Raw genomic sequence first — 230686 nt, forward strand, 5'->3', positions numbered from 1 at the left:
CATTCCTGCTGATGATGCTGTGCTTGTCTCGGGTAAGACGGGCGAGGGTATCCACGATTTACTTGAGTCTATTGTCTATTTGGTGAAGCCCCCTACAGGAGATGAAACTGCGGCTTTACGGGCACTTGTTTTGGATTCCTACTTTGATGCGTATCGTGGTGTCGTTGCAACAGTCCGTGTCTTTGATGGCTCTATATCTGCTGGTGACAAACTGTGCATGATGGCTTCTAATACACCATTTTTGGTGGAAGAAGTGGGATGTAAGCGTCCGCTCGAGACTCCCTTAAAGTCACTGGATGTAGGTGAAGTAGGCTATGTGGTGACTGGTCTTAAGGACCCTGCTTTGGTAAAAGCGGGCGATACCCTTACTGGCCAAAACCGTCCGTGTGCCCAGCCTTTACCAGGTTATCGTGAAGTTAAGCCGATGGTCTTTACCGGGCTTTTCCCGATTGACAATAAAGACTACGAGAATCTTCGTGATGCCCTCACCAAGTTGCGTGTTAATGATCCAAGTTTGGTATGGGAACCCGAAACTTCGGTTGCTTTAGGCTTTGGTTTTCGCGTGGGTTTCTTGGGTTTGTTGCATATGGAGGTTGTTAAGGAACGCTTGGAGCGTGAATTTGATCTTGACCTTATTGCCACAAGCCCCAGCGTTAACTATCACGTTTATCTGACTTCAGGTGAGATGATTGAGCTCACAAGTCCCCAAGATATGCCTGAGCCTACACGTATTGAGCGTATTGAGGAGCCTTATCTTAAGGCCGAGGTCATCGTGCCACCTGAGTTTGTTGGCGCGGTTATGGATTTGACTGTTGAACACCGTGGCACCTTCGTCAACATGGTTTATCTCTCAGATAAGTCAGTTGAGATGCACTGGGAGATGCCACTTGCAGAGCTTATTCTTGACTACTTTGATCAGCTTAAGAGCCGTACCAAGGGCTATGCCAGTCTTGACTATGACTTCTATGAATACCGCGAGAGTCCTCTCGTTAAACTCGATATTTTGCTCTCGGGTGATGAGGTGGACGCATTGTCATTTATTGTGCACAAGGACAAGGCATATACGCTCGCGCGTGGTCTTTGCGACAAGCTCCGCGAGCTTATTCCTCGTCAGCAATTTGAAGTACCTATTCAGGGTGCTATTGGCAACAAGATCATTAGTCGTAGCACGGTGCGTGCGCTTCGCAAAGATGTCCTTGCTAAATGCTATGGCGGTGATATCAGCCGTAAGCGTAAGTTGCTAGAAAAGCAGAAAGAGGGCAAGAAGCGCATGAAAACCCTCGGTTCGGTTGAAGTGCCTCAGGAAGCCTTTTTGGCTGTGTTGCGCGTGGGCGACGATCAGTAGGACTTCTTTAAAATATTGCAGCAAAACAAGCCTGGTGTTTAACGCCAGGCTTTTGCTATGAACATAAAAAATCGGTAGCAAGACACGAGTGCTTCATTGTCTGTATACCAATCTGCATGCTTGCGTGCACGAGCAAAGAGTTTGTCAAGAGATGTATGTGCATATGTACGTCGCCGCTCATCTCGAACAAGCTCTTTGGAACACCAGAGTGCGGCAAGTAACTCTAGAGTGCGCGGATTGGAAGTCCAGCGTTCAATTTCCTGCTCACTTGTAATGCGTGCACTTTTTAGTGCCTGTGTGAGTAATAGGGGAGTTTCATAGGGAGTATAACCAGATGCTATGCCATTGAGAATGCAGGAACCATGTGCACAGGCATTGCGCAAATCTTTGGTATCTTTAAGCAGATAGCGCAGCTGTATTAGTTCTTCACTATGCCATCTACGCGCACAGAAACCCCAGAGGTCAAGAAAGTCTCCAAAATCAAATACTTCGGCTATAACCCAGAGCGGCATGTCTCCTACATATTTATCAATGAGAAGCCCTGAATAGATGTCATTATCCCCGCGGCGACTTTCCAGCTCTGCCATAAGCCGTTCCTGCTTACCGGCGGATAGACTGCTGATATAAGCCTCAACAATTTCGTAGGGATCTTCGTGTTTTTTGTTTGCAAGATAGAGTAGCTGTAATTTGGCAGAGTGCTCTACATCTAGGGCTAGTGGCAAGAAGCTCAAGCGAAGTTGGTGGTCAATCTCAGTCAAATCCATGAGTTCGGCAAAGTCGAGTCCTATATAACTACTTGAACCATCGGCATGACGGAGCTTGGGAAACAGCGATTTATAGGATGCAGTACGCATAAAGCCGCCTGTATCACGTAGGTAGCGAGCGGCAGTATTTTGATCAACACGCTCAAAACTAATACCACGGGATGCAAGGTAAGAGATCTGGTCTTTTGGGTTAAGCGTGGGACCAGGTTTGCCATGCCAGCGTGTCGTATGTTTTGCCATATTTATCTTCCGTTTCTAACCTAGTCGAAGCGAAGTAGGCTTCCTGCCATGTGCTCAAAACGGTAGACACCCTCAAAGCCTAATGTGCGTAGTAAATCATAGGCTTGACGTAGGTAACTGCCGAGGTGAGCAGGCTGGTGAGAATCACTTCCCACCGTGATAATGTGTCCGCCTAAATCGCGATACAGTGACAAAATTTCTTTGCAAGGTTGCCAATCAGACAGTCCGTAACGTACCGATGAGGTATTAAGTTCGATGCCCTTACCATCACTAATTGCTTGCTCAAGAATTGCGGCAACTACCTCGCGGTAAGCAGTAAAAGGGCGCCTATCAGCGGGGTTGTCACGTTTAATAGCATCCAGATGCGCCAGTACGTTATAGCCCTTGAAAGTTTGCTGGCAGTCTAAGATTTCTTCATAATAAGCCTGCGTGATAGCTTCGGGTGCTTTGCCTTTTTGGTAGTCGTTTGACCAGAACTCAAGATCCTCAATCTGATGGCAAGAAAGCAAAACAAAATCAAGTTCATCTTTGCGTGCATCTACCAAATGCTGATTGGAATCAATGGTGTGTCGTTGTACTCCCAATTCCAGTCCGCAGCGTACGCTTAATTTACCGCCCCACCAATCATGTTGAGCTGTACCCCAACGTTCACGAGCTGCAGCAATAGCAGGAAAGTAGTGCTGATAGTCAACATTGGTGACATTGCGAGCAGATTTATAAGCTTCTCCTGGCTTGGCGTAACTCTTATCAAAGAGTGTGCCAGCAGCATCAAGAGGACTGAGATCGTATTTAATGCCGTAATCTACATGGTCAGTAAAACAAATTTCGTCAAGACCAAGACGACAGGCATCCCTACATACTTCTTCAATAGGGTAGTTAGAATCATCTGAAAAAATACTATGCACGTGGTAATCCGCATACATATAATGCCTCTTTCTAGAGTGCGTGTCTGTCCGTATGAGGACACTATTGCTATTCTAATTGAGTTACAGCAAAGGGAGGAAATGTGCAGCAGACAGCACAAGAGGTACTTGAACAGTATGCACTCGCCGCGGGTTTAATGACCACTTGGGAAGACGTACCTCAGCTTAAAAGCCTGACCGAGCGCTTGCAGTCCAGACCATATTTGATGGCTCCCATGGCTGGTGTGAGTGATGTTGCGTGGCGCATTATGGCGCGTGCGGGTGGGGCAGCTTTAGCATATAGCGAGATGGTGTCAGTTGCAGGTATTCACTTTGGTGGTGATAAAACCTGGGAGTTGGCGTTGCCGCATGAGTTCGAACCAGAACTTGCGGTTCAACTTTTTGGGGCTCAAGTCGAACAGTTTCGTGAGGCGAGCGAGCAGGTAGTAAAGCGTGTAGGCAAAAAACTCGTGCTTATTGATATTAATATGGCCTGTCCTGTGCCTAAAGTGACTCGCAAGGGCGAAGGTTCTGCTTTGATGCTTGATTCTGGTCTTGCGGCAGAAATTGTAGTTGCATGCCGTGAAGGTGTTGCAGCAGGGGCGGCCCATTTGGGCATAGAGCCTGTGCCAGTAACCTGCAAAATTCGGCGCGGCTACAAGATGGATAACGAGCTTGCACCAAACTTTGCTCAAAAAATGCAAGAGGCAGGCGTCTCAGCAATTGCGGTGCATGGACGCTTTGCCAATCAGTTTTATCGTGGTGAGGCTGATTGGTCGACAATTTCGCGCGTGGTGGATGCAGTGGATATCCCCGTTATTGCTTCAGGTGATATCAAAGATGCTGAGTCTGCACAATCAGCACGAGAGCAGACTGGTGCCACAGCCGTGATGGTGGCTCGTGGTACTTATGGCAATCCTTGGATTTTTAAAGACGCACAGCTGTTGCAGATGGGAAAGATTCCTCCTCAGCATGATCTTCATCAACGACTTGCAGCTTTTCGTTGTCATGTTGCTTTGCTTGAAGCTACGGGGGCGCATATTGCTCGGGCACGTAGTATCGCAGGCTGGTACTTTAGGGGGATTCCTGATGCTGCAGAATGGCGCAACCAGGCTATGCACTGCTTGGATGCCCAGTCCTTTATTGCCATGGCAGACAAAATTGAAGAGACACTCTCATGAGCTGGGATAAGCGTTTACACGAAGACGGTTTTGAGGCTATTTACCTGCATATACCCTTCTGTATAAAGAAATGTGCCTATTGTGATTTTTATTCACTTGCAACGCCGCACCACGCAGCTGTGATGCAGGACTACCTTGATGCTTTAATTGCAGACCTACACCGCGCGGCAACGGCTGGCTTGCTTGAGCATAGTCGGTGGGCCTATATAGGTGGCGGTACACCTTCGATGTTAGGTGATGGTTTAGTGCAGCTGGTATCTGAACTTCGCCAAAGCTGTCCTGAGCTATGTGAACTCAGTAGCGAGGCAAACCCTGAGTCACTCTCGGCGGGACTTGTGTCAAAACTCAAGGAAGCAGGTCTTACTCGTCTTTCGGTGGGTGTACAGTCGTGCAATGACAAAGAGCTTAAAGCCTTGGGGCGCGTACATGATGCAGCCTGTGCAGAGCTGTGGGTAAAAGAGGCGGTTGCGGCAGGTCTTGATGTCTCGTGCGATTTGATGTGCGCAATACCCTTGCAGACTGCTCAAAGTTGGAAAGATAGTCTCGACAAGCTTATTTCTTGGGGACCGACCCACATCAGTGTATATCCACTCCAAATTGAAGAGGGAACTGAGCTTGCCTACAGATTAGGCGACGAGAATCCAGCTTGGAACGATTCTGATGTCCAAGCAGAACGTATGAGCTATGCAGCTGATAAGTTGAGTTCAGTGGGTTTTGAGCGTTATGAGGTGGCAAGTTTTGCCAAAAATCATAAGTTTTGTCAGCACAACCTCAGCTATTGGCAAGGACGTAGTTATTTGGGTTTGGGGAAAAGTGCTGCAGGTATGATGACGGCCGAATTGTACGGGTGCATGCGGGTACAAGGCTATGCTCTACCTAAACTTGAGGATTCTTTTAAGCGCATCCGTACAAAGCGGACAGGTGATAAGCTTGAACTCGAATTTTTGACAGAGCGTCAAGCTTGTGCAGAAGACTTAATGCTGAGCGCCCGCTTGGTTGAGGGGATTTCAGCCGATCAGCTTGACTATGCTCAGTCGATTTTGGGAAAAGCAAGACTTGAGAGACAGATAGAGCAACTCATCAAACGGGGGCTTTTGCAGTCAAAAGGACAATGCGTGGTGCCTACCCAGCAAGGTTGGCTCTTAGGTAATGAATTGTTTGAGATGCTTTGGTCGCTTGCGCCTGAGTTTGAGACCAAAACTTTGGAGGTTACATTATGAGTGAAGCAATGCCGCCAGTTCCCACTGGCTTTGTCCCCATAACTGATAGTGACACGAGTACATCCTTACAACAAACTTCCCAATCAACAGCCTCTCAGCCGCAGGAAAAGATTATTCATGGGGGCTTTCGTTGGTTGCTGATGATTGCTCTTGTCTGTCTTGGTGGCTATCTAGGGATTCAAATCCTAGCAACTGTTATTTTTATGTTGACGGCATTTATTGCACAGTTAAACCTGCCTCAAAATACGCTGATTGAGTATTCACTTTTGCTCGCGCAGCTAACAACAGTGGTCATCGGTCTTCCCCTCTACCGTTATTTGCGTCTTATTAACTCGCGTCGTCCAATTGTGTTTAAAGATAAAAAGACTTGGCTGGATAGCGTGCTTGCTCGTAAAGATTGGCAGGGGAGTGTCAGCAAAAAAATCATTGATGTGATTTCTATCATCGTTATCGGCATAGCATTGCAGCTTGTTATTTCTGCTGCCCTTACCCTGATTGAGCCTTTTATCCCAAAGCTGATGGGTGAATACAGTGAACTTATGGAGCAGGTATTTGATACCAACTGGACATCAATTATTGCTCTGGTGGTAATGGCACCCATTAGTGAAGAGATTTTCTTTCGTGGTGTTGCCCTTGAGTATGCTCGTCGTTCTAGTACCAAACTCTGGTTTGTTGTTGTGGCGCAAGCTTTAGCCTTTGGTATTGCTCATGGCAATCTTGTGCAAGGGACCTATGCTTTTGTAGTAGGTGCGGTGCTTGGTCTTATCTGTCTGAGAGTTGGAGGACTTCCCACCTCAATAATCGGACACTTTGCAGTAAATGCTTCTTCGTTTTTTGTAGGCTATTTCCTTAATCCCGCTATGCGTCTTGGCGAAAAATATCTAGGCGGCGGTGATATTGGCCTTATGTTGATTCTGCTTGTATTTGCGGCTGTAGGTATTGTGTCTTATCGCGTTCTTGTAAAGAGGTCAGCTCAAGATCAACAGACCCCTCTAAAACTTGATATTTGAGGTGGGAAAGTCATGGTAGAACCTATAGAGCATGGCGAGCTTGGGTATGCGTGCGTATACTAAGGGTCTCTGTGTATGTGCTTTGGGCACATACTGCAAACTTTCGGAGGGGTAGCTATGGCTGAGAATCTGCAAAAAAATGATGTGACGTCGGAAGATCCCGTTGAGCTCTTTGGTCTACGTATTGCACACGTGGGTATTAATGCCGCCGACGATGCAGAGGCAGAAGAAATTGCCAGCCAGTTTGATGCTCTGATGGGGCTGCCCCGTAATGTTTTGGCTCCTGTGTCAGTATTTGCAGGCACATTGATTGAGATTATGAAGGGCGTAGGGCGTGGTGAACGCGGCCATATTGGTTTTCATGTTGATGATATTCCCGCTGCTGAACGTTGGTTTGCTCAGCGAGGTTTTGAAATTAACGAGTCAAGCCGTGCGCTAAATCCCGATGGCAGCACTCATCTGGTGTATTTCAAGCAAGAAATTGCTGGTTTTGCAATCCACCTCACTGATGACGAGTAAGACAGCAGCCGTATTTTGGCGGCTCAAGACAGGACGAGTACTACTTTGATAGCTCTTGCAGATAAAATTTCAAAATCTTTTGGTGGGCGTGTGCTCTATTCGGGAGCAACGTTGCAGCTTAATGCTGGCGAGCGGTGGGCCTTGGTAGGCCCTAACGGTGCCGGTAAGACTACCTTGCTCAAGATTGTTATGGGTCAAGAAGTACCTGATGAGGGTACGGTAAGTTTTGCTCGCGATGTACGCGTTGGTTATCTTGAACAGGAAACCAAGCTTGATGGTGGTAAAAGTGCATTGCGTGAAGTTACTGACTCTGCAGAAGAGATTCGTGCTCTCGAGCGTCAAAATAAGGAGTTAGAAAAACAGATTTCGCTTTGTGGTGCTGGCCCCGAGTTGGATGTTTTGCTTGAGCGCTATGCAGCAAGTCAGGATCGTTTTGAGCGTCTAGGTGGCTATGAATTGGAGAGCCGTGCCCGTGCAATTTTGGGTGGACTAGGTTTTCCCGTGGAAGATTTTGATAAGCCTGCAGATGAGTTTTCGGGTGGTTGGCAGATGCGCATTGCATTATCCAAGCTACTGTTGCGCCATCCCGATTTGCTTTTGCTTGACGAGCCAACCAATCATTTAGATCTTGAGAGCGTTCAGTGGCTAGAACAATTTATTGCAGGCTATGATGGCGCGGTGCTTTTAGTGTCCCATGATCGTAGTTTTATGGATGCCTGTGTATCCCATGTTGCATCCCTTGAAAACCGCCACCTTTATACCTATACAGGTAACTATTCTGGTTACCTGCACCAGCGTGAGGATAATTTGTTGCAATTGCGTGCCAAGCGTGCGGCGCAGGAGCGCGATATTGCTCACATGCAGGTGTTCATTGATAAATTTCGTTACAAACCTACCAAGGCAAAGCAGGTTCAAGAACGTATTCGCCGTGTTGAGCAGATTCGGTCTGAGCTGGTTGTGTTGCCCGAGCAGGCTCATAAGGTGCACTTCCGTTTTCCTGAGCCACCGCGTACGGGTGACCTAGTTGTCAAACTCACAGATATTGCAAAATCTTTTGGGGCTCACCATGTGTATGGTGATGTCAATTTGAGTCTCTATCGTGGAGATCACGTTGCACTCGTTGGTCCTAATGGTGCTGGTAAATCCACGCTTATGAAGCTTATTTTGGGGCTTGAAGCGCCAAGCGCTGGTAGCATTGAGTTAGGACAAAATGTTAGTACTGCTTACTACGCTCAGCATCAGCTAGAAAGCCTGAACGAGAGTAATACGGTACTTGCAGAGATGGACACCGTGGCTCCTGGTTGGACAAGTTCTGAAGAGCGTAAGTTGCTTGGTGCCTTTCTCTTTCATGGTGATGATGTTGACAAGCATGTATCAGTGCTTTCTGGTGGTGAGAAGGCACGCCTTGCTTTGGCAAAAATGCTCGTGGCTCCCGATCCTCTGCTGTGCTTGGATGAGCCAACTAATCATTTGGATATTGATTCGGTTGATGTGCTTGAAAGTGCACTTGTATCCTTTGCAGGTACCATCGTACTTATTAGCCATGATGAGCATTTAGTGCGAGCGGTAGCAAACAAAGTCATTGATGTGCGTGACCACAAGGTTACACTCTACGATGGTGACTACGAATACTTTGAGTTTAAGCGCGCTGAGCTGGCTGCTCGCGCTGCTAACCAATCGGCTGCAACAGTTGTTCAGACAAAGGTAGAAACCAAGGCTGCAGCTGAAGTACCACAAATACCTGGCCGCAACGTCAAGACGCGCGAGCAGCGTCGTGCTGAAGCAGAGGCACGTCAGGCTACAAGCAAAGCACTTCGTTCCACAAAAAAACGTCTCGCAGAAGTTGAGGCAGCGCTTAAGCCTGCACAATCCCGCTATGAACAACTGATGAAACTTATGGCAAGTGAAGAGCTCTATGCAGATGCCACCAAGTTTGATCAGGCTATGAAGGAATACGAGGCACTCTCAAAGAAGATCCCCCTGTTGGAAGAAGAGTGGCTTGAGCTTTCCACCGAAATAGAGGAGGCGTCTATATGAGTACGGCGTACGCCCAGTTTACAAAGATCATAGTCATTGTTATTTCCGTGGCGATAGTAATGATTTCTGCCACTTTGCATGAGATTTCCCATGGCTATGCTGCTTATAAACTAGGTGATCCTACGGCGAAATTGCAGGGACGTCTCACACTTAACCCGCTTGCTCATATCGATCCTATTGGCTCATTTGCTTTGCCGCTTGTCTTGGCACTTGCACACGGCCCCATTTTTGCATTTGCAAAGCCTGTACCTTATAACCCGCGCTTTCTAAAAAATCCTCAGAGAGACGAGCTGTTAGTCGCTCTTGCAGGACCTATGTGTAATCTAATTCTTGCGCTTATCGGTGCCGGTTTGTGTCATTTAATTTTTCCTCATGTGATTTGGGCTGATTATCTAACGAGTCAAGGCTGGAGCTATTGGGTAGTTACTGTTTTATTGAATTTTTGCTACATCAATTTGGTGCTTTGCTTTTTTAATTTGATTCCCTTGCCCCCACTGGATGGTTCAAAGATTGTGTCACCTTTCCTTAAGGGTGAAGCTCGACTGTGGTACTACAAAATCGAGCGCTACTCTATGCCTGTATTGCTTGTCCTGCTTTTTTTGCTGCCAAGCTGGCTTAATATTGATCCCATATCTTCTTATCTCAATTTGACTGCAGCACGTTTATTTGACTTTTTGTTGATGGGTCTGTGATGTCATACCGGATTCGTACCCAAGCATATTCAGGACCCTTTGATCTGCTACTGCAACTAGTAAGTAGACAAAAGCTTGATGTCGGCGCTATCTCGGTAGCTGAGGTTGCCGATCAATATCTGGCAGAAGTCGAGTCAATGGGCTCGATGGATTTGGATGTCGCTAGCGATTTTGTGTTGGTGGCTGCCACCTTACTTGATCTTAAAGCGGCCGCTCTCATTCCTGAGGACTTTGGAAAAAAACGTGCTACGTCAAGCGAAGATGATGACGATGATGAATTTTCAGGTCTTACACCCGAGGCTGCTCGCGAAGTTTTGATTGCTCGCCTGATTGCATACAAACAGTTTCGTAATGCCGCTGCCGCTCTTGTTTCTCGTCAAGAGACTGAGGCATTGATGGAGCCACGTACAGCAGGTCCCGATCCTGATTTTCTTGGTTTGATGCCTGATTATCTTGAAGGCATTACACTTAGGTCACTTGCAGTTATCTGCGCGGATCTCGATAGTCGTCGCGAAGCAGTTCTTTTGGAAGCAGAACATGTGGCTCCCAAGCGCCTACCCTTGGCTTTGACTGTGGCTGCAGTAGATTGTATGGTACGCACACGCACACAGGTGCGTTTTTCTGAGTTGATTGAGGGTAAGCGTACGCCCGAGTCTGTTGTTGCGGCTTTTCTTGCCATGCTGGAGCTGGCTGGTCGTGGTGCTGTGACGCTCAGCCAGAATGAGCCTTTTGGTGATATTGAGGTAAATCATGTTGAGGGAGCTCCTGCTTTTGATGCAAATGCAGACCTTTCGAGCGTGGGTGAGGAGTAGGGATGTCTGATTTTGAACGTTTGAGCAATCAGTCGCTCAAAGGTGCTCTCGAAGCACTGCTCTTAGTGTCTTCTGAGGCAGTTTCTGCTCTTGACCTTGCCAAAGCTGCCGGCTCAACACCGGGAGAGACTTCTGCCACTCTCGCTGAACTTGCGGCTGAGTATGCCGATACCAATCGTGGCATCCAGCTCCGTGAAGTTGCTGGTGGTTGGCGCTTTTTTACCCATCCCTCCTATCATGATCAAGTTGAGGCCTATGTGCTTTCGTGGGACAAATCTCGTCTGTCCCAGGCTGCTCTTGAGGCCTTAGCAGTCATTGCTTATCACCAGCCGGTAACTCGTGAGGGGGTGCGCGCGGTGCGCGGTGTCAACTCCGATGGTGTTATTGCTTCTTTGGTAGAGAAGGGCTTGGTGCGTGAGGTGGGGCGCGACCGTGTTCGCGGTCAGGCGATTTTGTATGGTACTACCCGCGCTTTTCTTGAGCGTTTTGGCTTGAAATCGTTGCGCGATTTGCCTCCTCTGGAGGATTTTGCTCCTGATGAGGAGTCACGCCAGTTTATTCGCGAGCGTCTTTCGGGTGCAAGCCTCGGATCTACTCTTGATGAAACTACAGAAGAGCTTGAAGCTGAACGTGATTTACTTGATACCAACTACGATGTAGATGATTTGTCTGATGAAGAAGTTTCTTTTGCTCAAGTGGAGCCAAAAGTTGCAGTTGAAAGCGATAGCGCAGATGAATGAGACTTCACATCAGACAGATGAGCGTATGGTTCCTTTACGGCTGCAGCGTTTCTTAGCACGAGCAGGTGTTGCGAGCCGTCGTAAATCCGAGGATTTGATGACAGCTGGTCGCGTACGCGTTAACGGTGTTGTGGTAAAGGAGTTGGGTAGCAAGGTAGATCCACTCGTAGATGAGGTTACGGTTGATAATAAAAGGGTTCATTTTGCAGATGGTCCCGTGTATTTGATGCTCTACAAACCTCAAGGCTATGTCACTACGATGAACGATCCTCAAGGTCGTCGCTGTGTTGCTTCTTTGGTGCCAACCAAGCTTTATCCAGGCCTTTTTCCTGTGGGGAGATTGGATACTGATACTACAGGATTGCTCTTTTTTACCACCAGTGGTGATATGGGACAGGCTTTACTCCATCCTTCAAAGCATGTGGATAAACACTATATTGCCCTTGTCAAAGGTGTGCCATCGCAGGCTGAGCTTAAACGCTTGCGCACGGGCGTGCCACTTGACGATAGGATTTCTGCTCCAGCAGAGGTAGAATTACTTCCTGCTGATACTTCTGAGGCACAAGCAGTGATTCCGCAGGGTTTACCGAGAGGCACTTCTCTTGTTGGACTCACGATTCATGAAGGCAAAAAGCATCAGGTTAAGCGTATGCTGTCCTTTATTGGACATGAGGTTCTAGCTTTGCACCGTGATAGTTTTGGACCTTTGCACTTGGTGGATATCAAACCGGGACAGTGGCGTTTGCTTACGCAACAAGAGCAGTACGCTATTGAGCAGGCAGCGGGTTTATGAGGGGTGCCATGCAGAATGGGATTAATATTTCTGCTAGCGTCAATCTTCTAGCGCGCAGCATGAGAGGAAAAGCATGAGAGTTGCCATTGATGGTCCGGCAGGCTCGGGCAAGTCAACCGTCGCACGAGCAGTTGCTGAGCGCTGTGGCCTTACGTATTTGGACACAGGGGCGATGTATCGCGCGGTTACTTGGAAATGTCTTATTAACGGCGTGCCTGTAGATGATGCTAAACGTGTTGCTCACCTTGCTCAGACTATCTCAATTGAATTTGGTCTTGATGGTAGGGGACAGACCGTTTATGTTGATGGCGCTGATGTAACTGCTGCTATCCGTACTCCTGGTGTCGATCGCAATGTCTCTGCAGTTTCTGCAATTCCTGCGGTTCGCGAAGCGATGGTTGGCCGTCAGCGTGAATTAGGTGCGACAGGTGATGTGGTAGCTGAAGGTCGCGATATTGGTACGGTTGTTTTTCCAGATGCAGAGGTCAAAGTATTTTTGACTGCTGATGCTGCTGCTCGTGCCCATCGTCGTACCGTGCAGCGTGAGGGTCTCGATGCTGCCGTAGATGCTGACGCAGCTACCAATGCAGAAGAAGAAAAACAGGTGCTGGATGATATTTTGCGTCGAGATCAACTGGACTCCACACGTAAAGTAGCACCGCTTCGTCCAGCTGAGGGAGCTTGCCACATCGATTCATCAACTCTTACGGTAGAAGAAGTCGTGGCACGTGTGGTTGCGCTGATTGATGATGTGCGGACAACACAGTCTGATATAAAGGACGAATCTGTCCCTTTTGTTGAAGGCGGTGAGCAAAAAACCGCTGAAGTCACGTCTCAATCTATAAAGTCCGTTGCTCACAAATCGTCAATTGTTCATGAAAAAGCAGAGCCTTTGCGCGCTTTTGCAGGTAATAGTTTTGATGATTACCGAGATCATGCTATGTGCGAATATCCGCGACCTGCAAAGCTCCTCATTGGTTTTGTCGTGGGTGTTGTGGGCTTTGTGACCAAGCTGTTGTGGCCTTGGACATTTGAGGATGGCGAAAAGCTTTGGGCCAACCATAAGGGTCGTGTTATCATTATGAATCACGTCTCAATGTTGGAGCCAGTTGCAGCCTATGTCACTTTGTATGTGCACGGTATTCGATGCCGTTTTATCTACAAAAGTGAGTTTGATAAAAATAAATTAATGAGCTGGTTGCTTTCAAGAGCGGGTGGTATTCCCGTAGAGCGAGGTACAGCAGATCTTAAGGCAGTGCGCCGAGCTGAGCGTGCACTCAAGCGCGGTGAATGTGTTGTGGTTTATCCTGAGGGCACACGCATTCGCAGTGACGAGGAACCCATTGAGATCCATGGTGGCTTTGCATTGATGGCACAGTTGGGTAAGGCAGATGTGCAGCCCACAGCCGTAGTTGGGGCGCGCCAAATTACTCCTCAAGGCACTCATTTCAAACGTCTCTTTTGGCGCGTTTTCTTCAAAGTAGGTGATCCTATTTCTTTTGCAGATATTCCTGCTAAAGGTCGTAAGGCAAAGGCACGTGAGATGGAGCGCATTGCTATGGAGCAGGTCTATGCACTACGAGATGAGTTGCGAGCCAAGCACCCAGGCAAAGAATAGAGAGTAAGACCTCTGCAGTCTTGTGGCCAGCCTGAAAGGAGCTCTATAGATGCCAGAAATTCGTATCGCTCGTGAGGCAGGCGCTTGCTATGGTGTGGGCCGTGCACTCGATATGGTACGCAGGGCAGCACAAGCAGCTCCTGGTCATGTGCGTACGCTAGGCCCCCTTATTCACAATCCAACGGTTGTAGCTGATTTGGAAGCTTCTGGTGTTGAAGTGGTTGAGCAGCCTCACGAAGCTGCTGGCAATACTTTGGTACTACGTACGCATGGTGTGACGCCAGAGGTTGAATCTGCTGCTCGGAAGGCCTGCTCAGAGGTTATTGATGCCACTTGTCCTTTTGTAAAACGGGCACACAATGCAGCTGAGCTTCTTAGCCGCGAAGGCTATCAGCTTATCGTTGTGGGTGAGGTGGGACATCCCGAAGTGGAAGGCACGGTAGGGCATGCTCCTGAAGCTTTGATTGTGGGAGATGCTTCAGAACTCAAAGATGTAAAAATTTCCCGTCGTGTGGGTATGGTGGTACAGACCACAATGACGCGAGATCGCGTACAGGGGATTATGGATGCGCTGCTTCCTTTAACCGATGAATTGCGCGTAGTGAATACCATTTGTGAGGCTACCTCATCGCGTCAACGTGCAGCAGCTGAACTGGCGACTGAGGCAAATGTAATGATTGTTATCGGTGGACGTAATTCCGCCAATACTACTCACTTGGCTGAAATTTGTGCTGAGCACTGCAAAAAGACGCACCATATAGAGGGACCTAGCGAGCTCGAGGCTGATTGGTTTGTTGGTGCAGAACTGGTGGGTATTACAGCAGGCGCTTCAACGCCGACCGATCAGATTGATGCGGTACGGAATCGTATTGCCAAGCTCTGTACGGCAGCTCAATAATAAAAATTGATATATCTACGCTCTAAATGATTGATAGCGTTTTCTAAAGGATATACAGCGCTTGTAGCACTAGAGCCTGGGTTGCTGGGGTAGACTCTTAGAGTAAGTACTTACCAGCAAGGAGAGTTATGTCCAAGTCAATTGTTGCTGTTGTTGGTCGTCCCAACGTTGGCAAATCTACTCTTGTAAATCGTCTCGCCCAATCTCGCGATGCCATTGTTCATGAGTCTCGTGGTGTTACCCGCGATCGCAGTTATCATGACTGTGATTGGAATGGGCGCGAGTTTACCCTCATAGACACAGGTGGTATCGAGTCAATTAAGTCTACTGATACGTTTGCTCCGCGCATTCGCGAACAGGCACTACTTGCCTGTGATGAGGCACAGGTCATTGTCATGGTTGTTGACGGTAGTGTTGGCGTGACCGATGAGGATGAAGAAGTAGCCCGCGTCGTGCGCCGTGCAAAAAAACCAACTTTGTTAGTTGTTAACAAGCAGGACAATCCACAGGATGAGGTTGCTGCTTGGCAATATTATTCACTTGGCGTGGGCGAGCCTCGTCCCATCTCTGCAGGTCATGGTTATGGGACAGGCGATTTGCTTGATGAAATTGTCAATCTTTTGCCTGAGGAAAGCGACGAAGAAGAAGTCGATGATGAAGTTTTATCCATCGCTATTATTGGTCGTCCCAATGTTGGCAAATCCAGTCTTGCTAATAGGCTTTCCAATAAGAGTCGCTCCATCGTTTCTGACATTGCGGGTACCACTCGTGATGCGATTGACACCATGATTGAGTGGCAAGGTCGTCCTATTCGCCTTGTTGATACTGCAGGTATGCGCAAAAAGAGTCAGGTACATGAGGATATTGAGTACTACAGCTTGGTGCGTGGTCTTGCGGCGATTGACCGCGCTGACGTGTGCTTGCTTGTGGTTGACTCCAGCGTAGGTGTAACCGAGCAAGATCAAAAGCTTGCTTCTGCTGCTATTGACCGAGGCTGTGCACTGGTTGTTGTTCTTAATAAATGGGATCTTGTCGATACTGATGTAATGCGCGATTCATTGGTGGCGGGTCTTGAACGTCGTCTTGTTTTTGCGCCTTGGGCACCCTCTATCAATGTGTCGGCTTTGACAGGTCGTTCTTGCGACAAGATTTTATCCCTTGCCATCAAGGCCGCCGAAGCGCGTGCACAGCAGCTTAAGACCTCCGAAATCAACAGAGTGCTTGAGTCTATCCGTGCTACAGGTCATACCGTGACCGACCGTGGTCGCCGTCTCAAAATTAACTATGCTACGCAGACGGGAAGTAAGCCACCTGTACTATCGTTCTTCTGTAATGCACCTGATTTGGTAGACGACAACTTTGAGCATTTCCTTGAGAATCGTATTCGCGAGGCATTCAATCTAGAGGGAACTCCTATTAGATTGAAATTCCGCAGGAAGGATGCATAGGCATGACGCCTCTCATAACTGCTTTGCTGGCGGGAATGATCCTGTGTTATTTGGTCTGTGGTATCCCCTTTGGATTGGTGATTGCCAAGATGCACGGCATTGATGTGCGCAGCGTTGGTTCACACAACATTGGTGCTACCAATGTCGGGCGTTCGGTAGGTGCAAAGGCAGCGGTTGCAACGCTGATTGCAGATGCTGCAAAAGCTTTGCTTTGCATGGTCTTGGCACGACAGTTGGTTGCAAGCATTGCTTTTGGTGGAGACTACGCCATGACTAATCCTCAAACTTCATTTGGTTGGGTGTCGAGTCTTTTTTATCTTGCCTGTATCTGCGGTCATGTCTTTAGCCCCTATCTCCACTTTCATGGTGGAAAGGGGATTTCCGCGGGTCTTGGTGCCTCCATTGGTCTTTGGGCTCCTTTGCCCTTAGGTCTTTTATTAGTTTTTATTTGTGTGGTTATACCCACGCGTTTTGTATCTGCTGGTTCGGTTGCAGCGGCGGCTTCCATACCGTTTTGGGCACTATTTTTTGGTTTTCCATCTTCGACTCTTTATGGGTTGGTTGCTGCTGCCTGTATTGTTATTTGGGCACATCGTGGCAATATTGCCAAACTCGCCAAAGGTGAAGAAAAGAAGTTTTCTTTCCATCACGAAGAGGAGGACAAGTAATGAGCAAGGTATCAGTCATTGGTACTGGCTCTTGGGGTACCGCTGCGGTGGGTTTGCTTGCTGTAAATGCAGATGAGGTAGTACTGCTAGCTCGTAGTACTGAGGTTGCGGAGGCTATTAATACCAACCATCGTAACCCTCGGCATCTTAGTGACTACACCCTGCCTGCAAATGTATGTGCGACGGTAGATTGCCAAAGCATTGCTGATGCGGATGCTGTAGTTATTGCTGTTCCTTCTTCTTTTTTAAGAGACACTACAAAGCAGATAGCAGCCTATATTGCAGAAGATATGCCTGTATGTGTGCTTACCAAAGGTATTGAGCATGGTAGCTGCATGCTTATGGCCGATGTTGTTGAAGAAGAGCTGGGTGGTAAGGTACGAATTGCAGCATTGTCTGGTCCCAATCATGCTGAGGAAATCTGTCGAGGCAAGGTATCCGCAGCCGTAGTTGCCTCCGAAGATCCCCAGATTAGCGCCTTATTTCAAAAACTCTTTATGAGTCCCAGCTTTCGTGCATACGCCAGTACAGATATCAAGGGCGTCGAGCTGTGTGCTGCAATCAAAAATGTTATAGCCATTGCCTGTGGTGTAGCTGTTGGTCTGGGTGCAGGAGACAACACTCTTGCGGTACTTATGACCCGTGGCCTTGCTGAAATTGGACGTATTAGCGTTGCTGCAGGTGGTGATCCGTTGACCTGTATGGGTCTTGCGGGTATGGGCGACCTCATTGCTACCTGCACCTCTCCACATTCACGTAACCGCAGTTTTGGTGAGGCTTTTGTAGCAGGGGAGAGTCTAAGCGACTACGAGAGCCGTACGCATATGGTGGTAGAGGGAGCGCGTGCTGCGCAGTCCACCCTTGAGCTTGCACGCCAGCTCAAAGTTGAGTGTCCTATCACCGAAAGTGTTCATGCCATTTTGTATGAACATGCAGATATTTCTTCTGCAATAGATAGTCTTTTGGGTCGACCGCCTCGAGAAGAGTTTTATGGCATTGATTAGATAGGTAAGTTACTAGATGAGGAGAGCTGCACTCATGGCACATGAGGTTCGAATTGCCCCATCCCTTCTTTCAGCTGACTTTATGAAGTTGGGTGAGGATATCGAAGCTATTTCCACAGCCGATTACATTCATTTTGATGTGATGGACGGACATTTTGTCCCCAACCTAAGCTTTGGTCTACCAATTCTCAAGCAGGTAAAAAAGACAAGTAAGCTTCCCGTCGATGTGCATCTTATGGTAAGCAATCCTGATGAAGTGGTTATTCACTACCTTGAAGCAGGCGCTGATATTGTAAGTTTCCACTGGGAATCTCAAATTCATGCGCATCGCTTAGTAAGACAGATTCAAGACGCAGGTGCAAAAGCAGGCGTTGCTCTCAATCCTGGTACTCCCGTGAGCTGTCTCGAGAGTATTATTGACTATGTTGATTTGGTACTCATCATGTCAGTAAATCCAGGTTTTGGTGGCCAGAGTTTTATTGAAGGTAGCTATCGCAAATTACGTGAGCTGAATCAGCTTTGCTGCGCGCACAAGGTTAATCCTCTTATTGAGGTCGATGGTGGTGTTGGTGTAAGCAATGCTGAAGCGATAGTATCTGCTGGTGCCAATTTACTTGTTGCAGGTTCTGCGGTATTTGGTGCAGTCAATCGTGCACAGGCTATTGCTGATATTCGCGCTGCGGGTCAACGTGGACAACTGAAAAGGGCATAGTATGTCTTCTAGACCTTATGTGTATTTGGATTACGCTGCTTCAGCTCCTATGAGCAAAGCTGCCATAGAGGCTGAAGCTGCCTACGAAGCATCAGAAATTGCAGGTGCTAATCCTAATTCCTTGCATACGCTTGGTAGGAAAGCTGCTCGTGCTCTTGATGGTGCTCGTAGTGATATTGCCCGTTGCTTGGGAGGGCATTTTCGTCCATCAGATGTAATTTTTACCTCTGGTGGCACAGAATCAAATAATCTTGCTCTGTATGGTATGGCGGAAGGTGCTCGAGGTCGTAATCGTCAACGTAATGTCATTGTTATTTCTGAGTTTGAACATGACTCAGAGATTGATGTTATTCCTGCGCTCCATGATCGTGGTTTTGAGGTCAAACTGGTGCGCCCTAATCGTGATGGTGTGGTTACGGCTGAGGCTGTAGCAAAGCACTGCGATGAGCATACTGCTCTCGTATCGGTTATGGCAGCAAACAACGAGGTGGGTACTGTGCAGCCTTTGGCAGAAATTGCAAAAGCTGCTCATAAAGTTGGTGCGTTGATGCATTGTGATGCCGTGCAGGCGTTTGGCCGTATACCGTTAGCGTTGGATGATGTTGATGCGGTAAGTATTGCTGCGCACAAAATTGGCGGTCCTGTGGGTATCGGTGCCCTTGTTATTCGCAGTCGCACGCCTTTTCGTGCACAAACTTTTGGGGGAGGACAAGAGCAAGGCAAGCGTCCAGGTACTCAGCCAGTGCGTGCAGCTCTTGCCTTTGCGGCAGCTGCCTGTGATTGTATTGATCATATGGCGGAGCGTCGTGCGCTTGTTTCTGCGCGAGCACAGCGCCTCTACGAGCGTATTTGCGCTCCAGGTACACATCATATTCGTCCTACTACTTCTGCGGTGATGGACGAGCATCGCCTACCTGGTTTGGTATCTGTGCTTGTTGAAGGTGTTGATTCTGAAACCCTTGTTTTAAGCCTTGATCAATTGGGTTTTGAGGTTTCTGCGGGATCTGCTTGCTCTTCGGGTTCGCTTGATGCGAGTCACGTGTTACTCTCCATGGGCATTCCGAGAGACCTTGCGTTGGGTGCACTGCGTATTTCTTTTGATGAGCGTGTTTCCGACGATGAATTGTATGATTTTGCTGCTGCACTCGTTAGTGTTGTTGGTCGCTATCACAAGAGCAAATAGCACATGCCAACTTTGAGAGATTGAGGATTCATATGGCCGAACCAGAGGCACTGCTTCGCCTACAAGATATAGATATCAAATTGATGAGGATCCACGCTCAGCTTGATGCCATGCCTCAGCAGCAAAAGCTTGCAACCATTGCTCGTGCGCAGCGTCAATTGGCGCGTCAAACAACCATTATTGTGGGTCAACTTAAAGATGCCCAGATGGAGCTTGAAGACAATGAATCTCAACATGCACTTGTGTTGAATAAGATTGCCAAAGTAAAGTCGGAGGCTCAGGAGCGTGAGGCGGGATTTCGTCAAACACGCGATTTAGAGGCTCACCTATCTGCTTTGGCCAAGCAACAAGAAAAGATTGAGCATGCTTATATGGAAAAGGCTGCCGCCTTGGAACGTCTTCAAAAAGCTGAGTCAAATGCTCGTGCTATGGCAGAACGTCTTGTTGCTGAAAAGACTGTTCAGCAGAATTCTTTTGAAAAGGACAGTGCTGATTTAAGAGCAGAAGAGCGCTTGCTCAAGAATGAGCGTGCGCAAGTGATAGCGGAGATTTCTGCAGAGGTGATGGAGCGTTACGAGCAAGCTTGCAGGCGCTTTGGCGGTCTTGCGGTGGAAAGCTTGCATGGCAATGTACCGTCTGTCTGCCGCGTCAAACTACAACCTGCAGATTTTGGTGACCTTAGACGCGGCCCCGAGATTGGTACGTGCCCATATTGCCATCGCATCCTTATTACCAAAGGAGCCTTGGCATGAGTGAGTCCTCAGAACGAGATTTCCAGCTGTCCCATAAGGCCTATCCTGATAAGGAGGAGGGTCCTGCTCCAAAAATTCTTTTGGGTGTAAGCGGAGGAGTTGCGGCATATAAAGCCTGCGAGTTGCTCAGACTCTTCCAAAAGCAGGGTTGTGAAGTGCGAGTGTGTGCAACTCCCGAAGCAGAGCAGTTTGTGGGAGCAGCAACCTTTAAGGCTTTAACGCAGCATGAGGTACTCGTTAAGCTTTTTGAAGGGCCAGACCCTATTCCTCATATCACGCTTGCTGAGTGGGCGGATGCGGCTGTTGTGGTGCCTGCAACAGCAAATAGTATGGCAAAGCTTGCTTGTGGCATTGCCGATGATGCACTTTCAACTACTTTGCTTGCTTTGCCACGAAATACACCTTTGTTGCTTGCTCCTGCGATGAATGTGCATATGTGGCAGGCGGCGGCTACTCAGGATAATCTTGAGACACTTGAGCGTAGGGGAGTGCATGTTATATCTCCTGTGCACGGACGTCTTGCGTGTGGTGATGTGGGTGCTGGTAAGCTTGCTGATATTAATGAAATTTTTGCTTCTGTAATGGATGCTCTAGATGCGCGTACTGCGCTGCGTAGTTTTGATACAGACCCTGACCGTACCATGTTTTTGTCTTTTGGTCAGGTTGCTTGTGGCAAACAAGATGCAGAAGTTGCAGCAGTCACGCAGAAGAAGCTTGCGGGCAAGCGTATTCTTGTCACGGCAGGTCCTACGCACGAAGCTATCGATCCTGTTCGCTATATTGCCAACGCTTCTTCGGGAAAGATGGGTTTTGCCATTGCGGAAGCATGCAAATCCTTTGGTGCTGAGGTGACGCTTGTAGCAGGCCCCACTAGTCTTGCAACGCCTGAGGGTATCAACCGTATTGATGTGGTCTCTGCTTCTGAAATGTATCATGCCACGATGAAGGCTTTTGAGAGTTGTGATGTTGCAATTTGTGCCGCTGCAGTTGCTGACTATAAGCCTGCGGACCCCGCCGATCATAAGCTCAAAAAAGGCCGTGAGAATCTCGATACTATCAAGTTAGTACGTACGCGAGATATTCTTGCAAGTCTTTCGGTAAATAAAGCTGAGCGTTTGGTTATTGGCTTTGCTGCAGAAACCAACGATTTGCTCAAAAATGCACAGGAGAAGCTCGCCAAGAAGGGCTGTGACCTCATTGTTGCAAATGATGTTTCGCGGCAGGATTCTGCTTTTGGTGGGGATACCAATAGAGTGAGCTTTGTTGCAGCAGATGCAGTTGAGCAGCTTCCAACGCTGAGCAAACACCAGGTAGCAATAGCTCTTGCTGAGCGTATTGCAGGCATGTTGGCGTCAAAAACTACTGCTGAAACGGCTGGTGAAAAATCGAATTCTGATTCAAAGAATGATCTAGATGCAACAGTGGTGAGACCGAGGTTATATAAGTAATGGGCATTTTGGTTGGACTCGAGCATGTCGCACATGAGTGGCCTGGTAAGCAGGTTTTACATGATGCCACAATAGGTATTAACGAAGGCGAACGTATTGGTATTGTTGGTCGCAATGGTGATGGTAAATCCACGCTACTACAGCTCATTGGGCATCAGATCGAGCCGGATGCGGGAAGCATTACTTGGCGTAATAACATCTCTGTTGGTATGTTGACGCAGTCAGATAGGCTTGACGATGGCGATACGGTTATTCATGCGGTGATGGGGGATATTCCCGAATATGAGTGGGCATCAGATCCCAAAATCCGTTCTATTTGTGATGAGCTGTTAGTTGACGTGGACTGGCAAAGTCAGGTAGGTACGCTTTCAGGTGGTCAGCGTCGTCGTGTAGACCTGGCACGCGTGTTGTCTCGTGATTGGGATGTCCTATTGATGGATGAGCCAACTAACCACTTAGACATGCATGCAATTCGGTGGCTTGCAGGTCATTTGGCGCGTCGCTGGCCTGCAGGTACTGGTGCGCTGCTTGTGGTGACACATGATCGTTGGTTTCTCGATGAGGTCTGTGAACATATGTGGGAAGTTCACGATGGCATCATTGATCCTTTTGAGGGTGGATACTCTGCTTATATTCAGCAGCGAGTTGAGCGCCAAAGACAAGCGGCAGCATCTGAGGAACGCAGACAAAATGTTTTGCGTAAAGAACTCAATTGGTTGGCTCATGGTGCCAAAGCTCGCAGTTCAAAGCCAAAGTTTCGTATTGAGGCTGCACGTGCTTTGCTCGCACAAGATCCTCCTGTGCGCGATAGCATTGAGTTGCGTCGTCTTGCGGTAGGGCGTTTGGGTAAGCAGGTCTTTGAACTCAAAAATATTAGTGTGCGCTTTGAACATCAGACGATACTTGAGGATCTCAATTGGATTGTAGGCCCAGGTGATCGTATAGGTATTCTTGGTGAAAATGGTGTGGGCAAATCAACTTTGCTGCGCTTGATGTGTGGCAAGCTTCGCCCCACAACAGGCTTCCTCAAGATTGGCAAAACAGTTCAGCTGGCAGTTATGTCACAGCAACTTGAAGGGTTATCTGCACACGATAACGAGCGGGTAGAGGATTTGTTGAGCTCGTTTAAGCAGATTTACTATATTGGCGGAAAGCCCCAAAGTCCACAACAAATGGCAGAACAATTAGGCTTTACTCGTGCTGATTGGCCAACATTTATTAAAGATTTGTCTGGTGGTCAGCGTCGCCGTCTTGCAATTTTGGCAGTTCTTCTTCAGGAACCTAATGTTTTGATACTTGACGAGCCAGGCAATGATCTTGATACCGATATGCTTGCAGTTATTGAGAATTTGCTTGATGATTGGCCAGGGACTTTACTGCTTGTGACTCACGACCGCTTTTTGATGGAGCGTGTAACGGACGATCAGTACGCAATTATTGATGGACATCTCAGGCATTGTCCAGGCGGGGTTGATGAATATTTACAGCTCTTGGATGAGAGTAAAGCTGCTGCAGCAAGTGGCGTTTCTTTGCAGAGTAGCGTTGCGTCTGACGCTTCCACGCAGGTCTCTTCTGGATTGAGTAATCAAGAGCGGCGTGCTGCAAAAAAGCGCTTTGATGCTGTTGAGCGTCGTCTTAAAAAATTACGCGAAGAGACAGGTGAGTTACAAGATGCACTTGCGGCGCATGATCCTACGGATTATCAAGGCTTGCTAGAGATTCAAGAACATTTGAATATAAACAAGCAAGAAATTACTGAGCTTGAAGACGTGTGGCTTGAGCTGGCAGATAAGCTGGAATTGGCATGAGCGAAAATAAGAAGAGCAGCCCGTCTTTGCGTGTTGCAACCATTGCCGACGCTCAAGAACTGCTTGCGATATATGACCCTTACGTGCAAAAAACAGCTATTACGTTTGAGTGGGAAACGCCCTCTCTTATAGAGTTTAAGCAGCGTATCAAGCAGACCTTACAGCGCTATCCCTATCTTGTAGCTGAGTGTGATGGCAGTATCCTCGGATATGCTTATACAAATCCTGTTGGAAGTCGTGCAGCTTTTGCTTGGTGCGCAGAAACTTCGGTGTATCTGCGAGAAGATGTGCGTGGTAGGGGTATTGGCCATCTACTGTATGCAGCACTTGAGTGTCTTTCTGCTGCGCAGGGACTTACGCGTCTTTATGCACGTGTTGCTTGCACTGAGCAGGTAGATTCGTATGTCACAGACGACAGTTTGCTCTTTCACCATAAAATGGGCTATGAGCAGGTGGGACTTATGAAGGCATGTGGCTATAAATTTGGCTGCTGGTATGATTTGGCTATTCTTGAGAAACGTCTTTCCAATCCAAAATTTGCTCAAGAATTTATCCCTTTTCCTCAGCTGTCAGCGGAAACTCTTAACTCTTGTGGTGTTTATCAAAGTTCATGTGAATAGTTGTGATATTCCTACTTGCATTATTTCTCATAGGGTGTTAAATTACTTACTCGCGCGTCGGTAAGACGAGCAAACGGGTGGTGGCGCAGTTTGGTAGCGCACTTGACTGGGGGTCAAGGGGTCGCTGGTTCGAATCCAGTCCACCCGACCACGTAACCGCAGGTCAGAGGCTTAAGCCTCTGACCTTTTTCTTTAGGTGTCCTATTTTGTGTCCTATTTGTGTCCTGTAAAACGTGCAACTGGCTTCTTCTGAAGTCCCGAAATGTCCTATTTTGCAATAGGCGGAAACTCCTCGGCGAACGGTTGCGATACGCGTCTTCGTTCAGTATCGCCACATCAGGAATGCGTCAGTTCGCGCACCTCCATGGGGCTCCCAAGCCGGGCGGCGCGCATGAGGTCAGACCGCCGTTCGACCTCTCGCCTTCGCATAGTGGCTCTCCTGTCGACAAGTGCCCGGGACTCTGCACGCAGCATACGAACCATCGGCCTGCCTTGTATATCCTCGGCTTGGGCGCTTGTGAAGGAACCGTGGCGTCCTAGGGGAATTCCCGGCCATCGCGGACGATGCGGACAGCGGGGACAGGCCGGCAGACGCGGCCAGAGGCACCGACACCAGCGGATAGCATGCGAATCGTCAGGTAACCCAAGGGCGTCACGCTCCATCCGGGGATGGGAGGTGACACCAGATGAGGGAAGGCGACACGCATGCAGGAAGAGCAGACACCAGACCTCTCCCGGATGAACCGGCCGCTCAGCACGCAGGAGGTCTCGCGGTACCTCGGGCTCTGCGAGCGCCAGGTCCTGCGCATGGTCCATAACGGACAGATCCCAGCAAAGAAGTTCGGCCACAACTGGTACTACTCGCCAAGGAAGATCGCCCAGCTGGTCGGGATGCTGGACCAATGACGCCGCCCATGGGAGTGGCGTCATGCGTTTTCCGTGAAGGCCGCCGTTGCAGAAGCTTGCAGAAGGCTGTCCCGTGGCCTGCCGACGGGGGATGCTCCATCCCGCCGTATCCTCGCTGCCGAGGGGCAAGGGGGTCCAGATGAGTCGTCGGGAAATCGGAAGCAGCTTGGACATGATATCGGCGGACGAGGCCGCGAGGATCCTCAGGGTCTCCCCGAGGACGGTCAGGCGGCTCTGCATGGACCGGAAGATCCCCGCCGTCAAGGTGGGCAGCCAGTGGCGCATCGACAGGACGGAGCTCATGAGGACGCTCGCCAGGGACAGCAGGATGTCCTGCTGGCTCGGAATGGATGGCAATTAGGCTCGGATCCCGTCTGCGGTCGGTCTCGCGCGGCGTCTCGAATGGAGCTGATCAGAGATGAGACAGACCACAAACGCAGAGAGAATCAACGGCAGCCGCAGCACCATCCTCATCAAGGAGTACTACTCCGTCGAGGAGGTCTCCCGCCTCCTGCACATCAGCGAGAGGACGGTGAGGGAGCTCGCGCACCGCGAGGAGGACCCGCTCCCGTTCCGGCTCCTCTTCGGGCAGCAGAGGAACTCCTTCATACACCGCGAGGACCTCATGGACTGGCTCGAGTCTAACTCGCAGCTCGTCCGGGATGCCGCAAAGAAGCAGATGGGCAAGGCGTGATGCAAAGGCACTCGGCCGGCGAGTTCGCCACGGTGTACCGCTTCATGACAGAGGGGCTGGGGCTCCGGGGATCCGACCTCCTCGTCTACGCGAGGATCTTCAGCTTCTGCCAGGAGGAGAGCGGCACCTACTTCGAGTCGGCCGATAGCTGCGCCGCGTTCCTGAACATGTCGGAGAGGCAGGTAAGAAGGTCCCTCGGGAACCTCGTCTCGAGGGACCTCATAGCAGAGGCCGCCGACGCCGAGAGGTGCCCGAGGGGCAGGGCCTTCGTCCTCCGCAGGGAGGCCGTCAGCGCGGCGATAACGCGCGTGGAGGGCGGCGAGACCACGGACAAATTGTCCGCGGGCAAGGCGGGAAGCGGACATATTGTCCGCGGCTCCGGACATCCTGGCCACGGGCGCGGACAGATTGTCCGCCCCTATATAGATAGAAGAGAAGAGTAGAGCGAATCTCATACGAGAGACCGGAGAGGAGACGGGCGTCGTGGACTCGGTTGGCAGGATCGGCGCGGACGCGGAATGCGACGGGCGGGAGCCATGTCGCCAGGCGCTCGTAACGCCCGAGGAGGCGCTCGCGCGGGGGCTGGTCCGCGAGGTCCCGCCTCCCGCGAGGTGCGCGCACTGCGGGAGGCCGCTCAGGCCGCTCGGAGTCCCCGTCTTCGGGAGCGTCGCCTGGGTGTCGCACGAGCCATGCGAATGCGACGGGGCCGAGCGCGAGAGGAAGGAGGAGGAGAGGAGGGCCCTGGACGAGATGGCTGCGGAGAGGGAGCGCAGGCTCGAGAGGTCGGGGATCCCGCTCAGGTTCCGAAAGGCGACCCCAACAGAGGCCCGGTGCGCCGCCTATGCGGACGCCCTTCCCGGGTCGGGGCCCAACGGGCTCTTCATCCACGGCCCGGTCGGCACGGGGAAGACCCACAACGCCGCGGCGGTCGCCATAGCGGCCTCGGACCGGGGGCTGAGGACCGTCTTCACCTCGGCAATCACCATATTCTCGAGCATCAGGGAGACCTTCGACGGGGGAGGCTCGAGCAAGAGGGCCCTCGAGAGGTACTCGTCGTGCGAGATGCTAGTCCTGGACGACCTGGGCAAGGAGTCCAGCTCGAGGTGGTCCCTCATGACGCTGTTCACCATCGTCAACGCCAGGTACGAGGGCATGAGGCCGACGGTCGTCACGTCGCAGTACACGCTGTCGCAGCTGAGATCGAGGCTCGCGTCGACCGGCGAGGCGGAGACGGCCGCCGCCATAGCCTCGCGAATCGCCGCGACGTGCGCCGACGTGGAGCTCACGGGACCCGACCTGAGGAGGGGCGCCTGGGGGCAGCGGGACGCGCGACCCGCACGGGGCACTGACCCCGGCGGGGGGCGATCGAGGCTTGATGGCTTCAGGTAGCGGCGGGCCCGCAGCGCCCTTCGCCCCGGTCCGCCAAGCACGACTGCCTGGGAGCCAGTCGTGCGCCTGACGGCGGCGAACCCCGCCATTGCAAAAATGGCCCGATGGCTCGTCCCCACGGGCGGGAGGTCCCGTCGGGCCAGACGATTCATGTCACAGTTCTTGAACGATGGGGCATTTCGCCCAGCCGCCCAACCACGGGGTGACGTAACCCCGCTGACCGGCAAGGGCGCGGGCATAACGCCCGTCCGTCATGACGCTAGGCCTACTCCCCGCTGCTCGGAATAAGGCACGATTGCCGCTAAGAGATGCGCTTCGCGCCGAAGCTCCAGAGCAGATCGTGGTACCTCGTCGCGCACTCCTCGTCCGAGACGCCAGGGTCGTCGGGGGCGAGCCCGGCATCGATGCCGTCAATCATCTCGCACCAGGTGCGCACCCTGCCGTCATCGCACAGGAACTCGCTGCTCGGCGTCACGGTCCTGAAGTCCTCGAGCTCTTCCGCCGCGATGCGGGAATCGGTGTCGAGATTCGGCATGCCTTGGCCTCCTCCTCAGCCTGAATGGAAGCTTCCCGTCGGTCCGACCGAGGTCGAGACCAACCACGCACAACATTCTACCTCGCTTCCATCAGCGCCTCTTCAGGGCATCCGCAAAGTGGAGACCTCTCTAGGATAGCGTCAAATGCGCAACGGCAAAGGTCCGCCCATCGTTCTATTGGGGCGTGCACGACGTCAGGCGCCACGGGGCAGCACGTCGGCAAAGCGCCTCAGCCCCGACATAGACGCCAGGACGCTGGCCCGGGTCATTCGCGGCGGGAGGGTCCACGGCGGCGTGCGGCTGCTCGACGGATAGAATGGACGATGGCGGCAATTGCATCGCACAGGAGCTGGCAGACAGGCTTGGAGTCAAGGTGTCTGCACCGAACGACACGCTATACGTCAACCCGGACAGTCGCTCTACATAAGCAGACGCGGGAACGGCAACATGGTGGAGTTCACGCCGAGGAAGGAGAGGCGATGATATACGCGAACTCAAGCGACTACGGAAACGGCACCGCCCCGCGGCTCGGCGTGCCAAGGCGTGACAAGGACGCCCTGCTGCGAGCAATGACAAGCGAGGAGCCAATCGCCATTGCCGCTGGGTACCTAGTCGACTACTCGACGGGCAAGCCAACTGGCATTGTCGACGCTATGTACGAGAAGAACGGCGCTAGCTGGTCCGAGGAGGAGGCCTGGAACCTCGAGCACAACGACATGGAGATCTCTGACGAGTTCGCAGACGCACTCCTCGGCAGGGGAAAAACGATAGGCGTCAAGGACCATCTGCCACGGCTGGAACGGGGCCGCCCTTCGGGGCGGCCCCGTTCGGTAGGACGACGGACGTTTTCGCCCCGTCGTTCAACTTCGCCTTGCCAGTGCGCTGGAACTTGGCGGGCGGCACGTCGCGTTGCCCCTCGCGGGCTCCCAGGGCCTTCGGGCTCACGGAAGCCACGCCGGCCGACCGCTCATCACGCGAGCGGATGGCTCACAAGATGCGGGCTATGGAGCGGGAGTCGCTCATGCGTCTACCTGCCTCTTGAAATTCTGTCGAGGAACTCGACGACGAACGGGTCGTTGATGTCGAGGTCTTTGAAGCCAAAGTCGTCGCCATACCTCTTCTCCATTTCCTCGCTCAGTTCCTCTTCGCTCATCGCTCTGGGGTCTCGCTCTCCTGACATGCTTCCGCTACGCATTCTCGACGGCCTCCTTCACCAGGTCCGTGAGCTTCCTGTCGTCTATCCACATTATCCACAGCCGGCCGCTTCCGCCAGTGCGCTTTCTGAGCCTCCCGCCGATCTCTCTGAAGCTCCCGGTGTGGGTCCTCGCAGAGCTGGGCGACGTGGCCCTGAGCCCATCTAATGCACGTGGTCCCTCAAGCCAGCCCAAGGTCCCGCTAGGCTCGGCCACCACGGACAACTCGGCCCACGGGGACAGCCCTCTCGCATTGAATCGTAGGCGGCGGGCCGAAACCGGCACCCAGCACACGACGAGAGAGACAGGCCGCGCAAGCCGGCCCGTCCACGAGCCGCCCGCCATGGAGGGGACATGGCAGACGACTTCGGCGACGACGCCGGCCAGCAGATATTCGACTGGGCGCTGCGACTCGGCCTGGAGGGGTACCGCCGCGGCGGAGGCCCCGCGGGGCAGCGCGCCGTCGAGGAGGCGATAGGGCGCCTCGAGGCCGCGCTGGAGAGCGCCAGGGACGCCGTCGGCGCTTCCCCGGGTTCCCCGGCCGAGGCGCGACAGGAGGTCCGGACAGACGCGAGGTTCGCCCGCCTCGACATGTCGGAGTTCGCCGAGCTCGAGGACGGGCAGAGGGTAATCTCCGCGGTGGACGCGAAGCTCACGGCAAATGACATATGGCACGGGATGACGGAGGACGGCGGCACGCCCTGGCTCGTCTTCAAGACGGCCGACGCGCCGGCGGTCGCGTCGACCTTCGACCAGCTCGTATCGGACACGAGGGAGGCCGCGAGCAGGGCCGCGGAGCGGATCCGCCAGGAGCAGGAGCGGGAAGGCGGGTCCCGCGGCGCCGACCGCGACCGGGAGCCCCTCAAGGAGAGGGCGGAGCGTGCGAGGAGGGCCTCCGAGGCCCAGTCGCATGACACGGAACGCGACCGTGCGCCGGAGCAGGACCGCGTGGAGACGAGGTCGAAGTGAGGGCGCGAGGAACGGGCGCCGCAACCGCGGCCGGGCTCTCCGCCGCCGCGTTCGCAATCGGCGACATTGCCGCCGCGGCACTACCAGCCGGCGCGCCCGCCGACCCGGAATCCACGGTTCGCGGGGTCCTTTCAGGGATCATCGCGGGGACCGCCTCGCCGAGCGCGGAGCCGCTCCCGCTCGCCGTCGGGCTAGCCTGCGCCGCGGGGGTCTGGCTCGCCTGGGCGAGGAGGCTCTCTCTCGTCGGGGAGCACAGGAGCGGCGAGGAGCACGGCAGCGCTAGGTGGGCGAGCCCGAGGGAGGCCAGGGCGTTCGCCGACCGTGGGGACCCAAGGAACAACATCATCCTCACGCAGCACGTTTCCCTCGCCATGTCCAGGGCCGACCACGACCCCAGGCTCGAGCGCAACAGGAATGTCCTCGTGATCGGAGGGTCCGGCTCCGGCAAGACCCGCTCCTACGTGATCCCCAACGTCCTACAGATGAACGCGAGCCTCCTGGTGACCGACCCCAAGGGCACGCTCGAGGCCGAGCTGGGGCCGGCCCTGCGCTCCGCCGGCTACGAGGTCGCCAGGATCGACACCGTGGACTTCGGCCGCTCGGCGCGCTACAACCCGCTCGCCTACGTACGCACGCAGCAGGACGTGCTCGAGGTCGTCGACTGCATCATCGCCAACACCACGAGGGAGGGCTCCTCCTCGGCGGACCCGTTCTGGGAGAACGCAGAGAGGCTCCTCTACAGCGCGCTCGTGGCATACCTCGTCTGGCACTGCCTGGAGGCCGACAGGAACCTCCCGGGCCTCATGACGCTCCTCTCGCTGGCGTCGGCGAGCGAGGGGGACGAGGGCTACAGGAGCCCGCTCGACGTGCTCTTCGACGAGCTCGAGACGGGAAAGAGGTGCGTCGTCGGCGATTTCCCCCGCGACGGGAGCGCGCGCTCCTTCTCGGGCGGGAGCCGAGTTACGTGGGTCAGGGTCGCAGAGCCGCTCGCGCCGGAGGAGGACTTCGCGCTCGGCCGCTACCGCGCCTTCAGGGTCGCCGCAGGCAGGACCCTCAAGTCGATAATCATCAGCTGCAACGCGAGGCTCGCCCCGCTCGGCGGCGAGGAGATCCGGCGCGTCCTCTCGGGCGACGACCTCGGGATCGACCTCATGGGCGAGCCGGGCCGCAGGGTCGCGGTCTTCGCCACCACGTCGGACACGAACGGGACCTTCTCGTTCCTCCTGGCGCTCCTCGTCTGGCAGGCGACGAACCTGCTCTGCGAGCGAGCCCTGAGGGTGCACGGCGGGTCGCTACCGACCCCCGTGCACCTCGTCCTAGACGAGTTCGCGAACATCGGGAGGCTACCGGACTTCGAGCGCACCATCGCCGTCGTCCGCTCGAGGAACATCGGGGTCTCGGTCATCCTCCAGTCGCTCTCGCAGCTCAAGGCCCGATACGGGGAGTCGGCGCAGACGATCGTGGACTGCTGCGACACGACGCTCTTCCTGGGCGGCAACTCCAACGAGACGAACAGGGGAATCTCGGAGAAGGTCGGCAAGCAGACCGTCTCGGTCATCGGCGCCAGCGAGAGCAGGGGGGCGTCCAGCAGCTCCACCCAGAGCAGGCAGGCCACGGAGCGCGACCTGATACAGCCCTCGGAGCTCGCGAGGCTCGACCGGAGAAAGGCGGTCGTCCTCATCGCCGGCGCGAACCCGGTCCTGGACAGGAAGTACGACCCGAGGAGGCACCCGGCATGGCGCGGGGAGGTGGTCGCGATGAAATGAACGGCCGGCCCGGCGAGAGGGCGGCGGCGCCGGGCCGAGACCACGCCGCCACCATGGGTCCCTACGCTTCGGAGGACAAGTTGCTCAACCAAATCATCAAGCTCGTGTCGGGCTGCGTCTCGTTCCTCGGCGGGTTCCTCGTCGTTTGGGGCGCCGTGAGCCTGGGCCTCGCGATACGCGAACAGCAGGGCGGCGCGCAGATCGCGAGCGCCATATCGACCATCGCGGGCGGGGCGATCATCATCGCCGCCTCGGTCTACTTTGGGATGCTAGACACGTCCTGGCTCCCGGCCTAGGGGGCGGCGATGGCGTCGCTCTCTGTCGCGGTCCACAAGGACATAGGCGAGTACCAGGAGAAGGTCGTGGGCAAGCTCAGCCTGAGGACGCTGCTCTGCGTCACGGGCGGGCTCGCTACGTCGGTGGCGACGGCGTCCGCGCTCTACGCGGCTCTTGGCGTGGAGCCCGCCGACGCGAGCCTGCCGGTGATGTGCGCGTCCCTCCCATTCTGGCTGCTGGGCTTCTGGCGGCCGCACGGGATGAGGGCTGAGAAGTTCGCCCCCATGCTCTGGGAGCACGCGACCTGGGACGGGGTGCTCGCGTACGGGACGTCGTGCATGCTCGCAGCACCGCCGGAGCGGATTGCCCAGCGGACGACCAGGAGGCACAGGAGGAACGCGAGGAGGAAGGGGGCGGAGCTCCGTGAGCCGAGCAGGGAAGCAGAGGGATAGCGCGCGCGGCGCGGGACCCTGGGAGAGGCTCTCGCTGATGATATCGGGCGGGGGCTCCGCCGAGCGCGACCTCAGGGAGCACGACCGCGAGGCGAGCGAGAGGGCGGCCGCCCGAAGGAGGTCGCTGCGCGCGGCGCGCGACGTATACAACGCGGTCGGCTTCGACTCGCTGTGGGCCGACGGCATCTGCGAGGTCGACCCGGGGATCTTCTCGCAGACCCTCGAGTTCTCCGACATCAGCTACCAGAGCGCCCGCAGGGAGGCGAAGGAGTCCGTCTTCTCGGCCTGGTGCCAGCTCTTCGACTCCATCGGCGAGGACGTCGCGCTCCAGCTCTCGGTCGTGAACACGCCCATCCCCGCCGAGGAGATCGGGCACCGCTCCTTCTTCGCGGAGAGGGGGAGGACCGCCGCGCTCGCCGAGGAGTACAACCGAATCCTCAACGACAAGATGCGCGAGGGCGTCTCGAACCTCGTTCGCTCGCGATACATCACCTTCTCCGTCGGGGCGAGGGACGCGGAGTCCGCCGTGCCCAGGCTCGCGCGCGTGCGCGGGGACGTGACCCAGTCCCTCCAGAGGATACGATGCGACGCCACTCCGCTCGACGGCCCGGCGCGCCTGCGCGCCATCGCGGAGCTGCTGCGCCCCGGCAACCCTCCCGCCGCCGGGTGGGAGGCGCTCGGGGCCACCTCCGGGCTGCGCGCGAAGGACCTCGCTTGCCCCAACTGCATCGAGGCGAAGCCCGAGGGGTCCGCGTCGTGCCTCAGGATTGACGGGACGTGGTGCCAGACGCTCGCCTTCCGCTCGTTCGGCTCGGAGCTCTCGGACCGGTGCGTGGCCGAGATCGTTGACCTTCCCGTACCGCTTGCGGTGAGCCTGCATGTGAGGGGCATGGACAAGTCGCGCGCGATCGCCTTCGTGAAGAAGCGGCTCGCGTGGATGGACAAGGAGATTATCGACGAGCAGATGACCGCCGTGAAGCGCGGCTACGACTTCGACATCCTCCCCTCCGAGCTCAAGTACTCGAAGGCGGAGGCCGAGGACCTCCTCGACCACCTGCAGAACAAGAACCAGAGGCTCTTCCGCTACACGGGGCTCGTGTACACCTACGCGGACACCCGCGACGCGCTGCGCAACCAGGTCGAGCAGATCATGCGCACGGCGCGGTCGAACTCGATCGACGTGGGGACCCTCGACTACCGGCAGAGGGAGGGCCTCAACTCGGTGCTCCCCCTCGGGGCCAACCGCGTGGATGTAGGCAGGATGATGACCACCGCGGAGGTGGCGATTCAGATGCCCTTCGCGACGCAGGAGCTCAACCAGGAGGGCGGCGGCTACTACGGCCAGAACAAGGAGAGCTCGAACCTGGTGATCTGCAACAGGCGCAGCCTTGCGAGCCCCATGGGGTTTGTCGCCGGCAAGCCTGGCAGCGGAAAGTCCTTCTCCACCAAGCGCGAGATCCTCAACACCATCCTCGCGTACCCCGACGACCAGGTGATCATCTTCGACCCCGCGGGGGAGTACTCCGCGGTGACGGAGCCGTGCGGCGGGACCACGATCAGGCTCGGTCCGGACTCCGACTCGCACCTCAACCCCTTCGACCTCACCGACGTGGCGGACCTCAGCCCCAGCGCCCAGCGGGCGTTCAAGATCGACGCCTTCCTCGCGCTCTCCGCGGCGACAATGTCCGAGGGGAGCCAGGGGCTCCCCGAGGCGGACAAGTCCATCATCGCCCGCTGCGTCGAGGCGTGCTACGAGAGCCGCTCCGGGGATGGCGGCACCCCCACGCTCGGCGACCTCTACGAGGAGCTGCTCGCGCAGGAGGAGCGCGAGGCGCGCGACATCGCGCTGCGCTACGAGCGCTACGCCGTGGGCGCGCAGTCCTTCTTCAACCACGAGTCGGACGTTGACCTCTCGAACCGGATCGTCGACGTAGACCTCAGGGACCTCACCTCGAACCTCCGGACCTTCGGGATGCTCACGGCGCTCGAGTCCGTGCGCAACCGCATGTACTCGAACTACGAGCGGGGAGTCACCACGTGGCTCTACATAGACGAGGTCCAGTCCCTCTTCGAGCACCCGGCGATCGTCTCGTACTTCTCGCGCTTCTGGGCGGAGGGGCGAAAGTTCGGCCTCGTGGCCACCGGCATAACGCAGAACTCGGTCTACATGCTGGAGCACGAGGAGGCCAGGAACATGGTGCTCAACTCGGACTTCATCCTCCTCCACAAGCAGTCGCCCGTGGACCGAAGGGCCTGGGTCGACCTCCTGGGCCTCTCCGAGCAGGAGTCGCGCTACATAGACGAGTCGATCAAGCCGGGCGAGGGGCTCCTCGTCGCCGGCGGCGCGCGCGTTCCCATCAAGGACGACTTCCCCAGGGGTGCGCTCTACAACCTCTTCAACACGAAGCCGAGCGAGCAGGCGCCGAGGCGGCGCCGCAGGAAGGCGACGGCGCGGAGGGGGGAGAGGTGAGCGCCCGGGAGGCCGGTGCGGCAAGCTCCGCAGCGCACGAGGCCCCGGACGCGTCCGCCGTCGCATTCGAGGGGCGCACGGACGCCGTGAGCGCGGGAATCGCGCACGACGAGGCGGACACGGCCCTGTCGGAGCTCAGGGGTCGCCGCGCGGCGGCGATGGGGCGCGCGGCCAGGGCGCGCAGGGCGACCGCAACGGCATCGCGCGACGCGTTCGGGGAGTCCGACGAGGAGCTCGGGACGGACGCGCTTTACCGCCCCGCTGGCGCGGCGACCCGCGCGACATCAAGGCGCCTGCGGCGCGCACGGGGAGGCGACGGCTCGCCGGGGACCGGCGGCGGAGGCCACGCGGGGCCCCGCCCCGCACCGGCGCAGGGAGTGTCGCCCGCACCGGAAGGCGTTCCGCCGGTGGCGACCCGCGAGGAGGCGGCGATTGCGGCGACGCGAGCGACCGGAACCCCCGGGGGCGCGCGGCCGCCCAGGTCAGCCGCCCCGGTGCGAGAGGCGCCCCGCCGACACGGCGCGCGGTCCAGGCTCGCAGCGCTCGACGGCAGGGAGGGCGCCGGACCCAGCAGGGCGCGCCCGCGCAGGACCGGGCCCCCTCGGAGGGGCTGGAGGCGCGAGGCGGCGCCGCCTCGCGCCTCCAGCCCCTCCGAGGAAATGCCGGGAACGACAAGGGCCGCGGAGACGGCGAGAGCCGCCGACAAGGCGGCGTACCCGGCGGGCGCGCCAGCGACGGTCCCGATAGCCGGCATCCTCGCCGGAGCCGTCGTCGCGGTGCTCGCCGCGGCGATGATCTCGCAGGCGGTCGGCTCGCTCTTCGGGTTCTGGGACAACGAGGCCTCGAGGCGCGCGTCGGTGGAGGGGCTCCCTCCCTACGTCACCTACTCGATGGTCCTGGCGGCCCTCGAGTGCCAGGACAAGTACGGTCACCCGGCGGGCTGCACGCTCGCCCAGGTCATCGTCGAGTCGGGCGTAGGAGACCACCTCTCTGGCCTCGCCACGAGGGACAACAACCTCTTCGGCATCAAGTGGGCACCGAGCTTCGCCTCCTGCCCCGAGGTCGCGGGAAAGGAGTCCTGGCAGACGCGGGAGGAGTACGGGGGCGCCTCGGTCACCGTCGTTGACGCATTCACGAGATTCAGGTCCTACGAGGACTGCATACGCTTCCGCTCGCGCGTCCTGCTGCAGGCGGGAAGGTACTCGGGAAACGAGAAGATCCGCAGGGCCATCGAGGGCAGGGACTCGGACCTCATGGCCGAGGGCCTCAAGGACGCGGGCTACGCCACGTCGTCCTCTTACGTCGACTCGCTCAAGGCCGCGATGGACGCCTACGGCCTCAGGCGCTTCGACTCGATGAGCGCGGACGACCTCAGGCGGGCCGGGCCCGCTGGCGCCGCATCGGGCAAGGGGGCGACCATCGTCGCCGCGGCCCAGACCCAGCTCGGCACGCCCTACGTCTGGGGAGGGTCCACGCCCAACAAGGCGCTCGACTGCTCCGGGCTCACGCAGTGGTGCTACGCGCAGGCGGGAATCCGGATACCGCACCAGAGCGACGCGCAGCTGAGGGCGGGGACGATGGTGCCGCTCTCCCAGGCGGAGCCGGGCGACATCCTCTGGAGGCCCGGCCACGTCGCCATCTACATCGGCGGCGACTCCTACATACACGCGCCGCAGCCAGGGGACCACGTCCGCGTGGGTACCGGGATAAGCCGGTTCACGTGCGCGGTCAGAATCCAGTAGGGAGGAAGGGACATGGAGAAGAGGCGAAGGGCCGTCGCCGCGCTCGCCGCCGGGGCGGTCGCCATCGCGCTGGGGGCGGGCGCGGCGCGCTGCGCTGCGTCACGAGTCGACAGGGCGGATCCAACGGACAATGGCTCGGAGACCGCCGCCTGGGTCGACGCCGCGGACGGACAGGGCTCCGACTCTGGCGCAAGCGCGGAGGAGGCGCGGCAGTCGTGCGCGGAGGAGCTCGAGTCGCGGGAGTGGATGGGCGCCGAGGACGCGTCGCTCAGGATGACGGCGTCCGGGGGCAGGCTCGTCGAGACCGACGGCACCGACACGCGCACGTCGTCCTACGAGGTCACCTCCGACGGCGACGGGGAGTGCGGCCTCAGGGTGACACGCGCCGACGGGACCGTTGTCCAGGCCACCGTGACCATCAGGGGCAGGGGCGACGGCGCGAGGCTCAGGTGCGAGCAGCTCCAGACCTCGTTCGACTGGATTCCCGCCCCGCCTGGCGGCGAGGTCAGGGTCACGGGCGTGGACGAGGAGTACCTCGCGCTCGTCGGCGGGAGCGAGGACGCGCTCGACCTCGCCGTGTCCCTCTGGGTGTCCGAGCACGTCCCCGGGGCCACGGAGGCCGCGTTCGACGGCGAGGTGTACATCGACACGAAGGCTGACAGCGTGACGGCGACCTTCACCTGCGACGACCCGGGGAGGTCGATCGTCTCGGTCACGTGGGCCGACGGCGCCTTCTCGGTGACGGGATAGCCGTGGGACGCCACGTGCCGAGCCGAGCGTGCCGCCTGGCCCTGGCGGCCGCGCTCGCCATCGGCATCGCCCTCCTCGTCCCGCGCCCCGCCTGGGCTTCCATCGGGGACGACATCAACTCCTGGATGTGCGGGGTCCTTCGCGATACCTGCAACTGGATCTTCGACGCCCAGGCCAGGGTGCTGGCATCCATAGGGGTCGACGGGGTCCTTTCGAAGCCCTTCGACAGGATGCTGGGCACGGCGGGCGAGGTGACCCTCTTCGACATCGCCCGCGGGGTGTGGAGGACGGCGATCCTGCCCATAGGCTGCGGGGTCCTCAGCATGGTCTTCACGGTCCAGCTGATACACCTCTCCCAGCGCATGGACGGGAACGCCTCGATGCCGGCGGTGCGGGAGGTCGTGTTCCTCCTGGTCTTCTTCGCCGTGTGCCTTTTCCTCGTGCAGAACTCCTTCGAGCTCATGCGCGCGGTCTACGAGGTGGCGCGGCTCGCGATCACGAGGACGACCGCGGCGTTCGGGTCCGGCGGCGCGATGGACCTCGCAAAGGTCTCGATCGTCACCACCGAGGACAGCGTCCCCGCCCTCGTGGCGATGATCGTCGTCGCGCTCGTGAGCTGGGTCATGGTCATCGCCGCCTACGTGGTTGCGCTCGTGGTCTCGTGGGCCCGCGCCATACAGCTCTACCTCATGGCGACGCTGAGCCCGATCCCGCTGTCGCTGCTGGGGCTCGAGGACACGCGCCAGGTCGGCGTCGCGTACCTCAGGAGCTTCGCCTCCGTGTGCCTCGCGGGGCTCATCATCACCGTCACCCTCATCGCCTTTCCGGTCGTGCTGGGAGGGCTCAACGCGGCGAGCGCCGGGGCCGGGGCAGCCGTGGACAGCGTTGTCGGGGGGCTCAGCTACGCGCTCCAGTACCTCGCGATGTGCGTGCTGCTGATCCTCTCGCTCACGAAGAGCGGCTCCTGGGCCAGGGACGTCCTGGGTGGGTAGCCGAGAGGCGCCAAGGGGCCGGGACCGTCCCGGCCAAGCGAAGAGAAGGAGGAAGGAAATGAAAGGTCCGGAAGGCAAGCGAAGGGAGCGGGTCTGGCTCTCGTTCCACGAGAGGTACGTGCGTCGGACGGAGTACGCCGACCGCGAGACGGGTGAGGAGAGGGTCCTCTTCACCGTGACCCTTCCCAGGGGGACCGAGGTCGACGGCGTCGACCTCGGCGGGTGGCAGTTCCACCCGAGGTACGTGGAGCCGAACCACTCCAGGTACCACGACGAGCACTGGAGGGAGGTCCCGCTCCTCGCCGACAGGCCGGTGAGGCTCAGCCGGGACGTACTCGACGCGGACGGCAAACCACTGCCGGACGGGGAGGGGCGCAACCAGAAGGAGTGCGCGGAGGTGGACCCGGCGAGGCTCGGAGAGGCGCTCGTCGAGTCGAGGCGCAGGTGGTACGAGCAGAACCGCCGCGGGCGCGCAGAGGAGCGGGCCGACGGTGCCGGGGGACTCACCGCCCGGGCGCAGGAGGCGCGGGCCGCCTCCGAGGCGATCGCCACGCCATGCGACTCCACACCAAGGAGAAGATAGGGGAAGAGATGAGGATCGCTAAGGAAAGGGCCCACTCGGCCCGGCGCGCCCTGCGGGCGTGGAGACGTGACGGCGGAGCCAAGCGCATGAAGGCTGCCCTCCTCTCGGTGGCGCTCGTCCTGAGCCAGCTGCTCGGGGCGCTCGCGCCGACCGTCGCGCTCGCGGAGGAATCGAGCTTATGGTTCGACAACCCGAACGGCACGAGGTACATAAGCGACGTCGTCGGCGTCACGCGAGAGCAGGTGGTGGGCGAACTCGAGTCGCACCAGGGCGACTCGTTCTACCTCGGCACGCCCTACCTCGGGCTCGGGGACACCGGCGACATGCCTAGACCGAACGGTGACCACGGCTCGTACCGAGCGGGGATGCAGTGCACGGGATTCGTCTGCTACGTGATGGCCGCAGCCGGCGGGAACCCCTACTCGGCGCTATCCACGAACGGCGCCAACTGGTGGAACACCAACGTGTGGGAGAGGATATGCAAGGCGCAGGACGTCGTGTCCTACCGCTTCGACACCAAGGAAGAGCTGCTCGCCTCGGGACTCGCACAACGGGGAGACATCATCGTCGCGACCCCCGACTCGTCCGTGCCCGTGAGCGGGACCGACCGATACGGCAACACTTGGGACGGCCATGCGGGCTTCTTCTGGGGCTCCAGCCCCTCCGAGGACCTCATGTGGCACTCCGTGCACTCGAGCAACGGGTTCGGCACAATCGAGAGCGGCAACCAGACCTCCGCGATCCAGGGAAAGGTCTGGCCGTCGCACTACATCCTCATCCCGCTCGGACAGTCGAGGGGAAGGGTGACCGTCACGAAGGCGTCATCCGACACCGCGGTCACGGACGGCAACACACTCTACTCCGTCGGGGGAGCCGTATACGGCCTCTTCTCTGACGAGGGCTGCACAAAGGACACGGGGGTGCGCCTGACCACCAGGGAGGACGGTACGAGCGAGGCCGTCGAGGTCTCGCCCGGGACCTACTGGGCGCGCGAGCTCTCGGCGCCAAGGGGCTATACCCTCTCGAACGCGACGACGAGGGTGGAAGTGCCCGCAGGCGGCGAGGCCGACGCGAGCGCGTCGGACGTCCCGCAGACGAACCCACTCGGCCTCGTGCTCGCTAAGGCCGACGCAGAGACGGGCGAGGCGTCCCCGCTCGGCGCGGCCAGCCTCGCAGGCGCGGAGTTCGAGGTCCGCTACTACGCAGGCCAGTACGACGAGGGGAGCCTCCCCGCGAAGGCCACCCGCACCTGGACCGTCTCCACGGGAGAGGACGGCACCGCGGACCTCTCGTCCGCCACGGGCGACGACCTCTACCGCGACGCGGCAGGCAACGCCGTCGTCCCGCTGGGCACCGTGGCCATAAGGGAGACCAGGGCGCCGGAGGGATACGTGGCTTCGGACAAGACCTTCGTCACGCGCGTGACCACCGAGGGGACCGCCGAGCACGTCTCGACCTACGCCGCGCCCACGGTCGCCGAGCAGGTCCGCCGCGGCGACCTCGAGCTCGTGAAGGCGGAGTCCGGAAGCATGCGGCGCCTCGCGGGCGTGCCCTTCCGGATCACCTCCGCCACCACGGGCGAGTCCCACGTCATCGTGACGGACGAGAACGGCCAGGCGAGCACCGCCTCGTCATGGGCCTCCCACGCCACGCGCACGAACGCTAACGATACGGCCGGCGAGGGCTCCTGGGACGCCGCCGCGGGAGTCTGGTTCAGCGGGACGACCGGCAAGGCGACGGCGCCGGACGACTCCAAGGGCGCCCTGCCCTACGACACGTATGCGGTCGAGGAGCTCCGCTGCGCGGCCAACGAGGGCCTGAGGCTCGTCAGCATGACTGTAACGGTCTCGCGCGACGCGAGGACCGTCGAGCTCGGCACCGTGGACGACGACCAGGGCCCGCGCATCGCCACGACCCTCACCGGCAAGGGAGGGGAGCACTTGGCCGAGGCCGCCGGGAGCGTCACGCTCACGGACGAGGTGGAGTACGAGAACCTCGAGCCCGGGAAGGAGTACGAGCTCACGGGAACCCTCATGGACCGCGAGACCGGCAAGGCCGTGACCGGCGAGGATGGCAAGGCCGTCACCGCCACGGCGAAGCTCACCCCCAAGCTCTCCACGGGCAAGGCCAAGGTCTCCTTCGAGTTCGACGCGACCGGGCTCGCCGGCCACTCCGTCGTGGCGTTCGAGGAGCTCAGCCAGGGCGGGAAGACGGTGGCCACGCATGCCGACATCGACGACGAGGGGCAGACGGTCCTGTTCCCGAAGATCGGCACCACCGCGACGGACGCGGAGGACGGCTCCCACGACGCGGCGGCCGACGACGTGACCATCACGGACACCGTCGAGTACCAGAACCTCGTGCTCGGGAAGGAGTACGAGCTCACCGGCACCCTCATGGACCGCGAGACCGGCGAGGCTGTCACGGACGCGAAGGGCGAGAAGGTCACCGCGACAACGAGGCTCACGCCCGAGGAGGCGAGCGGAACGGCGATCGTCACGTTCAGGTTCGACGGCTCCGACCTCGCGGGACGCACGGTCGTCGCCTTCGAGGAGCTCTCGCGCGAAGGCCACGTGTACGCCACGCACTCCGACCTCTCCGACGAGGGCCAGAGCGTCGCGTTCCCCCAGGTGAGGACGACGGCGAGCGATGCCGCTGACGGCGACAAGGTCATCGACGCGGCGCCCGGCCAGCGCGTGGCCGACACCGTCTCCTACTCCAACGTCACCCCCGGGACCGAGTATAGGGTCAGGGGACACCTGCTAGACGCCGAGACGAGCGAGGAGCTCGCCACGGCGGAGACGACCGTCACTCCCGAGTCCTCCGAGGGCACCGTCGAGGTCGCCTTCGACGTGGACGGCACCGGACTCGAGGGGAGGAAGCTCGTCTGCACGGAGGAGCTCTCCCGCGCGGACAAGGTCGTCGCCACCCACGCCGACCTAAAGGACGAGGAACAGACCGTGAGCCTGCCCGGCATCCACACCACGGCGACCGACGCGGCGGACGGCGACCACGAGGCCACGGCCGCGAACAAGGTCACCATCACGGACAGGGTCGAGTGGTCCGGGCTCGTCAAGGGCCGCGAGTACACGGTCACGGGCACGCTCATGGACAAGTCCACGGGCGAGGGGGTCAAGGGAAGCGACGGCAGCCCCGTCACCGCCAGCGCCACCTTCACCGCGGACGCCGAGTCCGGCAGCACCGACGTCACGTTCGAGTTCGACGGCAGCGCGCTCGCAGGGCACGACGTGGTCGCCTTCGAGACCATCGCCCACGACGGGAGGACTGTGGCCACCCACGCCGACCTCGAGGACCGGGGACAGACGGTGAGCATCACCGAGGCCCCGCCCGAGGCCCCCAAGGGGAGAAGGCCACCAAGGGCGGCAGCCAGCTGCCCAAGACCGGCGACGCCGGGATCCCGGTCGCCCCCATCGCGGGTCTCTGCGCCGCGGCAGGCCTCTCGCTCGCAGCCGCACGCGCGCTCAGGCGCCGCGGAAAGCGCGGCGTGCCCGACGTCCGCATCGAGCGCGGACCCGAGGGCGGCACCGGCCCGCTGGGAGGGGGCGGAACCGATGATTAGCCACCTCGGCGCCATCGCCCTCTGCCTCCTCGGCGCGCTCTCCGGCGCCACGGCAGTCGCGGCAATCGCGCTCTGCAGGGCGGCCGGGACCGCAGACGATCGCGAGGAGTAGCGGCAAAGATAGCGGGGCGGCCCGGACGGGTCGCCCCATCTTCTACAGGGAGGAAGGCATGCGCGCTGAGAAGGGCAGGGACACGCTCGCCGAGGGGCGGGCGAGGCTCGTGGAGTCGCTCGCGAGCGCCATGGAGGAGGACGGGCTCTCGTGGTACGCGGGGTGGGAGAGGTGCTGGTCGGCGAGGAACGCCGCGACCGGCGCCCGGTACAGGGGCGTCAACAGGCTCTCCCTCGCGGCCGCGTCCGCACGATGCGGATTCGAGGACCCCAGGTGGGTCACGTACAACCAGGCGCGGGACGCCGGCTGGCACGTGCGACGCGGCGAGAGGGCGCAGGCCACGGTGGAGTTCTGGAGCTGGTACGTGCCGATCATGCGCGCGGGAAGGCAGTCGGTCGTCACGGTACAGAGGGCGCGGGAGCTCATCGCCGCGGGGAGGATCTCGGAGGACGACGTCTGCGGGGACAGGTTCCTGAGGGGGAGGGGCGCCTGGGTCTTCAACGCGAGCCAGGTGGAGGGCGTCCCGCCCGTCATGGAGCCTCGCGCGGCGGATCCGGGGACGGAACCCTGGAGGGTGGCAGACGACCTCATCGCGTCGTCGAGGTGCCCCGTGCGGGAGACGAGGAGCGACGACGCCTTCTACGCCCCGGCCGAGGACGCGATCACCATGCCGCTCCGCGGCCAGTTCGAGTCCGCCGAGGGCTTCTGCAGGACGCTGATGCACGAGATGTGTCACTCGACCGCGAGCGAGCTCGGCAGGCCGCTTCCGAGCGACCACGAGTCCTATGCGTTCGAGGAGCTGGTCGCGGAGCTCGGGAGCGCCTTCTCCGCTGCGGACGCGGGGCTCGACATGTCCGCGGTCGCGAGGGGAGGGTCGGTGCAGACCTGGACCCAGAACCACGCGGCGTACCTCAGGTCTTGGCTGGACGAGATCGGGGACGACCCATCCGCCCTCGCGAGGGCCGCCTCGGAGGCGTCGCGCGCGTCCGACCTCGTCATCGGCAGGTACGACGAGGCGCGGGCGGAGCGGGCACGCTCGCGCTCGAGGGACGAGAGGCCGCTCGCCGAGAGGGCGGGAAGCGCGAGGGAGGCTGCCGCGCGGCTCGCGACCGTCGACATGGCGCCGGAGGACATGAGGGCGAAGTAGGGGAAGCCGCAGACATACGTGACGCCGCGAGCCCCTCTGGGGCCCTCTGGGAAGCGCCCCTGACCAATCCGGCCACGATGGGGTTGGGGCTTTGGCGAACGCGCCCTCAGAACACGGCGCGAAACGCCAGCCTCAGCGCCCAGAGGAGTACGCGCAGGAGCCCCCTCAGGACGGCGAGCGTGATCCTGCCTACGGTCGAGAGGGACCGCCTCATGACGCACCTCCGAATGCCGGGTCCGACGTTGCCGTGAGGGTAGCACGCACGCGCGACATGAATTCGAGGCTCTCGGTCGGGACGCCGGCCCAGGCGCAGACCCTGCCGGCCGCATCGCGCGGGTCGTCGCCCGCCACCTCGGGGATGGAGAGGCCAGTGCGGTACGCCCAGGCGGCAAGGGCCGGCAGGTCGGTCGGCCCGTCGTCAAGCGAGGCGCGGACGTCCTCGAGCCGCGAGACGTCCACGAGGCCGTCGCCCACCCTCAGCCACCTCGTGGCGCCGTCGACGTCCACCCTGGACGCCGCCGCCAGCTCCCCTGCCGTCGCGAGCTGCGCCCTCCAGCCGCGGCGCCTCCTGAGCACCTTGCCCTCGGCCACGCCCTGCGAGTCGTAGTAGTCGAGCTCGATCCACATTCCGTCGTCCCCAAGGCTGAGGACGAGGTCCGAGAGGACGCTCCTCCCCGGGAACGGGTCGGGGCACGTGAGCCGGTCGGAGTCGAACTCCTCGACCCGCCCGTCGGCGAACGACACCGTGACCCTCATCTCCCCCTCCCCTCCGTCCGGCTGCCGTCTCCGCGGTCTGGCTGCCGCCTGCCGATGGGCTCGTCGTCGCGCCTCGCGTCGCGGCTGGTGACGCCTCGCGCGTCGTCCCGCCGCGCGTGACCGCCGCGCGCCGCGGCCTCCCGCCGCTCCGGCAGCATGCCGTGCCTCCTTGCCAGCGCAATCGCCGCGTCGATGCGCTCCCTCTCGCCGGGGTCTCCGCATCGCCCGGCCGCGACCGCGAGCTCCTCGACGGAGCGTGCGCGCGTCTCCTCGATCACGGCGACGGCGGAGGAGAGCCCCCTGAGCTCGGAGAAGTCCCTGAGCTCGATCGCGCGGCGCGCGGCCTCCTCGACGCCCATGACGGAGCCGTCCGGCAGCAGCGCCTCCCCGCGTCGGGCGGCGAGCCTCGTGAGCACGTCCTCTCGCCGGTAGTCGGTGCCGAGCCTCGTGCCGCTCACCCTCCTGGCGGGCTGGTCCGCGAGGCAGAAGGTCCAGTCCCTCCCGTCGCCATGGACGCTCGTCTCCACGCCCAGGCGCGAGAGCCTGCCGAGCAGCTCCCCCTCGGTCCTCGAGGAGGCGACGGCGACGTCCACCCTCGACCTGATGTCGGTGACCCAGGAGTACGCGCCCCTGGACGAGAGCTCCGCCTCCGCGCGCCCGACGTGGACCCGCTGATAGTTCTCCCTCGAGCCTTGCTTGCGCGTGTCTGGGTGCCGCGCGTCGATCCTGCCGTCGAAGTGCGAGAGCCCCATGTCCCGCGCGATCGCCTGTAGCCGCCCGTTAAGGAGACCGGGGTCGGGGTCGCGGAGCCTGTTCCCCGTGGCGAGGTTCGTGTTGTTCACGATCACGTGAGCGTGGGGGACGTGGCCCTCGTTGTCGTCGTGGTAGACGATGGACACCTGGAAGTCCGGGAAGCTCTCCTCGGCCCAGCGCACGGCGAGCCCCCTCAGGTCCGCGAGCGAGACCCCGTCGCGCGGGTCGGGGGAGAGCACGTAGTGCTTGTAGGTCCTGGCGGGCCTCCCGCGGTACGGGGCGTCGTTGCCGTTGGCGCGCCTCGTCTCGTCCATGGCCGCGTCCCAGTCGAAGTGAGCCTCTTCGAGTCCCGCCTGGCGCGGGGACTCGTCCATCCGCGAGAAGTGCAGGAGGTCCCTGGCGAGCGCCCTCCCGTCCCGCTCGAGGTATCTCCTCGCGGCGGCGAGCCCCGTGTGCCCAGATATGGCCTTGATCGCCGGCACGCCGGTCAGCTCCAGAGGAAGACGGCCGGCCTGTCGGAGAGCCTCGCCACGTCCTCGCGGAGGCACCCGAGCGAGTCCGCCACGTAGGTCATCTCGGCGTCCACGACTCTGAGGACCTCGAGCGCGTCCTCGGCCGTCACCTCGCCCGGCGACTCGCGGGCGGCCTTCGCTATGGTGTTGAGCGCGGCCACGGACTGGTTGTAGAGCGTGCCTATGGAGCGCAGGTTGCGCACGATGCCGTGGGAGGTCTCGTAGTCGAAGGCGACGGTGCCCGCCCCCATGCGCGTCCCGCCGCCCGCGAGGCAGTGTATCAGGAGCCTCACGACCTGGCTCCTGGAGCAGCCCATCTCGGCGGAGGCCTGGTCCAGGGCCTCGAGCTCGCCGTCGGAGATTCGGACGTTAAGGCGCCTCGGCATGGCGTCACGGCTCAAGTCGGTCACCCCCAGGGGCGCGGGGCATCCCCCGCAGAGAGAAGGGACGTTCGGACGGTGCGGCCACGGAGGCATCTCCCGGGGCACAGACGAAAGTCTGAGCCATCGGGACGGATCCCGCGGCCACCCTGTCCGCTCCGTCCGTCTCGTCCATCCTGGCCACCATGGGTGTACAGGATGGGCTACTTGCTAGCCTATAGTCGAGGTGTCCGTCTGCCTAACCTATGTCAGCAGTAAATAGCGTATTCACGCTCTCGCGCCGTCACTAGATCGAAGAATTGCCTCACGCTCCAGAGCCATCCCTGTTGTTCGTCGGTATACGTGTGGTGGAGTGGCACCGGAACGACGAGCTGGAGGTTCTTTGCCCTCATATCGTCTGTCTGCCGCGTACTGATGGCTCCCTCCAAGGTGACGAGGTGTTTGCGCTCCACCCGCTTCCCCTCGGAGAGAACCTGACGCCAACGATCCTTACAAGTGGTCTTAGCACCAAGAAGCGTAAGACCCGAAGCTGGGAACCTCTCGTCGTGGTAGAGCTCCTCGGAGGGGAACAGGAAGTCCGGGGTCTCATGATTCTCGGTCGTAGCTTGTGCCGTATATCTGATATTGCGCGCCGTCAGAAGAGCCTCGACCGAGTGCTCCAAGGACTTTCCGGCGCGAGACTTCCTCCTCTGGAAAAGGCTCATCGAGTACGACAGAATCCCGTCGACGTCAATTGGGTTGACGAACTTCGGGAATACCTCTTCGGCCTCGTGACGCTCGTATACTCTGAACAGCATCTCCTCGCGCTGGTACGCCATGTAGATTATTTCATCTGGGTCGTCATGTATGTAGTCCACGTCCCCCAGCGTCGAGCGGCAGTATGCTGAGAACTCTTCCGTCGAGGGGAGTCCGCTCGGGAAACGCCTCATTTTTTACGTTCTCGAGCAAAAAAGCCTTTGGCCTCTTTGCATCGATGATGCGCGCCACCTCGAAGAACAGTGTTCCCTGCGTCTTATCTTGGAACCCCGTGGGGCGGCCCATCGAGTTTTTCTTGGAGACGCCTGCTATGCTGAACGGCTGGCAGGGAAAGCCGGCCAAAAGGATGTCGTGGTCGGGGATGTCCTCCGACGGGACCTGCGTGATGTCCCCGACGATTTTGAAGTCGTCCTGGAAGTTCGCCTCGTATGTCTTGTTTGAGAACTTGTTCCACTCGGAGACGAAGACCGTCTTTGGGTCCTCGTCAGCAAAGGCCTGCTCGAAGCCCATGCGTATGCCGCCAATACCTGCGAACAGGTCGATAAACCGAACCATTGTCACTCCCAATCTTTCAGAGTGAAAATTATACAGTGCAGGGGCGACAAGAACCACTAGGGCTTCCTGAACCAGAGGACCTCTAGACGACCTCTGCATGGCCGTCTCGCTCCGCGTCAAGCTCATGCTTGCTGGAACCAATACTTCTGAACTGTTTGAGTGCCCGGCTCGGTAATCCTCCCTACGCTTCCATGAGTGGAAACTTGACCATTAAACTTTCCCGGGAATATCAGTCAATGCCGCCATCTCAATGGTAAGGATTACAGGTATTGGCGACTGCCTTTCGACAACGATTTCAACGATGTCCCCAAGTTCATGCTCTTCCCAAGCTCCCTTCATGATTGGAACTATTGCGTCATTGTCCCTCCCCGCCGTCGCCAGGTGTTCCTGACGGCGGGGAGGGCGGCCGCGGGAGGGCTTGGCTGCGGCCGTGGCGGCTGGAAGGGGCGACCGCCCGGGTTTCTCCGAGCGGTCGCCTTCCTGCCGTGAGCGGTGTCTGTGTTATGACGTCCCAGGTCACTCCCTGCTCTCCGCCCACTGCCAGGCGCCTATGAGGTGGCGGAGCTTCGCCTGGCGCTCTCCCGTCACGACGATGGAGACCACGTCGTGGCGTATCGCGTCCACGTCGCCGTGGTCCGCGAGGTAGAGCAGGCACGCGCGCCTCATCGTCGCGAACTCTGCCGCGCCGACGTTGAGCTCGGGCATCCTGGCCGAGCCCTCCTCGTACGCGGAGATGACGGCCACGAGCACCGTCTCGTCTCCGTCCGTGGCCACTATCGACGCGTCCTCGCAGTCGCAGGACCAGCCGTCTGCCGCGCGGACCCCGTAGCCCCTGTGGGCGAGGTAGTCCCTCGCGATGCCCTCGCACGTGGCGGCGAGTCCCTCCTCGGCCATGGTCGCGGTACCCTCTGTCTTCTCGGTCATGGTGACCTCCCTGGGACGTGGGAAGGCCCTTTGCCCTCCCTCGCCCAAAGAGCGGCAAGGCCCGCGTGGCGGGGCGCAGCGCCGGTCCGTCGCGCGGGCCATCAGGGAGCGGGAAGAGGTGCTTGCTCCCTGTGCCAGCGTCTTGGGCGAGGGAGGGCGTGGAGGTGTCGGCGCAGGAGCACAGTGTGCTCCTGCGCCGGCCGGGCGCTTTCGACGGGCGCGAGGATAGGGGATGAAGCGGCTATCCCCGTCTGTGTTTCGTCAAGAGAATTTGAGCAAAAAGAGCATCGGAAATTGAGCAGCCCGAGCATCGGAGGCGCGCACGCTTTTTGAGCGGCTAGCTCTCCTGCATGAGGGCATGGCGGACGCGGTAGGACTCGCCGCGGAACTGGACGAGCCTCCCGTGGTGGACGATGCGGTCGATCACGGCGGCGGCCATCTGGTCGTCCCCGAACAACGACCCCCACCTGCCGGACTCCAGGTTCGTGGTGATTACCACCGACTGCCTCTCGTATGCGTCGGCGAAGACCTGGAAGAGCAGCCTCGCCCCGTCCGCGTCGAGCGGGAGAAACCCGAGCTCGTCTATGACGAGCAGGCGAGCCTTGCCGATGAGCGCGGCCTCCCGGTCGAGCCTCCCGTCGTCGCGGGCGCGCCTCAGGCGCATCACGATCGAGGCCGCCGTGAAGAAGCGCGCCTCGAGCCTCCTCTCGCACGCCAGCGCGCAGAGGGCCGACGCCATGTGCGTCTTGCCGGTGCCGAAGTCACCCACGGGCACGAGGTCCTACCTGCGCTCGACGAAGTCGGGCGCGAGCGGCAACTCGCGCCCCATGTCCTCCGGCCACGACACGGCCGACCAGTCGTAGCCGTCGAAGGTCTTGGGCGCCGGCAGCGCGCAGCGCCTGAGCAGCGTCGCGCGCTTCGAGGCCTCGCGGCCGGGCCTCTCCGCCTCGAGGTAGCCCGCTAGGCACTCCACCTGCTTCGGGGTGCCGAGCCTCGACCACTCCTCCAGGCCGGGCGGTGGCGAGCGAGCGCGACCGCCCGGCCTCCACGACCCTGCGGGCCAGCTCCCCGCTGGCGGCCATCGGTGACCGCCCCCCTCAGGAACCCGTCGTAGACCGACAGGTCGGCGCCACCGGCCTCGCCGCCGCCTCCCGCGATGCGCCTCGCCAGCACGTCGACCGTGGCGTCGTCGGGGACGCGGCGCCCTCGACGACCCCGAGCGCCGCCTCGCAGGCCGCCTCGAAGCCCGAGGACTCGCTCGCCCGGCCGATCGACCTGAGCGTGCGCCTCCTGCCGGCGGAGTCCATCCGACCGACCCCCTCGACGAGCCCCGGCGGCATGTCGCGCCCGATCGTCGACTCCCCGAAGGTCCTGGGCCTGGCGATGACGGCGGGCACGAGCGAGAGGGGGTTCCGGACCGCGGGGCCCTCCCCGAAGGCCCTGGGGAGGACGGCGACCCGTCGGCCTCGACGTAGCCGCGCTTGTCGGCGCGGGCGGTGACCCACCTCACCGCGTCGAACTCCGCGCCGGGAAGGGCGCGCATGGCGGCGAGGTCCTCCCGGTAGGCCTCCCCGTGCGGCCTGCCGTCACGGCAGCGCGCCGCCGCGTTGACCCTCGCGCATCCCTCGGCGAGGAACGCGTTGAGCTCGGGGAGCGTGCCGAACGCCGGCACGGGGACGAGGAGGTTGCGCCGTAGGAACCCCACGGCGTTCTCGACGGAGCCCCTCTCGTTTCCCGAATAGGGGCTGCAGTACCGGCTCTCGAAGCGGTAATGGGCTCTGAACTGCGAGAACAGCCTCGATTCCGTGACCTCGCCGAGCACCATTCCGCCCGCCTCGGTGGCGTTGTCGAGCACCATCGCCGCCGGGGCGCGGCCCCAGCGGCGGAAGATCCCGGGCAGCCCGGCGCACAGGCACTCCGACCTCTGCGACATGAGGGCGACGCATTGCCGGTCGTTCGAGTGCGGGAGCGTCGCGACCAGCAGCATGGGGCCGAGGGTCCTCCCGCCGATCGCGGCGCGGAAGTTCCCGAAATCGACCTGGCAGGTGCCGGGCGCCCACCCGGGCTCGAGGTACCCCTCTCCACCCGCCGCCCGGGCGAGTCTGAGGTCGCGGACGAACCGCTGCACGGTGGTGTACGAGCCTGCGTAGCCGCGCTCGGCGACGAGCCTGTCGTAGATCCGCCTGGCGGTGTGGCGCTGCTTCCTCGGGGCCCCGAGGTCGGCCTCGAGAACGCCCATGACCCATTCCTCGTTGCCCTCGAGCGCGGGCCTGCCCCTCCTCCGGGGCATCGGCGCGGCGGGCGACATGTCCTCCATGTCGGCGTACTTCGCCACGGTGTTCCGGCTCACGTGGAGCACTCGGGCGGCCTCGGACCTCGAGCGCCCGGCGGCATCCATCGACCGTATATCATTCACTGTGTCCAGGGGCACGGTCATCTCCTCCATCCTTCCCGGGCGGGCTCGCCAAAGTAACCGCCCGGGGAAACCATACGGCGAGGGCCGCGCCCCCGGTCCCCGGGGCGTGGCCCTCCTGCTTAAACTGCTCAATTTCTCGTGTTCAAGGTGCTCATTTCCCAGTGGTTACTCGGACCACTTCTTAGTGAACATCAACACCGGCGAGCATGCGCCCGGCGAGAGAAGGGCGACGCAGCCCAGGGCGTTCGGCGCGTCCGAGAGGGCCGCTGCCGCCAGGGCCCCGGCATCTCGGGCATCGTCCGCCCAGGAGGTCGCCGGCCTGGTAGGATGCACGGTATCCGCGCCCTGCAAGTGGGAGCGCGAGCCGCTCAGGGAGGAGCCCCCGATGCCCGAAGACCGCCCCAGCAAGCCCGCGCGGACGCGGGAAGGCCGCCCGCGGCCCAGGCGGACATCGCCGCTCTCGAGGCCGAGCTCGAGGAGCTCGGGCCCGGGCGCGGCATCACGGAGGGTGCCCTCGGGGTCCTGGGAAAAGGGACGGGCGCCGGCCCGGCAAACGAGCCCGCGAACGGGGAGAAGACCCTGCCGTTCGGTGCCCCGCGTCCCAAATGGAGGCCGTGCGGGCTTCTCTCGGCGCTCGGGATGGCCCTGTCAAGCTACCAGTACCAGCAGGGAGCGCTCCGCGCCCCCGACAGGGACGAGGAGGCCCGCAGGAGGATCTCGGAGGTCTTCGACGCCAACGGCGGCGCCTACGGAAGGCGCCGCACCCGCGACGAGCCCGAGGCGGGGGGCGAGACCATCGGGGAGCGCGGGATCGCCCGCATCATGGCCGGGGAGGGGCTCGAGGCCCGGGGCGGGACGAAGCCGAAGCGGCGCCACGGCTCCTACGCGGGCGAGGTCACGGAGCATCCGGGCAACGAGGTCAGGCAGGGCTTCCCAACTTCCCGTGGCCCGCGGACGTGACACAGTTCTCGGTCCCCGCCGGCAAGAGGGCCCGCCCCGTCGTCCACAGCGACTGCGGATGCCACTACCGGTGGCCCGGGTGGATATCGATCTGCAGGGAGGCGGGAATCATCCGCCCGGTATCGAGGAGGGGCAGCTCTCCCGACGACTCCCGCATGGAGGGCTTCTTCGGCACCATGAAGAACGAGATGCTCTACGGGAGGGACTGGGAGGGTGTCAGCCTAGAGGAGCTCAGGAAAAGGATCGATGACCGCATGGAGTGGCATAACACAAAGAGGATCAGGCGCTCGCTGGGCTCGATGAGCCCCTTGGCATACAGGCAAAGCCTAGCCCTTGCAGCCTAGCGAGAACGGTACAGAAAAGCGGTACCTCGCGCATGCCTGACAAGGAGAACCCGCTCAGGGAGGTGAACCGTCTGTGCTTCCTGCTGGAGACCTTCCTCAACTCGCACTCCGGATTCGACAGGGACGACCTCCCAGGCTGGCTCGAGCTGTTCCACGTCATGATGAATGGCTCCGAAGACAAGATGGGGAAGGCCGTCAGGGTGCTGGACCGCGCAATGCGCGTCCCGAAGACGCTGTCAGACAGGGAGTTCTACGGCATAAAGCCCAGCTCGAAGGACTAGCGGTTCAGACGCATCTGCACATTGTGCAAAGGATGATTTCTTCATTAAAATCAAGTAAAATTAAAGAACTAGACGTGTAAAATTAAAGAAACATATGCTAGTTTGCTAATAAGGTGCCGTTTGAATAGAAAACAACTTCTTAGAGAACGAGGGCCTAAGATGTATATCAATTCAGCATCTCTGGACATTACCTATCGGTGCAATCTTCATTGTCGTCATTGCTATAATTTCAGCGGAGTCTGCCCGTTTCCTGAAATGGACGATAGCCAGCTTCATCATGTCGCCCTTGAGCTTAGCTCTCATGACTTTTCCTCAATATGTCTCTGCGGGGGAGAGCCGCTTTGTCGTAAAGACGCCCTTCTTATGGTGGCTCGTACCATTAAGGAGAGCAATCCATCTACAGCACTGTCCATGGTCAGCAATGGCCTTCTTTGGAATGAGGACATCGCAAGAGAGATTTATGATTCTGGTGTGCGCACCGTCCAATTCAGTCTCGATGGGTTTACGGAAGAGTCATATGATTTCGTACGCCAATCTGGCGGCCAACTGAAGAAGGTCTTCCGCACCATTGAGATTTCTCTGCAGCAGGGTTTTGATGTCATGGTATCAACATTGCCCCACCGCAAGAGCCTTAGAGAGTTCCCTGCGATTATCCAGTATTGTGAAAAAGTCGGAGTCTCTGAAATACGCGTCCAACCGCTCATGCCATTGGGTAGGGGCGAAGAGAATTATAAGGATTTATGCCTCACTGAAGAAGAATATGAAGAGTTAAGTGAGATGCTCGACATGTATAAGAATACCTCAAAAATACGTGTGACTTGGGGAGATCCCATAGACCACTTCTTTATGTATCAGGAAGAGGGAAGAATTCCGCAAGTCGCCGTTAATGCCTATGGTGAGATATTGGTATCACCTTACCTTCCGATTTCCATTTGGGATCTCAAAAGTCGAGCCCTTAACGAATATCTTGACTTGAGAATAGATGAGTGTGCGCTCAGGCATCCGATAGTTAGGAAATGTCTTGAGGATATCATGGAGGTTAAAGATCTTACATCCCGCAGGTCTGGGCTCCCGGAACTATTCCTCGAACAAAATCTCAACATTCAAGATGAGCTTCTGTCGGAGACTGCGAGGAAAGCATGAAGTACTTTATCAAACGTTATACCGAAGACTCGACACGGGTGCTCATGAAAGATGTGGCAGAAATCAATGAGCATATTAATCGATACGATTATATTGACACTCTCGGCTTCGTTAAAGAGGGGCAGATAAGTTCGCGATTCATCCGGCAATCTCTTTTTGAGGCACAGTTTACTGCATACGGCTTTATCGATCCTGAAAATGATTCAATTCAGGGCTTAATAGTTACGTTATCTTCATCGGTTTCAGCTATATCGTCAGCAGGTCTTGCATTTCTCATCAAGCAGAAAGAATCGTGCAACTCAGATATCTTTCATTTGGATGATGAAAATAAAATCGATATTTTGGCAATCTGCGATGAGGCTAAAGCTGAAGAATATGGCAGGTTCGGTTTCGTCAATGAAATGTCCATAAGTACTTCGTCAGGAAAGCCCATCTGTTACGAAAGGCTCATATCCATACGATATCCGTTCTCGACTCTTAAGGAAATTGCACCTTGTCTTGAAAATGCAGTGCGGATACGGAAGGCGCAGGAAGGATACATTTTATCATCAGGAGATTTGTATGTAACACTGAATGATGATTCTAGGGCTATTGTCGAACTTATGGATGGAAAAAAGACTCTAGAAGATGTAGCCATAGAAATCATGGCTGATAAAGGTCTAGATAAGGAGAGCTTATTCCGTGTTGAGGCAAGGGTATTCGACACGGTCGCGCTTCTTTGGAGTTATGGGATTTTTCTGGATGGCTCAATAAATCAGCGTATGTCTAGCGCTCTCTATCGTGAGGCGCAACTTGTATATGAACCATCATTTATGCAACACACAAAGCTCGAAACGAGATATATTACCCCAGTCCTTCATAAAACCGGTATCTCCAACGTTGATGATTTGTTAATGATTCTCGGCAATCAAGGATTATGTATATCGCTTTTAAATAATGACGGAAGTACGAAAAGCCAAGTCGTATTCCTGCGTACAACTGAAATACGCTCACTGTTTTTCTACGGCTGCTTTGGAGCATTTCCTAGCCATGAAGAATGGGTGCACATTTTAGCTTACCTAGAGACTCACAGGATCAATATGTTTCCTATTGCTGTTAAGAGATGCAATCGAAGGACAATCCGACTCTATCTTTACAGTGTTGCAGGCGATAGTTCTTGGCAACAGCTCGGTCTACAGACCGGATTTGTCGGCAACATCGAGAATGAAATGAATGGATTAGGGCTGTACATCAGAAATATCATGTTGCCTGCATAGCTTGTTTGTTGGCCGTTGATAGCCGAAGCCGGAGTTTTGCTCAACCGCTATCTCATAGTCGAAAGGAGAACGAGTCATGTCTGAATTCAATCCTTCTGTGGGACCGATAAAGACGAACGGGAAGAGTGGTTCGATGCAGTCTCCGCAGTCTGTTGTGGCGATAGCGGCAGCTGCTGTTTGGGCTGCTGTCGGATATGACATTGTCGCCGGTCTCAATTATGCAGTCGGCGCGAATGTCGCGCTTTGGGTAAATGCGGTCAATTGGGTAAACGCAAAAACATATTAAGTATTATGTGATTTGTTGAGCTTATTGTAGACGATTCGGTTCAGCTATCAGCGGCTTCTAAAACTAATTCAGTGCGGAGATGCATCATGACAACTGGCACATTCATATCGCTTGTCCTCGGGTTGGCAATCTCGCTGCTCATAGGCCTTATGGGCGTGTATATGCTGGTAACCGGCAAAACGAACCTGCTCCATGATTACCATAGGGCGACTACAGATCCGAACGATTTGCCGAGATTGGCGCGATACAGCGGCTGCGGAATGACGATACTTGGAACTGGTATCGCCTTAGTCACAGCGTATACAGCGACGGCTTCAGGAGCTTCTCTCCCTGTTTGGACGGGAAGCCTCATCACATTGGTGCTCGGCGTAGCGCTCTGTATCGCAGGGATGGTGGTGACGTTCGTATCGATTCATCACTTTAATGGGTCGCTCTTCTCATAAAGCATAGGGAATCTTCTGGATTGAAAGCTGATAGCACTTAGTTGCATTGAAGGTGGGAGTCGCTCAAACTTGCCCTTATATGCTTTTTTGAGGATTGGCTGCATTCATTTTTAATTCCTGAAAAAGGAAGGTTCAGTCATAATTCCTGTTTATAGATAACCTCAGAGGTCATGAGAATTTCCTGCCGGCATCAATGATCTTAAGGAAGAAATATTCATCATCCGGATAGCTGTATCCTTTGTGTCTCAGTGTTTTGATCATCTTGTTGGTTCCTTCAACTTTGCCGGATGAGATATGAACTCGTGCATGAGAGATAATTCCTTTCATGTGGTTCTTAAGCAGCTTGGCAAACCATATGAAATGCTTGTTCTCTGTTGCTTTGCAGGTGCGCATGATCCGGTTAATGTGAATCTTCATGCCTCTTTCGGTATTTGCTTTGCAAGCTTTATTAAGATATTCTTCTACCAGATTCATGGTGAAGAACAGCTTGTTTTCATCCGACAGCTTCTTGTATTCTTCTTCAATTCTTGTTTCCTGCTTCACCTCCGGCTTTTTGAACAGATGGCTACCTTTGGCAATGATTTTGCCAGCTTTGGCAGCTTTCTCTTTCTGATTCCTGGTCTCAGTATTTGTCATCAGGACATATTTGGAGCCATTGAGAGCTTTGGCAGCTTCTGTATTGCCTTCTTCTATCAGGCGTTTTTTTGTTCCTCTTTACGGACTTTTGATACCACCTTGTCATTGAAGTTTTTGATCAGATGGAAATGTTCATAGACAATGTCCAGCCATTCACAGCGTTCCTTGAAAGCTTCTTCAAAGCCACCGTTCATATCACAGGCTACGGCCTTGACATTTTCATCCAGTCGATGCCGATCCAGTCAATAAAGTCATATACAGCCTGTTTCTTCTTGCCATAGGCAAGGTAGAGCACATCTCCGCTCTTCATGTTCATGATCAACGTAGCGTATTTTTGGCCTTTATGAAGAAGGAATTCATCATTGCCAAGATACTCCGAGTATTCTGTAGGCTCCTTCAGTTCCTTACCTTTACCGTTAACGGTATACAGTTCCTGAAGATGCTTCTTATCGATCTCCTTGACGGTATTCTTGCTTGAACCGTTAATGATGGATATTCCCTTCATTGTCAGTCCAAAGCGAAGCAGATCGCATGTATAGTTCTCAAGAGCAGCTCTAATCAGATGTCCCTGAGCCTTGAAATCTAGTGGTTCTGTATAGGTGCTGAGCGGACAGTTCTTATTCTGGCAGAGTGCTCTTTGCTTGGATACAACGATGTGAGTATAGATACCTCCCATAGCAATGTGTTTCAAGTTAACCTCGACTGTGCCGTTGTACACCATTTCCTGGCCACAGAAGCTGCACTAGACCGGCTGTCTGTTCAGACGATTCAGCTTTCCCTTAAAGAAGTATTCAGTGACTTTGCGCTTGGCAGGTCTAGATGATGTGCTCACAGAGATCTCTTTAACGGCCATCTCAGGCATACCAACCTGGGTGAAGGAGGGCAGACCTGATGAGAATGCTAAAATGCCACTCTGGATCTATATATCAGATGTTTAATCAAACAGATCATAGATATCAGCACGAAGATCTTCTGATCTTGTATCAAGCAATTCTCCCTGAATAAGCGGCCATGTGTTAGCATTCATATGAATCTCCTATTTTGTATGTTTGGTCACACACAATTATACGAGATCCATTTTTTATATTCGTACTATATCTCCGTCCCACATGGCGTCATATCAACAGGTTTTGGGATTGAGCCAAAAGGAAAGAAGCTCCCGTGTTCAAAAGCGTATTGAAGAGGATGTTCGGCTGTAAGGGATCGGTCTTGCTGACAGCGGTCTCCATAGCCAGCTTTCTGATGAGTTCAGCTTTCCCTTTCCTCAACGGACGATTCGTGGATTTTTTGGTTTATGACACGAGCATGAATGCAGTGATAAGCTTCTCCTTCGTCCTGGCGTGTATTGGTTTGCTGAGCGTAATCTTCTCCTACATCGCAGGAATAGTCTCTGTTAAAGTATCGAGCGAAACGTCTTTCTCTATACTCGCGGGGATTATAGGTAGATTTCAGCACGCCGATTTAAAGCATGTTGAGGAAATGGAAAACGGTTATACCTCTCAGCGGATCACAACTGACGCAAATGCCGTTACCTCCTTTGTTATATCAAACTATCTGTCCGTAATCTTGAATGCACTTCTCGTCATCTTTGTCTTGGTTATGTTTGCATTCATTGACTTCATGCTCTTCCTGCTTTCTTTAGGTTTGATTGCGGCATACGTATTTTTGTTCGTAAAGATTAAAGATCCTCTTTATGCGGCATCATTCAAAAAGAAAGAGGCTGATAGCGTCTTCTTTAACATAATCAATTCCCAAGTGAGCCAAGTTTTCGATATACAGCTTGCGGCAGACTTCGAGGGGTATCAGAGAGAACTCCATCGCGCTTTCGAGCAGTATTTGCCGGTGGTCGTAGCCCAAGGACGCATCTCCTATCTCTTCTCCTCGATTGACGGAATGGTATCGACCTTGTTTCAGGTGATAGTGCTCCTATTTGCTGGGATACGCATCATTCGGGGTGAGATGACCATAGGTGAGCTGACTATGGCGATCACATATTTCACAATGGTCATGCAGAGCGCGAAATACTATATAGGCTTCTTTAGTCAATATCAGGATGCGAAGGCCTCCTTCAGCCGTATCGGCTCTATAGAGTCAATCCATGAACTCTATGACGGGTCGATGAGGATAGATCACATCGGACAGATAGAAGTTAACGATCTCACCTATTCGATACGGCAGAGCGGTAGGAAGAGAGTGCTTTTTGATGGCCTATGTACCGTTTTCAACCGTGGAGAATCAATAGCTGTCATGGGTCCTAATGGTTCAGGGAAAAGTACGCTTCTCAAGCTTTTGACGGGACTTTACGACTCTAATGACTCTGTGCTATATGATGGGCATCCCCTTCGAGACCTTTCTATCGAGAGCGTGAGAAGACTGTGTTTCTCAGCCGTTCCGCAAAGCCTCAACGCAAATGACATGACCGTGAGAGAGTATATTGCCTTCAGAACGCGAGTCGATGTTAAGTCGGTGCACTTGCTCTTGAGGGAAAGCAATCATAAGGTTCCCGAAATGGTTGCCAAGGTTCAAAACTTGCTTGATAAGAAGTGTGAGCAATTATCTGAAGGGGAATTGAAATCGCTCGTTTTATGGTTGGCTTTGAGAAAACCTGCTGATGTGCTCATTCTTGATGAGCCCTGCGCAGGCTTGGATGACAAAGCAAAAGGAGAGCTTATGAGTTATATCAGCCGGAACCCTTCACACCAGATGATTATCGTCATGACCCATGACAGAAAGCTGGCATCCGTGACTGATGAGATAGTGCATTTATAACCTTATTCTATCGCTTGCTGAGGCGAAGGGCCAGACAGTGGAATGCCCAGTATGTCACAGGATGTGCGGCACCTACGACATGCGAGAGGACCTTGTGTCATCTCGACATCTGGCAATACGAGACCATCGTGCACTGCGCGCTGCCCAGGGCCGACTGCCCCAAAGACGGCGTGCATGCCGCAAGGATGCCCTGGGAGGTGCGGCCGAACTCGCACTTCACCGCCCTCTTCGAGGCGCAAGTGATAAATGATGGCGCTCTCAGGAATGAGTGTGACGACGATAGCGCATCTGATGCACGAGACCGACACACGCATATGTAGGTTGCTGGGCAAGGCCGTCGACGAGGCGAGGGATGCCGCCGGCTACTCGGATGTCGTGCGCGTAGGGATAGACGACACCGCAAGAAGGCGCAACCAGAGCTACATCAGCATCATGGCCAACTTCGACCATCAGCGCGCCGTGTCCGTCACGCAGGGCAGGGACAAGGGCGCCGTGGGCAGGCTCTGAGACGAGCTTAAGGAGCACGCAGGGGACCGCACGAAGGTCTTAGAAGTCACGCGCGATATGGCCGAGGCATACTCGCTGTGGGCCGCCGCCAAGATGCCCCAGGCCGCACAGAGCGTGGACAGGTTCCATGTGGCGCAGCTCCTGATGAGGGCGACAGACCCTTGAGCCCTGTCAATATAATGGACAGAGGAATCTCAGATTTTTTATGCGGTCTGCATCGCCTCCGGATCGTATGCAAGGTCCCTCTCGAAGCGCTCAAAGAACTCCTGCATCACCTCTGCGGGCACGCGATCTCCTATGGACTTATGCGGGCGGAAGCGGTTTTAGTACGACTCGATTAAACTCGTGTGCCTTGTGCTTGGTCGTGGATACATCGAAGAGGCGCTCAAGGTAGTACCACTCGTTCTTGAGCGTGGCGAAAAGCGATTTGGCGACTGTATTGTCGTGGTAGCTTCCGGTTCTCCCCACGGAGAGCCTCACGTCGTGCTCGGCTGAGCAGGCGGTCAGCTCTGAGCTCGTGTACTGGCTGTCTGCGCTGCTTAGAATATGGCCCCTCCGGCCACGTATCCGCGCGAATATGCCATCTTCAGGGCAAAGACGACAAGCCCTGCCCTCATGTTGTCCTGTATGCTTCAGCCCACCACCATGTGTGTGCACAGATCGTGTGCGACGGCGATATATATAAAGCCTGCCGTGGTCTTGAGATAGGTTATATCGCCCATAAGCTTGGCTGTCGGCACAAGACACGAAAAGTCGCACCGGGTGAGGGCGCTGCGCTCGGGGGCGTGCAGATCGGGCAGCGTCGTCCTCTTGGAGGCATTGGATTAGATGTCGCAGATGTCCAAGCTCAGCCATGCACCTGCGCACGCGGTAGCGGGTCGTGCCTGTAAATTTTACGTACTGCGGGTCACCTGTGAGCTTGGATCAGACCTAGCAAAAGCTAAAGCGCCTGTCGCTTTCCTCCCATATCGCGCAGATGGCTTCCTTGAGGGGACCCCACGGGTCCTCACCGCCTCCGGCCTTGAGCCATCTGTAGAAGCCGGATCTGCTCACCTCAGTACGCGTGCCATCATCGAGACGCTGTAGGTTGCCCTCTTCTCCAGCATGAGCTAAAATCTGTCCTTCGTCGGAGGCTTCCGGCGAAGAAGGCTACCACTTTTTTAGGAACTTATTCTCGCTTTCGAGCTCGTGTATGTGCCTGTTCACTGCATCGAGCTGCTTGTGCTCGTCGGTTCTTGCCTGGGTCACCCTTCCGGTCTTGTTGTGCTTGATAATCCAGTCGTTTAAGGTCTTGTCGTTGGCCTCAAGCTTCGCGGCGCATCCCCTGATGCTCTTCTTCGGGTCGGCCTTACGCGCCTTCCTGTAGTAGTCGACAGCCTCGAGGCAATACTCCTGCAGTGTAGTGACTGGGTGTTTCCGGCTTCGTGCGGGACTTTGCCTTCTCTATCTCGCTTGCGCTCACCGACATCTCATCTATCCAATCTGCTGACTGTGCTGGGTGGGTATCTGGACAGAGCATATCTGTTGCCAGTCCCTGAATCCCACTGTCCACCAAGAGATTACAGCTCATGCGCCTCCCGCATGAGCAGCGCCGTCGCGAGCCTGAGCGCAGACTCCGGGCTCGGGAAAACACCGACCGCCCACGAGCGGCGCTTGATCTCGCGGTTGAGGAGCTCGAGGTAGTTCAGCGTGCGGGTGCAGCGGCGCATGTCGCCGGCGGGCAGTGCCATCACGGTCACATCGTGTCGTCGAAGCCCTCGAGCAGCTGCTCGATTGCCCTCGGGGCCCTCTCGCGATAGTCGGTGGCAATCTCGTCGCGCCTGCGCTTGGCCGACGCCCTGTCAGGGCAGTTGAACATCTCAGCGAGCTTACTGCGCAGCCCGGCCCTGAGCCCCTTCGGGGCGGCCTCGGCCACGTTGTGCAAGAAGTGTGCCTGGCAGCGCTGCCAGGCGGCCCGGGCAGCGCCGAGTGGACGGCCGCCACCAGCCCCTCGCAGGCGTCGGAAGTGGCCACTGCTTACTTTCAATAAGAAGTGACCAGAAGGGATGTGTTTGATAGCCTCGGTGTTGCGGGTTGGGACTGCGGTGGTGATCCTGGACCAAGAAAAGGCTGCACGGAGGACCGCATGTACAGCGCAGAGCAGCGCAAGCTGGCAATCGAGACCTGCATCAAGTTCTATCTGAGCGCGGCGAACACCGTTGCCGAGCCCGGCTGTCCGACGAGGCGTTCGCTCGGGGCCTGGTGCAAGGACTATCTGGAGCATGGGGAGGCCAGGCCCAGAAGCGGCAGCGGGAGCCTAGGTTCGCCCTGCAGATGGGGCAGGCTGCCGTGGACTGCTGCCTCGCGCACGGAAAGAGCCTTGCCAGGACCATGCACAGGTTGGGCTATCCCGCCAGCAGGGAGTACCTCTGCGATCGGACCGGCGGGCCCGTCCCCGGGCAGAGGAGATGCAGGGGCCCGAACCCGAAGCGGGACCCTGTTCCCATCGAGAAGAAGGTGCAGGTCATCGCCGAGCTGGAGGCGAGGACGGGGCCTGCCGCGCAGATCGCCGAGAAGCACGGCGTGTCGAGGACGGCGCCCTACGCCTGGCGAAGGGAGATAATGGGCGATAATGGCGGGGAACCCGAAACGAAGGGAGAGCCCGCGAGCAAGGAATATGACGACCTGCCAGACGACATCGAGGTCCTGCAGGACATACTGCGCGAGGCGAAGATACAGCTCAGGCGGGTGCAGCTCGAGCTGGACGTGCGCCAGGCGACCCTCGAGACAGCAAAGAAAGACCAGGGCACCGACCCAGAGCTGCTGACGAACGAGGAGAAGGCGGCGATGGTGGAGGCGCTGAGGGCTGAATACAGGCTCTGCGAGATCCTGCCCGTGGTGGGCATGGCCAAGAGCAGCTACGAGTACGCCAGGAACGCCCAGGTCGAAGGCGAGAACGAAGAGCACGCCGCAGCCAGGAAGGCCTTGGTCAAGGCGTTCGAGGCCAGCGGCGGCACATACGGCTACAGGCGCGTGTACGCCCAGGTCAACGCCGATGCGGGGGACGGCGCGGCGATCGGCGAGTGGACGGTTCGCGACATCATGAGGGACGAGGGCCTGGTCGCCTGCGCCGCCAGGAAGAAGCGCTGCTGCAGCTCGTACGAGGGCGAGATTTCCGAGGCGCCCGAGAACCTGCTGCGCGACGAGCGGGGCAGGCACCACTTCCATGCTGGCGAGCCCAACGAGCTGTGGATCACCGACGTGACCGAGCTCCGCATCCCCGCCGGCAAGGCGTGCCTCTCGCCCATCGCGGACTGCTCCGGCGGCATGCCGCTGAGCTGGCCGATCTCCACGTCGCCCGACGCCGAGATGGCGAACTCGTCCCTGATCGGCGCGTGCGGGTGGCTTAGCGAAGGGGACCATCCCAAGATCCGCCCGGACCGCGGCTGCCATTGCCGCTGTCCGGGATGGATAAGGATATGCGATGAGAACGGCCTGGCCAGATCGATGCCGGGGAAGGGATGCAGCCCCGACAACGCGAGGCGCGAGGGCTTCTTCGGAAGATTGGAGATAGAGTTCTTCTGCGGCTGCGGCTGGGCCGGGGCTGCAATCGGGGAGTTCATGGGCATGCTCGATGCCTGCCTCAGATGGTACAGGGATGTCAGGATAAAGGGCGGCCTGGATTGCAGGAGCCCCATGCAGTACCGCAGGGACTTGGGCCTGGCAGCGTAGGATGGTCTTGGTCCAAGATTCTCACCGCAGTCCCAACCCGCAACTCCGAGGCTATCAAACGCAGACGTGGGAGGGCGTGGAGGTGTCGGCGCAGAAACACACTGTGCTTCTGCGCCGACAGGGCGCTTTCGACGTGGGCGAGGATAGGGGATGGAGCAGCTATCCCCGTCGCAGCGGATGTCGGAAGGGCGCCATCGCCCAAGGTCACGCCGCTCCCGCGGGAGCGGCGTGACCGGCGGGCAAGACAGCCTTTCGAAGAAAAGCGGCGAGCAGGGCTTACCGCGCAAGATCGTCGTCCACCGCATGGGCATGCGACACGGTCGCCTCGGCGAGCTCCCATACCAAACGCCCCAGGAGGCACATCGCGGCGTACGCAGCGTCCCTCGGCGCGGAGGAGAGGTCGACGTGCTCCAGTATCGCCCAGATGCCCCTCTTCGCGAATGAGACCTCTCCGAGGCCCGCGTTGCCGCAGGCGTCGTGGGCCCACCTTATGGCATTTCCCCCGGTCCTCGCGTCCGCTTGATGCGGCAGCCATGCTACGACGGACAGGAGCGATTGGTGGAAATGCGTCGCGGGGATTCTCCGGGCAAATGACGGGAATGCGGCGCCGGTACCGGCGCCCCGTGAATCGTGACGTCCGGCGTCCGGGCGCCTTGCGTCGGACCCGCCTTGGATGGCGGTCGAATCGGTCACCTGGCAGGAGTGTCGCACGCATGCCCCGAAGCCGGCACGCTACGATCCCGGAAGGCGTCGGCCGCGCCGGATACGAAAGGCAAAAATTAGGCGGAGGCGCTCTCGCGTCCCCGCCACATAAAACCCTCTAGGGTTTTGCGATCTGTATTCACTATACCCATTCAGAACCAGCGGTCAACCAGCTCGGCGAGGAATTCCATGGACGCCTCCGCAGAGGCGTCGGGGCGTGTGACGGAGAGCACGGCCCTCACGTCGTCTGCCAGGGGACGGAGACGCGCCGAGGCCTCGTCGGCGAGCGCGGTCCCCCCGGCCATGCGCCTGTGGAGGAGCAGGAGTGTCGCCATCTGCTGGAGTCGCGGGTTTCTCATGCGCGAGGAGCGCGACCGCTTCGAAAACCCCGCCTCGCGGAGAGCGATCGTGAGCTCGCTTGGCGCCGGCCTCGCAACGTGGCCGTTGGTTCCGAGCCCGTTGATGATGGCGGCCGAGTGGGCGCAGGCGTTGCGGACGTCCCTGGCCTTCTTGAGCATGTAGTGCTCGTCGAGCATCGCCGCGTCGCCCCAGCGGTTCGCGCAGAAGCGGTAGACGTCCGCGACGGTGCCGAAAGAGGAGAGCTCGAGCAGCACCCATATCGGCATCTCCCCGGAGTAGTGCCTCTGGAGGTCGCCTGAGTACTCGTCGCGCCGAAGCCTCGAAAGTTCCGCCGCCCTCCGGGAGCGCTCGGAGGGGGAGAGCGCCGCCATGTAGTCGCGCACGATGGAGTGGCCATCTTCGGAAGGCCGCCTCGCCACCTCGTCGAGCACCCGCGCCTTCGCGAGGTGCTCCGCGTCGAGCGCGAGCGGCAGGAGCGCCGCCCTGAGATCCCGGTCGAGCCGCTCGAGGTCGACCAGGTCGCAGAAGTCGAGGTTCGCGTACTCGCCGTCGTGCGCCCCTCCGACGCGCCTGGGGAAGAGCGTCCTGTACGCGTACGTGGCGAAGAGGTAGGACTCCCGCGAGAGGTAGCGCATGGCGTCAGCCTCGCCCATGCGCTCGAACGCGACCCCCTTGCCCCTGAGGAAGGCTATCTGCCCCTCGGGCTCGAGCTTCGGCTTCCCGCCCTTGTTCTTTTGCTCCATTCCAAAACCCGCCCATCTGGTCGTCCTGCGGCTGGTGATGTCGTATTCTACGGCCTACGAGAGCCCCGCGGACATGATTCTGCCCATGAGGTCCATGCTCACCTTCTTGCTGTCGGCGAGCGCGTCCGCGTAGACGTTGAGGGTCATCGCGGCGTTGGAGTGGCCGAGGATGGCGCTCACGGTCTTCACGTCCACGCCGGAGCTGATCGCCATCGTCGCGAAGGTGTGCCTGAGGTCGTGGAACCGCGGCGGCTCCCCCTGGGAGCCCACGAGCCTCGCCACCCTCACGAACGCCCTCCACTCCTGCCCGAGCGCCATCGGGCTCTTCCAGGCGCCGGTGACGGCGTTCCCCACGACGAAGAGTCCCTCGTCCCAGTCGAGGCCCATGGACTCGCGCTCGCCGTGCGTCGCGCGTGTCCTCGCCTCCAGCACGCGGGCAAGCTCGTCGCCGTAGGGGATGGTCCTGGCCGAGCTCCTCGTCTTCGGGGTGGAGAGCGCGAACGTGCCGTTCGCCCTCGTGAGGGCGTGCGAGACGCGGATCTTGCGGGACACGCGGTCGACGTCCTGCCACCTGAGGGCGCATATCTCCCCCTGCCTCATCCCCGTCATGAGCGCGAGGAGCACTGCGGTCGAGAACGGGTCGGCGACGCTTCCCAGCATCTGGTTGAGCTGACGGACGCTTGCGGCGTCGAGGGAGTTTATCGGCTTCGTGGGCCTCTTGGGCGCGTCGACGAGGTCGAAGGGGTTGGAGGGTATGTCGCCCAGCTTGCGCGCCCTGATGAAGGCGGTCTTGAGGAGCACGTGGGTGTGCGAGACCGTGTTCCCGCCGTAGCCGTCCTGCACCATGTCGCGCTCGAACTCCTGGATCTGCCGCGCGGTGACCTGCCCCACGGGGGTCTTGCCGAGCTCGGTGCCCAGGAGGTGCCTCGCGTACCAGCGGTAGCCGTCGGCCGTGGAGGCGAGGATGTTGCCGGTGGACTCCTTCAGGTCTATGTAGTCGAGGACGTAGCGGTAGACGGGCGTCTCGCAGGAGACGGTGCCGGAGAGCTCCTCGTCCTTCCGTACCTCCTCGTCGCGCCACTCCCGCAGGAGCTGCTCGGCGACGCCCCTGCCGCGGTTGTCCCTCCTCACCTTCCCGTTCCTGCCGACCTTGTCCTCGTAGCACGGCACCTGGGTGGAGCGGGTCATTTTGTGCTGCCTGCCATCGTCGTCCTGCCAGCTGATCGCGAGGCGCCACTTCCCGAGCCTCTGGTTCTTGTACACGTAGCCTCTGCTGAGCTTCCTCGCCATCGTTCCTCCCAAATATTGGAACCATCCGCCCGCGGGGGAGGGGCCCTCGCAGGACACAAAGGACACACATAGGACACCGTGTCCTATTTGTGTCCTGCGGACGACTTTACATGTTGGGGGCTGTGGTCGCCTCATGTTCGCCAAGGTCGGCAAATACCCAGTTAAACAGCACAATTCGTGGAAGTGATGTCCTTTGTTGTCTATTGACATTCATCAAGGATTGCGCCCTGGGGGTCAAGGGGTCGCTGGTTCGAATCCAGTCCACCCGACCACGAAAGCGCAGGTGGGAAGGGGTAAAACCCGACCCACCTTTTTCATTTGGTGCCAAAGCAACCCATCCCACTACATAAGCCGCTTTTCAACATGCAGGCGCCATTCCTCTTTATGCAGAATCAGGATAGATGGTTCAAGTTTCGAGTTTTGTAAAAATCTGACCAGCGCATTTGTAAGCGGCCAGTTCGAAGCTTGAACCATTTGTATATTTGGCAGGGCAAGAAGGTTCAAGAAGCGGCGCACTCGTGCAAGCTGAGGCTGCGGAAATAACATGTGATACGTGAGCAAAACTTGCCAAATTAGACAAAATAAAACACCATGTAGCTTTAGGTTTATGATTACTTTTGGCGCAAGGTATATTTTCCTTATGAGAGAGGCATAGCGTTGGATTTCAAAGAACTGGCAAAGCAGTTCATGGGTTTTGCAGCAGTCGGTGTCGTAGCATTTGTCATTGACTACGCATTGTTGATGCTGCTCAGCCAAATGCTTCTATGGGATCCCGTTATTGCAGCTTTTGTGTCCTATATAGTTTCTACCATCTTCAACTACCTAGCTTCAATGCGCTTTGTCTTTGAGCATCGTGATGATATTTCTCGCAAAAAGGAATTTACACTTTTTGTGGTGTTCTCACTCATTGGCCTTATGCTAAATGAGATTATTATTGCGATTGGTACCTTCTGGCTTGGCGTTGGTCCGGGGGCGGTTACCTTCAGCAAGCTTTTGGCTACCGTTATTGTGTCTATCTGGAACTTCATCAGCCGTCATCACTGGTTGGATGCGAGCAATCGCTCATAGCAAGAGGGGAGCGCTTATGACGCCCGAATGCAAGCGTGTCAAAATCATGTGCCTTGTCAGTTTATTTCTTGGCATCGCTGAGCTTGTTGGCTCTTGGTTAATTCCTGCGCCCTTCGGTGCTTCTATTACCATAGTCTTTGTGCCTATGGCAGTAGGACTCCTTTCGCTGATTATGGGAGTTCATGGAGCACGCGCTGCTAATGTTCCACAAAAAGCAGCTGGTCTGCGTGTATTTGCGCTGATTATTTTGCTTTTGACCTGTGGCGCGTTTGGCCTGGCAGTTTATATGGGACATGGTCTATCCTTGGCGGCATACGTGATTGTTCCTGCAGCTGTGGTAGATTTGCTCATCTTGGTTTTTTCTTTCCAGACCAAACGTGCCCTTGATCGCGCTTAGTATTTTTACGATTTCGTGTGCTCAGCTTTTTTGTAGCGCCTAAGGGCTACATCTGATATAGTGTCTTGCGCACGGGCGACTAGCTCAGGGGTAGAGCGCATCCTTCACACGGATGAGGCCGCTGGTTCGAAACCAGCGTCGCCCACCACAAATGTTCGGGCCAGGGACTTTTGCCCCTGGCCTTTTTGCTACGGGAGATGGTCCATGTCTTCAATGAATGAAAAGGACTATTACGCGATTCTTGGTGTGGCAAAAGAGGCTACAGGAGATGAGATTCGCAAGGCTTTCCAACAGAAGGCCCGCAAGCTTCATCCCGACGTCAACAAGGAGCCCGACGCTGAGGCACGCTTCAAGGAGGTCTCAGAGGCTTATGCGGTTCTCTCTGATGACAATAAGCGCCGCCGTTATGATGCAATGAGGTCTGGTTCTCCCTTTGCGGGAGCGAGCTCTGGCGCCCCAGCTGGATCTTATTCCGACTCCTATGGTGACCCCTTTAGTTGGGGATTTCCCTTTAGTGGTTTTGATGGCGCTTTCCGCAGACAGACCAGTACTGCCCAGCGTTCGCGTTCATACAATCCCAAAGCTGGCGCCGACATCATCTTCCAAATTGATATCGATGAAAAACAAGCTGCGCAAGGTGTGCGTCGTGGCATTACCTACCAGCGCTATTCGACCTGTAATGCCTGCCATGGTTCGGGTTCCGTGCATACTGAGCATCCTGAAACCTGTCCGACCTGCAATGGTAGTGGGCGCATATCACTCAACCTAAGTGACTTTATTGGTTTTGGTATGATGGAGATGGTCTGTCCCGAGTGTCAAGGTACTGGTCAGGTTGTAGCAGATCCTTGCTCTGCTTGTGGTGGAGCAGGACGCGTGTTGACTGCAAGTGAAGTTGTGGTTGATATTCCTACAGGTAGCCATGATGGCGATACTGTACGGGTGCCTGGTAAGGGCAATGCAGGTACCAATGGCGAAGCAGCGGGTGATTTTGTTTGTCGTGTAGGAGTGCCCGCCGAGCAACTTGATGGTCGTGCAACCATGGGCTTTAGGAGTCTTGGGCTTTTCATTCCTTTCTTATTGCTCTATGCGCTTTCCAATCAGCAAACCCTACTCATTGGGCTTGTTATTGCACTTGGTCTGTTCCTCTTTGTGGTGATATCAAGTGGTGGATTCAAACATGGAAAGTATTGGTGGCGCAATGCGTGGCGCACACTTGTGCAAGGCGCTTCATCTGTGCTGCCTATCGTGTTTTTCTTCCTAATCATACGAATTTTTACGACATCTGTTTTGGCCTGCTCGACACTAGGACGTTTTTAAAAATTGAATCTTTTGTATCAGCACAGCCATTTTGGGGCATAAGTTGTGCGAGTAAACGTTTTTGTTGGGGGATAGTACTGTGGTACAGAAGGATTATTACGAGTTGCTCGAAGTTGAGCGAGATGCTGATGCAAAGACAATTAAGAGAGCCTTTTTAAAAAAAGCACGTGCTCTGCACCCTGATGTCAACAAAGAGCTAGACGCTGAGGAGCGCTTTAAGGAAGTCAACGAGGCCTATGCGGTACTTTCTGATGAGCGCAAGCGCGCAAACTACGACCGCTATGGAACTGCAGATGGCCCCAGTGGTTTCGGCTCTGATTATGTTGATATGTCCGATATCTTTGGCGGCGGCTTTGGCATCAACGATATCTTTGATTCATTCTTTGGCGGGGGTGCTTCTGGAGCAGGTCGTCCCACTCGTACACGTGGCCGTGACATGGGTATTACGCTACGTATTAGTCTTGCTGAGGCAGCTGCTGGCTGTACAAAAACTATTTCGTACGAGCGTCTTGCGCCTTGTGATGATTGCAATGGTAGTGGCGTTGCGGAAGGCGGACATGAGGCTACCTGTGAGCGTTGTCATGGTACCGGGCGTGTAGTAGAGGTGCAACGCACTATTTTTGGTCAGATGCAGACCCAGGCCACCTGTCCTGATTGTCAGGGCTCAGGCAAGGTTGTTGATCACCCCTGCGAAACCTGTGGCGGCCAAGGTCGCACACCTTCTCGTGAGACGGTGGATATCGATATTCCTGCTGGGGTGTACTCAGGTCAGACCCTTAAAGTTGAGGCCAAGGGTGAGGCTGGCGTTCGGGGTGATAAGTCGGGCGATCTTGTAGTTGCTATCGAGGTTTTAGAAGACGAGCACTTTGAACGCCAAGGCGATGATTTGTACTGTGAGTTGCAGATTGATGCGCTTGAGGCAATAGTTGGCTGTTCGCGCGATATCGATGGCATACTTGAGGGCGAGACCGTACACATTACCGTACCTGCTGCCTGTCAGTTTGGTCAGCAAATTCGTGTAAAACGTCAGGGCATGCCTCGCCGTGTTGGTAAATCTCGTGGTGACCTCATTGCTGTTGTGCGTGTTGTTGTGCCCGATAATCTCAACCATCAGCAAAAAAATGCCATACGCGATTTGATTAAGCAGCGCGAGACAAAGTCATCCTCTCGCATGAAGACAAAAAAGTAAGCGAATAGTTCTATGACTGCACCTAAAGTTGCCTTTCACAATTTGGGCTGTCGACTAAATAGGTTGGAGCTTGATCTTATTGCCGATGAGCTAGAAGATGCGGGTTGCGTGATTGTGCCTGAGGATGAAGCAGATGCAATTGTGGTCAACACCTGTGCCGTTACTAACGAAGCAGAGGCAAAATGTCGTAAAGTGGTTCGACGTTTGAGCGGGCTTGAATCTCATCCTCTTGTCTTTGCGACTGGTTGTGATGCAAGTTTGTTTGGTGATGAGCTACAAGCACTCAGTTCCTCTGTGCGTGTGGTGACCGAAAAATCTATAGTTGCTGCGGAGCTTTTAGCCGAGCTAGATAGTGACAATGATTTTAATTCTCATATAACTCATCACCCTGCGAGCGTAACTCCTACGGGTCGTACTCGTCCAGGTATCAAAATCCAGGATGGCTGCGATAACCGTTGCACCTACTGCATCATTTGGAAAGCGCGCGGTAAAGCACACTCTTTGGCTCCTGAACAAGTACTAGATTCTATCTGTAAAGCTGTGTCAGGAGGTGCAGCTGAAGTTGTGCTTTCTGGTGTAAATCTTGGCAGTTATCGTATGCCTAACTCTCAAAATGCCAGCGATTTGCCTGCTTTACTGCAACGCATTTTGCAAGAAACCAAGGTAGAACGCATCCGCTTATCTTCGATAGAACCCCCTGATGTCACAGAGGAACTTGTCGATGTGATGGCGAAATCTAATGGTCGCATTGCGCCTTTCTTGCACATATGTCTTCAAGCTGGCTCTGATAGGACTTTACGACGCATGGTGCGTGTGTATGATACGCAGTTGTATCGCAAGGTAGTGCAGTGTGCTCGTGCTGCTATGCCAGAGCTTGCGCTGGGTTGCGATCTTATTGTGGGCTTTCCTGGCGAGACTGATGAGGACTTTGAGGCGAGTCTGGCATTTTGCGAAGAAATGCAGTTTGCAAAAATGCATGTTTTTCGTTATTCCAAACGTCCAGGTACCCCTGCGGCAACGATGCCCAATCAAGTGCCTGCACAGCTTATGTCAGAGCGTGCTCGCAGGATGCGCAAACTTGCTCATAGAATGCGTCGCCAGCAAGCAGAGCTTTGTCTTGGTCGCGAGGAGCTTGTGGTGGTGCAGTCGGAGGGGCGAGGTACATCTGGTGGTCTTTTTGATGTGCTCATAGATCCTTGTGTTTCTGTAGGCTCTCTGGTGCGCGTGGTGCCTCATAGTATCTGCGAAGATCTTAGCTTGGATGCACGGACGATTTAACAACTTGCTGATATGCAAATGTGCTAGGCGTGGTACATTCAATTCCATAAAACAACTTGTCTTTGGATTTTAATTGAATTCAGAGGCAGTTATGAGGCAGTTATAGCTATACCAAGGAGGGTTCTTGCAGCCAACACGAGCGCGTTTGACCATACCTGATTCAATAGAACCGCTAAGCCTAACAGGTCCTGCAGACAGTTTGTTGCGTCGCGTTGATGCAGCCTTTGATGCGATGGTTACGGTTCGCGGAGATCAGATTGCCATCACAGGTCCAGCTGAGGTTGTAGGGCAGGTGACCTCTGTCTTTTATCGCATGATTTCTCGTGCCGAAGATGGAGATCCTCTTGACGAGCAAGATGTCGATCTCATTATTGAGCAGGTTCTGCATGGCGCACCTGAGATGCAGTCTTTATCGGGCGACATACTGCTTACGCATCGCGGTCGTACTGTGCGACCCAAGACCGAAGGTCAACGTCAGTATGTTGATGCTATACGTACACATCGCATCACCTTTGGTCTTGGTCCGGCGGGTACGGGCAAGACCTATCTGGCGATGGCAATGGCAGTAGCTGCGCTCAAGCGCCATGAGGTGGCACGTATTGTGCTCGCTCGTCCTGTAGTTGAGGCAGGGGAGTCCCTTGGATATCTACCAGGTACTTTGCAGGAAAAACTCGATCCCTATGTACGTCCTCTCTATGATGCACTTTTTGATATGACTGACGCCGAGTGTGCAACCACAATGATTGAGCAGGGTACCATTGAAATTTCGCCTTTAGCCTTTATGCGCGGCCGTACCTTTAATGATTCTTTCGTCATTCTCGATGAGGCGCAGAATACCACGCCCGAACAGATGAAGATGTTTTTAACTCGTTTGGGTGTCTCTTCGACGTTTGTCATCACAGGCGATGCCAGTCAACGTGATCTGCTGGGCGAAAGTGGTATTCATTCAGCCCGCGAAGTGCTCAAATCTGTCAATGAGGTTGCCTTTGTGGATCTTGATCGAGATGATATCGTTCGTCATTCTCTCGTAGCAAAAATTGTTGAAGCATATGCTACGGCTGAGTAAAACGGTCGTAATCGATAGGAGATGAGATGGCCCACGAATATGACATTAGTTGCGATGATGGTGTTGAACTTCTTGTGAATGAGCAAGAAATAGAAGACATCTTTGATCGTGTTCTTAAGGAAGAGGGGATTACACATCCCTGTATGGTCTCTATCTCTTTTGTAAGTAATGAGCGCATCCAAAAGCTCAACGCTGATTGGCGTGGCCAGGATAAACCCACAGATGTTATCTCTCTTGAATGTGAACGTCCTGATGAGCCCGGTTTAGGTGAGGGTGTGCCCTGTGAGCTGGGCGATATCGTAATTGCTTCTGAGTATGTTGTGCAACAAGCCGCAGGTTTTGGTACAACAGCTGCAGACGAGTGCCGTATGTTGCTGATACATGGTCTTCTTCATCTGCTGGGCTATGACCATCTTGAGGATGCTGAAGCAGAGGAAATGGAAGCTCGCGAGGATGAGCTTTTGCAGCTTATCCATACCGATGGTGATCTGGCTCGTGTTAATTTCACTCGTCATAAGGATGATTAACGATGATCCCTGGAGAGACCCCACGGCACCCTGGCTTTATTGAGAGTTTTGCTTACGCCCTCAAGGGTGTAAAAACCGCTGTCATTCAAGAGCGCAATATTAAAGTAATGTTGGTGGGTGGCACAATTACCATCATTGCTGGTCTTTTGGTGCATCTTGATGCAATAAGCTGGGCTATCGTTTTGCTTTGTTGTGGTGCAGTATTGGCAAGTGAATTATTTAATACTGCTATTGAGACTATCGTGGATTTAGTATCTCCTGAATTTAATGAGATGGCGGGTCGTGCAAAAGATATTGCAGCAGCTGCTGAACTTTTACTTTGCACAGCTGTTGCCATCGTCGGATTAATCATTTTTATTCGTGCACTTTTGAGCTAGGAGGTGGTCTTGTGAGCGAGACTAATACTGAGTTTCATAGTGGTTTTTTGACCTTGGTTGGGCGTCCTAATGCTGGCAAGTCAACTCTGCTTAACGCCGCTGTAGGTCATAAGCTTGCAATTACCAGCAATGTTGCCCAGACAACGCGCCGTCAGATGCGCGCAGTGGTAAATACCGATAATTCACAGCTTATCATTGTGGATACGCCGGGCTTGCACAAACCCAAAGATGCACTCGGTAAGGAACTCAATCGCGCAACTTTAAGTGCGCTTGAAGATGTGGATGTTATAGCCTTACTTATTGATGCCACCCAAGAAGTGGGGCGTGGTGATGAGTGGGTTGCGAGTCATGTGCGCATGGCCAATGCTCCACACAAGATTCTCTTGATTACCAAAGCAGATTTAGTAGACCAACAGACTGCAGATGCACAAGCCCAAGCCGCAGCTCAGCTTGCTGATTTTGATGATGTGCTGGTGGTTTCAGCAAAGCACGGTTTTAACGTTAAGGGTTTTATTGATCTTGCATCTTCTTATCTGCCTGAGGGCCCACGTTGGTTTCCCGAGGGTATGGACTGCGACCTTGAGGATGAGGAGCTGGTAGCGGAGTTTGTGCGTGAAAAAGCTTTTCGGAATTTGCGCCAGGAGATTCCACATTCGCTTGCTGTGAGCTGTGAGGATATTGAGTGGGCCAAAGATGGACATGGCTCTATGGTTGCCACAATCTTAGTTGAGCGCGATGGACAAAAAGGCATCGTTATTGGCAAAAGTGGCTCTATGATCAAAAAAATTGGTACAGAGGCTCGCCGTGATCTTGAGAGACTTTTTGGTGTGCCTATTTATCTCGATTTGTCTGTTCGTGTACAGCCTGCATGGCGGCGTGACCGTAATGAAATTTCTCGACTTGGTCTGGTAGTTGATGAGTAGTTATGGCAGGTAGACGTACAAAACGTACTCGAGCCTTGGTACTAGACACCACCAAGCTAGGGGAGCAGGATCTCATTCTTACCCTACTTGGAGAAACTGGCGTGCAGTTGCGTGCAGTAGCAAAGGGAGCACGCAAGCCAGGAGGACGTCTAGCTGCACGTTCTGAATTATTTTGTGAGTCTGATTTTTTGATTGCAGGAGGACGTAATCTGGGCATTGTGTCTGAAGCAACCACTGTTGATGCGCATGCGGGTCTACGTGGTGATTTAGCTCGAGTGAGCGCTGCTTCTGCAGTAAGTGAGCTGAGCTTGCGCAACTGCTATGAAGATGCACCTGATCCTTATTTATATCCCATATGTTCGCGCGCATTGCGGGCCTGTGAAGAGGCAAAAGATAGAGCACATTTGTTATTGGTGGTTGCAGCTTTTAGCATTAAGTTACTCTCACACTGCGGTTGGCGTCCCGAGCTTGATAGTTGTGTGGCCTGCGGAGACCCTGCAGTGAGCCGATTTTCTGCTGCGGCGGGTGGAATGCTGTGTTCTAGCTGCGCGCAAAGTATTGCGGGCGCAGAAGAGCTCAGCAAGGAAGAAATTTCATGGCTGCGCTCTCTTATCAGCTTGACTTTTGATCAATTGTTAATGGCATCCATGACCGATGCTTTGGCATTGCGTCTTGCCCTGCTTGCATATAGGTGGGCAAGTTCTCAGCTTGAATGCCGCTTGCGAGCAGGAGAGTTTTTTCTAGGTCTATAGACCATTCATGGAAAAGCTGAGGGTACGATAATAAAATCCTATCTTAAACTGCGCTAAATAAATTTAGTGCTATTCTTAGTCGGTCCGTACCTCTAACTTAGAAGCTTGTCTTTCCCGGACGACTATCTCAGTTTGGGGCGAATTTTTTAGAAGAAGGGAACGTAGTATGGCTACAAGCAAGGAGCGCAAAGCTGAGATTATTGCTCAGTATGGCAAGGACGAGAAGGACTCTGGTTCTGCTGAGGTTCAGGTTGCTCTGCTTACTGAGCGTATTAAGAGCCTGACCGAGCACATGAAGTCTCACAAGAAGGACTATCACACTCGTCGTGGCCTTTTGATGCTCGTTGGTAAGCGTCGTCGTCTACTGAGCTATATCAAGGCTGGTGATATTGAGAAGTATCGTGAGCTCATTAAGAGCCTTGGTATCCGCGACAACATTCAGTAGCTCATAGTTCGGCAATCGGGAGAGCGCCTGCGGGCGCTCTTCTGCTGTTATGAAGGGTCGCAATGTGCGGTCCTGTAGGTTGCGAGAAAAGGTTTCGCCCTACAAAGCGGCCCGTCTACAAGGGGTAGGCGGAGACAAGGGAAAAGAATGACAAAGGTTACACACGAGTTTGACCTCTACGGCAAGCACTATAGTCTCGAGACGGGCGAGCTCGCCAAGCAGGCAACAGGGCAGTGCCTCGTGCGCTGCGGAAACTCCATCGTTAACGTTACGGTGGTCGTTTCGAAGGAGCGTAAGGACTACGACTTCTTCCCTCTGACTGTTGATTTTATTGAAAAGATGTATGCAGTAGGTCGTATTCCTGGTGGCTACCTCAAGCGTGAGGCTCGTCCTAGTGAGAAAGCTACCCTGACTGCACGTATGATTGACCGCCCTTTGCGTCCGTCTTTCCCTGATGGTTTCCGCAATGAGGTTCAGGTTGTTGCAATGCCTTTGGTGGCGGATCAAATCCATAGCGTTGATACCATCTCTATTATGGGCGCTAGCGCTGCCTTGACTGTAGGTGGCGTGCCTTTTGAAGGTCCTCTGGCGGGCGTTCGTATTGGTCGCGATCGCGATACGGGTGAGTTTATCGTCAACCCAACATTTGAGGAGCAAGACAACTCTGACCTCGATCTTGAACTTGCGGGTTCTGCTACCTATATCTCTATGTTGGAGGCTGGTGCCGACGAGATTTCTGAGGAGGACATGCTTGCTGCAATGACCTTTGGTCAGCAGGCTATTGCTGCCTTCTGTGAAGAGCAGAGCAAGTTCTTTGCTAAATGTGTTGAGGTTAATGGTGATTTCTCTGTTCGTGAGTATGTGCTTGATGAGCCTATTCCTGAGGTTCAAGAGCGCATCGGCGCGCATATGGACGAAATGAAGATCGCCATTAAGAGTTCAGATAAGGAAATTCGCGAGACTCAGGTCAATGAGCTCAAGGAGCAAATCAGGGAAGAGTTTAGTCCTGAGGAGCAAAGCGAGTGGAGTCGAGCCATCACCAGTGAGCTCAAGCAGCTCGAAAAACATGCCATGCGTCAGATGGTTGTTGAGACTGGTGAGCGTGTTGATGGTCGTGTTTGCGACGAGGTTCGTCCTCTCTTTGTAAAAGGCAACTATCTGCCTTTGGTTCATGGCTCAGGTCTTTTCCAGCGTGGTCAGACCCAGGTGCTTTCTATCTGCACCTTAGGCATGCTCAATGAGTGGCAACGCCTTGACACTATTGATCCCATTGATGGCAAGCGCTATATGCACCACTACAACTTCCCACCCTTCTGCACGGGTGAGACTGGTCGTATGGGTTCGCCCAAACGTCGTGAGATTGGTCACGGTGCTCTGGCGGAGCGTGCTTTGCGTCCCGTTATTCCTTCTGAGGATGACTTCCCTTATGCTATCCGTGTGGTTTCTGAGGTTATGGAGTCCAATGGCTCTTCTTCCATGGCTTCTACCTGTGGCTCCACTTTGGCTTTGATGGATGCTGGCGTACCTATCAAGCGTCCCGTTTCTGGTGTTGCAATGGGACTTATTCAAGAAGAGGGCAAGACCGTTGTCCTGACTGACATCCAAGGCGTTGAAGACTTCCTAGGTGATATGGACTTTAAGGTCTGCGGTACCACCAAGGGCATCACTGCTATGCAGATGGACAACAAGGCAACCGGCCTCACTCCTGAGATTTTCCGTCAGGCCTTTAAGCAGTCTCATGAGGGGCGTATGCATATTCTTGATGCTATGCTCGACGCTGTTCCCGCTGTTCGTGAGGAAACCAAAGAGTCTGCGCCCAAGATTATTAGCATGCAGATTCCTACCGACAAGATTCGTGATGTCATAGGTTCTGGCGGCAAGGTCATCCGCGGTATTCAAGAAGATACGGGCGCTACCATTGACATCCAAGAGGATGGTTCCATCTTTATCGCAGGCACTTCAGGTGCTGGTGAAGAAGCTGCCGAGCGTATCAAGGCTATTGTCAAAGTGCCTGAAGTGGGCGAGGAGTACAACGGTCGCGTCGTGGGCATTCAGCCTTTTGGTGCTTTTGTTGAATTGCTTCCTGGTAAAGATGGTCTGCTTCATGTCTCCCGTGTTGCCAAAGGTCATGTTGACAAGGTTGAGGACGTTTTGGCTGTGGGTGACGAGGTCAAGGTTATGGTTCTTGACGTGGATGAAAAGGGTAAGATTTCTCTTGATCGTCTTGATAAGCCCGAAGCTCCTGCCAACTCTACTCACAAGAACAACAATGAAGCTGGACATGAGCGTCGTCTTGGCGGTAACCGTGAGCGTCGCGGTCGTAGCGCCAATATGAATTCTCATAGGCGTCCTGGCAATAATGGCGGAGACCAGTCGGGTGAAACTCGCAAGCCTCGCCGTCACCACGAGAGCTAACCATTTGTTTTAGTAGTATTCAGTGCCCAGTTCCTATAATGGAGCTGGGCTTTTAGTATGGAAATTGATTTTTTGCTTTCTATATCACATGAGATTTGAGGCTACAGGACTGCATTTTGCGGTAAGTTTAAAATGTATTGTTGTAATTCTTCTAGCAGAATCACTACATATTATTCTCCTTGATAGGGGAGGCTTGAAGGATGTATCCTATATGTAAAGTTACTCTTTAGGGTCTTTAACTTATGTAAAAACTGAAAGGATAATACATGGGCTTATTTGATTCTCTAAAAGATACATTGGCTGGAGCATCATCGGAAGAAAGTAATGCTAATAAGCAAAAAATGCGTTCGATATTTAATTCGTTAGTGCCAGATGGAGATGCTTATAAACTCGTTTATATGTATGGCTTATCTACTACAAATGCCGTTGTTGTCAGAATTAACACCTATGCCAATTATATTGTTGGCTACAAGGATGATGGCTCAATGGTTGTCATTGCGGTAGACGATGAATTAGAAGAGTATGATGAGTCGGTTTTCTTACAACCGAGTGATATTATCTCCATTAAAAGAAAGATTACCAATGGTCAATATGTATGGAAGAGCGATAAATTTAAAGGTGGCTCTGCCATGATGTCTATTACTGATCGCCCATTACCTGGTGGTCAACTCATGATCAAGGTTTTTCAAAAAGAAGAAGCGGCTGATTTTATTGCGATGGCACAAAGGGTTTATAACGTCAAGCTGTAAAAATATAGATGGTTCAAGCTTCGAACCATCTGTTGCGGAAAACGAACCATTTAGAAAAAAGCTAGGAAAAAGCGCCCCGCCGAGGATGCGGGGCGCCCGTGCTTTTATTTGCCCATCGGAATCGTATAGCTTTCAAGCAATTGACGCGGAAGGCGACATTTGTCAGATACCTTTCTGCCCGGGTCTCTTAAGGATCCCGCGATCTGGGCTAGTGACAAAATTGCCAGCTAACAAGCTTCTACGCCAGACGAGATGAGAAGCACTACCTCGGTCATCTGCCCAACTAGAAACTTCTGGAGGATAAGAACCAACTCTTCCAATGCTGGCTTCTCTGCTAAAGAGTAACTACTCTCAAACTGTACGCTGTCCAGCGCGTACTAAAAGGCGGAGGTTACATCGGAGGAGTGATTCTGGGAAACGAGGTGGGAAGCTGCCATCTCATCCTGCTCAGAAGCCCCTTCCATTGCTCTGTACATCGGAACCACCTCCGTTCTAAATAACACTCTCGACTACTTTGTTACTTCTTTCATACCCAAAAAAGACCCATAAAACTACGACTTTTGTGTAGTCTCGGCGAGTGGTTGGTATGAGAGTGCAAGCGGCGCAAGCACTAAAGTCTTGCTAGCCTTACAATGACTAACAAACAAGAAGGTTTAGCTGCTCAAGCAGCTGCATATATTTTTATTGGGTACATGTGAAAGGAATACGAACACATATGGCTAAAAAACAAACTCCCTTGAGGATTATTCCTTTGGGAGGCTTGGACGGTATTGGCAAGAACATGACTGCCTTTGAGTATGGCGATGACATGATTTTGCTCGATGCCGGTTTGATGTTTCCCGAAGATAATCAACCTGGAATTGATTTGATTTTGCCAGACTATAGCTATGTACTCGAAAACGAGTACAAGCTTCGCGGCATACTCATTACCCATGGTCACGAGGATCATACTGGTGCTTTGCCATACCTTTTGGCAGATCTCAACCACAAAGTGCCTATTTATTCCAGCAAGATGACCTTGGGCATCGTTGAAGGTAAGCTTTCTGAGCATAAAATTAATTCTCCTCGTTTTCGTGAGGTTCAAAACGGTACCCATATCAACCTAGGCAACTTTTCTATTGATTTTTTCTCGGTAACACACTCTATTCCAGGTGCGCTTGGTGTATATGTTCGTACGCCAGCAGGCTCGGTATTGCATACCTGTGACTTCAAACTTGATCAGACACCCATTGATGGCGTGAGAACCAATTTCCAAGCAATCTCTCGCTTTGCCACTATGGGCATCGATTTGTTGTTATCAGACTCTACCAATGCCAATCAACCAGGCTTTACACCAAGTGAAGCAACAGTTGGTCCAACCCTGCGCCATATCATTAAGAATGCTCCTGGCAGGGTATTTGTAGCTAGCTTCTCCAGTCACATCCATCGAATCCAGCAGGTTTGCGATGCTGCCACCGCTGTTGGTCGCAAAGTTGTGGTGACAGGTCGCTCCATGGTGACCAATACCAAGGTTGCCCGAGAACTTGGCTATTTACATGTGGACGAAAAGAATCTCATTGATGCTTTTGAAATTGGAGAGATTCCTGACGATAAAGTTGTTGTGATGTGCACGGGTAGTCAGGGTGAGCCTATGAGTGCCCTTGGTCGTATGGCAACAGGTGATCATAAGTCACTACAAATTACGGCGAATGATACCGTGATTATTTCTGCCACTCCTGTTCCTGGTAATGAGAAAAGCGTACAAGGCATTATCAATGCCCTTACCAAAATTGGTTGCACCATCTACGACAAGACTAACGCAACGGTACATGTCTCGGGTCATGCACGCCAAGAAGAACTCAAGCTTATGCTTGCGCTTTGCAAGCCACGCTACTTTGCTCCTGTCCATGGTGAAGCAGTACATCTTGCAGCGCATGCAAAACTTGCGATGGCAATGGGTATGCCTAAAGATCATATCTTTATTGCTAATAATGGCGATGCACTTGAAGTTGTTGATGGCAAGGTACGTTGGGGTCAAGGCGTCGAGTCTGGCTTGATTTATGTTGATGGTCTGAGCATTTCAAATGCTGATCCTATTGTCTTCCGCGACAGGCAAAAGCTCGGCGAGGACGGTATCATTACTGTTGTTGTGACTGTAGGGAAGAGGAGTCACAAGGCAAACGATATTGAGTTCTCTGCTCGTGGCGTTGCATATGCGGCAGACGAGGCCCTCATGAGCGACGCCACAGCCAACGTCCGTCAGACGGTTGAGCGCCAGGCGCAATCCAAAGGTGCAAGTGTTGACCAGATTCGCCGTACAGTTCGTGGTAGTCTTTCTAACTTCATTTGGTCGCGTACCCATACGAGGCCTATGGTGATTCCGGTGGTAATGGAGGTCTAATGCCCTCAAGACGCAGATCAAACGCAGCAGAGTTGCGGGGCAGACAGGGACGTCAACGACAGGGTGCAAGGCGTGCGGCAAAGCAGGTCCCTGCGCCCCGTAGCGCTGAGGCAAACGACATTATTGGGGTACTGCTGATTGCACTTGCGGCAGCTATGGCTGTGGCTTTGCTGATGACAACACCTGCTCCGGTAACCCAAAAGGTGGGTGAGTTCCTCAGTTTGCTCTTTGGTAAGGGAGCGCTTTTGTGCCCCCTCAGTATTGCCTTGTTTGCTCTAACATTTTTTGCTGATGGAGAAGGACCTCTCTCGGGCCATGTCGCTCTAGGCCTTTCGTTGATGCTGCTAGCGATTTTGAGTCTCATGTCACTTAGCTTTCCTGGAGGCGAAGCAAATCCTGAGCTTGTCTTGTCAAAAGAAGTTTTGCTTAACCGGGGTGGCTATGTGGGAGGTGCAATTGCTTGGGGATTGCTGAAGAGTGTGGGCTTTGGCGTAGGCGTGGTATTGCTAAGTGGCATTATTGTTGTTGGCCTTGTAGTCTGTGGCTTTTCTATCTCAGGCGCTATTGCGCATGTCAAAGCAAAAGCTTCGGATGCTGGTAGTAGTTTGCAAGAGGCTCGTGAGCGTCATTTTGAAGAGCTTAGGCAGCGCAAAGCAGAACGTGCACAAATGCGTATTGAACGTCGAAATATGCGTGCTGCCGCCTCTCCTGTAATCGAGCAAGATTGGGCCAGTCAAGATGAGTGGACAGATGCCCCCGAGCCCGATCCTACAGTTCCCGCAACAAGTTTTATCGGCGCGCGCAAAACTACTGTTTTGCGTCGTAATAAAAAACCTGTTGCAAATCCCGAACCAGCAAATTTTGCTGAGAATACTGCAGCAGAGGCGACAGAACAAACTCAACTCACTCGTCGTTTGACGCATTCTAAAAAGTCTGATCCCAAGTCCAAAAAGAGCAAGACACCTTCTATTCCTGAATTTTTACGCGAACAGTTTGTCGAGCAGGACGAACTGCCCTTCGATGAAGACAAATCTGCTGCAACTACGGGGGTAATTCAGGCTCCCAAAACTCAGCGCAGGCAGTCCAAAGCGTCTGCAACTTCTGCGGGAAACGTGCGCACTCAGGCAAAGTCTATTCATGAACGTCCCGGGGATTCCACTCAGGAGTTTACACTTCCACCCTTTGAGATGCTCTCATCTAATCCTCATAGCGCCCAGAGTGCATCAACCGATGCTGAGTTAACCTCAACTATGCGTAGACTTCAGTCGACTTTGTCCGAATTTGGTCTTAGCAGCAAGGTTGTTGACTATGTTTCTGGTCCTCTTGTTACCACATTCCAAGTGGAGATGGGGGAGGGTGAGCGAGTAAATAAGATTGTTAACCTTGAGGACGATATTGCACTCACCTTAGCGGCCGAGTCTGTACGTATTTTTGCGCCCATTCCTGGCACCTCACGTGTTGGTATTGAAATTCCCAACAAGAAACGTGAGAGTGTCTGCATCGGTGATGTGTTGCCTTATGCCAAGGGTGGTCCGTTGGAGTTTGCGGTTGGTCGTGATGCGGGCGGAAAAGCAGTTATTGCAGACTTGGCCAAGATGCCACACTTACTGGTAGCAGGTTCTACTGGTTCGGGTAAATCCGTAATGATTAACAGTCTTATTATGTCTATCTTGATGCGTGATACACCCAAGCAGGTTCGTCTTATTTTGGTCGACCCTAAGCGTGTTGAGTTCTCAGGTTATAACGGTCTTCCACATCTTTATGTGCCTGTGGTGACCGAGCCGCGCCAAGCTGCGAGCGCACTTCAATGGGCGGTATCCGAGATGGAGCGCAGGCTCAAGGTATTTGAACGCGCAGGTGCTCGTAATATCACTATTTATAATGAGATGTGTACCACAGGCAAGCTCTCCGAGATGGATAATCCCCCTGAGCCCATGCCCTTTATGGTTATCATTATTGATGAGCTTTCCGACCTCATGATGGTAGCTGGTAAGGATGTCGAAGCCTCTATTGTTCGTATTGCTCAACTTGCTCGTGCGGCGGGCATTCACCTTGTGCTTGCGACCCAACGTCCTTCAGCTGATGTTGTTACGGGTCTTATTAAGTCCAACATTGAAACCCGTATTGCGCTTTCAGTTGCCTCGAGCATGGACTCACGTGTCATTCTTGATCAAACAGGCGCCGATCGTCTGTTAGGTAACGGTGACATGCTCTTTAAGTTCCGTGGCCATCGTACGCGGCGCATTCTTGGTTGCTATGTTGCTGATGCTGAGATTGAATCTGTTGTCGCACATTGGTGTGATCAAGGCGAGCCTGATTACCATGAGGAAATTCTTACTCAGGTGACTCCTGGTCAACCTAGCAATGGCGCTTCAACAGGTGACGATGAAGATGATCCTTTGGTATGGCAAGCAGCGCAAATTGTCGTGGAATCTCAGCTAGGTTCGACCAGTGGACTTCAGCGTCGACTCAAGGTGGGATACGCTAGAGCAGGACGCATTATGGATATGCTTGCTGCCAAAGGTATAGTAGGTCCTCCTGATGGCTCCAAGCCTCGTGAAGTTCTTCTTGATGAAGACGGGCTAGAGCAATTGAAGGAAGCCGAGCAAAAATTCCGGGAGGTGTAAGAGATGGCTAGACCTCGCTTTAGCGAAATTTTGTATCGTCGCAGACGCGAGCTGGGCATCAGCACTGCACAAGCCTCTCGCGTTCTTCGACTTAAAGAGCAGGTTATTATTGCTTTTGAAGAAGGTTGTTGGGATGATATGCCTAAGAGTGGCTATGCTCAGGGCATGCTTGCCTCCTACGCAAACTACCTTGGTCTTGATTCTCAACGTTTGACACGTCAGTTTGCCTCTGATTTAGCTGACTATCAGTCGGGAGGCGATCGTCAATCACGAAGACGAGGTTTGGGTGATGGCGCGCGCATGCCCGTAGAGACACGTCGGAGTCGTACCGAGCGTGAAAATTCTGGTGCTCGTGGCTTGTTGCCTACCTCTGGTGGATATGCGGGCGACCTAGCTGGATTTTCGACTGTTTCTCCTGTGCATTCTCGCACATATGAACAACCCTATAGTGGCGGTTATAGCACCTACGACAATCGAAGTCGCGATGTTCGTGGACGTCTGCAAGATGGAGAAAAGCGCTATACCATGCTCGCTCCAGACACCGCAGAGCCTCGCCGTGCAGCACGCGCCCAGGCTCAGCGTGCACGCGGTAGAGATCAACTGCGAGTTGATGGCTATGGTGACACTAGCCGCGACAATCGACTTGCTTCAGCGCGCCCGCAGCGGCAGCGGTCAGGTTATCGTCCCCGTGTCCCGATTCAGACAGAAAATCATGCAGCTCCCACGGCGCTCCCGCGCCCTGAACGTGATTATGTTACTCGACGTAGGGTTGAGTCTAGTGACTATGTCGATGATCTGCGTTATGACGACCAGGCCAATCCATATCAGATGGCATCTACTGGGGCGGGGCGTGCAGGTGCGCGTCGTATAGTCGATGCTCAGCGGCCTAATGTTCGCAGGCAGCAGAGGAGAACTTCTTCTCAAAATCCAAATAGACGTAACAGACGGCCTCAACAGCCTCAAGGTCTGCTTGGTATGATATCGAGCATTTTTTCTGACAATATGAAGCTCATTGTTATCATTCTTTTGGTGCTGGCAGTCACTTTGTTTATGCTCATTATTTCGTCAGTGACGTCTTGTACTTCAAATATGGCTTCAAATGGCCGTAGCAATACCGTCGCTGTCTCTACAACCGAGACTAAAAAAACTGATGAGAATGATCAGTCTACTACTAATGCCAATCAGTCAAATACCGACACTGGTTCTGATCTCAATGTTCCTGAGGTAGCAAGAACACAGAAGAGTGAAACTAAAGTCGAGGTTACTGTAGCCATTGCGGATGGTGGTGTGAGCTGGGTTGAAGTAACTGTAGATGGTGAAAGTAAAGAAGCAGATACTCTTACTGGTCCTTGGTCTGCTACATACAATGTAACCAAAGCGATGCAGGTAGAGGTTTCTGATCCTACGGCTGTTACGGTTACGCGTAATGGCAAGGTTCAAAGCTTTGATCAAAAAGCTTCTGGTGTTGGTTCGGTTACTATTGATGGGCCTGCTGCAAATGATGAGAATGCCACTAAGGACGGCGATAAAAACAGTTCCAGCAAAGACGGCAATTCTACTAACCAAAACGGTATGAGTTCCGATGAACAATCCACGTCAGATACTGACCAACAATAACGATTTGAGATAGGTGTAACTGTGGACAAAGTCCAAACTGTTGAAGTAACACTGACCAAAAACGATGCAGAAGAAAAAAAGTTTTTGATAGTTACGCTAGGCTGTGCAAAAAATGAAGTCGATAGTGATCGCATGCGTTCTTTGCTATTGGCGGGCGGTCTCAAAGAAACTCAAGAGAGTGCCGATGCAGATGTGGCTTTGATTAATACTTGTTCTTTTTTGGCATCAGCGACTACTGAGTCTATTGAAACCACACTTGATTTGGCGGAGGCAGTCTCACAGGGAGTGCGAAACTGCCCTCTTATCATGTGCGGCTGCGTTCCTTCACGATATGGTGAAGCGCTTCCTGCTGAGCTCCCCGAAGTTGCCGCTTTTGTGCGGGCTGATGAGGAAGACAATATTCTTGGCGTTGTACATGATGTCCTAGGGATGAAGGATAGTGAGATCCCTCAACTTGCGGGACATATGCTGCGCACAATTTCAGGTGCAAGTGCTTATGTAAAAATTTCTGACGGCTGTGATCGCTTCTGCGCTTTTTGTGCGATTCCCTATATTCGTGGTCGCTATGCTTCTCGTCCTGCTTCAGAGATTCTGACTGAAATTAGAGAGCTGGCCAAAGGCGGTGTTCGTGAGATTGTTCTCATTGGCCAAGACACAGGTATCTGGGGTTCTGATTTTGAGCAGCCCTCCACACTTGCAGCGCTTATGCGTCAGGCCGCTGAAGTTATGCGACCTTATAAGGGCTGGATTCGTGTACTTTACCTGCAGCCTGAAGGAATGACCGAAGAGCTGATTTCTACCATTCGTGATACTCCTGAAATTTTGCCTTATATCGATATTCCCATTCAGCATTGTAATGAACGCGTACTCAAATCTATGGGTCGTTCTGGAAGCAGAGAACAACTGAGCGAACTCTTTGCACATTTGCGTCAAGAAATTCCAGGTATGGTACTGCGCACTACAGGAATGGCGGGTTTTCCTGGAGAGACGGATGAAGAGGCCGATGAACTTGTTGATTTTTTGGCTGAGGAAGGCTTTGATTACACGTCGGTTTTTGCTTATTCACCCGAGGATGGTACCCGTGGTGCACGTATGGCTGACCAGGTAGCTGAAGATATCAAGCTTGAACGCGCTCAGCACTTGCAGGATCTAGCCGATGAGATGGGTTTTGCTGCCACAGCAAAACACCTTGGTGAACATGTTGATGTCATTATTGATGGCGTTGAAGAAGGTGAAGATGGTCTTGAGTTGATAGGCCATACGTGGTTTCAGGCACCAGATTCCGATGGAGCGGTACATATTGCCCAAGGAGAGGCTTCCGTTGGTGATATTGTTAGCTGTGGGCTGGTAGATTGTGTCTGTTATGAGCTTTATGGAACTATCTGTGAGTAGTCAGATGGGAGCGCTGAGTAAAAATGGATGAACAAAAAACAATAGAGCATGGTGCAGAAGCTGCTGTTAAAAAGCCAAAGCCAAAATCCACAATTGTTCGTGAGAAAAATACTCAGCCAGGTATCGCGGCGGTTTCTGTTCAGACCCATCATCCCCGTAAGCCTGCCAACCGGAGACCTGCAGCCAAGCGTCGTCCTAAATCCGCTGTCAAGTCCAAGGTAAATGCCACCAAGGATCCCACTACCAAGACGGGTTTACGTAGTAGCTCTGTTTGGACTGCTGCAAATATTGTTACCTGTATTCGTGTTTTGTTTATTCCTGTGTGGCTCTTTGTTGCAGAGGCTGTGCCTGCCTCGAACGGTAATACATTTTCCTTTGCAGCATTGCTTGTAGCGCTTTTTTATATGGCGATTTCCCTTACTGACAAACTTGATGGCTATCTTGCGCGCAGCAGGGGAGAGATTACCACTTTTGGTAAATTCCTTGATCCGATTGCAGATAAACTCGTGGTGTTAGTAGCGCTCTCCTTCTTGCTTGAGCAGCATATGGTGAATAGTTGGGTATTGCTTGTTATCATTGCTCGAGAATTTTTAGTATCTGGTTTGCGTATGGTGATTGCATCCAAAGGTGTTGTTATTGCTGCTAGCGAGCTTGGCAAGTGGAAGACTGCCATCACTATGATTGCAATTTCTGGTTTACTTGTCGTACGCACGCTATCTGCAGGCATGATTTTCAATGTGCTCATGGGATTCTTCCAAATTGTCATGTTTGCTGCTGTTTTGCTGACCGCTTGGTCTGGCATTGACTACTTCATCAAGGGTTGGCGTTATTTGCTTGATGAGGAGTAAATAATGTCTAAAGACGAGGAGCTACAACAAGCTATCACACAGACTGCTTCTCAACTTGTTCATGATGCTATGGCAAAAGGTTTGCAACTAGGTACTGCTGAATCTTGTACAGCAGGTCTTGTTGTCGCAGCCATTGCAGATATTCCTGGTGCCTCCGCCATACTTAAGGGAGGCATTGTGAGTTATGCCATTGCCGTTAAACAAGCCATACTTGGTGTCTCAAGAGATATTTTTGAGACACCAGAATTGGGTGCTGTATCTGCAGAATGCGCTCAACAAATGGCAGATGGGGCAGTTAAAGCTCTTTCCTGTGATGTAGCTGTATCAGTAACGGGTATAGCTGGTCCTGGTGGTGCAGAGCCCGGTAAACCTGTTGGTACCGTTTGGTTTGGGCTGAGTTCTTCTCAAATGGCGCGTAGCCTTTGTTGTCACTTTAACGGTGATCGTATGATGGTGCGCAAGCAGGCAGTCCTACAAGCTCTCCAACTTCTTTTAGAAGCGGTTCATGAGTTGTAAGCTAAAATGCTTATCTATTTGAAAAAGTTTTTTGTTTACTTGATAGATTTCCTCATAAAAAGATGAGAAAAAATTTGGCAGATTTAAGCAGATCGCTGCTAGTAATAGTGGCAGTCTGATAGTTGCAAACTTGCCAAATACTGGCTGTTAACTGTGCTCTTTTTTATTTGCAACCTCAGTTAGACTGGGGGTGTGCGTTGACACCGAACGGTTGTTCGTTTAGACTGCATATGGTCAAAATAAAAGGGAAGGGTTGGCATGGCAAAGTCAAAAGCCGCTGCTCGTGAGGTTCATAGCAAAACTTATGGCGCTGAACGCGACAAGATGATAGAGAGTACCACCGCAGAAATTCAGAAGCGTTTTGGCAATGGCGCCATTATGCGTTACGGTGATGATGGCCCTGATCTTGAAGTAGAGGCTATTCCTACAGGAAGCATTGCTTTGGATGCTGCGTTGGGTATTGGTGGTGTACCCCGCGGTCGTATTATCGAGATTTATGGCCCCGAATCCTCTGGTAAAACTACTCTTTCTCTGCAAATTTTGGCTGAAGCCCAGGCGATGGGCGGTGTTGTAGCTTTTATCGATGCCGAGCATGCGTTGGATCCTGGTTATGCAGCGCGCCTCGGTGTTGACATTGATGAAGTGCTTATTTCTCAGCCTGATACCGGTGAGCAAGCACTTGAGATTTGCGACATGCTTGTACGTTCTGGTGCGATTGATGTGGTTGTTGTTGACTCCGTCGCCGCTCTTGTACCTAAAGCAGAGATTGAAGGTGAGATCGGCGACACTACTGTTGGCCTGCAGGCACGCCTGATGAGTCAAGCCTTGCGTAAACTTGCGGGCTCCCTGTCCAAGTCCCAGACTACCTGTATCTTTATCAATCAACTTCGTGAAAAAATTGGTGTGATGTTTGGCAACCCAGAGACTACTCCTGGTGGGCGTGCTCTCAAGTTTTTCTCTTCGGTGCGCATGGATATTCGCCGAATTGATTCCATCAAAAAAGATGGCGATATCATTGGCAATCGAGTGCGTGTCAAGGTAGTAAAAAACAAAGTTGCACCTCCTTTCCGTCAAGCAGAATTTGACATTATGTATGGCACAGGTATTTCCAAGGAAGGCTCAATCCTTGATATGGGTGTTGACTACAAGATTGTCAACAAGTCTGGTTCTTGGTATACCTACGGCGAAGAACGTCTAGGACAAGGCCATGAGGCTGCCAAAGAATTCTTGGCTAATAATCCCGAATTACGCGATGAGATTGAAAACCAGGTACGTGTTGCTTGTGGTCTTATTTTGGGTGACGAGCGCGTGGGAATGCCCACTATGCCCGAAGATCTTAATACCGACACTGACGCTCCTGCAAAGTAGTTTTATTTATGCCAGATTTTGAAATACGAGTTGAGCTTCCAGATAAAAATCACTACCCCTCATTTGGACGAAAAAGGGGTAGTGTTTTTTACGCCGTAGACTCTTCGGGTGAAGAAAAAATACTGGTACCTGTTGCTGTGGCTCGTTCGCTCAAAAAGTCCCTTGATCATGACGAGATTTACCCTACTTCTCGTGCAGAGCTTTTTTATTACATAGGTGAAATCGCTCAGCGTTGTGCAACGCAGAGATTGGCAAACCTACTTAATCGACGTGATTATGCATGTTTGGAAGTGAGTCGCAAATTACAAGAAGATGGTTATACGCAGCAGACCATCGAAGAATTGATAGAGCATGCCAAAAGGGGGAGAGCTCTCGATGATCAACGCTATGCTGCCATATATATCCGCTCAAAGATTAATGTTGGCTGGGGTCCTAAACGTATCGAAAAAGAACTTGCTTTAAAGGGCATCGATCTCAATGAAATAGAGGGTTGGCCCGAAGAGTTTATCGATTTAGAAAACCAGACTGAACGCGCCTACGAACTTGCGAGCAAACGTAGCTTAAGTGGTAAAAATGATTTTCAAAAGCTCATGCGTTTTCTTATGAGCAGAGGTTTTGCCATGAGCGACGCAATTCCTGCCGTTAAGCGGGTTCTTAAAGAAGCAACTGAAACGGACAAATAGGCGATTTATCTGCACCTATACCACTTTTTTATCTAAATATTTCTATAAGCTTTAATTTGACAGTTTGTCTGCTAGCGCATACAGTTGAAGGGTCACCAGAGTGATCTCGTCGCGTTTTTGATGCGACATTGAATAGTTTAGTTTGTTATTGATGTCTTTTCATTGCGGGGTTGAGCTTCGCCAGGTGGCGGGTCTTTTCATGAACCTATGAGGGTCCCTTATTTTTGAATATTATGCTTTACCACCTGAGGAGTAAGTATGGGTCCATTATTTTTTGCAGTAGGTCTTGTGTGCCTACTTTTAGGCATAGGAATTGCCTATGTAGTCATCAATAACTCTGCTAATTCTAAAGCTAAAGCTGCTGAGGCACGTATTACTGAAGCTGAGACTGAGGCTAGACGCATTGCCGAGGATGCTGTTCGTGATGCAGAAAACGCTAAACGTGCAGCTCAAGTAGAAACTCGTGAAGAAATTCTTCAGCTCCGTCAAAAGTACGACGTTGAGGAAAAACAGCGCAAAGGTGAAATTAGCCAGATGGAGCAGCGCGTACTTCAGCGTGAGGAGTTACTTGATAAACGTTCTGATTCTCTTGATCGTAAGGAACATCAGCTTGCTAGTCTTCAGGGTCAGATAGAAAGTCGTGGTCGCCAAGTCGATGCTTTGGTGCAAAAGCAAAGCAGCGAACTAGAGCGCATTTCTTCTCTGACGCGGGAAGATGCTCGCCAGGAGCTACTCGACCGTGTTCGTGCAGATACGGTACGTGAAGAAGCTCAAATTCTTCGTGATTCTGAGCAGCGCATCAAAGCTCAGGCCGATAAAACCGCTCGTGAGATTGTTACTACTGCAATTCAGCGTTGTGCAGCTGACCAAGCCGGTGAGATTACCGTTACCAGTGTTCACATCCCCTCTGACGACCTTAAAGGCCGCATTATTGGCCGTGAAGGGCGCAACATCCGCGCTTTTGAGCAGATTTCTGGTGTCTCATTAGTTATCGACGATACGCCCGAGACGGTGGTGCTTTCGAGTTTTAATCCCGTACGTCGTGAGACCGCACGTGTTGCTCTTGAAAATCTTATTGCAGATGGTCGTATTCATCCTGCACGTATTGAGGAGATGTACAACAAGGCAGAAAAGCTCGTTGCTGAGCGTGTCCAAGAGGCAGGCGAAACTGCTGCATTTGATACTGGCATTCATGATCTGCACCCCGAGATCATCAAAGTCTTAGGTGCCCTCAAATACCGCACCTCTTTTGGACAGAATGTACTCATGCACTCTGTGCAGGTGGCGTCTCTCTGTGGCATCATGGCAAATGAGCTTGGTATGGATCCTACTCCTGCCAAGCGAGCTGGCTTGCTCCATGATATTGGCAAGGCAATTGACCATGAGGTAGAGGGTCCCCACGCTGTTATTGGTGCTGATCTTTGCCGGCGTTATGGTGAGCGTGCTGATATTGTTCATGCCATTGAAGCTCACCATGCCGATGTGGAACCTCAGACAGTCTTGGACGTCTTGGTACAAGCTGCAGATGCCATTTCTGCTGCTCGTCCTGGCGCTCGTCGTGAGTCTGCTGAAAGCTACATTAAGCGTCTCGAGCGTCTTGAGGAAATTTCCAACTCCCATGAAGGTGTTGAGCGCACGTATGCCATGCAAGCTGGTCGTGAGCTGCATGTCATGGTCAAGCCTGAAAAGATTAGTGATGCCGAGTCGGTAGTCCTCGCTCATGATATTGCTCAGCAAATTGAAAACGAGATGGAATATCCTGGACAGGTTAGAGTTGTTGTTATTCGTGAGTCTCGTGCAGTAGACGTAGCCAAGTAGGCCTTCTTTCATGGTAGAGAGTTCCTCTGATCTTGCAGAATTTGTAGCTCAGGTCGCAGGTAAAGGTCTGAGAGTCGAAGAAAGCCTCGGCCAGGGTTTTGTTCGCCTTCGCATTGATGAAGCAGAGCGCAGGCAGGCTGCGCATGACATTCGTAATGTTGAGGATGTCATAGTGGAGCTCCTGCGCAATGCACGCGATGCGGGAGCAAGTCATATTTATGTAGCCACATCTCGCGAAGGTGATCAACGCACCATTACCATGTTGGACGATGGCACAGGTATTCCTTTTGAGCTACAAGAACGCATTTTTGATGCGCGCGTTACTTCAAAGCTCGAAACGATGCATATGGATCGCTGGGGCGTACACGGTCGTGGTATGGCTTTGTATTCGGTACGTACCAATGCAGATTCAGCCCGCGTAATTTGCTCTGCTCCTGGTAAGGGGAGCTCAATACAGGTTGTCACGAATATCAATAAAATTGCTGAAAAAGCAGATCAGTCAACTTGGCCTGTCATGGATAGCGATGAGGATGAAGAAACCATATTACGTGGACCTCACAATATCATTCGTGCCTGTGCTGAATTTGCCCTCGAAGAGAGGGGAGCCTGTGAAGTATTTCTGGGCTCTTCCGCAGAAATTGTTGCCACTGCTCGCAAAAAAGCTCGTCCCCAGCTAGAAGCTACCAAGCTTTTATTCCTTGAGAGTCTCGATGAACTACAGCTACTTGAACGCATCCATGAGGCAGCAGATGCAAGTGAACTTGCAAGGGTAGCGGCTGAACTTGGGTTGAGTATTTCTGAACGTACGGCTCATCGTATACTTTCTGGTGCTATCAAACCACTTCGTAGTGTTTATGCCCGCCTCAGTCATTCTCGTCCTGCTTCTAGTGCCAACAAACAGATAGACCTCAAAAAGGATCGACGCGGATTGCACATTGCTCCGCAAGATGCTGAGGAATTTTCTCGTCTCATGGAACGTGATTTTGCTTTTTTGGCACAGCGTTATTATCTAGAGTTAGCTTCTGCACCTCGGATAAACGCAGGAAAAGGCAGGGTGACCGTAAGCTTTGAATTGGCAGGCGGGGATTAAATACTTTTTGCTTGCCTTATAGATTTGATTCATCGTAGGATAAAATACCGCAGGTAGCACTCATAGACATACTCATTGGATGCTTAAATACAGCAGTTTTATTGCAGGAGCAACAGATGGAATTTTTGAAGGTCTCAAGTAAGTCTTCACCCGCATCGGTAGCAGGTGCTATCGCAGGCATGGTCAAAGATGGTGTTCCTTGTCAAATGCAGGCGGTTGGTGCTGGTGCTGTCAATCAAGCTATAAAAGCTGTAGCCATTGCTCGAGGCTTCCTCATTCCTACGGGCACTGATATTAGTTGTGCTCCCACCTTTGCCGATATCGAAATTGGCGGTCAATCGCGAACAGCGGTGCGAATTGCCATATATGTACATCCCATAACTCTTGGTGGCAGTTCACAGTCCGTTCCTGTAGTCATGCATTCTGACGATTATGGGGTTGATTTATGACGTTAGATAATCACGCTTTGGCAGGTCGTACGTACTTCGTAAAAACTTTTGGTTGCCAAATGAATCTCCATGACAGCGAGCGAGTAACTGGTCTTTTGGACAGTTGTGGATGCATCGCTGTGGCTACACCTGAAGAAGCTGACATCGTGGTTTATATGACCTGTGCTGTACGCGAAAATGCTGATTTGCGCCTTTATGGTCAAGCGTCTTCTATGGTGAGTGCTCCCAAACCTCCTTCGGGTCGAAGGATTGTGGCTATAGGTGGTTGCGTTGCACAACGTGATGGCGAAGATATTCGGGTGCATATCCCTGGCGTGGATGTTGTCTTTGGCACAAGTGCTATTGGTGAGCTTCCAGGACTTATTGAACGTGCTCTTCAACGCGATTCCGATGCTCCTGAGGTAGATATTCAGGAAGCAGGACGAGGCTTTTCTACCGAGCTCCCCAGTAGGCGTGCAAACAGTTTTCATGCATGGGTGCCCATCATGAGTGGCTGCAATAACTTCTGCACTTACTGCATCGTACCTTATGTGCGCGGGCGTGAAAAAAGCCGCGCCTCAGAGCGTATTGTTGCTGAGTGCCAAAGTCTCGTTGCAGATGGCGTACGTGAAATCTGTTTGTTAGGCCAAAATGTCAACAGCTATGGTCGTGACCTTTATGGCAAACCTCGTTTTGCTGAGCTATTGCGTGAAGTAGGCAAGACTGGTATTGAGCGCATTCGCTTTACTTCTTCTAACCCCAAAGATCTTAGTGATGAAACTATCGCTGCTATGGCAGAGACTCCTGCTGTAATGCCGCAGCTACACTTAGCAGTACAGTCTGGATCGACGCGCATTCTCAAGGCAATGAACCGTAGTTATACCAGAGATGAATATCTTGATTTGACTCGTCGTTTGCGTGCCGCCATACCGGATATTACGCTTTCTACTGATATTATTGTTGGATTTCCTGGAGAGACCGAAGAAGACTTTCTTGAGACACTTTCACTGGTAGATGAAGCAGGTTTTGATGCTGCTTATACCTTTATCTATTCACCTCGTCCTGGCACACCTGCTGCCCGTATGGAAATCAAGGCAACTCATGAAGAAATTCAAGATCGTTTTGATCGCCTCGCCAAACGTGTCGAAGAACGTGCTCATGAGGCAAATGCTCCTTATCAGGGGCGTGTTGTAGAGTCTTTAGTAGAAGGCACATCGAAGCGTAATGCGCAGGTTTTAACGGGTCACAGTCCACACAATCAGACGGTGTTATTTGATTTACCTGAAGGACGGATGCCTGAAGAATTTATTGGCAAGCTCTGCGATGTTCGCGTGGAGGAGGCTCGTACCTGGTATTTGCGCGGTAGCATGGTAGGTGCGGCCCGATGAGTCAGCGCAATCCCCTTATTGCGATTGTTGGTCCTACAGCTTCTGGTAAGAGCTCTCTTGCCGAGAAGGTAGCTCTTGCTTTGGGTTCGGCTGTCATTTCCATCGATGCTATGCAGATATACAAAGGGATGGATATAGGCACTGCTAAGACAGCTATATCTGAGAGACGCTGCCCTTTGTTGATGGTTGATGTAGCAGAAATCGGTGAAGCATATTCAGCTCGTCTTTTTCAAAGAGATGCGCGCGCGGAAATTGATGAGCTTCTTGCTGCCAATAAAACTCCGGTACTCTGTGGTGGTACTGGTCTGTACCTTAATGCTGTAATTGATGAGATGGACTTTCCCGCAGGCACTACGGGGGGAGCTTCTCGTGCTGCGTATGAGCAGTTAGCCAAGCAAGAGGGCGCTGAGGCCCTTTACCACGTACTAGAAAATCGGGATCCCGAAAGCGCCAGGCTTATTCATCCTCGTAATGTAAGGCGTGTAGTGAGAGCGCTTGAGATGTCTGATGAGGGTATATCATATGCCCAGCAACATGCTGGCTTGCATACGCGCAAAACTCACTATGACTGTCTCATTTGGGGTATCAAGCGTGACCGCTCACATTTACATCAACGCATCGAACAGCGTGTCTATCAGATGTTTGATGCGGGCTTGGTGGATGAGGTGCTTCACTTGCAACAACAAGGTTTGGAAGCAGCACTTACTTCAAAGCAAGCGATTGGTTACCGACAAGTTCTGGACTATCTAAATGGTGTCTGTACTCTTAAAGAAGCAAAAGAGCAAGTAATTATTAAAACACGTCAATATGCCAAGCGCCAAATTTCTTGGTTCGAACACGATGGACGTGTACAGTGGCTTGATTTTGAAACCCTATCCGAAGAAGAAGCAACAAAGCAAATTCTTAGAGCTTACAAAGCATATCTTTCTACAGAAACAGGTGACCTGAGTGCCAAGATTTAATCTGCGCTCAACTGAGTTTGTACCTGAACGCGCCATTATTGTGGGTGTGGATTTAGGCAAGAGTGGTTGGCCTTTGGAAGAGTCCCTTGATGAGCTTGAACGACTGGCGCAGACCGATGGTGCTGAAGTTATTACCCGAGTTACTCAAAAACTTGATGCACCTATTTCGCGCACATTTATTGGCTCAGGAAAAGCTCTTGAGCTTAAGCGTCTAGTAGCAGCTCTCGATATTGATATTGTTATCTTTGATGACGAGCTCTCACCATCTCAACAGTCCAATCTTGAACGACTTATTGGAGAACCTACCAAGGTTATTGACCGCACTGCGCTCATTTTGGATATTTTTGGATACCATGCAAAAACGCGTGAGGGCAGGCTGCAGGTTCAGTTGGCTCAACTACAGTATCTCTATCCAAGGCTTCGTGGTATGTGGAGTCATCTTGCTGGTAACTCCACACGTGGCGGTATTGGTAGCCGTTTTGGCATGGGTGAGTCTCAGCTTGAAGTTGACCGCCGTTTGATCCGTGCACGTATTTCTACACTTCGCCGAGAACTTAAATATCTTGATCAAAGACGTGGTATCCAAAGTAAAGCTCGCTGGGATTCGGGCGTGTGGAGTGTCGCGCTCGTAGGTTATACCAATGCAGGTAAATCAACAATTTTGAATCGCCTGACTGGCTCTGAGGTGTATGCCAAAGATGAACTGTTTGCCACCTTAGACCCCACAACACGTTCCCTTTCCCTTGAAGAAGGTCGTAAAATTACTCTTACTGATACGGTCGGCTTTATTCAAAAGCTTCCGACCACTTTGGTCGAAGCGTTTAAATCTACTCTCGCTGAGGTTGTCTCTGCAGATCTCATTTTGCTTGTGGTAGATGCAGCGGATCCCAATGCAAAGCGGCAAATTATAGCCGTACGTCAGGTACTAGAGCAGATTGAAGCCAGTCAAATTCCCACCGTTTTGGTTTACAACAAGTGTGATCTGCTTGGTGATGATGCGATACATGCAATTGAAACTACCGAAGCTGGTTCTGTGGCCATCTCTGCTCAGAAGGGTTGGGGACTGCGGGGCTTGCTCTATCGTATTGCACAAGAAGCAGCTGCAGGGGAAAGTACTCTGACAGCTTGCGTGCCCTATGACAGAGGAGCTTTGCTTGCTCGCATACACGAACGCTGTCAGATGATCAGCGAGAGGTACGAACAGAGTGGTGTGTTAGTCACTGTAAAGGCCGACAAGCAGATGGCAGCAGCACTCAAACCTTATCAAATCGAGGATAAGAATACTAATAAAGACCTGTTATAAGGCATAGCAGAGCAACAAAATGATAGGCTGATGAAGAATATAAATCTGTAGAGGATGGCGACCTATCCATTCAAGCGGTTTGCAGCGGTATCGAGAAAGCCACTCGGGATACTCCGATTTCTTCCATTGCCACCCAAGATGTGCCCCCGCCACATAAAGAAGGCCATAGGGAAGTAGGGGATAATAATCTCCCGATACAAAATGAGGTCCAGGAAATCCTAACCAAGATAGCCATTCACTTTGATATAAACATCTGGGTAGCATCATGAGTTTTATTTGACCAATGCCCACAAAACCAGCTGGAAGCGAGAGGCAAAGTAAGAAAAGCATGATGCATGCAACAAGCTGTATATAATGCCAATGCTTTGCGAGAATGGTTTGTTCGATTAACCAAGCAATAAGAGTGGACGCAGCCATACAAAAAATGATGCCAAAGTTAATGGCTGCATCTACTGCAGCCAAGGTGGTTGCGAGCCATATCGCAAACGCTAAAAGACCATAACGTAGCGCTCTATATAGATTATTTCTTGAGAGACTGCAGCTCACTCCAGCTATTACGAGGAATACCCAAGAGATTGAGGCGCGCCATATATCAATAAAAGGTGCTTGAAAGAAAAGAAGAGACTTTCCTTGTAAGAACTGCAAATCATAACAAATATGAAAGACAACCATCGAAATGATGGTGAAGCCACGAATGGCATCCAAGGTATAAAGACGCCCCAAGTGTAAAGGCTTGGAGCAATCTTGATTAGTGTCTTGCGTTGCTTGGTAACGTGACATAGTTACATTTGACGAATAAGGCCTGTAACCTTACCCAAAATAGTGGGATTGCGAATATAAATGGGCTGCATCAAATCATTCTCAGGCTGGAGACGAATGTGTTCTTTTTCGCGATAGAAAGTCTTTACTGTGGCAGAGTCATCAATAAGAGCCACAACAATCTCACCATCATGTGCATCATGCTGCTCTTTGACAATAATATAATCGCCATCGAAAATGCCAGCATTAATCATTGAGCTGCCATGCACGCGAAGCACAAAAGAACTTGCATCTCCCACAATACTTGTGGGTAAGGAAAGCGTATCTTCAACATTTTGCTCGGCCAAGATAGGAATACCTGCTGCCACACGACCTACCAGCGGCAATTTAATGACATCGGCAGACAAATCCTGAGAAACATCGGCTAATTTTGCTGAGGACGTATCTTCGCTTTCGACAACCTCAATGGTGCGAGGCTTGTTGGAATCCCTTGTTATATAGCCATGTTGCTCAAGAATCTTGAGATGTGTATGAACGGTCGAAGGGGAAGCAAGACCAACTGCAGTGCCAATTTCACGTACCGAAGGAGGATAGGAATGCTCCTTGGTATAACTGCAAATAAATTCATAAATCGCGCGCTGCCTTTTGCTAAGTTGCTTGTTGCTCATGCCGCCTCCTTTGATGCTAGAAGCAGTATAAAGCATTGCGCGAAAAAAATAAAACAGATGTTCTTTTTTCTCTTGACATGTTCTCTTACTTATTCATAATAGAGTACAGTTGTTCTACGCACATCTGTTCGTATCTCATTTTGGTGTCCACTTGCTATGAGAATATGTGCGTAAGCAACGGGAGGAGAAAAAGATGAACTACCGCAGCAACACAAACTATAGCTATGAAACGGCAGGTTCTTCTGCGCTGGCGCCTCAATATCGCCGCACCACGCTTACGCTTATCCAGGGCGGTAAAGATTGTGTAGCTGACTGCCAGTCACGTAGTACTGATTTACGTCAAAATACTGCTGATAAACGCTCTTATAAATTTACTATTATTGCTGCAATAGTCGTTGTTGGTATTACGTTTGCTGCGAGTTTATTTATCAGCGATCAGTTAATTGCAGATCGTATTGCTACCGCTCAAGCCAACCTTCGCTATGCCACAACTACGGTGCAGCCGGGGGATTCGCTATGGTCTATCGCTGAATCTCATCAGATTAAAGGTATGAGTACTTCCGAGACACTTCGTTTGATTGAGCAGCTCAATAACATAAATGCTCAATCGTTATCAGTAGGAATGAACTTATCTGTTCCTGCTTAGATTGGCGTCCTTGTATGTACTTCTGTTACCAAACCCTAGGTATAGTGTTTCAATTTGTGTTTTTGGCTTTATTTTGTTTGCACATCGTGTAAAGTCTGTGATTGGTTTTAATGGCAATCACAAAGGAGCTCGATGCGCTGCCCAAAATGCGGCTGTGAGGAGTCCAAAGTAGTTGACTCCCGTCCATCTGAAAGCGCCGATGCTATTAGAAGGCGTCGTGAATGCGTAGGTTGTGGCTATCGCTTTACAACCTATGAGCGTCGTGAAGAAGTGCCACTTCTTGTTGTCAAAAAAGATGGCACCAAGGAGACTTTCGACCGCCAAAAGCTTATGCGCGGATTACTTGCTGCTACCGTCAAACGAAATATCAGCATCGAAACTCTCGATGAACTCATTGGTGATATTGAAGCAGACTTGCGAGATCAGGGACAAACCGAAGTTTTGTCTCGAGATCTTGGCAGACTGGTTTTGGTTAAGCTTCGCGATATTGACAAGGTGGCCTACGTTCGATTTGCTTCTGTATATCGCGACTTTAAAGATGTAGATGAATTTTACGAAGAGCTAAGGAGCCTTGCACAGTGACCTTTGAGCATATCTCATTGCCGATTAAACGCCTTGATCCTACCGTTGAACTTCCTACATATGCTTATCAAGGCGACGCAGGTCTTGATTTGCGTGCAAGTGAATCACTTACTCTGGCTCCTCTTGAGCGTCGACTTATTTCTACTGGCCTTGCCATTGCTATTCCTGAAGGCTATGCAGGTTTTGTCCAACCTCGCAGTGGCCGTTCTTTGCGCGAAGGTCTTTCTATGGCAAATACCCCTGGTTTGGTGGATAGTCACTATCGTGGCGAACTTAAAGTAGTTGCTATCAATCTAGATCCCGATAAGCCCCTAGTAATTGAGCGTGGGGAACGCATTGCACAACTTGTCATTCAAAAAGTTCCTATTGTTGAGCTTGTCGAAGTAGACGAGCTTGATGAGACGGATCGTGGCGCTGCTGGTTTTGGCTCAAGTGGCACCAATTAATACTTGATTTTGAGGCGCGGCTGGCGTGCCTTGAAATACTGCTGTCTTTTAGGTCTGACAGTATGTTTTCCAAAAGGGAAGGGGAAAGTAATGGAGAAGTTCTTTAAGTTTGCAGAGAGGGGGTCGTCAACTGGTCAGGAAATTCGTGCTGGCCTGACGACATTCCTTGCGATGGCCTATATCATCGCAGTCAATCCCTCGCTACTTGCAGCTGCTGGTGTACCTGTAACCGCAGCCGTCACTGCAACTTGCCTAGGAGCAGGCATTATGACCATCTTGATGGGCATTTTTGCTAATAGACCTTTGGCTTGTGCCTCTGGTATGGGCATCAATGCAGTTGTTGCCTTTTCACTAACCGCTATTGCAGGCAACGACTGGCATGCGGCAATGGCAGTCGTCTTTGTTGAAGGCGTCGCTATCCTGGTGCTCGTTCTTTGTGGCTTACGCGAAGCAATCATGGATGCAATTCCTGTATCTTTGCGTCATGCCATCTCCGTTGGTCTTGGCCTCTTTATTGCGATGATTGGTCTCAAGGACGGTGGCATCATCGTTGCCAATGAGTCCACCATGGTTGCCCTAGGTAAAGTAACTGATCCTGTCTTTATCGTTGGTATGATTTCCATCGTTGCTTCTATTATTTTGTATGTGAAGAAGGTGCCTGGTTCTCTGCTGTGGGGCATTCTTATCGCCGTGCTTGCTGGCGTACCCCTAGGCGTTACTCAGGCTCCTGCGGGTATCGTTTCTGGCCTCGATTTTTCCTCCTTTGGCGCTCCTTTCTTAGTTGATGCCAACGGCGTGACTGGTATTGTCAAGGTGATGACTACCCCCGTCTTGCTTGTCTTTGCTTTCTCGTTGATGATGTCTGACTTCTTTGACACCATGGGTACAGCTATGGCTGTTGCAAAACAGGGTGAGTTCCTCAATGAGGATGGCTCTGTCGAAGACATTCGTGAGATCTTGATTGTTGACTCTGCTGCAGCTGCTATGGGCGGCCTACTGGGTGCTTCTTCTATTACTACCTTTGTCGAGTCTGCATCTGGTGCAGCTGATGGCGGTCGCACTGGTTTGACCTCTATTGCAACGGGTGTACTCTTTATTCTTGCTGCTTTCTTCTCTCCTGTTATTGCCATCATCAGTTCTGCTGCCACCTGTGGCGCTCTTGTTGTTGTTGGCTTCTTGATGATGACTGATGTAGCAGATATTGACTGGAGTGACATTCTCCAAGGCTTCCCCGCATTCATGATTGTTGCAGGCATTCCTTTTACCTACTCCATCTCCAACGGCATCGGTATGGGCTTTATTGCCTACGTACTCGTTGCTGCGGTAACCGGTCAGATCAAAAAGGTCAAGCCGCTGATGTGGGTGGCAACTATTGCCTTTGTTCTTTATTTCTTACTTGTCTAACAAGTACAGGCTAAGAGCCCGGATATCCGGGCTCTTTTTTTAAATAAGGAGGTCGTATGGCATCAAAACAACGTGAAGTCATTGCCGTCGATGATCATGTAGCTCCTGCTCGTGCTATTCCTCTGGGTATTCAGCATATGATGAGTATGTTTGGCTCTACTGTGTTAGTACCTACGCTTACGGGATTGTCGCCTTCGGTTGCAATTATGTGTTCGGGCATTGGTACCATGTGCTATCTTCTCGTAACTCGAAATAAGATTCCTAGCTATCTAGGCAGCTCATTTGCCTTTATTAGTCCTATCATTGCTGTAGCAGCCACTACAGGCTCTCTAAATGCTGTTATGAGTGGTGTTGTGGTCTCTGGTTTGGTATTTCTACTGACCGCTCTACTTATCAAAATTATTGGTACTGCTTGGCTTGATAGGGTGCTGCCGCCTGTACTTGTAGCTTCGGTCATGATTGTTATCGGCGTTGGTCTATCTGCTACTGCAGCAAAAATGGCTCTTTATTCCTCTACGGATTCTTTTGTGGCATTAGGTACCATTGCTGCAGCGGTAACGCTTGTAGCAGCGGTCATTTTCTCGAGTATGGGTGGATTATTTGGTACCATGCCAGTTCTCCTGGCCATTATCGTGGGATATATTTTCTCTTGCTTCATTGGTCTTGTAGACTTTAAGCCTGTACTCGATGCTGCATGGTTGGGACTTCCTACATTTACTCATCCGAGCTTTGATTTGGGAGCTGTTGTACTTATTGCTCCTGTGGCTGTGGTAGTTGTCATTGAGCATATCGGCCACCTCTTGGCTGTGGGCGAGATTGTTGGTCGTGACTACCGCGAAATGCTGCCACAATCCCTCGCGGGTGATGGTGTTGCTACCGTTATCTCGGGATTTCTTGGCGGTCCTCCCACCACAACCTATGCTGAAAACATTGGTGTTATGAGCGTAACCCGTGTGTATGCCACACAAGTTTTCTGGTATGCAGCTGCTTTTGCGCTGGTTGTTGGTGGTTTTTGTCCCAAGCTGGCAGCACTGATTAGCTCTATTCCAACCCCTGTCATGGGCGGGGTAAGTTTGCTGCTCTTTGGCCTTATTGCTAGTAACGGTCTGCGTATGCTCGTTACCAATAAGGTAGATTTTGATGACAATCGCAACCTTATGATTGCTTCTGTTGTCATTATTTTAGGTGTAGGCATGGAAACGAGTGGTATTACCATTCCTATGGGCAACTACACCCTTCCTGGCATGGCAACTTCAGCACTTGTAGGCATCCTGCTTAACTTGATTTTGCCCCATAACTCTTCTTCTCAGAAAGAATAAAACTACGGCTGAAGAATAGCTTTTATATAAGGGGTGTTGACGCGGGTCAGCACCTCTTTTTAGTGACAGACTTCTTGAAAAACAGCAGCGCGAGAAAATTTCAAATTTTTAGCTGACCAAATGTGGGTAAGTTGTCACACCTGCTGTTTTTGCAATCGACGTATGTTGGCTTCTTTTGGATATGAAACTCATTTCAAAATCAAAAGTTTGTAGCTATTTTTATTGGGTATCCTTCCTGCAGTGATAATTCAGCCTTCAAATTGAAGGTAGGAGGAGGGTTTACTATGGCAAACGAGGCGAAGACTACACTTATAAAGGATATGGTAATCGTGGGCGGTGGTCCCGCAGGTTTAACTGCTGCAATTTATGCGCAACGTGCCATGCTTGACACAGTGTTGCTTGAGCAAGAGGCAGTGGGTGGTCAGGTTATTTCTACCAGTGAAATCGATAATTATCCTGGTGTTCCTCATACAGACGGCTTTACTTTGACTGATGCAATGCAACACCAAGCGGAAGATTTGGGTGCCAAGATTGAGATGTCTATTGTTGAGGGCATCGAGCATACAGGGGAGGGGCGCTTCCTTGTACATACACCCGAGGCTAATTATGACAGTGCTACGGTAATTGTCGCTGGCGGTGCAACCCCTCGACATGCGGGTTTTGAGGGTGAGGAAAAATACGCGGGCCGTGGCGTTTCATATTGCGCCACGTGCGATGGCATGTTTTATCGAGGTAAAAAAGTCTTCGTAATCGGGGGAGGTAATTCTGCCTGCGAAGAGGCTTTGTTTCTAACAAGGTTTGCCGATGAGGTTGTACTCGTTGTTCGTAAGGATCATTTGCGTGCACAGGCATCTGTAGCGAAGCTTGTTGATGAGAATCCGAAACTTACAGTTAGGTACCTAAGTAGTATTGTCCGAGTTGAAGGGGGACAGCTGCTTAGCGCTGTTACCTTCAGGAATAATGTAACTGGTGAGGAAACAACCGAAACCTACGCAGAAGGTAGCTTTGGTGTCTTTGTCTTTGTTGGTCGTGTGCCAGCAACCGAGCTTATTGCTGATATGGTTGAGCTTGATTCTAAAGGTTATGTTGTGACAAATGACCGCCTTGAAACTAAAACAGCTGGCCTCTACGCGGCAGGAGATCTACGTCAAAAACCCTTGCGTCAGATAATTACTGCAGCAGCAGACGGTGCGATTGCTGTAAACTCTGCGTCGTCATATCTAGGTCAGCCAGTCGAAGGTTAAGCATTACAAGAAGAGCAATTACTATAAGAAATTTTCAACATGACCCCTTAGCATTCCTTTATCATCTAGGAGTGAACTGAGGGGCTTTTTTATATAGCTTTTTAACTGCGTAAATCTAGATATAAATCTGATAATATATATTATGTAAAGTATTGTTTATAAAGAGAGTTTGCTCGGTTGGCTTGCTTCCCACCCCTTGTTACATAATTGTAAGATGACTAGCGTGACAAGCCTGTATGAAACTAGCTTTTATCTGTTGGCGATATGGCACTTGTGGTGTGGGGCTTAATAGATCCGCGACAGACATTGTGAGCCCATTTTTGGGACTCAAATTCATCTTCAACACTCATTACCAAAAGAAGTTCATCCATTGCATAGAGTTGTACATCTCCGCGCGGAATGATATCCAAACCTGCACGAGTAATAGCAACAATACGGGCAGTTTTTGGCCAAACAATGTCACGAATACGTTTGCCATCAAGGATGCTGCCAGCGCCAATATTATACGTGTGCAGTACTTTCTCCCCTGCCAGCCCCGTCGTATCAGGGTCTCGTGGCGTCGAACCTAGCAGATTGGCTAGGAGATGTTCATAGAAGGCATCAACATGTAGCGAACGAGCAATTGCAAAAGAAATGATCGAGACAATAGAGACAGAAAGCAAAGCATCAAGGCTGCCAGTTAACTCAAAAGCAAGGACGACCCCCGTAACTGGAGCCTGCACAACCGAGGCAAACATCCCCGCAACTGCCATTACTACGAAGTTCACGACATAACTATTAGGTACGCCAAAAATCTGAGTGACTATCACACCATAAAGTTCTCCCACAAGCATCGAGAGCACTACCAGCGGAAAGAGTGTACCGCCAGGAGCGCCCGAAGCAAAGCTCATGGTAGTAAAGATATATTTACCTACAAGTAGAAAGACAATAGTGCCCAAAGGCAGTAATGTGCTTTTTTGGAACATCTCAACAATGGCATCACCGCCGCACATCAAATCTGGTGCCAAAAATGCCACAAAAGCTGCCATTGCAAAAGGTATAGCAAGACGTGCATACGGTAGGTGCGTCATGATTTTGCCATAGAGCTTTTCTTGGCAGGCAAACATTCCTTGGTTGTGAAGTGCGCCGAATACACCGCACACTAGACCCAAAAGTACTACAAAGAAATAGTTGCTATGTGGCAGATTGCCAATAAAAATCAGTTGCAAAACAGGCTTTACACCCAAAATCTGCGAGACCAAAAAGTCTGAGGCAACCGAACTTGCCATAACTGACAAAATGAGTGTAGGCGTAAATTCCTTATGAATCTCTTCAAGAGCAAAGAGGACGCCTGTAAGAGGAGCGTTAAAAGCAGCAGACATGCCTGCCGCAGCACCGCAGGTAACAAGAAGTCGTTCTTCTCCCCTGCCACGATGTAGTCCACGAGAGACAGCTTTGCCCGCCATCGAACCCAACTGTACACTGGGGCCTTCGCGACCAAGAGAAAGACCTGCTAATGCGCAGAGAGTACCTTCTATAAACTTGGTACCAAGCACGCGGTACCAAGGCATATTGATGCGCCCCATCACCTCAGCGTCGGTCTGAGGAATACCAGAGCCTTGGGTATAAGGTTCCCAAAGCACCAGCCTACAGACAGCAAAACCGATAAGGATTAGTATAAAAATCCATCCGAGAATCCCCACAAAATTGCCTGTCATAGCACCTGTATAGGCTCTTAAGAGCTTTTCGGCAAAGCTCAAAGAAACGCGGTATAGCGTCACAACCATACCGCCAAAGGCACCTACCAAAAGACCCTCCCCAACCAGCGTAAGCTGATGCTCTGAGGAGAGTCTCATTATGAGCGGGGAATGCTGATTTTGGGACATCCTAGTAGGGTCCGCCTCCAATGAAAGACCACATAGAACGCTGAGTTACTGTACGGCCAGGATATGGTGCATCAATAAAGACACCGTCTCCAACGTAAATACCCACATGGCCCGAGCTGGTAAAGGCAAGATCGCCAGGATTGAGCTCAGAAATCGAGGTATGCCAATCGCCAGAAGCCTTGAGTGAATCAATCATGTCATAGGTAGTACGACCACGGGCATAACCATAGCAGTAGCAAACCAGACCAGAACAATCAAAGCTATCGGGACCGGTAGCACCACTGACATATGGGAGACCAATTGCAGAATAAGCAGAACTCAAACCGCCGCCACTGTAGGCATGTCCACCACTACCTTTCTTGGAAGGTGTCTTGGTGCTAGTCTCTTCAGACTTCTTGGTCTTAGTCTTTGTCTCGTTCTTTTTTTCAGTCTTTGTTTCGGACTTGGTCTCAGATTTTTTCTGAGTCTGAGAATTGTTTTGCTGCTGCTTGTAATCCTTGATAGCATCAACTGCCGTAGAGGCACCGCTTTGCTTTTTAACAGTGCCACCCTTGGAAATTGTTTCTGCAGCTTGTTTTTCTTCCGCTTCAGCTTTGGCTTCAAGCTGTGCTTTGACCTCGGCGCTTAGAGAATCATAGTACTCTTGAGCTGCAGCGACCTTGGAAGAATACTCATCAGCACGCTGCTGAGTTTCCTTAATTTTGGCTTCCTGATCGCTTTTTTTGGACTCAAGATCAGACTTTTCTTTGTTGAGCTGATCCTCAAGATCCCGAACAGCAGAGATATTCGCAGCATCTTGGTCTGCAATACGGTCCGCAATATAGATGTTGGAGATGAGGTCTTCTGCGCTCTCAGAGCCAAGTAGCACCGAAAGTAGACTAGAGCCACCAGTTTTGTAATTTGAGCGCATACGATTGCCCAAAGTCTTGCGTGCAGACTTGAGATCTTCTTTTGTCGAGTCAATCTGTGTCTGCTTTTTTACGATATCGGCTTGGGTCTGCTGAAGCGTAGTTTCCTGAGAGCCAAGCTCACTTTGAATTGAAGCAAGCTCTCCGCCCAAACTCTCAAGTTTAGCCTGGGCAGTATTCAAATCAGCAGCGCTGGGCGCAGCAAATGCAAAGGGGCTCATGGTGCTCAACGCAAAGGCGACCGTAAGGCCAGCTACAACTGCCTTGTGCTTGATGTCCATAATCAAATCCTTAATATCCATAGCTTCGCTACGGCTAAAAGCCGCAACGCGAATGTAGCTAATTATAGCGTTATGCAAGAAGCCCCATAAAATTTTCTAAGCTACCTGACCTGAATCAGGGTAAATACCTCGTCACCATATTGAGCAGCAATGGTCTCACGAGGATTAAGATATGCAAGCTCAAGAATAAAAGAGAATCCTACAACCTTGGCTCCTGACTGTTCAACAAGCTTGGCTGTGGCCACCGCAGTACCGCCAGTTGCTACTAAATCATCAACAATAAGAACTTTATCTCCTGCAGTAATTGCATCTTGGTGAACTTGAAGCTCATCGGTGCCATACTCCAACGCATATTGCTGAGAGTAGACTGCACGCGGGAGTTTGCCAGGCTTGCGAGCAGGAACAAAGCCCGCCTTGAGACGGTACGCTACAGGTGCACCAACCAAAAAACCACGAGCCTCAGCGCCAACGACCTTGGTGATGCCTTTACCAATGAAGTGATCCACGATACGGTCAATGGAAATCGCCAAACCGCGGGAATCAGCCATCAAAGGTGTGATGTCCTTAAAGATTACACCAGGCTCTGGATAATCAGGGATATCAATGACAAGGCTTTCAAGATCGAATTCAGACATAATGGTTCCTTTCATCTGTGCTACAGATACCCGCTCTAACCTTTACTTTTTGTAGCTGAGACTGACATTTCCTTATATGCATTGTTGATGTGGTGGCGCAAAAGCTCATCGCGCACCATATCGGTAAGCTGAATCATCTCGTTGAGAGCCTCAGCAAATTGCTTACGAGTTGCATCGCTTGGGGCTGTATCGATACTGCCCCGATGCGCATAAGGCACTAAAGCCTGCTCCAACATACCGCTTTCGCGACGAGCTGCCTGCACATAAATGCGCAGATGCTTGGCTTCCATACCGTAATGACGCAGACGATCACATGCACGAATCAGTGAAAGATCATGTCCATCCACCAAATCGCGACCATGGGGAGATCGGGATAACTTGATAACACCAGCCTCAGCTAGCTGCTGAGCAAAACCAGCGCTTACACCACAAAGCTCAGGCATACGCTCAATAGGATGAAGTTTTTCAATATCTTCAGGACTATCCTGACCTAAAGGAATAACGGTCGTTTCGCTTTGCTGAGTTTCGGTAGGATTATCTACTATCCCCTGTTCAAGCTGCTCTTTGATAATGGAGAGCGGCATAAAACGTGATTTTTGCAAATACAATATCTTTTCAAGACGACGCACGTCATGCTGGGAATACAGGCGATAACCACCAGGAGTACGCGAAGGGTTAAGCAAACCCTCATCCTCGAGATAGCGAACCTTCGAAACAGATAGGTCGGGATATTGCGACTGAAGTCGCTTTACCACTTTACCGATTGTCAGATAACCGGCATCAGCCATGCTTAAGCTCCGGTTTCAATCCTAGATTGGCGTCCGCCATTGGAATGGAAAATCATACGGAATGTGCCAATTTGAATAGTCGAACCATCTTTAAGCATTGCTTTATTGACAATAGCACCGTCCACCCAAGTGCCATTGAGTGAACCCAAGTCCTCAATTGTGGCAAAACCTGACGCCATGCCACGCAAATCGATGCGAGCATGGTGGCGAGAAACAGTCATATCGTTAAGAAACACAGAATTTGAAGGATCGCGACCAAGAGTAGTTGTGTCATCAGTCAAAACAAACTGAGCTCCAGTCTGAGGACCCTTAACAATGGCCAGCATGGGCCTGTTAGCATTGGCGTCAGAAAGCAAATCAGGAGCAGTCGAATCAGGCGACGGCATGCGGAATATTTCTGTGGCGCCCATTTCATTCGGTCGCGGATTCTGCATGAGTTACTCCTTCAATAGATGCCAACACTAGCAAGTCATAAAAAACCACTATCTATAGTAGCGCTACTTTCACTCATAAAGAAATATTTATCGAAACTGTCTGGTTACTGGAGCAAATAAAGCTTTAGCTGTCATAAATTAGTCCAGAGCGCGTGCTCCTACAAAGTCTGAGCCCTGACGAAGAAGATCAAACGTCTGCAATTCTTGAGCTGACTTTTCAATACGGTCAGTTGAGTGCAACCAAGAAACCCATACTGCCATTTGCTTTGCTTCTGCGAAAAGTGTGGTTCTTCCTACGGGATTGACATTTGTAAACGATAAAAAACTACGCCAGAGCACGCGAGCATACTGAGGAGGTGCCATAACTAGATATGCTTTATCAAACGGTTTGGGTAAAGACGTGACAAGACAGCGTATTTTGTCCAATTCGAGACTACGTACCTGACCTGCGGCTGGAACGTCTCCAGCTAGGCAATCAGACAACACTAAGCTTGCCTCGGGCCCTGTAAGTAAAAGTGGAACAAGCTCAAAAGATGCATCCTCAAGCTGTATTTCTTTAAAAGGAGCAATGTCATTCTGCTGAGCTGTAGCAATGAAATGAAGCCATGCATCAAGCAGACTTGCACGTGGAGACACATCGCAAAGCAAATATTCGCTGTCTCCTGTACGCGAAAGCAAAGAAATGCTTATAAGCGAAGCGTCCCCCGCAAGTACAGGCTCAAAGCAAGCCTCCCCTACTGCAGGCTTTCTGCCTGCACAAATCATTTCGATGAAAGCTTGTGCCACAGGACCTGCGATAAGAGCTGCGCTCATACCAGATAAATCTGTGAGACCAACGTCATTGCGTAGGACAGCTACTTCGTCAACTCCTGCATACGCTATAGGTAATTCACTTTCGAGTTCTTCAAAAAACTTAAACTGAGCCGCAAGCAGCTCGTGTTCAGTGCGCAAAAAGCTTGCGAGCTCTGCTACAGAATTAATTGTTGATTTGCTCATTTTTCTTCAACGCCTTACGAGCACGTGCATTTGATTCTGCCGACTCTACGTCATGCCCTGCGAGACTTTCTTTTTTAAAGAAAATGCCTTCTTTGGTGTAAATAATTGCTGTGATAGTAGAGCAAATGACACCTGCATACACCAGCCAGATACTCAAAACTGCAGGCTGAGTACCTAGCCCTGGGAGATATGCGCTATCAAATAGTCCTAGACCTGGTACCTGCGGCATACCAATAAGCAGTCCACAAAAGCCAACCATAAAGAGAGCCGTAGTAACCTTGCCAATAAAAACAACATCAATAGGACGACGGCGATAACGCTGCAGCAAAATAGCACCTAGTGCCAAATACGCATCGCGACCTATAACAAAAACTGCAACCCAACAAGGTAGTTCACCGGTAATCATAAGTCCCAATACGCCTGTGAAGAGCAGCACACGATCCATGATAGGATCCATGATTTTACCCAGCCAACTTACCGTATGGGTACGTCGGGCAACTTGTCCATCCAAAAAGTCTGTACCCGCCGCTATGGCATAGCAAAATAGTGCCAACAAGCGATTGTTACCACTTACAAAAAGGAAAAGAAACGCTAATGTCAGGAGTAAGCGACAAAAAGTGATGACATTCGCAAGGGTAAAAATCTGACTACTTGGGTTGTCAGGAGTGCCCACCTCAGCTATCGCAGCACCAGCCATCTGTGCGTGAGCAGTATCTGGGTCAACACGAGTCTTAATTTTTTCAGTCCGCTTTTGCGGAACGGGGTACTCACTCGGTTTCAAAGGCTATGTACCTTCCAACATTGCAGCGTGTAACAAACTTAATACTAGCACCTAAGCTTTTTTAGCCGTCTTTTTCTTTATGGTCGTACTTTTCTGAAAACGAGAAACTATTGCTGCAGCTTGCTCAAGATTGGATTTTGCCAAATCTGCAGCTTCTTGTGCTGCAGAAACACGTGCTTCCGCAGCAAGGCGAGCGGTGGTTGCCATCTTGAGACTATTGCGCGCCTCGCCTGCAAACCATTCAGCTTCATGTTGAAGTTTCACTGCGGCATCTGCTTCTGCCTGTAGTGCGCTTGCTTTTTGATCAAGCGAGGCAAGTAAAGCTGCAGTCTCATTACGCTTGTTCCAAGCTTCTTTAGCTGTTGCAGCAGCTGTATCTGCTTGTTCGGTTTTTTCTTTCACCTCAGCAGTGATGCTATCAACGCGACGCGCGGCGAACTGCTCTTCTTCCAATCGCTGTTGAGCATTAGTCTTCATGTCGTCCAACTTAGCGTTCGCAGCATCCACCAAGGCCTTGAGGCTCATCTGACGACGTTTGGCAAGGCCTGCGCGTTCAAGTACTGCGGGCAAAAGTTCGCAAGCCATTTTTTTCCACCAGTACCAGCTGTGACTAACGTCAAAACCCCAGTATTCAAAACTTGCGTGAATTCCCAACTCAGCCATAAGCTCATCCATATGGCGCATCGTTTCAGCACCCGTCTCGTCAGGAGACTGACCGCAGACAAAAGCGATGGGCATCTCCTCAAGTTGTTTGAGCTTAGCTGCTGTTAAGCCCTGCATGAGGTCAACAGGTGAACACGACAGCCAATCAGGAGTTGTTACACCATCGGAATAAAAACGTGCATCAAAAGCACCTGAAAGTGCGAGAAGTCCGCCATACAAGCTGGGTTCTTTCAAGAGTGCAGCAGCAGCATTAGTGGCACCTGCTCCACAACCTACTAAAAGCGGTTTTTTGCGTGAGCGACTTGTTTTTTTGACATAAGGTAGAAGCTCAGTTTGCACATACTCTAAAAAAGCCTTTTGACGATCTGAACGATACGTCAAATCAGCACTTCGGGCATACCAGCTAGAACCATCTACCGAATCAGTACAGAAGAGTTGAATCTTTTTTGCCTCAATAAGCTCTGTAAGGGCATCAATCATCCCTCCTGTTTCCCAACTGCCCGCTGAAAAATCAAAAGAAGGAAAGACGATGATAGGGGTGCCACCGCTACCATAGACGATGACATCAAGATCTTCGTTAAGGCAGCTACTCTCAATAGTTGTTTCGAAGCTCTCCATGAAAATCCCTTCATCCTGATTGACAGCTCTTCTTATTCTAGCGCCTGAGAACTACTTTCCCCATTACATGACAACCCAATCCCAGAATTAGAATTATCTGATTACTTTGCTTGAATTAAGAAAAATCCTTCACTTGCATTCTGATTGTGCCATCATTGTAAAGGCGCCGTCCCTGCGTGCGCCGCAGTAAATGTAGGCGCAAGTGCAAAGAAGGCAGCTTCATGCAAATCGGTTTTGACAACGAAAAATATGTACGCATCCAGGCAGAACGCATTCGCGACCGTGTCTCTAATTTTGGAGGCAAACTCTATCTTGAGTTTGGTGGCAAGCTCTTTGATGACCATCATGCAACTCGAGTGCTTCCTGGTTTTGAGGCAGATGCCAAGCTACGCGTGTTGACCCAATTAGCTGATGATGCGGAGATTTTATTGGTTATTAATGCCAACGACATTGAAGGTGGCAAGTGCCGTAGTGACATTGGCATTACCTATGATGATGACGTGCTACGCCTCATGGATGCTTATCACGAGCGTGGTTTTTTGGCAAAAAGCATTGTTATCACCCACTACAGCGGTCAGTCTCACGCTGATGCTTTCCAAAAGAAACTCGAATCAATGGGTGTTACGGTCTATCACCACTATCTCATTGATGGATATCCTTCAGACATTTCTTATGTTGTTAGTAATGAGGGCTTTGGCAAAAATGACTTTGTCAAAACTAGTAGACCTATCGTTGTTGTAACTGCTCCTGGTCCTGGCTCTGGCAAGCTTGCAACTTGTCTTTCCCAGCTTTATCACGAGCACCTCCATGGTGTAAATGCAGGATATGCAAAGTATGAGACCTTCCCCGTGTGGAACCTCCCTCTGGCTCACCCTGTTAACATTGCCTATGAGGCCGCAACGGCAGACCTCAACGACCGCAATGTTATCGATCCTTTTCACTTGGATAGCTATGGTCAGGTGACCGTCAACTACAACCGAGATGTGGAAACTTTCCCCGTACTCAAAGCAATGCTTGATCAAATTTTGGGTGAGAGTCCCTATCGTTCACCAACCGATATGGGTGTCAATATGGTTGGCTATTGCATCAGTGATGACGAAGTATGCTGTGCTGCATCGAAGCATGAAATTGTACGTCGCTATTTCAAGACTGCTGAGCAGGTACGTCGTACTGGTATGGGTCGTGATGCATTAGCAAAACTCGAGCTTCTCATGAGTAAAGCTGATATCAGCGTTGACTATGATCCCGCTCATCGTGCTTGTCTTGAACGTGAAGAAAACTCGGGTTTACCTGCAGGCGCCATGTCTCTTCCCGACAAACAAGTTATGACGGGCAAACGCGGTGATTTACTTGACCCCGCCGCCTCCTTGTTGCTCAACTCGCTTAAAAATCTTGCCGGTGTGCCTGATGAGACATATGTTGTCAGCGATGAAGCACTTGCTCCCATTCGCACACTCAAGAAGGACTATCTACACAGTAGTAATACGTTGCTTTCCGCAGGTGAGATGTTAATTGCACTGTCTTCTAGCTCGGCTGCAAATCCTCTGGCTGCACGCACTATTGCAGCTGCAGATGATCTCAAAGGTCTCACTGCCTATTTCTCAATGATTATCAGTGCTGCAGATGAAGCAACCTATCGTCAGTTGGGCATTAATGTCTGCTGTGAACCAAAGTTTGAGCACCACGTGTACTACCACAATTAAACTTCTAACGAGGGGCGAGAGAAGGTTAAATAAATGAAAAGTCTTTTACGTTATCTAAAGCCCTACGTAAAAGAATGCCTCCTCGCCCCCCTATTTAAACTCTTAGAGGCTGCTTTTGAGCTAGCCGTACCACTGGTTATGGCACAAATGATTGATATCGGGCTTGCTCATAACGACAAAAATTATCTCCTTATGCATGGTGTATTACTGCTAGGCATGGGTATTTTTGGCCTTGCATCGGCAAGTACTGCTCAGTACTATTGCGCCAAGCTTGCGGCGGGCTTTGGTACTCGACTGCGAGATGATCTCTTTGGCCATATCACTCGTCTTTCTCGTCAAGATATAGATGGACTTGGCCAATCGACTCTTGTGACGCGTCTTACCAATGATTCCCAACAGGTTCAAGATGGTGTAAATACTTTCTTTCGTCTGGTTTTGCGCTCGCCCTTTGTTGTCTTTGGAGCGCTTATTCTCGTTTTTAATATCGATCACGTAGAAGGTTTAATTTATACATGTACCATTACTATTTTACTTGCTCTTGTTTTTGGCTTGATGCGTATAGCTGCGCGTTTGTACAAAATTGTCCAAAATCATTTAGATAGTGTTCTGCTTCTTACCTCAGAAAATCTCGAGGGCGTGCGTGTAATCCGTGCTTTTAGACGTGAGCAGCGCGAAATGAGCGAAATGAATACTGTTGCAGGAGAGCTGCGCACAGAGCAAGCACACGTAGGCGATATTTCTGGCCTGCTTAATCCCCTAACCTATGCAGCAACTAATATTGGCCTGGTAGTTGTACTTGCTGTTGGCGGACATAGAGTGCAGCTGGGAGATCTTACTCAGGGTCAGTTGATGGCCTTTATTAATTACAGCACTCAGATTCTTATTGAGGGAGTAAAGCTTGCGAACTGCATCATCCAAGTATCTAAATCACTTGCTTGCGCCAAGCGTATTGAACAAATCTTTGAGGTAAAACCCTCAATGAAAGAAGGTTTACTCAACGCTTGTCGTGAACAACCTTCCCTGAGCTTACATGATGTGACCTTTGTTTACCCTCATGCTGCAGGTCCTGCACTCTCACATATCAGTTTTGATGTACGACCTGGTGAAACGGTGGGTATTATCGGAGGTACAGGTTCAGGCAAGACGAGCCTCGCTGCACTACTTATGCGTTTTTATGATGTGACTGAAGGCTCCATTGAGCTGGGTGGGCATGACATTCGTAGTTATTCCTTGGCAAGTCTTCATAAAATGATTTCCATCGTTGAACAGGGAGCACAGCTCTTTGCAGGAAGCATCGCTTCTAATCTTCGTTGGGGCAACCTTGAGGCAGGGGAAGAAGAGCTCTATGCTGCCCTTCATACTGCCCAGGCGGATAACATAATTGAAGCTAAAGGCGGGCTCGATGCAGAGATTGAGCAATTAGGTCAAAATCTTTCTGGTGGTCAACGCCAACGTCTTGCGATTGCGCGTGCTTTGGTACGCAAGCCAAAAGTATTGATTCTCGATGACTCCTCATCGGCTTTAGACTTTGCCACTGACTCTGCTCTCCGCAAAGCTTTAAGGAAAGATTTGGCAGGTACCAGCTGCTTTATTATTTCGCAACGCGTTACCTCTATTAGGACAAGCGACAAAATTATCGTGCTCGATCATGGTCATGTTGCAGGTATTGGCACCCATGATGACTTGCTTGAAACATGCTCGGTATATCAAGAAATCTATGCCTCCCAAGTCAAGGAAGGTGTTATCCATGCATAGGGATTCTACTCTTCAAAAAATTATTGTTTTGATGCGCCCTTATACCGCGCAGGTTGTAGGTATTCTTTTGCTTGCTGTTATTGTGGTCATCAGCACATTGCTTGTACCGGTATTTTCGGGTAATGCCGTAGATGCTGCGGTAGGCCCCGCAAAAGTTAATTTCGCAGCTCTTACTTCTGCCCTGCAGCTAATGTTTTTAGCAGTCATCGCCACATCAACGGCGCAATGGCTGCTTACACGCCTTACCAATCGCGTAGTTTATGGCATGCTTTATGACCTGCGCACTCTCGTATTTGCAAAGTTACAGCGCTTGCCGCTGTCCTATATTGACTCACATAGTCATGGTGATCTTGCTTCTCGTGTCGTTAACGATGTGGATCAATTTTCTAACGGCCTCATCATGGCTTTTCAGCAATTCTTTACAGGAATGCTAACCATTGTACTCACGCTTGTTTTTATGTTTTACCTTAACTGGCATATTGCTCTGCTTGTAGTCTGTATTACTCCCCTGTCTGTTTTGTTGGCACGAATTCTTTCACGCAAAGCTTTTAAACATTTTAGTAATCAGTCACAACGGCGTGGAAATATGACAGCCATTGCCTCGGAAATGATTCAAGGTATCTCTAGCGTCCAAGCGTTCAGTATGCATGAAAGTGCACGCAAGCAATTCAATGAGTCCGATGAACTGTTACGTCAATCTAATTTCAAGGCTGTGCTTTACTCGGCGCTCTCAAACCCTGGAACACGATTTGTTAATAATTTGATTTATGCGGGCGTCGGTGTTTTTGGTGCCTTTATTGTCTTGTCTGGCGGCATGACCGTGGGTAGTCTCACAGCATTTTTGGGATATGCAAATCAATATACCAAGCCATTCAATGATATTTCTGGTGTTGTTACCGAGCTTCAAAATTCGTTTGCCTGCGCCGCACGACTCTTTGAGCTTCTTGAAGAACCAGAAATTCCCGTCGATGCTGCGGACACTCTTATATTGAGTGATGCAAGCGGGGCTATTAGCATTAAAAACATAGATTTTTCCTATACCCCAAACCACCCTCTTATATCGGGCTTATCTCTTGATATAGAGCCGGGTCAACGTGTTGCTATTGTCGGTCCTACTGGCTGCGGAAAAACTACCCTCATCAATCTACTCATGCGTTTTTACGACATCAATTCAGGTGAAATTCTCTTTGATGGAATTGATATATGTAGTCTCACACGCGACAGTTTGCGTTCGCAGATTGGTATGGTGCTGCAGGATACTTGGGTAGAACATGCAAGCGTGAAAGACAATATTGCTATGGCGCGGCCTGAAGCAAGTCTTGATGAAGTAAAGGCTGCAGCAAGACAGTCTCATGCCAATGGATTTATAGAGAAACTACCTCAGGGCTACGACACTATTCTTGGAACCGAATCTGCCACACTGTCAGCGGGTCAAAAACAGCTGCTCTGTATCGCACGAGTTTTTCTTGCTCAACCACATATCCTTATTTTGGATGAGGCTACGTCAAACATCGATACTCGTACCGAATTACATGTACAGCATGCTTTTGATCGATTGATGGTAGGAAAGACGAGCCTTGTAGTGGCCCATCGCCTCTCGACTATCCAAGGGGCTGACAAAATTGTCGTTATGCAAGATGGCCGCATTATTGAGATGGGTAAGCATGAGGAACTTCTTGCACAGGACGGTTTCTATGCCCAGCTTTTCAATTCACAGTTTGAGCTAGCAGAGTAATTCACCTGCATTGACAGATGGGAATATGTCTTAATCGACGTGATTTCCCTTGGCATCGATGCGCTGAAGATTACGATTTTGCTCACACATAAAGGCAGGCATTTCACCCGTCTCTGCTGCGTGTGCAATATCCCAGAGGGCTGATGCCACTGCTCCATCAGCGCTTGCGCCAATATGCCAACGTGCGACTGCATGCGCACGCTCATTACCATTCGCAACACATACAGAATTAGGTACAAAGCGGAGCATTTCTAGGTCATTATCAGCATCACCAAACACGCAGACCTCATCCAAAGATAAATTCAGAGTCTTGCGCAAAATATCTACACCTACCTGTTTGCTCACATTGCGCGGGATAATATCCCACCAGTAATCCACCGTGGATACAAAATCAAATTCAGGACAAGCAGCTTCGAGATCTGCTTGCAAAGCCAGAAATTCATCGCTGTCTGCAAAAAAGATAATGCCTGCTTTCATAAAAGCATCGTTTGGGACAGCATCAACACGGGTAGCTGCTTCAAGCTGCGCAAAGTGATACATGTCTCCAAGCTCTTCTTGAGCCATGCCCACCCAAAAAGGTGTTTTACCATCCCTGTAAAGGGTAAGCGCGGCTTTGTTGTGCTGGACAACAATCTCTTTGACTTTATTCAAAGCATTGTTGGATAAGCTAACTTCATGAACAAGCTGCCCACTAAGATAAATGCGCATGCCATTGATGGTCACACCCGTGTTATAGCAGCTCGCGTCATTTTGAAAGAACTGAGCAAGTTCAGCACGAGAACGTCCAGAGCAAGGACCAACATCAATACCAAGTTCCTGGCAGGCGCGAATGGCTTGAATAGACCTCTCAGAAATGAAAGGCTCACCCAAGGGGAGCATCGTATTATCCATATCGTACAGTGCCAGTTTGATCATGAAACTGCCTTCCAAAAAATATTGCTAAGAATTGCGTTGGTAAAGTATGACAGCTTTGAGAGCTTCTATGAGACCGAGAACCACTTCTGCGGTAGACATTGATGGAATCTCTGTATTGTCTTCATGTGATGCTATTTGTTCGGGTACAGCTGGCAGATGTATAAATCCACTTAAAATTTCGGGATAGTGAGTTAAGCAAAAATATCGGGTGCTATAAAGCACTGAATTACACACATAAGTTCCTGCAGTATAGGAAAGCTCTGCGGGAATTCCTACTTGCTGTATTGCTTCTACCATCTGACGTGTAGGTAATTTGGAATTCCGTGGGAATAACAAGTTTCTGGAGCGGTACTCCTTCAATCTTATTAGGGAGCTGAGCTAACGCCAGCTGTGAAGCATTTAGTTTATCTCCGTCAAAAGCATTAAAGGCAGTCAGCAGAAACTTCAACGACGCCTCCCAATATCTAAAAACTTAGAGTAAGCCTGCTGCCATCATAAAGATGAGAGCAAGGATTGCAAGAGGACTCTGCTTAAAGAAAATCTGTATACCCGAGCTATAGCCACCATAAGCAGCAACACCAATGATATAGATCAACAAAAGCGCAACAGTAATATGAGAATGTAATACAAAGGTAGAAACAAGCAACAGGATGCCAATGAGAAGGTTGTACACACCCTGATTTTTAAAAAGCTTTTGCACCGATTCGCGCTGCAACTCTAGTTTGTCCATGCCAAAGGTTGCAGAAGTCTTATCCGAATCGGTCACCAAGGTCTCTAGGTAAAAGATAAAGAAAAATTTAAGTGCTGTTAAAACGATAAAAACATATGCTGCAAGAGCCACGATGGAACCTTCTTATCAAATAGAAATAAAACTTACACCTTGGCACCTGTGTGGTCATATATTCCAAGGCTAAAAAGCTTGTACCCACTCTAATAAAGCTCAATCAACGAACAAGATTTAATCGCCCCAACTACAAAGTTTCATATTAACTTTGCCTGCAGCAGTAAAACTCACACCTTCATCTTCAAGACGGCGACGTTGTTCGTCAGGGCCTCCAAAGGCAAAACCGGGAGCTAAAGAACCATCTTTGAACACCACGCGATGACAAGGAATAATTCCAGGTGCAGGATTGCTATGCAGAGCATAACCTACATAACGAGCAGCACGCGGCCTCCCCGTGAGTCGTGCTACTTGTCCATATGTGGCCACAAAACCAGGTGGGATTTGCTTCACAACTTCATAGACCTGTTGAAAGAATCCTGCATTATTCACATTGCGTCAGCTCGCTAAGCCCAACAGGTTTGCGATGAATCTCGCTTAGACCTTGTATTTTAATCATATGGCTCCCAATTCCTTTGCATGAAAGCAAGCGGATGAAAGTCAGTATACGTCTCTAGCGAGCATCTTTCACGCGGATACTTACACCCACGCGCTCCCAAGGATTACCCTCATGATTAAGCTCGGCAACATAAGCCTCAAAAACCTCGCTGTGGCCAAAATACAAAAGTTGAGCCAATCCACCATTTAGTTTTTGCGGTACAAAACCAAGCTTTGTCTTTTTGCGATAGATTGCAATTGCATTGGGGTCAAAAGGATTATCTGGTTCGGGTACCAACTTAAGCTTTTGTCCGACTTTAAGCTTGGATTGGACAAACAAGCCATCCCAATACTGAAAACCTGCGATATAAAAGTGACAATAGCTCTTTGAGCGCTCTGCCATAATTGTGTCCCTCCCCTTTACTACCGTTAGTCCTAATTTAACTGCACAGTTATATTCAGCTGGACTAATATTGGGACATGTAGATATTATTTTGAAACGTGAGGTCATGATGGCTGGCAGTAATATTCAAAAGCACAAGCTTCTGCGACTAATGAAGATTTTTCAGGAATACACAGACGCCGAACATGGGCTCACAATGCCTGAACTAATTGAAAAATTATATGAACAAGGCATTTCTGCTGAGCGAAAAAGCCTTTATGCTGATATAGATGCGCTCTGTGAATTCGGTTTGCATATCAAGCGACTCCGTACTCAGCCTGTACAATATGCGCTTATCAAGCGCGATTTCAATTTCTCACAACTTACTCTACTTATTGATGCGGTTCAGTCCAGCCGCTTTCTGTCAGACAGAAGTTCAAATGAGCTCGTCAAAGCAATCAAATCGCTTGCATCTAGACCCGAACGTCTCGCACTCAATAAGCAAATTCATGTTCATGGACGTCCTCGTATTCAAACTCAGTCGGATTTTGTAGCTGTTGACCGCCTACAAGAGGCAATGGCTCATCACCAAAAGGTGTCGTTTCGCTACTTTCGCTATGACGCAAACAAAAAGAAGGTTGCACGTAAAGATGGAGCCCGTCATGTAGTAACACCGGTAAGCTTAGTTTATGCTGATGACAACTATTATCTTGTTGCTTACAGCCAAGCGGACCAATCAGTTAGAAACTATCGCATCGATCGTATGGAACAAATACTCAAGCTGGAAGAGCCTGCTGAGAAAAACCAAGCTATTGGCTCCTATGACCCCGACGAGGCAGGCAATTACGTTTTTGGCATGTATTCAGGCGAGCGTGTGGCTTTGACACTACTTGTGCAAGAAGACGTCATGAATGTAGTTATTGATCGCTTTGGTAGAGACGTATTATCGGTGGCCACAGAAGATGGTTGTGCGGCACATGTTACTGCACATGTAGTTGAAAGCCCTGTACTCTACGGATGGATTGCTATGTTAGGATCTAAAGTAGAGATTGAGTCCCCAAACAGCGTAAGAGAGCACTACCTAACTTATCTGGAAGACATCTTAAAGCGATATAGCTGAACAGCTGGAAAAGCTGAGATTTCTTAATTCGAGGCATAGAGGAAAAATATGTGTTTAGTTATATTTCTCATATAGGCCTCATTTGAGTACAAATGTGGCAACCGACAGTAATGAGGATAAAAGCTGAATTTGTTTTGGAAGACTGCATGGAATCACATATGTCAGTAAATCTCTGGTACCGATCACATTAAATACGTGGTAGTATGCATTCCTGTCCGGGCCCATGGCGCAGAGGTTAGCGCAGGGGACTCATAATCCCTGGGTCGTAGGTTCGAATCCTACTGGGCCCACCCGAAAACACAAGGTCAGAGCTTCGGCTCTGACCTTTTTTATTGCCGAAGTGACACGGAGTGGCAGAAAAGTGACAAAAGTTTTTAATCCACGTTAAGAAACGACTCTAGGATCTAGTTGCTTCTTGCACTAATACACCTGAAAAACACCGCCAATCATCTCTAATTGACGGTGCAATATTGTCTTGCATTAAGCTGAAGGCTAGCAGATAGAGAGTGTTTGCTGAGAAGCACGTGAGTCCATTGCCGCTCTGACTATACGAGCCCAAAATGGGCTTATGTTCTTGAAAGTCGCACGCTCTTTCATTTCTGCTATACCGATTTCACAAACCATACGGCCAAAAACCTCGTCCGCAAATGAGTTTGTGATTGAATCCACGCCAGCAAAATCGAACGTCACAATACCGTCCGCCGACTGTATTTCTTTTGATATTTTTGTAAACGCACTGCGTCCAGCTACGCGAGTTACAAGGGCGCGTCCAAACTCCGCCATTTGAATAATCATTTTTGCCCCCTCCAAAGTCGAAGACATAATGGATTAATTTTAACAGCCTTTGATGAATTCTCAATTCGTTTACCATAAAATATCATCTTCAAGTTCGGTATATGACCCCTCTCCGACTTCCCACCTCACGACGCCATTGCCTCCTGGCAAGGACAAGTCGCAGGCACGTATTACATCGCATGTTTCGGGAACCCTTAATATAATGAATGTCCCTGGATAAAAAAGTCCATTGAGTACTTCTTCACCATCACTGGTGATATGTAGGGCCACATTCCTTGTAATAACCCACAAGTGACCGCCTGTAACCTTCGCAAGGTTGGCGGCAAAAGATAACCCCTTCCCGCCGCTTACTTTATTTGAGCCGGCTGGTGCAACACCAAACCATTCTCCCGTATCGACTTGGAACGCCTTTGAAACAAGTTCTCTGTCGGAGAGTCCTGCATAAAGCGGGTTGTCACCCATTGACTTAGCTATTCCAACCCCACAGTCAGCCACACAAACCTCGATATAGTGGTCCTCCGAGTAATACTGCGCTCCAACTATACCGTCTGAATTAGCTCGCGAATGCTGGATGATGTTGTCAATCATCTCGCCAAACGAGAGATCTAACGTATCACCTAGACTTTGGCTAATTTGCAAGTGAGAAATTATGACATCTCGCAACTGAGATGCAATACCGTTTACATCAGCTGTTAGTTCATTAATAGGAACACGTGACAATGGAACAAATCTGCCGGATGGACTGTGACGAGTGAAGTCTTCTTTATGTGCAATATTAAGGACACGGTAATAATTTATTCTTGAAAAATAGCCGTTGGCATTATCGGGAGGAAAATTATATCTTTGCCGCGCGCCATTCGTTTCCCCACAAAGCTGTACAGCAGCAATTGCAGCAATTTTTGAAATTGGGACAAAGGTCGCATATTGCCAGTCTACGTCAACTCCTTCAGATGCATTTTTTGGCATATCAAACTCAGAACAAGCATCATATGCGGGAAAGCGGTCTATTGCTTTGCTCCCAGTCCCAATAGTAATTACGTTCATCACGCTCTCCATCCATCAGATGCAAGATCATTTAAGCGATTAAAGGCAGATTTATAAAAATAGGCTCCCCCGAAACCTTGACGGATGCACGGGGAGTCTGCAAGCCACCTAACAAACAAGAAAGGAAAGCTTATGACATCATCCTACACCTTATTGAAAACATCTCGCAAAGCCACATTTTTGACCAGCTTCAAAAAATTTCATCATTTTTCTGTCACTCTGTGTCACTTCGGCAAGAAACAAGGTCAGAGCTTCGGCTCTGACCTGCGAATTCGTGGTGGAGATAAGGGGGATCGAACCCCTGACCTCATGACTGCCAGTCATGCGCTCTCCCAGCTGAGCTATATCCCCGTGCGTTGGTGCGTTAGTAACTATAGCAGAGCAGAAATTCACGTCAAGCAATCTTTCAAAAAAATTTTGCGATTGCTTGACGCTACAGATTCCTGAAATTCCATACTACTTGGCCAAAAGACCCATACGCGCAGGAACAATCTGCTCACCCAGCCAGACCACAAGCTCATCTAACGCAATATCCTGACGTTTTCCCGTTGCGCGACACTTCACCTCAGCCATACCTGTCTTAAGACCGCGCTTACCAATAACTACCTGCCAAGGGAATCCCATCAAATCTGCTTCGGCAAATTTGACTCCAGGGCGCTCTTTGCGATCATCAAGCAAAACATCCAGACCCGCATCAGCAAGCTTGGTAGCTACATTCTCTGCAGCCTCAAAAACCTCGCCCTTGGCATCTAGAGAGACAACCTCGACCTCATAAGGAGCAACAGAAACAGGCCATACAATACCTGCTTCGTCGTGATGTTGTTCAACTACTGCTGCAAGCGTGCGAGAAATACCGATACCATAGCAACCCATAATAAGTGGCTTTTCTTTGCCATCGGCATCAGTAAACGTAGCTCCCATCGCCTCAGAATACTTGGTACCTAGTTGGAATACTTGCCCACACTCAATACCACGAGCTCCCGAAAGCACGTGCCCGCAATTGGGACATGTGTCTCCAGCTTTGGCTGTAATCACATCAACCCACTGGTTAATCTCAAAATCACGGCCCAGCTGAGCAGAGCGCAAATGGTAACCCGTCTCGTTAGCGCCCACAAGCCAAGATGCCGAATTTTTAAGTGCTATATCTGCAGCCACAAAAACGCCTTCAGGCACATTTACTGGTCCCATAAAGCCTTTCTGAAGACCAGCAAGCTCAAGTTCCTCATCAGTCATAAGATGATACTCACCAAAGACATGACTAGTTTTGACATCATTTATCTCATGGTCACCAGGAACCATAACAATCCAAGGTTTACCATCACTATCAATGAGAGCAATTGCTTTGCGAGTTTGCGCCTCGGGTATTCCAAGAAAAGTAGCTAAATCTGCAATACTCGAGATATCAGGTGTCTCAATACGCGTTAACTCAGCCACAGCATCATCAATTACTTCACAGTGAGCTGTTGCAGCCTCCGTATCAGCTGCAAAACCACATTCATCGCAATAGACAAGCGCAGCTTCGCCCGCATCAGCCAATGCCATATACTCAACGGAGGTATCACCACCGATTTGGCCAGAGTCAGCAGCTACAGGCAGCGCACGCAAACCACAACGCGCACAGAAGCGCGCATAGGCGTTTTTCTGCTCGTCATAACACTCTTGTAGCGACTCTTGGGTAGCTGAGAAAGAATAACCGTCTTTCATGATGAACTCGCGGCCGCGCATCAAACCAAAGCGAGGACGTAACTCATCACGAAATTTATCCTGAATCTGATAGAGCGTTACAGGCAACTGCTTGTAGCTACGAAGCTCGCTACGCACCAAGTCGGTAAAAGTCTCCTCATGAGTGGGACCAAGGGCAAATTCACGGTCGTGGCGGTCTGAAAAACGCATGAGCTCCGGACCATAAGCGTCCCAGCGGCCAGATTGATGCCAAAGTTCAGCGTCAGTCAGAATAGGCGTCATCATCTCTTGGGAGTTGATTGCCTCCTGCTCTTCGCGACAGATATTTTCAATCTTGCGGATAGAGCGCCAAGCAAGGGGCAAATACGCATAAAGCCCTGCAGCTTCTTTGCGAATCATACCTGCACGCAAAAGGAGTCGATGACTCGCAAGCTCAGCCTCTGTAGGATCTTCCTTGAGAGTCGGAGCATAGAGGCGCGACATCCTCATGTAGTTCATCATCCAAAAATCCTTCCGTTCAAAACATAAGCTCACCCATACTAGCCTTAAGCTTCGGGCCAGCGTTGGGCAATTTCAGCAAACAGCTCTTCGACAATATCTTTTTCAGCTACTTTGCGGATGGGTTCACCTTTGGCAAACAGCATCGCTGTTCCCCTACCGCAAGCAACACCAATATCAGCGCTGCGCGCCTCTCCCGGACCGTTCACCACACAACCCATAACTGCTACAGAAATGGGTATGCGTAATGTCTGCAGACGATCCTCAACTTTGCGAGCAATCTCAATAAGATTGACTTGAGTGCGACCACAGGTAGGGCAGCTCACAAGCTCAGGATGAAGACGACGAATTCCCAACGAAGAAAGGATATCCCAACCCACACGTACTTCCTCTACAGGATTTGCTGTCAAAGAAACACGCATTGTGTCACCGATACCTTCGGCAAGCAGAGTTCCCAGTGCTATAGCGCTTTTGACTGTGCCTTGACGAGCAGTACCTGCTTCGGTCACACCAATATGCAGAGGCACTTCAGGCAGCGCTTGCGAGAGCATACGATTGACTTCAATGGTTTCGGGTACTCCATGGACTTTTGCTGAAAGCACAAAATTGTTAAAACCACGCTCTTCAAAATGCTGAGAAAAGCTCACAGCACTTTCGACAAGCTTCTGAGGTAGATTCAAATCCTCTCGAGCGTCTACTTCCCTATCCAGAGAGCCTGCGTTGACACCAATACGAATTGCAGTACCAGCAGTACCTGCCTCATCAATGACTGCATCAACGCGATCAAAAGAACCAATATTGCCCGGGTTAATGCGAATAGCAGCTGCTCCAGCATGAATAGCTGCAATAGCAAGCTTGTAGTCAAAGTGGATATCTGCCACTACAGGCAAAGAACTCTCCGCACAGATACGTTCAAATGCAGGAATGGCTGCAGCATATGGCAAAGTTACGCGCACAATTTCACACCCTGCTGTTGCAAACTCATCAATTTGCTGAAGTGTGGCCTTTGCATCATCTGTTTTTGTATTGCACATTGACTGCACCGATACAGGTGCACCAGCGCCAACCTCTACAGAACCCACCATGACTCGACGTGTCTTGTTATGAGGAAGCTCACCACTCATACCTCTCCCCTTTAAACATCTAAGCTGTGATATTAGTGAATGATGAAATGAAAAACGTCATTACCAACAGCAAAGACAAATAGTGCCAGCAACAACGCAAGCCCGATATAGCTCAAAATAGCCTTTGCCTTGAGGGATAAAGGTCTCTTAATAATTGCCTGAATTATTTCAATCAAAATCTTGCCACCATCCAAAGGGGGAATGGGCAACAGATTCATAAAGCCTAAAGACATTGAAATTAACGCAGCAAACATGAGCAAGCTGTGAATACCAGAATGTGCTGCTTCAGATGCCATAACCGAAATGCCAACTACTGAGGATGACTGAGAGAGCACTTCAACTGTGTGCTGGGGCATGATAAGGCGTGCAGCAGAGTCTGCAATTATCTGGACATACGACCAAGCCATATGCGATGCTTCAAAAAAATTGGGATAGATATGCACGGTCTTAGCAGCAATACCAATCAACTTGACACTTCCATCACGTGGCAAATCGATAGTGGTTTTTTGTTGCTTGCCAGCACGTTCATAGCTCAACTCAAAAGGTTGAGGATTTTTAAACTCTTTGCCTAGAGCATCGACAATCTCTGGCCAATTTTGTACTGCGATATCATCAATCGCGGTAATTTTATCGCCCGCCTTAAGGCCAGCTTTTTGTGCCAAGCTATCACTGGTCACACCCCCAATTTCATTGGTACCAGATGCGACCTCAAAGCCTGTCGCCATGGAAACACCCACAACAACCAAAAAGGCCAAAACAATATTGACTGCGGGACCTGCAATAAGGCAGAAGAAACGCTTAAAGAAGCCCTTCCCATCGTAGGTACGAGCACGTTCAAACTCAAGAGCTGCCTTTGCATCGACAAGAGGACGTGCCTCCCCTTCTGCTGTACTACCTTTAAGCTCAAAGTTGTGTCCACGATCATATTCAGTAAGCATTTGAGGATCACGAGCAAGCGTACTTGCGACCAATACGCTTTTTTCACCCTGCTCGAGCATGCCACAATCACGAAGAGCGGCCCAATCAAATAAAATGTTCAGATTGGCTTCAACTTCTTCTTCATCGATGGCAAGGGCATCGGCAATCTGAGCTGAGTCAGTACGACCTTGCTTTTGCACATAAGCAAAAACTTCAGATAAATGCTTATCACCAGAATTTTCCATACCACAAATCCTGGTATAACCACCTAATAACAGTGGAGTAACACCAAATTCTGTGCCATATTTTTTTGACTTCTTTGCCAAGTGAAAGCGGCTGGGCATACCCAAATAAAACTCTGTGACACGCATACCACAGGCTCGTGCTGCAAGAAAATGCCCTGCCTCATGGACAGTCACAAGTACAGAGAGAATAAGAAGTCCCCAAAATGCCGCAGATACAGCTCCCATTAAGCGCCACACCTCTCAAGAATATTTGTGGCACACCTGCGAGCTTCTGCATCGATAGCGACAAGTTGCTCGATACTTTCGACAACACTACTATCCATCTCATCCATAACGGAGCGGATAATATGCTCGATATCAAGGAAACCACAGCGACCCTGACGAAAAGCGAGATTCGCTATTTCATTGGCTGCATTCATAATGCAAGGAGCAGTGCCACCCTGCTTGCCTGCACGTTTTGCCAAAGCGAGGCAACCAAAAGTATCCTCATCAGCCTCACCAAAGCTCATGGCCGGAACACTACACCAGTCAATACGAGGAGCAGGAGTTTCCCAGCGCTCAGGATAGCTTAGTGCATACTGGATGGGTAGACGCATATCAGACGGTCCAAGCTGAGCCATGACAACACCATCGCTAAACTCTACCATCGAGTGAATACGACTTTGTTGCTGAATAAGTACACGCACCTGATCAATCGAGACCTCAAAAAGCTGATGCGCTTCAAGTACTTCAAGACCCTTATTGGCAAGCGTAGCCGAATCAATCGTAATCTTAGGTCCCATAGCCCAAGTGGGGTGTGCTAAAGCATCTGCAGCTTTTACACCTGCTAACTCTTTACGTTTTTTGCCATAAAAAGGACCACCTGAACAAGTAAGCCATAGGCAATGTATATCGCGCGTACGCTCACCTACCAAGCATTGGAAGATAGCGCTATGCTCAGAATCAACAGGAATAAGCTGACTTGGCCCTGCGAGAGGCATTAAAAGGTCTCCGCCACAAACAATAGACTCTTTATTGGCATAAGCAAGAATTTTTTTTGCCTTAAGTGCTTCATATCCACAACGAATGCCTGCAAATCCAACTACAGCCGACACGACACAATCAACTTCAGGAAGAATAGCGAGTTCAGTTGAAGCGTCATTACCTGAAAAGATTTGACAGCCTACAGGCAGGCCATCAAGTACGCCATCATGTGCATGAGATCTATCGCCTATACCTACGTATTTAACGCCAAATTCACGTGCTGCCGAGACAAGTTTGTCAGTTGCAGACCATACCGAAAGTGCAACAATCCGCAATTTATCAGCGTGCTGTCGACAAACATCTAAAGTTTGAGTTCCAATAGAACCCGACGCGCCCAAAACTGCTACACGCAGTGGGCGCGGACGAGGATTCTTGGGTAATGTATCTTCAAAGATACTCACAAAATGCCTCCTAACAACAAGGCGGCCCAAGCAACAGTTCCCGCAAAAAGCATGGAATCAGCTCTATCGAGCATTCCCCCATGCCCGGGAATAATATTTCCTGAATCTTTAACGCCAACGCCGCGTTTGATGCGCGATTCAAATAAATCTCCCACAACAGCAGAAATACAGACAAGCAACCCTACAGCAATTGCTAGTCCAAAATGCATACCGCGAACATGTAGGATTGCAAGGATAATCCAAGGAACAATACCGCCGACCATACCGCCCCAAAAACCTTCGATAGATTTCTTGGGAGAAATCTGGGGGGCTAGCTTATGCTTGCCAAAGCGTGATCCCACAAAATAAGCAAGAGCATCGTTGAGCCATACCGAACCCATAACAGCAAACGTAAAAAAAGCTCCTGTATTGCCAGGGTCAACGCAACGAATAGCGACAATGCTGGCATACATGAGCGAGGTGTAAATGGGTCCAAAGACTGACAGTGCAACATCTGCTGCTGTTGCGCGTGGCGTCAACACATACCAAATAGCATTCGCCATAATAAGCAAAAAAACTGCCAATACTAGATATGAATACTTACCAGTCAAAGGTACCAGCGGAAAAAGGGCGGCTGCCGTAAGACCAATAAGTTCATTGGGCATACGACCCGCCATACGTACCATGCGAAAAAACTCGGAACAACAAAGCCATGCCATTAAAGCAACAATGACAGCAGTAGGAATTGTGCCCAAATACAAGCAGACGAGAATGGTAATTGCATAGATAGCACCAGACAATGTGCGTTGCAACACCTTTTCAGCATTACCGCGCGCTATCTGTCCACGAAGCTTGCCTTCTGCACGCGAAGACGCAGTTGACTTGCGATGTGCCTCAAGACGAGCAATACCCGCGTCAATGCCACGATTGCGAGTATTACTTTGCTTGTTTGTATTGGAGTTGTCTTCGCTACTCACTTATTAACCACTCCCCCAAAGCGCCTGCTGCGATTTTGGAACGCATGAATTGCCCTTAGCATGTCCCAACGCGTAAAATCAGGCCAATAGGTATCTGTTACATAAAACTCGGTATAGGCTAGCTGCCATAGCAGATAGTTTGACAGGCGTTTCTCACCTGAGCTACGAATAAGAAGTTCGGGATCAGGAAGACCTGCAGTATATAGTCGCGAGGCAAACATATCGTTATCGATATCATCTGCAGAAAGCTTGCCATTCTCTACGTCTTGAGCCAAAAGACGAGCAGCGCGAACAATCTCAGCACGCGAACCATAATTCACTGCCAAAGCAAAGGTCATACCTGTGTGATCAGCTGTTTCTGCAAGACCTTTTTGGAACACCTTATACGTCTCACGAGGTAATGCTTCAAGATCGCCAAAAAAACGCAGTCGTACATTCTCTTGATGGAATAAAGGAAGTTCTTTAACCAAAGTTGTTGCAAATAAATGCATCAAGAGATCAACTTCGCGTTGAGGTCGACGCCAATTTTCAGTAGAAAAAGCATAGACCGACAGGACATCAAAACCCAAACGCACGCTAGTAGTAACTGCCTCGCGTAAGGAATCAACGCCTGCCACATGGCCCTTTGTACGATCTAAACCTCGCGCCTGTGCCCAGCGTCCATTACCATCCATGATGATGGAGACATGACTTGGAATACGAGTTAAGTCAACATCATCAAGATTGATATCGGAAGGAGCATCACCGTAATAGGCACGAAGCTTTGCTTCGTCACGCTCCACTTAGATCTCCATCACTTCAGCAGTCTTGGCCTTAAGCAGCTCGTCGACTTTTTTAGTGTAATCATCAGTGAGTTTTTGAATAGCTTTCTTAGTGCGATTGGCTTCATCCTCGGGCAAGTCATCCTCTTTTTGAGCACGATCAACACGAGTATTAGCATCACGGCGCGCATTACGGATAGCAATTTTCGCTTCTTCAGCAAGTTTGCTGCAGTCTTTTGAAAGCTCGCGACGACGCTCTTCGGTCGGCTTAGGGAAAGGAAGACGTATTGCTACACCATCCTCGTTAGGGGTGATACCCAAATCCGAAGCCTCAATGGCCTTAACAATAGCATGCAGCGCACTCTTATCCCAAGGTTCCACGACAAGGAGAGACGCCTCAGGAACCTTTACGGCTGCTACCTGTGTAATAGGCGTTGGCTGACCATAATAATCAACCTTAATTGGATCAAGCACGTGGGGGTTTGCCCTGCCCGTGCGCACCTTTGCAAAGCCAGTTACAAGACTGTCAATGCACCTGTCCATGTGCTTGTTGGCATAATCGGTAAACTCACTCATTGTGCGTCCTCCTCGATAACGGTAGTTCCTACAGGCTCGCCGCGGAGGGCATGGTCAAAAAAACCCTCTTCGTCGAGGCTAAAAACCATAATTGGCATGTGATTATCATGGCAAAGCGCCGTGGCAGTGGCGTCCATAACTTTGAGGTCACGGGTAAGAACCTCGTTATAGCTGATGGTGTCAAACTTAACCGCTTCAGGATGAGAGATGGGATCTTGGTCGTAGATACCATCTACCTTGGTAGCCTTCATCAAAACGTCGGCACCAATCTCACAAGCACGCAATGCGGCTGCAGTATCAGTGGTGAAATATGGATTACCTGTACCAGCAGCAAAAATCGTAATCCTACCTTTTTCTAAATGACGAATGGCACGACGTCTAATATAGGTTTCAGCTACAGAGCGCATTTCGATAGCGCTCATCACGCGGCAGTCCATACCAGCCTTTTCAAAAGTGTCCTGGAGAGCCAGTGAATTTATCACCGTGGCAAGCATGCCCATATTGTCGCCCTGAGCGCGATCCATGCCAGCCGCAGCACCCGTAAGACCGCGAAAAATATTGCCGCCACCAACCACGATGGCAATATCAACACCAGCCTCATAAGCAGGTTTTATATCGCGAGCAATACGCTCAGGAACGCTTGGGTCAATGCCAAATTCCTTTGAACCCATCAGTGCTTCTCCAGAGAGTTTGAGCAGCACCCTGTCATATTTATATTCAGACATATGACCTCCTCGTATCCTGGTACGACATTTTAACAAAGTTATTAAAGCTAACGCATTTCCCATAGGTGGGCGGTAGAGTCTCGTTGCATAAAAAAAGGGCCGACTTGCGCCGGCCCCCTAACGCATATAAAAGCTTACTCAGTCTCACCAAAAGCATATCTCTCAAAGCCGAGAATCTCGATGGTATCATCTGCGGCCTTGGAAACCTTCTTTGCAAGCTCGCTGATGGTGACATCAGAATCCTTGATAAAGACTTGCTCGGTAAGGACGTTTTCCTTGTAATACTTATTAACACGACCCTCGATCATCTTTTGCTGAACAAACTCAGGCTTACCAGACTCAGCGGCCTGTGCAGCATAAATGGTCTTCTCACGCTCAAGCAGGTCAGCGGGAACATCCTCACGGCGTGCAGCAACGGGATCGGCAGCAACAACCTGCATGGCAACATCATGCGCAAAAGCTTTGAAATCCTCATTTGCAGCAGTCTCTGCTTTGGCAAAAGAGAAGGACACAAGGTCTGCAAGCTTGCCACCAAGATGGATATAGCTAGCAAGAGCGCCCGTGGAAGTCATACGCTTAAAACGAACAATCTTCATGTTCTCGCCGATGACATGAATCATCTCGGTAAGCTCGGACTCAACGGTACCCTCGCCCATTGCGCAAGCCTTAAGTGCATCGACATCTGCAGGGTCGTTTTCAGCAACGACCTTGGCAAGATCGGCAGCAAAGCCAGTAAACTTGGGGTTGGTGCCCACAAAGTCGGTTTCGCAGGTAAGCTCAAGCAGTGCACCAGTCTTGCCATCCTCGGACACGTACGTAGCAACAGTGCCCTCATTGGTAGCACGACCAGAACGCTTTACTGCCTTGGCTACACCCATCTCACGAAGAACGTCAATTGCGCGCTCAATATCGCCATCAGCTTTCACAAGAGCCTTTTTGCACTCCATCATCGGGGAGTTTGTCATCTCGCGGAGCTGCTTAACAAGAGCAGCGGTAATCTGTGCCATGGTGACCTCCTTTAAGGGTCTATTTGTTGGTTGGTCTGAATTACTCTGCAGCAGGAGCTTCGGTGGCCATCTCAGCCTCAATGGAAGCGGCATCTTCGCCTGCCATCTCAGCAGCAGTCATTTGCTCCTTGCCAGAACCAGCAAGAACTGCATCAGCAGCAAGCTGGCACATCAAATCAACGGAACGAATAGCATCATCGTTTGCAGGAATGCCGTAATCAATCACGTCAGGGTCAGAGTTGGTATCAAGAAGACCAACAACGGGGATGTGAAGACGGTTGGCCTCCTTGATGGCAATTTCCTCGCGCTTAGTATCAACAACAAAGAGTGCCTGAGGCAGGGCGCGCATATCACGAACGCCACCAAGGTTACGCTGCAGTTTCTCGAGCTCCTTGGTAAGCACGGCCTGCTCTTTCTTGCCACGACGAGCCATGTCACCAGTCTCAACCATAGCCTCGAGCTGTTCCATACGATCAATACGAGAACGCATGGTTACAAAGTTGGTGAGCATGCCACCAAGCCAGCGCTGATTGATGTAGGGCATACCAGCGCGAGCAGCTTGAGTAGAAATAGGCTCCTGAGCCTGCTTCTTGGTACCAACAAACAAAACATTGCCACCCTTAGCAGCAGTCTCCTTGAGGAAGGTATAGGCTTTGTCAGCGTCAAAAAGGGTTTGCTTTAGATCGAGAATGTAGATGCCATTGCGCTCACCAAAGATATAAGGCTTCATCTTTGGGTTCCAGCGACGGGTCTGGTGACCATAGTGGCAACCTGCATCAAGTAAGGTCTGAATAGTAATCTTAGCCATCTTTAACCTCCATTGGTTGATCCTCCGCGTGGTGTCATCCCCTTAAGCCACCTAGGTTATGGCTGTAGCCTAGGCACCATGGCTTTTGGGTGGCCACGCGTGTGAAATATACTGTGCGGACGCACAGCAATTAGACAGTATAACAGCTTAGCTAAGCAGCACCAAGCTCACATTGAGAGCAATTTTGCCATCACAAGGCGCCCAAATCCGCAACTAATCTGCCCTTGGATGTGCCTGGCGAGCCGCCTCTTTGAGACGATCTATTGAAAGATGTGTATAAATTTGAGTCGTGGAAAGATCCGCATGCCCCAAAAGTTCTTGAACAGAACGTATATCTGCTCCCCCTGAAAGCAGCTCTGTAGCATATGAGTGGCGCATAGCATGAGGCGTAAGTGAAGGATCAAGACCTGCCAGCTTGATATAGTGCGAAAAACGCACCCTCAACGCATCTGCACTCATACGCTTACCACGTGTAGAGATAAATACTGCTTGCCTATCAGCATCGCTTTGTACTTTCGCCTTTGCTAACAGCGCTGGACGCGCGAATTGATAATAGTCAAGCAAACGCTTAATAGCTTCAGGATAAAGTGGAACGATACGTTCCTTGGAACCTTTTCCAAAAAGACGAGCTTGTTTAAGATCCAAATCGATGTCAGATATATTAAGGGCAGATATTTCTGAGATACGTCCCCCTGTCGCCGCTAATAATTCTAAATAAGCACGGTCACGTATTCCCTCACTACTGCTGAGATCACAAGCAGCAAGAAGTTTTTCTACTGAAGCAGCATCAAGCGTATGAGGCAAAGTCTTTGCTCTTTTAGGACTCGCAACAGCTGCAGCACAATCTTTTTCGGTAAAACCCTCTCTCACAAGCCAACGATATATATCGCGAATAGCAGAAAGCCTCCGGTCAATGGTAGATGGGGCATAGCGCGCACGTACCTGCTCGGCAAGCCAAGAACGAATTTGACGGTGAGAGACTTCAAGTCCATCAATCTGCTGACGCTCAAGCCAGGCACAGTATGCTTCCAAATCACCTTGATAAGCACGTAGTGTATGAACAGAAAGATTGCGAACGTCTTTAAGATAGGTTAGGTACTGCTTGACCAATACTGAAAAATCTTGCTGCCCTTGCTGTTCTTTCTGAGCGTCTATAGAATTCATGCGTCCTCATGACCTTCCACAGAGGCATTTTCCCAGTTTGTATCAGGCCATGTACCTGCATACTTACCAAAAAGGTCTTGTCGATTTTGTACAAAGACTTCCATATCTGTTTTTGCACGTTTGGCATATGCAGCATAGCGTTCTCGCTTTTTGAGACGCGGACCATCCAATGGAGGTACGATGCCAAAATTAACATGCATGGGCTGGTAATCAACACAAAAGGGATCTGAAGCGTAGTGTACCAACGAACCAAATGCTGCGGTTGGTGGCAACTCTGGAGCTGCAAGGCCTTTAAGGGCTGCATAGGTATTGAGTGCCGCAAACAGACCCGAAGCAATCGCCTCGGTATAGCCCTCGGTACCCGTAATCTGCCCTGCAAGACGAATTTGGGTTCCAGGTACGCAAAAACCGCGTTCTAGCACATGTGGACTGTCCACAAAACTATTTCTATGCATAACGCCATAACGGAAAAACTCTGCATGTTCAAGACCTGGTATAAGACGAAATATTCGTTTTTGCTCACCCCAGTTAAGGTTGGTCTGAAAACCTACAAGGTTATAAGCAGTTTTATTGACGTTCTCCGCACGTAACTGAACTGCTGCCCAAGGGCGATGACCTGTGCGAGGATCGGTCAAACCTACAGGTTTAAGCGCTCCAAACCTCAAGGAGTCAATACCACTACGGGCTACTTCTTCAATAGGCTGACAGGCACTAAAGAGATCCTTTTGTTCAAAATCGCGAGCAATCACACGTTTGGCTGAGATAAGCTCTCCTACAAGCTGCTCGTATTCTTTTTTGTTTAAAGGACAGTTGAGATAATCACCACTACCTGCTTCTTCATAACGTGACTGACTAAAAATAATTTCTTTATCAAGAGACTCCGCATCAACAATAGGAGCGGCCGCATCATAAAACGACATACGACTTGCCCCAAGCTTTTCTGAAAGTGCCTCAAAGAGTGACTGTGAGCAAAGAGGACCTGCAGCAATAACTGCATAGCCCTTCGGAAGATTCGTTACTTCTTTGCAAACAACTTCAATAAGAGGCTCAGCTTCAATGGCAGCATTGACTAGCTGCGAGAATTGCTCCCTATCAACTGCAAGCGCTCCACCTGCTGGTACGCTTGCTTTAAGGGCAAGTTCAATCAAGGCAGAACCCATGAGCACGAGTTCACGTTTGAGCAACCCCGCCGCACTATCAGCTCGAAGAGATTTAAGAGAGTTGGAACAAACAAGCTCAGCAAAATCTGACGTTCTGTGTGCAGGAGATAGCACTTGAGGACGCATCTCATAAAGCCTCACAGCGATACCACGACGCGCAAGTGTCAACGCACACTCACTACCTGCAAGACCTCCGCCAACAATATCAACAACTACTGCCATATAGGATCAACCAATCAAAGAAGGCTCATCGAAAAACGGTCATAGGTGACCTGTATTTTGTCCAATTCTAGCGCGTGTATTCAAATAGTCAGCAGTAGGAGCATAACGACCATCAGGAAGTCGCTCAACAATATTTTTGGTCTCATACTCAGAAAGTGTCCGCAAAAGCGTGAGGGGATCCATGCCTAAAGTCGTAGCCAGCTCATCAGGTCGCGTAGCAGAGGCAATGAGAGCAGACAGCACTCTCCCCTCCTCTGCAGGTATTTGTCCTGTCCAGGCGCGGAGACAGCCAAAATCAAGAGCAATCATGGCTTCTAAATCTTGCTCACTGCATACCATTGCGGCACCATCGGCAATAAGGCGATTCGTACCAACTGATTGGGGCGAAAAAATTGAGCCAGGTACTGCATAAACTCTTCGTCCTAAATTTGTCGCAACCTCGGCTGTACTAGTAGTCCCCGAACGAACACCTGCCTCACACACAAACAAAACCTCTCCTAAAGCTGCAATGAGCTGATTACGTTTAGGAAAAGCCCAACGTTTGGGAGGTCGACCCCAACACTCCATAGAAACTATCGCACCACCCTGGGCTAGGGCCCCCTCAAAGACGTCACGTGAACTGTCTGGATACACAAGATCGGCACCTGTTCCACAGACCACTATGGTCTTTCCACCAGCGGCAAGAGCTGCACGTGCCGCGGCACTATCGCAACCACGTGCACCACCAGAAACTACGCAAAGTCCGCACTCAGCGGCAACACGTCCTGCCATGCGTGAAGCTGCAATACCATAAGGAGTTGCCTGCCGGGCACCCACTACAGAGAGTTTTCGTTCTGCTAATACATCTAGGTCACCATACACATAAAGAGTATCTGGAGGCTTTTCTAACAATTCTAATTCTGTGGGATATGCTTCATCTCCTAAGTGCAATTCATGACTTGTATACATACTTTTGCCTCTCTATGAACTCATCGTACGATACGAACATGCTTCGATAATGTCAGTACTGTTTACTTCATCCCGACAGTCCAAATCTGCAATTGTCCTTGCTACTCTTACAACTCGTGAAATAGCTCTACCTCCAAAAGACTTTCTTCGAGCAATATCTTCCAAGGTGTTTTGAGCTTTAAGATCGAGTGCGGCAATTTCAGCGAGGCTGCTTGTATGCAATTTTTCATTACGTGCAACTCTCCATGCGCAAAACTCTCGAGCTTGACAGACAATCTCTTTCATCTGAGTAGAACTTGTACCTAACTCCCCTTGAATAACGCGCGATTCCTTAGGTCGTGTCACATTAACCTGCAAATCAATACGATCCATTAAAGGGCCGCCAATACGTCCTTGGTAGCGAGTGATTTGCCCAGGACTACAGGTACATACATGCCCTAAATCACCCAGATAACCACAGGGACATGGGTTGGCAGCAGCAACTAATTGAAAGGCACAGGGAAATCTATAAATACCATCTACGCGAACAATGCGCACTTCTTTATCTTCAAGGGGCTGGCGTAAGGCTTGCAGGGTAGCTGGAGCAAATTCTGGCAGCTCGTCCAAAAACAAAATGCCATGATGGGCTAACGATACCTCGCCAGGCATAACAGGTCTGCCACCACCCACCATGCCTGCATATGAAATAGAATGATGAGGTAATCTAAAAGGGCGAATCATTTGAAAACCCTCAGCTAGGGGTTCTCCTGCCAAGGAGTGAATAAGCAGCACCTCTGTCTGTTCTTCCGCAGCTAAGCTTGGGAGTATAGTGGGTAGGCGCTTGGCAAGCATGGTTTTCCCTGCCCCAGGAGGGCCCACCATGAGTAAACCATGGCCGCCTGTAGCAGCCAAGCAAAAAGCACGTTTGGCTATCTCTTGGTCTATAACATCGGCAAAATCAAGGCTATTTGACAGCTTTGGGGTTTCTAAAAACTGAGTTTGCTTGTCATAAGCTAATCGGTCCACCCCCTGTTTAAGCTGGTTCAAGCTTGTGAGTACCTTCATATGTGATGCCAAATTTGCTGGTAAAGCCTCTCCTGCCCCCGATATCAACTCCAAACCCATTTCATTGGCAAGAAGCGCATAAGCGACCATTCCTCGTACAGCAGCTACCCCACCATCCAATGCGAGTTCCCCCACAAAAAGGCAGTTATCTAGATCTGTATGGGGAATTTGTCCGGTAGCAGCAAGAGTTGCTACCGCTATAGGTAAATCCAAACCACTCCCCCGCTTTTTCAGTTCTCCAGGAGCAAGATTGACCGTAATATGGAGTCGTGGCAATTCATAGGCAGATGCCTTACAAGCACAGCGCACGCGTGGCCGCGCTTCCAAGACTGCGGAATCAGGCATACCAACAATGGTCATCCCAGGAATTCCAGCAGCAAGAGATACCTCTACGGTTACAGGAAGAGCTTCGGCTCCCCTAATAACTGCTGTATGTACTGCAAATCGAGACTGTGTTGCCATTTTATTCATCCCACACATAAGCATGGGGAATGTAGCGTACATGGGCGTTGTGCTGACCATATACGTTAAGTGCAAGCACGCTAAAATACACCTGTGTCTCAAGAGAATGAGCGCTGAGATACATCAGCGCAATATCGCGATAGCGATGTTGCTTGGCTTGATTAACTGCCTCTTCAGGATATATCGCTGAAGCTTCCTTGGTGGTATATCGTGTTTTCACCTCAACGAGGTGAATATGCTTCTTATCATCAATCGCAACGATATCTGCCTCTCCAGCAGAACAAATCCAATTACGCTCTACAATTTTTAGGCCAATAGTTTTTTCTAAATAACGACAAGCTAAGCACTCACCTAGATGACCTAGCTCCTTTGAAGTCAACTCTGAAATTGGTTTTTCACGCTCTGCTGCTTCCAAAATTTCTCCCTTCTCGGTCCCTCATAAGACTTTGAAGAAAGCAACTTGGATTTTGCTTGTTACCAAGCTGACCTTCAGCTGCAAGCAGTCTTGCAATTGCAGCTGCATAACAAGGCAGTCCAGCAGCAATATCTCAACTGACAAGAATCGCAAAAGTGTGGCACAAAAATATTCTTAAAAAAGCGATGGCATTTCCACAAAGTTGCTGCAAAAACTTACACGATGAAGAGGTGTGAGTCCAAATCGCTTAATTGCGGCAATATGTTCTGCAGAACCATAGCCTTTACAAGAAGCAAAGTTGTATTCAGGATAACTTTTGCCATACTCAATCATCAGTTGATCTCGTGTCACTTTGGCAACAATCGAGGCTGCGGCAATTGAGGCAATCTTTGCATCGCCTTTAACAATCGTACGCTCCTTGGGATGAGCATGAACGGGATTTCCATCAATCAAAACAGAGTCTGGTTCAACCCCTGTATCAACAATAGCTTCACTCATTGCTTGTCTAAGCGAAGCTGCCATACCCTGTTTATCGATTACATCAGCAGGTATATGGGAAATACCTATAGAAACTGCCACGGTCTGAATTCGTAAAGCAAGCTCGCGTCTCTGCTGGGGACTCAGTTGTTTGGAGTCATTAACACCCAAAATCTCTGGCTCATCTGGCAATACCACTGCTGCCACGGTCAAAGGTCCTGCTATTGCGCCTCTACCCACCTCATCTACACCCACAATGATGCCTGAGCCACCAAGTTCTCTCTGCAGGCGATACATCCCCTGCACACGGCTGCATTCCTGCAAGAAATGTTCTTGACGCCTACGTGCACTTTTTACCGCTTGTTGCACCTGACTCCTCGGATCTTCTGCGTAGCGAGAAATCAAGTCATCTAGTTCATCATGAGAGGCAGTTTTAAAAAGCCCCGCTATCTCTCGTGCTGTCGCAGCATGCTCCACAGACATCCTCCCTCATTTTATTCAAATAAAATGTAGCACAGCAAGCCCATAGCACAAAAAAGCCGCCCCGAAGGACGGCTGAAGCACTCTTTTTGTTGCACTAAAACTAGATACGCTTCTCGCGAAGACGAGCAGCCTTGCCAACGCGATCGCGGAGGAAGTACAGCTTTGCACGGTGTACTTGACCATGACGAACAACTTCGAGCTTTGCAATCTTGGGAGAGTGCATGGGGAATGTACGCTCAACACCAATGCCAAAGCTAAGCTTACGAACCGTAAAGGTCTCGCGAGCACCTTCGCCACTAATGCGAATAACATCACCCTGGAAGACCTGCAGACGCTCGCGCTCGCCTTCCTTAATGCGGTAGTGCACCTTGACGTTATCGCCAACGATGACGATGGGGATATCCTCACGAATCTGCTGACGCTCAATCGCCTTGATGTAGTCCATGAAACTTCCTGTCTTCTCGTCCAGAGGTGCCGCCAACTCAAGCACGGCACATGGCATGTTTACACACTGTGAGTCATTTTAAGCGTTTATCAAGCCCCTTACAAGTACCAATAAAGGTTTTTGTCTGCCGTATCACATAAGCTACGTGCAATTTCACAAAAAAGAGGAGCCCCGAGAGGCTCCTCCCAAAATCAGTTTGATGCAAAAATCAAACTAGTCAAGCTTGGCTTGTGCTGCCGCAAGGCGTGCAATAGGCACACGGTAGGGCGAGCAAGAGACATAATCTAAGCCGAGCTTGTAGTACATGTGAATAGACTCAGGGTCACCACCGGTCTCGCCGCAGACACCACAAACAATGTCAGGATTGCCCTCATGACCGCCCTCAACACCAAGCTTAACGAGCTTAGCAATGCCAGGATCGAGTGTCTCGAAGGGGTTGGACTTGAGAATCTTACGGTCAAGATACTGAGGAACAAAAGCAGACTCAACGTCGTCACGAGAGAAGCCAAAGCCCATCTGAGTGAGGTCATTGGTGCCGAAGGAGAAGAAGTCGGCATGCTTTGCAATGTCATCAGCGATGACAGCAGCGCGAGGAATCTCAATCATGGTGCCAACGGGGATGGAGAGCTCGACACCCTCTGCCTCGCTCACAGCCTTGATTTGAGCCTCAACCTGAGCGCGAACCTGCTCGAGCTCGGTCTCAAGAGAGACAAGAGGAATCATGATCTCAGGCTGAGGATCGAGCCCCTCCTTCTTGAGCTGAGCCATAGCGGTGGCGATTGCACGGGTCTGCATATCATTGAGCTCGGGATAGACGATGCCCAGACGGCAACCACGCAGGCCAAGCATGGGGTTGGCTTCCTGATAGCTGTCAAGCTTCTTAAGGAGAGCTTTACCCTCGCTGACATCCTCGCCCTTTGCCTCAGCGCGTGCGAGAGACACCTCAAGCTCACGCGGGGACTCCAAGAACTCATGCAGGGGGGGATCAAGCAGACGCACGATGACAGGTAGACCATCCATGGCCTTGAACATCTCGTAGAAGTCGCCAATCTGAGCCTCATACAGCTTGGCAATAGCCTCGTCCTTGGTTGCCTGATCCTCGGCAAGGATAAAGGACTGAATAAGCTGCTTGCGGTCACCCAAGAACATGTGCTCGGTACGGTCAAGACCGATACCAGTTGCACCAAACTCACGGGAGAGCTTTGCGTCAGCAGGGTTGTCAGCATTGGCGCGAACCTTGAAGACGCGACCAAGGGACTCGTCATTAGAAATCTCGTCAGCCCACTCGAGGATGGTACCTAGGTCACCAGCGAGCTCGGGGCGAACCAACTCAACGGCACCGAGGATGATATTACCCGTGGAGCCATCAATGGAGATGACGTCGCCTTCCTTCAAAACGATGTCGGTACCAGCAATGGTAGCTTCCTTCTTGGCGACATCAATCTGGAGGGACTCGCAACCACATACGCAGGGTGCACCCATACCACGAGCAATAACTGCTGCGTGAGAGGTCTTGCCACCATGGGAGGTCAAGATGCCCTCAGCGGCAACCATACCGGCAAGGTCATCGGGAGTGGTCTCCCAGCGAACGAGAACACAGGGCTTGCCAGCTTCTTTATAAGCAACAGCGTCAGCAGAGGAGAAGACGACAGCGCCTACGGCTGCACCAGGAGAAGCGTTCATACCCTTAGCAACGACATCATACTTTGCCTTGGAGTCAAACTGAGGGTGGAGCAGCTGATCAAGCTGATCGGGAGCAACGCGGGAAACAGCGGTCTTCTTGTCGATACGGCCCTCTTCAACCATCTGGATAGCAACACGAAGTGCAGACAGAGCAGTACGCTTGCCAACACGAGTCTGCAGCATCCAAAGCTTGCCCTGCTCAATGGTGAACTCGAGGTCCATCATGTCGGCGTAGTGATCCTCAAGAATCTCGAAGACACGGAAGAGTTCCTTGCCTGCCTCCTCAAGACCGGGGACATGAGGAAGATCGGCGATAGGCTCAGTGTTACGAATACCAGCAACAACGTCCTCGCCCTGAGCATTGACTAGGAAGTCACCGTAGCGCTCATTGGTACCATCAGCAGGGTTGCGGGTAAATGCAACGCCAGTAGCAGAGGTGTTGCCCTTGTTACCAAAGGCCATGACCTGCACGTTGACAGCAGTACCAAGCTCATCGGGAATCTTGTTCTGCTTACGGTAAAGGATGGCGCGCTCGGTATTCCAAGAACCAAAGACTGCCTGCTCGGCAAGACGGAGCTGCAGGATGGGGTCGTGGGGGAAAACAGCCTTGCCGTCAACCTCAATCTCAGGATACTTCTCGACATCAACGTTATCAGCAAAAATCTGCTTGAACGTAGCAACAAGCTCTTTAAGGTCATCAGCATCGAGCTCAGTATCAAGCTTAACGCCCTTCTCGGCCTTCTTGGCATTGATGGCATCCTCGAAGAGCTGACCAGAAACGCCCATAACTACGTCAGAGAACATCTGGACAAAACGACGGTAGGAGTCGTAAGCAAAACGGGGATTGTCAGTCTGCTTGATAAGACCCTGAACAGAGTCATCATTCAGACCAAGGTTCAAAACCGTATCCATCATGCCAGGCATGGAGAAAGGAGCGCCGGAACGCACTGAAACCAGCAGAGGATCCTCAGCGTCACCGAGCTTCTTGCCCATACGCTTCTCGAGATCCTTACGGTACTCGTCAATCTCGTCGAGTACACCTTCAGGCCAAACATTGCCTGCGCCAGAATACTCAACACAAGTCTGGCAGGAAATAGAAAATCCTGGGGGAACAGGAAGACCAATATTGGCCATCTCGGCGAGGTTTGCACCCTTACCACCAGTAATCCACTTTGCCTTGTCGACGGTCTCGCCTGCGACCTCAGTCACATTCTTACCGTTTTCGTCAAAGCCGAACCGGTACACGTGCTTTTCAGCCATACGCACTCCTTGATTCGTTGCTTTGGGCAGCCAAAGCTACCCCTGTACCAACAACAGCATGATAGCGCAATCCAGCACTTAAGCTGAATTCAAATTAATAAAGCCAGACATACAGACCATCATTTCCGCACTACGAGGAAATATTGGCCTGCTGTCTAGCTCAATTTTTCACAATATGAGCAGGTTATGCGAGCTCTTGCACAGAAATTTCTGCACGATGACCACTGATACTTGCGGGCTCAGAACCCGTAAGGCTAGCAATAACCGTGATGGAAGGACCGAGCAAGTCAACAGAAGGAATACCCCTACTGTCGAGCTCGCGCCTAATATCACGGCGAAGATTCTTATCAGCGATCGTGTGGAAAACAGCCGTAGGTGTATCCTCTTCGCGATTCTTGTCAAGGTAGTCACAAACCATCTCAACATTGTTTACATTGCCCAGCTGCTTAACAACAATCGCGCCATCCTCAAACTGGTCAGCCGCAGCCTCTACGACGCCGACCGCAGTCTTGCCGCGAGCGTCAGAGAGAACGAATACGACGGGAAGGGGCTCTTCCCCAATCTCCTCACCGATGAAGTCCTCAGGCATGAATGCGTTCCTTCCTCTCAAACCGGACCTTTGTGTCCGACTTTGTACACATGACAATGCGTGCATACCTAGCGTTTGCGGGAAAGTACTCCGATATCCGCCACGTCTGCGAAGACATTTGCAAAGCGGTTTAACAGCCGAAGCCTATTCTCCCTTAACTTAGTGTCCTCGTCCATGACAAGTACGTCATCAAAGAATCGGTCGATGGGCTCTCTTAATGCCGCGAGAGAGCGACAAGCCCCCTCATAGTCACCTGAAGCCAACGCTTTCTCCACATTCTGTTCACCTTCACAACAAGCTTGGAGCAAGACAGATTCGGATTCAGTAAGTAAAGTTTCGTCAACTTCAATACCCAAATTCTTGTCAGCAAGATGCGCAGCACGGGCGTATGCCACCGCCAAATCATCAAAAAGTTCAGGCTGGCTTGAACGCGCCTCATCAAGAGCATGAGCGCGAGCAAAGAATTCCGCAGGGTCAATTACACCTACCGCAGAAACAGCATCAATGGTGTCTGGAGCAATACCATCTTTTTTGGCCATAGCAGCAAGACGACCTGCAAAAAACTTGACAACATCCGTCTCAACTTCAGCCACATCAAAACTAATACCCTGTGCAGCAAGGCTAGAAAGCGCACAATGAATAAGTTTGCGAAGCTCAAGCTTGGGCAAAACCTTAAGAATAGCAATCACGCCAATTGCTGCACGACGCACGGCAAAGGGGTCTGCAGAGCCTGTGGGCGGCTCACCAATGGCAAACATGCCACAAGCGGTATCAATTTTGTCAGCCAATGCCACAAGCTGCCCAACAACACCAGAAGGCAATTTGTCGCCTGCAAAACGAGGACGATAGTGTTCACGAATTGCATCAGCAATATCAACAGGCTCCCCCGCTGCCTCAGCGTAGTAGCCGCCCATAACACCTTGCTGACTTGTAAACTCAATAACTGCTTGGCTCACAAGGTCTGCCTTGGCAAGATGTGCAGCGCGTTGTGCCTTCTGCGCCAGTTCTTCATTAGCATCCAACTGATGTGCAGCTGCCAAAGCAAGAGCTTCCATACGCTCAACCTTTTGACGCATGCTACCTAGCTTCTCTTGGAAGACAACTTGGCTCAAACGCTCAACAAATTCATCCATCGGAACCTTAAGGTCCTCATCATAGAAGAACTTTGCATCGTCAAGACGAGCCCTAACCACACGCTCATTACCATCGATAACCGTTGCAGCACAGCGAGGGTCAGCATTGCTAACAACAACAAACTCGCAGGTAAGTTTGCCATTCTTGTCATAAATAGGGAAATAACGTTGATTGGAAAGCATGGACTCACAGATAATCTCATGAGGAACAGCAAGAAACTCCTCATCAAACTTACCCACAATAACCGAGGGCCACTCACAAAGGTTGACAACCTCTTGGAAAGTAGCGCGAGGCGTATCAACATGTGCGCCACCACGCTCAGCTTCAATTTGAGCAGTGCCCTTACGAATAACCGCTGTACGCTCTTCTTCACCAAGTACACAAGCAGAGCGCAGAACATCTTCGTAAAGCTTGGGCTCGGCGACTACATGCTCGCCCGCACCTAACACGCGATGACCACGGGTTGTATTACTGCTTGTCACGTCACCATAAGTTACATCTATAACTTCACTACCCAGAAGAGCGCAAATCCAGCGAACTGGACGCACAAAGCTCACGTGCTCAGAACCCCAGCGCTGACTACGGTAGTTAGGCCATTCAAGATGCGAGATGATGTGCTCACATAGTTGGGTCAGCAGAGGCTCTGCCGGACGAGATTCTTCGTGAATCTCGGCAAAAACATACTCGTTGCCATCGGCATCTACATGCCGCCTCAGCTGCTCAGCATTCACGCCTTGTTTACGAGCAAATCCAAGAGCTGCTTTGGTAGGATTGCCCTCTGCATCAAAGGCAATGCGTGCAGCGGGTCCACGACGAGACTCATTGCGCTCCTCGGTAGCACAAGCAACGTCTGCCACCAGAGCAGCTAGTCGACGCGGCGTCGAGATAATACGTACCTTGCCGTGAGACAACCCAAGCTCATCAAGACCTTCGTCCACTAGTTTTCCCAGCTGAGCAACGGCGTTGGAAAGAGGGGCGGACGGCATTTCCTCAGTACCAATTTCGAGAAGAAAATCCTTCTTATCAGCCATTTAGGCCACCTCCTTCTTTTCTGCATCAGACTTGCTTGCAACCTCTGCCAAATATGACTCGCAGCAGGCTTTGGCAAGTGTGCGCACGCGAAGAATATAGTTTGCACGCTCAACAGCAGACAGTGCTCCACGAGAGTCAAGCAGATTAAAGGCATGGCTGCACTTCATAACGCAGTCATAGCCAGGAAGCGGCAACTTGCGGTCAAGGCAGGCGTGGCATTCCCTCTCGTAGTCATCAAATTTCTGTCTCATCATAGGAACATCGGCAACCTCAAAGTTGTATGCCGAAAACTCACGCTCATTTTCAAGGAAGACATCACCGTATTTGATAGCGGTGCCGTCAGGCAGCCAACTCCATACCAAGTCATAAACCGAATCAACTTGTTGGGCATACATAGCAATACGCTCAAGGCCATAGGTAATCTCAACGGGAACAGGGTCAACTTCAATACCACCCACCTGTTGGAAGTAGGTAAATTGAGTGACCTCCATGCCATCCATCCAGACTTCCCAACCCAAGCCCCAAGCACCTAGCGTAGGACTTTCCCAGTCATCCTCAACAAAACGGACGTCATGCTCTGCAGGGTCAAGGCCAATTGCTGTAAGCGATCCCAAATATAGCTCCTGAGAATCAGCAGGGCTAGGCTTGAGTACTACCTGGAATTGATAGTAATGCTGCATACGATTGGGATTCTCACCATAACGTCCATCAGCAGGACGGCGGCAAGGCTGCGGATAGCAGGTGCGCCAAGCAGCGGGCCCCAAGCTACGTAGCAAAGTGGCGGTATGAAAGGTACCAGCACCAACCTCGCTATCGTAAGGTTGCATAACCGTACAACCCTGATCTGCCCAATAATGTTCAAGGGCCAAGATCATATCTTGGAAGCTTAGTGGAGTAGTACTCATAGTCCTGCTTTCCTCTCGTTAACTTCTTTGTACGGCAAAACCATACCTTGATTTTCTTGTCACATCAGTTGCAGCTCATAAAAACTGCGTGTCTACTTTAAGGCACCCCAGCGGTTGAGCGGCCAATAAATCCATACCGCCTCAGAAGTGATGGAACTTATAGGGATGGGTCCAAAATAACGCGAGTCAAGAGAATCTGTACGATTGTCCCCCATAACCCAAACCTGTCCTTCAGGAACGGTAAGGGGATAACTAATTCCACCTGCAACCCAAGTATCGCTTAAAGGTAAAGTGGGAGTCCCCGAAGTATAGGGTTCATCAAGCTTTTTACCATCAACCCAAACTGCGTTATCCTTGATATCAACGGTTTGACCAGGACCCGCAATGATGCGTTTAATAAGCGTATCGCCTGTGCCTTTAATATCGTTAAAAGTTACGATTTGACCCACCTGAGGCTCATTTGTCCATAGGCTAACTTTCTCACCTATCAGGTGATCCCCTTGCTGGATTGTTTGAAGCATCGAACCTGACGGTACTTCATAAAACTCAACCACATAACGGCGTATCAGCAAACTGGCCCCAATAGCAATAACAAAGACCAACACCCATTGCAGCCAATTGGGAATACCACGTTTTTCCATACTACGCTCTCCCCTTCTGAAGCGCTAAAGAAGCGTCTTCTAGCAAATCGGGACGCCACTTTTGGGTACGTTCCAACGCACTTTGAGCTCGCCATTTTGCAATTTCTGCATGATTGCCTGAGAGCAAAACTTCAGGCACTTTTCTACCTTCAAAATCAGCGGGCCGAGTATATTGGGCATATTCCAACAAACCATCCGAGAAAGACTCATCCTTCGCGCTATTCTCATCACCTAAAACACCTGGTAATAAACGCACTACCGCATCACTCACGACCATAGCCGCAAGCTCCCCACCCGTAAGTACATAATCACCAAGGGAGATAATCTCATCTGCCAGTTCATAACAACGTTCGTCCATACCCTCATAACGACCACAAACAAACAACAGATGCTCTTTTTTGGCAAGGCGTTGTGCGCAAGACTCATCAAAACGCCTTCCGCAAGGTGAAAAGAAAACCACATATGGCAAAAACAAGCTACGGGATTTAAGATCACGCACTGCATCAAAGATGGGCTGAGGCTTCATAAGCATACCCTGGCCGCCACCAAAAGGTGCATCATCCACTGTGTGATGCCTATCATGCGTCCAATCACGCAGATTGTAAGCTTTAAAGCTCAAGATTCCTTTATCCTGTGCGCGGCCCATAATGGAGGCACTCATATAAGGTTCAAAGACTTCAGGAAAGACGGAAAGTGTTTCAATATGCACAGTCTCTCCTCCCTAAACGAGTCCATCAGGCAAATTAACACGAATAACGCCTTGAGCAGGCAACTCGTCAATGAACTCATCAATAGCAGGAATCAACACTTCTTTGTTGCCTTGACGCACAACCCAAACATCATTGGCAGGACCTACCATAATCTCAGAGATGCGTCCCAGTTCACCATACGTGCGGTCCATCACTTGACGACCCATCAGTTCATCCAAAGCAGGACCTAAATCCGCAGGCAACTCTTCTACAGGAGCTAAAAGAGAATGACCTACCAAGGCTTGAGCATCAGAAATACTTGTGACATCGGATAACGAAATCAGCTGACCTGAACCTGCGTTGGTCACATGATTTATCCGATGAAACCTATCTCGCTTGAGCACAGGTGGAACACAAGCCACATGCATACCGTCGTATAACAAGGGGGGAAGCCCAGCGACCGGAGCCGCTACGACCTCCCCACCTTTGCCATGTGTCTTTGTTATACCTGCGACCAAGCGCCAATGTTTGCGCGCCATGGACACCTAACCTACAACCTCTACCTCGACAGAAGTACCCACACGTGAACCAAGAGCACGAGCAAGCGTGCGAATGGCCTTAATCGTGCGACCACGACGACCAATGATACGGCCGGCATCTTCTTCGGCGCAGCTCACCTCAATAAGTGCGCTGCCCTCACGGTCGGTAACATCCAAAGAAACACTATCTTGATCGGCTACCAAACCGCACACGATATACTCCACGAGATCTGCAACCTTGTCCGAGGCGAGCTCCTCGTCGTCCTGAATCTCCTCGACTACGTCGATAGTCTCCTCAGTGACGTCGGCGAATTCGCCGGCCATGGCTTACTCCTCGTCCTGAGCTGCTGCTGCCTTGGCCTGAGCCTTCTTAGAAAGCTTGGCCTTCTTCTCGGGTGCGGGAGCACCAGTACGCACGATGTCCATCAGATGAGAGACGGTAGAGCTGGGCTGAGCACCCTTAGCAACCCACTCATCAATCTTCTCAAGGTCAAGCTGAATGGTCTTAGGGGTGGTCAAAGGATTATAACGACCAACCTCCTCAATATAACGACCATCGCGAGGCATACGGCCATCAGCGACGACAACACGATAATAGGGACGCTTCTTGGCACCGTGACGGGCCAAACGAATCTTGACTGCCAATGAAAACTCCTTCAGACGAGCGACACCGTGGTAGTAGTAGTTGTGTCGCTTTGCCACACAAATGCTCTCCTACTATACGACTCTTAGCGTTTGGTGCAAGGTGCAGTTTTTGTATCTTAGAGACAAAATCCATGTAAAAGCAACTCTCAAACAGCTCTAAGAACAAATTTATCAATGTTTTTTTGAATTTTCAAACAAGCAAAACTTCAGCTTATTGCGCAGGCATCTAGAACAAATGAGCTGTCCTGCTACTTACCTATAATGACAACTATGGAGAATGCAAAAGATGACATAACGGTAATTTCTTGGTCAGGACGAGCAATCGGTTTACTTGATCTTGATGCTTTCTTTGCCTCGGTCGAGCAGCTTGATCACCCAGAGTGGCGAGGTAAACCCCTTATTGTTGGGGGTTCTTCAAAGCGTCGTGGCGTCGTTTCGACCGCTTCCTATGAAGCGCGTAAATTTGGCATTCATTCTGCTATGCCTAGTTTCCAGGCAGAACGTCTTTGCCCCCAAGCAATCTGGACTGAAGGTCATTTCTCGCGATATCGCGCGTTATCTGCAGCTGTCATGAATATTCTTGTTGATGAAACTCCCCTAGTAGAACAAGTTTCTATTGATGAAGCTTTTTTTGATATAACACCTGGTCGTTATGCCGCAGAAAATCCCATTGTTATTTGTCGGCGAATTCAAAATCGTGTGGAGAAGCTTGGAATTAGCTGCTCGATCGGGCTTGGCATTAATAAAACCATAGCCAAAATCGCTTCTGAGCGAGAAAAACCCCGTGGACTCACCATTGTGCCTCCAGGTACAGAAGCTCTCTTTTTGGCACCTCTGCCCGTACGTGCTATGAGTGGTATCGGAAGCGCAGCGGAAGCAAGACTGCAATCGCTACATATAAAAACTTTGGGGCAACTTGCCCAAGCAGATCCACAGCAACTCAGACGCATGATGGGAAGTTATGGACCTCGTCTCATAGAACGCGCAGCGGGCAAAGAACAAAGTATCGTCGCGGAACGGGCCATACATGAGGTTCCAAAGTCAGTTTCTTCTGAGCGTACGTTTGCCCATGATCTATGCGATAAAAAAGATATTCATGCCGCAGTTTTGCACGTAGCCGCGCTCACTGGTACACGCCTAAGAAAAAAGGGGCTTAAAGGTAGCGAACTAACCTTAAAGCTCAAGTTTGCCTTCAATAAAAGCCGTACTATTCAGCGTCAACTTGACAGGCCCACAGATGATGAGCACGAATTTGCCCATGTAGCACTCGAACTTCTCGAGCAGATTTGGCATGAAGGGAGCGCTGTACGTCTTGTAGGTGTGGGTATAAGCAATTTTGGAGCAAGCAAATCTCAACAGCTCAGTCTCTTTGAGACGGAACCTGATATGGAAGAGAGCCAACGCCTTGCCAAGAAAAAACATGACCTACGTCGCCTTGCTCTTACCACTGACGAACTAAAATCACGTTTTGGAAATTCAGTTATTGCTTATGGACACGATTTGCGCCTACATGGCGAGCTCGACGAAAAAGGTCGCTCTAGATAAGCCTGTAGCCTATTTGTTTTTATCGCTAGAATCTAGCTCTGCCTGACCCTCTAAACCAAAATTCACCCGCGGAGCATCTCCCCAAAGGCATTCAATACGGAAGTACTCACGTGCTTCAGGTCTAAAGACATGAATAACTACTGCACCATAATCCATCAAAGTCCAGCCAGAACCTGCTTTACCTTCAACAGATAAGGGAGCTTCCTGGCAATTCTTCTTTACCTTTTCCTCAATTGCCTCGAGCACTGCATCAGCTTGTGCCTTGCTAGAGGCTGTACAAATCAAGAAGTAGTCACACATATCGGTCTCATTTTCAAGATCGATAATGACAATATCCTGAGCTTTTTTATCATCTGCGGCGATTGCAGCAACGTGTACGAGTTCGAGGGGTGTAACTGCCATGTAGCTAACCTTTCTTGAGGACTTCCTTAGTGCTTAAGGACATAGCTGTTGTATAACTCTAGGGTACCCGGATAAAGGTAGTGTCTACCCTCCAACACGTAGACTACACCACCAATAAACGACTCCCAATAGAGCTCATCAAGTGAAACTTTTCCCACAAGCGAGCGCGTACGCTCGATTCCTGGACTTGCAGGACGCAAAGGCTCAATACCATCAGCAATAAATAGCACCATATCAAGAGGCGTCATATCCTGAGCTCCTGTGGTATGACGAGCAATAGCTTGCCATATTTCGGAAGGAAGTTCAGGAAACTTGGCAGGCAAATCGTGAGCTGCAGTTAAGCCATGCAAAAGATTTCCCACCAAGGAAAGCTCAACACCCATATCAATATTGGCAGCCTGAGCATGCTGTAATTGCTCATCTAAGTTGAGAACCTTATCCCAATCATGCAATATACCCGCTGCTTGTGCAAGATATGGACTAACACCATAGATATGCGCCAAACGTCCTGCTTCAGCAGCTACAGAAAGTGAATGAGCATACCTCTTGGGTTTGATAGCAGCCATATGCTCACGCAAGGCAGCGCGTAGCTTTGCAAGCTCTGCGATTTGTTCAGCATCAAGACCTTCATTGATTTTGTGGCAAACTTGAATTTCACTCATGCAGACACTTCCCCTGTAACCCCATCATGTACACGAGTTTTTTCCAGTCCCATCACCGATCCATAACTCAAAGAATGTGCTCCATACAGCTCATGTTTGTGAATATAGCCAGTAACAGTATCCGGCGTAAGATACCGTAGACTCTGACCTTCTTCAACACGCTTACGCAGATAACTTGAGGAAATTGCCAATGCTGGTACTTCAAGGTAGGTTACTCGGAAGTCATAAGGAGACTCTTCGATTGCAGCTTGTGCATTCCTCAAGTCATAACCTGGACGAGTAGCACCTACTAGATGAGCCAGATCTGCAATGCTTCCCGCATCTCTCCAACGCACTATATCGGCAATAGCATCTGCTCCCGTAATAAAGAAAAGCTCAACGTTGTTTGGATAAATTGATCTCAGCAAACGAAGAGTTTCAGCTGTATAAGTCACACCCTCACGGTCTACCTCAAAGCGGCTCGCCATAAAATGTGGGTTATCTGAGGTGGCAAGCAGAGTCATAGCATAGCGGTCTTCACCCGAAGAAACGTGAACATGCTGTTTGAACGCGGGAGAACCTGCAGGCATAAAGACTACGACATCAAGATTGAGCGCATCAAAAGCGGTCTCAGCACAAACAAGGTGTCCATGATGAATGGGGTCAAAAGTGCCACCCATAATACCAAGACGATACTGCTTTTTTGGATCGGTACCCAAAAGTGGTAAGTCGCCACAAGCAGGTGTGCGCATACGCAATTTTTGACTCGCGATATGCGCAGGACTCAGGACACCACTACCGTCATCAGGCTCTCGCAAAGGCATTTCGAGGGTTCTCCTCTCCGCTCATTGAGTCTAGCTATCCCTCTTGCTAAAAAACAAGCAATTCATCTCGGTGAATTGCAGGGGTAGATGCCTTTTCAGGCAAGAAACGTCCAATAATCTCAAGGCGTAAACCTTGTACGCGGGTCATATCTTCACTGCTATAACGGCTCACGCCGCGACCGATAAGACTGCCATCGGGACCAAGCACACTCAAAACATCACCTTCGGCATAGCTCCCTTCACTTTGGGTAATGCCAACAGGAAGAATTGACCCACCTTGTTCGAGTACAGCTTTGCAGGCCCCCTCATCTAGAGTAATTTGCCCGCGAGCAGGTTCAGCAAGCCCAATCCATAGCTTGCGTGAATCCTCATGGTTTGCAGTGGCAGATTCAAAACGCGTACCAATTTCTTTGCCCAATACTGCATTAAGCAAAATATGTGGCATACGTCCTCGACACACAAGCGTGGGAATGCCTGCCGCCATCGCAGCACGAGCAGCTCGAAGTTTGGTTGCCATGCCACCCGTACCAATAGAACTGCCCGAACCTGACACCATTGCACTGATGCGAGCATCAATATGGCTCACATGATGGATAAGCGTCGCTTCAGGGTGTGTCGAAGGATCGGCAGTATATAACCCATTCACATCAGACAAAATGATGTACAAATCTGCTGTCACCAAGGTGGCTACGATGGCGCCCAGCGTGTCATTGTCACCAAAGGTAAATTCAGCTACAGATACCGTATCGTTTTCATTAACAACGGGCACCGCACCAAGCTCAATAAGGCTACGCAGAGTTGTGCGTGCGTTGAGATAGCCTACTCTATCCATCATATCTCGCCGGGTAAGCAACACCTGGCCACAAGCAATGCCATGCTCTTCCAAAACCTCACCGTAAGCCTCAGTAAGAGCAACCTGCCCAGCAGCAGCACACGCTTGCAGCAAAGCTATATCTTTGGGTCGTCTTTCAAAGCCCAGCTTATCAAGACCTGCGGCAACAGCGCCTGAGGAAACAAGAATAACGTTGATACCTTGATGTTCAAGCTCAGCTATTTGGTCACAAAGCTGATGCACAAAAGAGGTGTCGATACGAAAATTTTTATCTACAAGCGTTGACGAACCAAGCTTGACAACAATAGTTCCACCCGCAGGTATGACATTAGGCATCGGCAAAATCCTCGTCATGTACGTCCTCTAAGAACTCTTCCTCAGAGGCAGACCCAGCATTGCGCGCACCCTCATAATCAAAGGCAAAACCCAAAATGCGTACCTCATCACCTTCCTGAACCCCCGCCTTTTCTAGACGGTCAAACAAGCCAATACGCTGCATGCGATGCTGCATAAACGAAACAGCCTCTTCGTTTTCCCAGTCGGTCTGCACAATCATGCGTTCAACAGAGTCACCTGTAATACGCCAGACATGGCGTTCTTCGCGCGTGATGTGGATAGCTGCTTCACGACGGCGACGTTCTTCTTCTAGACGTGCATTAAGCTCTTCGGCAGACTCCCCCACCTTAATAGCAGATCTAAGACTTGCAACACGTGTCGCACAGGCAGCAACGAGGGAGTTTAATCCTTCACCTGTAGCTGCTGACACAGCAAAGAAAGGCTTGCCATCGGCTGTGGCTGCCGCCCTTAGGCGAGCGATAGCGTCTTCGGTACCAGGTAGGTCACATTTGTTGGCAACAACAATCTGAGGGCGACAGACAAGCTCCTCAGCATATGCAGCAAGCTCTGCATTAATGGCCTTGTAGTCCTCAACAGGGTCGCGTCCCTCAAAACCACCTGTAGCATCAACCACATGAAGCAATAAGGCTGTTCGTTCAATATGACGAAGGAATTCATGACCCAAACCCCTGCCTTCAGCAGCGCCCTCAATAAGGCCGGGAACATCCGCAACGACAAAAGATGACCCGTCTTGCGCGCGTGCTACCCCCAGATTAGGAACAAGTGTTGTAAAGGGGTAGTCAGCAATTTTGGGACGAGCGGCTGAGATGCGCGCAATAATAGAACTCTTCCCTACTGATGGCATGCCAACCAGGGCTGCATCGGCTAAAAGCTTCATCTCAAGCTCAATCCAATGCTCCCGTGCAGGTACACCTTTTTCTGCAAAGGCAGGCGCACGACGTACAGAGCTTACAAAATGAATATTGCCACAACCGCCGTGACCACCAGGACCTACAATGACACGCTCCCCAGGAGCAACAAGATCAGCAATCTCAAAACATGGCTCCATAGTCTCGGCATCAAGCTCTCGTACCACCGTTCCTAACGGTACATGCAGTTCAAGATCACTGCCATCCTTACCATGGCGGCGTGCCCCCTGACCATGAGTACCGCGTTCTGCTTTGAAATGATGCTTGAAACGATAATCAATCAAAGATGAGATACGGGGATCAGAGACAAGCACCACATCTCCACCACGACCGCCATCTCCTCCATCAGGTCCACCCTTAGGTACGTGCGCCTCGCGACGGAATGACATGCAGCCAGCACCACCATCTCCGCCCTTAACGCAGATTCTCGACATATCAGTGAAGCTCACGCCCAAAGTTTCCTCCTTGATTGCTGCTTCTATGGTAACAAACCCAGCATGCCCAAGGGACACCATGCCTATACCTAGCTGGGCTAAGGTAAAAATTCATCCTTACAAAATGATGGAAGCAGCCACAATTAAAATACCTACGGCAAATACAACAATGTCAGCTGCTCCAAAAGGATAGCGCTTGTAGGAAGAGGAACGAGTACGCAAATAAAAGCCTCTTTCCTCTGCTGCAAGTGCCGTATCATCAGCTTTGGCAACCGAAGAAATCAACAGCGGTGCTGCAAGCGGCAGCATCAGACGTAGACGTCTAAAAATGCCACCTTCATCAAAAGAGACACCACGGGCAGTCTGAGCTTCAACGATTTTGTTCATCTCATCCGCAAAAATCGGCACAAAACGAAGAGCAGTGGTAATGGTAAAGGCGTAACGATACGGAACATGCAGCACTTCAACCGCAGCATTTGCAAGGTCAGTAAGCCGAGTCAGAGTGAGCATTTGTACCAGGGGGATGGCAAAAGCTACTAGGCGCAAAGCAACTAATACACCTGTGGAAAGACCTCGGTCTGTCACAAACAAAAAAATAGCCGTACCATCTCGAATAATAAGCACCTGAACCAAGCACATGACCAAGCCCAAACCCAAAAGACCAGAGAGTAGGCTTAGAGTCTCTCTGCCAATACCCGCATAGAGGCCTATGAGAACTTCCACACCAATGATGCCCATCAATACAGCTGGATGAGGCGCTAAAAAAACAGCCACACAAATGCAAAGCGCCAATAAAACCTTGGAAAGAGGATTAGCTCGATGAAGCAGAGTTGTACCTTCAGAGTATTTCAGAAGACCTGCCATCTATCTCACCAGACCTTCCGTAATAGTCACAATATCGCTTACCTCAGAGAGACTTTCATAGGCAATATAGCCATCTGCTGCCAACTTGCTAGAAAGACCAAGAATCTGCGGCGGTGCCACAGAAGCTTGCTTCATAAGCTCAGAATTCTCAAAAAGTTCAACTGGATTGCCGTCAGCACGATTAAAGCCATCAGACATGACAATAATACGACTTGCAAAGTCATAGACAACTTCCATGTCATGACACACCATCACAATGGCACAGCCCTGCTCACGCGCCTCTTTGACCGCTCTCATGACTACCATACACTCTTGATAATCAAGACCACTAGTAGGCTCATCCAAAATGAGTAACTGTGGGCGCGTTACGATTACACTGGCAAGAGCCACAATCTGCCGCTGACCACGTGAAAGCGAAAACGGAGCTACATCAGCTGGCAAGGAAAAACGTTTAATCGTTTGTGCTGCTCGAGAATGGGCTATTTGTGTATCAACGCCTAGTAATTCCAAGGAAAAAGCCACCTCATCAAGGACAGTTTCTTTGCAAATCTGATGATCGGGATCTTGAAAAAGCGTCGAGACATGACGTGCAATCTGGCTCGTACGAGCTACGGATGTATCCAAACCACAGATGCTCACCCTACCTGCAGAGGGCTTGAGAAGACCATTCATGAGTTTGGTAAGGGTAGTTTTACCTGCACCATTTTGACCAATAATGGCAAGCAGCTCACCAGGATGCACCTTAAAATCAATATCTCGCACCGAAGCAGCATGAGGACCATAGGAAAAACTTACATGGTCAAGGGACAAAACTGCCTGTTGCTTGGCCTTGGTGTCAAGTTCGCATTGTACTACAAACGCATCTTCGCTCCTTCTGGGCTCAAAATCAGCCATGCGAGGAGCTTTATTATCAGCGATTAAATTCTTAATACCAGTAAATGCAGCATCCGTAGTCAAAAAAGAACAGCTTTCATCAAGCAAATGCTTTGCATGCAGCTTGTTTGAAACACGGGTAACGCGTGGAGAATCAACACCAATGAATTTGAGTTCTTGACGGTGAGTCAAGACGTCTGCGGGGCTACCATCAAGGGCAACAGTTCCTTCGGAAAGTACGAGCATACGCTGACAATATTCAGCAAGCAGAGCAACTTTTTGCTCCACCACTACCACAGTAATTCCTTGAGTTTGATTGAGTAGACGAAGCGTATCAAATACCTGACGTGATGAAAGAGGATCTAGCGCTGCCGTAGGCTCGTCCAAAACCAATACACGAGGTTGCAAAGCCAAAATTGCCGCAATTGCAACCTTTTGCTTTTGTCCCCCAGAAAGAGTCGCAATATCACGACGAAGCAAATCGGAGATGCCTACTGCTTCAAGCGCCTCAGATACGCGCTGCATTATTTGCTCATGATCAACACCAAAGTTTTCAAGACCATAAAGCAACTCATCTTCTACGTTTGCAGAAACCATCTGTGCATCAATGTCCTGCAAGACGCTACCAACAATCTGAGAGACATCTGTAAGCTCGACTTCGCAGGTATCAATGCCCGCTACCAAACAAGTACCTCTGAACTCACCTTTAAAATGATGAGGTACCGCACCCGATAGCACCGAAGTAAGGGTGGTTTTACCCGCTCCAGAAGGACCAATGATACCTACGAAGTCACCTTCATTGATGTCAACACTTACATCATGTAACGCATAGGGGCGCAAATGTAGGGAGTTATTTTTTTGTGTTGTATCTTCAAAAGCAAAAGATACGTGAGACAACTGAATAACTGGTATGGCAGTCGAATCGCATGCCGTACATACTGACACTACAAACCCCTTTCAAAGGATGACAGCATCCTTGATACAAACTAACGAGAGATAACCTTACGCAAAGCGGGGTAAAGACCACCTACTACCAAGCCATTGCCCACCGCAGTACCCAGCACAACAATTAATAGGGGCAGCATGGAGGCAAAGGCACCTTTAAGCACGATGACGGTTGCAATACAAGCAAAAATAAGACCAGAAACCAAAGTAGTTACAAAACCCAATATAAAAGGAAGATATACAGGTGTCTTGTCATCTGCAAATTTATTGACTAACAAAAAGGCTACAGCTGCACCAGGAATATCCGCAACATATTCAACACCAGGAATAGAAGTAGTAATTTGAATGACGGTAGCTGCGAGAATGCCAAAGATTATGGCTTGAGGCAGGGTCGGCTTAAGCAGCAGGATAGCCAAGCAATATGCAGCAATACAAAACTCGGGCTTGATACCTGTAATAGCGAGCATGCCGCCCACTGTTGCATTGAGAATAAAGCCTGCAGCGAGAAGGATAGCTACGAGAACTAAAGAACCAACATCGAGTTTGCCCGACTGTGCATGAGTACTTTTGATGGTGCGGACTTTAGCGGCAGTAGACTTCGAATTTTCCATGAGAGTTTCTCCTAACATAAGCTTTGATAGTCAAATTTAGATTGAACGACACAAAAAAACGGCTCCCGGTCAACCCGGAAGTCGTCTGCACAAGTCATGTGGCAGCAAGCGACCTAGAGTCGACCAAACGAAGACCAGCTACGCCACCACCAGTTCATGTCCTTAGAAGTGCTTATCTGAGTCATCATGGTCAAACTCCTTTCTTCACTCGATTTCATGTTGCTGGGACTATATCAAAGACCAAGCTTAGATTGAGTCTCATTTCACATACGTTTATGACTTGAAACAAAGTGTTCAAGCAATACAGCCAAACACATAGACAAAACCCCACCGCAATAGCGATGGGGTTTGATCATACAACTTGCACTCTACTCAGCAGGCACAACGTTAACGACGTGCTTGGCACCCTTAACAAACTGCACGGTGCCATCCTGCAGTGCAAACAGCGTGTCATCCTTGCCACGACCAACGCCTGTACCAGGAGTAATGTGCGTGCCACGCTGACGAACAATAATCTGACCAGTCTTAATTGTCTGACCACCAAAAATCTTGGTACCAAGACGCTGAGCGTTGGAATCGCGACCATTGCGCGAAGACGCTTGGCCCTTTTTATGTGCCATAGTACTACCTGCCTTACTCGAAAAAACTAATGGGAATAGCGCGAGCCTACGCGGGGATAGAAGTAATCTGCAGGCGCGTAAGCTGCTGCCTGTGACCCTTGGTACGGTGATAACGCTTGCGCTTGTGGAGCTTGAAGACAATAACCTTCTTGCCCTTATGCTGATCGACCACTTCAGCGGTAACCTTTTTACCCTCGAGCTCAGCAGGAGCGACAACGGTTTTTGCGTCGTCAGCAAGCATCAGGACGTCGAGGCTGACCTTGTCGCCAGGCTGCGCGTTGAGCTTTTCGACGTCAATGACGTCGCCCTCGGCAACCTTATACTGCTTGCCACCAGTCGTAACGATTGCGTACATGTGAGAACCCTTCGATGCTGGAATAGTGCAACAGCTATCCATAATACAGGCGTCGACCTGCATCGTCAACGGAAAAACCGTCAGAGACACAGCGGACGCCTTTAGTTAGGATATACAGCTTGGCCAATTGGAGCAAGCTCTTTATCGCATCCACAAGACTAACACCAAATATAGCCTATTTGCCCCAAGATATTGCGATTTGACGTCCGATTTAGCGATAGCTTATATAGCCAGTAGTGCCAGATGTATGCGCAGCGGCATCACTGCTGGAGAGTACCGAGGCTATACGCTTGACAGCAGTACGGCTCTGCTGAGCCTCTTTGACTGCGGCACGTTGCGTAAGTAGCTTGTCTTTAAGCATAGCTGCAGCACGAGCAAGGCTTCCATCATTTTGAGCTTCCAAAAGCTGAGCTGTCGCCATGGTACCTGCAAATCCCATGGCTCCTCTCCCCAACCAATTGCCTATAGGCAAAATATTGCTCATCGAACGAGCAATCTGGCGCCAACTTAGCCCGCAAGCCAAAACCAAAGCTGTATCTATCAAAAAAGAAGGCGATAAAGAACGGCCAGATGCAGCAGCGATGCTTAAGGCTAATTTGATCTGGTTGACGGTCATGATGGGGAAATCTGAGCCATGGATAATATCCACAGCGCCAACCGCGGCATTTTGAGCAGCGCAAAGCAGGATCAGCGAATCAATGAGTGTCTGTCTACAAAAACTATAAGATGCAGCAAAGGCCACGGCTTTATCGCTAGCCTCTACCATCCACTGAGCTAAGGGCTTTGCAAGGTCGGCAATGTTGGAAACTGCAATAGGTGTCAGTAAGTCTTTGAAGCTTTCGTCCAAATTGTCAAAAGACGGCAAATCCAGACTACTTTCCGCAATCAAAGCGCAGGGAACCCCAGCTTCTGCCAAACGCTTTGCTTCTTTGGCGACAAGAGCAAGTTGACTCCCCACAACAAAAATAGCAAGGTCAGGCACCAGCGTGCCGCCCACACCATATTCAAGTTCTTTGATGCTTAATTCAGCACTTGACTGCTCGGCACTGAGCAGTCGTTTGAGTTCAAGTGCCACCTCACGAGGAGCAGACATATCGATTATTACCAAAGTATGTGTAGGTGCACAGCGCTGCTCATCAGAGCTTTTGCTCTCATTTAAAAGCTCAAGCACGCGCGATAGCGAAAAAGCTTTCTTTGCCATGCCAGTTTCTCCTCTACCCTGTTTTTCTTTTCCATTTTAACGTCAAGAAAAACAGGTGCCATGATAGATGCGTCTTATTTATTTACCTATGCAGCTTTTGGTCGATGGTGCCAAATAGATTGAATAATGCCTGCAGCGGATAGCTGTACAACCATCGAAGATGAACCAAAACTAATAAACGGCAAAGGAATGCCAGTAATAGGCATAACTCCGATGCACATACCCACATTTTGCAAGAGCTGAAAAGTCCACATTGTGGCAATACCTGCAAGCAACAATTTTGCATAAGGCGATTCAAAACGACGCGCAAGCCAAATCGTAGAAAATATTGCCCAACCAAAGAGAGCTAAAAGCAAAGTTGCCCCCATAAAACCAAACTCTTCAGCCAAAAGAGCAAAAACAAAGTCAGTATGTGCCTCAGGCAAAAAGCCCGACCAAGCCTGACTCGCATTGCCGATACCTTTGCCAAATAGGCCACCCGAACCAACTGCGATTTTTGCCTGTAGCAGGTTATAGCCATCGCCAGCAGGATCTACCGAAGGATCAACAAAGACAAGCAGACGTTTGAGCTGATAAGCCTTAAGCAGTTTGAGAGCGCGCGGAACATTGTCAGCCAATGAGAGACCAACAACCAATGCAGCAACAGCCACCACCAAACCAATGGTAATGAGCACCCAACTCTTCTTGGCGCCAGACATAATGATGATGGAGGCACCTACAACAAAAACAATGAGGCCCGTACCAAGGTCCTGAATAATCAAAATGGCAAAAATAGCAGCAAGTACACCGCAAATCTTAAAATAGTCCCGCAGAGTATCAATCTTGCCATTGTATTCTGCACCAAGACCTGCCATCAAAAAAATTGTGAGCACTTTGACAATTTCTGAAGGCTGGAAACGCAAACCTACCAAGGGTATTTTGACCCAGCCTGTCATACCCTTGGCAGAAATGCCAAAGCCGGGGACATTGGGTAACAAAATCAGTCCAACGATGATGACAAAAAGCACAATCGAAGATGACTGCATCACGCGATAGTCACTACGCCAAATGGCAAGCGCCAACGCAAAACCCATCATGATACCTAGCAGATGTCGAGGAAAAGAGACATCAGCGATAGTACGAGAAGCAGACCAGATGATTATGGTGCCGTAGCATACTAACAGTAATACAGGCACAAGTCCGCCTAGATAGAAGCTACTCAAAGGCCCTGCAAGGCGACCTTTTTTTGTAGATGAGATACTTTGCTTGTCAAAAAGTGAGCGGACATGCTCAAAAAAAGAAGATTTATCTGCCATGTTATCTATCCCCCTCTACTTCTTGCTCAGATGTATCGGGTTGACCATAGATAGCACCAAGTACGTCACGAACAACATAAAGAGCCGAAGCGCTACCAAAACCTGCATATTCCAAGCATGATGCAACAACATACTTGGGCTTATCTGCAGGAACATAGGAAATAAACCAACCATGAGGCTGATCATGGCCAGACTCTGCAGTACCAGTTTTGCCCGCAACACGCACAGACATATTGGTGAAATGGGATGCCTGAGCTTCAGATTCATCATAGACAACACCTTTGAGTGCCCTATGTATCAAATCAAAGTTCGTATCGCTTTCCTTGACCTTTTTGGGATCTTTTGCTTTGTAATCGATAACTGATCCGGAACCCTCACGCGACATAACACTTTTAAGCACATGTGGAGTAAACCAGTATCCACCATTCGCCAGACCAGCATAAACACAACTCATCTGCAACGGTGTTACCAACAGGTCGCCCTGACCTATAGCAAGGTTGGTATTGTCGCCTCCTTGCCAGCTACGCGCATTGTCATCCGCTGAGCTAAAGTAGTTCCATTTCCATTTTGCATCAGGTACACGTCCCACGGATTCGCTAGGCAAATCAATACCTGTCGCTTTGCCTAAGCCCCAAGAACGATATTTATCTTGCAAAGCTTCGGGGGTCTTGGAATAAAAGATTGCTTTGCCAATCTCATAAAAAACGACGTCACAGGAAAAAACTATGCCCGTCTCAATGGACATAATGCCATGACCGTCATGGTTCCAGCAGTACTGACCATAATCTTTGCCAAAACCAGTCCAATAGCCTGTGCAATTATAGGTAGAGCTTTGAGTTGCAAGTTGATTGTCCAGCGCTGCCAAGGCAGAGAGCGGTTTAATGGTGGAGGCAGAAGGATACTGACCAGTTACGGCGCGATTGAGTAGAGGATTGTCACTTTCTTCCTTACCAAGTTCTTCCCAGTCGGAAGCAGAGATACCGCCGACAAAAATATTGGGTGAAAATGTTGGCTCACTTGCCATAGCAATAATCTCACCATTAGTGACATCCATGCAGACGACACAGCCTGCAATACGATCTTCGTTTTCAGGCTTTGAAAGCTTTTTTATAATCTTTTGTAAAGCCTCTTCAGCAGCCTTTTGGACATCGATATCCAAAGTCAGCATCACGTCAGAGCCAGGCTGGGGATCAACGGTGCTGACATGATCAAGCACCTTGCCATCTGCGTTGACGTACACGGTTTTTTCACCGCGAATACCTTGCAAGACAGTCTCATACTGATACTCAACACCAGCCTGACCTACCGTATCTCCCGACTGATAGTCAGCATTACCACCTGTACTTTTTTCTTTGGCATTTTTGAGCTGCTCAGCAGATATGGTGCCCGTATAGCCAACAACATGAGCGGCAAGACTGCCATGGGGATAAAGACGTACCGTACGCTGTTCAACCGTGACATCATGAAAAAGATACGGACGCTCTTCAATATAAGCCACAGTATGGCGAGAAACGTCAGAAGCAACGGTGCGCATGCTTTGTGCGCCATCGGTCGTATCTTGAATTTTGCGACGCACTGCATGCCAAGGCATACCAATAAGGTTGCCAAGAAGCTGGCACTCTAGCTGATCGTCTGCAACTACCGACGAAGCAGTAACTGTCAAAGAAGACCTATTGGTAACGAGCTCATTGCCATTGCGATCCAAAATGCGTCCACGCGGAGCTGGGGTCGAAATGGTACGGGTGCGATTGGATTCAGCCTGCTGACTATAAGTATTGGTAGAGAGGAGTTGCATGGACCAAAGCTTGACCCAAAGTGCAGCAATTACTGTGCCCGAAAAAATACCTAGCCCACCCAAACGCTCACGAAAACCAGTATCTGATGAGTTGCCAGCACCACCTGTTGCGCGAGGTGCTGCACCACCGATATCAAAGGTAAAGCGTGATTCCCCTCGCCCAAATATCAAAAAAATGACAATAAGGGCAAGAGCGATGAGCAAGCAGATGACTACAATGACCGCGGTCATACTCATAGCTTTGCCTACAGCTTTCCTAGGTCGTAATGACCACCACCACGGCGTTTGCCTGCAAGTCCAGCTTTACGCGCTGTTTTCATGGCAGAATTACCAGACCCCAAATTTAAGAAATGAGCAAAAATAGCAAAAACTATTAGTGTCAGCAAAAAAGTCGGCAGCGTTCTCAACACTATGGCATCAACAAAAGACTTGGAAACACCAATAAAAAGCATGGTTAAGTGATATACCAAGGTGGCCACCAACGAGCTAGCAGCAAAAGCAGTGGTACTTTCAGCAGGTTCATCAGACAGCCTATTACGCTCTTCGGATCCTAGGGCATAACTCATCACGGTAAGCAAGAAAGCCATCAAACCAAAGGGTCCTGTGGTAGATAGGTCATAAAACACGCCGGCAGCAAAACTAACAAGCACACCAGCTCCACCACCAACAGATAAAGAGACAATTCCAGCAAATACCATGGCAATATTTGCGCGTCCATCTCCGATACCAATATTGGGAGCCAAGGCCAGCTGAAGCAAAATGCAAATCAGCGCCAAAACACCAAAGGAGCGGCGATTTTTATTTTTGTCACGTATTTGCATGGCTGCCTACTCCCCTCCCGAGGATGAGTTGTCAGAACCATCAGAGCTGTCGCTACTACCCGAAGCAGAACTGTCACTACCGGAACTGTTGTTGACACCTTTTACTTGCTTTGAATCTTGTTTATCGGCAGCTGCAATTTCTTCTTCTGTAGCTTCTTGTCCTTCGGTAAGCGAGGTAACCACCAATACTTCTTCAAAATTCTCCGTAGAAGAAAGGGTAGAAACCTGGATATCTAGATAAAGCGCTCCTGTTGTACGATTGACGTTATACACGCGCCCTAGAGGTAGACCTTTGGGGAAAACACCGCCCAATCCACTGGTAACTACCATATCTCCTACTTCAACTTTTTGATCAGTACCAATCAAAGTGAGATGTAGGGTGCCATCGGCAGAACCATTAAGCATGCCTTGAACACGAGTACCTTGAAGCATTGCTGCCACACTAGAGCCCTCATCAGTAAGCAGGCGCACGGTCGAAGACGTAGGACCACAAGCGATAGTCTGGCCAATAATACCTGCAGCATCAGTAACAGGCATACCTACTGCAAGACCCGCAAGCGTACCTTTATCAATGGTAACTGTAGAACTCCAAGAGTCAGTAGAACCAGCAATAATACGCGCTGCCGTAGACTTGAGATTGTAGGAATCCTGTAAGTCCAAGAGCTTCTGTAGACGTTTTGCCGTTTGCTGAGCTTCTTCAAGCTCAGCGTTACGAGCGGTCAACTTTTCGTTGCGAGTCTTGAGCTCAGAGAGTGTTTCCTGACTCGAAGTAAGGTTGGCAAAGATATTTCCCAAACCTTGAAAAGGTGCCGTAACGGCAGCACCCAATACCTTCACAGGAGTCGTAATCACCTGAAAGCCACCACGGATACTATTGAGAGGACCTTTTCCTGCTTCGCGATTTCCTAAAGTAAAAAATACCACGGAAAGCACAACGCACACGACTGCAACTCGCAAGCCATTATTAACACTGCGCTTACGCAGTTGAGCAGGCGTACCAAGTCCGCCGAGTGAATGACGAGGCATGTTATAGCCTCCTACTGACCCGCACTCTGTACGAAGCCACCCGTCAATGCATTGGCCTCAAGGACCTTGGCACAGCCGTTAACGACGTTTTCGAGTGCAGTAGGACTCACGTTGACGGGCACACCGGTCTCATCACGCAAACGTTGATCAAGACCGCGCAGCAAACCACCGCCACCAGTCAGGAGGATTCCGTAATACATCAGGTCACTCGCAAGGTCAGGAGGAGTTATATCCAAAGCATCCTTAACTGCCTTGGTAACATCGTCCAAGGGCTTGTCAAGAGCGCGTCGAATTTCCTCGCTTTCAATGCGTACAGCCTTGGGTAGACCGCTCATAACATCACGGCCATTGACCTCAACATCCAATTCCTCTGCCAAGGGTGCAGCAGAGCCAACCTTAATCTTGATGTCCTCTGCCGTACGCTCACCAATGGAAAGATTGTATGCATCACGTACGTGCTCAAGGATAACCTGGTCAAACTCATCACCAGCAGTACGAATCGACTGAGATACAACGATGCCACCCATAGCAATAACAGCAACCTCAGTAGTGCCGCCACCAATATCAACAACCATGGATCCCGTTGGATCTTCAATGGGTAAATCAGCACCAATAGCGGCAGCCATAGGCTCTTCGATTAAATATGCCTGACGAGCACCAGCCTGGATAGTGGCCTCAAAAACAGCGCGCTTCTCGACGGAAGTTACACCGGAAGGCACACAGACAACAACACGGGGACGAGGTGACCAAGGGTACTGCCTAGATTGAGAACCGCGAGCTTTCTCGATGAAATAACGAAGCATAACTTCAGTTACATCAAAGTCAGCAATAACGCCGTCCTTGAGTGGGCGCTCAGCAATGATAGAACCAGGAGTACGACCAATCATGCGCTTTGCATCAGCGCCGACTGCCAGCACTCTATCCTCACTTTTATCGATAGCGACAACGGAGGGCTCATTAATTACGATACCTTGACCGCGAACAGCAACCAACGTATTTGCTGTTCCAAGGTCAATTGCAAGATCACCGCTATACTCTCCGAAGAGTGTATCGAGAATCGACATCTTCCCTGCCTTCTACCTGCTAGTTCTGGGACGTCTGGGTGTTTGAATCGGTACTTTGAGTGTTGTTTTGAGCGTTCTGCTCGGAAGTATTTTGAGTGTCGGTGGCAGTGTTGCTTTGGGTGGCAGCATTATCGGTAGACTGAGTTGTACTTGTATCAGTCTTATCCGCATTATCAGACTGCGAAGTATCAGTCTCAAGTTTAGCATCGCTACCGCCAGTTGAAGGAGATTGCAATTCTATCTTGGCAACCTTCCAACCAATACCTTCACGAACAAGGGTTGCAGTATATGCCAGCGAACCACCATCTTGCAGTTTGACATCAACAAGCACTTTGGAAGTACTCATGGACTGTTCTTGAGTAACAGCTGTGACCGACTTCACACCTGCAGGAAGATTTTGGTCAAGCTGCTTGCGAGCATCGTCGGTCAGCTTGGGAGACACAAGACCAGAGTAGTCAGCACCTTCATTTGCCTTCTCAAAAAGGCTGGTAGTGACATCAGCCTGCATAGGCCAGCCATAGCCTTTCCAATACGCAAAGGCAGCTGCGCCCAAAAGAAGTACCAAAATGAAGAAGATAATAAAGAAGACTTTAAGGCCACCATGCTTGTGCTTGCGACGAATCTTTTTATCTTGCTTTACAACTTCTTCTTCATCAAGAGAAAAGAATCCCGTATCCTCAGGCGAAGGAATAAATTCACCAGACTTGCCCAATGGATCAAGCGGATCAACGCCTGCGCTCACACTTTGAGAGCCATATCCCGCAGCAGCCAAAAGTGCATCTGTCTCAGAAGGACCATTACCTGTCTGGGCACTTAATGCGCGCTGTGCGGCATCTGCGGAGATGCGCTCCTCGGGTGTTAGCTGATAGCGACCATCAGTGGTAGCGCGACCAAAAGCATCGGCAGCTTCGGACATACGATTTGCCGCTACATAGGCAAGACCCATAGAGGCGTAAATCTTATTTTGATTGTCGTCAGCAGTCGCAAAATCAAGGGCAGTACGATATGCCTCGATAGCATCTGCCGCACGACCTAACTTCATAAAGCAAGAGCCTAGCTTGGTCAGGGCTGAAGAAGGCTTGGGGTTGGACTCGTCAATTGCGGCATTGCGATAAGCAACGCCACCATCGCGCGCATCGCCCACCTGCAGATAGGCGTCACCCAAAGCCATATAAGCCTTGTAAGGTGTAGCATAACTGCCATCTTTAGTCGCCATTGTCAAAGAAGCAATAGCTTCCTGAGGACGACCTGCGGCAAGCAAGGCGCGGCCGCGATTGCAGGCGAGTGCGCCCGCGTGACCATAGTTGGAGTCACGAAGGGCATCGGCATAAGAAACTGCAGCCTCGTCATAGCGAGCAAGACGCATGTAGCAGTTACCAAGAAGGTGGTCAATCTGACCAGACACCTCACCAGGACCTTTTGCCTGAGCAAATAGCTCTGCTGCAACACCAAAGTTTGCCTGTTTGTATGCTTCGTTTCCCGCTTCAAACGCTTGTGTATTCACTCTGGGACGCTCCTATCATTCTTGAGCCTAGTTCAGCCAACCACGCTCAGGCACTTACTTAGGCTTACGCATGCTCAATGCGAATTGAATTAATAATATCGCCTGCACGCAGAGATTGCTCAATCTCAAGACCCTCAATTGTCTGGCCAAAGACAGTGTAACCAGAGTCTAGCCCATGCTGAGCGCCTAGGCAGAAATAGAATTGAGAACCTGCTGAATCAGGCGACTGAGAACGCGCCATAGCAAGAGCGCCATCATCATGGGAATTGCGAGGATTGGTCGTAAATTCCTGTTTGATACGATAGCCAGGACCACCTGTACCAGGCATGCCATCAGGGCCAATCTTGCCTGCAGCAACATCAGCAGCAGACATATCGCGCGTATTGGGACAACCGCCTTGGATAACAAAACCAGGAACATAGCGGTGGAACTTTAGACCATCATAAAAACCAGCCGAAGCCAACTCGCAAAAGTTTGCTACATGAATAGGCGCGCCCGCACCATCAAGACGCACGCGAATTGCACCCTTATTAGTATCGATCGTAGCAATCTCATCGCCTACGACCTTATATTCAGGCTCATAGAGCGGATCAGAGAAGAAACCCATGTGTCTGCTCACCTCTCACTACGGCATGTTGCCAGCAGCATTAAACATATCTGTACGAGTTTACCAGCGCAAGCCGCGTTTCACATATTCGGCAGACGCCAAGTTATAGTTAAGAATAAACCATAAGCTCAGATTTACTGAGCAGGTTTTGTTGGCTTCCAGGCAGAATAATTCGAATCAAAGTGTGAGCGGAAGGTATTCTTGCCACTTGAGTCGGTATGCTCATTAATTGCAGCAAAGACCTCATCATCTCTACCCTCTGCATTGTCAAGTTCGGCAGACTTCTTCCAACATTTACGGAGATCATCAGACCAGTTACGCAACCACGAACCTAAAGTTTTAAAGTTAGATACATCCTGAGCATAGGTACCAGTTGTGATATCAATCTCGTCTAATGATTTGATGGTATTATCCAGATGAATGGCAAGCTCCTCTTGGCTATCATGACCTGCTTTACGTTCGTCAGCACTGCCCATCGTGCCCTTTTCTTTTAGCAGGGTTTCGCTTTTTTCGAGCTCCTCTTCATAGCTTTTGTACTGCTTGTAAACTGCCATGAGCTTTTGGTACGTCAGTTCATCGGCAGAAAGCACTGTTTTTTCTGCATCAGAGCCAGATGCCTTATCTTGACTTAACGCATTTTTTTTGCCAGGAAATCCCGCCATAGACGTATCCGCAGGTACCTTTGCTTTGGTGGCAAAAGCCTCAGCATTCCAAGGATGAGTGATATAAAGTACCGTACCACCCACCACAAGCAATGACGCTAGAGCTGCTACCAACGCTACACGAGCACGTGGGAAATTATCATGTTTATTTAAAGGGTCGTAAGCCTCAGGATTTGCAGGAACCGCGCTTTCGATACGCGGCATTGCATGGGTCTCCCCTTCCTCCAAACTCTTTTCCTCACGGGCTTTCCGTTCTTCTTCGGCTTTTTTTAAAATCTCTTTGTTAGCTGTAGATATATTGCTCTGCAGATGAAGATTGACAGGTACAGGGGTACCGCACGCAGAACACCGGTCAGCACCTAAAGGAACCAGCGCACCACAATTGGCACACCACCTTTGCTCAAGACGAGGAAGTCGCGTGGTCATGCCCAAGTCGCCATGACAAGCAGGACAACGCAATACATCATCAGAAATATGCGAACCGCAATGTGGACAAATCACAGACCTCCTCCTTTCTCATTCATAGATGCGCAATCCTAACATAGACCAGACTGTTTGCGCACTTATGCCTCACTCAAATCATTGAGCACATAGGGCAAGATACCCCCTGCTCGTACAAAATCTGCCTCAGTTGGCGTATCAATACGTACCACACACTCAAAATGCACACTGTCGCCATTGGCTTTGTGGGCACAGACCTTACAGCTTGTATCGCCACCTATAAGTTGTTCAAGTTTAATTTCGGACAAATCAAACTCTTCACTGCCATCAAGGCCTAGTGTTTCAGCATTTTGACCCTCAACAAACTGTAGAGGGATAACACCCATTTGCACAAGGTTAGAACGATGGATGCGTTCAAAACTTTCTGCAAGTACCGCACGAACACCCAACAAGGCAGGACCTTTTGCAGCCCAATCGCGACTAGATCCCGAGCCATACATCTTGCCCGCTATGATAACGAGAGGAATTTGCTTGCTACGATAGTCCATAGCAGCATCAAAGATACTAGTGAGCGAGCCATCAACAAAGTTGCGCGTCCAGCCACCCGTCTTACCAGCAGCAAGCTTGTTGATGAGCTTTACGTTGGCAAATGTACCACGCATCATAAGCTCATGATTACCACGGCGACTACCAAAAGTATTAAAGTTGTCCTCGCTCGTACCACGCTCGATTAAATAGCATGCAGCGGGACCATCACTCGCAATGCTTCCTGCTGGCGAAATATGGTCTGTTGTTACAAAATCACCTAACAAGGCAAGTGCGCGAGCACCTTGGATCTTGATGCTCTTCCCTGCCCGTGCATCTTCAAAATAGCTGGGACGACGTACATAGGTAGACGAAGAATCCCAACCGAAGGTAGCAGAAGAGCTTGAAGGGATAGAAACCCATTCAGGATAGCCACTCAGCAGTCCTATGCCGCCTTCTTCGTAAAGCTCAGGAGTCAGCACTGTTGCCAAGATCTGAGTTACCTCATCATCGCTTGGCATCAACTCAGAAAGCATGATGGGCGTACCATCAGCAGTATGTCCTACTGGTGTCGACGTCAAATCACAATTAACCGTACCGGTTAGCGCATATGCAATCACCAGCGCTGGCTCCATGAGGAAGTTTTGCGCTACGTCAGGAGAGATACGCCCATCAAAATTACGATTACCTGAAAGCACGCTTGCAAGCTCAACTTGGTCTGCGACATCGTGAAGAGGAGCAGCAATAGGACCTGAGTTACCAATACAACTCATGCAGCCAAAGCCACACACAGCAAAGCCTAGCTGCTCAAGACTTTCAGAAAGACCTGCACGATCAAGAATCATCGCTGCCGCATGACTGCCTGGAGCCAAAATAGTCTTGACCCAAGGAGCAGTATGTAAACCCTTATCAACTGCCGCCTTTGCAAGAAGACCAGCCTGAACCATCATGGCGGGGTCAGTTGCTGTAGTACAGCTTGTGATAGCAGCAATCGCAACAGCACCATGACCAATCTGATAACTATGTCCCTTCAGTTGGATATCAAAAATCTCATCAGGCTTATGACCGTGAGCAACAACACCCTCTTCAAAACGCGTGACAAGCTCTGCGGGTACTACACGGCGATGTGGTCTTGAAGGTCCAGCTAAACTCTGCTGTACTTCGGCAAGACTCATCTCAATTGTCTTGGCATACACACGATCAAAAGATTCGCCCAGCATACCTTGCAAATCAAGATATCTTTCAATGAGGCTGATTTGCTCTTCTGAGCGGCCTGTAAGCCAGAGATAATCCATCGTACGCTTGTCTGCTGGGAAGAGTGTAGTTGTAGCTCCGTACTCAGGAGTCATATTGGCAACACAGGCACGTTGGGTAGCGCTTAACGTACCCACACCATCACCAGTGACCTCTACAAGACTACCCACAACACCCTCTGCGCGCAGTCGCTCGCACACCGTAAGCGCTAAATCCATACCGCTGATACCTTGTGGCAGTCTACCTGTAAGTTTGAGTTCGACCACAGGAGGTACCAACATACTTATCGGCTGACCTAAAGCGGCAGCCTCAGCCTCTATACCACCAACACCCCATCCAAGAACACCTAGACCATTTGCCGTGGTGGTATGGGAGTCTGTACCAACTAGACTATCAAAACATGCAACGGGAACTGCTTCTTTAGCAAGAGCGTCAGTAGAGACAATCTCGCAGAAACGTTCCATGTTGAGCTGATGGCAAATCCCCTCTCCTGGAGGAACTATACGCACATTGTCAAAGGATTCTGCTGACCACTTAAGGAAAGCAAAGCGTTCACGATTGCGCTCTGCTTCCTTGAGACGATTATTACGTGCAGAGTCGGATGTACCTGCCTCATCAGCAATGACCGAATGGTCAATGACCAAGGTACAAGGAATACGCGGGCTCACACGCTCTGGATTGCCGCCGCGGGCTGCCATAGCATCACGCATAGCAGCAAAGTCCACAAAAACAGGTACACCCGTAAAATCCTGAAAGAGCACGCGAGCGGGCATGAAAGGAATCTCAGCACCTTTGGCGCCTTCAAGCCCCGCCGAGATGATACGGCCTGCCAAAAGAGCTGCCTCATCGTCATCTTTGGCACGACGTACGCAGTTTTCTAGCAAAATACATAAGGCACGGGGAAGCTTATCTGCCCCAGGAATTTCTGCGACTTTATATGCACGGAACTTCTTTTGACCAACAACAAGCTCTAAGCCCTCTCTCGCCTTGTGCACCGCCTGCACAAAGCTCTCAGAGCTAATATCAACTTTCAAATCGGTCGCGCAAAGCTTCTTGCCGAGCTGCGCGTCGCTTGTCACGTCTAACATTCAATGCCTCCACCCGAGCAACTGCACCTTTAAGGAACCCGGCATCAAGCGCAGGCCCACTTAGCCAATCATAACTATGCTTGAATATCCCAATTGACAGCAAAGCTACAATCGCGCAAAAGATGTAACCTCCAAGCGATAAATCCTCAATTGAGAAGAACTTGGAGAAAAATAACACTGCAATCAGAAGTGAACAGATCATGACTCCAAGAAGAGTCCTTCTGAGCGCATTAAGCGGCAGTGAAATGCGCCATACCAACATAATGCCTATGATGGCAACCAAATAAGTGCACGCTGTTGATACCAATCCAAAAGACCAACCAAGCGCACGTCCAGCCAAAATCTCGGCAAAAAGAGCTACGACAATCGCCAAAGATGCAGGTAGCGAACGACTAAGCACGTGCTCAAGGAAAGATCCTGTTACAAGCTCATGATTGGGTTCCAGTGCAAGTACCAAGCTTGGAAGTCCAATAACGATGCCCGACAAGAGCGAGGCCTGTATGGGAATAAAGGGGTATGGTGGCAAAAATACGCAAATAAAAGCCAGGACTGCAGCATAGACCGTCTTTACCAAAAACAGAGAAGCAGAGCGCTGAAGATTATTGATAGAACGACGCCCTTCAGCAACAACCTCAGGCATATGAGCAAAATCATCATCAGCAAGGACAATTTCGGCGACATTGCGAGCAGCAGCAGAACCCGAAGCCATAGCGACCGAACAGTCCGCTTCACGCAACGCCAAGATATCGTTAACTCCATCGCCCGTCATAGCAACCGTATGACCTTGGTTTTTGAGTGCAATAACCAATTCACGCTTTATTTCGGGGGTCACACGACCAAAGACTCGACAATCCTTCACAGCCTGTGCAATAGCTTTTTTGTCTGTGAGCGTTGAAGTATCAATCCATTTGTCTGCCTGAGGAACACCCGCTGTGCGAGCAATGGCGGAGACCGTTACAGGATCATCGCCCGAAATTACACGGAGATTGACTCCTTGTTGGATAAAGTATTCCATCGTCTCCTTTGCGCTAGCACGGAGCTCGTCTTGGATACTCACAAAGCCAAGGAGTTGAGGTTTGCCAACAAATACAGCCTCTTCGTCAAAGTCCTCAACACGTGCCACAATCAATACACGAGCTAGCTCGCCAAAAGAACGAAGTTTGGTCTCTACAGAGGAAAACTCATCGCCAAGTACAAATTGTGCCGCACCCATTACGAGTGCTTGTCCCTCAGAACAAATACAACCTGAATATTTACGCCGAGAAGAAAAAGGAATCGCACGCACAACATCCAGCGCTGCAATCTGTTGTGTTTTAACAAAATTCAAGATAGCGGTAGCAGTTTCGTTTGCATCATCCTCACTTGCATGAGCAATGGTAGAAATTGCTGTGAGTGTTTGTTGGCGAAGTTGTTCACCATCATCAGCACCTACAACTTGGTCGACAATCATGCCACCTGTGGTAATAGTGCCCGTCTTGTCCAAACAAAGCGCATCAACACGAGCAAGTGTCTCAATGCAATATGCCTGCTGCACAAGCACCTGATGCTGACCCAAACGCGTAGTTGCGACGGCTAATACCGTCGAAGTCAACAGTACAAGACCTTGAGGAATCATTGCGATAACTGCAGACACAGAGGTCAAAATCGCATGATTAAGCTCGGCTCCCGTCATAGATGTACGAATAAAGAGCGCGATCCCCAGAGGAATCAGCATGTAGCCACCTAGACGGACAACAGATTCAACAACGTTTTTAATTTCAGAGCGTATAGGCTTAACGTATTTTGCCTCCGCATTGATACGAGCAGCATAACCATCCTTGCCTACCTTATTAACGCGACATACAAGAGATCCCGAGTCAACGAATGAACCCGAGAGAATCTCGTCACCAACATGTTTTGATACAGGCTCAGACTCACCCGTCAATAAACTTTCATTCATTGTCGCAGCACCTGCAAGCACCAAAGAATCTGCGGGCACCTGCTGTCCATGGGCAAGAACAATCACATCATCAAGCACAAGTTCTGAAGAGGAAATAAGCTGGTCTTTGCCATCGCGCCGTACATGCACATCTGAGGCAGTTAAGAGCTGCAGTCTATCAACCTGACGTTTTGCTCGAATCTCTTGAATAACGCCAATAAAAAGATTAATGAGAGGAGTTGTAACAAACAAGAGATTGCGAAAATAACCTGTAGTAAGCACCAGAAGCGCAATCACTAGGTTTATGCCATTAAAGAAGGTAAGGGTATGCTCGCTGATGATTTGCGAAATGGTTTTTGTTTTGACATCAGTGTCGACATTTGATTTACCCTGCGCCTTACGCTTTGCTACCTCAGCTCCACTAAGGCCCGTATAGTTATCGGAAAACGCCAACGTTCCCCCTCTCAAAGCCACCCATCTTGCCCTATCCTAGAGCGATTAACTATAATGCCAAATGTTCGCCCTCTTAGCTCAGTGGATTAGAGCGTCTGCCTCCGGAGCAGAAGGCCGCGGGTTCGAATCCCACAGAGGGCACCAGACACAAAATGAGTCCGTAGGAGCATAAACTTCTACGGACTTTTATTTCAAAAAAATAAGACTTTAGCGACACAAATCCAGAATTTGACGATATTTCTCAAGGCTGACGCGCTCGACTATAACCTCTCCAATAGCATGTATACGCACGAGATTGATGTGATTGCCGTGACGTTTTTTATCCGCTAAAGATCGCCGATAGAGACAATCAACATCAAGCGCTGTCGTAGTAGGTAGTCCATGCGCAGCACAGAGCCTACTAATACGTTTGCTGGTGTCAATATCGCAGAGCCCAAGAGCTGCATCAGCACGGGCCATACAGCAAAGACCTGCAGCAACGCAGCTACCATGACCCAGGTGATACCTGCTTTCTGCTTCAATAGCATGGCCTATTGTGTGACCCAAATTAAGGGTCTGACGAAGTCCTGCTTCGCGTTCGTCTGCATCCACTACATCACGTTTAATCTCAACACAACGACTCACAAGCTCAATGGTGCGCTGAGGATCATCCAACGTCAGTGGTCTCTCTTCAAGAGAAGCAAAAAGCTTTGGGTCACAAAGTACTCCATACTTGATAATCTCACCGATAGAATCAGAGAATAGCTCGGGCGATAGAGTTGATAGGCATGTGACATCAGCAATAACTGCAGATGGTTGCCAAAATGCACCCGCAAGATTTTTACCTGCCGCAAGGTCCACTGCTGTCTTGCCACCAACAGAGGAATCAACCATAGCAAGTAATGAAGTGGGCACCTGTACTACCGCACAACCGCGCATATAACAGGCAGCAGCAAAGCCAGCCAAATCGCCTACGACACCACCGCCCAACGCCACCACAACATCATCTCGAGTGAGGCCAGCAGCGGCAATATTTTCAAGCAGACCTGCGAGGACTGTCATATTTTTGGATTGCTCACCTGCAGGGATGATGGCAGTTTTTACTTCGTAAGCTGCAGCATTAAGCGCGTTATATGTTTGCCTACCATACAAGGGGTATACATTGCTATCCGAGACGAGCATGGCTTTTTGGCCGCCAACAGAAGTACGCACTACAGAACCCAAAGAATCTAAAATGTCACTTCCTACATGCACTTCATAGCCACGCGATGCCGTATTCACCGAAACGCTTTTCATCAGTTTTCTCCTCTAAGCAGAGCGCGACTCCGCCTCACGCTTCAGGCGGTCGCCTTCCGCTAAAAGATCAAAGAGTTTTTGCTCATCATGCTTATCAAGTGCATCTTTGTACTGCTGCAAATTGCCAATCAAAAGCTCTAGTTCTGTACTTAAATTATCTGCATTATCCAAAAAGAGTTCTGTCCACATACCTGGATTCAAACGTGCCACACGCGTTAAATCACGGTATGAACCAGCCGAGAAACCCTTGTGATGGCGGGCAGTAGGACTTTTGACATAAGCATTAGACACCACATGCGCAAGCTGGCTGGTATAAGCAATCATCTCATCATGATAGGCAGCAGTAGCAAGCATCCAGCTACCAAAGCCCGCTGGCTCTAGAAGTCGCTTGAGTCGCTCCAGAATATTTACACGCTCAATGTCATCCATATGCTCAGGAGGTACCACAACCATAGGAGCACCGCGAAACATTGAGGCGCGTGAATGTGCATAACCAGAGTACTGAGTACCCGCCATAGGGTGACAGCCCACAAAAGCAAAACTATATTTTTTTGCCATCGGAAAGCAGCTTTCACAAACTGTACGCTTAACTCCCACCGTGTCAATCACAATAGCGCCCGTTGAAATAAGCGGGGCTTTCTCTTGTAACCACTCAATCGCTGCGGCAGGATAACCCGCCAAAATCAAGAGTTCACAGCTGGGGATGGACTCGTCGTTGAGTTCACCTGCAACCGTATCAATCATCGCTAACTCGAGAGTTGAATGTGTGCGATTCCAAGCAAAGACCTCGCGTCCACCCTCATGGAGGGCTTTGGCAAAAGAGCCTCCCATCAGACCAAGGCCAACGATACCAACACGCCCTGGAACAAAATTCAATGCACTGGATTCATCTCGGCTAGGCTGTGGCATCCTCTTCCCTCTCAGTAGCAAGATTTTTTGCATCCATTGAGCCAGGCAGTGGCGCCTCCTCATAATCAAGGTCTGCAGTAATTGCCTGACGAATCAAAGCAATGCGCTTCATAGCCTCGGCAAACATCTCAGGAGTTAATGCCTGCGCACCATCAGACCATGCGAGCGAGGGATGATTGTGGACTTCGATTTCTAGACCATCAGCGCCCGCAGCAGTTGCCGCGTATGCAATAGGACTCACGTAACGTGTATGGCCCGTCGCATGACTGGGATCACCCACCACAGGCAAGTGAGTCAGTTTGTGTAGTACAGGAATTGCATTTACATCAAAGGTATTACGAGTACGCGTCTCAAAGCTGCGGATGCCACGCTCGCACAGAATAACGTTCTGATTTCCCTCACTCATGATGTACTCTGCAGCCATCAGCAACTCATCTACCGTACCGGCAATTCCACGCTTAAGCAGGATGGGGATGTTGGTTTTGCCCACTTCACGCAGCAACGGGAAATTCTGCGCATTTCGAGCACCAATCTGCATGACATTAATCTTTTTGTCCACAAAAAGTTGAACATCGCGAGGATCCATAACCTCAGTAACAATAGGCATATTGGTTTCTTCTGCCGCCTCAAGCAAGAGGTCAAGTCCTTCTTCACCCATACCTTGGTAAGCATAGGGACTCGTGCGAGGCTTGTATGCGCCTCCACGCAACATCGTAGCCCCAGCCTCTTTGACTGCACGCGCAATCTCAATCAGGTTCATTCCTTCAACTGAACAAGGTCCAGCCATAACTTGAAAATGACCGCCACCAATCAATACGCCTCGACCACAATCAACAATGGTGTCATTGGGATGAAACTTACGATTGGCCTTTTTGAAAGGTTCAGACACACGCTGGACCTGCTCAATGATGTCCATACTTTCAAGCAAAAATGGATCAATTTGTGTGGTATCGCCAATAATGCCAACAATGGTTTCATTTTGACCCTGACTGACATTTGCCTTGTACCCACGACCCTCAATCCATTGAATGAAATGGTCCAACTGTTCTTTGGTAGCCGTTTTTTTAACGATGGCAATCATAGGGGCCATCCTCCTTTGTCCCAGGTTCAAAATATTTAGTCGTGGTACATGGTAACAGCGCAACAAAAATAAATATTTTCAAATGACTAGTTGGTAACTACTGCGACGCATTTATATCTCTTGAATTCTCCACTCCTTACAATAACTATGTAAGAAAAGTAACGAGATTTCGGAGTTCATGCGTGGATATACTCATTAGCCCAGGAAGTCTTGGTGGCAAGGTTAACTCTATTGCTTCCAAATCAGTCGCTCATCGACTGCTTATCTTGGCTGCATTTGCTGATAAGACCTGCAATATCGACTGCAGCAGCAGCTCGCAAGATATTGATGCCACTATCGCTTGCCTCAAAGCACTTGGTGCACATATCACACATACCAAAACAGGATTTCGCGTAGTCCCCATCCCAAAGACATCAAGGTTCGAGCCACATGCACAAGCAAAACTCGACTGCGGAGAGTCCGGTTCTACTCTGCGCTTTATGTTACCTGTAGCAGCAGCGCTTGGTGCAGGGGCAAGCTTTACGGGAAGGGGTCGTTTAGCACAACGTCCCCTCGCTCAACTTACAGACGCGCTTTGCTCACATGGTTGCAATCTTTCTGAATTTGGCAACTGGCCACTTGAACTAACAGGACAGCTTCAACCAGGAAACTATACGTTACCAGGCAATGTTTCTTCACAGTATGTGACAGGACTTTTACTCGCTGCTCCCCTGCTCAAAGGCACAACGGAGATATTAGTAAGCGAGCCCTTCCAATCTGAGCCCTACGTCCGCTTAACCCTTAACGCACTGAGCTTATTTGGAGTGGAATGCGAAGCTGGACACAAACAGCTCGCTGATGGTAGCTATCGCACTTATCGTGTTTTTGGGCGAGGAACACAGCTAACAGCACCTGAGACGGTCACGGTGGAAGGCGACTGGTCTAACGCTGCTTTTTGGCTGGTAGCAGCTGCTATTGGCAAGAAACCTATTTCAGTCAAACAACTCAACCTTAGCAGTGCTCAAGGAGACCGCGTTATCTTGGCAGCCCTTTCACTTTTTGGCGCGCAAGTTGTTCGTGGCAACAATACCGCAACCGTAGGTCCTGCTTCCCTACAAGGTATTCGTATTGATGTTTCAAATTGTCCCGATCTTGTACCACCGCTGGCTGTACTTGGCGCATGTGCTACGGGCACCACACGCCTTGCCAATGCAGGTCGTCTACGCCTCAAAGAATCCGATCGACTGCAAACCGTAAGTGCAACACTTCAAGCACTTGGGGCACAAGCTCGCATCGAAACCGATGATTTGCTTATCAGTGGAGGCACAGCTCTTACGGGTGGGGTTGTAGACGCTGCAGGAGACCATCGTATTGCAATGATGACAGCTATTTTGGCAACCCAATGCACAGGAGATACGCTCATCCACGGAGCAGACTGTGTTGCTAAATCCTATCCCCACTTTTTTGAAGACTTTGCCCTACTAGGTGGCAAAGCACAAGCTCAGGAGGTCATAAATGCCCTCTAGTTTTGGCAGCGCCTTGCGTGTCACAATATTTGGCCAGTCTCATTCACCTGCTATTGGTTGCGTCATCGAAGGCCTACCTTCGGGCCACCATATCAATCTAGAAGCGCTCGCCCAGCATATGATGCGCCGCTCACCTGGCCAAGCACGCTGGTCAACGCCTCGCAAAGAGGCAGATGCCGTATCTATTCTGTCTGGTCTCAACCCTGCTGGTAATACCTCAGGAGCACCGCTGGCGCTTGTTATTCAAAACACCAACACGCGTCCTAGCGATTATGAGGAACTTAAACGAGTACCCCGCCCTAGCCATGCCGATTGGACTGCTCAACAAAAATGGCACGGCGAACAGGATGTCTCTGGTGGAGGACACTTCTCAGGTCGCCTCACCGCACCACTTTGTGCAGCAGGTGGTATTGCAATGCAACTTTTGTCCGAGCGTGACATTTGCATCGCCGCTCACCTAAGCGAATGTGCAGGCGTGACCGATGAGGCATTTCTTGCCCGAGGATCTATTGCTGATGCAGAGGCGCTCGCAGCACAAATGCATACATTAAAAGATGGCCGAAAGTTTCCCGTACTTAGTGACCAAGCAGCAGAAGAGATGCAGGCCCGCATCGAAGAGACAAGAAAAGCTTGCGATTCTGTAGGTGGTATTGTGGAATGCGTTGCCACAGGACTCCCTGCAGGCATCGGCTCGCCAATGTTTGACGGGATTGAATCGACCATTGCGCGTATTGTCTTTGGAATTCCCGCAGTAAAGGGTCTGGAATTTGGTGCGGGTTTTGCCACCGCAAGGATGCTTGGCAGCGAGCACAATGACCCCTATGTAATTGTTGATGGCAAGGTATATCCTGCCAAAAACGATGCAGGCGGAAATTTGGGAGGCATTACAAGTGGCGCTCCCCTCTTGTGGCGCATGGCAGTCAAACCCACTTCTTCAATCGCGCAAGAACAACACTCGGTTGATCTCATACGCAATGAGGAGACTGTTCTTCGTGTACATGGCAGACACGACCCCTGCATAGCCCCACGCGCTGTACCTGTAGCAGAGTCCGCATGTGCTCTTGCTATCTTGGATTCTTGGCTTGCTTGGCCTCCCTGTGGCGCAGATGATGAGCATTACTTTTAAACTACAAAAGGAACAAATAACGTCTACTGAGAGAAAGCAGAACGATCGTGGCAGATATTTCAGAAATACGTAAGCATATTGACCGTATCGATAATGACATTCTTGAGCTCTTCAAAGAACGCATGGATGTTGCCAATGAGGTCGCGGCTTATAAAGGTGAGCACAAGCTTCCCGTTTTTGACCGCAATCGCGAACACCAAATACTTGTCAATGCTGCAGCCAAGGTGCCCGAGGACCAGCAGGCCTATGTCCAAGTACTGATGTCTTTGCTTATGGAAGCTTCTCGCTCACGTCAAACTAGTTCTTTGGGTCGCAGCAATCAGGTAGTTTCAAACATTAATAAAGCTATCAAAGAGTCTCCTGAGCTTTTCCCTCGCGATGCATTTGTTGCCTGCCAAGGCGTTGAGGGGGCTTATTCGCAAATTGCAACTGACCGCCTGTTCAAGCATGCCAACATCAGCTACTTCGATACCTTTGATGGTGTTTTTCGTGCGGTTGACCAGGGATTTTCTGACTATGGTGTACTGCCCATTGAAAACAGCAGTGCAGGATCGGTGAATGAAGTCTACGACCTTATGATGCAGTATGACTTCCATATCGTACGCACCTGCCGCCTTAAGGTTGATCACAATCTTCTTGCCAAACCAGGCACTAAACTTGAGGATATTCGCGAGATATATAGCCATGAGCAAGCGGTTGCTCAGAGCATGGGCTTCTTGCAATCACTACCTAATGCTCAGGTACATGTGGTTGAGAATACCGCCGTTGCCTCCAAACTGGTTGCTAATTCCGAACGCAGTGATGTTGCTGCTCTTGCATCACGTGCTTGCGCAGAACTTTATGGTTTAGTTCCCCTTGCACAAGCAGTGCAGGATCGCGATGACAACTACACCCGCTTTGCTTGTATCACAAAAAAACTCACAATCTATCCTAGTGCAGACCGCAGTTCTTTGATGCTTGTTGTTGGTAATGAACCTGGCGCTCTTTTCAAAGTGCTTGCTAAGTTTTATGCCCTCGATATCAACATCATTAAACTTGAGAGTCGACCTATTCCAGGCAAGGACTTTGAATTCATGTTTTACTTTGATGTGGATTGTCCCGTAGTGGCTCCTGAATTTACACAGCTCATGTCCACCCTGGGCAATGTCTGCGAAGACATGCGCTATCTCGGAAGTTACAGCGAGGTCATCTGATGGCTGAAGCCTCCGACGCTCGCTTTGGCCTACTTGGTCGCAAACTTGGGCATAGCTGGTCACCTCGCATCCACAAGATGCTAGGTTCGACTCCCTATGCGCTTTTTGAACGCGAGCCAGAAGAGGTTAGAGACTTTATTCGCCATGGCGCATGGCAGGGGCTCAATGTCACCATTCCTTACAAGGTCAATGCTTTTGCACTGGCTGATGAGGTAAGTGAACGTGCACAACGCATAGGAGCCGCCAACACCTTGGTCAAACGTAGTGATGGCGGTATTTTTGCTGATAATAGCGATGTGGGTGGCTTTGCTTGGATGCTCAAACGCTTTTGTGAACGTCACTGGGGCGCGGACGGAGTTCGACTACTTTCTCATTTGCCTGTTGTCGTTCTGGGATCTGGTGGCGCAAGTCAAGCGGTGCAAGCCGCTCTGAAGGAATTTGGAGCCCATGTCAGTGTAATCTCTCGTTATAGTGACGATAACTATGACACGCTTGTCACACGTCATGCAGATGCTGGACTTCTCATCAATACGACGCCTGTAGGTATGTATCCCGACTGTCCAGCAAGTCCTCTTAGCAAGGCGAAACTGGCAAAGCTCAGCCACTTGCGAGGAGTCATTGATGTTGTCTACAACCCTGCACGCACAGGTCTTTGTTTACAAGCAGAACGGCATTCCTTTTGAGTCTGGACTTGCCATGCTTGTTGCTCAGGCAGCTCTTTCATCTGAGCTTTTCTTGAGCACAACGCATTCACTGGAGACCGTTGAAGTGATTGAGCGTGAATTGCGCTGCTCTATGACCAATATCTGCTTAATTGGCATGCCAGGAGTTGGCAAGACAAGTACAGGCAATCTTTTAGCGCGCGAATTACATCGTCCTTTTATTGACCTTGATGCGGCTTTTAGAATAAAAGAAGATACCAGCGCTGCAGACTTTATCAGCGCACATGGCGAAGCTGCTTTTCGCGACGCTGAATCCCAAATACTTGCAGATTATGCAAGCAAGTCGGGTCTTGTTATCTCCTGTGGTGGCGGTGTAGTTGTACGCAAAGACAACTATGATTTGCTTCACCAAAATGGACTTATCGTGATGCTGGATCGCCCTCTTGAACAGCTTTCCACCAGGGGCAGACCCCTCTCACAGTCCAAAGGGCTAGAGCAGCTCGCGGAGGAACGCATGGATCTCTATCGTAGCTGGGCGGATACAATTGTTGCAGGCACTGGCTCTCCTGCAGGTGATGCATGTGCTATTATTGACTTCCTCAAAACCCAAACGACATAGAAATTGATTTGCTCAATTAATTTCTTTTTTTGCCTAAGCAAGCTGCCACTCACCGTTTGAGCTTTGGAAAAGCTATATGTAGAGCAGAATCTTTCCTATACTGAAGTTTCGCAACTTCAAGGAGGATAGAGTCTTATGGCAGCCGAAGCTTCGCCTTCGTCAATCGCAGAATCAGTACTTTCGAGTGTAGGCGGCAAAGAAAATGTCCGCTCTAACTCTTTGTGCATGACGCGACTCAGGCTGCGTATCGTCAATCCTGAAGAAGTTGACGATGAAGAGCTGGAATCCATCCCTGGTGTACTTGGCTTGGCTTCGCGAGGCTCTGATGGTCTTGAGGTGGTTTTTGGACCACGTCTTGTTCGCGATGTTTATAACTCCTTTGTTGGGCTCACTGGCCTTAATCCTGAAGATGCAGATACTGTAGTGGGTACATCTCCTTTAGCATCTAATCTACGTGTGCGTATTAGTCCTTCTCGTCAGCGCTCTTACGAAGCACAATCGCGCGCCAACGATGCCGCTTTATCTGATGGTGTGCATCTTTTGAGTCATGTTAATGCTGATGTTGATGATTTGGCAGGACTCAGCCAACTTTTTGAGCAAGATAAGACGGGCGAAGCAGACGCCATGCAAGAAAAGTCAAACGAAGTAAGCGCTGCTGATGATTCTGAGGATGAGAGTATCCATACTCAAGACTACAGACTTCTTATCATCAACGGACCCAATATCAATATGCTTGGTATTCGCGAACCTGATATTTATGGTCATAGCAGCTACGATGATTTGCTAACCCTTTGCAAGGCTGTAGCGAGTGAAGTTGGCTTTAGTACTTGCTCGTGTTTTCAGTCCAACCATGAGGGCGATATTGTTGACCGCATCCAAGATGCCTATCAGGTTTATGACGGCATCATCATCAATCCAGGGGCTCTGACACACACTTCAATTGCTTTGCTTGATGCCCTGCGTGCGGTTGGTATTCCCACTATTGAGGTGCATATTTCTGAGGTAGACAAGCGTGAAGCCTTTAGGCAGATTTCTTACGTGCGCGACGCATGCTTTGAGTCTATTGTGGGCTTAGGTATCGAGGGTTACGCCAAAGCCATTAGGGATATGGCTGCTCATCTTAATGTCACCGCTTGCAACCTGTAGTCGTCATTTTCTCTATAGTCTATAAGTCATCACGTCCTATACAGCCTCTGCAGACGGTTCAATACCGTCCCAAACCCCCGCAAACGGTTCAAAACCGTACCAAATGGCTCGAGAAACCCCAGATAAAAATTGTCGCGAGGGCGCTTATTGAACCCGATGTAGGTAAAAGGGTGCTTATTGAACCGTCTGCGAAGAGAGCGCAAGCGAAAAGGTGCGTCGTGAACCGCCTGTGGAGCAGAAAAACGTGTTGTAGACCCGCTGCGGAGAAGAAACTAACCGCAGCGCCAAATAGCATTTTCGGTGATGAGGTAGTCAACAGCGATTGTTTTGTCTTCATGTGGCAAAGGGTTACTTGAGACCTGCATCGAGCGGACAAGAGCGAGCTTGTGACCAGGATAGAAGGTAAGAAACTCATCGAGTTTATCGTCATCTTCGCCGACGCGGTAACCTTGGCCATCAAACACCAGCCCAGGTACGATACAGAGCGACTCTACAAGCTCGCTACAGCTGAAGCCCAACGTATCACCTTCGGCACGGCAGCTAGATGCCTCGGGAATCGTACGTTCTGTAACGTCAAGCTCTACTTCAGCAAAGATCTCAATACAGTCGGCAACACCATTGCAATCCAAGCAAAGTCCCACACGCTTACCAGCAGCAAAAGCTCGCGTGGCTAGGGCTGTCATAGAGATACCGCCTTGGTCACCTACAGGTAGCAACACTACCTGCGCACGAGTCCACAAATCAAGTTTGCTTAACAACTCAAGTGCGCCTTCATTGTCTGTGGTACTGCTGATAACAGGAGTCGGTAATGCACGCAGATAACTTGCTTCAAGTGCAGTCTTACTTGCATCTGCTCCATTTGAGCTTGCCATGCATTTCCCCTCTACTGCGCTACAGTGTAAGTCTAAAAATCATAGCAAAAGCTTTCACATACGTTGGAGATAAACTCATGCCACGTTCTTATACACCTAAGTATTCGCATAAGACCTTTGATGGTATCGATGTGCTCATCGTAAGCGGAGAAGTAAAAAAATTCAACCTTCGAATACGACCTGATGCCAGCGTACGTCTTTCTGTACCGTCAAGCGTACGCCCAGCTCAAGTTGATGCTTTTATTCTCGACCATCTAGATTGGATTAAAAATACTGTACTCAAAACGAAACAAAAGACTTCTGCAAACAAACCTAGCAAAGAAGAAATCGCTCGCGATAAGGAAATACTCTCGCGGCTCTTACCTGCTCTTTTTGCAAAATACGAGCCTATACTTAAGGTACAGTGTACTGACTGGCGCACCCGTTATATGATCAGCCGCTGGGGATCTTGCAACGTAGGAAGCGGCAAAATCACCATAAACACCGAGCTTGCACATCTGCCCAAATTCTGTCTTGAATCTGTTGTAGTGCATGAACTTTGTCATCTAAGGATACGCTCACACAATAGCGAATTTTATGCACTGATGGAAAGTGTCTATCCAAAATGGCGGGAGGCGCGTATTTATCTCAACACGCATCCACCCCGCCGTTAAAAAAGCAAAATACCGCCACACAAGCTGGATTTAGTAAACCATACCCATCGCCTCTTGCACCTCGGCAAGCGTGGCCTGAGCGACCTCGTTGGCGCGTCTATTGCCATCGTGTAATACATCTTTGATGTAATCAAGGTCCTGCTCATACTCACGACGCTTCTCACGAATTGGTGCAAAATAGCCGTTAACCGCCTCGGTAACGTAACGTTTAAGCGCGCCGCCGCCACCCATACCAATCTCTTCTGCAATCTCCTTGGGATCGCGGCCTGTGCAAATGCCTGCTGTGGTAAGCAGAGCAGAGACACCAGGACGATTCTCAGGATCAAAGGTAATATTGCGATCGGAGTCAGTCTTGGACTTCTTGATAAGCTTTGCGGTTTCTTCTGCCGTCATGCACAAAGAAATCGCATTGCCATAAGACTTGCTCATCTTGCGACCATCTAGACCAGGAAGCAAGGGGGTAGAGGTAAGCAGACCCGAGACCTCAGGAAACACATTACAGTGATAACGGTCGTTAAAACGACGAGCAATTTTACTTGTTACCTCAATATGAGGCAGCTGATCACGACCAACAGGAACGATATTGCCCTTGCAGAACAAAATATCGCAGGCTTGGTGCACGGGATAAGTCAAAAGCAAACCTGTAAGCGCATGTCCACTGGCTTCCTGCTCGGCTTTAACCGTAGGGTTACGTTCAAGCTCGGCCTCAGAAACTAAGGAGAGAAAAGGCAGCATCAGCTGATTGGCTGCAGGCACTGCTGAGTGGGTAAAAATCATGGTCTTTGCAGGATCAATGCCACAAGCAAGATAATCCATCACCATGTTGTAGACATTATCCTGGATATGCTCAGTATTGTCGCGATCGGTAATGACCTGATAGTCCGCAATAATGACATTGGACTTAACGCCCATATTTTGTAAGCGTACCCGCTCAATCAGAGTGCCAAAATAATGACCCATATGCAGACGACCCGTAGGACGATCGCCAGTAAGCATGGTATACGCTTCGGTTTTGCCATCGGCAAGATCTGCCTGAATTTGGTTGCTACGCCTCAGCGCTGCTTCATAACTTCCCTCGTTGGGCATCAAAGCCTCCTCTAATCTCGTTAACGCTCTCTATCATAGGCTATACATCCCAGCGGCTGGATAGTCAAAAACGTAATGCTTGGACAAAAGCTTTGACCAAAAGGTCTTTAGTCATCAAACTCCGCAGCTTCCTCACGCAAGACAAGAATCGCCGCAATTGCATGAGCTGCCCCTAGCAAAAGGGTAAAGAGTGCATCAACAAATCCAATAAGCGCAAAGATATGAAAGAGCTCGGCTGAACCCACAGGTTTAAGCGTAGTGCCAAAAGCCGCTGAATAAAACGAACTTACAAACACATAATCAAGAGCAAGACAAACAAAGGCAAAGGCACCAGATGCAACGCCTTTCCCCAAAGACGGATGATAATCTATGCGCGCTCGAGAGCGGTATCGCAACTCCCCCACTACACCCAAAGCAAGCTGTACTAAAGCAACAAGCAAAACAATGTTGCCAATACTTGCAGACTTACCTGAAACTACCGCAAAGCTGTCAGGATGCATAACGGTCACGAGCGTAGCAATAACAGAAATCGCACCAGCGGCTAAAGCGACACGCGACGAAACCTTGGTTAGGTCTTGAGATTGAGGAAACATAAAGATTTATCCATTCAAAGTATGAGAACTAGCCAACGCTCAAGATTGTGACATAAGAGAAGGACTCCTGAAACCAGGAGTCCTTCTTGTCTAACAATTGTTGCGTAAAAACTTATGCAGGAATCACTGTCATAGCGATAGCAAGAATAATCACGCAAACCACGGACAGAATGCCGACAAGCTTGATGGCAAACTTGAACCAAGTGGAGTACTCAACACGAGCAAGAGCAAGGCCACCCATGATTGCTGCAGAGGTCGGGGTAATCAGGTTGACAACACCGGAAGCAGCGGAGAAGACCATGATCATGACTGCAGGGTTGAATCCAAGATTGGCGGCCAAGGGCCCCATGATGGGCATGGAAACGCCAGCCATACCAGAAGTCGAAGGAATCAGGAAGGAAAGCAGGAAGTAAAGCAGGTAGCTGCCGATAGCCAAGACAGGACCAGAGGTGCCCTCCAGTGCTGCAGAAGCATTGTTCAAAACATAGTTGGAGAGGTTGGTTGCGTTCATGATCATGGTGACGCCGCGAGCAACAGCAATGATCAAGACAACGGACATCATTTCGCCAGCACCGGACATAAAGGTGTCCACAATCTCGTGCTCAGAGAAGCCATAGACAACACCAATGACGATGGCCATGAGAAGGAACCAAGTGGTGGACTCTGCAAAGTACCACTCACCCAAAGGAAGGTCGGTCAGGAAGCCAGACCAAGATTCAAAGAAAGTAATACCGAAGCTGCCCCAAGGTACAAAGCCGAGGATCATGATAAGGAAGGAGATAGCAAAAATCCAAAGAACTGCCTTCTGCTTGCCAGTAAGCTGCGTATCGCCAACCTCAGCAATGTTGTTACCGTAAGCTTCGCGAGCAGCCTCGAGCTCAGCGTCAGACATGATGGTTGCGGAAGGATCCTTGCGAACCTTCTTGGCATACTGGACAACGATGAAAGAAGAAACTGCCCAAGTAGCAATGAGGAGGATAAGACCGAGCGCAATGGTAATACTTTGATCAACAGCAATACCAACACTCTCAGCGCTGAGTGCGTCAACAGCTGCACCCACTGCGAAGGGGTTGACGGTGGAGCCGAGGCAACCAACACCAGCACCCAAAAGAATCATCATGACACCAGTCATGGGGTCAAAGCCTGCAGCCATCATGGTTGCAGCAAGCAGGATGTAGAAACCGACGGTCTCCTCGCAGAAGCCATAGGTAGAACCCAGTACAGCAAAGAGAAGCATCAAGAGAGGGATAAGAATAAGCTCCTTGCCATGCATCTTTTTAACAAGGTTGGTAATACCAACGTTAAGTGCGTTGGTCTTGTTAACGATGCCGAGGAAGCCGCCCAGCACCATAACAAAGAGACAGACGGACATAGCATCGCCGAAACCATTAACGGATGCCATGGTGAACGTGCCGAGAGAAGCACCCGTGACAAGCTCCTTTGCGCCATCTTCGGTCAAAGCGCCGGTAGCCTGGCCATTGAGCAGCCATGAGATTGCCACAACAGCAATCATGAGGATGTAAATGATACTAAACGAAGTTAGCATCTCCCTCTTCTTCTTTGGCTTAGTTGCCTCAGCCATTCCAACTCCTTTCCTTGCGCCCGCAGGCGCTCCAACAAAACTTGTGCAAATCACACACCAGAACGTGTGTAATGTTAGCGAAACTAAGATATCACAACTCCATCACAATGGTGAGCGTAGGCAATTTGTCGGTGAAAATATTCGATTATCTATTTTGGATAACTTCAGCCGCACTCACCGAATTTGAGCATGAATAACCTGCATGTTTTAGAAGAATAAACATAAAAAGAGTTCCCATCCTTATGTTTTATTCAACTAAAATTTGCAATATTTTGAGAATACAAAAGTCGCCGTAAAAAAATTGTTACTTGACAAAATAGAAAAATTATAGTAGCAACAAAAACCTCCTTGGATTCAAAATCCAAGGAGGTGCATTGCTTTATATAGAGCAAGAACTTACTTCAGGGTTGCGTACATAACAGCCTTGATGGTGTGCATACGGTTCTCTGCCTCGTCAAAGACACGAGACTGACGGCCCTCGAAGACCTCGTCAGTAACCTCCATCTCGGTGATACCAAACTCCTCGGCAACCTCCTTGCCATGGGTGGTGTTGGTGTCGTGGAAGGAAGGCAGGCAGTGCTCAAAGATAGCGTTGGGGTTAGCCTCAGCCATGAGCTCCTTGGTAACACGGTAAGGAGTCAGAAGCTTGATGCGCTCACCAAACAGGTCATAGGACTCGCCCATGGAAACCCAAATGTCGGTGTAGAGGCAATCGCAGTTCTTGGCGCCCTCGTGGGGATCCTCGGTCAGAACAATCTCGCAGCCGTTCTCAGCAGCAATCTCGCGGCAGGTAGCAACAAGATCAGCATCCGGCATACGCTCCTCAGGACCGCAAGCGCAGAAGTTGATGCCGAGTTTGGCGCAAACAACCATCAGGGAGTTAGCAACATTGTTGCGAGCATCACCAAAGAAGGTGAGCTTCTTGCCGCGGATGTCACCAAACTCTTCCTTCATGGTGAGGATGTCAGCGAGCATCTGGGTGGGGTGGAACTTATCGGTCAGACCATTCCAGGTAGGAACGCCAGACTTCTCTGCAATCTCCTCAACCTGATCCTGAGCAAAGCCGCGGTACTCAATACCATCAAACATACGGCCGAGAACACGGGCGGTGTCCTCAGTGGACTCTTTGTGGCCCATCTGAGAGCTGTTAGGATCCAGATAAGTAACGCCCATGCCAAGGTCATAAGCGCCAACCTCAAATGCGCAACGGGTGCGAGTAGAGGTCTTCTGGAAAATAAGAACGATGTTCTTGCCCTCAAGGTAACGGTGAGGGATGCCAGCGCGCTTCATGTTCTTGAACTGAGCAGCCAGATCAAGAAGGTAGTTGATCTCAGCAGGGGTGTAGTCAAGCAGCTTAAGGAAATTGCGGCCGGACAAAGAAATGGCCATAATTCGTTCCTTTCATAAAAATTTTTCTATATCTGACCTACAAGCCAAAGGGCAGGTAAGACCTGCCCTTTGGGTATTACTTTTTAAGCGCCGCCTACACGAGGTCCTCACGCCAGAAGGGCATGGACATGCAACGGGGGCCGCCACGGCCGCGGGAAAGCTCTGCGGAGGGAACAACGAGGAGGTCGAGACCTTCCTTGTACAGAACATCGTTGGTAACGGTGTTGCGCTGGTAAACGCAAATCTTGCCAGGTGCAACTGCGAGGGTGTTGGAACCATCGTTCCACTGCTCACGAGCTGCTGCGACGGGATCGCCGCCACCGCACTTGATGAGCTGGACGGTATCCAGACCCATAGCCTTTGCCAGAACGTGCTCGAGGGTGTCGTTCATTTCCTCGATAGCAATCTCGCCCTCAGAAGCGCCCTTGGTGAGCTTGAAGACCTGCAGGGTACCCATGATGCCTGGGTGAATGGTGAACTTGTCAACATCAATCTGGGTAAAGACGGTGTCAAGGTGCATGAAGGCACGAGACACGGGGATGTTGAATGCGTAGATGGTGTCAATCTCGCACTGGTCTGCCTTCTCCCAGAACATGTGCTGTGCCAAAGCGTCAATGGCGGCAGCCTGCGTACGCTGAGAGATACCGATTGCCAAGGTGTGAGCGTTGATGTTGAGAACATCGCCACCCTCGGTGTGGTAAGCAGAATCGCGACGATACCACAGGGGAGACTCTTTGTACTCAGGGTGATCGCGGAAGATGTACTTACCATACAAAGTCTCGCGATTACGAGTGACAGAGTACATGTGGTTGAGGTTAACGCCGTGACCAACAATTGCAAAGGGGTCACGAGTAAAGTAGGTGTTGGGCATGGGGTCAATCAGGAGATCAGACTCGCTGTCCTGATCTGCACCAACGAGGTCAGCAAGCAGGTTGCTGGAACGAGTCGGAAGCTCGAGCTCGTTCTTACGAATACCAGCGATGGACTTCTCTACGAAGGCCTGGGTATCCTCAATGGAATCCATGAACTCCTTGACAACTGCACGGGTGTGCCTGCCACGAAGACCAGACTCGTCGAGCCACTGGTTGGTGAACTCCTCACGAGTGCCTGCTGCATCAAGAGCCTCAGCAACGAGCTTCTCGAGGTACAAAACCTCAGCGCCCTGCTCACGCAGAATCTCTGCAAAGCGATCGTGCTCCTCCTGAGCTACCTCGAGGAAAGGCACGTCGTCAAAAAGCAGACGACCGAGCTCGTCGGGCGGCAGGTTGAGCAGTTCCTCGCCAGGACGGTGGAGCAGTACCTTTTTGAGGGCACCAATCTCGCTGTGGACGTTAAGTCCCTTAGGCATGATTCCTCCCACTCCTTTGTGCCAGTCTTCTGGCACAACTTGAATAGAAACATCACATCGGCATCGCAGTTTTATATCTAAAGTCGCAAGCCGCTGCATTACAATTCCTAACTATATCCAATAGTTTTTAATTTCGATAGCTATAAATTTGTTCACGGGGGAACGGTATTATTTTTTCGTTGAGCGGTTATTTGTGACAAATTTAGATGGTTATATTCACAATTCTTCCCTGATTACCTGCATAAAGTCACCATTATTTCTTGATTATTTCATTTGGGCTGCTTTTTATTTGGCTTTTCTTCTAGAATTTGAGAGAGTGATGTAACAGTCATGTAATATACAGTTTATTTACTAAATATAGATTTTTATTCTTATTTTAGAGAATGCATTTGACATATAAACATCTCTAAAAAAACTTTTTCTAAAGCAAATTTTTAGCCAAATTTCCAACAAATTTTAAAATGCTTCGCTGACGTACTCCACTGACAAAAAACAGTACCCCCGCGGCATTTTATATTGCTCGAACACAGCCAGCTAACTCAAGCAGCTGATAAAATAAAGTCTATTGAGTAAGTGAGAAATGGGGGCTCGTTTATGGCGGACAAAGTTACAGCCACACAAGGCAAAAATCCTGAAAAGTCGGCAAAGACTACAAAGGAAACTGCTACCCCGAAGAATTCTTCTCAAAAGGATAAAATCCAATCACCAAAACATGACTTTTCGTATACGCAAAACCGCGAGATCAGCTGGCTACGCTTTGATGACCGTGTGCTTGACGAAGCGTTAGATGAAACTGTCCCTCTTTTTGAACGACTGAAATTCGTATCCATCTTTGGCTCGAACCTTGATGAGTGGTTTATGATTCGCATCGGTGGTCTTTCTGATTTGAATCTACTCAAACATCAGCCTACAGATAACAAATCCAACCAAACTCCCGCCGAACAGCTTCGAGCCATCTTTACAGTACTTCCCAGTTACATTGAAAAGCAAGAAAAGGCACTGGAGACTATTGAGTCACAACTTTCTCATCGCGGTCTTGAACGTGCGAGCTGTGAAACCATGAACGATGCTGACAAGGTTGTTGCCTCCAAATATTTTGACACACATATTGCACCTATCATCTCGCCGCAAATTGTCGATCCTCGCCATCCCTTCCCCAATCTACGCAATATGCAGCTTTATGTGACCTGCTCACTCAATGGACCTGATGAGTCGGGAATGCTGGGCATTATTGAAGTGCCCGCGTCACTCCCCCGTGTGATTCCCCTACCAAGCACGCAAGAAGTATGGCGTTACACCCTCATCGAAGATGTAATTCGTACTCGCCTAGATGGACTCTTTGGCAATTACCTACCAACTGCTTCTGCGGTCATTCGTCTAACACGCAATGCCGATATCGATCCTGATGGCGAAGGTGTCGGTGAAGAAGAAGACTATCGTCAGCACATGAAACGCGTGCTCAAGCTACGCCAGCGTTTGCAACCAGTGCGCTTGCAAGTCCAGGGACAACTTCCCAAAGATTTGGAGAAATTTATCCTCAGCGAGACAGAACTGCCCCGCAAGCGCGTCTTCCGCGTTAATATGCCTCTAGATTTAGGCTATATCTTCTCGCTTGAGTTGCACCTACCTGTAGATTCGCGAGCGACGCTACTGTATAATCCCTTCTCGCCTCAGCCTTCCTCAATGGTTGATATGTCAAAACCCATTCGTCCACAGGTTGAAGCTAACGATATCCTGCTCTTTTATCCTTATGAGTCAATGGATCCGCTGCTACAACTTATCCATGAAGCGTCATCAGATGATGACTGTATCCAGATTAAAATTACGCTTTACCGCGTAGCCAAACTCTCTAAGCTGTGCGAATCTTTGATTGCGGCATCCGAAAATAACAAAGATGTCACCGTGTTAATGGAGCTGCGCGCGCGTTTTGACGAGGCAAACAATATTGCTTGGGCAGAACGCCTTGAAGATGCGGGTTGCACCGTAATTTACGGTCAAGAAGGTTTTAAGGTGCACTCTAAGATTTGCCAGATTACCTACCACCAACAGGGTGAAATAAAGCGAATCACCTGCCTTGGTACAGGCAATTTCAATGAGAAGACAGCGGGTCTGTACTCCGACTTTATGCTACTTACAGCACATGAGGGCATTGGTGAAGATGGCAATGTATTTTTCCGCAACCTTTCGTTAGGTAATCTGCATGGAAGTTACCGCTATCTTGGCGTGGCACCTACCCGTCTCAAGCCTTTGGTGATGAGTGGCCTTGATCGCGAGATTCATCGCGCCAAAAGTGGTCATGAAGCAGCAGTTCTCATGAAGATGAACTCGCTAACTGACCGTGATGTCATTGATAAGATTTCGGAAGCCTGCGAAGCGGGTGTTCAAGTGACGCTCATCGTCCGTGGTATTTGCTGTATCAAAGCAGGCGTCCCAGGCAAAACAGATGGATTGGTCGTGCGCCAGATTGTAGGGCGCTTCCTTGAACATGCCCGTGTCTACGCCTTTGGATCCGAGATGGATACCATCTATCTCTCCTCTGCCGACATGATGACACGCAATACCGAACGTCGCGTTGAGATTGCCTATCCTGTGCTTGATCCACGCTGTCGTCAGATGGTCAAAGAATACATGGATCTCCAGCTTGCCGATAACACCAAGGCTCGCCAGCTCACCTCAGATGGCATCTGGCAAAAGATTGAACTGGGTGAAGGTGAGTTACTCGTTAACTCTCAGGAAAGACTATGCGCACTTGCCAGTGAACGCGCCCGAGCGTCAGCTGATGCTCAGGCCACGGCCAAACGTCATCGCATTCAGAGCGCCGATGGTAAAGGTCCTTCTGTGGGAGAGACTACTCGTATATCTTCCCCTACATCTGAACCCAAAGTACAGGATGCCAACACTGCCAATATGAGTAGCAAAACGGACGAAAATGAGATAATCGCCGAGAAACCTGAGATCCCACGCGGGCGCATGAGCCAAGCGTTCCACTTGATTGGTGAAGGCATTGCCACCTTGTTTGGCTTGAGGAGATGACATATTTAGTGCTCACACTGCAAATAGAGCGTATGGCCTATGGAGCTGACGCAATCGCTCACACTCCAGAAGGAAAGACCATTTTTGTTGCCGGGGCTGTTCCTGGTGATATTGCTGAGGTTGAAATCGTACAAGATGGCTCAAGCTTTTCAAAAGGCAGAGTCAAGCATATTGTCGAGCCATCTAAAAAACGCGTCGCTCCTATCTGTCCTTATGCAAGTATATGTGGCGGTTGCCCTTGGGGGGTTCTTGCAAAAGATGCCCAACTTGAAGCAAAGCGCTCTTCTGTTGTGGATGCACTCGTTCGCATCGGACACTTTGAGATGGCAACAGCTGAGTCCTTGGTTGCAAACTGCGAGCGTCCTTCTGCCGACTGGGGATATCGCAACAAAGTGGAACTCGCCGTAAGCCGACAAAAAGGTCGTCTTGTTATAGGCATGCATGCAATAGATGGGTCAGTCATCAAAGTCGATTCGTGCCCACTTTTGCAAGACAAGCATGCAAAACTTGTCAAAGCAGTATCAGGCGCCTTGGGCTATCTCGGTAGTACCAATGAACTTGGCCTCGAACGAGTTGGTATTCGTGTAGCACTGCATACTAAAGATATTGAAATTGCACTCTGGGGAGAACCAGGTGCTTTTCCCCGCGCTCAAGTTGCAAAAGTCCTCGGTGACGCCACGCATGCAAGCTCTGTTGTACGGGTACTCACCAAAGGACCAAAAAAAGCGCGCCGCGTCACTGGTGTAGAAGTGCTTTCTGGTAAGGGTCATTGGACCGAGCGTATTGCAGGTCAGCGTATGGCTCTTTCTGCTCCTTCATTTTTTCAGGTTAATACCTTAGGAGCAGAACGCTTGATTGAGCTGGTACTTGCAGGACTTGATCCTCAGCCAGACGAAGAGGCAATGGATCTGTACTGCGGTGCGGGCACCTTTACCCTACCCCTTGCAAAGCGATGCGAATTTGTCTCTGCTGTAGAAGCATCTGGGCCTGCTGTTCGTGATCTCCGTCGTAATCTTGATAATGCACAGTTACAAAACGTTGATGTTATTGGCGGAGATGCTGGTCGAGAGTTTCCTGATAGCGATGCAAACTTGATTGTTGTTGATCCACCACGTGCTGGGCTTGCTGAGGATGTGGTAAAGCAGCTCTCAGAACAGCGCGCCCGTCGCATTGCGTATGTAAGCTGCGATCCAGCAACGCTTGCACGTGACCTTGCACGTTTCCGCGCACTAGGTAACTACCAGCCGCTGCACATTACCCCTGTTGACCTCTTCCCCCAGACTTACCACGTCGAGACGGTTTGCTTATTGTCAAGACAGACTGCCTAGAAGCCCAAAAGCCCTTAAAACATTGCGCGTCTACAGGCTGCAATGCAAATGAAAGGGCAACTATTCATACTGTAGCTATGGCATATATGCTCAGAATAAAAACTAGAAAGTAAAAGAGACGTGTTGCGGTGCGGAGCTACAACATAAGAAAAGGGTGCACGATTCATCAGCTCCATCCCAGGTAAAAATTACCGCAAGGGTGCCTTTTGAACCCCCCGTCTTCCATTTATTGCAGACGGTTCAAAACCGTACCAAACGGCTCAAGAAAGTGCAGGTAAATTTTCTTCCAAGGGTGCCTATTGAACCCGATGTGGGCAAAAGGGTGCATCGTGAACCGCCTGCGGGTAAAAAGGGCACATTGTGAACCGTTACAGCGCGGAGCTACAACATCCGAAAGGGTTCACGATTGATTGGTTAAGCGTATAAAGTCAGCTTAATCTGCGAGAAAGCGTTTACAATATATCATTATTTATAAGCCTAGCTACATATACCCCTTTATTGAACAAACCTTTTTCTTTATGTGTCAAATCTGGTCTAACAAAGAGATTGGAATTTGAGGAATTACGAATGGAGATAAGAGAATATACAACTTATCGTGAAAACGAAATATTGGCGCTTTATAAGGCTGTGGGATGGACAGCATATACAGAAAATCCCACCGCTCTTCGAAATGGTTTTGCACATTCTTTGCTGGTCTTAGCTGCCTATGAAAGCGATGAGTTACTCGGCATCATCAGGGCTGTCGGAGACGGCTTTACGATTGTGTTTATCCAAGATATTTTGGTTTTCCCTGAAAAACAACGACAAGGAATCGGCTCAGCATTAGTCAAAGCGGTGCTTAGTCGCTATAGCAATGTACGCCAAATAGCACTGGCAACAGATAGCACTGAAAAGACCATCGCCTTCTATCAGTCAATGGGATTTCATAAGCTTTCAGAATTGGGTTGCTGTGGATTTATGAAATGCATTCAAGTTAGTCCAATTACTAAAAAGGACAGAGCATGATAAAAACAGTAACGATCGTGAGCCTTTCAAGCGGAGTAATTGGGAAATCGTTTGTAAAGCATGAATTGTGCGATCGGCGGTGACGATACTTATCACCTGCTTCCCTATCTCTTTGAACATAACGAATTGGAATCCGCTGCCTCTGATAAAGTTTTTCTTGGCTTCTCAGACACAACAATGGTTCACCTTCGCGCAAGCAAGACAAAAAGCGCAATGGCACAAAGAGAGGATGAACGGTTATGACAATCAGAGGTATTGCTGTCGCTCCCTCCAACTTCGGTTCAGCCCTTCCCAGTTTCACTGGTACTATGGCCTCTGCTGACTCCTCGCCGTTCGTTGTTACTACTGTTGGGCGGTCTGTCGCCGTTGCCCTTCTTTAGGGTCGGCCGACCTTTGCAATCTATTTCCGCTTCGCCGACGAGGACCCCGTGGCAAGGCATGGGGTCCTCCGCTAGCTAGCGATTATGAGACGCTCTCTACTCCTCGCCAGGCATGATCCAAGCATGCTGATTCGTATGGAGAAGCTCCTCGGCGCGCTTGGAGAGTGGCTCGCCTAGGTACTCCGCGTATACGGTCGTAATCGCAGGGTTCTCATAGGAATTGCGATACTTAGCGACGCGATCGAGACCATAAAGCACGTCACCCAGAAGCCTCTGACGCTCCTGACCGTCGTGAATAGGCTGACCGCCGCCACCAACACAGCCGCCGGGACAGGCCATAACCTCGACGAAGTCGTAGGACACGGAACCCGCGAGAATCGCCTCGCAGAGACGCCCGGCGTTGGCGAGGCCGCTTACCACAGCGACGCGCAACGGCGTTCCAGCAAGGTTGTAGGTAGCCTCCTTCCACCCGTCAAGGCCACGAACGTCCTTGAAGACGTCGGTCTCGGGAGCGCTGCCTGTAACGAGGAAGGACGCAGTGCGCAATGCGGCCTCCATGACGCCACCCGTGGCACCGAAGATGATGCCAGCGCCCGTACCCTCGCCGAGCGGCTCATCGAAAGGCTCATCCTCAAGCCTGCGCGGGTCGATGTGCTCTGAGCGAATCATGCGGTCGACTTCACGAACCGTGAGAACCACGTCCACGTCAGGATCACCGCATGCGTCGTTCATCGTGGGCAGCGCACACTCGGACTTCTTGGCCACGCAGGGCATGATGGAAATCGAGAAGATCTTGTGCGGATCGACGCCGAGTTTCTCGGCGTAGTAACTCTTGATGATTGCACCGAACATCTGCTGCGGCGACTTGGACGTCGATACATCATCGACGAGCTCAGGATAGTGTGACTTGACATAGCGTACCCAGCCTGGACAGCAGCTCGTGAACATGGGATGGTCGTGCGGACCTTCCTTGAGGCGCTCGAGCAGTTCTGTGCCCTCTTCCATGATAGTAAGGTCGGCGGAGAAGTCGGTATTGATGATATAGTCAAAGCCCATCGGTCTGAGACAGGCAACGAGGCGCTCGACAGTGGCCTCCTTGTTTGACATGCCCCAGTGGTCGCCCCAGGCGGTGCGCACGGAGGGTGCAATCTGAACGATGGTGGTGATGTCGGGGTCTTCCAGTGCCTCCCAGACGCGGTCGGTGTCATCGCGTTCACGTAGTGCACCCGTAGGACAGTGCGTGATGCACTGACCGCAGAGTGCACAGGCGACAGAGTCGATTGGCAGGCCGCCGATAACATTGACCGAGGTGTGAGCCGCTCGATTGGCGAGATCCCACACGTGGCAGTCTTGCACCCTGTCGCAGATCTGTATGCAGCGCAAGCAGTTGATGCACTTGTCGTTGTTACGGATGAGGGGGAAGTTCTGGTCCCACTCAATGTCGGGTAGATGCTTCTCATAGGGAAGCCCCACGAGACCGAGGTCGTTGGCAAACGACTGCAGTGAGCAGTTACCGGAACGAACGCAACTCGTACACTCGGAGTCGTGCTGCGAGAGGAGCAGCTCAGTGTTGACCTTGCGAGCCTGACGGACCTTAGGAGTATCAGTATGAACGACCATGCCGTCGAGTGCGCAGTTGTTGCACGAGGCAACGAGCTGGTCGATACCTTCGACTTCAACCACACAGACACGGCAGGCACCTATCTCGTTAACGTCCTTGAGGTAGCAGAGCGTGGGTATCTCGATGCCCGCCTCATGCGCAGCGTCAAGAATGGTAGTGCGCTCGGGCACGCGAATCTCACGGCCATCTATGGTGACGGTTACCATTGCGTGAACCTCCCTCCGCGGAACGCGCCAAAGCCGAAGTGGTCGCAGCGCAGGCACCTAGAGGCCTCCTGCACAGCCTCTTCGGACGTGAACCCATCCTCGATTTCATCGAAATCGTCCTTGCGTTCCACAGCCTCGCGGAACTTGAGCTCGCAGCGGGCACAGCTGACCTTGCCCTTAAACTGAACATCGGGAATCTCGACGTTGGCTTCGATGCGATGGTCGAAGCCAAGGTAATGGTCGATGTTGGCTGCAGCAACCTTGCCAGCGTTGATGGCACGGATGACCGTGGCGGGGCCTGTCTGGCAGTCACCGCCCGAGAAGACGCCCTCGAAGCCTTCGATGCTACCGAGGGAGTCGGTTACAATCTTACCCCTGTTGGTGACCACACCCTGAGCAGCAAAGGCGTCTGAGTCGATCTTCTGACCGATGGCAACGATAACGCGCTCGCAGGGGACACAGACCTCGTCGGCCTGCGCATTGCGCGGCGCGGGACGACCCCACTTGGGACCGCCAATGATCTGAGGCTGCACGACGAGACCAGAGACGCGGTTGTCATCAGTGGCGATACGCAGAGGCGCATGCAGCTCAAGGAGCTCGCAGCCCTCTTCCTTGGCACCCACAATCTCCTCGTCCTGTGCCGTCATATCGGCAACGCGACGACGGTAGACGATGGTGACCTTCTCGGCACCGCAGCGGACGGCAGAGCGTGCGCAGTCCATGGCAACATTGCCACCTCCCACGACGCACACGCGCTTGCCCGTAAAATCGGGAAGTTCATCATCGCCGATGGAACGCAGCATTTGCACGGCGGAGATGACGCCTTCGGCGTCCTCACCCTCAAGTCCGAGCTTGTTATCGCTGTGAGCGCCGATCGCGATATACACAGCATCGTAGTCGCGCCTGAGCGACTCAAGGTCAGTGACAGGAGTGTCCAGGTGCACCTTGATGCCCTGATCGACCAGCCACTGAATCTCGGAGTCGAGGCGCTCGCGCGGCAGGCGGTATGCTGGAATGCCGTAACGCAGCATGCCGCCAAGCTTGCGGCGGGCCTCGAAGATTGTGGGCTTGTGCCCCATGAGAGCTAGGTAGTAGGCGGCAGAGAGACCCGCAGGGCCGCCGCCGATAACGGCCACGCGCTTGCCCGTGGGGTCGGCGTGGCTAGGCGTGTAGTCACTTTCCATATGGTCGGTCGCGAAGCGCTTGATGCCGCGGATGTTCATGGGATCGTCAACCATGCCGCGACGGCAGTACATCTCGCAAGGATGCTCGCAGACGAGGCCGCAAACGAGGGGCAGTGGGTTGTCCTTGCGGATGAGGCGCACGGCGTCGGTGTTGCGACCAGCCTCGACCAAGGCAATGTAGCCAGGGATGTCGACGCCTGCTGGGCAGCCCGACACACAGGGGACACGCTGGCTCTGGACAAAGCCGCAGGCCTTGTGAGCAATGTGGTACTCAAAGTCATCGCGGAAGCCGCGAATGGCTGTGAGCGCCATCTCGCCAGCCTCGTACCCGATGGCGCAATCGCTCGACAGATAGATAGTGCGGGCAGTTCTCTCGATGAGCTCGAGCGTATGCTCGTCTCCCCTACCGGCAAGGACGTCCTCCATGAGCTCCTTGAGGACACCAAGACCGACACGACAGGGAGTGCACTTGCCGCAGCTCTGGATAGCGCACATGCCGACAAAGGCCGCAGTAAACTCCACAGGACATGGTGCAAGCGAACTCACAGCGAGTCGCTTGCCTACCGCCTCATGGAGACCATCCATGACGACCTGAGCCTGGCTGCGCTCCATGACATGAAGCCTAGCCATTCGATTATCCTCTCCCAGAGGGTTGCAGCCCGCAGACGCAGGTTCCTCTCCCCTCCCGCGAGCCCTTGCATATAATCTTAAGGGATAAAACGTGGGTCATATATACACAAAACGTAGAATTTGGGTAAATGTCGGTCACCGACCGGACGTGGAACCAAAACTTGGGAGATAGCATGTGACGCGTCTGGAGAGACCTATGACTACTGTGGATTTATGAAATGCATTCAAGTTAGTCCAATTACTAAAAAGGACAGAGCATGATAAAAACAGTAACGATCGCTTGTCCAAGTCAATATGGTGCATCACAAAGCGCGACCCGACCTTTTTAAAGGTCCTACAACCAAATATTCAAAGCGTCAACTTGAAAGCATGCTGGATGACTTAGAAAATCCCATCTTTGTTGCAGTAAATGATAAAGACATTGTGCTTGGCTACGCTTTCTGTCAAACAGAGCAAGCAATGAACGACCCTCTTAGAACCGCCGTCAAGACCTTGTATCTAGATGACTTGTGTGTAGATGAACTTTGTCGCGGACAGCATGTAGGCAGAGCACTCTACCAGCAAGTCTTAGATTTTGCCAAAACTCATGGTTACTACAATGTCACCCTTCATGTATGGGCAGGCAACACTCAAGCAGAGCAATTTTATGCAGCGCAGGGCATGACTACTCAGTACCGCTGTCTTGAACAAATTGTCGGCTAGGTTCTATAGATGGTTCATCCTTCGAAATTCTGCAGATTTTTTCCTGCGAGTTTATTGCCGTCTACCTCGAAGCTTGAACCATTTGCAAATGGCGAAACCTGAACCATTTGCAAATAGTAAAAAATGCGTAACGCAAAAATGTAACAGGTATCATTGCTTCAAACACGGGATATGCACTCAAGATTTACGTGTACACTTGACAGCATTCCGTACCTAGAAGGAGGAGTTCATGGAGCTATTACAGGTCATTCTCATCGGAGCATTGGTTGTGCTGCTGATAGTCATCCTGGCAACAGGATATGTTAAAGCACCACCCGATCAGGTGTATATCATCTCGGGTTTTGGCAAACAGCCGCGTTACCTTACCGGTAAATCGAGTGTACGTATCCCCTACCTACAGCGTGTTGACCGCCTGTCGCTCAAAATGCTCTCGGTAGACGTAAAAACCACAAAAACCATCCCTACACTCGATTACATCAACATCATGGTTGATTCTGTCGCAGTTGTAAAAATCGCAAATGAACCTGATGCTATCTCACGCGCCGCAGAAAACTTCCTCAATCGCGATTCCGACTATATCAACGAAATGGTTGTGAACGTACTTGAAGGTAATTTACGCGAGATTATCGGTGGCATGCGTCTTGTCGAGATCATGAACGACCGTAAAGCTTTTGCGGCGAAGGTTCAGGAAAACGCCAGTGCCGACATGCAACGTATGGGTCTTGAAATCGTTTCGTTCAATATTCAAAACATTGATGATGCGGGGCTCGGTGTCATTGAAAATCTAGGTATTGCCAACACCGTTGCTATCCAGCAAAATGCGCAAATTTCCAAGGCCAATGCCGAAAAAGAGATTGCTGTTGCCCGCGCCGAGGCTAACAAAGTTGCAAATGATGCCCGTATTGCATCCGAAACCGCAATTGCAGAGCAAAACAATGCTCTTGCACTTAAGCAAGCTGCTCTTAAGACCGAAGCTGACACTGCAGCCGCCAAGGCAGACGCAGCCATGGGCATTGAGGCACAAAAGCAGCAGAAAGAAATCAATACCGAGCAAGTTAATGCTGAAATTGCAAAAGCTGACCGTGAAGCAGAGCTCAAGGCAAAGGAAGTCACCGTCAGAGAGCAAGAGCTTGATGCAACCGTCAAAAAGCAAGCCGATGCAGATCGTTATGCTGTAGAGCAGCGTGCACAAGCAGATCTTGCACAACAACAGCGTCAGGCGGAAGCTGAACTCTATACTGCTCAAAAGAAGGCCGAGCAGATTAAAGCACAGGCACAGGCAGATGCCGAAGCAACACGTATGCGTGGCCTTGCAGAAGCAGATGCGGTACGTGCCAAGGGCGAGGCAGAGGCAGAGGCGGCCAAGGCAAAGGGCATCGCTGAGGCAGAAGCCATGGATAAAAAAGCAGAGGCTTTGCGCAAGTATGGCCAAGCAGCACTTGCCCAGCAAATTATCGGACTTCTTCCCGACATTATTGCTGCTGCATCCAAACCTATCGAGGGTATCGATGCTATCAATATCTACTCCACAGTAGGCAACACAGACAGTGAGGGGTCACCAGCAGCAGGCGTAACAAGTATCGCTCCCCAATCTATCAAGGCTGCCTTTGATATGGTGCAGTCTGTCACAGGTGTAGACCTTGCGGATGTCATGCGTGCTGATACCTATGATGCCAAGGTCAATCGCAATATTTCTCTTGATGCAAACTCTGCGGCTACGGTAGCTGAGGTTGCCAAGAAAGCTTCCAATACATCAGAAAAGCAATCAAGCTAGTAGTGCGACAGGCCTTTTGGTCTTTACTTATAAACAGGTATCTTCACTGCGGTGCGGATACCTGTTTTTTATAAAGATGGGTTTTGCGACAGATTTTGTCTTAACTCAGCTGCAGAGATAACTCCATAGGCACTCTGAGCGCTACGAACACCATCGACAATGGCATGTGCGATGGCCTGCGCAGAAAGTATACCTACCATATCAACAGGAGCTTCTGCCTCACCGGTTGCCATCACAAAGATAGTGTCACCGTCATTGGTGGTGTGCGTAGGCTTGATAGCATGAGCATAGCCGTCGGCTGCCATCTGTGCCACTTTTGTTGCCTCAGCTTTACTAAGACGTGCATTTGTGACAACACAGCTAATAGTGGTATTAGTGCGCGGGACACCATGCGAGCGAGCAAAATCTGACTCACGCTGCATCTGAAGTACCAGCTCGACAGTCGAAGCAAGCCCTGTCCCATCCTCGTTAAGCACACCGGCAATCGGCTTATGAGTATCAGGGTCCCAAATATCTCCTGCAGCATTAACTGCCGAAACCGCTCCGCAAATGAGCTCTCCTGCCCGCTCTACCGCCTCCCCTAGTCCAGACTTCATACTACGAGTAGGGCCAGCTACTTTACCAATCGTACATCCCGTACCTGCACCCACATTTCCCCGTTCAAGTGGCTCTTCTGCATGCTCAAAAGCAGCACGAACAGCAGCAGCACCTTCTGCGACACCAGGACGTACATCAGAGCGCCCACAGGCTAGATCAAAAAGACAAGCAGAGCTCACTATGGGTACAACACCCACTCCAACATTGACACCGATTCTGCGGTGCTCTAGCTCTTCTGCGACACCACAACTTGCCGCGAGGCCATATGCAGAGCCACCAGAGAGCACCACAGCATCCAAGGTCTGAACCGTCTCTTCAGGCCGCAACAAATCAGTCTCTCGTGTAGCAGGAGCTCCTCCTCGCACATCAACACCACCCGTAGCACCTGCAGGGCACACGATAACCGTACATCCTGTCCCTGCCTCAGCAAGCGTTGCATGACCAGCATAGATACCGGGAATTTGAGTGATGGAACTAATCTGCTGCACGAGACTTCCTCCTAAAACCAATAACAAGAAACGTTATCAATATTTGAGTGGATGCGATCGAGCTCGCGGATAAGATGGGCTATTGGCAGGCCAACTACGTTATAAAAATCACCACAAATGCCGCTCACCAACCTGCGTCCACGACCTTGAATGCCATAAGCGCCAGCCTTATCAAAAGGCTCACCCGTGGAAATATACCATTCTATTTCCTCATCGCTCAACTCATAAAAGCCAACCGAAGTTGTCTCATCAAAGGTGGTCTCAGAGATACATCCTGCCATAGGATTGCCATCAATCAAGATGCAAACACCTGTAGTCACCAAGTGCTTGCGACCAGACAGCAAATGCAGCATTTGACGAGCCTCGTCAGCGTCTTTCGGCTTTCCCAATACTAGGCCATCATCAGTCCAGACGATAGTATCAGCAGCTATGAGAGTTTCCCCTTGAGCCAGCTGAGGGTTGTCATTGTGTGCAGCCCAAGCTTTTGCTCTGGCGAGACGACGTACGTATGAGACAGGGTCTTCTCCTGGAGCACGCGTTTCATCTGTCCAGGCGGGATGTGTCTCAAATTGGAACCCCTCGGCCTGCAGTAGTTCTGCTCGACGGGGTGATGCTGAAGCGAGTATCACGATATATCCCCTTCCCTATCTTCGTCCAAACCCTATAACAAAGGCCGACCCCCAAAGGAGCCGGCCTCTACGCTGGACAATCTGAGATTGCAGATTGGGCTAACAATCACTACTCGACAGTGATGGCCTCAACAGGGCAATCCTCAGCAGCCTGCTTTGCGTCATCCTCGACGTCAGCAGAAACCTCGTCAACGATGACATGGGCAAGACCGTCGTCGCCAACTTCGAATACGTCGGGGCAAGTACCCTCGCACATGCCGCAGCCGATGCAATCCTCGGAAACAGATGCCTTCATGATAAATCCTCTCACTTTCGCGCTTGAACCCCTTATCCAAGCGTTACTACATTTTTACACGTTTGTACGCGTAAGGCTAGTAGTCTTTGTACGCACTCACGTGACTGGTCGAGATACTACCAGCAAGATGAAGACTACGCTAGAGCTTAATTAAACTTAACCAGCTTTTGCGCTGCGCGATAGAGTCCAACAGAAACCTTTTTGCCCATATCACCAGGCAGATTCATTGATTCACCAATAAGACCGTGGCGACAACGTACATACATGCGATGGTCATATTGGCGCAGCTCCTCCCACAACTCATCGAGATTCTTTTGAGCATCAGGCTTTTCAGAAAGCTTGGAGAAAATCGAGCTGACACCCATCATGAGTTGGAAATATCCCAGCATATAGCTACGCAACTCTACTGGCTCAACATCATCATAGAGATGATAGGCATACATCATGATGCGAGTAATACGTAGCTGCTGATCAATCCTGCCAATCATAACTTTCTCACTAACAGATTGGTCATCACGACCAATGAAGTAGCGATAGAGGTCAACATCAAGGTAATAAAGCGTCTTGCAGCGAGGCAAGGGTACATAAGCATAGATGTTGTCCACATAAAAGGTATGAGCGGGCATAGGTATGCCACCATCACGCAGAATATCTGTGCGATAGCACAAAGAGTGCATCAACAGATTCTGGGACATATTAAAGTGGCCAATCTTGTCCCAAGTAAAAATCTTTCCACGAGGCACTGCACGATGGTAGTCGATAACAATCTGCTTGCCATCCTCAACGTGCTCATAGACGTAATTGCTAATAACGAGGTCTACACGAGTATCAAACTCAATGAAATGACGAAGCTTGGCAAGCAGAGCCTGCAAGGCGTCGCCATCCAGCCAGTCGTCAGAGTCGACGACCTTGTAATACACGCCCGTTGCATTGCTCAAACCCTTAAGAACAGCAATACCATGGCCGCCGTTTTCTTGGTGAACAGCTTTTACAAGATTGGGATAATGGCGCTCCCAATCCTGAGCCTTGGCGAAGGTATCATCTTTGGTCGAACCGTCATCAACAATGATGACCTCAACGTCATCGGCATATCCAGAGCCTTCGAGGATTGAACTGATGCAGTGATCCATGTACTCGGAGGAGTTGTAACACGGAATGCCAAAACTGATGGTCTTTTGCATGCAATAAAACCTATTCTCGCTAATAAAAGGCCCTATTTGAGGGCCTTCTCACCTTAGTGATTTGCCTTAATAATCTCGTCCGAAAGTGCCAAAGCAGAGCTAACAACACCGTCCATATCATAGTAACGATACTCTGCTAGGCGACCTACCACGTGGAAGTTAAGCAGACCCTCAACTCTTGCGCGGTAAGCCTTGTAGAGTTCGATGTTTTGCTCCTCAAGAATAGCGTAGTAAGGCGTCTGATTGCCACCCGGCTCGTAAGGCATGGGATATTCGCGCATGATGGTTGTCTTGCCAGGTAGCACCTGACCAGTAAGATTTTTAAACTCAGTAATGCGAGTAAAGTCTTCGCTTGTGGTGTAGTTAACGGTACCTACAGGCTGGAACTGATCGATATCTAGGGTCTCAAAGCGCATATCGAGAGAGCGATACGGAAGAGGACCCAAATCCATATTGAAAAGTTCATCTAGAGGGCCCGTGTAGATAACCTCGCCCCCATAGGGAACACCACAAACTTGTACGCGCGTCTCAGACACAGAGAGTACATCGCGAGCATCAACGTTGAGATATACCTCGATAAGATCGTGGTCGAGCATACGCTCAAAAAGGGCGGTATAGCCATCAACGGGTTCACCCTGATGGGGAGCAGTTGGGAAGTAGCGGTCATCGTCGCCCACAAAAACAGGAACTCGGCCAGTAATAGCGGGGTCAATCTCGGCAGGAGTTTTGCCCCACTGCTTCATCGTATAGTGCAAAAAGACGTTCTCATAAACATAGTCTGCAACCTCAGACAGTTCGGGGTCATTTGCCTCTCGAAGTTGCATAATGGGAACCTTTTTGTTTTCGCCAAAGGTTGCCACGAGCTTTTGGTAGAGGTGTTCGCCTTTCTCCTCGCCAAAGGCAAGCTTTAGAGACTTGTGATTGAAAGGCACAGGCATGAGAGTGCCATGAATATTGGCAAGCACCTTGTGCTGGTAATCGGTCCAGTCGGTAAAGCGCGACAGGAAATCGAAGCCTCGTTCATCAGTGGTGTGATAAATGTGGGGACCGTACTCATGAATAAGTACACCAGCCTCGTCAATGCGGTCGTAGGCATTACCTGCAATGTGCGGGCGGCGCTCTAGTACTGCCACCTTAAAGCCAGACTGCTCAGCAAGTCGGCGTGCACACACGGCACCCGCATACCCTGCGCCGACAATAATTGCATCGTAAGTACTGCCATTAAAGCCAGCGGGTAGGCCCATCTGTATGCTCATGTCATCCTCCTGCGCGGGTAACTTCCCCGCGCTTCTCTAGTGATTTCTCCTAAGAAATCACTATCTATGGCACAACCGTGCCAAACTGTCTGATTCAACATTATTCGAGAGTTTACCACGCATGACGCCAAGGCCTCTATAATGACCTAGAAAGGCATCAAATGACCAAGCAATGCCGGGCAAGGTGAGAAATTTTCTCACAAAGAAAAAGGAGAGATGCATGAGCGACTTCCTTGCACGCATGAAAGCAGCTGCTGCAGCTGATAAAAAAACCATTGTGCTACCAGAAGGTGAAGATCCTCGTACTATTGAGGCAGCAAAACAGATTGTTGCTGAAGACCTAGCAAATCTGGTCATTCTCGGTAATCCTGCAGAAATTGATGTTCCTGGTGCCGTTGTTGTAGATCCTGCTTCTGATGAGCGTGCAGAGGCTTATGCACAAAAGTTTGCCGAGATTCGCGCCAAGAAGGGCGTTACCATCGAGCAGGCGCGCGAGCAGGTTAAGGATGCTACCTATTTTGGCACCATGATGGTCAAGATGGGTGATGCTGACGGCTTAGTTTCTGGCGCATGTCATTCCACCGCCAACACTCTGCGTCCTGCTTTGCAAATCCTAAAGACCGCTCCTGGTACCAAGCTTGTGTCGGGCTTTATGGTTGTGTGTGTGCCTGATTGTGAATTCGGACAAGACGGCAACTTTATCTTCTCTGATATTGGTCTCAACATTGATCCTGATGCCGACCAGCTTTCTGAGATTGCTATCGCTTCTGCCGCCAGCTGGAAGGCATTCATGGGTAGCGAGGCCAAGGTTGCACTGCTTTCCTACTCAACCAAGAGCTCTGCCAAGGGCGATTCTGCTGACAAGGTGCGAGAGGCCATTAAGCTTGTAAACGAAAAGGCTCCTGAACTTGCGGCCGATGGTGAACTCCAGCTTGACGCAGCGTTGGTACAGTCTGTAGCAGACCTCAAGGCTCCTGGCTCGACCGTCGCAGGCAATGCGAACGTCCTTATCTTCCCCGACCTGCAGTCGGGCAACATTGGCTACAAGCTAGTGCAGCGTCTGGGTAAGGCCGAGGCCTACGGTCCCATCCTGCAGGGCATTGCTAAGCCTGTCAATGACCTATCTCGTGGCTGCAACGCCGAGGACATCGTTGGTGTTGTCGCCATTACCGCCGTCCAAGCCCAGCAAATGACCTAAGTTCACATCAATTTTGCTGTGTGCTACACACTAATGGGTCACAACTTAACGGGTCGCCGTTCCAGCTGCGACCCGTTTTTCTTTGCTCAAAGCATGCAGGCGCATGGCTTCATTCCCCGCAGACGGTTCATACTGCCTCACCCTCCGCAGACGGTTCAAAACCGTCGCTCTACTTCCACAAAAGGGGCTGCTCAATTTTTTACTGCGGATGCTTGGGGTTCAAAACCGTACCAAACGGCTCGAGAAAGGGCAGGTAAAATTGGCGTAAGGGCGCATATTGAACCCGATGTGGGAAAAAGGGCGTTTATTGAACCGCCTGCAGGTAGAAAGGGTGCTTATTGAACCCGTTGTAGCCACTTTTCCACAGAGGGTTCAAGACCGTACCAAGTGTGCGAGAAAAGGCCAGGTAAAAATTGACGCGAGGGTGCTTCTTGAACCCGATGTGGATGAAAGGATGCTTATTGAACCCGATGCGAGCAAAAGGGAGCTTATTGAACCGTCTGCGGGAAAAGCGCTAGGTTGCGTAGCTCTTTGTCGGCTTATGGAGCTGGAGAATAGAGGCCGCAAGAAGGGCCGCGTCACAAGCATCGTGAGTAGCAACAATAAGAGTGCGCCCAGCTAAATGACGCAAAATGAACTCAGCGCTCCGACGATGAGTTTCTTCATCCAGCGAAGCGAAGGGTTCATCAAGCAAAACAAGAGTACTTGGTGCAGCAAGTGCGCGCACCAGCTCAACGCGGTGACGTTCACCGCCAGAAAGCTGGCATACAGGCTTGGAAAGCAACTCTGTAGGAAGAATCTCGGTAAGCAACCTTTCTGCCTCTGCAAAAGGCAAACCCGTAGCAAGTACGATGTTACCCAAAGCACTGAGTTGTTCGAGCAGACAGGTTTTCTGATAGGCAAGAGAAGCACGCCCCACATGCTCAAGCTCTCCCCCATCAGCGCATTCTATCCCCGCAATAATATGCAAGAGCGTGGTCTTGCCCATCCCTGACGCAGCCATAAGACAAGTCTTGGAACCCGCAGCAAAACTCTGTGTAAAGTCATCAAAAAGCTGCTTTTCTCCGCGCGAACAGCTAAGTGATGTAATAACAAGCTTTTTTGAGGTAGGCATAGTTTGTCTCTTTTTTGCTGCAGACTTCACAGCCCAAGCAGTACAAACATCAGCCGACTGTACAAGTAGATGTAAAAAAACACGCTCACAGATATATGCAAGCAACACAATAACAATGGTCCACGCAAACACATCGGCTGTCTCAAGCACGATTTTTGCCTGATAAATGCGCTCACCTATACTCCCTGCAGGACTACCTATGAGTTCAGCGGCAACTCCCGCCTTCCAGCTCATACCTACAGTCATTTTTGCGGAAGCAAGCAAGTACGATTGGAGAGTAGGCCAAATATAGGCTCCAAACTGACGCAACGAATCAACTCGATATAGCTTGAGCATCCTCAAACGCTGGCTATCAAGTGCGCGAAAACCCTCGAGAGCTGCAAAATACGTCGCGGGCAATACGACAAGCAGAACACAACACAGACTCACCCAGGGTGCGCCAAACCAAATGAGCAACATGACCACAATGCAGACCACAGGCGTACTTTTGATAGCAAGCAACGCGGGACACAAGAAAATCTCAAGTGCCACATGACACCATGCGCTATAAGCCAGCAAAAGTGCCATTACATAAGCCAGCACAAAGCCGCCAGCAATGCGCAAAAACGACCAAAGTGCCGTAGTAACTACTTCACCATTCGCTAAAAGCCGTATTGCAGCCTGAAAAGTTTGTAGTGGTCCCGCAAGGAGCAGATCTGTTCCTACCGCAAGGGCCACAAGCTGCCAAACACACAGCCAGACCGCAACTGCTACTGCTATCTGCAGCAGTCTCGAATTACGCCATATGTGTCTGACCTGCTTTTTCACAACGCAGCTAATCAATGAAGTAGAAATCATCTTGCGGCAGCTGACCACCTACAGACTTGGGATTTGCCTCGAACAGCACTTTGAGGTAACCCTCTAGAGACTCTCGCATCTGATCGCCTGTAAGGCATACGAGATTGCAGTAAGGAATTGCCTGAGTTGCGATAGGAGCAGCATCAACAATACCCAGTTCAGCAACAACCTCGCCATAGATTTGTGGGTCTGCGATAACTGCAGCAACGGATTCGGCATGATCCTGTAAGAACTGATCCACAAGATCACTGTTTTGCTTGGCAAACTCGGAGCGAACTACCGTGACTCCCGTCACCAGACCACTATCATCGTTCACTGCACGTGTCCATTCAGAATTCAAATTCAAAACACGTTTGAGAGAGTCATTTTTCGTCAGAGCTGCAGTAACAAAGGGCTCAGGCAAGACGCCAGCAGCAGTTGGATCCTTCGCAAGCGCAGCGATAATCTCTGTCGGCTCGCTCACATACTGAATCGTCACCTGATCAGTCACACCCGCATTTGCGAGCAAAAATTGCATCACATAATCAGGACTGGCTCCTTGATTGGGAACATAGAGTGTGCGTTCTGTCAGATCCTTGAGCTGAGTAATATCCCCATCAGCACTTACCACATACAACACACTGAGCGTGTTAAGGTCGATTACCTGTACAGCACCCTTTGTCTTGTTGTAGGCAAGAGCAGCAACATTTGCCGGAAGGCAGGCGATATCAACTTCGCCTTTTACCAACAGCGGTAACACTTCATCAGCTGGATTGGTGTACATCTTGAACGCGTAGGAATGCTCGGATTTGCCATCCTGCACATCTTTTTGCAGCTTTGCTAAGCCCATAGAAGTCGGACCCTTGAGTGTGGCTACGCGTATAGCAACTTCGCTCGATTCGGATTTTGTCTCTGCACTTCCAGCAGGCGTTTTCTCTTGATGAGAGCAAGCAGAAAGTACTGCTCCAGCGCTCATTCCTCCTGCGATAGCAATAAAATCCCTACGTGAAAACGTATGCACGGCAATCCCTTCAACGCACGTTGACATTCATGTGACACTTGTACACAAACTATGGTAGCGCACTATCAAATGAACTCCTACAGTTGAACCTACAGGAGCTTAAGGTCTTGTCTTTTTGTGTCGCAAACCACGCGACGCTAGGATTCAATAATACGAGGACCAGCAGCGATCACTTCAGGATCCATATCGGGGAAGCGTCCACGCTGATTGTTGACAAACATAGCTGCCAACTTGGCCGCCTGCTTGTCGTACGCCGCAGGATCAGACCAAGTCAGACGTGGATCCAAGATACGATCGGGCACACCAGGCACAGATGTAGGCACTTCAAGGTTAAAGCGCTCATCATGGCGCCAACGCTGTTTGAGACCGCGCTGCCTCTCAAGCACACCAGATAAAGCCGCCGTCACCATCTGACGTGTATAGGTAAGACTAATGCGCTCTCCCGTACCATAAGGACCTCCAGTCCAACCAGTATTAATAAGGTAGACACGAGTACCCATTTCCTTCATACGCTCACCAAACATACGGGCATAAATAAGGGGATCAAGCGGCATAAAAGGTTCACCAAAAAGTGTCGAAAAGGTAGGTGTGGGCTCAACAATTCCACGCTCGGTGCCTGCAACTTTACTCGTAAAGCCCGACACAAACTGATACATTGCGCCCTCGGTAGTCAGACGAGAAATCGGAGGGAGCACTCCAAAAGCATCAGCAGTAAGGAAAATAACAACATTAGGTACTCCGCCAAAGCCGCCCGCAACTGCATTGGGAATATGTTCGATAGGATAAGCAACACGGGTATTTTCGGTTAGTGTATCGTCATAGTAATCAGGAATGCGTGTCACAGGGTCAAGAACGACATTCTCAACAACTGAACCAAAGGTAATCGCATTAAAAATTTCTGGCTCAGTCTCGGGAGAAATGCGAATAGCTTTTGCATAGCAACCGCCTTCAAAGTTAAAGACACCCTGATCAGACCAGCCATGCTCATCGTCGCCAACCAGCGAACGACGTGGATCTGCGGAAAGGGTTGTCTTTCCTGTGCCGGACAGACCAAAGAAAACTGCCGTCGTATGGTCATGCGGATCAACGTTGCAAGAAGAATGCATAGGCAAAACGCCTTCTTCTACTGGCATAAGGTAGTTCATGGTAGAGAAGACTGCCTTTTTTATCTCTCCAGAGTAAGCAGTACCTGCAACGATAATAATGTGCTCTTCAAAATTAATCAGGACACATGCCTCAGAATGCGTGCCATGCTTTTCAGGATCAAGCTTGAGTTTTGGAGCACAAAGTACAACAAAATCAGCAAAACCATAAGAGCTCAAACGCTCTTCTGCAGGACGGATAAGCAACTGGCGCGCAAAAAGCGCCTGACTTGCCATTTCGCACACTACAAGGAATTTGCGCGAGTAAATACGCATAGCACCCGCAAGACAACGCTCAGCAAAAAGCACATCACGAGAGCTGAGATAATCACAGACCGTCGCCTTTACCTTTTGATATGCCTCATCAGAAAAAGGCATATTGACCTTGCCCCAAGCAATTTTGTCATGCACATTGGGGGTATCAACAATAAAACGATCCTCAGGTGAACGTCCTGTGTATTTACCTGTTTCAACACACAAAGCACCCGTACTGGTTAAGACACCCTCATGTGCTTCGATTGCGCGTTCTACAAGCAACGAAGGGGATGAGTCAATGAGGAGCTGAGGGTGCGCAACGTCGACACCAACAGACATGAGCTGTGTGGCGACCCCGGACGTAGTCATTGCTGGCATGATGCCTCCTATACACGGTCTGCTTGACACATCCTCAAACGAGGATAGATAGACGTTCAATGGATACCCAAAGTGCAGAAAAATATTCTACGGGCAAGGTCTATTAAACAAATCCAATTAGAATCATTATTTACACGTTGGCGACAGTTGAGCATAGTTAGTTCATCAGTGGAAAGCAGAGCCATCGCGCAGAAAATTCTTGAGAGGAGCGCTCACGATGCAAATCAGACCTGCTCAAATAACCGATATACCAGCGATTAGCCGTGTTTTTGATGCAGCGCGCATCTACATGCGTAGCCATGGGAATCCCTATCAATGGCCAGGAAGCTATCCTGGAGAAATCGAAATTAAACGCGATCTTGCCCATGGCTCTGCTTTTGTATGTCTTGATACAGCACAAAAAATCTGCGGTTATATGGATTTTGAGGAGGGACCCGACCCTTGTTACCACTACATCGAAGGCGCATGGTTGGATGAAGATCCTTACCATGTTATACATCGCATAGCGACACTCAGACAGGGTGAACGTATTGGGAGCTTTCTGCTTGACTGGGCTTGCGCACGTGCACAGGCAATTCGCATTGACACACACCGTGACAACTACCCTATGCAGCAACTTCTTAAAAGCAGAGGTTTTAGAAAGTGCGGTGTCATCTATCTCGAGACTGGCGACGCGTGTCTTGCTTTTGAACTCAACCAAGCATAAAAATAGCCGGGAGCGCAAAGCTTCCGGCTATCAATCTCTGTGTTTTAAAATCGCTTAGCCAAGCAGTTCCTTAACATCGAGCGCAATCATATACTCTTCATCGGTTGGGACGATGAGAACACGAATCTTGGAGTCAGGGGCAGAAATGTCACGAACTTCACCAGAACGGACATTGTTCTTTTCCTCGTCAATCTTAACGCCCAACCACTCAAGCTCACGGCAGACACCTGCACGCATGGCAGATGAATTTTCGCCAATACCAGCAGAGAAAGCCATGGTGTCAACACCGTGCATAGCCTCTGCCATCTCGCAGAAAAGCTGGGCTGTACGATAAGAGAACATGTCGAGTGCCATCTGACAATTCTTGTCGCCCTTAGCAGCACCATCTTCGATATCGCGGGAGTCAGAAGACACGCCAGAAACAGCAAACAGACCAGACTGCTTGTTCATCATATTGTCAATCTCATCAATGCTGTAACCACCCACACGCTGCAGATAAAAAACTGTAGCAGGGTCAACGGTGCCACAACGGGTACCCATAATGAGACCATCAAGTGGCGTCAGGCCCATTGTGGTGTCCATATCCTTGCCATCTTCAATAGCGCAAAGAGAAGCACCTGAGCCCAAATGGCAGCTCACCAACTTGTGAGCCGTATGATTGGTGAACTCATCAACGGCACGCCAGATAAAACGATGGCTGGTACCATGTGCACCGTACTTACGGATATGCAGCTTATCAACCACGTCACGAGGCAGAGCATAGCGATGAGCGCGCTCAGGGATGGAATAGTGGAAAGCAGAATCTGCGACGATAACATTACCAATACCGGGATAAAGGTCGCGGCACATCTCGATAACATCCGCCTCAGCATAGTTATGAAGCGGAGCCAAAGGAGCAACCTCGCGGACCCAACCCAAAGTCTCATCGGTAACAACCTTGGATTCGGGGAAATACCAGCCGCCCTGAACAACACGATGGCCAATGCCATTTACGGTCTTGCCTAGCTTGCTCAAAATTTCGTTGACATACTTCATAGCGGTCTTATGGTCGGGAAGTTCAACGACGAGCTTTTGCTTGTCGCCACCCATCTCCTCATGACCAATGAAAGAGCCGTCAATACCAATGCGCTCGCAGTTACCCTTTGCATAAACCTCACGGGTATCAACATCGAGCAGCTGATATTTCAAAGATGAGCTACCAGCATTAATGACCAGGACGTTCATGAATCTCCTCTCGTGGTGCAGATAAGCCGCACTTATCATACGCCAATGCAAAGAAGCTCTTGCCAACGACAAGAGCTTCTTTGTAAACCCTTATACCTCAGGAAGCAATCCTTCACCAAGTGACCTGCCACCCAAGAGATGCAGATGTAAGTGCATCACTGTCTGGCCCGCAGCAGCACCTGTATTGGCAAGCACTCTAAAGCCCGTCTTGTCCACACCTGTAATGCGCGCAACCTCTGCAACTGCATGATTAAGCGCAACGATGACCTCTGCAGGAACGTTGTCAATGAGATTGTCATAGTGAGCCTTGGGGACAATTAATACATGTACGGGTGCTTGAGGATTAAGATCCCTAAAGGCACAGACCAAATCATCCTCATAGACATAGTCGCCCTCAATTTCGTGGTTGGCAATTTTACAAAAGATGCAGTCGGCCACAGCACTCCCCTTTCCTAGCAAAACATATATAGCAAGTTAGTCTTCATTCAAAAATGCAGTCGCAGGAGCAGCTGTGGTATCGGTAGTGGCCGTCTGGTCAGCAGAAAGCAATACCTGTACACGTTGCTCAGCATGAGCAAGACGCTTCCTTAAATCGGCCAGCAGCTCAACACCACGGCTATAGCGAGCCAAGGCATCTTCCAATTCCAAATCGCCCGCCTCAAGCGCTCGGACAATTTGTTCAAGCTCAACAGAGGCCTCTTTGAAACTCAACTCTTCTATTTTTTTGTCTTCTGCCATGGCTACTTTCCTTTCGTGTTGGACGCGAGATTCGACTCATTGCTCACTTTGCTAATTTGAGCGCAAGCAGAACCCTTGCGCAAACGCAGTTTGACGAGATCGCCCTGCTTGAGTTGGGCTACGTCAGTTACCACATGTCCCTCGCTGGTCTGAACAAGCGAATAGCCACGCCCTAACACCCGCAAGGGCGAAAGCGCATCAAGTGTTGCTGCTGAATGCGTTAGTTGCTGCTGATAAGGACGCAGAAGCCGCTGCCCTATACCATCAAGGCGAGTCTTATGCTCATTTGTTTTGCCCTGCAGCGCAACCATAATGCGCGGCATAGCATCGTGCAGACGCTCGGCACTCAGTTCAAGACTCTCCATGGGTTCACGAACAATAGCGAGGGGATCTTGCAGACAGCGATGAGCAGCAAGAGCATCAACTTCCTGCGCTTTACGGCTAAGTTCACGCTCAATCAAAAGCTTGGAAGAGTCGCCAAGCATCAAAATATACTGCTTACTTTTTGTCAGCATGCTCGACATAGACTGTCCAAGACGAATCTGTCTGCCATTAATAGCGGTTTCCAGCTCATTCATCGCAGGTGCAACAGACTCAGCAGCAGCGGTAGGAGTAGAGCAACGACGATCAGATACCATGTCGCAAATAGAGGTATCGGGCTCATGGCCAATACCCGTAATCACAGGCACGGGACAAGCAGCTACCGCACGTGCGAGCGCCTCATCGTTGAAGGTCATCAAATCCTCAAAAGAACCACCGCCACGCACCAATAAAATCGCGTCGGGATGTGCTGCTGCTGCAATCTCTAGAGCATCAATAATAGTTGAAGCGGCACCCGGACCTTGCACGGTACAACCCACAGCCTGAATTGCCACCAATGGATTGCGACGTGCAAGCGTGCGCTTTACGTCATCAATAACTGCACCAGAAAGTGAAGTCACCACACAGACCCGTTCGCAAAACAGGGGAATCTTGCGTTTACGAGCAGGATCCATCAGTCCCTCATGCTGCAGTTTGCGGGCAAGCTCGGCTACCTGCTGACGTAAAGCACCTTCACCGGCCAGTTTCATCGAGCTGATATTGAAGGAAAGACTTCCCTTCTTGTCATAGACTTGAAAACTACCCGTAGCCTCTACTTGCAGACCATCTCGCAAATCAAAGGAAAGTCTCTGAAAGCTTCCACGCCACATAGTGACGTCCATTGCAGAGGATTCGTCTTTGAGCTGAAAATAACAGTGACCACTGCGAGCGTTAGGGCCATGAAAACCCGTAACCTCACCCAGAACAGTTAGGCGGGGAATCTCGGATATTTTTAACTTAGCAAGACCCACCGCTTCGGCAACTGAATATGTGGATTTTTCTTCTGCGACGGGTTGCTCAGGCACGGCCATGGGTTCTTCTCCGTGTTCCCAATTCCAGCTCACCTTAACGCTCCCTTACGCGACTCGCATAGTACAAAAGCTGCAAGATCGAGACTAATGCGGCGGCCACATAGGTCAGAGCTGCCGCAGTTAGCACTTTGCGAGCACCGCGTTCATCAATGGCGGAACCACTCTGTCCCAGATAAGCAACTGCACGCCTTGAAGCATCAATCTCAACTGGTAAGGTTACCAGCTGGAATACCACTGAGAAGGCAAAAAGCAGAACAGCTATCTTGGCAAGACCAAACATGCCAGTAATAAGACCAAGCATAAAAAGAAAAACCCAAGCTTGCTGTGTAAAATTGACCACAGGCACAATTGCGGTGCGAATCTTCATCGGAGCATAACCATTGGCATTTTGCACCGCATGTCCTGCTTCATGACAAGCAACAGCAACTGAAGCAACCGAACCACCATCAAAATTTTCATCAGACAGGTGCAGCTTGTTGTCACGAGGGTCATAGTAATCCGAGAGATGACCCGACGTACGAACGATACCAACATCGTTAGCCCCCATAGAATCGAGCATACGACGCGCTACTTCAGCACCTGTTCCTGAATCAGAACCATCAATTTCAGACCATTTTTTATAAGTACGTTTGATATGAGCTTGTGTACCCATTCCCAAAACAGCGGTCACAATGAGTAGTAGAATATAGGCTCCGTCACCGTGATACATCCCAAACCCCCTTTAAATCGCTTAGTTTTGTTGTACCCAAGAAGTACCGCATACTTACAGCAACTCGATACGACCGTCTTTAACGGTAAGGCCCAGCTCGCCAGACAGAAGCCTTTGAAGGCGTTTACCTATGACTTCCTTACGCCAGCCCTGCAAAAGTACGCAATCACGCTTGCCCGAGAGCAGATCGTTTAAGTCATCACGAGTTGCCAAAAGTTGAGGTGCAATACCACACTCCGCCGCGCTAATACGCACCATCGCATTCATCAAATCGATAACACCCTCAGACTCCTTGGACGGACGCTCCTTGCGAGCACGACGAGGCAAATCAGAACCGTCCGACCTAGCTCCCCTACGAAGCGCTGCAAGTAAAGCTTCCGCATCTGAAGTGGAAATCTTCTCTGCTCCTCGGATGCGCTTCATACCATTGATGTCGCGAGGAAGGTGACGAGAACACTCAACAAGCACCTCATCAGATACCACCCATCGGCGCGGGACATCACGCTGGGCCGCCTTTTCTTCTCGCCACGCACAAGCCTCGCGCGCAATAGCAAGCTGCCGGCGTGTAAGTGAAGCAGAATGCTTGAGATGTATGTATGCCTCACGAGGATCACGTGTTAGCGAAATTTTATCGATGAGCTGCTGCATCTCGGGCAAAACCCACCCCAGGCGATCTTTTGCCAACAATTCATCCATCATCTTTTCGTAGATGCGAGGGAGATAGCGCACATCATCAGCAGCATATTCCAACTGCTCGGCAGTCAAAGGTCGATGTGACCAATCACTCAAAGACTGCGCTTTGGGCAAACGCACTCGACATGCTTCGTTAACCAAATCACCATAACTAATCTGCTGACGCATACCTAAAAATGCTGCTGCAAATTGCGTATCAAAAACTGGTTGAGGTACCACGTCCAGCACATCAAAAAGCACCTCGAGATCTTGACTGCACGCATGAAAAACTTTAATGATTTGTGAATCGACCATGATATGTGCCAAAGGCGACAGGTCAGAAATTGCCAAGGGATCTATCAGAGCAATTTCCTCATCTGTGCCGAGCTGCACCAAACACAGCTTGGGATAGTAGCTTTTCTCTCGCAAAAATTCTGTATCTACCGCAAGCATCTTGGCAGTACGCGCATGCTCGCAAAAGCTTTCAAGCTCATCTTTGCTTGTTATGTACACGCAATCTCCCCGGTACTGATTCTCCTGTAGATGGGGTATGTTTATGACTTGTGAAGCTAGTTCACGCGGTCATGCCTTCCCATCTTTTGGCCGTCTACCATGATAGCCAACGAAGGTAGGTAGGTGCGTTCGACACAAAGTAGTTAGTGGAGGATTTGATGCGGTGCTTAATTGTGCATAATTCACGCTCTGGTTTTGGCTCTTCAGCCATATATGAGTTTGAACGAGCACTGCTGAGCGGCGGTGATGAGTGTGTATTGCGCCTCCTTGCGGACAATCAACGAGCCGATGAGGCCGTTGTTGATGCCGAGGACTTTGACTTAGTGGTTGTCTCCGGTGGTGATGGCACAACTACTTCCTTATTGTATGCGCTACGCAATCGCAAGGTCATCACCTGCGTCTTCCCATCAGGCACCGCAAACCTCTTTTGCGTCAATTTAGGTACAGCTGCAGAGCCGCCCGCACTCGCACGCGCCTGCCGTATTGGACGCACAGCACAAACCGATTTGGGTGAGATTACCTTTGTTGATGAGCAGGGTACTGCTCATACTCGTGGTTTTTCCATCATGATGGGTACGGGTTATGACGCACAGATTATGCAGGCAGCAGTTGAAGGCAAACCAACTCTTGGTGAAGCAGCTTACTTTGCCGCAGCTCTTGCCAATGCTCACCCCGAGGTTCATCATTTCAAAATTACCGTAGATGGTAAGACCTTTGAACGCGATGGCATTTCTTGTCTCATTGCCAACAACTCAACCATACAGGCTGATGTTCGTATTGTCCCCGATGGACGCATGGATGACGGCTTGCTAGAGGTTATTGTGCTCGAGCAGTCCAGCCCTGTTAGTCTACTACGTCCGATTATGGCCAGTCTAGTAGACAAAGAGGGGCATAATCTTGGACGTCCTGCTATTGAGGTTTTCCGCGGTAAACATATTCGTGTAGAGCCAACAAAACCTGCCCCACTCGAATATGACGGAGAAACTTTTGATGGCAAAGTCATTAGCTATGAGGCGTGTGTATTGCCACAAGCAAACCGCGTTATCGTTGACGGCTTGAGCAGCTATCATGACTCTAACGATGCTCACAGCGAAGACAATCCTCGCTTTGGTGAAGCGATAGCACCTTCGTATCCTGCACCTTTGCATGGCAGTTTGCTTCACCGACCCTAAGGAGGCTTTCATGACCACTAATCCAAACAACCCCTTGCAAGAAGACTTACAAGAAGAGCAAGTAGAACCAAAGCAAAAGGAAACAGAAGCAAAACAAGAGGAAAGTGTTGTTATCGATCAATCGATCATGCCTGCAGTTCCTGCAGTAATCGAATCCATTTCTGGTACTACTTCACCTGATAACAGCACATCTGGAAATAAGGCTTATGTTATTGCGGGCATTGCGGTGTTGCTACTTTTCTTGCTGATTGGCGCTAGCTTTAGCGGTCTTGGCGCACTATTTGAAGCGGTGGGCGATGAGATGCTTTCCTCAGGTGACCCCTATGTGTTTTCAAATAATAGCTATGGTGGCGAATCTCTTGAAGATGAATCGAATGGGCTCTATTCAGATCAGCCTATGGACAGTTCTCTCGTTGGCGACCTATTGAGAGGATAATATTTTGAGCAAGGCAGACCAGATTTTTGTCGACATGTGTCGCAATATAATTGACCATGGCACTACCACCCAAGGACAGCGCGTGCGCCCTCATTGGGAAGACGGTAGTTCTGCTTATACCATTAAACAGTTTGGCGTATGCAATCGTTATAAGCTTAGCGAAGAATTTCCTGCGTTAACGCTACGCCGCACTGGTCTTAAGAGTTGTATGGATGAAGTTCTGTGGATTTACCAACGCAAATCCAACAATATCAAAGACTTGGCACCCCATATTTGGGATGAGTGGGCAGATGAGAGTGGCTCTATCGGCAAAGCGTATGGATACCAAGTAGCTCAAAAAACAAGCTATCCCGAAGGTGATATGGACCAAATGGATCGCGTGCTATGGCAACTCAAAAATGAACCTTACTCTCGTCGCATTATGACCAATCTCTATCAGTTTGCTGATCTACCTGAGATGAACCTATATCCCTGTGCCTTTAACGCTATCTACAATGTAACGCAGGAGCCAAACGAGTCGCGACCCACCCTCAATATGCTGCTCGTACAACGTAGCCAAGATGTATTAGCGGCAAATAACTGGAACATATGCCAGTATGCCCTGTTGCTCATGATGGTGGCACAAGTTTCTGATATGAATGCAGGCGAGCTTGTACACATGATTGCCGATGCACATATTTATGATCGCCATGTGCCTGTTATTGAAGAGCTGATTAGCAGGCCTCAATATGCAGCGCCACGGGTGAGCCTTAATCCTGAGATACACAACTTCTATGACTTTACAACCAAGGACCTTATAGTTAATGACTATGAACATGGTCCCCAGGTTAAAAATATTCCGATTGCAGTATAAGGAGCAGTATGCGAGCGATTGTTGCAGTGTGCTCCGACTGGGGCATCGGAAATCAGGGACAACTCCTTGTGAATAATAAAGAAGACATGCGTCATTTTGTACGCTACACCAAGGGCGGCACCGTGCTTATGGGACGCAGTACCCTCGATAGCTTTCCTGGCGGTCGCGCACTTAAAGAGCGGCGCAATATTGTACTGACACGTCAGAACGACTTTTGTCGCGAGGACATAGAACGTGCTGCTTCTGTAGAAGAAGCACTAGAGCTTGTGAGTACAGAGCAACCCGATAAGGTATGGGTTATTGGTGGTAGCTCCGTTTACCGTCAGCTGCTCCCCTATTGCAGCGAGGTTGTTGTAACCAAAAATGACTGTCTGCGTCGTGCTGATGCTTTCTTCCCCAATCTTGATGAGGATCCTAGCTGGCAGCTTGCCGAAATCAAAGATGGTGGCAGCACTTCCGAAGGTATCCCTTTCTCATTCGTCCGCTATACCCGCGCATAAACCACACGCTTCCCTATCACAGCTTTTCCTATGAAAGTTGGGGGCAGCTATCTTGTGTTACATCGCGGAGCTTCGATAGATGGTTCATTTTTCGAACTATAGGAAAATGTGACCTGCGACTTTACGCTTGCTTACCCCGAAACTTGAACCATTTGCGATTTGTACGGGCACGTATTTTCCTATATGCCTGTCCTGCTCATACAAAAAGAGCCTCCCTTTCGAGAGACTCTTTTTGTTACTGTCGTTATGACTTTAACTACTGCTGCAGTGCAGTACCCATTTTATTCATGCCACCAAAAAGCGTGTTATTGAAATCGTTCATGCTCTTGGCTTCAAAGTCCCACTTGTCCTTGGAATTCTTCTTGAGATCAAGAGTAATGTCCTGGGTCTTGGTATCAGCCTTTTCAATGCAAGCATAGAGCTTTTCAAAGACAAACTTATAGAGTGCTGTTGTGTCATTGCCAGACTTAGAATAAATATTCGTCATTTCATCTTTGATGCTATCACTGGATAGCTCAGTCTGGAATGCCTTGGTGGCGGCCTCAAAGTCCTTGGTGGTTACTGAAAGCTTGGCGGTAGCCTTGTCGCCATTAACCTCAATATCGCCAATCTTGTAGTCAAAGTCCAGGAAAAGATAGTGGAACAAATCATCTGGAACGATACCAATTTGCTCGATTGCCGCAAAGGAGGAATCCAGATACTCAATTTCATCCTTGGTGGCACCTGCTTTGGTCATTGCCTTTTTGATGGACTTGACCGTAGGATTCTTGAAGGTATCAAGGACATCCTCAAGACCTTCCTGAATGACCTGCTTGTCATTATTACCACAGCCAGTTACACCTAAACTGATTGCAACTGCCAACACACAAGTGCATGCTAGACCAAAAAAACGCTGAATCTTGGAATTAAGCTTCATCTCTTTTCCTCCTGATTAAAAGATTTACTGGAAATCGCCTGCATTAACTTGTGCCATTAAGAAGTCCTCGTCGCGCTTACGACCGCGAGCAAGCTCGGCTGCAGCAACGACAGGTACCCAGTAGTGAATCTTCTGCTTGGCAACATCAGCCTTACGGGTGTAGAGCTCAAGATAGCTCTCAGCCCAAATGGGATGACGAAGCTTGAGCAGCAGATAAGTCTGGGCAGCATCCACCACAGGATCGCCAGAGGTAACGTGTGCCCAGTCGCAGATGTAGAGCTCCCCATCATCAGCAACGATGATATTGCTGGGAACAAAGTCACCATGGCAAACCGCACCGATGTTGTGCAGACCATCAACACGCAGCTCAAGGTCATAGCGAGTCGAAGGGTCTATTGCCTTAACCGAATTGACCATACGAGCAAGCTTGTCCTTTTGGCGATTAAGCAGAGGTGCCTTGACGTTTTGGACAGAAATCTGCAGGTCAACCATCTTTTCGGTGAACTCTTGAAGCTTGTCTAGATCAGGATTGTTTTTGTCGGGGTAGGAAACCTCACTTGCGATATCGCGCAGAGTACGACCAGGGATGTAGCTGTTAGCAATAGCCCAGCTGCCATTCCACTCACCGCCCTCAATGCGCGAGACCTCGAGCACCTCAGATACCTTGATGTCAGTACCCATAATACGAGCAGTGTTGAGTGCCTCATTAAAAACATCAGAGGCAGGCTTTTGGTCGTTAAAGACCTTCACAACGCGGTTACCATCCTGGTAAACCACCTTGTTATGGCGACGTGCAAGTTCAGTTTTACTATCAGAGAGCTTCATGTCCATCCCTTCTTTTAAGAAACGGTACAGATTGGCTTATGCGTCGTAAGAACTAGCGGGACGACCATAGTAGGCGTCGAGATAGAGCTCACGGATCTCAGAGACCAGCGGATAGCGAGGATTGGCGCCTGTGCACTGATCGTTGAAGGCATTAAGACTCATCTCGTCGAGGGTATCAAGGAAGTACTTCTCATCAACACCGTACTCGGCAATGGTGTGCTTGACACCTACATGATCAAAGAGCTCGGCGATCTTTTTGAGGAAGTTCTCAAAGACTTCTTCATCCGTCTTGCCCTCACACCCACAGTAACGACCACACTCAGCATAGCGAGCCAAGGTCTTGGGATGATCATACTGAGGGAAGGTCCCCATCTTAACGGGGCGCTCAGAGGAGTTGTAGCGCATAACACGCTGAAGCAACACTGCATTTGCCCAACCATGAGGAATGTGGTGATAGGCGCCTAGCTTGTGAGCCATGGAGTGATTGACACCCAAAAATGCATTTGCAAAGGCAAGGCCACCCAAGCAAGAAGCATTGGCCATGTGGTCACGTGCCTCGACATCGTTGGGGTTATCATAGGCACGAGGCAGGTAATCAAAGACGTTCTTCATACCGCGCAGGGCCCAAGAGTCGGTAAAGTCACTCGACATCACCGAGACATATGCCTCAAGGCAGTGCGTCAACACGTCAACGCCCGATGCAGAAGTCAAGCCCTTGGGCTGAGTCATCATGTTGTCGGTATCTACGATAGCCATATTGGGCATGAGTTCGTAGTCGGTGATGGGGTACTTAACACCAGTCGTCGCATCGGTAATGATGGAGAACGGTGTTACCTCAGAGCCAGTACCTGAGCTAGTGGGAATAGCGACAAAGAAGGCTTTCTTGCCCATCTTGGGGAAGTCATAGACACGCTTGCGAATGTCCATGAAGTCCATGGCCATATCAGCAAACTTCTCCTCAGGGTTCTCATACATGGCCCACATGATCTTGCCGCAGTCCATAGCAGAGCCGCCACCGATTGCGATAATGCAATCAGGCTCGAAGGCACGCAGCTGGGTTAGGCCCTCTTCTGCAGACTGGAGCGTGGGGTCGGGAGCGACATTCCAGAAGCTGGAGTGAGCAATGCCCTGAGCATCCAGGCTCTCCTCAATCTTTTTGGTAAAGCCAGACTTAAAGAGGAATTGGTCGGTCACGATGAAGGCGCGCTTCTTGCCGTAGACAGCACCCAGTTCACGCAGCGCCACAGGCATGCAGCCCTTCTTGAAATAGACCTTCTCGGGAGTACGTACCCACAGCATGTTCTCACGCCTCTCTGCCACCGACTTGGTATTGAGCAGCTGGTGGACGTCAATGTTGCCGGAGAAGGAGTTGCCGCCCCAAGAGCCGCAACCCAGCGTTAGCGACGGGGTTAGAGCAAAGTTATAGATGTCACCAATACCACCTTGCGAAGAAGGAGTATTGATAAGCACGCGGCTAGTCTTCATAGCAGCTGCGTGAGCGGAGATCTTCTCGCGCTCATTTACGTTGACATACAGCGAAGAGGTGTGACCATAGCCACCATCGGCAACCAGACGCTCTGCTTTAGCAAGAGCTTCCTCAAACGTCTCAGCCTTGTACATGCCAAGCACAGGAGAGAGCTTCTCGTGAGCCATCTCTTCTGCAGGAGAGACATCGCTGACCTCACCGATAAGGATCTTGGTGCCCTCAGGAACCTCAACGCCTGCCATGTGAGCGATGGTATGGGCAGACTGGCCAACAATCTTGGCATTGACGCCACCGTTGATGATAACGGTCTTTTTGACCTTCTCGAGGTCATCACCATACAAAAAGACGCAGCCACGACGCTCAAACTCAGCTTTGACTTCATCATAGATGTCAGCCAAAACAGTCACAGACTGCTCGGAAGCACAAATCATGCCATTGTCAAAGGTCTTGGAATGGATGATGGAGTTAACGGCAAGCTTAATGTCGGCCGTAGAATCAATAATGGCAGGTGTGTTGCCAGGACCAACACCAAGAGCAGGAGTACCTGAGCTATAGGCAGCGTTCACCATGCCAGGGCCACCGGTAGCCAAAATGATATCTGCCGAGCGCATAAGACCATTGGTAGCAGCGAGCGAAGGAGAAGCAATCCAGCCAACAACGCCTGCAGGTGCACCTGCGCTAACAGCTGCCTCGGCAATGATACGAGCAGCCTCAGCTGTGCAATTCTTTGCACGAGGATGCGGAGAGATCATGATTGCATTGCGGGTTTTAAGGCACAGCAAGCACTTAAAAATTGCCGTAGAGGTGGGATTGGTAGTAGGAATAACTGCCGCTACAACACCCAGAGGCTCTGCAACCTTGGTCATACCAAACGCAGGATCTTCATCTACTACACCACAGGTCTTGGTGTCTTTGTACTTGTTGTAAATGTATTCGGAGGCAAAGTGATTTTTGATAACTTTGTCTTCCATGATGCCCATGCCCGTCTCCTCGACGGCCATCTGAGCAAGCGGAATACGCGCCTTATTGGCTGCCATTGCCGCTTCGTAGAAAATCTTGTCAACTTGCTCTTGGGTATACGTCGCGAAGATGGCTTGTGCCTCGCGCATTTGCGCAAGCGCTCCATCGAGCGCGTCGTCGCTATCCACGACGATATAGGCTTGTTTGTCTGCCATGGCTCCCCTTCCCATGTCGGATGCGAGTTTGCCTTGCCCTCTATGGTACTAGGCATAGCATCATTTTTGCATCAAAAAGCGCATTCAATTAAGCAAAAATATGAGTTGACCAGCGTCCCGTATACAAGTAGACCTAACGGTGCAAGCGGAGATGCTTCGTCCTGCTCATCTGCACAAGCTCATGCACTTCTCAGATGGTCCGGTCTAACTACCCCACATATCCCCAGGCGGTTCACAATGCACCTTTTTACCTGCAGGCGGTTCACAAAGCACCCCTTTGCTTGCATCGGGTTCAAGAAGCACCCTTGCATCATTTTTTATCTGGGCATTCTTCGGCGGTTTGGTACGGTTTCGAACCGCCTGCAATAAAGTGCTTGCATCGGGTTCACAATGCACCCCCAAAGCCCACAACGGGTTCAAGAAGCACCCTTTTACTTGCAGAGGGTTCAATAAACACCCTCGCGGAAGTTTTTATCTGGGGTTCTTCAGCCATTTGGTACGCTTTCGAATCGTTTGCATAAAGGGGAGACAGCGGATTCGTAAAGCGCCAACGAACAAGCACCAATTGGCTATGCACCAAGCAAAATTTCAAGTTGGCCGATGAGGGAATCCACACTCATGTGACGACAATCAAGACGATAAATCTCAAGCCCATCCAGGGGACCGCGGTAGTTGAGCAAATCATTTGTAATAGCAGGTTTTTTTGCAGCAAGCTTCTTTGCTAAGGCAAGTTCAATATAGGGACCAAAACCACCCTGCAGGATAGACGGTGCACAAGCATTCAGTTGATCGCGCTGGCTTGAGTCGTTTTGATTGCGCAAAAGTCCAGGATAATAGATATGCTTTACCACAGGATGTGCCACCAAATATGCTGCCACAGCAAGAGCAACATCACTCGACTCATGCCATACCTTCTCGTAGGCACGATAGAGCAAAAGCAGTGCATTCTGCTTGTCTACATCCACCTGAGGTAGACGGTCTATAACTTCCCGAGCCCGAGCAGACCAAACAGAGCCCTTGCGAGGCACCGAAATCGCCACGATTCCCTTTGCGCTACTTCCACAAATATCTTCCAAACGCTCGAAACACAAATCAGCGCCTAGGCGAATTGCTGCGCACGCAAAGGCGCTACAATTACTCGCATTGACAAGCAGAGCCCTCTCCTGCTTGTGAGTCCGTTGTGCTTCTTTGCGAATATCACAGCAGGTTAAAGGTAGACTGCCTAACACTTCCAAGCTACTAAATGTTCCGCATTTGTTTGCCAGACTCTGCAGGTACACAGCCTGTTCTGTTCCATCAAGCAATACAACGCGGGTATAAGCTTTGCCTAATAAGCGAGAAATTAGATCTTCTAGCTCAGTTTGACTCATAGCCATTCCCTAGCGTCGCACATCATTGTCTTTGCTAGCTAAGTCCTTGGACATTCTGCCTTTGAGTTTGCCAACCCAAGAGCTTGGCTGCACACTGCGCATTCTCTGTAGCTGGTTTTGCTGCCAGTAAGTCAGCGTAAAAACAGCCTTTGTCATCTGATTGCTCACACTACGTTTAGAATCGCTCGCAAGAGTGGCTAACTGATCGCCACTAGCTTCCATTACAGCTTTTGCCTCAGCACTCACTTCGCTGACCTTGGCCTTTAACTCAGATGGCGCTCCTGCAACCACCTGATACATACGCTCGCCACGTTGTGTGAGCTCGTCGTCTAGTTCTTTGACCTTCATCTGAAGCTCAGACAATACTGCCTCAGTTAAGGCGAAGTCTGCACCAAAAATAGCTGCCGCAACCAGCGAAATCACTTCTAGCGCTAAAGGATTAAGCAATGACTCAACGGAGGCAAACCAAGGAAGTGCAATCCTGAGCGCAAAACAACCCACCGCACCAAAAATCAAAGAAACTGGCAGGCAGACACGTCCATGGATATTCAAGGGCATATGGCTGTAATCCCACCAACGCGCATGAAAGCGCTGCTCGAGATACCAAGAAGTAGAGTACTCAATGAGAATACCTCCTGCTACGCAGATAATGAAAGTCTGCAGCAAAAGTAAGGTACCAGTCCATTTTTCAATAACAGCAAAGACAAACTGGGCACTGAGAACACCAACACCGTAAATGGGACAAATCGGTCCAAACAGGAAGCCTCGACTTTGGAAGCTCCCTGAATTGACCGTGCAAAAAAGAGTCTCCCACAGCCAGCCGCAAAAACTAAAAAAGAGAAAAGCGATAAAGCTTCTGGCAATGAGCATAAATCCTTACCTATTCTTTACTTGCGCTCAGAAATCTCAGCAGTAATTGCAGTGACAAAGTCATCAAGCTGGCTCTGGTGGGTTTCATTACTGCGATCACGAACAGAAATATATCCGCCATCACGCTCCTGCTCACCCAAAATCAGCATG

The 230686-nt window shown here is 51.0% G+C and carries 219 protein-coding genes, 5 tRNA genes and 4 pseudogenes (1 of these 228 cut by a window edge); 111 read left to right on the plus strand and 117 right to left on the minus strand.

The annotated features are described in order from the left end of the window. Positions 1-1345, plus strand: a 1345-nt coding sequence (gene lepA, locus ACO5JD_RS01180; protein WP_484987077.1) for a translation elongation factor 4, incomplete at its 5' end; no start/stop codon positions are given. 38 nt (positions 1346-1383) lie between these two features. On the opposite strand, the gene ACO5JD_RS01185 is transcribed toward lepA, so the two are convergent. Together ACO5JD_RS01185 and ACO5JD_RS01190 are read right to left on the minus strand one after the other, a co-directional pair. Next, a complete protein-coding gene (locus tag ACO5JD_RS01185) occupies positions 1384-2349 on the minus strand; it encodes an Abi family protein (protein ID WP_021626137.1) in 966 nt (321 codons plus the stop codon). Between the two features lie 20 nt (positions 2350-2369). After that, positions 2370-3254 (minus strand): histidinol-phosphatase HisJ family protein, encoded by an 885-nt coding sequence (locus ACO5JD_RS01190; protein ID WP_484987079.1) that lies wholly within the window; start codon positions 3252-3254, stop codon positions 2370-2372. A gap of 101 nt (positions 3255-3355) precedes the next feature. Between ACO5JD_RS01190 and ACO5JD_RS01195 the strand changes: the two genes are divergently transcribed. The 26 genes from ACO5JD_RS01195 to ACO5JD_RS01320 all read left to right on the plus strand — a co-directional run bounded on the left by ACO5JD_RS01195 (position 3356) and on the right by ACO5JD_RS01320 (position 27403). After that, on the plus strand, positions 3356-4432 hold the full coding sequence (locus tag ACO5JD_RS01195) for a tRNA dihydrouridine synthase (protein WP_484987081.1): 1077 nt from the start codon (positions 3356-3358) through the stop codon (positions 4430-4432). Continuing rightward, positions 4429-5652, plus strand: a complete 1224-nt coding sequence (gene hemW / locus ACO5JD_RS01200; protein ID WP_021626140.1) for a radical SAM family heme chaperone HemW — start codon at positions 4429-4431, stop codon at positions 5650-5652. Before ACO5JD_RS01195 ends, hemW begins: the two co-directional genes overlap by 4 nt. Further along, positions 5649-6662: a CPBP family intramembrane glutamic endopeptidase gene (locus ACO5JD_RS01205; protein ID WP_021626141.1), complete on the plus strand. Its 1014-nt coding sequence runs from the start codon at positions 5649-5651 to the stop codon at positions 6660-6662. The genes hemW and ACO5JD_RS01205 overlap by 4 nt, the downstream gene beginning before the upstream one ends. A gap of 117 nt (positions 6663-6779) precedes the next feature. Then, a complete protein-coding gene (locus ACO5JD_RS01210; protein WP_035438520.1) occupies positions 6780-7181 on the plus strand; it encodes a VOC family protein in 402 nt (133 codons plus the stop codon). Positions 7182-7226: 45 nt separating this feature from the next. Next, complete coding sequence (locus ACO5JD_RS01215; protein ID WP_035438521.1) at positions 7227-9218, plus strand: ABC-F family ATP-binding cassette domain-containing protein; 1992 nt, start codon at positions 7227-7229, stop codon at positions 9216-9218. Next, positions 9215-9910, plus strand: coding sequence for a site-2 protease family protein (locus ACO5JD_RS01220; RefSeq protein ID WP_484987083.1), 696 nt, complete (start codon positions 9215-9217; stop codon positions 9908-9910). Before ACO5JD_RS01215 ends, ACO5JD_RS01220 begins: the two co-directional genes overlap by 4 nt. Beyond that, the gene (locus tag ACO5JD_RS01225; protein ID WP_484987085.1) at positions 9910-10722 is read left to right on the plus strand and encodes a segregation and condensation protein A; all 813 of its coding nucleotides are present in this window, start codon (positions 9910-9912) and stop codon (positions 10720-10722) included. Before ACO5JD_RS01220 ends, ACO5JD_RS01225 begins: the two co-directional genes overlap by 1 nt. Before the next feature lie 2 nt (positions 10723-10724). Then, the gene (gene scpB / locus ACO5JD_RS01230) at positions 10725-11462 is read left to right on the plus strand and encodes an SMC-Scp complex subunit ScpB (RefSeq protein WP_484987087.1); all 738 of its coding nucleotides are present in this window, start codon (positions 10725-10727) and stop codon (positions 11460-11462) included. Continuing rightward, positions 11455-12255 carry a pseudouridine synthase gene (locus ACO5JD_RS01235; protein ID WP_484987089.1) on the plus strand — a complete coding sequence of 267 codons (801 nt, stop codon included), beginning with the start codon at positions 11455-11457 and terminating at the stop codon, positions 12253-12255. Before scpB ends, ACO5JD_RS01235 begins: the two co-directional genes overlap by 8 nt. A 73-nt stretch (positions 12256-12328) precedes the next feature. Continuing rightward, on the plus strand, positions 12329-13873 hold the full coding sequence (gene cmk / locus ACO5JD_RS01240) for a (d)CMP kinase (protein ID WP_484987091.1): 1545 nt from the start codon (positions 12329-12331) through the stop codon (positions 13871-13873). 49 nt (positions 13874-13922) lie between these two features. After that, the gene (gene ispH, locus ACO5JD_RS01245; protein ID WP_484987093.1) at positions 13923-14771 is read left to right on the plus strand and encodes a 4-hydroxy-3-methylbut-2-enyl diphosphate reductase; all 849 of its coding nucleotides are present in this window, start codon (positions 13923-13925) and stop codon (positions 14769-14771) included. A 128-nt stretch (positions 14772-14899) separates the two neighbouring features. After that, entirely contained in the window at positions 14900-16219 is a 1320-nt protein-coding gene (der, locus tag ACO5JD_RS01250; RefSeq protein WP_021626150.1) for a ribosome biogenesis GTPase Der, read from the plus strand. A 2-nt stretch (positions 16220-16221) separates the two neighbouring features. After that, positions 16222-16887, plus strand: a complete 666-nt coding sequence (locus tag ACO5JD_RS01255; protein WP_484987095.1) for a glycerol-3-phosphate acyltransferase — start codon at positions 16222-16224, stop codon at positions 16885-16887. Continuing rightward, a complete protein-coding gene (locus tag ACO5JD_RS01260) occupies positions 16887-17891 on the plus strand; it encodes an NAD(P)H-dependent glycerol-3-phosphate dehydrogenase (protein ID WP_484987097.1) in 1005 nt (334 codons plus the stop codon). Before ACO5JD_RS01255 ends, ACO5JD_RS01260 begins: the two co-directional genes overlap by 1 nt. 34 nt (positions 17892-17925) lie before the next feature. After that, entirely contained in the window at positions 17926-18603 is a 678-nt protein-coding gene (gene rpe / locus ACO5JD_RS01265) for a ribulose-phosphate 3-epimerase (protein ID WP_484987099.1), read from the plus strand. Position 18604: 1 nt separating this feature from the next. Next, positions 18605-19786, plus strand: a complete 1182-nt coding sequence (locus ACO5JD_RS01270; RefSeq protein WP_484987101.1) for a cysteine desulfurase family protein — start codon at positions 18605-18607, stop codon at positions 19784-19786. Positions 19787-19818: 32 nt separating this feature from the next. Beyond that, the gene (locus ACO5JD_RS01275; RefSeq protein WP_021626155.1) at positions 19819-20538 is read left to right on the plus strand and encodes a zinc ribbon domain-containing protein; all 720 of its coding nucleotides are present in this window, start codon (positions 19819-19821) and stop codon (positions 20536-20538) included. Further along, positions 20535-21986, plus strand: a complete 1452-nt coding sequence (gene coaBC, locus ACO5JD_RS01280; protein WP_484987103.1) for a bifunctional phosphopantothenoylcysteine decarboxylase/phosphopantothenate--cysteine ligase CoaBC — start codon at positions 20535-20537, stop codon at positions 21984-21986. Before ACO5JD_RS01275 ends, coaBC begins: the two co-directional genes overlap by 4 nt. Further along, the gene (locus ACO5JD_RS01285; RefSeq protein WP_484987105.1) at positions 21986-23794 is read left to right on the plus strand and encodes an ABC-F family ATP-binding cassette domain-containing protein; all 1809 of its coding nucleotides are present in this window, start codon (positions 21986-21988) and stop codon (positions 23792-23794) included. The genes coaBC and ACO5JD_RS01285 overlap by 1 nt, the downstream gene beginning before the upstream one ends. Then, complete coding sequence (locus ACO5JD_RS01290; protein WP_484987107.1) at positions 23791-24414, plus strand: GNAT family N-acetyltransferase; 624 nt, start codon at positions 23791-23793, stop codon at positions 24412-24414. Before ACO5JD_RS01285 ends, ACO5JD_RS01290 begins: the two co-directional genes overlap by 4 nt. Positions 24415-24488: 74 nt before the next feature. Next, positions 24489-24565 (plus strand) — tRNA-Pro (locus ACO5JD_RS01295). A gap of 554 nt (positions 24566-25119) precedes the next feature. Beyond that, positions 25120-25320, plus strand: coding sequence for a helix-turn-helix domain-containing protein (locus tag ACO5JD_RS01300; protein ID WP_090862052.1), 201 nt, complete (start codon positions 25120-25122; stop codon positions 25318-25320). Between the two features lie 139 nt (positions 25321-25459). Continuing rightward, positions 25460-25681: a helix-turn-helix domain-containing protein gene (locus tag ACO5JD_RS01305; protein WP_484987109.1), complete on the plus strand. Its 222-nt coding sequence runs from the start codon at positions 25460-25462 to the stop codon at positions 25679-25681. A gap of 57 nt (positions 25682-25738) precedes the next feature. Further along, a complete protein-coding gene (locus ACO5JD_RS01310; RefSeq protein ID WP_484987111.1) occupies positions 25739-26014 on the plus strand; it encodes a helix-turn-helix domain-containing protein in 276 nt (91 codons plus the stop codon). Next, positions 26014-26457 carry a hypothetical protein gene (locus tag ACO5JD_RS01315; protein ID WP_484987113.1) on the plus strand — a complete coding sequence of 148 codons (444 nt, stop codon included), beginning with the start codon at positions 26014-26016 and terminating at the stop codon, positions 26455-26457. Before ACO5JD_RS01310 ends, ACO5JD_RS01315 begins: the two co-directional genes overlap by 1 nt. A 40-nt stretch (positions 26458-26497) precedes the next feature. Further along, on the plus strand, positions 26498-27403 hold the full coding sequence (locus ACO5JD_RS01320; protein WP_484987115.1) for an ATP-binding protein: 906 nt from the start codon (positions 26498-26500) through the stop codon (positions 27401-27403). A gap of 301 nt (positions 27404-27704) precedes the next feature. Here ACO5JD_RS01320 and ACO5JD_RS01325 read toward each other — a convergent pair whose 3' ends face one another. Together ACO5JD_RS01325 and ACO5JD_RS01330 are read right to left on the minus strand one after the other, a co-directional pair. Further along, positions 27705-27938 carry a hypothetical protein gene (locus ACO5JD_RS01325; protein WP_484987117.1) on the minus strand — a complete coding sequence of 78 codons (234 nt, stop codon included), beginning with the start codon at positions 27936-27938 and terminating at the stop codon, positions 27705-27707. A gap of 1028 nt (positions 27939-28966) precedes the next feature. After that, the gene (locus ACO5JD_RS01330; RefSeq protein WP_484987119.1) at positions 28967-29092 is read right to left on the minus strand and encodes a hypothetical protein; all 126 of its coding nucleotides are present in this window, start codon (positions 29090-29092) and stop codon (positions 28967-28969) included. A gap of 394 nt (positions 29093-29486) precedes the next feature. Here ACO5JD_RS01330 and ACO5JD_RS01335 point away from each other — a divergent pair, with 394 nt between their 5' ends. The 12 genes and pseudogenes from ACO5JD_RS01335 (at position 29487) to ACO5JD_RS01390 (ending at position 43971) form a co-directional block, all read left to right on the plus strand. Further along, positions 29487-30101, plus strand: a complete 615-nt coding sequence (locus ACO5JD_RS01335) for a hypothetical protein (protein WP_484987121.1) — start codon at positions 29487-29489, stop codon at positions 30099-30101. Beyond that, the gene (locus ACO5JD_RS01340) at positions 30098-31867 is read left to right on the plus strand and encodes a VirD4-like conjugal transfer protein, CD1115 family (protein WP_484987123.1); all 1770 of its coding nucleotides are present in this window, start codon (positions 30098-30100) and stop codon (positions 31865-31867) included. Before ACO5JD_RS01335 ends, ACO5JD_RS01340 begins: the two co-directional genes overlap by 4 nt. After that, entirely contained in the window at positions 31837-32163 is a 327-nt protein-coding gene (locus tag ACO5JD_RS01345; RefSeq protein ID WP_484987125.1) for a hypothetical protein, read from the plus strand. Before ACO5JD_RS01340 ends, ACO5JD_RS01345 begins: the two co-directional genes overlap by 31 nt. Positions 32164-32172: 9 nt before the next feature. After that, on the plus strand, positions 32173-32595 hold the full coding sequence (locus tag ACO5JD_RS01350) for a PrgI family protein (RefSeq protein WP_484987127.1): 423 nt from the start codon (positions 32173-32175) through the stop codon (positions 32593-32595). Beyond that, positions 32567-35065, plus strand: coding sequence for a VirB4-like conjugal transfer ATPase, CD1110 family (locus ACO5JD_RS01355; protein ID WP_484987129.1), 2499 nt, complete (start codon positions 32567-32569; stop codon positions 35063-35065). The genes ACO5JD_RS01350 and ACO5JD_RS01355 overlap by 29 nt, the downstream gene beginning before the upstream one ends. 659 nt (positions 35066-35724) lie before the next feature. Continuing rightward, positions 35725-36807: a glucosaminidase domain-containing protein gene (locus ACO5JD_RS01360; RefSeq protein WP_484987131.1), complete on the plus strand. Its 1083-nt coding sequence runs from the start codon at positions 35725-35727 to the stop codon at positions 36805-36807. Between the two features lie 12 nt (positions 36808-36819). Beyond that, positions 36820-37557, plus strand: coding sequence for a hypothetical protein (locus tag ACO5JD_RS01365; RefSeq protein WP_484987133.1), 738 nt, complete (start codon positions 36820-36822; stop codon positions 37555-37557). 14 nt (positions 37558-37571) lie between these two features. Beyond that, complete coding sequence (locus tag ACO5JD_RS01370) at positions 37572-38549, plus strand: VirB6/TrbL-like conjugal transfer protein, CD1112 family (protein ID WP_484987135.1); 978 nt, start codon at positions 37572-37574, stop codon at positions 38547-38549. A 58-nt stretch (positions 38550-38607) separates the two neighbouring features. Then, complete coding sequence (locus ACO5JD_RS01375) at positions 38608-39132, plus strand: DNA gyrase (protein ID WP_484987137.1); 525 nt, start codon at positions 38608-38610, stop codon at positions 39130-39132. Between the two features lie 674 nt (positions 39133-39806). After that, positions 39807-42452, plus strand: a pseudogene (locus ACO5JD_RS01380) (VaFE repeat-containing surface-anchored protein); the annotation flags it as partial. A gap of 95 nt (positions 42453-42547) precedes the next feature. Continuing rightward, positions 42548-42712, plus strand: a complete 165-nt coding sequence (locus tag ACO5JD_RS01385; RefSeq protein WP_484987360.1) for a hypothetical protein — start codon at positions 42548-42550, stop codon at positions 42710-42712. Positions 42713-42882: 170 nt separating this feature from the next. Then, the gene (locus ACO5JD_RS01390) at positions 42883-43971 is read left to right on the plus strand and encodes an ArdC family protein (protein WP_484987139.1); all 1089 of its coding nucleotides are present in this window, start codon (positions 42883-42885) and stop codon (positions 43969-43971) included. Positions 43972-44181: 210 nt separating this feature from the next. Here ACO5JD_RS01390 and ACO5JD_RS01395 read toward each other — a convergent pair whose 3' ends face one another. The 10 genes and pseudogenes from ACO5JD_RS01395 to istA all read right to left on the minus strand — a co-directional run. Then, positions 44182-44727 (minus strand): hypothetical protein, encoded by a 546-nt coding sequence (locus ACO5JD_RS01395; RefSeq protein ID WP_484987141.1) that lies wholly within the window; start codon positions 44725-44727, stop codon positions 44182-44184. Further along, complete coding sequence (locus ACO5JD_RS01400; protein ID WP_484987143.1) at positions 44724-45962, minus strand: relaxase/mobilization nuclease domain-containing protein; 1239 nt, start codon at positions 45960-45962, stop codon at positions 44724-44726. Before ACO5JD_RS01400 ends, ACO5JD_RS01395 begins: the two co-directional genes overlap by 4 nt. Before the next feature lie 5 nt (positions 45963-45967). Next, positions 45968-46393, minus strand: coding sequence for a hypothetical protein (locus ACO5JD_RS01405; protein WP_484987145.1), 426 nt, complete (start codon positions 46391-46393; stop codon positions 45968-45970). 227 nt (positions 46394-46620) lie between these two features. Next, complete coding sequence (locus ACO5JD_RS01410; protein WP_484987147.1) at positions 46621-47301, minus strand: type II restriction endonuclease; 681 nt, start codon at positions 47299-47301, stop codon at positions 46621-46623. Next, a complete protein-coding gene (gene dcm, locus ACO5JD_RS01415) occupies positions 47213-47683 on the minus strand; it encodes a DNA (cytosine-5-)-methyltransferase (RefSeq protein WP_484987149.1) in 471 nt (156 codons plus the stop codon). The genes ACO5JD_RS01410 and dcm overlap by 89 nt, the downstream gene beginning before the upstream one ends. Before the next feature lie 210 nt (positions 47684-47893). Further along, the gene (locus ACO5JD_RS01420; protein ID WP_484987151.1) at positions 47894-48022 is read right to left on the minus strand and encodes a hypothetical protein; all 129 of its coding nucleotides are present in this window, start codon (positions 48020-48022) and stop codon (positions 47894-47896) included. 177 nt (positions 48023-48199) lie between these two features. Next, positions 48200-48607, minus strand: a complete 408-nt coding sequence (locus ACO5JD_RS01425; RefSeq protein ID WP_484987153.1) for a YraN family protein — start codon at positions 48605-48607, stop codon at positions 48200-48202. Between the two features lie 337 nt (positions 48608-48944). Then, positions 48945-49376: an ATP-binding protein gene (locus ACO5JD_RS01430; protein ID WP_484987155.1), complete on the minus strand. Its 432-nt coding sequence runs from the start codon at positions 49374-49376 to the stop codon at positions 48945-48947. Positions 49377-49388: 12 nt separating this feature from the next. After that, positions 49389-49580, minus strand: coding sequence for a hypothetical protein (locus ACO5JD_RS01435; RefSeq protein WP_484987372.1), 192 nt, complete (start codon positions 49578-49580; stop codon positions 49389-49391). 567 nt (positions 49581-50147) lie between these two features. Then, positions 50148-51053: pseudogene (gene istA, locus ACO5JD_RS01440) on the minus strand (IS21 family transposase); the annotation flags it as partial. Between the two features lie 609 nt (positions 51054-51662). Here istA and ACO5JD_RS01445 point away from each other — a divergent pair. From ACO5JD_RS01445 to ACO5JD_RS01475, 7 genes are all read left to right on the plus strand, one after another. Next, positions 51663-51983, plus strand: coding sequence for an IS3 family transposase (locus tag ACO5JD_RS01445; RefSeq protein WP_484987157.1), 321 nt, complete (start codon positions 51663-51665; stop codon positions 51981-51983). Further along, positions 51980-52327, plus strand: coding sequence for a transposase (locus ACO5JD_RS01450; protein ID WP_484987159.1), 348 nt, complete (start codon positions 51980-51982; stop codon positions 52325-52327). Before ACO5JD_RS01445 ends, ACO5JD_RS01450 begins: the two co-directional genes overlap by 4 nt. A 32-nt stretch (positions 52328-52359) precedes the next feature. Beyond that, positions 52360-52608, plus strand: coding sequence for a hypothetical protein (locus ACO5JD_RS01455; RefSeq protein ID WP_484987161.1), 249 nt, complete (start codon positions 52360-52362; stop codon positions 52606-52608). A gap of 159 nt (positions 52609-52767) precedes the next feature. Next, on the plus strand, positions 52768-53751 hold the full coding sequence (locus ACO5JD_RS01460) for a radical SAM protein (protein WP_484987163.1): 984 nt from the start codon (positions 52768-52770) through the stop codon (positions 53749-53751). Further along, entirely contained in the window at positions 53748-55007 is a 1260-nt protein-coding gene (locus ACO5JD_RS01465; RefSeq protein WP_484987165.1) for a hypothetical protein, read from the plus strand. The genes ACO5JD_RS01460 and ACO5JD_RS01465 overlap by 4 nt, the downstream gene beginning before the upstream one ends. Positions 55008-55083: 76 nt before the next feature. Further along, entirely contained in the window at positions 55084-55293 is a 210-nt protein-coding gene (locus tag ACO5JD_RS01470; protein WP_484987167.1) for a hypothetical protein, read from the plus strand. Between the two features lie 86 nt (positions 55294-55379). Next, the gene (locus ACO5JD_RS01475; protein WP_484987169.1) at positions 55380-55736 is read left to right on the plus strand and encodes a hypothetical protein; all 357 of its coding nucleotides are present in this window, start codon (positions 55380-55382) and stop codon (positions 55734-55736) included. A gap of 168 nt (positions 55737-55904) precedes the next feature. Here the strand turns inward: ACO5JD_RS01475 and ACO5JD_RS01480 are convergent, their stop codons facing one another. From ACO5JD_RS01480 to ACO5JD_RS01490, 3 genes are read right to left on the minus strand one after another with little or no spacing between them, the layout of a single operon-like run. After that, entirely contained in the window at positions 55905-56432 is a 528-nt protein-coding gene (locus ACO5JD_RS01480; RefSeq protein WP_484987362.1) for a transposase, read from the minus strand. Beyond that, a complete protein-coding gene (locus tag ACO5JD_RS01485) occupies positions 56429-56566 on the minus strand; it encodes a transposase (protein ID WP_484987171.1) in 138 nt (45 codons plus the stop codon). Before ACO5JD_RS01485 ends, ACO5JD_RS01480 begins: the two co-directional genes overlap by 4 nt. 8 nt (positions 56567-56574) lie before the next feature. Further along, positions 56575-57093, minus strand: a complete 519-nt coding sequence (locus tag ACO5JD_RS01490) for a transposase (RefSeq protein ID WP_484987173.1) — start codon at positions 57091-57093, stop codon at positions 56575-56577. 440 nt (positions 57094-57533) lie between these two features. On the opposite strand from ACO5JD_RS01490, the gene ACO5JD_RS01495 reads away from it, so the two are divergent. The 4 genes and pseudogenes from ACO5JD_RS01495 to ACO5JD_RS01510 all read left to right on the plus strand — a co-directional run bounded on the left by ACO5JD_RS01495 (position 57534) and on the right by ACO5JD_RS01510 (position 60734). After that, positions 57534-59141, plus strand: a complete 1608-nt coding sequence (locus ACO5JD_RS01495) for an ATP-binding cassette domain-containing protein (protein ID WP_484987175.1) — start codon at positions 57534-57536, stop codon at positions 59139-59141. Between the two features lie 264 nt (positions 59142-59405). Next, the gene (locus ACO5JD_RS01500) at positions 59406-59648 is read left to right on the plus strand and encodes a hypothetical protein (protein WP_484987177.1); all 243 of its coding nucleotides are present in this window, start codon (positions 59406-59408) and stop codon (positions 59646-59648) included. A 24-nt stretch (positions 59649-59672) separates the two neighbouring features. Next, positions 59673-59813, plus strand: a pseudogene (locus ACO5JD_RS01505) (transposase); the annotation flags it as partial. A 672-nt stretch (positions 59814-60485) separates the two neighbouring features. After that, positions 60486-60734, plus strand: a complete 249-nt coding sequence (locus ACO5JD_RS01510) for a hypothetical protein (protein ID WP_484987179.1) — start codon at positions 60486-60488, stop codon at positions 60732-60734. Positions 60735-61213: 479 nt separating this feature from the next. On the opposite strand, the pseudogene ACO5JD_RS01515 reads toward ACO5JD_RS01510, so the two are convergent. Both ACO5JD_RS01515 and ACO5JD_RS01520 read right to left on the minus strand, forming a co-directional pair. Then, positions 61214-61333 (minus strand): annotated as a pseudogene (locus ACO5JD_RS01515) (transposase); the annotation flags it as partial. Positions 61334-61383: 50 nt separating this feature from the next. Continuing rightward, positions 61384-61563 carry a hypothetical protein gene (locus ACO5JD_RS01520; protein ID WP_484987364.1) on the minus strand — a complete coding sequence of 60 codons (180 nt, stop codon included), beginning with the start codon at positions 61561-61563 and terminating at the stop codon, positions 61384-61386. Positions 61564-61961: 398 nt separating this feature from the next. On the opposite strand from ACO5JD_RS01520, the gene ACO5JD_RS01525 reads away from it, so the two are divergent. After that, complete coding sequence (locus ACO5JD_RS01525; protein WP_484987181.1) at positions 61962-63359, plus strand: IS3 family transposase; 1398 nt, start codon at positions 61962-61964, stop codon at positions 63357-63359. Between the two features lie 854 nt (positions 63360-64213). Here the strand turns inward: ACO5JD_RS01525 and ACO5JD_RS01530 are convergent. After that, on the minus strand, positions 64214-65164 hold the full coding sequence (locus ACO5JD_RS01530) for an Abi family protein (protein WP_484987183.1): 951 nt from the start codon (positions 65162-65164) through the stop codon (positions 64214-64216). A 54-nt stretch (positions 65165-65218) separates the two neighbouring features. After that, positions 65219-66454 carry a tyrosine-type recombinase/integrase gene (locus ACO5JD_RS01535; protein ID WP_484987185.1) on the minus strand — a complete coding sequence of 412 codons (1236 nt, stop codon included), beginning with the start codon at positions 66452-66454 and terminating at the stop codon, positions 65219-65221. Between the two features lie 687 nt (positions 66455-67141). On the opposite strand from ACO5JD_RS01535, the gene ACO5JD_RS01540 reads away from it, so the two are divergent. The 28 genes from ACO5JD_RS01540 (at position 67142) to hflX (ending at position 97377) form a co-directional block, all read left to right on the plus strand. Then, the gene (locus tag ACO5JD_RS01540) at positions 67142-67522 is read left to right on the plus strand and encodes a GtrA family protein (RefSeq protein ID WP_035438614.1); all 381 of its coding nucleotides are present in this window, start codon (positions 67142-67144) and stop codon (positions 67520-67522) included. Between the two features lie 16 nt (positions 67523-67538). Then, positions 67539-67919: a hypothetical protein gene (locus ACO5JD_RS01545; RefSeq protein WP_035438530.1), complete on the plus strand. Its 381-nt coding sequence runs from the start codon at positions 67539-67541 to the stop codon at positions 67917-67919. Between the two features lie 73 nt (positions 67920-67992). Then, positions 67993-68067, plus strand: a tRNA-Val gene (locus ACO5JD_RS01550). Positions 68068-68123: 56 nt separating this feature from the next. Continuing rightward, on the plus strand, positions 68124-69236 hold the full coding sequence (locus ACO5JD_RS01555; protein WP_484987188.1) for a DnaJ domain-containing protein: 1113 nt from the start codon (positions 68124-68126) through the stop codon (positions 69234-69236). Between the two features lie 79 nt (positions 69237-69315). After that, positions 69316-70425: a molecular chaperone DnaJ gene (gene dnaJ / locus ACO5JD_RS01560; RefSeq protein WP_484987190.1), complete on the plus strand. Its 1110-nt coding sequence runs from the start codon at positions 69316-69318 to the stop codon at positions 70423-70425. 12 nt (positions 70426-70437) lie between these two features. Next, positions 70438-71703, plus strand: coding sequence for a tRNA (N(6)-L-threonylcarbamoyladenosine(37)-C(2))-methylthiotransferase MtaB (mtaB, locus tag ACO5JD_RS01565; protein ID WP_484987192.1), 1266 nt, complete (start codon positions 70438-70440; stop codon positions 71701-71703). A gap of 124 nt (positions 71704-71827) precedes the next feature. Then, complete coding sequence (locus tag ACO5JD_RS01570; RefSeq protein WP_484987194.1) at positions 71828-72769, plus strand: PhoH family protein; 942 nt, start codon at positions 71828-71830, stop codon at positions 72767-72769. Positions 72770-72795: 26 nt separating this feature from the next. Then, positions 72796-73296, plus strand: a complete 501-nt coding sequence (gene ybeY / locus ACO5JD_RS01575; protein ID WP_484987196.1) for an rRNA maturation RNase YbeY — start codon at positions 72796-72798, stop codon at positions 73294-73296. 2 nt (positions 73297-73298) lie between these two features. Continuing rightward, positions 73299-73673 carry a diacylglycerol kinase family protein gene (locus ACO5JD_RS01580; protein WP_484987198.1) on the plus strand — a complete coding sequence of 125 codons (375 nt, stop codon included), beginning with the start codon at positions 73299-73301 and terminating at the stop codon, positions 73671-73673. Positions 73674-73684: 11 nt separating this feature from the next. After that, the gene (era, locus tag ACO5JD_RS01585) at positions 73685-74596 is read left to right on the plus strand and encodes a GTPase Era (RefSeq protein WP_484987200.1); all 912 of its coding nucleotides are present in this window, start codon (positions 73685-73687) and stop codon (positions 74594-74596) included. A gap of 2 nt (positions 74597-74598) precedes the next feature. Further along, entirely contained in the window at positions 74599-75348 is a 750-nt protein-coding gene (gene recO / locus ACO5JD_RS01590) for a DNA repair protein RecO (RefSeq protein WP_484987202.1), read from the plus strand. Positions 75349-75514: 166 nt separating this feature from the next. Further along, positions 75515-75793, plus strand: a complete 279-nt coding sequence (rpsO, locus tag ACO5JD_RS01595) for a 30S ribosomal protein S15 (RefSeq protein WP_021626180.1) — start codon at positions 75515-75517, stop codon at positions 75791-75793. 147 nt (positions 75794-75940) lie between these two features. Then, on the plus strand, positions 75941-78208 hold the full coding sequence (locus tag ACO5JD_RS01600) for a polyribonucleotide nucleotidyltransferase (protein ID WP_484987204.1): 2268 nt from the start codon (positions 75941-75943) through the stop codon (positions 78206-78208). A gap of 266 nt (positions 78209-78474) precedes the next feature. Next, entirely contained in the window at positions 78475-78957 is a 483-nt protein-coding gene (locus ACO5JD_RS01605) for a hypothetical protein (protein WP_021626183.1), read from the plus strand. Between the two features lie 715 nt (positions 78958-79672). Next, positions 79673-81337 (plus strand): ribonuclease J, encoded by a 1665-nt coding sequence (locus ACO5JD_RS01610; protein WP_021626184.1) that lies wholly within the window; start codon positions 79673-79675, stop codon positions 81335-81337. Beyond that, the gene (locus ACO5JD_RS01615) at positions 81337-83964 is read left to right on the plus strand and encodes an FtsK/SpoIIIE family DNA translocase (RefSeq protein ID WP_021626185.1); all 2628 of its coding nucleotides are present in this window, start codon (positions 81337-81339) and stop codon (positions 83962-83964) included. The genes ACO5JD_RS01610 and ACO5JD_RS01615 overlap by 1 nt, the downstream gene beginning before the upstream one ends. 3 nt (positions 83965-83967) lie before the next feature. Continuing rightward, positions 83968-85581, plus strand: coding sequence for a helix-turn-helix domain-containing protein (locus tag ACO5JD_RS01620; protein WP_051317796.1), 1614 nt, complete (start codon positions 83968-83970; stop codon positions 85579-85581). Positions 85582-85632: 51 nt separating this feature from the next. After that, complete coding sequence (gene rimO, locus ACO5JD_RS01625; protein ID WP_484987366.1) at positions 85633-86973, plus strand: 30S ribosomal protein S12 methylthiotransferase RimO; 1341 nt, start codon at positions 85633-85635, stop codon at positions 86971-86973. 287 nt (positions 86974-87260) lie between these two features. Next, on the plus strand, positions 87261-87821 hold the full coding sequence (gene pgsA, locus ACO5JD_RS01630; RefSeq protein WP_035438619.1) for a CDP-diacylglycerol--glycerol-3-phosphate 3-phosphatidyltransferase: 561 nt from the start codon (positions 87261-87263) through the stop codon (positions 87819-87821). A gap of 3 nt (positions 87822-87824) precedes the next feature. Next, positions 87825-88337, plus strand: coding sequence for a CinA family protein (locus tag ACO5JD_RS01635; RefSeq protein WP_021626190.1), 513 nt, complete (start codon positions 87825-87827; stop codon positions 88335-88337). A gap of 258 nt (positions 88338-88595) precedes the next feature. After that, complete coding sequence (gene recA / locus ACO5JD_RS01640; RefSeq protein ID WP_021626191.1) at positions 88596-89705, plus strand: recombinase RecA; 1110 nt, start codon at positions 88596-88598, stop codon at positions 89703-89705. An 8-nt stretch (positions 89706-89713) separates the two neighbouring features. Next, positions 89714-90388 carry a regulatory protein RecX gene (locus ACO5JD_RS01645; RefSeq protein WP_484987206.1) on the plus strand — a complete coding sequence of 225 codons (675 nt, stop codon included), beginning with the start codon at positions 89714-89716 and terminating at the stop codon, positions 90386-90388. Between the two features lie 258 nt (positions 90389-90646). Then, complete coding sequence (gene rny / locus ACO5JD_RS01650; protein WP_021626193.1) at positions 90647-92206, plus strand: ribonuclease Y; 1560 nt, start codon at positions 90647-90649, stop codon at positions 92204-92206. A gap of 10 nt (positions 92207-92216) precedes the next feature. After that, on the plus strand, positions 92217-93296 hold the full coding sequence (locus ACO5JD_RS01655) for an ATP-binding protein (protein ID WP_021626194.1): 1080 nt from the start codon (positions 92217-92219) through the stop codon (positions 93294-93296). Between the two features lie 116 nt (positions 93297-93412). Continuing rightward, positions 93413-93745 carry a stage V sporulation protein S gene (locus ACO5JD_RS01660; protein ID WP_021626195.1) on the plus strand — a complete coding sequence of 111 codons (333 nt, stop codon included), beginning with the start codon at positions 93413-93415 and terminating at the stop codon, positions 93743-93745. Next, positions 93742-95112, plus strand: a complete 1371-nt coding sequence (gene miaB, locus ACO5JD_RS01665; RefSeq protein ID WP_021626196.1) for a tRNA (N6-isopentenyl adenosine(37)-C2)-methylthiotransferase MiaB — start codon at positions 93742-93744, stop codon at positions 95110-95112. The genes ACO5JD_RS01660 and miaB overlap by 4 nt, the downstream gene beginning before the upstream one ends. Continuing rightward, positions 95109-96074 carry a tRNA (adenosine(37)-N6)-dimethylallyltransferase MiaA gene (gene miaA / locus ACO5JD_RS01670; RefSeq protein WP_021626197.1) on the plus strand — a complete coding sequence of 322 codons (966 nt, stop codon included), beginning with the start codon at positions 95109-95111 and terminating at the stop codon, positions 96072-96074. Before miaB ends, miaA begins: the two co-directional genes overlap by 4 nt. Continuing rightward, complete coding sequence (gene hflX / locus ACO5JD_RS01675; RefSeq protein ID WP_021626198.1) at positions 96061-97377, plus strand: GTPase HflX; 1317 nt, start codon at positions 96061-96063, stop codon at positions 97375-97377. The genes miaA and hflX overlap by 14 nt, the downstream gene beginning before the upstream one ends. Here the strand turns inward: hflX and ACO5JD_RS01680 are convergent. Together ACO5JD_RS01680 and lexA are read right to left on the minus strand one after the other, a co-directional pair. Beyond that, a complete protein-coding gene (locus ACO5JD_RS01680) occupies positions 97372-98157 on the minus strand; it encodes a heparan-alpha-glucosaminide N-acetyltransferase (RefSeq protein WP_021626199.1) in 786 nt (261 codons plus the stop codon). The two genes, hflX and ACO5JD_RS01680, sit on opposite strands and share 6 nt — an antisense overlap. Before the next feature lie 2 nt (positions 98158-98159). Then, the gene (gene lexA, locus ACO5JD_RS01685; protein ID WP_035438535.1) at positions 98160-98804 is read right to left on the minus strand and encodes a transcriptional repressor LexA; all 645 of its coding nucleotides are present in this window, start codon (positions 98802-98804) and stop codon (positions 98160-98162) included. Between the two features lie 193 nt (positions 98805-98997). Between lexA and ACO5JD_RS01690 the strand changes: the two genes are divergently transcribed. The 6 genes from ACO5JD_RS01690 (at position 98998) to ACO5JD_RS01715 (ending at position 104445) form a co-directional block, all read left to right on the plus strand. Beyond that, the gene (locus ACO5JD_RS01690; RefSeq protein ID WP_035438537.1) at positions 98998-99450 is read left to right on the plus strand and encodes a LysM peptidoglycan-binding domain-containing protein; all 453 of its coding nucleotides are present in this window, start codon (positions 98998-99000) and stop codon (positions 99448-99450) included. A gap of 132 nt (positions 99451-99582) precedes the next feature. Beyond that, positions 99583-100032, plus strand: a complete 450-nt coding sequence (gene nrdR / locus ACO5JD_RS01695) for a transcriptional regulator NrdR (RefSeq protein ID WP_035438538.1) — start codon at positions 99583-99585, stop codon at positions 100030-100032. After that, a complete protein-coding gene (dut, locus tag ACO5JD_RS01700; protein ID WP_021626203.1) occupies positions 100029-100478 on the plus strand; it encodes a dUTP diphosphatase in 450 nt (149 codons plus the stop codon). The genes nrdR and dut overlap by 4 nt, the downstream gene beginning before the upstream one ends. 90 nt (positions 100479-100568) lie before the next feature. After that, positions 100569-101882, plus strand: coding sequence for an NCS2 family permease (locus tag ACO5JD_RS01705; protein ID WP_021626204.1), 1314 nt, complete (start codon positions 100569-100571; stop codon positions 101880-101882). 56 nt (positions 101883-101938) lie between these two features. Further along, positions 101939-103201 (plus strand): uracil-xanthine permease family protein, encoded by a 1263-nt coding sequence (locus tag ACO5JD_RS01710; RefSeq protein WP_021626205.1) that lies wholly within the window; start codon positions 101939-101941, stop codon positions 103199-103201. Positions 103202-103485: 284 nt separating this feature from the next. Then, entirely contained in the window at positions 103486-104445 is a 960-nt protein-coding gene (locus ACO5JD_RS01715; RefSeq protein ID WP_021626206.1) for an NAD(P)/FAD-dependent oxidoreductase, read from the plus strand. A gap of 242 nt (positions 104446-104687) precedes the next feature. Here ACO5JD_RS01715 and ACO5JD_RS01720 read toward each other — a convergent pair whose 3' ends face one another. The 8 genes from ACO5JD_RS01720 to ACO5JD_RS01755 all read right to left on the minus strand — a co-directional run bounded on the left by ACO5JD_RS01720 (position 104688) and on the right by ACO5JD_RS01755 (position 112414). Further along, positions 104688-106280 (minus strand): ClC family H(+)/Cl(-) exchange transporter, encoded by a 1593-nt coding sequence (locus tag ACO5JD_RS01720; protein WP_484987208.1) that lies wholly within the window; start codon positions 106278-106280, stop codon positions 104688-104690. Between the two features lie 31 nt (positions 106281-106311). After that, positions 106312-107577, minus strand: a complete 1266-nt coding sequence (locus tag ACO5JD_RS01725) for a C40 family peptidase (RefSeq protein WP_156894172.1) — start codon at positions 107575-107577, stop codon at positions 106312-106314. A 23-nt stretch (positions 107578-107600) separates the two neighbouring features. Beyond that, positions 107601-108134, minus strand: coding sequence for an adenine phosphoribosyltransferase (locus tag ACO5JD_RS01730; protein WP_035438540.1), 534 nt, complete (start codon positions 108132-108134; stop codon positions 107601-107603). Positions 108135-108169: 35 nt separating this feature from the next. Then, positions 108170-108922 carry a transcriptional regulator FtsR gene (ftsR, locus tag ACO5JD_RS01735; RefSeq protein ID WP_021626210.1) on the minus strand — a complete coding sequence of 251 codons (753 nt, stop codon included), beginning with the start codon at positions 108920-108922 and terminating at the stop codon, positions 108170-108172. Positions 108923-108924: 2 nt separating this feature from the next. Then, a complete protein-coding gene (locus ACO5JD_RS01740; RefSeq protein ID WP_021626211.1) occupies positions 108925-109356 on the minus strand; it encodes an FHA domain-containing protein in 432 nt (143 codons plus the stop codon). Between the two features lie 138 nt (positions 109357-109494). Next, positions 109495-110352: a hypothetical protein gene (locus tag ACO5JD_RS01745; RefSeq protein ID WP_484987210.1), complete on the minus strand. Its 858-nt coding sequence runs from the start codon at positions 110350-110352 to the stop codon at positions 109495-109497. Next, positions 110333-111133 (minus strand): CDP-alcohol phosphatidyltransferase family protein, encoded by an 801-nt coding sequence (locus ACO5JD_RS01750; RefSeq protein WP_021626213.1) that lies wholly within the window; start codon positions 111131-111133, stop codon positions 110333-110335. Before ACO5JD_RS01750 ends, ACO5JD_RS01745 begins: the two co-directional genes overlap by 20 nt. Before the next feature lie 51 nt (positions 111134-111184). Next, positions 111185-112414, minus strand: coding sequence for an alpha/beta hydrolase-fold protein (locus ACO5JD_RS01755; protein WP_021626214.1), 1230 nt, complete (start codon positions 112412-112414; stop codon positions 111185-111187). A 221-nt stretch (positions 112415-112635) separates the two neighbouring features. Here ACO5JD_RS01755 and ACO5JD_RS01760 point away from each other — a divergent pair, with 221 nt between their 5' ends. The 3 genes from ACO5JD_RS01760 to ACO5JD_RS01770 are packed head-to-tail and all read left to right on the plus strand — an operon-like array spanning position 112636 to position 117607. Then, positions 112636-114117 carry a DUF1846 domain-containing protein gene (locus ACO5JD_RS01760; RefSeq protein WP_021626215.1) on the plus strand — a complete coding sequence of 494 codons (1482 nt, stop codon included), beginning with the start codon at positions 112636-112638 and terminating at the stop codon, positions 114115-114117. A gap of 33 nt (positions 114118-114150) precedes the next feature. After that, on the plus strand, positions 114151-115872 hold the full coding sequence (locus ACO5JD_RS01765; protein WP_021626216.1) for an ABC transporter ATP-binding protein: 1722 nt from the start codon (positions 114151-114153) through the stop codon (positions 115870-115872). Beyond that, on the plus strand, positions 115865-117607 hold the full coding sequence (locus ACO5JD_RS01770; protein WP_021626217.1) for an ABC transporter ATP-binding protein: 1743 nt from the start codon (positions 115865-115867) through the stop codon (positions 117605-117607). Before ACO5JD_RS01765 ends, ACO5JD_RS01770 begins: the two co-directional genes overlap by 8 nt. Positions 117608-117637: 30 nt before the next feature. Here ACO5JD_RS01770 and ACO5JD_RS01775 read toward each other — a convergent pair whose 3' ends face one another. The 5 genes from ACO5JD_RS01775 to ACO5JD_RS01795 all read right to left on the minus strand — a co-directional run bounded on the left by ACO5JD_RS01775 (position 117638) and on the right by ACO5JD_RS01795 (position 120243). Then, positions 117638-118522, minus strand: a complete 885-nt coding sequence (locus ACO5JD_RS01775; RefSeq protein WP_021626218.1) for an HAD-IIB family hydrolase — start codon at positions 118520-118522, stop codon at positions 117638-117640. A 24-nt stretch (positions 118523-118546) separates the two neighbouring features. Next, complete coding sequence (locus ACO5JD_RS01780) at positions 118547-118882, minus strand: pyroglutamyl-peptidase I (protein ID WP_353640732.1); 336 nt, start codon at positions 118880-118882, stop codon at positions 118547-118549. 112 nt (positions 118883-118994) lie between these two features. Next, positions 118995-119363, minus strand: a complete 369-nt coding sequence (locus ACO5JD_RS01785; protein ID WP_021626220.1) for a DUF1304 domain-containing protein — start codon at positions 119361-119363, stop codon at positions 118995-118997. Positions 119364-119480: 117 nt separating this feature from the next. After that, positions 119481-119795, minus strand: coding sequence for an MGMT family protein (locus ACO5JD_RS01790; protein WP_021626221.1), 315 nt, complete (start codon positions 119793-119795; stop codon positions 119481-119483). Between the two features lie 121 nt (positions 119796-119916). Then, positions 119917-120243 (minus strand): HIRAN domain-containing protein, encoded by a 327-nt coding sequence (locus tag ACO5JD_RS01795; RefSeq protein ID WP_035438543.1) that lies wholly within the window; start codon positions 120241-120243, stop codon positions 119917-119919. A 151-nt stretch (positions 120244-120394) separates the two neighbouring features. On the opposite strand from ACO5JD_RS01795, the gene ACO5JD_RS01800 reads away from it, so the two are divergent. After that, a complete protein-coding gene (locus ACO5JD_RS01800; RefSeq protein WP_484987212.1) occupies positions 120395-121342 on the plus strand; it encodes a helix-turn-helix transcriptional regulator in 948 nt (315 codons plus the stop codon). Positions 121343-121559: 217 nt separating this feature from the next. Further along, positions 121560-121632: transfer RNA gene (locus ACO5JD_RS01805), tRNA-Ile, on the plus strand. A gap of 202 nt (positions 121633-121834) precedes the next feature. On the opposite strand, the gene ACO5JD_RS01810 is transcribed toward ACO5JD_RS01805, so the two are convergent. The 29 genes from ACO5JD_RS01810 to rpsP all read right to left on the minus strand — a co-directional run bounded on the left by ACO5JD_RS01810 (position 121835) and on the right by rpsP (position 149843). Continuing rightward, positions 121835-122137: an STAS-like domain-containing protein gene (locus ACO5JD_RS01810; protein WP_484987214.1), complete on the minus strand. Its 303-nt coding sequence runs from the start codon at positions 122135-122137 to the stop codon at positions 121835-121837. Positions 122138-122206: 69 nt separating this feature from the next. Beyond that, on the minus strand, positions 122207-123181 hold the full coding sequence (locus tag ACO5JD_RS01815; RefSeq protein ID WP_035438032.1) for an ATP-binding protein: 975 nt from the start codon (positions 123179-123181) through the stop codon (positions 122207-122209). Positions 123182-123456: 275 nt separating this feature from the next. Continuing rightward, positions 123457-123532 (minus strand) — tRNA-Ala (locus tag ACO5JD_RS01820). Between the two features lie 105 nt (positions 123533-123637). Then, the gene (locus ACO5JD_RS01825) at positions 123638-125365 is read right to left on the minus strand and encodes a proline--tRNA ligase (RefSeq protein WP_484987216.1); all 1728 of its coding nucleotides are present in this window, start codon (positions 125363-125365) and stop codon (positions 123638-123640) included. A gap of 44 nt (positions 125366-125409) precedes the next feature. Beyond that, complete coding sequence (gene ispG, locus ACO5JD_RS01830) at positions 125410-126486, minus strand: flavodoxin-dependent (E)-4-hydroxy-3-methylbut-2-enyl-diphosphate synthase (RefSeq protein WP_484987218.1); 1077 nt, start codon at positions 126484-126486, stop codon at positions 125410-125412. A gap of 32 nt (positions 126487-126518) precedes the next feature. Next, positions 126519-127874, minus strand: coding sequence for a M50 family metallopeptidase (locus ACO5JD_RS01835; protein ID WP_021625314.1), 1356 nt, complete (start codon positions 127872-127874; stop codon positions 126519-126521). Continuing rightward, positions 127874-129073, minus strand: a complete 1200-nt coding sequence (dxr, locus tag ACO5JD_RS01840) for a 1-deoxy-D-xylulose-5-phosphate reductoisomerase (RefSeq protein WP_484987220.1) — start codon at positions 129071-129073, stop codon at positions 127874-127876. Before dxr ends, ACO5JD_RS01835 begins: the two co-directional genes overlap by 1 nt. Further along, a complete protein-coding gene (locus ACO5JD_RS01845; RefSeq protein ID WP_021625316.1) occupies positions 129070-130029 on the minus strand; it encodes a phosphatidate cytidylyltransferase in 960 nt (319 codons plus the stop codon). Before ACO5JD_RS01845 ends, dxr begins: the two co-directional genes overlap by 4 nt. Next, entirely contained in the window at positions 130026-130811 is a 786-nt protein-coding gene (uppS, locus tag ACO5JD_RS01850; RefSeq protein WP_021625317.1) for an undecaprenyl pyrophosphate synthase, read from the minus strand. The genes ACO5JD_RS01845 and uppS overlap by 4 nt, the downstream gene beginning before the upstream one ends. Continuing rightward, positions 130812-131366 (minus strand): ribosome recycling factor, encoded by a 555-nt coding sequence (gene frr / locus ACO5JD_RS01855; protein WP_484987222.1) that lies wholly within the window; start codon positions 131364-131366, stop codon positions 130812-130814. After that, entirely contained in the window at positions 131363-132091 is a 729-nt protein-coding gene (gene pyrH, locus ACO5JD_RS01860; protein WP_484987224.1) for a UMP kinase, read from the minus strand. The genes frr and pyrH overlap by 4 nt, the downstream gene beginning before the upstream one ends. Before the next feature lie 134 nt (positions 132092-132225). Beyond that, positions 132226-133098, minus strand: coding sequence for a translation elongation factor Ts (gene tsf / locus ACO5JD_RS01865; protein ID WP_484987226.1), 873 nt, complete (start codon positions 133096-133098; stop codon positions 132226-132228). 40 nt (positions 133099-133138) lie between these two features. Further along, the gene (gene rpsB, locus ACO5JD_RS01870) at positions 133139-133906 is read right to left on the minus strand and encodes a 30S ribosomal protein S2 (protein ID WP_021735511.1); all 768 of its coding nucleotides are present in this window, start codon (positions 133904-133906) and stop codon (positions 133139-133141) included. A 213-nt stretch (positions 133907-134119) separates the two neighbouring features. After that, complete coding sequence (locus tag ACO5JD_RS01875) at positions 134120-135070, minus strand: tyrosine recombinase XerC (protein ID WP_021625322.1); 951 nt, start codon at positions 135068-135070, stop codon at positions 134120-134122. Continuing rightward, positions 135067-136452: a methylenetetrahydrofolate--tRNA-(uracil(54)-C(5))-methyltransferase (FADH(2)-oxidizing) TrmFO gene (gene trmFO, locus ACO5JD_RS01880; RefSeq protein ID WP_484987228.1), complete on the minus strand. Its 1386-nt coding sequence runs from the start codon at positions 136450-136452 to the stop codon at positions 135067-135069. The genes ACO5JD_RS01875 and trmFO overlap by 4 nt, the downstream gene beginning before the upstream one ends. A gap of 39 nt (positions 136453-136491) precedes the next feature. Next, the gene (locus tag ACO5JD_RS01885) at positions 136492-137400 is read right to left on the minus strand and encodes a DNA-processing protein DprA (protein ID WP_021625324.1); all 909 of its coding nucleotides are present in this window, start codon (positions 137398-137400) and stop codon (positions 136492-136494) included. A 12-nt stretch (positions 137401-137412) separates the two neighbouring features. Further along, positions 137413-138906, minus strand: coding sequence for a YifB family Mg chelatase-like AAA ATPase (locus tag ACO5JD_RS01890; protein WP_035438035.1), 1494 nt, complete (start codon positions 138904-138906; stop codon positions 137413-137415). A 1-nt stretch (position 138907) separates the two neighbouring features. After that, entirely contained in the window at positions 138908-139321 is a 414-nt protein-coding gene (locus ACO5JD_RS01895; protein WP_021625326.1) for a YraN family protein, read from the minus strand. 174 nt (positions 139322-139495) lie between these two features. Continuing rightward, positions 139496-140281 carry a ribonuclease HII gene (locus ACO5JD_RS01900; RefSeq protein ID WP_021625328.1) on the minus strand — a complete coding sequence of 262 codons (786 nt, stop codon included), beginning with the start codon at positions 140279-140281 and terminating at the stop codon, positions 139496-139498. A gap of 100 nt (positions 140282-140381) precedes the next feature. After that, positions 140382-140726: a 50S ribosomal protein L19 gene (gene rplS, locus ACO5JD_RS01905; protein ID WP_484987230.1), complete on the minus strand. Its 345-nt coding sequence runs from the start codon at positions 140724-140726 to the stop codon at positions 140382-140384. 213 nt (positions 140727-140939) lie between these two features. Beyond that, positions 140940-143669, minus strand: a complete 2730-nt coding sequence (gene ppdK / locus ACO5JD_RS01910) for a pyruvate, phosphate dikinase (RefSeq protein WP_021625330.1) — start codon at positions 143667-143669, stop codon at positions 140940-140942. Positions 143670-143853: 184 nt separating this feature from the next. Then, a complete protein-coding gene (locus tag ACO5JD_RS01915) occupies positions 143854-144258 on the minus strand; it encodes a kinase/pyrophosphorylase (RefSeq protein WP_021625331.1) in 405 nt (134 codons plus the stop codon). A gap of 68 nt (positions 144259-144326) precedes the next feature. After that, the gene (gene glyS, locus ACO5JD_RS01920) at positions 144327-146423 is read right to left on the minus strand and encodes a glycine--tRNA ligase subunit beta (RefSeq protein WP_484987232.1); all 2097 of its coding nucleotides are present in this window, start codon (positions 146421-146423) and stop codon (positions 144327-144329) included. Beyond that, the gene (locus ACO5JD_RS01925) at positions 146424-147329 is read right to left on the minus strand and encodes a glycine--tRNA ligase subunit alpha (protein ID WP_484987234.1); all 906 of its coding nucleotides are present in this window, start codon (positions 147327-147329) and stop codon (positions 146424-146426) included. Positions 147330-147421: 92 nt separating this feature from the next. Next, the gene (gene lepB, locus ACO5JD_RS01930) at positions 147422-147970 is read right to left on the minus strand and encodes a signal peptidase I (RefSeq protein WP_484987236.1); all 549 of its coding nucleotides are present in this window, start codon (positions 147968-147970) and stop codon (positions 147422-147424) included. Between the two features lies 1 nt (position 147971). Continuing rightward, positions 147972-148679, minus strand: a complete 708-nt coding sequence (trmD, locus tag ACO5JD_RS01935; RefSeq protein ID WP_035438107.1) for a tRNA (guanosine(37)-N1)-methyltransferase TrmD — start codon at positions 148677-148679, stop codon at positions 147972-147974. A 12-nt stretch (positions 148680-148691) separates the two neighbouring features. After that, positions 148692-149027, minus strand: coding sequence for a ribosome maturation factor RimM (locus tag ACO5JD_RS01940; protein ID WP_232204020.1), 336 nt, complete (start codon positions 149025-149027; stop codon positions 148692-148694). A gap of 177 nt (positions 149028-149204) precedes the next feature. Continuing rightward, positions 149205-149522: a KH domain-containing protein gene (locus ACO5JD_RS01945; protein WP_021625337.1), complete on the minus strand. Its 318-nt coding sequence runs from the start codon at positions 149520-149522 to the stop codon at positions 149205-149207. Positions 149523-149525: 3 nt separating this feature from the next. Further along, positions 149526-149843, minus strand: coding sequence for a 30S ribosomal protein S16 (rpsP, locus tag ACO5JD_RS01950; protein ID WP_035098157.1), 318 nt, complete (start codon positions 149841-149843; stop codon positions 149526-149528). Positions 149844-150104: 261 nt separating this feature from the next. On the opposite strand from rpsP, the gene dinB reads away from it, so the two are divergent. Further along, the gene (gene dinB, locus ACO5JD_RS01955) at positions 150105-151388 is read left to right on the plus strand and encodes a DNA polymerase IV (RefSeq protein ID WP_484987238.1); all 1284 of its coding nucleotides are present in this window, start codon (positions 150105-150107) and stop codon (positions 151386-151388) included. Positions 151389-151397: 9 nt separating this feature from the next. Here dinB and rsfS read toward each other — a convergent pair whose 3' ends face one another. The 21 genes from rsfS to ACO5JD_RS02060 all read right to left on the minus strand — a co-directional run bounded on the left by rsfS (position 151398) and on the right by ACO5JD_RS02060 (position 175708). After that, positions 151398-151790, minus strand: a complete 393-nt coding sequence (rsfS, locus tag ACO5JD_RS01960; RefSeq protein WP_021625340.1) for a ribosome silencing factor — start codon at positions 151788-151790, stop codon at positions 151398-151400. A gap of 26 nt (positions 151791-151816) precedes the next feature. Next, positions 151817-152452: a bis(5'-nucleosyl)-tetraphosphatase (symmetrical) YqeK gene (gene yqeK, locus ACO5JD_RS01965; protein ID WP_021625341.1), complete on the minus strand. Its 636-nt coding sequence runs from the start codon at positions 152450-152452 to the stop codon at positions 151817-151819. Next, entirely contained in the window at positions 152449-153183 is a 735-nt protein-coding gene (gene nadD, locus ACO5JD_RS01970) for a nicotinate-nucleotide adenylyltransferase (RefSeq protein WP_484987368.1), read from the minus strand. The genes yqeK and nadD overlap by 4 nt, the downstream gene beginning before the upstream one ends. Before the next feature lie 118 nt (positions 153184-153301). Further along, positions 153302-154423: a glutamate 5-kinase gene (gene proB, locus ACO5JD_RS01975; protein ID WP_484987240.1), complete on the minus strand. Its 1122-nt coding sequence runs from the start codon at positions 154421-154423 to the stop codon at positions 153302-153304. Next, positions 154416-155786, minus strand: coding sequence for a GTPase ObgE (gene obgE / locus ACO5JD_RS01980; protein WP_035438116.1), 1371 nt, complete (start codon positions 155784-155786; stop codon positions 154416-154418). Before obgE ends, proB begins: the two co-directional genes overlap by 8 nt. A gap of 117 nt (positions 155787-155903) precedes the next feature. Further along, positions 155904-156650, minus strand: a complete 747-nt coding sequence (locus ACO5JD_RS01985; RefSeq protein ID WP_484987242.1) for an energy-coupling factor transporter transmembrane component T family protein — start codon at positions 156648-156650, stop codon at positions 155904-155906. Next, positions 156651-158468 carry an ABC transporter ATP-binding protein gene (locus tag ACO5JD_RS01990; protein WP_484987244.1) on the minus strand — a complete coding sequence of 606 codons (1818 nt, stop codon included), beginning with the start codon at positions 158466-158468 and terminating at the stop codon, positions 156651-156653. A gap of 41 nt (positions 158469-158509) precedes the next feature. After that, the gene (locus ACO5JD_RS01995) at positions 158510-159079 is read right to left on the minus strand and encodes a tryptophan transporter (RefSeq protein WP_035438041.1); all 570 of its coding nucleotides are present in this window, start codon (positions 159077-159079) and stop codon (positions 158510-158512) included. 368 nt (positions 159080-159447) lie between these two features. Further along, on the minus strand, positions 159448-159699 hold the full coding sequence (rpmA, locus tag ACO5JD_RS02000) for a 50S ribosomal protein L27 (protein WP_021625348.1): 252 nt from the start codon (positions 159697-159699) through the stop codon (positions 159448-159450). Positions 159700-159745: 46 nt separating this feature from the next. Continuing rightward, positions 159746-160054 carry a 50S ribosomal protein L21 gene (gene rplU, locus ACO5JD_RS02005; protein WP_035438120.1) on the minus strand — a complete coding sequence of 103 codons (309 nt, stop codon included), beginning with the start codon at positions 160052-160054 and terminating at the stop codon, positions 159746-159748. A 211-nt stretch (positions 160055-160265) separates the two neighbouring features. Continuing rightward, positions 160266-161255 carry a hypothetical protein gene (locus tag ACO5JD_RS02010; protein WP_021625351.1) on the minus strand — a complete coding sequence of 330 codons (990 nt, stop codon included), beginning with the start codon at positions 161253-161255 and terminating at the stop codon, positions 160266-160268. Between the two features lie 86 nt (positions 161256-161341). Then, complete coding sequence (locus tag ACO5JD_RS02015; protein WP_021625352.1) at positions 161342-162550, minus strand: FtsW/RodA/SpoVE family cell cycle protein; 1209 nt, start codon at positions 162548-162550, stop codon at positions 161342-161344. A 1-nt stretch (position 162551) separates the two neighbouring features. Then, positions 162552-164576, minus strand: a complete 2025-nt coding sequence (mrdA, locus tag ACO5JD_RS02020; protein WP_484987246.1) for a penicillin-binding protein 2 — start codon at positions 164574-164576, stop codon at positions 162552-162554. A gap of 14 nt (positions 164577-164590) precedes the next feature. After that, a complete protein-coding gene (gene mreD / locus ACO5JD_RS02025) occupies positions 164591-165166 on the minus strand; it encodes a rod shape-determining protein MreD (RefSeq protein WP_021625354.1) in 576 nt (191 codons plus the stop codon). Positions 165167-165172: 6 nt separating this feature from the next. Beyond that, complete coding sequence (gene mreC, locus ACO5JD_RS02030) at positions 165173-166192, minus strand: rod shape-determining protein MreC (protein WP_021625355.1); 1020 nt, start codon at positions 166190-166192, stop codon at positions 165173-165175. Positions 166193-166203: 11 nt separating this feature from the next. Then, positions 166204-167256 (minus strand): rod shape-determining protein, encoded by a 1053-nt coding sequence (gene mreB, locus ACO5JD_RS02035; RefSeq protein ID WP_021625356.1) that lies wholly within the window; start codon positions 167254-167256, stop codon positions 166204-166206. A 19-nt stretch (positions 167257-167275) separates the two neighbouring features. Continuing rightward, on the minus strand, positions 167276-168760 hold the full coding sequence (locus ACO5JD_RS02040; protein ID WP_021625357.1) for a tetratricopeptide repeat protein: 1485 nt from the start codon (positions 168758-168760) through the stop codon (positions 167276-167278). Positions 168761-168824: 64 nt separating this feature from the next. Continuing rightward, on the minus strand, positions 168825-169367 hold the full coding sequence (locus tag ACO5JD_RS02045; protein WP_021625358.1) for a peptidylprolyl isomerase: 543 nt from the start codon (positions 169365-169367) through the stop codon (positions 168825-168827). Between the two features lie 134 nt (positions 169368-169501). Next, positions 169502-170530 carry a zinc ribbon domain-containing protein gene (locus ACO5JD_RS02050; RefSeq protein WP_035438045.1) on the minus strand — a complete coding sequence of 343 codons (1029 nt, stop codon included), beginning with the start codon at positions 170528-170530 and terminating at the stop codon, positions 169502-169504. 62 nt (positions 170531-170592) lie between these two features. Next, on the minus strand, positions 170593-173337 hold the full coding sequence (gene acnA / locus ACO5JD_RS02055) for an aconitate hydratase AcnA (protein WP_021625360.1): 2745 nt from the start codon (positions 173335-173337) through the stop codon (positions 170593-170595). Continuing rightward, on the minus strand, positions 173273-175708 hold the full coding sequence (locus tag ACO5JD_RS02060) for an HAD-IC family P-type ATPase (RefSeq protein ID WP_232204022.1): 2436 nt from the start codon (positions 175706-175708) through the stop codon (positions 173273-173275). Before ACO5JD_RS02060 ends, acnA begins: the two co-directional genes overlap by 65 nt. Before the next feature lie 67 nt (positions 175709-175775). Here ACO5JD_RS02060 and ACO5JD_RS02065 point away from each other — a divergent pair. After that, a tRNA-Arg gene (locus tag ACO5JD_RS02065) sits at positions 175776-175852 on the plus strand. 63 nt (positions 175853-175915) lie between these two features. On the opposite strand, the gene aroB is transcribed toward ACO5JD_RS02065, so the two are convergent. From aroB to aroF, 3 genes are read right to left on the minus strand one after another with little or no spacing between them, the layout of a single operon-like run. Continuing rightward, positions 175916-176983 (minus strand): 3-dehydroquinate synthase, encoded by a 1068-nt coding sequence (aroB, locus tag ACO5JD_RS02070; protein WP_484987248.1) that lies wholly within the window; start codon positions 176981-176983, stop codon positions 175916-175918. A gap of 12 nt (positions 176984-176995) precedes the next feature. Continuing rightward, positions 176996-177892 carry a prephenate dehydrogenase gene (locus tag ACO5JD_RS02075; protein ID WP_021625363.1) on the minus strand — a complete coding sequence of 299 codons (897 nt, stop codon included), beginning with the start codon at positions 177890-177892 and terminating at the stop codon, positions 176996-176998. Next, the gene (gene aroF / locus ACO5JD_RS02080) at positions 177879-178973 is read right to left on the minus strand and encodes a 3-deoxy-7-phosphoheptulonate synthase (RefSeq protein ID WP_484987250.1); all 1095 of its coding nucleotides are present in this window, start codon (positions 178971-178973) and stop codon (positions 177879-177881) included. The genes ACO5JD_RS02075 and aroF overlap by 14 nt, the downstream gene beginning before the upstream one ends. A 182-nt stretch (positions 178974-179155) precedes the next feature. On the opposite strand from aroF, the gene aroA reads away from it, so the two are divergent. The 6 genes from aroA (at position 179156) to aroQ (ending at position 185224) form a co-directional block, all read left to right on the plus strand. Further along, positions 179156-180478, plus strand: coding sequence for a 3-phosphoshikimate 1-carboxyvinyltransferase (aroA, locus tag ACO5JD_RS02085; RefSeq protein ID WP_484987252.1), 1323 nt, complete (start codon positions 179156-179158; stop codon positions 180476-180478). Beyond that, positions 180468-181604 carry a chorismate synthase gene (gene aroC, locus ACO5JD_RS02090; protein ID WP_021625366.1) on the plus strand — a complete coding sequence of 379 codons (1137 nt, stop codon included), beginning with the start codon at positions 180468-180470 and terminating at the stop codon, positions 181602-181604. The genes aroA and aroC overlap by 11 nt, the downstream gene beginning before the upstream one ends. 47 nt (positions 181605-181651) lie before the next feature. Continuing rightward, complete coding sequence (locus tag ACO5JD_RS02095; RefSeq protein WP_021625367.1) at positions 181652-182797, plus strand: bifunctional chorismate mutase/prephenate dehydratase; 1146 nt, start codon at positions 181652-181654, stop codon at positions 182795-182797. Then, the gene (locus ACO5JD_RS02100) at positions 182797-183480 is read left to right on the plus strand and encodes a shikimate dehydrogenase family protein (protein WP_484987254.1); all 684 of its coding nucleotides are present in this window, start codon (positions 182797-182799) and stop codon (positions 183478-183480) included. The genes ACO5JD_RS02095 and ACO5JD_RS02100 overlap by 1 nt, the downstream gene beginning before the upstream one ends. After that, a complete protein-coding gene (locus ACO5JD_RS02105) occupies positions 183419-184078 on the plus strand; it encodes a shikimate kinase (protein WP_484987256.1) in 660 nt (219 codons plus the stop codon). The genes ACO5JD_RS02100 and ACO5JD_RS02105 overlap by 62 nt, the downstream gene beginning before the upstream one ends. A 135-nt stretch (positions 184079-184213) precedes the next feature. Further along, a complete protein-coding gene (aroQ, locus tag ACO5JD_RS02110; protein WP_484987258.1) occupies positions 184214-185224 on the plus strand; it encodes a type II 3-dehydroquinate dehydratase in 1011 nt (336 codons plus the stop codon). A 272-nt stretch (positions 185225-185496) separates the two neighbouring features. Here the strand turns inward: aroQ and ACO5JD_RS02115 are convergent, their stop codons facing one another. Further along, positions 185497-186096 carry a 5-formyltetrahydrofolate cyclo-ligase family protein gene (locus ACO5JD_RS02115; RefSeq protein ID WP_021625370.1) on the minus strand — a complete coding sequence of 200 codons (600 nt, stop codon included), beginning with the start codon at positions 186094-186096 and terminating at the stop codon, positions 185497-185499. A gap of 77 nt (positions 186097-186173) precedes the next feature. On the opposite strand from ACO5JD_RS02115, the gene ACO5JD_RS02120 reads away from it, so the two are divergent. Then, positions 186174-186749: a M48 family metallopeptidase gene (locus ACO5JD_RS02120; RefSeq protein ID WP_021625371.1), complete on the plus strand. Its 576-nt coding sequence runs from the start codon at positions 186174-186176 to the stop codon at positions 186747-186749. A gap of 30 nt (positions 186750-186779) precedes the next feature. On the opposite strand, the gene trpS is transcribed toward ACO5JD_RS02120, so the two are convergent. The 5 genes from trpS to arcA all read right to left on the minus strand — a co-directional run bounded on the left by trpS (position 186780) and on the right by arcA (position 192747). Beyond that, positions 186780-187835, minus strand: coding sequence for a tryptophan--tRNA ligase (trpS, locus tag ACO5JD_RS02125; RefSeq protein ID WP_021625372.1), 1056 nt, complete (start codon positions 187833-187835; stop codon positions 186780-186782). Between the two features lie 107 nt (positions 187836-187942). Further along, positions 187943-188428 (minus strand): hypothetical protein, encoded by a 486-nt coding sequence (locus tag ACO5JD_RS02130; RefSeq protein WP_021625373.1) that lies wholly within the window; start codon positions 188426-188428, stop codon positions 187943-187945. Between the two features lie 112 nt (positions 188429-188540). After that, positions 188541-190010: a YfcC family protein gene (locus tag ACO5JD_RS02135; protein ID WP_021625374.1), complete on the minus strand. Its 1470-nt coding sequence runs from the start codon at positions 190008-190010 to the stop codon at positions 188541-188543. Between the two features lie 396 nt (positions 190011-190406). Continuing rightward, positions 190407-191399 carry an ornithine carbamoyltransferase gene (argF, locus tag ACO5JD_RS02140; RefSeq protein WP_021625375.1) on the minus strand — a complete coding sequence of 331 codons (993 nt, stop codon included), beginning with the start codon at positions 191397-191399 and terminating at the stop codon, positions 190407-190409. Between the two features lie 94 nt (positions 191400-191493). After that, complete coding sequence (gene arcA / locus ACO5JD_RS02145; RefSeq protein WP_035438049.1) at positions 191494-192747, minus strand: arginine deiminase; 1254 nt, start codon at positions 192745-192747, stop codon at positions 191494-191496. Between the two features lie 594 nt (positions 192748-193341). Between arcA and ppk1 the strand changes: the two genes are divergently transcribed. From ppk1 to ACO5JD_RS02165, 4 genes are all read left to right on the plus strand, one after another. Next, positions 193342-195780 (plus strand): polyphosphate kinase 1, encoded by a 2439-nt coding sequence (ppk1, locus tag ACO5JD_RS02150; protein WP_021625378.1) that lies wholly within the window; start codon positions 193342-193344, stop codon positions 195778-195780. Further along, positions 195777-197108, plus strand: coding sequence for a 23S rRNA (uracil(1939)-C(5))-methyltransferase RlmD (gene rlmD, locus ACO5JD_RS02155; RefSeq protein WP_021625379.1), 1332 nt, complete (start codon positions 195777-195779; stop codon positions 197106-197108). Before ppk1 ends, rlmD begins: the two co-directional genes overlap by 4 nt. 567 nt (positions 197109-197675) lie before the next feature. Next, on the plus strand, positions 197676-198113 hold the full coding sequence (locus tag ACO5JD_RS02160) for a GNAT family N-acetyltransferase (protein WP_021625381.1): 438 nt from the start codon (positions 197676-197678) through the stop codon (positions 198111-198113). A 60-nt stretch (positions 198114-198173) separates the two neighbouring features. Continuing rightward, the gene (locus ACO5JD_RS02165) at positions 198174-198356 is read left to right on the plus strand and encodes an LD-carboxypeptidase (protein WP_021625382.1); all 183 of its coding nucleotides are present in this window, start codon (positions 198174-198176) and stop codon (positions 198354-198356) included. A gap of 233 nt (positions 198357-198589) precedes the next feature. Here the strand turns inward: ACO5JD_RS02165 and ACO5JD_RS02170 are convergent, their stop codons facing one another. Together ACO5JD_RS02170 and ACO5JD_RS02175 are read right to left on the minus strand one after the other, a co-directional pair. Beyond that, a complete protein-coding gene (locus tag ACO5JD_RS02170) occupies positions 198590-200320 on the minus strand; it encodes a [FeFe] hydrogenase, group A (RefSeq protein WP_021625383.1) in 1731 nt (576 codons plus the stop codon). Then, positions 200314-202134 carry an NAD(P)-binding protein gene (locus ACO5JD_RS02175; RefSeq protein WP_035438052.1) on the minus strand — a complete coding sequence of 607 codons (1821 nt, stop codon included), beginning with the start codon at positions 202132-202134 and terminating at the stop codon, positions 200314-200316. The genes ACO5JD_RS02170 and ACO5JD_RS02175 overlap by 7 nt, the downstream gene beginning before the upstream one ends. Positions 202135-202428: 294 nt before the next feature. Between ACO5JD_RS02175 and ACO5JD_RS02180 the strand changes: the two genes are divergently transcribed. Continuing rightward, on the plus strand, positions 202429-202836 hold the full coding sequence (locus ACO5JD_RS02180; protein WP_021625386.1) for a GNAT family N-acetyltransferase: 408 nt from the start codon (positions 202429-202431) through the stop codon (positions 202834-202836). 229 nt (positions 202837-203065) lie between these two features. After that, positions 203066-204610: a flotillin family protein gene (locus ACO5JD_RS02185; protein ID WP_021625387.1), complete on the plus strand. Its 1545-nt coding sequence runs from the start codon at positions 203066-203068 to the stop codon at positions 204608-204610. Between the two features lie 68 nt (positions 204611-204678). Here ACO5JD_RS02185 and ACO5JD_RS02190 read toward each other — a convergent pair whose 3' ends face one another. The 5 genes from ACO5JD_RS02190 to glf all read right to left on the minus strand — a co-directional run bounded on the left by ACO5JD_RS02190 (position 204679) and on the right by glf (position 209056). Continuing rightward, positions 204679-205695, minus strand: a complete 1017-nt coding sequence (locus tag ACO5JD_RS02190) for a P1 family peptidase (RefSeq protein ID WP_051317752.1) — start codon at positions 205693-205695, stop codon at positions 204679-204681. A gap of 11 nt (positions 205696-205706) precedes the next feature. After that, positions 205707-206324, minus strand: a complete 618-nt coding sequence (locus ACO5JD_RS02195; protein ID WP_021625389.1) for a Maf family protein — start codon at positions 206322-206324, stop codon at positions 205707-205709. Between the two features lie 109 nt (positions 206325-206433). Then, positions 206434-206619: a ferredoxin gene (locus ACO5JD_RS02200; RefSeq protein WP_035438055.1), complete on the minus strand. Its 186-nt coding sequence runs from the start codon at positions 206617-206619 to the stop codon at positions 206434-206436. 146 nt (positions 206620-206765) lie between these two features. Then, positions 206766-207800 carry a glycosyltransferase family 2 protein gene (locus ACO5JD_RS02205; RefSeq protein ID WP_484987260.1) on the minus strand — a complete coding sequence of 345 codons (1035 nt, stop codon included), beginning with the start codon at positions 207798-207800 and terminating at the stop codon, positions 206766-206768. Between the two features lie 53 nt (positions 207801-207853). Beyond that, positions 207854-209056 (minus strand): UDP-galactopyranose mutase, encoded by a 1203-nt coding sequence (gene glf, locus ACO5JD_RS02210; RefSeq protein ID WP_021625393.1) that lies wholly within the window; start codon positions 209054-209056, stop codon positions 207854-207856. 220 nt (positions 209057-209276) lie between these two features. On the opposite strand from glf, the gene pta reads away from it, so the two are divergent. Next, on the plus strand, positions 209277-210254 hold the full coding sequence (gene pta, locus ACO5JD_RS02215; protein WP_484987262.1) for a phosphate acetyltransferase: 978 nt from the start codon (positions 209277-209279) through the stop codon (positions 210252-210254). Between the two features lie 514 nt (positions 210255-210768). On the opposite strand, the gene ACO5JD_RS02220 is transcribed toward pta, so the two are convergent. The 3 genes from ACO5JD_RS02220 to pckA form a co-directional block, all read right to left on the minus strand. Next, positions 210769-212205 (minus strand): ATP-binding cassette domain-containing protein, encoded by a 1437-nt coding sequence (locus ACO5JD_RS02220; RefSeq protein ID WP_484987264.1) that lies wholly within the window; start codon positions 212203-212205, stop codon positions 210769-210771. Beyond that, the gene (locus ACO5JD_RS02225) at positions 212183-213232 is read right to left on the minus strand and encodes an ABC transporter substrate-binding protein (protein WP_484987266.1); all 1050 of its coding nucleotides are present in this window, start codon (positions 213230-213232) and stop codon (positions 212183-212185) included. Before ACO5JD_RS02225 ends, ACO5JD_RS02220 begins: the two co-directional genes overlap by 23 nt. A 110-nt stretch (positions 213233-213342) precedes the next feature. Continuing rightward, positions 213343-214980 (minus strand): phosphoenolpyruvate carboxykinase (ATP), encoded by a 1638-nt coding sequence (gene pckA, locus ACO5JD_RS02230; RefSeq protein WP_484987268.1) that lies wholly within the window; start codon positions 214978-214980, stop codon positions 213343-213345. 217 nt (positions 214981-215197) lie between these two features. On the opposite strand from pckA, the gene ACO5JD_RS02235 reads away from it, so the two are divergent. Further along, entirely contained in the window at positions 215198-215686 is a 489-nt protein-coding gene (locus tag ACO5JD_RS02235) for a GNAT family N-acetyltransferase (RefSeq protein ID WP_484987270.1), read from the plus strand. Between the two features lie 54 nt (positions 215687-215740). Here ACO5JD_RS02235 and ACO5JD_RS02240 read toward each other — a convergent pair whose 3' ends face one another. The 6 genes from ACO5JD_RS02240 to rnd all read right to left on the minus strand — a co-directional run bounded on the left by ACO5JD_RS02240 (position 215741) and on the right by rnd (position 220933). Beyond that, positions 215741-216910: an acetate/propionate family kinase gene (locus ACO5JD_RS02240; RefSeq protein WP_484987272.1), complete on the minus strand. Its 1170-nt coding sequence runs from the start codon at positions 216908-216910 to the stop codon at positions 215741-215743. Positions 216911-217000: 90 nt separating this feature from the next. Then, on the minus strand, positions 217001-217348 hold the full coding sequence (locus tag ACO5JD_RS02245) for an HIT domain-containing protein (protein ID WP_035438066.1): 348 nt from the start codon (positions 217346-217348) through the stop codon (positions 217001-217003). 36 nt (positions 217349-217384) lie between these two features. Then, on the minus strand, positions 217385-217648 hold the full coding sequence (xseB, locus tag ACO5JD_RS02250) for an exodeoxyribonuclease VII small subunit (protein WP_021625404.1): 264 nt from the start codon (positions 217646-217648) through the stop codon (positions 217385-217387). A 2-nt stretch (positions 217649-217650) separates the two neighbouring features. Then, on the minus strand, positions 217651-219039 hold the full coding sequence (xseA, locus tag ACO5JD_RS02255) for an exodeoxyribonuclease VII large subunit (RefSeq protein WP_484987274.1): 1389 nt from the start codon (positions 219037-219039) through the stop codon (positions 217651-217653). 34 nt (positions 219040-219073) lie between these two features. Then, positions 219074-219748 (minus strand): zinc metallopeptidase, encoded by a 675-nt coding sequence (locus tag ACO5JD_RS02260; protein WP_021625406.1) that lies wholly within the window; start codon positions 219746-219748, stop codon positions 219074-219076. Between the two features lie 54 nt (positions 219749-219802). Further along, positions 219803-220933, minus strand: coding sequence for a ribonuclease D (gene rnd, locus ACO5JD_RS02265; protein WP_021625407.1), 1131 nt, complete (start codon positions 220931-220933; stop codon positions 219803-219805). Positions 220934-221106: 173 nt separating this feature from the next. Between rnd and ACO5JD_RS02270 the strand changes: the two genes are divergently transcribed. Genes ACO5JD_RS02270 through ACO5JD_RS02285 form a run of 4 tightly spaced genes read left to right on the plus strand, consistent with a single transcriptional unit; the run spans position 221107 to position 223894 of the window. Next, positions 221107-222105, plus strand: a complete 999-nt coding sequence (locus ACO5JD_RS02270; protein ID WP_484987276.1) for a diacylglycerol/lipid kinase family protein — start codon at positions 221107-221109, stop codon at positions 222103-222105. 10 nt (positions 222106-222115) lie between these two features. After that, entirely contained in the window at positions 222116-222541 is a 426-nt protein-coding gene (locus ACO5JD_RS02275; RefSeq protein WP_035438068.1) for a hypothetical protein, read from the plus strand. A 4-nt stretch (positions 222542-222545) separates the two neighbouring features. After that, positions 222546-223394, plus strand: a complete 849-nt coding sequence (gene thyA / locus ACO5JD_RS02280) for a thymidylate synthase (protein WP_021625410.1) — start codon at positions 222546-222548, stop codon at positions 223392-223394. An 8-nt stretch (positions 223395-223402) separates the two neighbouring features. Next, complete coding sequence (locus tag ACO5JD_RS02285) at positions 223403-223894, plus strand: dihydrofolate reductase (protein ID WP_021625411.1); 492 nt, start codon at positions 223403-223405, stop codon at positions 223892-223894. A 256-nt stretch (positions 223895-224150) separates the two neighbouring features. Here ACO5JD_RS02285 and ACO5JD_RS02290 read toward each other — a convergent pair whose 3' ends face one another. From ACO5JD_RS02290 to thrS, 6 genes are all read right to left on the minus strand, one after another. Next, positions 224151-224810, minus strand: coding sequence for a hypothetical protein (locus ACO5JD_RS02290; protein WP_484987278.1), 660 nt, complete (start codon positions 224808-224810; stop codon positions 224151-224153). A 24-nt stretch (positions 224811-224834) separates the two neighbouring features. After that, positions 224835-225635, minus strand: a complete 801-nt coding sequence (locus tag ACO5JD_RS02295) for an aminoglycoside phosphotransferase family protein (RefSeq protein ID WP_035438070.1) — start codon at positions 225633-225635, stop codon at positions 224835-224837. A 36-nt stretch (positions 225636-225671) separates the two neighbouring features. After that, a complete protein-coding gene (gene adhE, locus ACO5JD_RS02300) occupies positions 225672-228296 on the minus strand; it encodes a bifunctional acetaldehyde-CoA/alcohol dehydrogenase (RefSeq protein ID WP_484987280.1) in 2625 nt (874 codons plus the stop codon). A gap of 569 nt (positions 228297-228865) precedes the next feature. Beyond that, positions 228866-229666 carry a PLP-dependent transferase gene (locus ACO5JD_RS02305; RefSeq protein ID WP_484987282.1) on the minus strand — a complete coding sequence of 267 codons (801 nt, stop codon included), beginning with the start codon at positions 229664-229666 and terminating at the stop codon, positions 228866-228868. Positions 229667-229675: 9 nt separating this feature from the next. Then, positions 229676-230536 (minus strand): putative ABC transporter permease, encoded by an 861-nt coding sequence (locus ACO5JD_RS02310; RefSeq protein WP_021625417.1) that lies wholly within the window; start codon positions 230534-230536, stop codon positions 229676-229678. A gap of 17 nt (positions 230537-230553) precedes the next feature. Further along, on the minus strand, positions 230554-230686 hold the 3' portion of the coding sequence (gene thrS, locus ACO5JD_RS02315; protein WP_021625418.1) for a threonine--tRNA ligase. The gene runs 1628 nt beyond the window's last position; 133 of the gene's 1761 nt are visible here — the last part of the coding sequence; the start codon falls outside the window, past its right edge — the gene reads right to left on this strand; its stop codon occupies positions 230554-230556.

Source organism: Olegusella sp. (genome assembly GCF_057238325.1).

What these genes read in the sequence shown, in the direction of transcription:
- ACO5JD_RS01185 (WP_021626137.1), bottom strand. Translation starts at nt 2,349, where the DNA reads ATGGCAAAACATACGACACGCTGGCATGGCAAACCTGGTCCCACGCTT.
- hemW (WP_021626140.1), top strand. Translation starts at nt 4,429, where the DNA reads ATGAGCTGGGATAAGCGTTTACACGAAGACGGTTTTGAGGCTATTTAC.
- ACO5JD_RS01205 (WP_021626141.1), top strand. Translation starts at nt 5,649, where the DNA reads ATGAGTGAAGCAATGCCGCCAGTTCCCACTGGCTTTGTCCCCATAACT.
- ACO5JD_RS01210 (WP_035438520.1), top strand. Translation starts at nt 6,780, where the DNA reads ATGGCTGAGAATCTGCAAAAAAATGATGTGACGTCGGAAGATCCCGTT.
- ACO5JD_RS01220 (WP_484987083.1), top strand. Translation starts at nt 9,215, where the DNA reads ATGAGTACGGCGTACGCCCAGTTTACAAAGATCATAGTCATTGTTATT.
- ACO5JD_RS01225 (WP_484987085.1), top strand. Translation starts at nt 9,910, where the DNA reads ATGTCATACCGGATTCGTACCCAAGCATATTCAGGACCCTTTGATCTG.
- scpB (WP_484987087.1), top strand. Translation starts at nt 10,725, where the DNA reads ATGTCTGATTTTGAACGTTTGAGCAATCAGTCGCTCAAAGGTGCTCTC.
- ACO5JD_RS01235 (WP_484987089.1), top strand. Translation starts at nt 11,455, where the DNA reads ATGAATGAGACTTCACATCAGACAGATGAGCGTATGGTTCCTTTACGG.
- cmk (WP_484987091.1), top strand. Translation starts at nt 12,329, where the DNA reads ATGAGAGTTGCCATTGATGGTCCGGCAGGCTCGGGCAAGTCAACCGTC.
- ispH (WP_484987093.1), top strand. Translation starts at nt 13,923, where the DNA reads ATGCCAGAAATTCGTATCGCTCGTGAGGCAGGCGCTTGCTATGGTGTG.
- der (WP_021626150.1), top strand. Translation starts at nt 14,900, where the DNA reads ATGTCCAAGTCAATTGTTGCTGTTGTTGGTCGTCCCAACGTTGGCAAA.
- ACO5JD_RS01255 (WP_484987095.1), top strand. Translation starts at nt 16,222, where the DNA reads ATGACGCCTCTCATAACTGCTTTGCTGGCGGGAATGATCCTGTGTTAT.
- ACO5JD_RS01260 (WP_484987097.1), top strand. Translation starts at nt 16,887, where the DNA reads ATGAGCAAGGTATCAGTCATTGGTACTGGCTCTTGGGGTACCGCTGCG.
- rpe (WP_484987099.1), top strand. Translation starts at nt 17,926, where the DNA reads ATGGCACATGAGGTTCGAATTGCCCCATCCCTTCTTTCAGCTGACTTT.
- ACO5JD_RS01270 (WP_484987101.1), top strand. Translation starts at nt 18,605, where the DNA reads ATGTCTTCTAGACCTTATGTGTATTTGGATTACGCTGCTTCAGCTCCT.
- ACO5JD_RS01275 (WP_021626155.1), top strand. Translation starts at nt 19,819, where the DNA reads ATGGCCGAACCAGAGGCACTGCTTCGCCTACAAGATATAGATATCAAA.
- coaBC (WP_484987103.1), top strand. Translation starts at nt 20,535, where the DNA reads ATGAGTGAGTCCTCAGAACGAGATTTCCAGCTGTCCCATAAGGCCTAT.
- ACO5JD_RS01285 (WP_484987105.1), top strand. Translation starts at nt 21,986, where the DNA reads ATGGGCATTTTGGTTGGACTCGAGCATGTCGCACATGAGTGGCCTGGT.
- ACO5JD_RS01290 (WP_484987107.1), top strand. Translation starts at nt 23,791, where the DNA reads ATGAGCGAAAATAAGAAGAGCAGCCCGTCTTTGCGTGTTGCAACCATT.
- ACO5JD_RS01300 (WP_090862052.1), top strand. Translation starts at nt 25,120, where the DNA reads ATGCAGGAAGAGCAGACACCAGACCTCTCCCGGATGAACCGGCCGCTC.
- ACO5JD_RS01305 (WP_484987109.1), top strand. Translation starts at nt 25,460, where the DNA reads ATGAGTCGTCGGGAAATCGGAAGCAGCTTGGACATGATATCGGCGGAC.
- ACO5JD_RS01310 (WP_484987111.1), top strand. Translation starts at nt 25,739, where the DNA reads ATGAGACAGACCACAAACGCAGAGAGAATCAACGGCAGCCGCAGCACC.
- ACO5JD_RS01315 (WP_484987113.1), top strand. Translation starts at nt 26,014, where the DNA reads ATGCAAAGGCACTCGGCCGGCGAGTTCGCCACGGTGTACCGCTTCATG.
- ACO5JD_RS01325 (WP_484987117.1), bottom strand. Translation starts at nt 27,938, where the DNA reads ATGCCGAATCTCGACACCGATTCCCGCATCGCGGCGGAAGAGCTCGAG.
- ACO5JD_RS01330 (WP_484987119.1), bottom strand. Translation starts at nt 29,092, where the DNA reads ATGAGCGAAGAGGAACTGAGCGAGGAAATGGAGAAGAGGTATGGCGAC.
- ACO5JD_RS01335 (WP_484987121.1), top strand. Translation starts at nt 29,487, where the DNA reads ATGGCAGACGACTTCGGCGACGACGCCGGCCAGCAGATATTCGACTGG.
- ACO5JD_RS01345 (WP_484987125.1), top strand. Translation starts at nt 31,837, where the DNA reads ATGGCGCGGGGAGGTGGTCGCGATGAAATGAACGGCCGGCCCGGCGAG.
- ACO5JD_RS01350 (WP_484987127.1), top strand. Translation starts at nt 32,173, where the DNA reads ATGGCGTCGCTCTCTGTCGCGGTCCACAAGGACATAGGCGAGTACCAG.
- ACO5JD_RS01360 (WP_484987131.1), top strand. Translation starts at nt 35,725, where the DNA reads ATGCCGGGAACGACAAGGGCCGCGGAGACGGCGAGAGCCGCCGACAAG.
- ACO5JD_RS01365 (WP_484987133.1), top strand. Translation starts at nt 36,820, where the DNA reads ATGGAGAAGAGGCGAAGGGCCGTCGCCGCGCTCGCCGCCGGGGCGGTC.
- ACO5JD_RS01375 (WP_484987137.1), top strand. Translation starts at nt 38,608, where the DNA reads ATGAAAGGTCCGGAAGGCAAGCGAAGGGAGCGGGTCTGGCTCTCGTTC.
- ACO5JD_RS01390 (WP_484987139.1), top strand. Translation starts at nt 42,883, where the DNA reads ATGCGCGCTGAGAAGGGCAGGGACACGCTCGCCGAGGGGCGGGCGAGG.
- ACO5JD_RS01395 (WP_484987141.1), bottom strand. Translation starts at nt 44,727, where the DNA reads ATGAGGGTCACGGTGTCGTTCGCCGACGGGCGGGTCGAGGAGTTCGAC.
- ACO5JD_RS01410 (WP_484987147.1), bottom strand. Translation starts at nt 47,301, where the DNA reads ATGAGGCGTTTCCCGAGCGGACTCCCCTCGACGGAAGAGTTCTCAGCA.
- dcm (WP_484987149.1), bottom strand. Translation starts at nt 47,683, where the DNA reads ATGGTTCGGTTTATCGACCTGTTCGCAGGTATTGGCGGCATACGCATG.
- ACO5JD_RS01420 (WP_484987151.1), bottom strand. Translation starts at nt 48,022, where the DNA reads ATGAAGGGAGCTTGGGAAGAGCATGAACTTGGGGACATCGTTGAAATC.
- ACO5JD_RS01425 (WP_484987153.1), bottom strand. Translation starts at nt 48,607, where the DNA reads ATGACCGAGAAGACAGAGGGTACCGCGACCATGGCCGAGGAGGGACTC.
- ACO5JD_RS01445 (WP_484987157.1), top strand. Translation starts at nt 51,663, where the DNA reads ATGGCCCTGTCAAGCTACCAGTACCAGCAGGGAGCGCTCCGCGCCCCC.
- ACO5JD_RS01455 (WP_484987161.1), top strand. Translation starts at nt 52,360, where the DNA reads ATGCCTGACAAGGAGAACCCGCTCAGGGAGGTGAACCGTCTGTGCTTC.
- ACO5JD_RS01460 (WP_484987163.1), top strand. Translation starts at nt 52,768, where the DNA reads ATGTATATCAATTCAGCATCTCTGGACATTACCTATCGGTGCAATCTT.
- ACO5JD_RS01465 (WP_484987165.1), top strand. Translation starts at nt 53,748, where the DNA reads ATGAAGTACTTTATCAAACGTTATACCGAAGACTCGACACGGGTGCTC.
- ACO5JD_RS01470 (WP_484987167.1), top strand. Translation starts at nt 55,084, where the DNA reads ATGTCTGAATTCAATCCTTCTGTGGGACCGATAAAGACGAACGGGAAG.
- ACO5JD_RS01475 (WP_484987169.1), top strand. Translation starts at nt 55,380, where the DNA reads ATGACAACTGGCACATTCATATCGCTTGTCCTCGGGTTGGCAATCTCG.
- ACO5JD_RS01485 (WP_484987171.1), bottom strand. Translation starts at nt 56,566, where the DNA reads ATGAACGGTGGCTTTGAAGAAGCTTTCAAGGAACGCTGTGAATGGCTG.
- ACO5JD_RS01490 (WP_484987173.1), bottom strand. Translation starts at nt 57,093, where the DNA reads ATGGTGTACAACGGCACAGTCGAGGTTAACTTGAAACACATTGCTATG.
- ACO5JD_RS01500 (WP_484987177.1), top strand. Translation starts at nt 59,406, where the DNA reads ATGAGTGTGACGACGATAGCGCATCTGATGCACGAGACCGACACACGC.
- ACO5JD_RS01510 (WP_484987179.1), top strand. Translation starts at nt 60,486, where the DNA reads ATGTCCAAGCTCAGCCATGCACCTGCGCACGCGGTAGCGGGTCGTGCC.
- ACO5JD_RS01525 (WP_484987181.1), top strand. Translation starts at nt 61,962, where the DNA reads ATGGGGCAGGCTGCCGTGGACTGCTGCCTCGCGCACGGAAAGAGCCTT.
- ACO5JD_RS01530 (WP_484987183.1), bottom strand. Translation starts at nt 65,164, where the DNA reads ATGGAGCAAAAGAACAAGGGCGGGAAGCCGAAGCTCGAGCCCGAGGGG.
- ACO5JD_RS01535 (WP_484987185.1), bottom strand. Translation starts at nt 66,454, where the DNA reads ATGGCGAGGAAGCTCAGCAGAGGCTACGTGTACAAGAACCAGAGGCTC.
- ACO5JD_RS01540 (WP_035438614.1), top strand. Translation starts at nt 67,142, where the DNA reads ATGGGTTTTGCAGCAGTCGGTGTCGTAGCATTTGTCATTGACTACGCA.
- ACO5JD_RS01545 (WP_035438530.1), top strand. Translation starts at nt 67,539, where the DNA reads ATGACGCCCGAATGCAAGCGTGTCAAAATCATGTGCCTTGTCAGTTTA.
- ACO5JD_RS01555 (WP_484987188.1), top strand. Translation starts at nt 68,124, where the DNA reads ATGTCTTCAATGAATGAAAAGGACTATTACGCGATTCTTGGTGTGGCA.
- mtaB (WP_484987192.1), top strand. Translation starts at nt 70,438, where the DNA reads ATGACTGCACCTAAAGTTGCCTTTCACAATTTGGGCTGTCGACTAAAT.
- ybeY (WP_484987196.1), top strand. Translation starts at nt 72,796, where the DNA reads ATGGCCCACGAATATGACATTAGTTGCGATGATGGTGTTGAACTTCTT.
- ACO5JD_RS01580 (WP_484987198.1), top strand. Translation starts at nt 73,299, where the DNA reads ATGATCCCTGGAGAGACCCCACGGCACCCTGGCTTTATTGAGAGTTTT.
- recO (WP_484987202.1), top strand. Translation starts at nt 74,599, where the DNA reads ATGGCAGGTAGACGTACAAAACGTACTCGAGCCTTGGTACTAGACACC.
- rpsO (WP_021626180.1), top strand. Translation starts at nt 75,515, where the DNA reads ATGGCTACAAGCAAGGAGCGCAAAGCTGAGATTATTGCTCAGTATGGC.
- ACO5JD_RS01600 (WP_484987204.1), top strand. Translation starts at nt 75,941, where the DNA reads ATGACAAAGGTTACACACGAGTTTGACCTCTACGGCAAGCACTATAGT.
- ACO5JD_RS01605 (WP_021626183.1), top strand. Translation starts at nt 78,475, where the DNA reads ATGGGCTTATTTGATTCTCTAAAAGATACATTGGCTGGAGCATCATCG.
- ACO5JD_RS01610 (WP_021626184.1), top strand. Translation starts at nt 79,673, where the DNA reads ATGGCTAAAAAACAAACTCCCTTGAGGATTATTCCTTTGGGAGGCTTG.
- ACO5JD_RS01615 (WP_021626185.1), top strand. Translation starts at nt 81,337, where the DNA reads ATGCCCTCAAGACGCAGATCAAACGCAGCAGAGTTGCGGGGCAGACAG.
- ACO5JD_RS01620 (WP_051317796.1), top strand. Translation starts at nt 83,968, where the DNA reads ATGGCTAGACCTCGCTTTAGCGAAATTTTGTATCGTCGCAGACGCGAG.
- ACO5JD_RS01635 (WP_021626190.1), top strand. Translation starts at nt 87,825, where the DNA reads ATGTCTAAAGACGAGGAGCTACAACAAGCTATCACACAGACTGCTTCT.
- recA (WP_021626191.1), top strand. Translation starts at nt 88,596, where the DNA reads ATGGCAAAGTCAAAAGCCGCTGCTCGTGAGGTTCATAGCAAAACTTAT.
- ACO5JD_RS01645 (WP_484987206.1), top strand. Translation starts at nt 89,714, where the DNA reads ATGCCAGATTTTGAAATACGAGTTGAGCTTCCAGATAAAAATCACTAC.
- rny (WP_021626193.1), top strand. Translation starts at nt 90,647, where the DNA reads ATGGGTCCATTATTTTTTGCAGTAGGTCTTGTGTGCCTACTTTTAGGC.
- ACO5JD_RS01655 (WP_021626194.1), top strand. Translation starts at nt 92,217, where the DNA reads ATGGTAGAGAGTTCCTCTGATCTTGCAGAATTTGTAGCTCAGGTCGCA.
- ACO5JD_RS01660 (WP_021626195.1), top strand. Translation starts at nt 93,413, where the DNA reads ATGGAATTTTTGAAGGTCTCAAGTAAGTCTTCACCCGCATCGGTAGCA.
- miaB (WP_021626196.1), top strand. Translation starts at nt 93,742, where the DNA reads ATGACGTTAGATAATCACGCTTTGGCAGGTCGTACGTACTTCGTAAAA.
- miaA (WP_021626197.1), top strand. Translation starts at nt 95,109, where the DNA reads ATGAGTCAGCGCAATCCCCTTATTGCGATTGTTGGTCCTACAGCTTCT.
- ACO5JD_RS01680 (WP_021626199.1), bottom strand. Translation starts at nt 98,157, where the DNA reads ATGTCACGTTACCAAGCAACGCAAGACACTAATCAAGATTGCTCCAAG.
- lexA (WP_035438535.1), bottom strand. Translation starts at nt 98,804, where the DNA reads ATGAGCAACAAGCAACTTAGCAAAAGGCAGCGCGCGATTTATGAATTT.
- ACO5JD_RS01690 (WP_035438537.1), top strand. Translation starts at nt 98,998, where the DNA reads ATGAACTACCGCAGCAACACAAACTATAGCTATGAAACGGCAGGTTCT.
- nrdR (WP_035438538.1), top strand. Translation starts at nt 99,583, where the DNA reads ATGCGCTGCCCAAAATGCGGCTGTGAGGAGTCCAAAGTAGTTGACTCC.
- ACO5JD_RS01705 (WP_021626204.1), top strand. Translation starts at nt 100,569, where the DNA reads ATGGAGAAGTTCTTTAAGTTTGCAGAGAGGGGGTCGTCAACTGGTCAG.
- ACO5JD_RS01710 (WP_021626205.1), top strand. Translation starts at nt 101,939, where the DNA reads ATGGCATCAAAACAACGTGAAGTCATTGCCGTCGATGATCATGTAGCT.
- ACO5JD_RS01715 (WP_021626206.1), top strand. Translation starts at nt 103,486, where the DNA reads ATGGCAAACGAGGCGAAGACTACACTTATAAAGGATATGGTAATCGTG.
- ACO5JD_RS01720 (WP_484987208.1), bottom strand. Translation starts at nt 106,280, where the DNA reads ATGAGACTCTCCTCAGAGCATCAGCTTACGCTGGTTGGGGAGGGTCTT.
- ACO5JD_RS01730 (WP_035438540.1), bottom strand. Translation starts at nt 108,134, where the DNA reads ATGTCTGAATTCGATCTTGAAAGCCTTGTCATTGATATCCCTGATTAT.
- ftsR (WP_021626210.1), bottom strand. Translation starts at nt 108,922, where the DNA reads ATGGCTGATGCCGGTTATCTGACAATCGGTAAAGTGGTAAAGCGACTT.
- ACO5JD_RS01740 (WP_021626211.1), bottom strand. Translation starts at nt 109,356, where the DNA reads ATGCAGAATCCGCGACCGAATGAAATGGGCGCCACAGAAATATTCCGC.
- ACO5JD_RS01745 (WP_484987210.1), bottom strand. Translation starts at nt 110,352, where the DNA reads ATGAGCAAATCAACAATTAATTCTGTAGCAGAGCTCGCAAGCTTTTTG.
- ACO5JD_RS01755 (WP_021626214.1), bottom strand. Translation starts at nt 112,414, where the DNA reads ATGGAGAGCTTCGAAACAACTATTGAGAGTAGCTGCCTTAACGAAGAT.
- ACO5JD_RS01760 (WP_021626215.1), top strand. Translation starts at nt 112,636, where the DNA reads ATGCAAATCGGTTTTGACAACGAAAAATATGTACGCATCCAGGCAGAA.
- ACO5JD_RS01765 (WP_021626216.1), top strand. Translation starts at nt 114,151, where the DNA reads ATGAAAAGTCTTTTACGTTATCTAAAGCCCTACGTAAAAGAATGCCTC.
- ACO5JD_RS01770 (WP_021626217.1), top strand. Translation starts at nt 115,865, where the DNA reads ATGCATAGGGATTCTACTCTTCAAAAAATTATTGTTTTGATGCGCCCT.
- ACO5JD_RS01775 (WP_021626218.1), bottom strand. Translation starts at nt 118,522, where the DNA reads ATGATCAAACTGGCACTGTACGATATGGATAATACGATGCTCCCCTTG.
- ACO5JD_RS01795 (WP_035438543.1), bottom strand. Translation starts at nt 120,243, where the DNA reads ATGGCAGAGCGCTCAAAGAGCTATTGTCACTTTTATATCGCAGGTTTT.
- ACO5JD_RS01800 (WP_484987212.1), top strand. Translation starts at nt 120,395, where the DNA reads ATGAAGATTTTTCAGGAATACACAGACGCCGAACATGGGCTCACAATG.
- ACO5JD_RS01810 (WP_484987214.1), bottom strand. Translation starts at nt 122,137, where the DNA reads ATGATTATTCAAATGGCGGAGTTTGGACGCGCCCTTGTAACTCGCGTA.
- ACO5JD_RS01815 (WP_035438032.1), bottom strand. Translation starts at nt 123,181, where the DNA reads ATGAACGTAATTACTATTGGGACTGGGAGCAAAGCAATAGACCGCTTT.
- ACO5JD_RS01825 (WP_484987216.1), bottom strand. Translation starts at nt 125,365, where the DNA reads ATGATGAACTACATGAGGATGTCGCGCCTCTATGCTCCGACTCTCAAG.
- ispG (WP_484987218.1), bottom strand. Translation starts at nt 126,486, where the DNA reads ATGAGTGGTGAGCTTCCTCATAACAAGACACGTCGAGTCATGGTGGGT.
- ACO5JD_RS01835 (WP_021625314.1), bottom strand. Translation starts at nt 127,874, where the DNA reads ATGGGAGCTGTATCTGCGGCATTTTGGGGACTTCTTATTCTCTCTGTA.
- frr (WP_484987222.1), bottom strand. Translation starts at nt 131,366, where the DNA reads ATGAGTGAGTTTACCGATTATGCCAACAAGCACATGGACAGGTGCATT.
- pyrH (WP_484987224.1), bottom strand. Translation starts at nt 132,091, where the DNA reads ATGTCTGAATATAAATATGACAGGGTGCTGCTCAAACTCTCTGGAGAA.
- tsf (WP_484987226.1), bottom strand. Translation starts at nt 133,098, where the DNA reads ATGGCACAGATTACCGCTGCTCTTGTTAAGCAGCTCCGCGAGATGACA.
- rpsB (WP_021735511.1), bottom strand. Translation starts at nt 133,906, where the DNA reads ATGGCTAAGATTACTATTCAGACCTTACTTGATGCAGGTTGCCACTAT.
- ACO5JD_RS01875 (WP_021625322.1), bottom strand. Translation starts at nt 135,070, where the DNA reads ATGAATTCTATAGACGCTCAGAAAGAACAGCAAGGGCAGCAAGATTTT.
- trmFO (WP_484987228.1), bottom strand. Translation starts at nt 136,452, where the DNA reads ATGGCAGTAGTTGTTGATATTGTTGGCGGAGGTCTTGCAGGTAGTGAG.
- ACO5JD_RS01885 (WP_021625324.1), bottom strand. Translation starts at nt 137,400, where the DNA reads ATGTATACAAGTCATGAATTGCACTTAGGAGATGAAGCATATCCCACA.
- ACO5JD_RS01890 (WP_035438035.1), bottom strand. Translation starts at nt 138,906, where the DNA reads ATGGCAACACAGTCTCGATTTGCAGTACATACAGCAGTTATTAGGGGA.
- ACO5JD_RS01900 (WP_021625328.1), bottom strand. Translation starts at nt 140,281, where the DNA reads ATGTCTGTGGAGCATGCTGCGACAGCACGAGAGATAGCGGGGCTTTTT.
- rplS (WP_484987230.1), bottom strand. Translation starts at nt 140,726, where the DNA reads ATGGACTACATCAAGGCGATTGAGCGTCAGCAGATTCGTGAGGATATC.
- ppdK (WP_021625330.1), bottom strand. Translation starts at nt 143,669, where the DNA reads ATGGCTGAAAAGCACGTGTACCGGTTCGGCTTTGACGAAAACGGTAAG.
- ACO5JD_RS01915 (WP_021625331.1), bottom strand. Translation starts at nt 144,258, where the DNA reads ATGCCTGAGGACTTCATCGGTGAGGAGATTGGGGAAGAGCCCCTTCCC.
- glyS (WP_484987232.1), bottom strand. Translation starts at nt 146,423, where the DNA reads ATGGCTGATAAGAAGGATTTTCTTCTCGAAATTGGTACTGAGGAAATG.
- ACO5JD_RS01925 (WP_484987234.1), bottom strand. Translation starts at nt 147,329, where the DNA reads ATGAGTACTACTCCACTAAGCTTCCAAGATATGATCTTGGCCCTTGAA.
- lepB (WP_484987236.1), bottom strand. Translation starts at nt 147,970, where the DNA reads ATGGAAAAACGTGGTATTCCCAATTGGCTGCAATGGGTGTTGGTCTTT.
- ACO5JD_RS01945 (WP_021625337.1), bottom strand. Translation starts at nt 149,522, where the DNA reads ATGGCCGGCGAATTCGCCGACGTCACTGAGGAGACTATCGACGTAGTC.
- dinB (WP_484987238.1), top strand. Translation starts at nt 150,105, where the DNA reads ATGACAACTATGGAGAATGCAAAAGATGACATAACGGTAATTTCTTGG.
- rsfS (WP_021625340.1), bottom strand. Translation starts at nt 151,790, where the DNA reads ATGGCAGTTACACCCCTCGAACTCGTACACGTTGCTGCAATCGCCGCA.
- yqeK (WP_021625341.1), bottom strand. Translation starts at nt 152,452, where the DNA reads ATGAGTGAAATTCAAGTTTGCCACAAAATCAATGAAGGTCTTGATGCT.
- nadD (WP_484987368.1), bottom strand. Translation starts at nt 153,183, where the DNA reads ATGCGCACACCTGCTTGTGGCGACTTACCACTTTTGGGTACCGATCCA.
- proB (WP_484987240.1), bottom strand. Translation starts at nt 154,423, where the DNA reads ATGCCTAATGTCATACCTGCGGGTGGAACTATTGTTGTCAAGCTTGGT.
- obgE (WP_035438116.1), bottom strand. Translation starts at nt 155,786, where the DNA reads ATGTCGAGAATCTGCGTTAAGGGCGGAGATGGTGGTGCTGGCTGCATG.
- ACO5JD_RS01985 (WP_484987242.1), bottom strand. Translation starts at nt 156,650, where the DNA reads ATGGCAGGTCTTCTGAAATACTCTGAAGGTACAACTCTGCTTCATCGA.
- ACO5JD_RS01995 (WP_035438041.1), bottom strand. Translation starts at nt 159,079, where the DNA reads ATGGAAAATTCGAAGTCTACTGCCGCTAAAGTCCGCACCATCAAAAGT.
- rpmA (WP_021625348.1), bottom strand. Translation starts at nt 159,699, where the DNA reads ATGGCACATAAAAAGGGCCAAGCGTCTTCGCGCAATGGTCGCGATTCC.
- rplU (WP_035438120.1), bottom strand. Translation starts at nt 160,054, where the DNA reads ATGTACGCAATCGTTACGACTGGTGGCAAGCAGTATAAGGTTGCCGAG.
- ACO5JD_RS02010 (WP_021625351.1), bottom strand. Translation starts at nt 161,255, where the DNA reads ATGGCAAAGAAAGCTTTTTCGCTATCGCGCGTGCTTGAGCTTTTAAAT.
- ACO5JD_RS02015 (WP_021625352.1), bottom strand. Translation starts at nt 162,550, where the DNA reads ATGGCAGATAAATCTTCTTTTTTTGAGCATGTCCGCTCACTTTTTGAC.
- mrdA (WP_484987246.1), bottom strand. Translation starts at nt 164,576, where the DNA reads ATGACCGCGGTCATTGTAGTCATCTGCTTGCTCATCGCTCTTGCCCTT.
- mreD (WP_021625354.1), bottom strand. Translation starts at nt 165,166, where the DNA reads ATGCAAATACGTGACAAAAATAAAAATCGCCGCTCCTTTGGTGTTTTG.
- mreC (WP_021625355.1), bottom strand. Translation starts at nt 166,192, where the DNA reads ATGCCTCGTCATTCACTCGGCGGACTTGGTACGCCTGCTCAACTGCGT.
- mreB (WP_021625356.1), bottom strand. Translation starts at nt 167,256, where the DNA reads ATGTCGATTCTCGATACACTCTTCGGAGAGTATAGCGGTGATCTTGCA.
- ACO5JD_RS02045 (WP_021625358.1), bottom strand. Translation starts at nt 169,367, where the DNA reads ATGGGTTTCTTCTCTGATCCGCTCTATGAGCCTGAATATAAGGTCGTA.
- acnA (WP_021625360.1), bottom strand. Translation starts at nt 173,337, where the DNA reads ATGTTAGACGTGACAAGCGACGCGCAGCTCGGCAAGAAGCTTTGCGCG.
- aroB (WP_484987248.1), bottom strand. Translation starts at nt 176,983, where the DNA reads ATGAAAAGCGTTTCGGTGAATACGGCATCGCGTGGCTATGAAGTGCAT.
- ACO5JD_RS02075 (WP_021625363.1), bottom strand. Translation starts at nt 177,892, where the DNA reads ATGCCACAGCCTAGCCGAGATGAATCCAGTGCATTGAATTTTGTTCCA.
- aroF (WP_484987250.1), bottom strand. Translation starts at nt 178,973, where the DNA reads ATGATTGCCATCGTTAAAAAAACGGCTACCAAAGAACAGTTGGACCAT.
- aroC (WP_021625366.1), top strand. Translation starts at nt 180,468, where the DNA reads ATGCCCTCTAGTTTTGGCAGCGCCTTGCGTGTCACAATATTTGGCCAG.
- ACO5JD_RS02100 (WP_484987254.1), top strand. Translation starts at nt 182,797, where the DNA reads ATGGCTGAAGCCTCCGACGCTCGCTTTGGCCTACTTGGTCGCAAACTT.
- ACO5JD_RS02105 (WP_484987256.1), top strand. Translation starts at nt 183,419, where the DNA reads ATGTTGTCTACAACCCTGCACGCACAGGTCTTTGTTTACAAGCAGAAC.
- aroQ (WP_484987258.1), top strand. Translation starts at nt 184,214, where the DNA reads ATGGCAGCCGAAGCTTCGCCTTCGTCAATCGCAGAATCAGTACTTTCG.
- ACO5JD_RS02115 (WP_021625370.1), bottom strand. Translation starts at nt 186,096, where the DNA reads ATGGCAAGCTCAAATGGAGCAGATGCAAGTAAGACTGCACTTGAAGCA.
- ACO5JD_RS02120 (WP_021625371.1), top strand. Translation starts at nt 186,174, where the DNA reads ATGCCACGTTCTTATACACCTAAGTATTCGCATAAGACCTTTGATGGT.
- trpS (WP_021625372.1), bottom strand. Translation starts at nt 187,835, where the DNA reads ATGCCCAACGAGGGAAGTTATGAAGCAGCGCTGAGGCGTAGCAACCAA.
- ACO5JD_RS02130 (WP_021625373.1), bottom strand. Translation starts at nt 188,428, where the DNA reads ATGTTTCCTCAATCTCAAGACCTAACCAAGGTTTCGTCGCGTGTCGCT.
- ACO5JD_RS02135 (WP_021625374.1), bottom strand. Translation starts at nt 190,010, where the DNA reads ATGGCTGAGGCAACTAAGCCAAAGAAGAAGAGGGAGATGCTAACTTCG.
- argF (WP_021625375.1), bottom strand. Translation starts at nt 191,399, where the DNA reads ATGGCCATTTCTTTGTCCGGCCGCAATTTCCTTAAGCTGCTTGACTAC.
- arcA (WP_035438049.1), bottom strand. Translation starts at nt 192,747, where the DNA reads ATGCCTAAGGGACTTAACGTCCACAGCGAGATTGGTGCCCTCAAAAAG.
- ppk1 (WP_021625378.1), top strand. Translation starts at nt 193,342, where the DNA reads ATGGCGGACAAAGTTACAGCCACACAAGGCAAAAATCCTGAAAAGTCG.
- rlmD (WP_021625379.1), top strand. Translation starts at nt 195,777, where the DNA reads ATGACATATTTAGTGCTCACACTGCAAATAGAGCGTATGGCCTATGGA.
- ACO5JD_RS02160 (WP_021625381.1), top strand. Translation starts at nt 197,676, where the DNA reads ATGGAGATAAGAGAATATACAACTTATCGTGAAAACGAAATATTGGCG.
- ACO5JD_RS02165 (WP_021625382.1), top strand. Translation starts at nt 198,174, where the DNA reads ATGAATTGTGCGATCGGCGGTGACGATACTTATCACCTGCTTCCCTAT.
- ACO5JD_RS02170 (WP_021625383.1), bottom strand. Translation starts at nt 200,320, where the DNA reads ATGGTAACCGTCACCATAGATGGCCGTGAGATTCGCGTGCCCGAGCGC.
- ACO5JD_RS02175 (WP_035438052.1), bottom strand. Translation starts at nt 202,134, where the DNA reads ATGGCTAGGCTTCATGTCATGGAGCGCAGCCAGGCTCAGGTCGTCATG.
- ACO5JD_RS02180 (WP_021625386.1), top strand. Translation starts at nt 202,429, where the DNA reads ATGGTGCATCACAAAGCGCGACCCGACCTTTTTAAAGGTCCTACAACC.
- ACO5JD_RS02185 (WP_021625387.1), top strand. Translation starts at nt 203,066, where the DNA reads ATGGAGCTATTACAGGTCATTCTCATCGGAGCATTGGTTGTGCTGCTG.
- ACO5JD_RS02200 (WP_035438055.1), bottom strand. Translation starts at nt 206,619, where the DNA reads ATGAAGGCATCTGTTTCCGAGGATTGCATCGGCTGCGGCATGTGCGAG.
- ACO5JD_RS02205 (WP_484987260.1), bottom strand. Translation starts at nt 207,800, where the DNA reads ATGCAAAAGACCATCAGTTTTGGCATTCCGTGTTACAACTCCTCCGAG.
- glf (WP_021625393.1), bottom strand. Translation starts at nt 209,056, where the DNA reads ATGAGCATACAGATGGGCCTACCCGCTGGCTTTAATGGCAGTACTTAC.
- pta (WP_484987262.1), top strand. Translation starts at nt 209,277, where the DNA reads ATGAGCGACTTCCTTGCACGCATGAAAGCAGCTGCTGCAGCTGATAAA.
- ACO5JD_RS02220 (WP_484987264.1), bottom strand. Translation starts at nt 212,205, where the DNA reads ATGATTTCTACTTCATTGATTAGCTGCGTTGTGAAAAAGCAGGTCAGA.
- ACO5JD_RS02225 (WP_484987266.1), bottom strand. Translation starts at nt 213,232, where the DNA reads ATGTCAACGTGCGTTGAAGGGATTGCCGTGCATACGTTTTCACGTAGG.
- pckA (WP_484987268.1), bottom strand. Translation starts at nt 214,980, where the DNA reads ATGCCAGCAATGACTACGTCCGGGGTCGCCACACAGCTCATGTCTGTT.
- ACO5JD_RS02235 (WP_484987270.1), top strand. Translation starts at nt 215,198, where the DNA reads ATGCAAATCAGACCTGCTCAAATAACCGATATACCAGCGATTAGCCGT.
- ACO5JD_RS02240 (WP_484987272.1), bottom strand. Translation starts at nt 216,910, where the DNA reads ATGAACGTCCTGGTCATTAATGCTGGTAGCTCATCTTTGAAATATCAG.
- xseB (WP_021625404.1), bottom strand. Translation starts at nt 217,648, where the DNA reads ATGGCAGAAGACAAAAAAATAGAAGAGTTGAGTTTCAAAGAGGCCTCT.
- xseA (WP_484987274.1), bottom strand. Translation starts at nt 219,039, where the DNA reads ATGGCCGTGCCTGAGCAACCCGTCGCAGAAGAAAAATCCACATATTCA.
- ACO5JD_RS02260 (WP_021625406.1), bottom strand. Translation starts at nt 219,748, where the DNA reads ATGTATCACGGTGACGGAGCCTATATTCTACTACTCATTGTGACCGCT.
- ACO5JD_RS02275 (WP_035438068.1), top strand. Translation starts at nt 222,116, where the DNA reads ATGACCACTAATCCAAACAACCCCTTGCAAGAAGACTTACAAGAAGAG.
- ACO5JD_RS02285 (WP_021625411.1), top strand. Translation starts at nt 223,403, where the DNA reads ATGCGAGCGATTGTTGCAGTGTGCTCCGACTGGGGCATCGGAAATCAG.
- ACO5JD_RS02290 (WP_484987278.1), bottom strand. Translation starts at nt 224,810, where the DNA reads ATGAAGCTTAATTCCAAGATTCAGCGTTTTTTTGGTCTAGCATGCACT.
- ACO5JD_RS02295 (WP_035438070.1), bottom strand. Translation starts at nt 225,635, where the DNA reads ATGAAGCTCTCTGATAGTAAAACTGAACTTGCACGTCGCCATAACAAG.
- adhE (WP_484987280.1), bottom strand. Translation starts at nt 228,296, where the DNA reads ATGGCAGACAAACAAGCCTATATCGTCGTGGATAGCGACGACGCGCTC.
- ACO5JD_RS02305 (WP_484987282.1), bottom strand. Translation starts at nt 229,666, where the DNA reads ATGAGTCAAACTGAGCTAGAAGATCTAATTTCTCGCTTATTAGGCAAA.
- ACO5JD_RS02310 (WP_021625417.1), bottom strand. Translation starts at nt 230,536, where the DNA reads ATGCTCATTGCCAGAAGCTTTATCGCTTTTCTCTTTTTTAGTTTTTGC.